Source organism: Novilysobacter erysipheiresistens, assembly GCF_036663935.1.
GTDB lineage: Bacteria > Pseudomonadota > Gammaproteobacteria > Xanthomonadales > Xanthomonadaceae > Novilysobacter > Novilysobacter erysipheiresistens.
This window is the reverse complement of the sequence record NZ_JAXGFP010000007.1, coordinates 1-230,686: the sequence shown is the minus strand read 5'-3', so window position 1 is coordinate 230,686 and position 230,686 is coordinate 1. Positions and strand designations below refer to the sequence as shown.

General features: G+C 68.9%; 199 protein-coding genes, 1 tRNA gene, 1 other RNA gene, 2 pseudogenes and 3 riboswitches (1 of these 206 cut by a window edge). Of the genes and pseudogenes, 126 read left to right on the top strand and 77 right to left on the bottom strand.

Features of this window, described 5'->3' with window-relative positions; genetic code table 11:
• From aroB to SNE34_RS13735, 5 genes are all read left to right on the top strand, one after another.
• A protein-coding gene (aroB, locus tag SNE34_RS13755) for a 3-dehydroquinate synthase (RefSeq protein WP_332618173.1) crosses the window boundary here: on the top strand, positions 1–761 show its 3' portion. It extends 355 nt beyond the left edge of the window; only the last 761 of its 1,116 coding nucleotides appear in the window; the start codon falls outside the window, past its left edge; it ends in the stop codon at positions 759–761.
• Between the two features lie 143 nt (positions 762–904).
• Entirely contained in the window at positions 905–1,159 is a 255-nt protein-coding gene (locus SNE34_RS13750) for a WGR domain-containing protein (RefSeq protein ID WP_332618172.1), read from the top strand.
• A gap of 58 nt (positions 1,160–1,217) precedes the next feature.
• On the top strand, positions 1,218–2,291 hold the full coding sequence (gene hemE / locus SNE34_RS13745) for a uroporphyrinogen decarboxylase (RefSeq protein ID WP_332618171.1): 1,074 nt from the start codon (positions 1,218–1,220) through the stop codon (positions 2,289–2,291).
• Positions 2,292–2,423: 132 nt separating this feature from the next.
• Entirely contained in the window at positions 2,424–3,503 is a 1,080-nt protein-coding gene (locus tag SNE34_RS13740; protein WP_332618170.1) for a glycosyltransferase family 4 protein, read from the top strand.
• Positions 3,500–5,629: an amylo-alpha-1,6-glucosidase gene (locus SNE34_RS13735; protein WP_332618169.1), complete on the top strand. Its 2,130-nt coding sequence runs from the start codon at positions 3,500–3,502 to the stop codon at positions 5,627–5,629. Before SNE34_RS13740 ends, SNE34_RS13735 begins: the two co-directional genes overlap by 4 nt.
• A 97-nt stretch (positions 5,630–5,726) precedes the next feature.
• Here SNE34_RS13735 and SNE34_RS13730 read toward each other — a convergent pair whose 3' ends face one another.
• Positions 5,727–9,299 (bottom strand): sensor histidine kinase, encoded by a 3,573-nt coding sequence (locus SNE34_RS13730; protein WP_332618168.1) that lies wholly within the window; start codon positions 9,297–9,299, stop codon positions 5,727–5,729.
• A gap of 222 nt (positions 9,300–9,521) precedes the next feature.
• Between SNE34_RS13730 and SNE34_RS13725 the strand changes: the two genes are divergently transcribed.
• From SNE34_RS13725 to SNE34_RS13715, 3 genes and pseudogenes are all read left to right on the top strand, one after another.
• Entirely contained in the window at positions 9,522–10,247 is a 726-nt protein-coding gene (locus tag SNE34_RS13725; protein ID WP_425604549.1) for a YceI family protein, read from the top strand.
• Positions 10,244–10,843 carry a cytochrome b gene (locus SNE34_RS13720; RefSeq protein WP_332618166.1) on the top strand — a complete coding sequence of 200 codons (600 nt, stop codon included), beginning with the start codon at positions 10,244–10,246 and terminating at the stop codon, positions 10,841–10,843. The genes SNE34_RS13725 and SNE34_RS13720 overlap by 4 nt, the downstream gene beginning before the upstream one ends.
• Positions 10,833–11,400 (top strand): annotated as a pseudogene (locus SNE34_RS13715) (YceI family protein). The gene SNE34_RS13720 and the pseudogene SNE34_RS13715 overlap by 11 nt, the downstream one beginning before the upstream one ends.
• An 82-nt stretch (positions 11,401–11,482) precedes the next feature.
• Here the strand turns inward: SNE34_RS13715 and SNE34_RS13710 are convergent.
• On the bottom strand, positions 11,483–11,767 hold the full coding sequence (locus SNE34_RS13710) for a glutaredoxin family protein (protein ID WP_332618165.1): 285 nt from the start codon (positions 11,765–11,767) through the stop codon (positions 11,483–11,485).
• 125 nt (positions 11,768–11,892) lie between these two features.
• Between SNE34_RS13710 and SNE34_RS13705 the strand changes: the two genes are divergently transcribed.
• Positions 11,893–13,272 (top strand): L-serine ammonia-lyase, encoded by a 1,380-nt coding sequence (locus tag SNE34_RS13705; RefSeq protein WP_332618164.1) that lies wholly within the window; start codon positions 11,893–11,895, stop codon positions 13,270–13,272.
• Here the strand turns inward: SNE34_RS13705 and SNE34_RS13700 are convergent.
• The 3 genes from SNE34_RS13700 to metX are packed head-to-tail and all read right to left on the bottom strand — an operon-like array spanning position 13,259 to position 16,721.
• Positions 13,259–14,422, bottom strand: coding sequence for a homoserine dehydrogenase family protein (locus tag SNE34_RS13700; RefSeq protein WP_332618163.1), 1,164 nt, complete (start codon positions 14,420–14,422; stop codon positions 13,259–13,261). The two genes, SNE34_RS13705 and SNE34_RS13700, sit on opposite strands and share 14 nt — an antisense overlap.
• Entirely contained in the window at positions 14,419–15,645 is a 1,227-nt protein-coding gene (locus SNE34_RS13695; RefSeq protein ID WP_332618162.1) for an O-succinylhomoserine (thiol)-lyase, read from the bottom strand. Before SNE34_RS13695 ends, SNE34_RS13700 begins: the two co-directional genes overlap by 4 nt.
• Complete coding sequence (metX, locus tag SNE34_RS13690; protein WP_332618161.1) at positions 15,642–16,721, bottom strand: homoserine O-succinyltransferase MetX; 1,080 nt, start codon at positions 16,719–16,721, stop codon at positions 15,642–15,644. Before metX ends, SNE34_RS13695 begins: the two co-directional genes overlap by 4 nt.
• 72 nt (positions 16,722–16,793) lie before the next feature.
• Positions 16,794–16,913, bottom strand: a riboswitch (SAM riboswitch).
• 131 nt (positions 16,914–17,044) lie between these two features.
• Here metX and SNE34_RS13685 point away from each other — a divergent pair.
• Positions 17,045–18,037: a peptidoglycan DD-metalloendopeptidase family protein gene (locus SNE34_RS13685; protein WP_425604545.1), complete on the top strand. Its 993-nt coding sequence runs from the start codon at positions 17,045–17,047 to the stop codon at positions 18,035–18,037.
• A 56-nt stretch (positions 18,038–18,093) separates the two neighbouring features.
• Here the strand turns inward: SNE34_RS13685 and SNE34_RS13680 are convergent, their stop codons facing one another.
• Entirely contained in the window at positions 18,094–19,203 is a 1,110-nt protein-coding gene (locus SNE34_RS13680) for an HDOD domain-containing protein (RefSeq protein WP_332618160.1), read from the bottom strand.
• A gap of 177 nt (positions 19,204–19,380) precedes the next feature.
• Here SNE34_RS13680 and SNE34_RS13675 point away from each other — a divergent pair, with 177 nt between their 5' ends.
• Together SNE34_RS13675 and SNE34_RS13670 are read left to right on the top strand one after the other, a co-directional pair.
• Entirely contained in the window at positions 19,381–21,000 is a 1,620-nt protein-coding gene (locus SNE34_RS13675; protein WP_332618159.1) for a peptide chain release factor 3, read from the top strand.
• A 78-nt stretch (positions 21,001–21,078) separates the two neighbouring features.
• A complete protein-coding gene (locus SNE34_RS13670) occupies positions 21,079–22,989 on the top strand; it encodes an AsmA family protein (RefSeq protein ID WP_332618157.1) in 1,911 nt (636 codons plus the stop codon).
• Positions 22,990–23,157: 168 nt separating this feature from the next.
• Here SNE34_RS13670 and SNE34_RS13665 read toward each other — a convergent pair whose 3' ends face one another.
• From SNE34_RS13665 to mtgA, 3 genes are read right to left on the bottom strand one after another with little or no spacing between them, the layout of a single operon-like run.
• Positions 23,158–23,586 (bottom strand): CBS domain-containing protein, encoded by a 429-nt coding sequence (locus tag SNE34_RS13665; protein ID WP_332618156.1) that lies wholly within the window; start codon positions 23,584–23,586, stop codon positions 23,158–23,160.
• Positions 23,546–24,589, bottom strand: coding sequence for a glycosyltransferase family 2 protein (locus SNE34_RS13660; RefSeq protein ID WP_332618155.1), 1,044 nt, complete (start codon positions 24,587–24,589; stop codon positions 23,546–23,548). The genes SNE34_RS13665 and SNE34_RS13660 overlap by 41 nt, the downstream gene beginning before the upstream one ends.
• Positions 24,590–24,644: 55 nt before the next feature.
• Complete coding sequence (gene mtgA / locus SNE34_RS13655) at positions 24,645–25,373, bottom strand: monofunctional biosynthetic peptidoglycan transglycosylase (RefSeq protein ID WP_332618154.1); 729 nt, start codon at positions 25,371–25,373, stop codon at positions 24,645–24,647.
• A gap of 137 nt (positions 25,374–25,510) precedes the next feature.
• Here mtgA and hslO point away from each other — a divergent pair, with 137 nt between their 5' ends.
• The 3 genes from hslO to SNE34_RS13640 all read left to right on the top strand — a co-directional run bounded on the left by hslO (position 25,511) and on the right by SNE34_RS13640 (position 30,700).
• Positions 25,511–26,440 carry an Hsp33 family molecular chaperone HslO gene (hslO, locus tag SNE34_RS13650; RefSeq protein WP_332618153.1) on the top strand — a complete coding sequence of 310 codons (930 nt, stop codon included), beginning with the start codon at positions 25,511–25,513 and terminating at the stop codon, positions 26,438–26,440.
• A 119-nt stretch (positions 26,441–26,559) separates the two neighbouring features.
• Entirely contained in the window at positions 26,560–27,423 is an 864-nt protein-coding gene (locus tag SNE34_RS13645; RefSeq protein ID WP_332618152.1) for an XOO1806 family protein, read from the top strand.
• Positions 27,424–27,784: 361 nt separating this feature from the next.
• Positions 27,785–30,700: a TonB-dependent receptor domain-containing protein gene (locus SNE34_RS13640; RefSeq protein ID WP_332618150.1), complete on the top strand. Its 2,916-nt coding sequence runs from the start codon at positions 27,785–27,787 to the stop codon at positions 30,698–30,700.
• Positions 30,701–30,812: 112 nt separating this feature from the next.
• Here the strand turns inward: SNE34_RS13640 and SNE34_RS13635 are convergent, their stop codons facing one another.
• The 4 genes from SNE34_RS13635 to SNE34_RS13620 all read right to left on the bottom strand — a co-directional run bounded on the left by SNE34_RS13635 (position 30,813) and on the right by SNE34_RS13620 (position 36,238).
• Positions 30,813–32,429, bottom strand: coding sequence for a tetratricopeptide repeat-containing sulfotransferase family protein (locus SNE34_RS13635; protein ID WP_332618148.1), 1,617 nt, complete (start codon positions 32,427–32,429; stop codon positions 30,813–30,815).
• 70 nt (positions 32,430–32,499) lie between these two features.
• The gene (locus tag SNE34_RS13630; RefSeq protein WP_332618146.1) at positions 32,500–33,792 is read right to left on the bottom strand and encodes an aspartyl/asparaginyl beta-hydroxylase domain-containing protein; all 1,293 of its coding nucleotides are present in this window, start codon (positions 33,790–33,792) and stop codon (positions 32,500–32,502) included.
• A gap of 87 nt (positions 33,793–33,879) precedes the next feature.
• On the bottom strand, positions 33,880–35,724 hold the full coding sequence (locus tag SNE34_RS13625) for a tetratricopeptide repeat protein (protein WP_332618144.1): 1,845 nt from the start codon (positions 35,722–35,724) through the stop codon (positions 33,880–33,882).
• Between the two features lie 31 nt (positions 35,725–35,755).
• On the bottom strand, positions 35,756–36,238 hold the full coding sequence (locus SNE34_RS13620; RefSeq protein ID WP_332618142.1) for a hypothetical protein: 483 nt from the start codon (positions 36,236–36,238) through the stop codon (positions 35,756–35,758).
• A 142-nt stretch (positions 36,239–36,380) separates the two neighbouring features.
• Here SNE34_RS13620 and SNE34_RS13615 point away from each other — a divergent pair, with 142 nt between their 5' ends.
• The gene (locus SNE34_RS13615; protein WP_332618140.1) at positions 36,381–37,331 is read left to right on the top strand and encodes a class I SAM-dependent methyltransferase; all 951 of its coding nucleotides are present in this window, start codon (positions 36,381–36,383) and stop codon (positions 37,329–37,331) included.
• 20 nt (positions 37,332–37,351) lie between these two features.
• Entirely contained in the window at positions 37,352–38,869 is a 1,518-nt protein-coding gene (locus SNE34_RS13610) for a tetratricopeptide repeat-containing sulfotransferase family protein (RefSeq protein WP_332618138.1), read from the top strand.
• 32 nt (positions 38,870–38,901) lie between these two features.
• On the opposite strand, the gene SNE34_RS13605 is transcribed toward SNE34_RS13610, so the two are convergent.
• From SNE34_RS13605 to SNE34_RS13595, 3 genes are all read right to left on the bottom strand, one after another.
• A complete protein-coding gene (locus SNE34_RS13605) occupies positions 38,902–40,008 on the bottom strand; it encodes a tetratricopeptide repeat protein (RefSeq protein WP_332618136.1) in 1,107 nt (368 codons plus the stop codon).
• Positions 40,009–40,068: 60 nt separating this feature from the next.
• The gene (locus tag SNE34_RS13600) at positions 40,069–41,859 is read right to left on the bottom strand and encodes a phosphoenolpyruvate carboxykinase (GTP) (protein WP_332618133.1); all 1,791 of its coding nucleotides are present in this window, start codon (positions 41,857–41,859) and stop codon (positions 40,069–40,071) included.
• Between the two features lie 74 nt (positions 41,860–41,933).
• On the bottom strand, positions 41,934–42,533 hold the full coding sequence (locus tag SNE34_RS13595) for a TetR/AcrR family transcriptional regulator (RefSeq protein WP_332618131.1): 600 nt from the start codon (positions 42,531–42,533) through the stop codon (positions 41,934–41,936).
• Positions 42,534–42,742: 209 nt separating this feature from the next.
• Here SNE34_RS13595 and SNE34_RS13590 point away from each other — a divergent pair, with 209 nt between their 5' ends.
• The gene (locus SNE34_RS13590; protein ID WP_332618129.1) at positions 42,743–45,211 is read left to right on the top strand and encodes an acyl-CoA dehydrogenase; all 2,469 of its coding nucleotides are present in this window, start codon (positions 42,743–42,745) and stop codon (positions 45,209–45,211) included.
• A 51-nt stretch (positions 45,212–45,262) separates the two neighbouring features.
• Here SNE34_RS13590 and SNE34_RS13585 read toward each other — a convergent pair whose 3' ends face one another.
• The 3 genes from SNE34_RS13585 to SNE34_RS13575 are packed head-to-tail and all read right to left on the bottom strand — an operon-like array spanning position 45,263 to position 49,139.
• Positions 45,263–46,612, bottom strand: a complete 1,350-nt coding sequence (locus SNE34_RS13585; protein ID WP_332618127.1) for an NTP/NDP exchange transporter — start codon at positions 46,610–46,612, stop codon at positions 45,263–45,265.
• Between the two features lie 15 nt (positions 46,613–46,627).
• Positions 46,628–48,520, bottom strand: a complete 1,893-nt coding sequence (locus SNE34_RS13580; protein WP_332618125.1) for a M48 family metallopeptidase — start codon at positions 48,518–48,520, stop codon at positions 46,628–46,630.
• Positions 48,521–48,545: 25 nt separating this feature from the next.
• On the bottom strand, positions 48,546–49,139 hold the full coding sequence (locus SNE34_RS13575) for a LemA family protein (protein WP_332618123.1): 594 nt from the start codon (positions 49,137–49,139) through the stop codon (positions 48,546–48,548).
• Positions 49,140–49,210: 71 nt separating this feature from the next.
• Between SNE34_RS13575 and SNE34_RS13570 the strand changes: the two genes are divergently transcribed.
• Both SNE34_RS13570 and SNE34_RS13565 read left to right on the top strand, forming a co-directional pair.
• Complete coding sequence (locus tag SNE34_RS13570) at positions 49,211–50,626, top strand: serine hydrolase domain-containing protein (protein ID WP_332618121.1); 1,416 nt, start codon at positions 49,211–49,213, stop codon at positions 50,624–50,626.
• Positions 50,627–50,808: 182 nt separating this feature from the next.
• Positions 50,809–51,270: a hypothetical protein gene (locus SNE34_RS13565; RefSeq protein WP_332618213.1), complete on the top strand. Its 462-nt coding sequence runs from the start codon at positions 50,809–50,811 to the stop codon at positions 51,268–51,270.
• 791 nt (positions 51,271–52,061) lie between these two features.
• Here the strand turns inward: SNE34_RS13565 and gcvH are convergent.
• The 8 genes from gcvH to SNE34_RS13525 all read right to left on the bottom strand — a co-directional run bounded on the left by gcvH (position 52,062) and on the right by SNE34_RS13525 (position 59,780).
• A complete protein-coding gene (gene gcvH, locus SNE34_RS13560) occupies positions 52,062–52,457 on the bottom strand; it encodes a glycine cleavage system protein GcvH (RefSeq protein ID WP_332618119.1) in 396 nt (131 codons plus the stop codon).
• 88 nt (positions 52,458–52,545) lie between these two features.
• The gene (gcvT, locus tag SNE34_RS13555) at positions 52,546–53,667 is read right to left on the bottom strand and encodes a glycine cleavage system aminomethyltransferase GcvT (protein ID WP_332618118.1); all 1,122 of its coding nucleotides are present in this window, start codon (positions 53,665–53,667) and stop codon (positions 52,546–52,548) included.
• Positions 53,668–53,752: 85 nt separating this feature from the next.
• Positions 53,753–54,196 (bottom strand): NfeD family protein, encoded by a 444-nt coding sequence (locus SNE34_RS13550; RefSeq protein WP_332618116.1) that lies wholly within the window; start codon positions 54,194–54,196, stop codon positions 53,753–53,755.
• Between the two features lie 2 nt (positions 54,197–54,198).
• On the bottom strand, positions 54,199–55,137 hold the full coding sequence (locus tag SNE34_RS13545; RefSeq protein ID WP_332618113.1) for an SPFH domain-containing protein: 939 nt from the start codon (positions 55,135–55,137) through the stop codon (positions 54,199–54,201).
• A gap of 60 nt (positions 55,138–55,197) precedes the next feature.
• Positions 55,198–56,154: a hypothetical protein gene (locus SNE34_RS13540; protein ID WP_332618110.1), complete on the bottom strand. Its 957-nt coding sequence runs from the start codon at positions 56,152–56,154 to the stop codon at positions 55,198–55,200.
• Positions 56,155–56,180: 26 nt separating this feature from the next.
• Entirely contained in the window at positions 56,181–58,424 is a 2,244-nt protein-coding gene (locus SNE34_RS13535; RefSeq protein WP_332618108.1) for a TonB-dependent hemoglobin/transferrin/lactoferrin family receptor, read from the bottom strand.
• 92 nt (positions 58,425–58,516) lie between these two features.
• Positions 58,517–58,735 carry a hemin uptake protein HemP gene (gene hemP / locus SNE34_RS13530; RefSeq protein WP_332618106.1) on the bottom strand — a complete coding sequence of 73 codons (219 nt, stop codon included), beginning with the start codon at positions 58,733–58,735 and terminating at the stop codon, positions 58,517–58,519.
• A gap of 73 nt (positions 58,736–58,808) precedes the next feature.
• On the bottom strand, positions 58,809–59,780 hold the full coding sequence (locus tag SNE34_RS13525) for a potassium channel beta subunit family protein (RefSeq protein ID WP_332618104.1): 972 nt from the start codon (positions 59,778–59,780) through the stop codon (positions 58,809–58,811).
• 294 nt (positions 59,781–60,074) lie between these two features.
• On the opposite strand from SNE34_RS13525, the gene SNE34_RS13520 reads away from it, so the two are divergent.
• From SNE34_RS13520 to SNE34_RS13450, 15 genes are all read left to right on the top strand, one after another.
• On the top strand, positions 60,075–60,668 hold the full coding sequence (locus SNE34_RS13520) for a TMEM165/GDT1 family protein (RefSeq protein ID WP_332618102.1): 594 nt from the start codon (positions 60,075–60,077) through the stop codon (positions 60,666–60,668).
• Positions 60,669–60,738: 70 nt separating this feature from the next.
• A complete protein-coding gene (locus SNE34_RS13515) occupies positions 60,739–61,875 on the top strand; it encodes a GGDEF domain-containing protein (RefSeq protein WP_332618098.1) in 1,137 nt (378 codons plus the stop codon).
• 22 nt (positions 61,876–61,897) lie between these two features.
• Positions 61,898–63,163, top strand: coding sequence for a nucleoside permease (locus SNE34_RS13510; protein ID WP_332618096.1), 1,266 nt, complete (start codon positions 61,898–61,900; stop codon positions 63,161–63,163).
• A gap of 10 nt (positions 63,164–63,173) precedes the next feature.
• Positions 63,174–64,139, top strand: a complete 966-nt coding sequence (locus SNE34_RS13505) for a ribokinase (RefSeq protein ID WP_332618094.1) — start codon at positions 63,174–63,176, stop codon at positions 64,137–64,139.
• A 94-nt stretch (positions 64,140–64,233) separates the two neighbouring features.
• Positions 64,234–66,381 carry a TonB-dependent receptor gene (locus SNE34_RS13500; RefSeq protein WP_332618092.1) on the top strand — a complete coding sequence of 716 codons (2,148 nt, stop codon included), beginning with the start codon at positions 64,234–64,236 and terminating at the stop codon, positions 66,379–66,381.
• A gap of 11 nt (positions 66,382–66,392) precedes the next feature.
• A complete protein-coding gene (locus SNE34_RS13495; protein ID WP_332618090.1) occupies positions 66,393–67,481 on the top strand; it encodes a PepSY-associated TM helix domain-containing protein in 1,089 nt (362 codons plus the stop codon).
• Between the two features lie 55 nt (positions 67,482–67,536).
• Positions 67,537–68,535, top strand: a complete 999-nt coding sequence (gene dusB / locus SNE34_RS13490; RefSeq protein WP_332618088.1) for a tRNA dihydrouridine synthase DusB — start codon at positions 67,537–67,539, stop codon at positions 68,533–68,535.
• A 129-nt stretch (positions 68,536–68,664) separates the two neighbouring features.
• The gene (locus SNE34_RS13485) at positions 68,665–69,363 is read left to right on the top strand and encodes an RNA polymerase sigma factor (RefSeq protein WP_332618086.1); all 699 of its coding nucleotides are present in this window, start codon (positions 68,665–68,667) and stop codon (positions 69,361–69,363) included.
• Positions 69,364–69,369: 6 nt separating this feature from the next.
• Positions 69,370–70,533, top strand: coding sequence for a serine/threonine-protein kinase (locus SNE34_RS13480; RefSeq protein ID WP_332618084.1), 1,164 nt, complete (start codon positions 69,370–69,372; stop codon positions 70,531–70,533).
• A 97-nt stretch (positions 70,534–70,630) separates the two neighbouring features.
• Positions 70,631–71,866, top strand: a complete 1,236-nt coding sequence (gene metK / locus SNE34_RS13475) for a methionine adenosyltransferase (protein ID WP_332618082.1) — start codon at positions 70,631–70,633, stop codon at positions 71,864–71,866.
• A 63-nt stretch (positions 71,867–71,929) separates the two neighbouring features.
• A riboswitch (S-adenosyl-L-homocysteine riboswitch) is annotated at positions 71,930–72,006 on the top strand.
• A 43-nt stretch (positions 72,007–72,049) separates the two neighbouring features.
• Positions 72,050–73,495, top strand: coding sequence for an adenosylhomocysteinase (gene ahcY, locus SNE34_RS13470; protein WP_332618080.1), 1,446 nt, complete (start codon positions 72,050–72,052; stop codon positions 73,493–73,495).
• 252 nt (positions 73,496–73,747) lie between these two features.
• A complete protein-coding gene (gene metF / locus SNE34_RS13465; protein ID WP_332618078.1) occupies positions 73,748–74,572 on the top strand; it encodes a methylenetetrahydrofolate reductase [NAD(P)H] in 825 nt (274 codons plus the stop codon).
• 127 nt (positions 74,573–74,699) lie between these two features.
• Positions 74,700–75,320 (top strand): hypothetical protein, encoded by a 621-nt coding sequence (locus SNE34_RS13460; protein ID WP_332618076.1) that lies wholly within the window; start codon positions 74,700–74,702, stop codon positions 75,318–75,320.
• Between the two features lie 73 nt (positions 75,321–75,393).
• Positions 75,394–76,071, top strand: coding sequence for a hypothetical protein (locus tag SNE34_RS13455; RefSeq protein ID WP_332618074.1), 678 nt, complete (start codon positions 75,394–75,396; stop codon positions 76,069–76,071).
• 96 nt (positions 76,072–76,167) lie between these two features.
• Entirely contained in the window at positions 76,168–77,100 is a 933-nt protein-coding gene (locus SNE34_RS13450; RefSeq protein WP_332618072.1) for a branched-chain amino acid transaminase, read from the top strand.
• Positions 77,101–77,106: 6 nt separating this feature from the next.
• Here the strand turns inward: SNE34_RS13450 and SNE34_RS13445 are convergent, their stop codons facing one another.
• The 6 genes from SNE34_RS13445 to SNE34_RS13420 form a co-directional block, all read right to left on the bottom strand.
• Positions 77,107–78,477 (bottom strand): sensor histidine kinase, encoded by a 1,371-nt coding sequence (locus SNE34_RS13445; RefSeq protein WP_332618070.1) that lies wholly within the window; start codon positions 78,475–78,477, stop codon positions 77,107–77,109.
• Entirely contained in the window at positions 78,464–79,147 is a 684-nt protein-coding gene (locus tag SNE34_RS13440) for a response regulator transcription factor (protein ID WP_332618068.1), read from the bottom strand. The genes SNE34_RS13445 and SNE34_RS13440 overlap by 14 nt, the downstream gene beginning before the upstream one ends.
• Positions 79,148–79,498: 351 nt before the next feature.
• Entirely contained in the window at positions 79,499–80,407 is a 909-nt protein-coding gene (gene rimK / locus SNE34_RS13435; protein ID WP_332618066.1) for a 30S ribosomal protein S6--L-glutamate ligase, read from the bottom strand.
• Between the two features lie 5 nt (positions 80,408–80,412).
• Positions 80,413–80,892: an ATP-dependent zinc protease family protein gene (locus SNE34_RS13430; protein ID WP_332618064.1), complete on the bottom strand. Its 480-nt coding sequence runs from the start codon at positions 80,890–80,892 to the stop codon at positions 80,413–80,415.
• A gap of 123 nt (positions 80,893–81,015) precedes the next feature.
• Positions 81,016–81,089 (bottom strand) — tRNA-Gly (locus tag SNE34_RS13425).
• A 45-nt stretch (positions 81,090–81,134) separates the two neighbouring features.
• Positions 81,135–82,943: an autotransporter domain-containing protein gene (locus SNE34_RS13420; protein ID WP_425604548.1), complete on the bottom strand. Its 1,809-nt coding sequence runs from the start codon at positions 82,941–82,943 to the stop codon at positions 81,135–81,137.
• Between the two features lie 220 nt (positions 82,944–83,163).
• Here SNE34_RS13420 and thiS point away from each other — a divergent pair, with 220 nt between their 5' ends.
• Genes thiS through SNE34_RS13400 form a run of 4 tightly spaced genes read left to right on the top strand, consistent with a single transcriptional unit; the run spans position 83,164 to position 86,830 of the window.
• Positions 83,164–83,364 carry a sulfur carrier protein ThiS gene (thiS, locus tag SNE34_RS13415; RefSeq protein ID WP_332618060.1) on the top strand — a complete coding sequence of 67 codons (201 nt, stop codon included), beginning with the start codon at positions 83,164–83,166 and terminating at the stop codon, positions 83,362–83,364.
• A 45-nt stretch (positions 83,365–83,409) separates the two neighbouring features.
• Entirely contained in the window at positions 83,410–84,225 is an 816-nt protein-coding gene (locus SNE34_RS13410; protein WP_332618058.1) for a thiazole synthase, read from the top strand.
• Positions 84,225–84,956: a tRNA (guanosine(46)-N7)-methyltransferase TrmB gene (trmB, locus tag SNE34_RS13405; RefSeq protein ID WP_332618056.1), complete on the top strand. Its 732-nt coding sequence runs from the start codon at positions 84,225–84,227 to the stop codon at positions 84,954–84,956. The genes SNE34_RS13410 and trmB overlap by 1 nt, the downstream gene beginning before the upstream one ends.
• Positions 84,957–84,991: 35 nt before the next feature.
• Complete coding sequence (locus SNE34_RS13400; RefSeq protein WP_332618054.1) at positions 84,992–86,830, top strand: SLC13 family permease; 1,839 nt, start codon at positions 84,992–84,994, stop codon at positions 86,828–86,830.
• Positions 86,831–86,914: 84 nt separating this feature from the next.
• Here the strand turns inward: SNE34_RS13400 and SNE34_RS13395 are convergent, their stop codons facing one another.
• On the bottom strand, positions 86,915–87,262 hold the full coding sequence (locus SNE34_RS13395; protein WP_332618052.1) for a Rieske (2Fe-2S) protein: 348 nt from the start codon (positions 87,260–87,262) through the stop codon (positions 86,915–86,917).
• A 138-nt stretch (positions 87,263–87,400) separates the two neighbouring features.
• Between SNE34_RS13395 and SNE34_RS13390 the strand changes: the two genes are divergently transcribed.
• The 5 genes from SNE34_RS13390 to SNE34_RS13370 all read left to right on the top strand — a co-directional run bounded on the left by SNE34_RS13390 (position 87,401) and on the right by SNE34_RS13370 (position 92,192).
• Complete coding sequence (locus SNE34_RS13390) at positions 87,401–87,679, top strand: hypothetical protein (protein WP_332618050.1); 279 nt, start codon at positions 87,401–87,403, stop codon at positions 87,677–87,679.
• Between the two features lie 17 nt (positions 87,680–87,696).
• Positions 87,697–88,431: a fumarylacetoacetate hydrolase family protein gene (locus tag SNE34_RS13385; RefSeq protein ID WP_332618048.1), complete on the top strand. Its 735-nt coding sequence runs from the start codon at positions 87,697–87,699 to the stop codon at positions 88,429–88,431.
• Positions 88,432–88,485: 54 nt separating this feature from the next.
• A complete protein-coding gene (gene mscL / locus SNE34_RS13380) occupies positions 88,486–88,905 on the top strand; it encodes a large conductance mechanosensitive channel protein MscL (RefSeq protein WP_332618046.1) in 420 nt (139 codons plus the stop codon).
• Positions 88,906–89,024: 119 nt separating this feature from the next.
• Positions 89,025–90,449, top strand: a complete 1,425-nt coding sequence (locus tag SNE34_RS13375) for a M28 family peptidase (protein WP_425604544.1) — start codon at positions 89,025–89,027, stop codon at positions 90,447–90,449.
• Positions 90,450–90,458: 9 nt separating this feature from the next.
• Entirely contained in the window at positions 90,459–92,192 is a 1,734-nt protein-coding gene (locus tag SNE34_RS13370; RefSeq protein WP_332618044.1) for an EAL domain-containing protein, read from the top strand.
• Here the strand turns inward: SNE34_RS13370 and SNE34_RS13365 are convergent.
• From SNE34_RS13365 to flgA, 4 genes are all read right to left on the bottom strand, one after another.
• A complete protein-coding gene (locus SNE34_RS13365; protein ID WP_332618042.1) occupies positions 92,186–93,451 on the bottom strand; it encodes a sensor histidine kinase in 1,266 nt (421 codons plus the stop codon). The genes SNE34_RS13370 and SNE34_RS13365 overlap by 7 nt on opposite strands.
• On the bottom strand, positions 93,448–93,813 hold the full coding sequence (locus SNE34_RS13360) for a flagellar protein FlgN (RefSeq protein ID WP_425604543.1): 366 nt from the start codon (positions 93,811–93,813) through the stop codon (positions 93,448–93,450). The genes SNE34_RS13365 and SNE34_RS13360 overlap by 4 nt, the downstream gene beginning before the upstream one ends.
• Positions 93,810–94,127 (bottom strand): flagellar biosynthesis anti-sigma factor FlgM, encoded by a 318-nt coding sequence (gene flgM / locus SNE34_RS13355; protein WP_332618040.1) that lies wholly within the window; start codon positions 94,125–94,127, stop codon positions 93,810–93,812. The genes SNE34_RS13360 and flgM overlap by 4 nt, the downstream gene beginning before the upstream one ends.
• A gap of 122 nt (positions 94,128–94,249) precedes the next feature.
• Entirely contained in the window at positions 94,250–94,915 is a 666-nt protein-coding gene (gene flgA, locus SNE34_RS13350) for a flagellar basal body P-ring formation chaperone FlgA (RefSeq protein ID WP_332618038.1), read from the bottom strand.
• 360 nt (positions 94,916–95,275) lie between these two features.
• Here flgA and SNE34_RS13345 point away from each other — a divergent pair, with 360 nt between their 5' ends.
• The 51 genes from SNE34_RS13345 to SNE34_RS13095 all read left to right on the top strand — a co-directional run bounded on the left by SNE34_RS13345 (position 95,276) and on the right by SNE34_RS13095 (position 142,344).
• Complete coding sequence (locus tag SNE34_RS13345; protein ID WP_332618036.1) at positions 95,276–96,205, top strand: chemotaxis protein; 930 nt, start codon at positions 95,276–95,278, stop codon at positions 96,203–96,205.
• Positions 96,206–96,281: 76 nt separating this feature from the next.
• Positions 96,282–96,671, top strand: a complete 390-nt coding sequence (gene flgB / locus SNE34_RS13340; protein WP_332618034.1) for a flagellar basal body rod protein FlgB — start codon at positions 96,282–96,284, stop codon at positions 96,669–96,671.
• Positions 96,672–96,682: 11 nt separating this feature from the next.
• Complete coding sequence (gene flgC, locus SNE34_RS13335; protein WP_332618032.1) at positions 96,683–97,090, top strand: flagellar basal body rod protein FlgC; 408 nt, start codon at positions 96,683–96,685, stop codon at positions 97,088–97,090.
• A 12-nt stretch (positions 97,091–97,102) separates the two neighbouring features.
• Complete coding sequence (locus SNE34_RS13330; protein WP_332618030.1) at positions 97,103–97,783, top strand: flagellar hook assembly protein FlgD; 681 nt, start codon at positions 97,103–97,105, stop codon at positions 97,781–97,783.
• A gap of 59 nt (positions 97,784–97,842) precedes the next feature.
• Positions 97,843–99,063: a flagellar hook protein FlgE gene (flgE, locus tag SNE34_RS13325; protein ID WP_332618028.1), complete on the top strand. Its 1,221-nt coding sequence runs from the start codon at positions 97,843–97,845 to the stop codon at positions 99,061–99,063.
• Positions 99,064–99,190: 127 nt separating this feature from the next.
• Positions 99,191–99,937 carry a flagellar basal body rod protein FlgF gene (locus SNE34_RS13320; RefSeq protein WP_332618210.1) on the top strand — a complete coding sequence of 249 codons (747 nt, stop codon included), beginning with the start codon at positions 99,191–99,193 and terminating at the stop codon, positions 99,935–99,937.
• 34 nt (positions 99,938–99,971) lie between these two features.
• Positions 99,972–100,757 carry a flagellar basal-body rod protein FlgG gene (flgG, locus tag SNE34_RS13315; protein WP_332618025.1) on the top strand — a complete coding sequence of 262 codons (786 nt, stop codon included), beginning with the start codon at positions 99,972–99,974 and terminating at the stop codon, positions 100,755–100,757.
• A gap of 7 nt (positions 100,758–100,764) precedes the next feature.
• A complete protein-coding gene (locus SNE34_RS13310) occupies positions 100,765–101,496 on the top strand; it encodes a flagellar basal body L-ring protein FlgH (protein WP_332618023.1) in 732 nt (243 codons plus the stop codon).
• Between the two features lie 11 nt (positions 101,497–101,507).
• The gene (locus SNE34_RS13305; protein ID WP_332618021.1) at positions 101,508–102,626 is read left to right on the top strand and encodes a flagellar basal body P-ring protein FlgI; all 1,119 of its coding nucleotides are present in this window, start codon (positions 101,508–101,510) and stop codon (positions 102,624–102,626) included.
• 9 nt (positions 102,627–102,635) lie between these two features.
• Positions 102,636–103,697 (top strand): flagellar assembly peptidoglycan hydrolase FlgJ, encoded by a 1,062-nt coding sequence (gene flgJ, locus SNE34_RS13300; RefSeq protein ID WP_425604541.1) that lies wholly within the window; start codon positions 102,636–102,638, stop codon positions 103,695–103,697.
• 2 nt (positions 103,698–103,699) lie between these two features.
• On the top strand, positions 103,700–105,583 hold the full coding sequence (gene flgK / locus SNE34_RS13295; RefSeq protein WP_332618019.1) for a flagellar hook-associated protein FlgK: 1,884 nt from the start codon (positions 103,700–103,702) through the stop codon (positions 105,581–105,583).
• Positions 105,583–106,785 (top strand): flagellar hook-associated protein FlgL, encoded by a 1,203-nt coding sequence (gene flgL, locus SNE34_RS13290; RefSeq protein ID WP_332618017.1) that lies wholly within the window; start codon positions 105,583–105,585, stop codon positions 106,783–106,785. Before flgK ends, flgL begins: the two co-directional genes overlap by 1 nt.
• Positions 106,786–106,935: 150 nt before the next feature.
• Positions 106,936–108,102 (top strand): flagellin, encoded by a 1,167-nt coding sequence (locus SNE34_RS13285; protein WP_332618015.1) that lies wholly within the window; start codon positions 106,936–106,938, stop codon positions 108,100–108,102.
• Positions 108,103–108,188: 86 nt separating this feature from the next.
• A complete protein-coding gene (gene fliD, locus SNE34_RS13280) occupies positions 108,189–109,526 on the top strand; it encodes a flagellar filament capping protein FliD (RefSeq protein WP_332618013.1) in 1,338 nt (445 codons plus the stop codon).
• Complete coding sequence (gene fliS, locus SNE34_RS13275; protein ID WP_460970965.1) at positions 109,523–109,945, top strand: flagellar export chaperone FliS; 423 nt, start codon at positions 109,523–109,525, stop codon at positions 109,943–109,945. The genes fliD and fliS overlap by 4 nt, the downstream gene beginning before the upstream one ends.
• Entirely contained in the window at positions 109,942–110,220 is a 279-nt protein-coding gene (locus tag SNE34_RS13270; protein WP_332618011.1) for a hypothetical protein, read from the top strand. The genes fliS and SNE34_RS13270 overlap by 4 nt, the downstream gene beginning before the upstream one ends.
• Positions 110,220–110,777, top strand: coding sequence for a PilZ domain-containing protein (locus SNE34_RS13265; protein WP_332618009.1), 558 nt, complete (start codon positions 110,220–110,222; stop codon positions 110,775–110,777). Before SNE34_RS13270 ends, SNE34_RS13265 begins: the two co-directional genes overlap by 1 nt.
• Before the next feature lie 106 nt (positions 110,778–110,883).
• Positions 110,884–111,513, top strand: a complete 630-nt coding sequence (locus tag SNE34_RS13260; protein ID WP_332618007.1) for a response regulator transcription factor — start codon at positions 110,884–110,886, stop codon at positions 111,511–111,513.
• A 168-nt stretch (positions 111,514–111,681) separates the two neighbouring features.
• On the top strand, positions 111,682–113,073 hold the full coding sequence (gene rpoN / locus SNE34_RS13255; protein ID WP_332618004.1) for an RNA polymerase factor sigma-54: 1,392 nt from the start codon (positions 111,682–111,684) through the stop codon (positions 113,071–113,073).
• Between the two features lie 26 nt (positions 113,074–113,099).
• Entirely contained in the window at positions 113,100–113,498 is a 399-nt protein-coding gene (locus tag SNE34_RS13250; RefSeq protein WP_332618002.1) for a response regulator, read from the top strand.
• The gene (locus SNE34_RS13245) at positions 113,495–114,925 is read left to right on the top strand and encodes a sigma-54 dependent transcriptional regulator (RefSeq protein ID WP_332618000.1); all 1,431 of its coding nucleotides are present in this window, start codon (positions 113,495–113,497) and stop codon (positions 114,923–114,925) included. The genes SNE34_RS13250 and SNE34_RS13245 overlap by 4 nt, the downstream gene beginning before the upstream one ends.
• A 111-nt stretch (positions 114,926–115,036) precedes the next feature.
• The gene (gene fliE / locus SNE34_RS13240) at positions 115,037–115,402 is read left to right on the top strand and encodes a flagellar hook-basal body complex protein FliE (protein ID WP_332617998.1); all 366 of its coding nucleotides are present in this window, start codon (positions 115,037–115,039) and stop codon (positions 115,400–115,402) included.
• A 28-nt stretch (positions 115,403–115,430) separates the two neighbouring features.
• Positions 115,431–117,062, top strand: a complete 1,632-nt coding sequence (gene fliF / locus SNE34_RS13235) for a flagellar basal-body MS-ring/collar protein FliF (RefSeq protein ID WP_332617996.1) — start codon at positions 115,431–115,433, stop codon at positions 117,060–117,062.
• Positions 117,055–118,068: a flagellar motor switch protein FliG gene (fliG, locus tag SNE34_RS13230; RefSeq protein WP_425604540.1), complete on the top strand. Its 1,014-nt coding sequence runs from the start codon at positions 117,055–117,057 to the stop codon at positions 118,066–118,068. Before fliF ends, fliG begins: the two co-directional genes overlap by 8 nt.
• The gene (locus tag SNE34_RS13225; RefSeq protein WP_332617994.1) at positions 118,065–118,700 is read left to right on the top strand and encodes a FliH/SctL family protein; all 636 of its coding nucleotides are present in this window, start codon (positions 118,065–118,067) and stop codon (positions 118,698–118,700) included. Before fliG ends, SNE34_RS13225 begins: the two co-directional genes overlap by 4 nt.
• A complete protein-coding gene (gene fliI / locus SNE34_RS13220; protein WP_332617993.1) occupies positions 118,697–120,106 on the top strand; it encodes a flagellar protein export ATPase FliI in 1,410 nt (469 codons plus the stop codon). Before SNE34_RS13225 ends, fliI begins: the two co-directional genes overlap by 4 nt.
• Positions 120,103–120,570, top strand: a complete 468-nt coding sequence (fliJ, locus tag SNE34_RS13215; RefSeq protein ID WP_332617991.1) for a flagellar export protein FliJ — start codon at positions 120,103–120,105, stop codon at positions 120,568–120,570. The genes fliI and fliJ overlap by 4 nt, the downstream gene beginning before the upstream one ends.
• Positions 120,567–121,721 (top strand): flagellar hook-length control protein FliK, encoded by a 1,155-nt coding sequence (locus SNE34_RS13210; protein ID WP_332617988.1) that lies wholly within the window; start codon positions 120,567–120,569, stop codon positions 121,719–121,721. Before fliJ ends, SNE34_RS13210 begins: the two co-directional genes overlap by 4 nt.
• Before the next feature lie 225 nt (positions 121,722–121,946).
• Positions 121,947–122,435: a flagellar basal body-associated FliL family protein gene (locus SNE34_RS13205; RefSeq protein WP_332617986.1), complete on the top strand. Its 489-nt coding sequence runs from the start codon at positions 121,947–121,949 to the stop codon at positions 122,433–122,435.
• Between the two features lie 32 nt (positions 122,436–122,467).
• A complete protein-coding gene (gene fliM, locus SNE34_RS13200) occupies positions 122,468–123,469 on the top strand; it encodes a flagellar motor switch protein FliM (RefSeq protein WP_332617984.1) in 1,002 nt (333 codons plus the stop codon).
• Positions 123,466–123,825, top strand: coding sequence for a flagellar motor switch protein FliN (fliN, locus tag SNE34_RS13195; protein ID WP_332617982.1), 360 nt, complete (start codon positions 123,466–123,468; stop codon positions 123,823–123,825). Before fliM ends, fliN begins: the two co-directional genes overlap by 4 nt.
• An 8-nt stretch (positions 123,826–123,833) precedes the next feature.
• Positions 123,834–124,442, top strand: a complete 609-nt coding sequence (gene fliO, locus SNE34_RS13190) for a flagellar biosynthetic protein FliO (protein WP_332617981.1) — start codon at positions 123,834–123,836, stop codon at positions 124,440–124,442.
• Positions 124,443–124,525: 83 nt separating this feature from the next.
• A complete protein-coding gene (fliP, locus tag SNE34_RS13185; protein ID WP_332618206.1) occupies positions 124,526–125,305 on the top strand; it encodes a flagellar type III secretion system pore protein FliP in 780 nt (259 codons plus the stop codon).
• A gap of 13 nt (positions 125,306–125,318) precedes the next feature.
• Positions 125,319–125,588, top strand: coding sequence for a flagellar biosynthetic protein FliQ (locus SNE34_RS13180; RefSeq protein WP_332617979.1), 270 nt, complete (start codon positions 125,319–125,321; stop codon positions 125,586–125,588).
• Between the two features lie 13 nt (positions 125,589–125,601).
• A complete protein-coding gene (gene fliR, locus SNE34_RS13175; RefSeq protein ID WP_332617977.1) occupies positions 125,602–126,390 on the top strand; it encodes a flagellar biosynthetic protein FliR in 789 nt (262 codons plus the stop codon).
• A 36-nt stretch (positions 126,391–126,426) separates the two neighbouring features.
• Positions 126,427–127,584, top strand: a complete 1,158-nt coding sequence (gene flhB / locus SNE34_RS13170) for a flagellar biosynthesis protein FlhB (protein WP_332617975.1) — start codon at positions 126,427–126,429, stop codon at positions 127,582–127,584.
• Between the two features lie 95 nt (positions 127,585–127,679).
• Positions 127,680–129,671, top strand: a complete 1,992-nt coding sequence (gene flhA / locus SNE34_RS13165) for a flagellar biosynthesis protein FlhA (protein ID WP_425604547.1) — start codon at positions 127,680–127,682, stop codon at positions 129,669–129,671.
• 28 nt (positions 129,672–129,699) lie between these two features.
• Entirely contained in the window at positions 129,700–131,328 is a 1,629-nt protein-coding gene (locus SNE34_RS13160; protein ID WP_332617971.1) for an AAA family ATPase, read from the top strand.
• Positions 131,312–132,205: a MinD/ParA family protein gene (locus SNE34_RS13155; protein ID WP_425604539.1), complete on the top strand. Its 894-nt coding sequence runs from the start codon at positions 131,312–131,314 to the stop codon at positions 132,203–132,205. The genes SNE34_RS13160 and SNE34_RS13155 overlap by 17 nt, the downstream gene beginning before the upstream one ends.
• A complete protein-coding gene (locus SNE34_RS13150) occupies positions 132,202–132,966 on the top strand; it encodes an RNA polymerase sigma factor FliA (RefSeq protein WP_332617967.1) in 765 nt (254 codons plus the stop codon). Before SNE34_RS13155 ends, SNE34_RS13150 begins: the two co-directional genes overlap by 4 nt.
• Before the next feature lie 40 nt (positions 132,967–133,006).
• A complete protein-coding gene (cheY, locus tag SNE34_RS13145) occupies positions 133,007–133,399 on the top strand; it encodes a chemotaxis response regulator CheY (protein WP_332617965.1) in 393 nt (130 codons plus the stop codon).
• Complete coding sequence (locus SNE34_RS13140; RefSeq protein ID WP_332617963.1) at positions 133,396–134,046, top strand: protein phosphatase CheZ; 651 nt, start codon at positions 133,396–133,398, stop codon at positions 134,044–134,046. Before cheY ends, SNE34_RS13140 begins: the two co-directional genes overlap by 4 nt.
• A gap of 4 nt (positions 134,047–134,050) precedes the next feature.
• Positions 134,051–135,829: a chemotaxis protein CheA gene (locus SNE34_RS13135; RefSeq protein ID WP_332617961.1), complete on the top strand. Its 1,779-nt coding sequence runs from the start codon at positions 134,051–134,053 to the stop codon at positions 135,827–135,829.
• 46 nt (positions 135,830–135,875) lie between these two features.
• Positions 135,876–136,616: a flagellar motor protein gene (locus SNE34_RS13130; RefSeq protein WP_332617960.1), complete on the top strand. Its 741-nt coding sequence runs from the start codon at positions 135,876–135,878 to the stop codon at positions 136,614–136,616.
• A gap of 1 nt (position 136,617) precedes the next feature.
• On the top strand, positions 136,618–137,628 hold the full coding sequence (gene motD / locus SNE34_RS13125) for a flagellar motor protein MotD (protein ID WP_332617958.1): 1,011 nt from the start codon (positions 136,618–136,620) through the stop codon (positions 137,626–137,628).
• A gap of 1 nt (position 137,629) precedes the next feature.
• Entirely contained in the window at positions 137,630–138,403 is a 774-nt protein-coding gene (locus SNE34_RS13120; protein WP_332617956.1) for a ParA family protein, read from the top strand.
• On the top strand, positions 138,400–139,059 hold the full coding sequence (locus tag SNE34_RS13115; protein ID WP_332617954.1) for a chemotaxis protein CheW: 660 nt from the start codon (positions 138,400–138,402) through the stop codon (positions 139,057–139,059). The genes SNE34_RS13120 and SNE34_RS13115 overlap by 4 nt, the downstream gene beginning before the upstream one ends.
• A 63-nt stretch (positions 139,060–139,122) precedes the next feature.
• On the top strand, positions 139,123–139,413 hold the full coding sequence (locus tag SNE34_RS13110; RefSeq protein WP_332617952.1) for an STAS domain-containing protein: 291 nt from the start codon (positions 139,123–139,125) through the stop codon (positions 139,411–139,413).
• Complete coding sequence (locus SNE34_RS13105; RefSeq protein ID WP_332617950.1) at positions 139,410–139,775, top strand: response regulator; 366 nt, start codon at positions 139,410–139,412, stop codon at positions 139,773–139,775. Before SNE34_RS13110 ends, SNE34_RS13105 begins: the two co-directional genes overlap by 4 nt.
• Before the next feature lie 3 nt (positions 139,776–139,778).
• Positions 139,779–141,773: a chemotaxis protein CheA gene (locus SNE34_RS13100; RefSeq protein WP_332617949.1), complete on the top strand. Its 1,995-nt coding sequence runs from the start codon at positions 139,779–139,781 to the stop codon at positions 141,771–141,773.
• 100 nt (positions 141,774–141,873) lie between these two features.
• Complete coding sequence (locus SNE34_RS13095) at positions 141,874–142,344, top strand: chemotaxis protein CheW (protein ID WP_332618205.1); 471 nt, start codon at positions 141,874–141,876, stop codon at positions 142,342–142,344.
• Positions 142,345–142,533: 189 nt separating this feature from the next.
• On the opposite strand, the gene SNE34_RS13090 is transcribed toward SNE34_RS13095, so the two are convergent.
• Positions 142,534–142,845 carry an energy transducer TonB gene (locus tag SNE34_RS13090; protein WP_332617947.1) on the bottom strand — a complete coding sequence of 104 codons (312 nt, stop codon included), beginning with the start codon at positions 142,843–142,845 and terminating at the stop codon, positions 142,534–142,536.
• Positions 142,846–143,074: 229 nt separating this feature from the next.
• On the opposite strand from SNE34_RS13090, the gene SNE34_RS13085 reads away from it, so the two are divergent.
• The 8 genes and pseudogenes from SNE34_RS13085 (at position 143,075) to SNE34_RS14840 (ending at position 152,767) form a co-directional block, all read left to right on the top strand.
• Complete coding sequence (locus tag SNE34_RS13085) at positions 143,075–145,771, top strand: methyl-accepting chemotaxis protein (protein WP_332617945.1); 2,697 nt, start codon at positions 143,075–143,077, stop codon at positions 145,769–145,771.
• Between the two features lie 69 nt (positions 145,772–145,840).
• Positions 145,841–148,042: a putative bifunctional diguanylate cyclase/phosphodiesterase gene (locus tag SNE34_RS13080; RefSeq protein WP_332617943.1), complete on the top strand. Its 2,202-nt coding sequence runs from the start codon at positions 145,841–145,843 to the stop codon at positions 148,040–148,042.
• The gene (locus SNE34_RS13075; RefSeq protein ID WP_332617941.1) at positions 148,035–148,943 is read left to right on the top strand and encodes a CheR family methyltransferase; all 909 of its coding nucleotides are present in this window, start codon (positions 148,035–148,037) and stop codon (positions 148,941–148,943) included. Before SNE34_RS13080 ends, SNE34_RS13075 begins: the two co-directional genes overlap by 8 nt.
• Positions 148,940–149,536, top strand: a complete 597-nt coding sequence (gene cheD / locus SNE34_RS13070; RefSeq protein ID WP_332617939.1) for a chemoreceptor glutamine deamidase CheD — start codon at positions 148,940–148,942, stop codon at positions 149,534–149,536. The genes SNE34_RS13075 and cheD overlap by 4 nt, the downstream gene beginning before the upstream one ends.
• 10 nt (positions 149,537–149,546) lie before the next feature.
• A complete protein-coding gene (locus SNE34_RS13065) occupies positions 149,547–150,620 on the top strand; it encodes a protein-glutamate methylesterase/protein-glutamine glutaminase (protein WP_332618204.1) in 1,074 nt (357 codons plus the stop codon).
• A 55-nt stretch (positions 150,621–150,675) separates the two neighbouring features.
• A complete protein-coding gene (locus SNE34_RS13060; protein WP_332617937.1) occupies positions 150,676–151,845 on the top strand; it encodes a methyl-accepting chemotaxis protein in 1,170 nt (389 codons plus the stop codon).
• A 238-nt stretch (positions 151,846–152,083) separates the two neighbouring features.
• Positions 152,084–152,452 (top strand): annotated as a pseudogene (locus SNE34_RS14845) (sensor histidine kinase); the annotation flags it as partial.
• A 9-nt stretch (positions 152,453–152,461) separates the two neighbouring features.
• Entirely contained in the window at positions 152,462–152,767 is a 306-nt protein-coding gene (locus tag SNE34_RS14840; protein WP_425604546.1) for an ATP-binding protein, read from the top strand.
• 88 nt (positions 152,768–152,855) lie between these two features.
• On the opposite strand, the gene SNE34_RS13050 is transcribed toward SNE34_RS14840, so the two are convergent.
• The 4 genes from SNE34_RS13050 to SNE34_RS13035 form a co-directional block, all read right to left on the bottom strand.
• Entirely contained in the window at positions 152,856–153,713 is an 858-nt protein-coding gene (locus tag SNE34_RS13050; protein ID WP_332617932.1) for a TrmH family RNA methyltransferase, read from the bottom strand.
• Positions 153,703–155,196, bottom strand: a complete 1,494-nt coding sequence (locus SNE34_RS13045; protein WP_332617930.1) for an alanine/glycine:cation symporter family protein — start codon at positions 155,194–155,196, stop codon at positions 153,703–153,705. The genes SNE34_RS13050 and SNE34_RS13045 overlap by 11 nt, the downstream gene beginning before the upstream one ends.
• Before the next feature lie 177 nt (positions 155,197–155,373).
• Positions 155,374–158,493, bottom strand: a complete 3,120-nt coding sequence (locus SNE34_RS13040; protein WP_332617928.1) for an efflux RND transporter permease subunit — start codon at positions 158,491–158,493, stop codon at positions 155,374–155,376.
• 3 nt (positions 158,494–158,496) lie between these two features.
• Positions 158,497–159,657, bottom strand: coding sequence for an efflux RND transporter periplasmic adaptor subunit (locus tag SNE34_RS13035; RefSeq protein ID WP_332617926.1), 1,161 nt, complete (start codon positions 159,655–159,657; stop codon positions 158,497–158,499).
• 202 nt (positions 159,658–159,859) lie between these two features.
• Between SNE34_RS13035 and cysK the strand changes: the two genes are divergently transcribed.
• Positions 159,860–160,816 (top strand): cysteine synthase A, encoded by a 957-nt coding sequence (gene cysK, locus SNE34_RS13030; RefSeq protein WP_332617924.1) that lies wholly within the window; start codon positions 159,860–159,862, stop codon positions 160,814–160,816.
• Between the two features lie 177 nt (positions 160,817–160,993).
• On the opposite strand, the gene SNE34_RS13025 is transcribed toward cysK, so the two are convergent.
• The gene (locus tag SNE34_RS13025) at positions 160,994–162,001 is read right to left on the bottom strand and encodes a class I fructose-bisphosphate aldolase (RefSeq protein WP_332617922.1); all 1,008 of its coding nucleotides are present in this window, start codon (positions 161,999–162,001) and stop codon (positions 160,994–160,996) included.
• Positions 162,002–162,078: 77 nt separating this feature from the next.
• Complete coding sequence (gene pyk / locus SNE34_RS13020; RefSeq protein ID WP_332617920.1) at positions 162,079–163,545, bottom strand: pyruvate kinase; 1,467 nt, start codon at positions 163,543–163,545, stop codon at positions 162,079–162,081.
• Between the two features lie 63 nt (positions 163,546–163,608).
• Here pyk and SNE34_RS13015 point away from each other — a divergent pair, with 63 nt between their 5' ends.
• Positions 163,609–164,187 carry a GNAT family N-acetyltransferase gene (locus tag SNE34_RS13015; protein ID WP_332617918.1) on the top strand — a complete coding sequence of 193 codons (579 nt, stop codon included), beginning with the start codon at positions 163,609–163,611 and terminating at the stop codon, positions 164,185–164,187.
• Positions 164,188–164,328: 141 nt separating this feature from the next.
• Here SNE34_RS13015 and SNE34_RS13010 read toward each other — a convergent pair whose 3' ends face one another.
• The 3 genes from SNE34_RS13010 to SNE34_RS13000 all read right to left on the bottom strand — a co-directional run bounded on the left by SNE34_RS13010 (position 164,329) and on the right by SNE34_RS13000 (position 169,676).
• Positions 164,329–165,504, bottom strand: a complete 1,176-nt coding sequence (locus SNE34_RS13010) for a phosphoglycerate kinase (protein ID WP_332617916.1) — start codon at positions 165,502–165,504, stop codon at positions 164,329–164,331.
• Positions 165,505–165,636: 132 nt separating this feature from the next.
• The gene (locus SNE34_RS13005) at positions 165,637–166,974 is read right to left on the bottom strand and encodes a DUF3999 domain-containing protein (protein WP_332617914.1); all 1,338 of its coding nucleotides are present in this window, start codon (positions 166,972–166,974) and stop codon (positions 165,637–165,639) included.
• Complete coding sequence (locus SNE34_RS13000) at positions 166,971–169,676, bottom strand: DUF2339 domain-containing protein (protein ID WP_332617912.1); 2,706 nt, start codon at positions 169,674–169,676, stop codon at positions 166,971–166,973. Before SNE34_RS13000 ends, SNE34_RS13005 begins: the two co-directional genes overlap by 4 nt.
• Before the next feature lie 118 nt (positions 169,677–169,794).
• Positions 169,795–170,010: riboswitch (cobalamin riboswitch) on the top strand.
• Positions 170,011–170,338: 328 nt separating this feature from the next.
• Here SNE34_RS13000 and SNE34_RS12995 point away from each other — a divergent pair.
• Together SNE34_RS12995 and SNE34_RS12990 are read left to right on the top strand one after the other, a co-directional pair.
• The gene (locus tag SNE34_RS12995) at positions 170,339–172,693 is read left to right on the top strand and encodes a ribonucleoside-diphosphate reductase subunit alpha (protein ID WP_332618203.1); all 2,355 of its coding nucleotides are present in this window, start codon (positions 170,339–170,341) and stop codon (positions 172,691–172,693) included.
• Between the two features lie 129 nt (positions 172,694–172,822).
• A complete protein-coding gene (locus SNE34_RS12990) occupies positions 172,823–173,830 on the top strand; it encodes a ribonucleotide-diphosphate reductase subunit beta (protein WP_332617910.1) in 1,008 nt (335 codons plus the stop codon).
• 241 nt (positions 173,831–174,071) lie between these two features.
• Here SNE34_RS12990 and SNE34_RS12985 read toward each other — a convergent pair whose 3' ends face one another.
• Complete coding sequence (locus SNE34_RS12985; RefSeq protein WP_332617908.1) at positions 174,072–174,476, bottom strand: group III truncated hemoglobin; 405 nt, start codon at positions 174,474–174,476, stop codon at positions 174,072–174,074.
• Positions 174,477–174,608: 132 nt separating this feature from the next.
• On the bottom strand, positions 174,609–175,613 hold the full coding sequence (gap, locus tag SNE34_RS12980; protein WP_332617906.1) for a type I glyceraldehyde-3-phosphate dehydrogenase: 1,005 nt from the start codon (positions 175,611–175,613) through the stop codon (positions 174,609–174,611).
• Between the two features lie 109 nt (positions 175,614–175,722).
• Between gap and SNE34_RS12975 the strand changes: the two genes are divergently transcribed.
• Both SNE34_RS12975 and SNE34_RS12970 read left to right on the top strand, forming a co-directional pair.
• The gene (locus SNE34_RS12975; RefSeq protein WP_332617904.1) at positions 175,723–176,520 is read left to right on the top strand and encodes a S1/P1 nuclease; all 798 of its coding nucleotides are present in this window, start codon (positions 175,723–175,725) and stop codon (positions 176,518–176,520) included.
• Positions 176,521–176,576: 56 nt separating this feature from the next.
• Positions 176,577–177,443: an MBL fold metallo-hydrolase gene (locus SNE34_RS12970; RefSeq protein WP_332617902.1), complete on the top strand. Its 867-nt coding sequence runs from the start codon at positions 176,577–176,579 to the stop codon at positions 177,441–177,443.
• 143 nt (positions 177,444–177,586) lie between these two features.
• Here the strand turns inward: SNE34_RS12970 and SNE34_RS12965 are convergent, their stop codons facing one another.
• Genes SNE34_RS12965 through SNE34_RS12955 form a run of 3 tightly spaced genes read right to left on the bottom strand, consistent with a single transcriptional unit; the run spans position 177,587 to position 180,419 of the window.
• Positions 177,587–178,615, bottom strand: a complete 1,029-nt coding sequence (locus SNE34_RS12965; protein WP_332617900.1) for an alpha/beta hydrolase family protein — start codon at positions 178,613–178,615, stop codon at positions 177,587–177,589.
• A gap of 48 nt (positions 178,616–178,663) precedes the next feature.
• On the bottom strand, positions 178,664–180,061 hold the full coding sequence (locus tag SNE34_RS12960; RefSeq protein WP_332617898.1) for a TonB family protein: 1,398 nt from the start codon (positions 180,059–180,061) through the stop codon (positions 178,664–178,666).
• Complete coding sequence (locus tag SNE34_RS12955; RefSeq protein ID WP_332617895.1) at positions 180,048–180,419, bottom strand: BlaI/MecI/CopY family transcriptional regulator; 372 nt, start codon at positions 180,417–180,419, stop codon at positions 180,048–180,050. Before SNE34_RS12955 ends, SNE34_RS12960 begins: the two co-directional genes overlap by 14 nt.
• 130 nt (positions 180,420–180,549) lie before the next feature.
• Here SNE34_RS12955 and SNE34_RS12950 point away from each other — a divergent pair, with 130 nt between their 5' ends.
• Together SNE34_RS12950 and SNE34_RS12945 are read left to right on the top strand one after the other, a co-directional pair.
• Positions 180,550–181,851 (top strand): diguanylate cyclase, encoded by a 1,302-nt coding sequence (locus tag SNE34_RS12950; protein ID WP_332617893.1) that lies wholly within the window; start codon positions 180,550–180,552, stop codon positions 181,849–181,851.
• A 42-nt stretch (positions 181,852–181,893) separates the two neighbouring features.
• Entirely contained in the window at positions 181,894–183,852 is a 1,959-nt protein-coding gene (locus SNE34_RS12945; RefSeq protein ID WP_332617891.1) for an acetyl-CoA hydrolase/transferase C-terminal domain-containing protein, read from the top strand.
• A 109-nt stretch (positions 183,853–183,961) separates the two neighbouring features.
• On the opposite strand, the gene tkt is transcribed toward SNE34_RS12945, so the two are convergent.
• The 13 genes from tkt to SNE34_RS12880 form a co-directional block, all read right to left on the bottom strand.
• The gene (gene tkt / locus SNE34_RS12940; protein WP_332617889.1) at positions 183,962–185,965 is read right to left on the bottom strand and encodes a transketolase; all 2,004 of its coding nucleotides are present in this window, start codon (positions 185,963–185,965) and stop codon (positions 183,962–183,964) included.
• A 428-nt stretch (positions 185,966–186,393) separates the two neighbouring features.
• Positions 186,394–187,713, bottom strand: coding sequence for a dicarboxylate/amino acid:cation symporter (locus SNE34_RS12935; protein ID WP_332617887.1), 1,320 nt, complete (start codon positions 187,711–187,713; stop codon positions 186,394–186,396).
• Positions 187,714–187,886: 173 nt separating this feature from the next.
• Positions 187,887–189,554: a BatD family protein gene (locus SNE34_RS12930; protein ID WP_332617885.1), complete on the bottom strand. Its 1,668-nt coding sequence runs from the start codon at positions 189,552–189,554 to the stop codon at positions 187,887–187,889.
• A gap of 5 nt (positions 189,555–189,559) precedes the next feature.
• On the bottom strand, positions 189,560–191,314 hold the full coding sequence (locus SNE34_RS12925) for a VWA domain-containing protein (protein WP_332617883.1): 1,755 nt from the start codon (positions 191,312–191,314) through the stop codon (positions 189,560–189,562).
• Entirely contained in the window at positions 191,311–192,351 is a 1,041-nt protein-coding gene (locus tag SNE34_RS12920) for a vWA domain-containing protein (RefSeq protein ID WP_332617882.1), read from the bottom strand. Before SNE34_RS12920 ends, SNE34_RS12925 begins: the two co-directional genes overlap by 4 nt.
• Entirely contained in the window at positions 192,348–192,797 is a 450-nt protein-coding gene (locus SNE34_RS12915) for a DUF4381 family protein (protein WP_332617880.1), read from the bottom strand. Before SNE34_RS12915 ends, SNE34_RS12920 begins: the two co-directional genes overlap by 4 nt.
• On the bottom strand, positions 192,797–193,702 hold the full coding sequence (locus SNE34_RS12910; protein WP_332617878.1) for a DUF58 domain-containing protein: 906 nt from the start codon (positions 193,700–193,702) through the stop codon (positions 192,797–192,799). The genes SNE34_RS12915 and SNE34_RS12910 overlap by 1 nt, the downstream gene beginning before the upstream one ends.
• Before the next feature lie 160 nt (positions 193,703–193,862).
• On the bottom strand, positions 193,863–194,894 hold the full coding sequence (locus tag SNE34_RS12905; protein ID WP_332617876.1) for an AAA family ATPase: 1,032 nt from the start codon (positions 194,892–194,894) through the stop codon (positions 193,863–193,865).
• 192 nt (positions 194,895–195,086) lie between these two features.
• Positions 195,087–197,057, bottom strand: coding sequence for a type IV pilus secretin PilQ (locus tag SNE34_RS12900; RefSeq protein ID WP_332617874.1), 1,971 nt, complete (start codon positions 197,055–197,057; stop codon positions 195,087–195,089).
• A gap of 16 nt (positions 197,058–197,073) precedes the next feature.
• Complete coding sequence (locus tag SNE34_RS12895) at positions 197,074–197,625, bottom strand: pilus assembly protein PilP (protein WP_332617872.1); 552 nt, start codon at positions 197,623–197,625, stop codon at positions 197,074–197,076.
• 1 nt (position 197,626) lies between these two features.
• Complete coding sequence (locus SNE34_RS12890) at positions 197,627–198,286, bottom strand: type IV pilus inner membrane component PilO (protein WP_332617870.1); 660 nt, start codon at positions 198,284–198,286, stop codon at positions 197,627–197,629.
• Positions 198,283–199,083, bottom strand: a complete 801-nt coding sequence (locus SNE34_RS12885; RefSeq protein ID WP_332617868.1) for a PilN domain-containing protein — start codon at positions 199,081–199,083, stop codon at positions 198,283–198,285. Before SNE34_RS12885 ends, SNE34_RS12890 begins: the two co-directional genes overlap by 4 nt.
• The gene (locus SNE34_RS12880; RefSeq protein WP_332617866.1) at positions 199,083–200,141 is read right to left on the bottom strand and encodes a pilus assembly protein PilM; all 1,059 of its coding nucleotides are present in this window, start codon (positions 200,139–200,141) and stop codon (positions 199,083–199,085) included. The genes SNE34_RS12885 and SNE34_RS12880 overlap by 1 nt, the downstream gene beginning before the upstream one ends.
• Positions 200,142–200,367: 226 nt before the next feature.
• On the opposite strand from SNE34_RS12880, the gene SNE34_RS12875 reads away from it, so the two are divergent.
• Together SNE34_RS12875 and SNE34_RS12870 are read left to right on the top strand one after the other, a co-directional pair.
• Entirely contained in the window at positions 200,368–202,851 is a 2,484-nt protein-coding gene (locus SNE34_RS12875; protein ID WP_332617863.1) for a penicillin-binding protein 1A, read from the top strand.
• Between the two features lie 89 nt (positions 202,852–202,940).
• Entirely contained in the window at positions 202,941–203,642 is a 702-nt protein-coding gene (locus tag SNE34_RS12870) for a hypothetical protein (RefSeq protein ID WP_332617861.1), read from the top strand.
• Positions 203,643–203,698: 56 nt separating this feature from the next.
• Here SNE34_RS12870 and SNE34_RS12865 read toward each other — a convergent pair whose 3' ends face one another.
• From SNE34_RS12865 to SNE34_RS12825, 9 genes are all read right to left on the bottom strand, one after another.
• Positions 203,699–205,015, bottom strand: coding sequence for a citrate synthase (locus tag SNE34_RS12865; protein ID WP_332617860.1), 1,317 nt, complete (start codon positions 205,013–205,015; stop codon positions 203,699–203,701).
• Positions 205,016–205,263: 248 nt separating this feature from the next.
• Positions 205,264–205,506, bottom strand: coding sequence for a type B 50S ribosomal protein L31 (locus SNE34_RS12860; RefSeq protein ID WP_332618202.1), 243 nt, complete (start codon positions 205,504–205,506; stop codon positions 205,264–205,266).
• Between the two features lie 105 nt (positions 205,507–205,611).
• Positions 205,612–206,547, bottom strand: coding sequence for a nucleoside hydrolase (locus SNE34_RS12855; protein WP_332617857.1), 936 nt, complete (start codon positions 206,545–206,547; stop codon positions 205,612–205,614).
• Positions 206,548–206,583: 36 nt separating this feature from the next.
• A complete protein-coding gene (recG, locus tag SNE34_RS12850; protein WP_332617855.1) occupies positions 206,584–208,734 on the bottom strand; it encodes an ATP-dependent DNA helicase RecG in 2,151 nt (716 codons plus the stop codon).
• Positions 208,727–209,110, bottom strand: coding sequence for a RidA family protein (locus tag SNE34_RS12845; protein WP_332617853.1), 384 nt, complete (start codon positions 209,108–209,110; stop codon positions 208,727–208,729). Before SNE34_RS12845 ends, recG begins: the two co-directional genes overlap by 8 nt.
• A 104-nt stretch (positions 209,111–209,214) precedes the next feature.
• Positions 209,215–211,398 carry a RelA/SpoT family protein gene (locus SNE34_RS12840; RefSeq protein ID WP_332617851.1) on the bottom strand — a complete coding sequence of 728 codons (2,184 nt, stop codon included), beginning with the start codon at positions 211,396–211,398 and terminating at the stop codon, positions 209,215–209,217.
• Positions 211,399–211,500: 102 nt separating this feature from the next.
• Complete coding sequence (gene rpoZ / locus SNE34_RS12835; RefSeq protein WP_332617849.1) at positions 211,501–211,800, bottom strand: DNA-directed RNA polymerase subunit omega; 300 nt, start codon at positions 211,798–211,800, stop codon at positions 211,501–211,503.
• A gap of 113 nt (positions 211,801–211,913) precedes the next feature.
• Positions 211,914–212,534 carry a guanylate kinase gene (gmk, locus tag SNE34_RS12830; protein WP_332618201.1) on the bottom strand — a complete coding sequence of 207 codons (621 nt, stop codon included), beginning with the start codon at positions 212,532–212,534 and terminating at the stop codon, positions 211,914–211,916.
• An 18-nt stretch (positions 212,535–212,552) separates the two neighbouring features.
• On the bottom strand, positions 212,553–213,413 hold the full coding sequence (locus tag SNE34_RS12825; protein ID WP_332617847.1) for a YicC/YloC family endoribonuclease: 861 nt from the start codon (positions 213,411–213,413) through the stop codon (positions 212,553–212,555).
• Positions 213,414–213,491: 78 nt separating this feature from the next.
• Between SNE34_RS12825 and rph the strand changes: the two genes are divergently transcribed.
• The 6 genes from rph (at position 213,492) to pepQ (ending at position 220,444) form a co-directional block, all read left to right on the top strand.
• Positions 213,492–214,253 carry a ribonuclease PH gene (gene rph / locus SNE34_RS12820; RefSeq protein ID WP_332617845.1) on the top strand — a complete coding sequence of 254 codons (762 nt, stop codon included), beginning with the start codon at positions 213,492–213,494 and terminating at the stop codon, positions 214,251–214,253.
• 111 nt (positions 214,254–214,364) lie between these two features.
• Positions 214,365–214,970, top strand: coding sequence for an RdgB/HAM1 family non-canonical purine NTP pyrophosphatase (gene rdgB / locus SNE34_RS12815; protein ID WP_332617843.1), 606 nt, complete (start codon positions 214,365–214,367; stop codon positions 214,968–214,970).
• Between the two features lie 113 nt (positions 214,971–215,083).
• Positions 215,084–216,256: a radical SAM family heme chaperone HemW gene (hemW, locus tag SNE34_RS12810; RefSeq protein WP_332617841.1), complete on the top strand. Its 1,173-nt coding sequence runs from the start codon at positions 215,084–215,086 to the stop codon at positions 216,254–216,256.
• A gap of 140 nt (positions 216,257–216,396) precedes the next feature.
• Positions 216,397–218,685, top strand: coding sequence for a DUF1631 domain-containing protein (locus SNE34_RS12805; protein ID WP_332617839.1), 2,289 nt, complete (start codon positions 216,397–216,399; stop codon positions 218,683–218,685).
• The gene (locus tag SNE34_RS12800) at positions 218,682–219,041 is read left to right on the top strand and encodes a PilZ domain-containing protein (RefSeq protein ID WP_332617837.1); all 360 of its coding nucleotides are present in this window, start codon (positions 218,682–218,684) and stop codon (positions 219,039–219,041) included. The genes SNE34_RS12805 and SNE34_RS12800 overlap by 4 nt, the downstream gene beginning before the upstream one ends.
• 74 nt (positions 219,042–219,115) lie before the next feature.
• Positions 219,116–220,444: a Xaa-Pro dipeptidase gene (gene pepQ, locus SNE34_RS12795; RefSeq protein ID WP_332617835.1), complete on the top strand. Its 1,329-nt coding sequence runs from the start codon at positions 219,116–219,118 to the stop codon at positions 220,442–220,444.
• Between the two features lie 812 nt (positions 220,445–221,256).
• Here pepQ and SNE34_RS12790 read toward each other — a convergent pair.
• Positions 221,257–222,594, bottom strand: a complete 1,338-nt coding sequence (locus tag SNE34_RS12790; RefSeq protein ID WP_332617832.1) for an aminopeptidase P N-terminal domain-containing protein — start codon at positions 222,592–222,594, stop codon at positions 221,257–221,259.
• A gap of 1 nt (position 222,595) precedes the next feature.
• Complete coding sequence (locus tag SNE34_RS12785; protein WP_332617831.1) at positions 222,596–223,153, bottom strand: UPF0149 family protein; 558 nt, start codon at positions 223,151–223,153, stop codon at positions 222,596–222,598.
• Positions 223,154–223,280: 127 nt separating this feature from the next.
• On the opposite strand from SNE34_RS12785, the gene SNE34_RS12780 reads away from it, so the two are divergent.
• The 7 genes from SNE34_RS12780 to rpiA all read left to right on the top strand — a co-directional run bounded on the left by SNE34_RS12780 (position 223,281) and on the right by rpiA (position 230,574).
• Complete coding sequence (locus SNE34_RS12780) at positions 223,281–227,855, top strand: EAL domain-containing protein (RefSeq protein WP_332617830.1); 4,575 nt, start codon at positions 223,281–223,283, stop codon at positions 227,853–227,855.
• Between the two features lie 63 nt (positions 227,856–227,918).
• Positions 227,919–228,140 (top strand): TIGR02449 family protein, encoded by a 222-nt coding sequence (locus SNE34_RS12775; RefSeq protein WP_332617828.1) that lies wholly within the window; start codon positions 227,919–227,921, stop codon positions 228,138–228,140.
• Positions 228,137–228,436, top strand: coding sequence for a cell division protein ZapA (locus SNE34_RS12770; RefSeq protein ID WP_332617826.1), 300 nt, complete (start codon positions 228,137–228,139; stop codon positions 228,434–228,436). Before SNE34_RS12775 ends, SNE34_RS12770 begins: the two co-directional genes overlap by 4 nt.
• A gap of 95 nt (positions 228,437–228,531) precedes the next feature.
• A non-coding RNA gene (ssrS, locus tag SNE34_RS12765) (6S RNA) lies at positions 228,532–228,719 on the top strand.
• 114 nt (positions 228,720–228,833) lie between these two features.
• A complete protein-coding gene (locus tag SNE34_RS12760) occupies positions 228,834–229,436 on the top strand; it encodes a 5-formyltetrahydrofolate cyclo-ligase (protein ID WP_332617824.1) in 603 nt (200 codons plus the stop codon).
• The gene (locus SNE34_RS12755; protein WP_332617822.1) at positions 229,433–229,903 is read left to right on the top strand and encodes an EVE domain-containing protein; all 471 of its coding nucleotides are present in this window, start codon (positions 229,433–229,435) and stop codon (positions 229,901–229,903) included. The genes SNE34_RS12760 and SNE34_RS12755 overlap by 4 nt, the downstream gene beginning before the upstream one ends.
• An 8-nt stretch (positions 229,904–229,911) precedes the next feature.
• Positions 229,912–230,574 (top strand): ribose-5-phosphate isomerase RpiA, encoded by a 663-nt coding sequence (rpiA, locus tag SNE34_RS12750; protein ID WP_332617820.1) that lies wholly within the window; start codon positions 229,912–229,914, stop codon positions 230,572–230,574.
• Positions 230,575–230,686 lie beyond the last annotated feature (112 nt).

The window sequence follows — 230,686 nt, the reverse complement described above, 5'->3', positions numbered from 1 at the left end:
CGGCGTGCTGGATGCGCGGCATCGACGTGGTGCAGCTGCCAACCACGCTGCTGGCGATGGTCGACTCCTCGGTCGGCGGCAAGACCGCGGTCGACCTGCCGGCCGGCAAGAACCTGGTCGGCGCGTTCCACCCGCCCCGCGCCGTCGTCGCCGACACCCGCGCGCTGCGCACCCTGCCCAAGCGCGAACTGCGGGCAGGGCTGGCGGAGGTGGTCAAGTACGGCGCGATCTTCGACGCCGGCTTCCTCGACTGGTTGGATGCGAACGCCGACGCGCTGCTCGCCCGCGACGACGCCGCGCTGGCCGAAGCGATCGCGCGTTCGTGCGAGTTCAAGGCCGACGTGGTTGCGCGCGACCCGCGCGAACACGGCGACCGCGCGCTGCTCAACTTCGGGCACACCTTTGGCCATGCGATCGAGACCGAGCAGGGCTATGCAGGCACGAGCGGCGACGGCCTCAACCACGGCGAGGCTGTGGCGGTCGGAATGGTGCTGGCGGCGCGGCTGTCGACGGCGCTCGGACTGGCGCCGATGGCCGACGCCGTGCACCTGCAGGCGCTGCTGCAACGTTTCGGCCTGCCGACCGGGATGCCGGCTGGGTTGGCGCCAGAGCGATTGCTGGCGCGGATGCGACTGGACAAGAAAGCCGACGCCGGCGGCATCCGCTTCGTGCTGTGGGACGGCGCGGGTCGCGCGCGACTGGTGACAGGGGTTGGTGACGCCGAGGTCCTGGCCACGCTCGCCGACACCCGCTCTTCGTAGGAGCGGCTTTGGCCGCGATCTGGAGTCGTCCGCCCGCGCCGGCTTCAGATCGCGGCTAAAGCCGCTCCTACAACAGCCCGCGGTTTCGCGGAATGGATTGGCCGTCCGCCAACCGCGCCCGGCCAAGCCTTACAATCCGCGCCATGCGATTGCTCCTGCAACAACGTCCCGACGGCACCGAGGCCCCGCGCTTCGTGCAACTGATGCTGCAGGGCGACCTGCTCGGCGGCTGGACCCTGGTGCGCGAGTCCGGCCAGATCGGCGGCCGCAGCCAGCTGCGGCGCGAGCAATTCCCCGACCACGACAGCGCGCTGGCGGCGCTGGAGGCCGCGCGCGATGCCCAGCTCAAGCGCGGCTTCCAGTTGATGTTCAGCCAAGGCATCGACGCGCCGCGCTGACCATTCGCCAGGCCGCCTGCCGCGCGCCGATTTACCGACCCATCGAAGGAATCCCGTCTTGTCCAGCCAGCCCCGTAACGACCGTTTCCTGCGCGCGCTGCGTCGCGAATCCGTCGACTGCACCCCGGTCTGGCTAATGCGGCAGGCCGGCCGCTACCTGCCGGAGTACCGCGCCAGCCGCAAGGCCGCCGGCAGCTTCCTGGCGATGGCGAAGAATCCGGAGCTGGCCTGCGAGGTCACCCTGCAGCCGCTGCGCCGCTTTCCGCTGGACGCGGCGATCCTGTTCTCCGACATCCTGACCATCCCCGACGCGATGGGCCTGGGGCTGTACTTCGTCGAAGGCGAAGGCCCGAAGTTCGAGCGACCGGTGCGCAACGCCGCCGACATCGCCAGGCTCGGCGTCCCCGACATGGGCAGCGAGCTGCGCTACGTGATGGATGCGGTGTCGACCATTCGCCGCGAGCTCGACGGCAGCGTGCCGCTGATCGGCTTTTCCGGCAGCCCGTGGACGCTGGCCTGCTACATGGTCGAGGGCGGCGGCAGCAAGGATTTCGCTCGGGTGAAGTCGCTGGCCTTGAACGACCCGGCGGCGATGCACAAGCTGCTGGAGGTCACCACCGACGCGGTGATCGCCTACCTCTCTGCCCAGCGCGCGGCCGGCGCGCAGGTGCTGCAGGTGTTCGATACCTGGGGCGGGGTGCTGTCGCCATCGATGTACCGCGAGTTCTCGCTGCGCTACCTGACCCGCATCGCCCGCGAGCTTGAGCGCGGCGAAGGTGAAGCGCGTACCCCGCTGATCCTGTTCGGCAAGGGCAACGGCGCCTACGTCGGCGAGCTGGCCGACAGCGGCACCGACGCGCTCGGCGTCGATTGGACGATCGATCTCGGCGACGCCGCGCGACGCACCGGCGGCAAGGTGGCGCTGCAGGGCAACCTCGATCCGGTGACGCTGTATGCGTCCCCGGAAGCGATCCGCGCCGAGGTCGGCCGCGCGCTCGACAGCTATCGCGACGGCAACGGCGGCTCGCGCGAGGGCCACGTGTTCAACCTCGGCCACGGCATGTCGCCGGACATGGATCCGGAACACGTGGCGGTGCTGGTGGATGCGGTGCACGCGCTCAGCGCGCGCTAAGACCGGACTCGTCGCAAACCTGACTCCGCGCCATCGCGGCCGCAGCCGCGCCGCTCACGCATCACCCACGCGGACTGAACAAGCACGCGCCTAGATTCTGGTGTCCGATGCATTGGGCCTGAAACCCCGCGCATGAAGATCGCGCAGATCTCGCCGTTGTACGAAGCGGTGCCGCCACGGCTCTATGGCGGTACCGAACGGGTGGTGGCGCACCTCGCCGACGCGCTGGTCGCAGCCGGCCATGAGGTGACCCTGTTCGCGACCGCCGAGGCACGGACGGCGGCGTTGCTGGTGCCGGTGCGCGACCGCGCGATCCGGCTGGATCCGGCGCCGCTGAAGTCCGACCTCGCGGCCCACCTGTCGATGCTGCACGAGGTGCGCCGCCGCGCCGACCAGTTCGACGTGCTGCACTTCCACGTCGACCTGCTGCACTACCCGTTCTTCGAGGACATCGCCGGACGCACCCTGACCACCCTGCACGGGCGGCTGGACGTCAGGGACCTGGACGGCGCCTATCGGCGCTGGCGGCAGTTCCCGCTGGCGTCGATCTCCGACCACCAGCGCATCCCGTTGCGCCACGCCCATTGGCTGGGCACGGTGCACCACGGCCTGTCGCCGTGGCTGTACCCGTTCTCGCCGCGGCCGCGCAGCCGCGATGACGGTGGCTACCTCGCGTTCCTCGGGCGGATTTCGCCGGAGAAACGCCTGGACCGGGCGATCGCCGTGGCGCGGCGCGTCGGCTGGCCGCTCAAGGTCGCCGCCAAGGTCGATGCGGTCGATCACGAGTACTTCCGCGCGGTCATCGAGCCGCTGCTGAACGACCCGCTGGTCGAATACATCGGCGAGATCGGCGACGCCGACAAGGGCCGCTTCCTCGGCGGCGCGACCGCGCTGCTGTTCCCGATAGACTGGCCCGAGCCGTTCGGGCTGGTGATGATCGAGGCGATGGCGTGTGGCACACCGGTGATCGGCTGGAACCGAGGTTCGGTACCGGAGGTACTGGACGACGGCGTCAGCGGACGCATCGTCGACGACATCGAAACCGCCGCTGCGGCGGTGACGCAGGTGGCGACGCTGGACCGCCGCGGCATCCGCGACATCTTCGAACGACGCTTCTCCGCCGCGGTGATGGCCGACGGCTATCTGCGCCTGTACCGGCGCCTGGCGGGCGAGTCCGCCGCCGAGGTCGAGACCCGGGCCTGCCTCCCATGAGCCATGATCCCGCCGCCAGTGCCGCGCTGTTCACCCACCACGTGCTCAAGGATGGCGACAGCTTCCTGGTGGCCAACAGTTTCGGCGACATCGAGGGCGGCAGCCAGGGCCTGTATCGCAACGACACGCGGCTGCTGTCGCGCTTCCGCCTGCGGATCGGCACCACCGCGCCGGCGCTGCTGAGCGCGATGGTCACGCGCGACAATGTGTTCTTCGTCGCCCACCTGACCAATCGCGCGCTGCCCCCGCTCGGCGATGTCGCTCCGGTCGAGGGCTTGGTGCATGTCGAGCGCCGACGCCTGCTTTGTGGCGAGCGGGTGTTCGAATGGATCGGCATCCGCAATTACGGCAGCGACGAGCTGGTGCTGCCGCTGCGGTTCGAACTGGACGCGGATTTCCGCGACATGTTCGAGGTCCGCGGCAACGTGCGGCCGGCGCGCGGCGAGCAACTGCCGACCCGGACCGGCACCCACGGCGTGGAATTCGGCTATCGCGGCCTCGACGACGTGGTGCGGCGATCGATGGTGTCGTTCTCGCGGGAGCTTGCCCCACTCGACCCGGAGGGCTGCATCTTCGAGCTGCCTAGCGTGCTGCCGCCGGGCGGGAGCGACGAGATCTACATCGAGATCGGTTCCGATCCGGCGCCGACGCCGACCCGCCGTCGCTTCCGTGATGCCGCGGCCCTCGCACGCCGCAGCATGCGTCGCCACCAGCGGCGCGGGGCCGGCCTGCGCAGCGGCGCGTCGCTGTTCCAGCAGTGGCTGCAGCGCTCGCGCGCGGACCTGGCGTTGCTGACCAGCGACCTGGCCACCGGGCCGTATCCGTACGCCGGCATCCCGTGGTTCTCCACCCCGTTCGGGCGCGATGCGGTGATCACCTCGCTGCAAACGCTGTGGCTCAATCCGGGCCTCGCGCGCGGCGTGCTGACGTTCCTCGCTGCGCACCAGGCGCACGAGCAATCGGCATTCCTCGATTCGGCGCCGGGCAAGATCATGCACGAGACCCGCAAGGGCGAGATGAGCGCGACGTGCGAGTTGCCGTTCGGGCTGTACTACGGCGGCGTCGATACCACGCCGCTGTTCGTGCTGCTGGCGGGCGCCTACGCGCAGCGCACCGGCGACCTGGCATTCATCGACCGTCTGTGGGGCGCGTTGCAGTCGGCCACCGGCTGGATCGAACGCGTTTGCGATGCCAACCCGTACGGCTTCGTCGACTACCAGCGCGGCGAGGACAGCGGCCTGGCCAACCAGGGCTGGAAGGACAGCGAGGACTCGGTGTTCCACGCCGACGGCCGCTTCCCGCCCGGACCGATCGCACTGGTGGAAGTGCAGGGATACGCGTTCGGTGCGCTGCAGGCGATGGCCGACCTGGCTACGCGACGCGGCGAACACGAGGCGGCCGCGAAATGGCGCGATCGCGCCGACAAGTTGCGGGCCGCGGTCGAGGACATGTTCTGGATGCCCGACATCGGGTTCTATGGCATCGCCGTCGACGGCGAAGGCCGCCTGTGCCGCGTGCGCTCGAGCAATCCCGGCCACCTGCTGTATGTCGGCCTGCCGCGGCCGGAGCGCGCGCGGCAGGTCGCCTCGCAACTGTTGACCCCGTCCTTCGACACCGGCTGGGGCTTGCGCACGCTGGCCGAGGGCGAGCCGCGCTACAACCCGATGTCGTACCACAACGGATCGGTGTGGCCGCACGACAGCGCCTTGTGCGCGGCTGGCATCGCGCGCGCCGGCGCCCGCGCCGACGCGGCGCGGCTGTTGCGCGACGCGTTCGAGGCCGCGGTGCATTTCGACATGCGGGTGCCGGAACTGTTCTGCGGGTTCTCGCACCTGCGCAGTGCCGCGCCGGTGGCCTACCCGGTCGCGTGCCTGCCGCAGGCCTGGGCCGCCGGATCGGCGTTCATGCTGCTGCAGGCCTGCCTCGGCGTGACCATCGACGGCTGGAACGGCGACATCCATGTCGACCAGCCGCGGCTGCCGGCCGGCGTCGAGGAGGTGCGGTTGCAGGGACTGGCGGTCGGCGATTCGATGGTCGATCTGGTGTTCAAACGCTTCGGCGAGCAGGTCGGCGTGTTCCGCGAAGGCAGCGGCGCGACCGCGGTGCCACTGCAGCTGCGCCGGTGATTCCTGTAGGAGCGACGTAAGTCGCGACCTGTACATGGCCTCCAACGTTCGGCGGGTCGCGACTTACGTCGCTCCTACAAACGAGGCGTTTGCGACCTCAGCTCACCGGTTGGGCGTCGTCATCGAGCAGTTCCCGCAGCATCGCGCCGGTCACCGGCTTGCGCAGGAATCGGTCGAAGCCGGCGGCCATCGCCTGCGGCTCGGCGTCGGCGTCGGCACGCGCGGTGATCGCAATCAGGAGCGTGTCGAAACCCTGTGCGCGCAGGTGTTGCGCGAGCGCGAGGCCATCCATGCCCGGCAGGTCGAGGTCGAGCAGTGCGCCGTCGAACCGTCCGGTCGCGACCTCGGCCAGCGCCGCCAGGCCGTGGCCGGCATGGCGGGCGCGATGGCCCTGCGCCTGCAGCAAGCCGATGATCACCTCGGCCACGATCGGGTCGTCCTCGACAAGCAGCAGCGACAATGCGCGCGACGGACCGGCCGCAACCGATGGAGCAGCCCCCGTCGGCGCGATCGCCTCGGGCAACGGCAGGTGGACATCGAAGGTGGTACCGACGCCCAATGAGCTTTCGACCGCAATGGTGCCGCCCATCGCCGCCGCCAGCTCCTGGCAGATCGCCAGGCCGAGCCCGCTGCCGCCATAGCGCGCCGCGGTGCGCGCGCCTTCGGCCTGTTCAAACCGGCGGAACAAACGGCCTTTCTGCTCGGCATTGAGGCCCGGGCCGGTGTCGGCGACGCGCAGGTGCACGCCGGCCGCGGTATCCCGGCTCACTGCAAGCATCACCGAACCGCGCTCGGTGAACTTGATCGCGTTGCCAACGAGGTTGAGCAGGATCTGCCGCAAACGCACCGGATCGCCGCGCCATCCGCGTGCAACATCGCGATCGAACTCCACCGCGAATGCCAGGCCTCGCGCTTCCGCCAGCGGCGCCATCAATGCGGCCACGTCGTCGACCAGCGCGCGCAGGTCGAACGGCTGCTCGGCGAGTTCCAGCTTGCCCGACTCGATCCGCGCGAGGTCGAGCGCGTCGTTGACCAGCCGCAGCAGGTGTTCGCCGGCACCACGGATCGAATCGGCATAGCCGCGTTGGCGCGGGTCCAGCGGCGTCCCGAGCAGCAGTTCGGTCATGCCGAGCACGCCGGTCATCGGGGTGCGTACCTCGTGCCCGAGGGTCGCCAGGAAGCGGGTCTTGGCCAGCGACGCCTCGCGCGCGACCTCGTTCTCATGCCGCGCGCGTTGCAGGGCCTCGCGGCGCGCGAGCCGTTCGCGGTATTCGTCGGCGGCCCACCACAGCAGCAGCACCAGCAGGCCGGCGAATCCTGCCAGCGCCGCCGGCGTGCGCCACCACGGCGGCTGCACGCTGAAGTTCAACTGCTGCTCGACGGCGGCATTGCCGGAGGCATCGACCGCGCGGGCCCGCAGGGTGTAGTCGCCCGCCGGCAGGCCGGCGAACACGCGCTCGCCACTCGTGCCGTTGGCGATCCAGTCGCGATCGTAGCCGTCGAGCCGCGTGAAGTAGCGGTTCGCCCGGGGATCATCGAACGACAGCAGCCGCAGTTGCACGCGCAACTCGCGGTCGTCGGGACGCAGTTGCAGTGGCTGGCTACGGTCGAGTGCGATCCACTGGCCCTCGCGGCGGACTTCGACCGCATCGAAATGCAACGCCGGCGTCAGCGCCGGCGGATCGGGCGCAAGGGTGTCGACCAGCACCACGCCGCCATCGGCAAGCGCCGCGGCGAGCACGCCATCGTCACCCATGACCAGGGTGCGATCGACGAACTCCTGGCTGCTGAGGCCATCGGGCAATCCGAACCGGCGCGCATGGCGGGTCTTCGGGTCCCAGCGGAACAGGCCGCGCAGGCTCGACAGCCAGACCCGCCCGGCGCGATCGATGCGCAGGCCGGCGCCCTCCACCGAGGGGATGCCCTGCGCCACGCCGACCTGCGCGGTGCGCTGCCAGCGGTCGCCCTGGCGGCGGTAGTGCTCGAGGCCGGACAGGCGTTGCAGCCACAAGCCGTCGTGGCCGTCGAAGGCGAACACGAACACCCGGCCGTCGATGTCGACGCCGGGCACCTCGGCGAAGCGGTGCGCCGCCGCGTCCCAACGCCGCAATCCATGCCCGCCGGCGATCCATGGCACGCCGTGGCGATCGAACCCGATCGCCTCGGTGTCGCCGACGCCGAGGCCCTGTTCGGGACCGGCCGACACGGTCTCCAGCACTTTGCCGGTGGCGGCATCGCGCCGTTGCAAACCGGCGCCGGCGAACGACACCCAGAGGTCGCCACCGGGCGCCTGCGCGAGCAGGTCGACCGGCCCGGCGAGCGGCGCATCCGTCGCGCTGTCGCGGTCCCAGCGCCGCACCGTGCCGGCGCCCGGGTCGATCCGCAGCAGCGCGCGACGCTGGCCGAGCCACAACCGCCCGGCGCGGTCCTCCAGCAACGACATCGCCCGCGCACCGTCGAGCTTGTCCTGCACGGCCTCGTCGAGCGGCACCACGCTGCCGTCGCGGTCGAGCCGCTCCAGCTCACCGCGCTCACCGGCCAGCCACACCCCGCCGCCGCGCGCGACCGCGACGCCGGGATACAGCTCCGCCGCCAGCCCGTCGCGGTCCTGGGTGAACTGCGCGATGCGGCGCCAGTCCGGTTGCAGGTAGCCCAGCCCGACCCCCGGCACCGGCAGCCACAGCGCGCCGTCGCGCTGCCTGAGCATCTGATACATCGGCAGCACCGGCCCTTTCGCGCCGATCTGCACCGGCGCCGGCACTTCGCCCGGCGACACCCGCCACAGCTGGCGATGGCTGGCCAGCCACAACTCGCCATCGGGCTCGGCCAGCACCCCGAAGATCGCGTTCGGGTACTCGAACATCGCCGCCCAGTCCGGGCGGTGCCAGTTCCCCGCCCCATCGCGGCGGAACGGGCCACTGCCGGCGCCGACCCAGAGGCTGTCGCCGACCGGGGTCGCCGAGAAGATCATCGGCGCCGGCTGCTCGCCCGGCAGCGCGACGCGTTCGAAGTCGTGGCCGGTCCAGCGCGCAAGGCCCGCGGTGGTGCCGATCCACAGCCGCCCGTCGCCGTCGACGCTGAGCGAGAGCACGATGTCCGATGGCAGGCTGCGCGGGTCGTCGTCACGCGGCATGTAGCGGGTGATCGTGCCGTCGCCATCGAGCCGGTGCAGGCCGCCGCCGAAGGTGCCGAACCAGGTCGCGCCGCGGTGGCTGGCGATCGCCCAGACCTCGTCGCTGCCGATCTGCGGGTGGCTGGCCTTGCGGTAGTGGCGGAAGCCGCCGCGAGCGGGGTCGAGCACGCTGAGGCCGCGGCTTTCGGGCGCGACCCATATCCGGCCCTGCGGATCGGCATGCAGGACGGTGATGTAGTTGCCCGGCAGCGACGCCGGGTCGCCGGGGACGTGGCGCCAGACCCGCATGCCGACGCCGTCGTAACGCGCCAGGCCGTCGGTGGTGGCGAGCCACAGGTAGCCGTCGGCGTCGAGCGCCAGGCCATTGATGTTGCTCGACGGCAAGCCGTCGGCGACATCGATGTGGCGCAGGGTCGGGATCTCGGGGATTGCGGCGGCGGTCGCGGCAACCGACGCGGCCGCGGCGGTCGCCTGCAATGCGGCCAGCAACGTCGCCAGCCCCGCCGCCCGCATGGCCATCCCGGTCAACTTGCGCATCGCGCCCTCCCTGGTCTTCGCATGGTCCGTGGCCGCGGCATGCGCCTGGGCCTCCCCGCGCCTAGGCTCGATCATCGCGACGGCTGGGGCAAGTGCGCGGCCGGCCCGCCGCGTCCACGCAATACTGCGTGCCGGCACCGGCTCGGGCAGCGATGGCCGACTGCGCCTAGAATCCTTCGCATGCCGGATGAACTTCTGCCCCCGTCCGCGACGCGCCACCTCATGCTGGCGCTCGTCCTGCCCATTGCGCTCGCCGTGCTGCCGGTGCCGGCAGCCGCCGCCGAACGCACCGAGCCACCGCCGGCCTGGAAACTCGACCCGGTGCACACGCGGGTGATGTTCGCGGTCTCGCACGCGGGCTTCTCCAAGGCGCTTGGCACGGTGTCGGGCAGCGACGGCGGCTTGCTGTTCGCCCCGGGAGGCTGGGCCGGCGCGCGGCTGGTGGTCGAGGTGCCGCTGACCCGGCTCGACCTCGGCACGCCCGACTGGAACGAGGCGGCGCTGGCCGGCAACCTGCTCGACGGCGCCAACTTCCCGACCGCGCGCTTCGTCTCGACCACGGTCACGCCGCGCGATCCAGCCCATGCGCAGGTCTGCGGCGAGCTCACCCTGCACGGCATCACCAAGCCGCTGTGCATGGAGGTCACCGTCAACGCGGTCGAGCGCCATCCGATGCCGCCGTTCCGCCAGACCGCCGGGTTCTCCGCCACCGCCACCCTGAGCCGCAGCGACTACGGCGTCGACGGCTGGTCGTCGATGATCGGTGACGAGGTCGAGTTGCGGATCGAGGCCGAGGCGACCCGCGCCAGCGACGAGTTCGCCCAGCGCCTGTTCCGGGTCGGGGCACCGATTCCGGCAACGACTCCCGAGCCGGTACCGGCCGACGCCGAATCCGACCCGCGCGCGCCCGAACCGAACCCGACTCCCGCCACGGACCCGACCGCATGACCTGGAAAAACCCCGCCGACCGCTGGGGCCCGGTCAGCCAGTTGCTGCACTGGGTCATCGTGCTGCTGCTGCTGATGCTGTCGACCATCGGCCTGCTGCTCGACAGCCTGCCGGTCTCGCCGAAGTACTTCTGGGTGTTCGACCTGCACAAATCGACCGGGCTGACCCTGCTGGCGCTGGTGGTGTTGCGGATCGGCTGGCGACTCTACGCCGGCGCACCGCGCCCGCTGCCCGGCACGCCGACCTGGCAGACGCGGGTCGCATCGATCACTCATTGGCTGCTGTACGCGCTGATCCTCGCGATGCCGCTGTCGGGCTGGCTGTACGACTCCGCCAGCGGCCTGCGCCCGCTGCGTTGGTACGGCCTGTTCGAGGTGCCCAAGCTCAGCGCGCCGGACGAAGGCCTGCGCGAGCTGGGCCATACCGCGCATGAATGGCTGTTCTGGGTACTGGTCGCGCTGGTCATCGTGCATGTGGCCGCCGCGTTCTACCATCACGTCTTCCAGCGCGACGCGACCCTGCAGCGGATGCTGCCGCGTGGTCGCCGCGCCCCGCTTCCCGAGGTCAACGATGCCACGTCCCGCGATGTCCGCTAAGTTGCGCCCCACCGCCACTGCCCTCGCCGCTGCCGTGCTGCTGGCCGCGGCGCCGGCATTCGCCACCGACTACGTGCAGGCGCCGGGCTCGACCCTGGCGTTCGCCACCGCGTACGAGGGCGAAGTGTTCAGCGGCCACTTCGGCCGGTTCACCACCACCGTGAGTTTCGACCCGCAGCATCCGGAGGCGGCGGAGCTCGACGTGGTGATCCCGCTGGCCAGCGCCAGCACCGCCAATCCCGACCGCGACCAGACCCTGCTGGGTCCGGATTTCTTCAGCGCCGACAAGTTCCCGCAGGCGCGCTACAGCGCGACCGGGTTTCCGAGCGCTTGGCGACGGCACGTATGCTGCCGACGGCACCTTGACCCTGCGCGGGGTCAGCCATCCGGTGACGCTGACGTTCAGATGGGCCGGTGGAGCCACTCCCGTGCTGACCGGAAAGGCGACCGTGCAGCGGCTCGACTTCAATGTCGGCGGCGGCGACTGGGCGGATGTGTCACTGATTCCGAATGCGGTGGCGGTGAGTACGAAGGTCAACCTGCGCCCGGCAGAGTGACCGTTTACCCGGTGTAGGAGCGACGTGAGTCGCGACCTGTACATCGTCTCCCCCGCTCGGCGGGTCGCGACTTACGTCGCTCCTACAACGGAAGAATGTCCAGCCGGAGAAAATCCCGCACCCGCTCGACATCGAACGGCCACTCAAGCTCGACGCCGCGGCTCTCGTCGCGCAACACCGGCACCCGCACGCCGTAGCGCTGCTCCAATACCTCGTCCTCGTCGATGAACACACTGTCGAATTCCGGCGCGCGGGCGACGGCGAGGACCTCCAGCGCGAGGTCGCACAGGTGGCAATCGTCGCGCTGGAACAGGGTCAGTCGGCGCGCCGAGGGCACGGCCGGGCTGGCAGGATCGGAAACATTCATCGGCAGGAATCCATCGGCAGGAACAGGCGCGCTGAAGCGGATGGCGGAGCGCCGTAGAATAGCCGCAGGGCGCGCATCCGCGCGGCACCCGCACTGAATGCCGACGCCGTCGGCTGGAGCAACACGTGGCCGTCAGCACCTTCGACCTGTTCAAGATCGGCATCGGGCCAAGTTCGTCGCACACCGTCGGACCGATGCGCGCGGCGGCGCGGTTCACCGAGCGCTGGCTGATCGACAACGGCGATCTGGAGCGCACCACGCGCCTGCGCGCGGAGGTGTTCGGCTCGCTCGCCCTCACCGGTCGCGGCCACGGCACCGACAAGGCGGTGCTGATGGGGTTGGAAGGCCACTGGCCGAATCTGATCGACCCCGACATCATTCCGGATGCATTGGAGCGCATCCGCTCGACCAAGCGCATCCGGTTGTTCGGCCGCCACGAGATCGACTTCAACGAGAAGCACGACCTCATCATGAACAAGCGCCAGAAGCTGCCGTTCCACACCAACGGCATGCGCTTCACCGCGTTCGATGCGGCTGGCGAAGTGATCGCCACCCGCGACTACTACTCGGTCGGCGGCGGCTTCGTGGTCAACGAGGACGAGGCGGCCGAGGACCGGATCGTCGCCGACACCACCTCGGTGCCTTACCCGTTCAACTCGGGCGACGAGCTGCTGGCCCAGGTCGCCAGGCACAACATCACCATCGCCCAGCTGATGTATGCCAACGAGGAAGTGTGGCGCCCGCGCGCGGAGATCGATGCCGGCCTCGACGAGATCTGGGCGGCGATGAAGTCCTGTGTCGAGCGCGGCATCCGCTCCTCCGGCACCCTGCCCGGCGGCCTGCACGTGACCCGTCGCGCGCCGCTGCTGTACGCCGAGCTGACCGCGCGCGACGCCCCACAGGACGATCCGCTGACCATGCTCGACTGGGTCAACCTGTTCGCGTTGGCGGTCAACGAGGAGAACGCCGCCGGTGGCCGGGTGGTCACCGCGCCAACCAATGGCGCAGCCGGCATCATCCCGGCAGTGCTGCATTACTACGATCGTTTCGTGCCGAATGCGACCCTGCAGGGCGTGCGCGACTTCCTGATGACCGCGGCCGCGGTCGGCATCCTCTACAAGGAAAACGCGAGCATCTCCGGCGCCGAAGTCGGCTGCCAGGGCGAGGTCGGCGTGGCCTGCTCGATGGCCGCTGCCGGCCTGACCGCGGCGATTGGCGGCAACCCCAGCCAGATCGAGAACGCCGCCGAGATCGGCATGGAACACAACCTCGGCCTGACCTGCGACCCGATCGGCGGGCTGGTGCAGATCCCCTGCATCGAGCGCAATGCGATGGGCTCGGTCAAGGCGATCAATGCCAGCCGCATGGCGATGCGCGGCGACGGCAAGCACAAGGTCAGCCTCGACAAGGTCATCAAGACCATGCGCGACACCGGCCGCGACATGCAGGACAAGTACAAGGAGACCTCGCGCGGCGGTCTCGCGGTGAACGTCATCGAGTGTTGAAGCCGCTCCTACAGGCCCGGCGGCGGCGGACGATGCGCAGCACGTCGTCCAGCAGCCCGGCGGCGGTGACTTCCGCGCCGGCGCCCGGGCCCTGGATCACCAGCGGCTGCACGCGGTAACGATCCGACCAGATCGCGACCTTGTTGTCGGTGCCGGCGCCGCCCGCAAGCGGATGATCCTCGGGCAGTGCCTCCAGCCCCACCCGGGCGTCACCCTTGCCGTCACGGATATTCTCCAGCCGCGCGATGAAGCGCAGTTTGCAGCCGTCCTTGCGCGCGGCGGCGAATCGTTCGCGCAACGGCGTGTCCAGCAGCGGCAATGCCGCATCGACGTCATCGCGGGCGAGGCTGGCGAGCGTCGCCGGCACCAGCGACTCGACGTCGACCTCGTTGCTTTCGAGTTCCACTCCGGCGCTGCGGGCAAGGATCAGGATCTTGCGCCGCACGTCCTCGCCCGACAGATCCTCGCGCGGGTCGGGTTCGGTGTAGCCGGCATCGCGTGCCTCGCGCACGAAGTCCGAGAACGGGCGCAGGCCGTCGTAATGGTTGAACAGCCACGCCAGCGAACCCGACAGTACGCCGGCGATTGCGTGGATGCGGTCGCCACCGGCCCGCAGGTCGCGGATGGAACGCAATAGCGGCAACCCTGCGCCGACCGTCGCGCTGTCGCCGTAGGTCGTGTTGCCACGGAGGCAGCCAGCGCGGATGCGGCGCCATTGCGCGAGGCCAGTGCCTTGGCCGAGCTTGCACGCGGTCACCACGTGGATGCCCTGCGCGAGCCACTCGGCGTGCCGCTCCGCGACCGTGGCGCTGGCGGTGGCATCGACCACGACCTGCGCACCATCGCCGTGCAGGACGATCGGAACCTGGTCCAGCCGACTGGCCCGTGGCTGGTTTTGCATCACCCGAAACGCCTCGCGTGGCGCCATTCCCAGCGTCGCACTGGCAGCGCGGCGCGAATTGGCGACGTGCACGAGAGACACTCCCCCGCCGAGTGGCGTGCCCGCCCATTGCGCCAGCCGTTCGATCACTGCAGTGCCGACCGTGCCTGTTCCGAGCAGGGCCACTCGCGCGGGAGGCGATGCGGCCGGGACGGCGGCTATCGCGTCGGGCCGGCGTGTGTGTACGCGGGTGACGGCCACCGCTTTCATTTCGCCACGCGTTTGCGGCTGGCCCGGGTCGCCTGCGCGCGTTCCAATGCCGTCGCGATGTCGGCGACCAGATCGTCGACATGCTCGATCCCGACCGACAGTCGCAGCAACCCGTCGCCGACCCCGGCCGCGGCCCGCGCCTCGGCCGACATCGCCGCATGGGTCATCGTCGCCGGATGCGCGACCAGGCTTTCGACGCCGCCCAGCGACTCGGCCAGGGTGAAGCACTCCAGGCCTTCAAGGAACGCGCGAACCGCCGATTCGCCGCCGTCGAGTTCGACACTCAGCATCGCGCCGAAACCTGTCTGCTGGCGTGCCGCAATCGCATGGCCGGGATGGCTGGAAAGCCCGGGGTAGTGCACCGCGCGCACCGCCGGATGGCCATCGAACAGATCGGCCAACGCGACAGTGTTCTCCTGGTGCACCCGCAGGCGCGCACCCAACGTGCGCAGGCCGCGCAGGGTCAGGAAGCTGTCGAACGGCGCGCCGGTGATGCCGAGGCAGTTGGCCCACCACGCCAGCTTCTCGTGCACGTCGGCATCCTTCGCCACCACCGCACCGCCGACGACGTCGCTGTGGCCGTTGATGTACTTGGTGGTCGAGTGCACGACGATGTCGGCGCCGAACGAAATCGGCTGCTGCAGCGCCGGCGACAGGAAGGTGTTGTCGACCACCGCGAGCGCCCCGGCCGCATGCGCGGCATCGATCACGAAGCGCAGGTCGGTGATCCGCAGCAGCGGATTGGAAGGCGTCTCAATCCAGACCAGCGCCGGTTCCCGCGTCAGTGCCTCGGCCAGCGCACGCGGATCGGTGAGATCGATCGTCAGCAACTCGAACGCCCCCTTGTCCGCCAGTGCGTTGAACAGCCGCCAGCTGCCGCCGTAGGCGTCATGTGGCACCACCAGCTTGTCGCCGGGCTTGAGCAGCGCGTGCAGCACGAGCGTGATCGCGGCCATGCCGGTCGCGGTGACCACGCTACCCGCCCCACCTTCCAGCTCGGCCAGGGCCTCGGCCAGCAGGTCGCGGGTCGGGTTGCCGCTCCGGGTGTAATCGTAGGTGCGTTTGTCGTTAAAGCCGGCGAAGCTGAAGTTCGACGACAGCACGATCGGCGGCGTGACGGCGCCATAGGCGGTGTCACGATCGATGCCGGCGCGTACTGCGCTGGTACAGCGGTTGCGCGTCGCCGGCGTCGCGCCGGGACGGTCCTGCAGATGGACGCTCATGCCGCCACCTCCGCATCGCCCAGCGCATCGGTGAGGATGCCGCCAATGAGCGCGGTCTCCTTGAGGAACGCGTCATGTCCGAAGATCGAGTCGAGCACGTACAGCCGGGTCGCGCCGCCCAGTCGCTCGACCAGTTCACGGGCATCGCCGATCGGCACCACCCGGTCGCCATTCACCGCCACCACTTTTACCGGCACGCGCACCGACTCGGGCTGCAGCGCCTGCAGGTCGATCGACTCCGACAGCCGAAGGAACGCGGTCGGCGAGGTGCGGCTGGCGTACCTGCTGCCGCAGTAATCGAGGTAGTCCTCGGCGCCGACGCGGACGTGGCCGTCGAGCACTTCGGCGGCGTCGAAGCGGCCATCGAACTCCTCGGGCGTGCGATAGCTCAGGATCGCCAGCTGCCGCGCCAGCTCCAAGCCGTGGCTGTCATCGCACTGCAACGCGCCCAATGCGACCGCGCGGCGCTGCAATGCGCGCCACGCACTGGCGTAGGGGTGGGCGCGATGGGCGCCGCTGATCGCCACCAGTTGCCGCAGCCGCGTGGGGTGCAACGCGGCGAACTGCAGGCCGACCATCGCGCCATAGGAGCAACCGACGAAGGCATGCAACCGGACGACGCCGAGCGCGTCGACCAGCGCGGCGATCGCGTCGGCCTGGTCGGCCGGGTCGAGCGCCACGTCGAGGTCGCCGTCGCTGCCGATCCAGTCGAAGGCAAGCAGGCAATGGCGTTGCGGGTCGAGCGCACGCCCCGTCCCGACCTGTGCATTCCACCAACCGCTTTCCGGAAACGCATCACTTGCGCCGACATGCCGGTCCGCGGAGATGCCCCCGGCGACGAAGACCACCGGCAACGACGGATCGCCGACACGCTCGTAACGCAGACCGACGGTGCGGCATCCGGCGTGGCGCAACTCGAGTTCGACTCGCACTTCGCCGCGCACCGCCGGGACGATATCGGCCGGCGCGGCAACGGGCGCGGGGAACGGGTGCGGTTCGAACGGCGCGACGGTTCGGGCGTGGCCGTTGCAGGGATCGAAGGCAGGACGGGGAGCGGGACTGGTTTGCAGGCTCATGGCGGCATCCGAAATGACGGTGGGCCATCGAGCCGACGGATGCGCACGCACCTCCATGGGAGGCAAATGGCGCAACCATCTTTCGGATCCGGTCTCGACCGGGCCGCAGGAATTGGCACCTTCGCACCGCTTGCGCAGTGGTGGGTTGCCCCGGCTTCAAAGGGCCTGTCCCTCAGCCGGTCTCGATGGATGGCCGGCAGTCTGCCGCGGCGCCTCGCTATTGTCAATCGCTTTATCCGTATGAAGCGATATATATAACCAACGGTTATCAGGGAAGCGGCGGCTGCCGCGACGGGTCGCGCCCGGGCGATAGACTTCCAGCCATGACATCCCGACCCTCGTGCCCGACGCCACGCGGCCTGGCGATATCCGCGGGCGCGCCGCCTGCCCTGCTCGTGGTCCTGTCGGTACTCTGGCTGGCGCTGGCCCCGGTGGCGCAGGCCGGCCAGGTCTACCGCTGGACCGACGCCGACGGCATCACCCATTACGGCGACCAGCCTCCGCGGAAGGCCGACGCCGAAGTCAGCACGATCCCGGTGTACGTCGAACCGACCGCGATCGCGCGCATGCGGATCGAACCCGTCGGCGACCGTTACCACGTGTGGGCCGACAACCGCCTGCCCGGACCGATCGAGGTGATGCTCGACTTCACCCGCCACAACAACACCGTCGGCAATCCGATGTTGCCGGCGCGCGCCACGGTCGCCGCCGACGGCAGCGCACTGGTCGCGGTGCTGCGTGCGCGCGAACCGGCGCAACCGGTGTCCTTCGAGTTGCGCATGGACAGCCTGCCGGGCAATCCCAGCGCGGCGCCGCAGGACGTGCAGTACCAATTGCCGCTGCAACTGGCCGCGTTGCCCGGCTCGGGCCCGCGGATCGACCAGGGCTACGGCGGCCGCTTCAGCCATCGCGATCCGGAAAACCGCTACGCGGTCGACTTCGCCACGCCGATCGGCACCCCGGTGCTGGCCGCGCGCGATGGCGTGGTGATGCAGGTGGAGTCCGGCTTCGACCGCACCGGGCTGGACCGCGACAAATACGGCGGTCGCGCCAACTTCGTGCGGATCCTGCACGATGACGGCGCGATGACGCTGTACGCCCATCTCAAGCCCGGCGGCGTGCTGGTCCGCGTCGGCCAGCGCGTGCGCGGCGGGCAGCAGATCGGCTTGTCCGGCAATACCGGATTCACTACCGGGCCGCATCTGCACTTCGTGGTGCAGGTCAACCGCGGCATGCGGCTGGTGTCGTTGCCGTTCCGGATGGGCGGCCCGGTCGGGCCGCTGCGCATCGTCGACGAAAGCCCCACGCCTTTGTAGGAGCGGCTTCAGCCGCGATCCGGAATCGGTCGAGCGCGCCCCGGATGATCGACGTGCTACGCCGCCTCGACCAGTTGCTCGCCCATCGAGCGCCACTTCGGCAGCTTGTCGATCTGGCCGACCGCACGCAGGTAGGCCTCGTCGACCGGGGTGTCGGCCACCAGCGCCGATGCCACGTGTACCGCACCGGCGACCCAGAACCCGGACATCCGCATCCGCGCCGGCTGCTGGTGGTTGGCGACCGCCTCGACGATCGGCATCGGCAACCCCCACAGGCCCAGCAAATAGGCGCCGGCCTCGGCGTAGTGCGGACCGTCGGGATTCAGCTCGGTGCCATCGTCGGTCGCGAAGCGAACCCCCGGCAACAACTTGCCGACCTCGGCCAGCAGGCCGGCGGTGGCCGCCAGTTCCGCGCTCGGCCCGCCAAGCAGTTGCCCGGCCAGGCGCGAAGTGCGCAGCGCGCGCGCCTGCATCGCTTCGCGATCGACGCCATCGATCTCGTCGGTACCGGCAAACGCCTCGGTCGCCAGCACCAGCCGCTGGATGTTCTGCAGGCCCAGTCGGGTCACCGCGGCGCGGATGTCGGTGACCACGCGTCCGGCGGAGAAGTAGGCCGAGTTGCACAGCCGCAGCACCTTGGCCGCCAGCACCGGATCCTGCGACAGCAGGTTGCCGACCTCGGCGGTATTGGTGTCGGGGTCGCGCATCAGCTGGGTCAGGTCGATGTAGAGCTTGGGCGGCGGCGGCAGCGAGCCGATCCGGCCGATCGCCTGGTTGAGCTCGGCGTTGTCGAGCAGTTCGCGCAGCTCGATCACGCTTTCCACCGCCTCGATCAGCTCACCGGCGTCGAGCGGTTTGCGCAGCAGCCGGTGTGCACAGTCGAGTACCTGCAACGCCTCGGCATCCTGATCGTTCTCGAGCAGCAGGATCCGCACCACTTCCGGACGCTGGCGGCGCAGCTGCGACAGCACCGCGGTGGCCCGTTGCGCGCCGGCGTCGAGTTCGCACACCAGCACGTCGACTGCGGCATCGTCGGCCAAGGCCGCATCGGCCGACGCGGTCCAGCGCACGTCCCAGGCCAGGCCGAAATCCGCCAGCGCCTGGTTCAGTTCCAGCTCCAGCCCGGCCGCGCGTCCACCCTCGTCCCCCACGATGACAATATGCACCTGATTCCTCGTATCACGTCGCGGATGCACCGCCTCCCAGGCGATATCGGCCGTCGCCGCGTCGACTGAACCGCCGCTTCTGTGACTGCCGCCGCAGATTGGCAAGGCCCCAGCCGCGGCCAGCTATAATTCGCGCCCTCCCCTTCGCTGCCTGGCGCGATCGCGCGCGCCTTTGCCATGTCCGACCCGGCTTCCAACCAAGTTTCCCTCGAAGCCCTGCGGCGCCGCACCTTCGCGATCATCTCCCACCCCGATGCAGGCAAGACCACGCTGACCGAGAAGCTGCTGCTGTTCGGCGGCGCGATCCAGATGGCCGGCTCGGTCAAGTCGCGCAAGACCACCCGCCATGCGACCTCCGACTGGATGGCGCTGGAGAAGGAGCGCGGCATCTCGGTGACGTCCTCGGTGATGCAGTTCCCGTATGACGGTCGCATCGTCAACCTGCTCGACACGCCGGGCCATGCGGATTTCGGCGAGGACACCTACCGGGTGCTGACCGCGGTCGATTCGGCGCTGATGGTGATCGACGTGGCGAAAGGTGTGGAAGAACGCACGATCAAGCTGATGGAAGTCTGCCGGCTGCGCGACACGCCGATCATGACCTTCATCAACAAGCTCGACCGCGAGGGCAAGGACCCGATCGAACTGCTCGACGAGGTCGAGAGCGTGCTCGGCATCCAGTGCGCGCCGATCACCTGGCCGATCGGCATGGGCAAGCGGCTCAAGGGCGTGGTCCATCTGCTCAGCGGCGAGGTCCACCTGTACGAACAGGGCCGCAACTTCACCCGGCAGGACTCGACCATCTTCGCCTCGATCGACGATCCCGGGCTGGAGCAGAAAATCGGCGCGCAGGCATTGGCCGAGTTGCGCGACGAGCTGGAACTGGTGCAAGGCGCCAGCCACCCGTTCGAGCTCGACAAGTACCTGTCGGGCGAGCAGACCCCGGTGTTCTTCGGCTCGGCGGTCAACAACTTCGGGGTGCAGTTGCTGCTGGACTTCTTCGTCAGGCACGCGCCGAGCCCGAAGCCGCGCGCGACCACCACCCGCGAGGTGGCGCCGACCGAGGAACCGCTGACCGGCTTCGTGTTCAAGATCCAGGCCAACATGGACCCGCAGCACCGCGACCGGGTCGCCTTCATGCGGATCTGCTCGGGCAAGTTCAGCGCCGGCATGAAGGCGTTCCACGTGCGCAGCGGCAAGGAGCTCAAGCTCGCCAACGCGCTGACGTTCATGGCCAGCGACCGCGAGATCGCCGAGACCGCGTATTCGGGCGACGTGCTCGGCATCCACAACCACGGCACGGTGTCGATCGGCGACACCTTCACCGAGGGCGAGAAGCTCAGCTTCACCGGCATCCCCAACTTCGCGCCCGAGTTGTTCCGCCGCGCCCGGCTGCGCGACCCGCTCAAGCTCAAGCAGTTGCAGAAGGGTTTGGCCCAGCTCAGCGAGGAAGGCGCGACCCAGTTCTTCCGGCCGCTGATGAGCAACGACTTGATCCTCGGCGCGGTCGGCGTGCTGCAGTTCGATGTGGTCGCCTACCGGCTCAAGGACGAGTACGGGGTCGACGCGATCTTCGAGCCGGTCGCGGTCGCGACCACCCGCTGGATCCGCTGCGACAACGCCAGGAAGCTCGAGGAGTTCCGCGACAAGAACGCGATGAACCTCGCGCTCGACGCGGCCGGCCAGCTGGTCTACCTCGCCCCGACCCGGATCAACCTGCAACTGGCGCAGGAGCGCGCGCCCGACGTCGATTTCCTCGCCACCCGCGAGCATGCGCACGCGGTGGCGGTCGACTGACGCCGCGACAACGCGTTCACTCCCGCTTTACCGCCCGCTGCCGAAGCTGTCGCCAACCACGACACTTCGGAGGTCGCGATGCGCCGCCGCCGACTGTGGCTGGGCATCGCGGCGCTGCTGTTGCTCGGCCTGGCCGTGCTGGTCCTGCTGTGGGACTGGAACTGGTTCAAAGGGCCGATCGAGCGCCAGGTCGAGGCCCGCACCGGTCGTGAGTTCGAGATCAATGGCGATCTCGATGTCGATCTCGGCTGGGCGCCCGTCATCCGCGTCGACGAGCTTCGCTTCGGCAATGCCGATTGGTCGAAGGTGCGGACCATGGCCGAAGCACGGCGCCTGGAGTTCAGCATCGCGCTGAAACCCCTGTTCACGGGTGACGTGCGTATTACGACCCTGCACCTCGTTGCACCGCGCCTGCACCTGGAAACCGGACCCGACGGCGGCGGCAACTGGCAGTTCGGCGAACCCGGCGACGGCGACATGCAGTTCCGTCGGGTCCGGATCGATGCGGGCCGGTTGCGCTTCCTCGACGCCGCCAACGACACCGATATCAAGGTCGACGTTGCCACCGTCAAACCCGCGGGCAAAGGCGCGGACGATGCCGCTCCGCCGATCACCGTCGAAGGCGGCGGCCGCTGGCAAGGCAACGGGTTCTCGCTGCAGGGCCGGGCCGAGTCACCGATGGCGCTGCGCGACCCCGACAGCCCCTACCGCATCGACGTCCGCGCGCGCGCCGGTGCCACCCGCGCGCATGCCCGCGGCAGCCTGCTGGATCCGCTGCGCCTGCGCGATTTCGACCTGCAGTTCAAGCTGGGCGGCGCCAACCTCGAGGACCTGTACCCGTTGATCGGCATCGCGATGCCGACGACGCCGCCGTACGAACTCGACGGCCGTCTCGGCCGCGACGGCAGCATCTGGTCCTACAACGACTTCACCGGCGCCGTCGGCGACAGCGACCTCGCCGGCGACGCCAACATCGACACCGCCGGCGAGCGCCCATACCTGCGCGCCGACTTGCGTTCGAAGCGGCTCGATTTCGATGACCTCGCCGGTTTCGTCGGCGGCGCGCCGGATGCCGACGGCGAGTCGAGCAATCCCGAAACCGATGCCGCCGACGCCCGCGCGGACGCGAACGCCCGGGTGCTGCCCGACACCCCGTACGAACTCGACAAGCTGCGCGCGATGGATGCGGACGTGCGCCTGCGCGCGCAGCGGATCAATTCGCCCTCGCTGCCGCTGGACGACATGGATGCACACCTGCTGCTGGAGAACGGCGTGCTGCGGCTGGACCCGCTGAACTTCGGCGTCGCCGGCGGCGACATCCGCTCGACCATCCGGATGGACGCGCGCCAGTCGCCGATCCGTACCAGGGCCGACATCACCGCCCGTGGCCTCGACCTGTCGCAGTTGTTGCCGGAGGTCGAACTGGCGCAGAACGCGATCGGCAAGGTCGGCGGCCACGTCCAGCTGGCCGGCAGCGGCAATTCGGTGGCGGAGATGCTCGGCAGCAGCGACGGCGAGGTGGCGCTCGGCATCGGTCGCGGCAAGATCAGCAACCTGCTGATGGAGATGGCCGGGATCGATGTCGCCGAGACCATCAAGTTCAAGTTGACCGAGGACCGGCTGATCCCGATCCGCTGCGCGTTCGGCGACTTCAGTGTCGACGACGGGGTGATGACCGCCCGCTCGCTCGCGTTCGACACCACCGACACGATCCTGATGGGTGAAGGTACGATCGACCTGCAGGACGAGCGTTTCGACCTGACCATCCGCCCACGGCCGAAGGACCGCAGCCTGTTCGCGTTCCGCTCGCCGCTGCTGGTCGGCGGCACGTTCAAAGCCCCCACGTTCAAGCCCGACGCCGGCCGCATCGGCCTTCGCGCCGCCATTGCCTTGACCCTCGGTAGCATCGCCCCACCGGCGGCACTGCTGGCGACGCTGGAACTGGGACCTGGGGAAGATGCCGCCTGCGGCGGTCAATACGCGAAGTAGGAGCGACGTAAGTCGCGACCCACTGACAACACGATGACACCGCGTTCAACGCGTTTCATCAATCGCGCGATGCTGATTCATGCGGGGCGAGGCATCGTCTCGATCGCAATTTCCAATGGGTCGCAACTTACGTCGCTCCTACATGAGCCTGCGCTGCGACCGGCCCCTTCAACTGGCGATATAGCGTTGCAACTGGTCCAGTTCGAGCTGCTGGTCCTCGATCACCGCCTTGACCAGGTCGCCGATCGACACCAGCCCCACCACCTCACCGTCGACCACCACCGGCAGGTGGCGGATACGCCGGTGGGTGACCATCTGCATGCAGTGGTCGGCGGTGTCGTCGGGCCCGACGCTGAGCACGTCGCTGGTCATGATTTCGCGCACCGGGGTGTCGGAGGACGAGCGCCCCTGCAGCACGATCTTGCGGGCGTAGTCGCGCTCCGAGACCATCCCGGCCAAGCGTCCGGCGTCGATCACCACCAGTGCGCCGATGCCTTTCTCGGCCATCAGCCGGATCGCGTCGATCACCGGCGCATCGGGGCCGATCGAATGAACCTCAGGCGCTTTTGCTTCGAGCAGATGGCGGACGCTGCGCATGGCTGTCTCCCTCGACCACGTGGACCTGGCCCGAGGATACCCCCGTCGCCGGCTGCCAGACGTCAACGAGGTACAGCGGCCGCTGCTTGGACTCCTCGTACAGCCGGCCCAGGTACTCGCCGATCAACCCCAGCGCGATCAGCTGGACCCCGCCGAGGAACAGGATCACCGCCATCATGGTCGGCCAGCCCTGCACCGGGTCGCCCCACAGCAGCGCCTTGCCGATGACCCAGGCTCCGTAAGCGAAAGCGACCAGCGCGGTCAGCAGCCCGAGATAGGTCGCCAGCCGCAGCGGCGCGGTAGAGAAGCTGGTGATGCCCTCCAGCGCGAGGTTCCATAACCGCCAGAAATTGAACTTGCTGGTCCCGGCCGCGCGCGGCTGCCGGTGGTAGGCAATGGCGACGCGGTTGAAGCCGACCCAACCGAACAGGCCCTTCATGAATCGATGGCGTTCGCGCAGTTGCTGCAAGGCATGCAACGCACGCGGCGACAGCAACCGGAAGTCGCCGGTATCGGCCGGGATCGGGGTCTTCGACAACTGGCCGATCACCCGATAGAACGCATGCGCGGTGCCGCGCTTGAGCCAGCCCTCGCCCTCGCGTTCGAGCCGGGTGCCGTAGACGTCGTCGAAGCCCTGGCGCCAGCGTTCGACAAACTGTGGGATCAGTTCCGGGGGATCCTGGCCATCGGCGTCGATGATCAGCGCTGCGCCACACTCGACATGGTCGAGCCCGGCGGTCAACGCGAGTTCCTTGCCGAAGTTGCGCGACAGCCGCAGCACGGCGATGCGTGTATCGGCCGCAGCCAGTTGCTGCAACACCTGCCAAGTGTTGTCCGAGCTGCCGTCGTCGACATACAGGACCCGGCATTCCAGTCCGTGCTCGGCAGCGACCGCGTCCAGTGCCGCGGCAATCCGCGGCTGCAGCGCCGGCAGGCTGTCGGCCTCGTTGAAGGCGGCAGCGACGACGGTCAGACGGTCATGCAGGGCGGCAGCGGGGCTCATCCGCGCATGGTAGCCGACCACGGAGCAGTCGCTCCCAAAGAGGCCGTGAGCCGCCTTACTCCAGTCGCTCCAGATATCCCGTCCCACCGATCTGCCGCATCTGCCGCTGGATCGCGCGGGTGCGTCGCTGCACGTAAGGTCCCGGTCGCGCCGCGCTGTAGCGCTTCGGGCTCGGCAACACCGCCGCCAGCCGCGCGGCTTCGGCCGGCCCCAGTTGCGACGCGTCCTTGCCAAAATAGGTCCGAGCGGCCGCCTGCGCGCCGTACACTCCGTCGCCGAACTCGGCGATGTTGACGTAGACCTCGACGATCCGCGTCTTCGGCCACAGCGTCTCAATCAGCAGCGTGTACCAAGCCTCCACGCCCTTGCGCAGCCAACTGCGGCCGCTCCACAGGAACAGGTTCTTGGCAGTCTGCTGGCTGATGGTGCTGGCCCCACGCACCTTGCCGCCGCGCGCGTTGCTGCGTCGCGCCTTCGCGATCGCCTCCAGGTCGAACCCGTGGTGATCGGCGAAGCGCTGGTCCTCCGAGGCGATCACCGCCACCGGCAGGTGCGAGGACACCTCGTCGCGGTCGCGCCAGTCATGGGCGACCCGGAACCCCCAGTTGCCGTCGAGCCAGGCATCGAACTGGCGCCCCACCATGAACGCACTGAACGGCGGATCGATGAAGCGCAGCGCCGCTACCTGCAAGGTGGTCAGCAGGACGAACAGCAGCGGCAGGGCGAACAGTCGGCGCAGCCAGCGACGGCGCCGGCGGCGGGCGGGTTTCGGGTTGTCGATCATGTCTTGCACCGGCCGGGCGGCGCCCCCATCTTCGCGCTTGTCAGACAAACACCATGGAAGCATGGCCGGCGTACGTTCCGCCATGCCCACGGCCCGGACCGGTTCCCCCGGACGCCATTCGACACGACCCGACCAAGATGACCCAGACCGCCCCGAGTCCCACCGACGCCGACCGCGACCAGCTGAGCCGCTTCCTGATCGAAGGCGCCGGCGTGCGCGGTGTACTGGTGCACCTGCACGACACCTGGCAACAGATCCGCGAGCGCGCATCCGATGCCATCGAGCAGGCGCCGGCGGCGATCGAGCTGCTGGGCGAGGCCGCCGCCGCGGCCGCCCTTTTTACTGGCCATGCCAAGGTCGATGGCCGGCTGTCGGTCCAGTTGCGCGGCAACGGCGGCCTGCGGACGCTGTTCGTCGAATGCACCGCGGCCGGCACCCTGCGCGGCATCGTCCAGTTCGAGGAGGGCGCCGGGCCGGTTTCGCGCGACCTGCGCGAACTCGGCGACGACGCGGTGCTGGCGATCACTATCGAGAACCCGGCCCGTGGCGATCGCGAGCCGATGCGCTACCAAGGGCTTGTATCGTTGCAGGCCGAATCGCTGGCGGGCGCGTTCGAGGACTACTTCCGCCAGTCCGAGCAATTGCCGACCCGGCTGCTGCTGGCCAGCAACGGCGAACGTGCCGCCGGCCTGATGCTGCAGAAGCTGCCCGGCGACGAGGGCGACGACGACGGTTGGCTGCGTGTCGGCGCCTTGTTCGACACCCTCGACTCCGACGAGCTGCTGGAGCTGCCGATCCCGACCCTGCTGACCCGCTTGTTCCACGAGGATGGTGTCCGCCTGGTCGGCGACAAGCCGTTGCGTTTCGCCTGTTCGTGCTCGCGCGAACGGGTCGAGTCGATGCTGGCTTCGCTCGGCGAGGCCGAAGCGCTCGCTGCCGTGACCGATGGCGAAGCCGACATCCGTTGCGAATTCTGTGGCCAGCACTACCGCTTCGACGAGGCCCAGGTACGCGAATTGTTGGCCGTTTCCGCCGCCGAACTGGACGCCCCGGAGCGCCTGCAATGAATTGGCCGCAATGCGACCGTCTTCACGCTGCGTTGATTGTTAAATAATCATAAACGTCCTAGTATCGAATCATTAGTTGGGGGAACTCCGCCGGTCCGTCCCGGTCGTATTCGACACCGATGCCTACACGCCTGCTACGCCTGCCGCTTGCCCTGCTCCTCGCCCTTGGCGTGGCCGCGGGCGCGCATGCGCAACAGGCCAAGCCGGCCAGTCGCAGCGATGCCACCGTGCTGCCGGTGTGGAACAACAACAGCGGCAAGCTCGAAGCGGTATTGCTGCTGGAGCCCACCGGCACGTCCAGCGCCGGTGCGCGCTGGCGGGTTGGCCGCACCACCCTCGACGCCGCCTTCGGCCTGTCAGCCGGCGAGAACCTCGGCCTGGTCTGCGATCGCAAGACCGGCCTGGCCGGCACCATCGGCAACCTCGCCAACCACTGCCTGCTCGCGGCGCTCGACCACGATGGCAGGAGCGGCAGTCGGCAGGTTTCGGCCGGCGCCAGCGTCAGCCGCGCCGACACCAGGCTGGGCCTGTCGATCGGCGAAGGTCGCGACACGCTACCGGCGTGGCTCAGCCCGAACGGGCGCAACAGCCGGATCGACCAGAACAGCCTGACCGTCTATGGCGAGCAGGCCATCGGCCGCGAGGCGACTGTCTCGATCGGCGGCACCTGGGCGCGTGCGCGCCTGATTCCCGCCGGCGACGTGCCGGCACTGGCCGATCGCTGGAACACCAAGAGCGTGACCGTCGGTGCGGGCATCGGTGACTTCTCGGCCAGCATCGTCGGCCGCGTGGTCGACTCCGCGAGCGCGGCCGAGAATTGGGAAGGCCTCGGCATCGGCCTGACCTGGCGCACCCCGTGGAGCGGCAAGCTCACCGTCGGTGCCGAGAACGTGGTGACCCGCGGCAAGAATCCGTTCGCGCCCGACAACACCGACAGCGACGAGGGCACCGTGCCCTACGTGCGTTACGAGCAGGACCTCTAGGCTTCCCGCTCTAGTTGGCGACAGCGGCGGCTCCGCGCTCCCCGCAACTCCCCCCGCTCCTCCCCATACCTTCAACGACGGCCCCATCGTCGGGGACGTTTGCGCGTGCCCGCGACGGCATCTGTGAGCGAAAGAGTGGATTCGGGCACGAAACCATACTCGACGGAATTGCATACATCATTGATTTTAAAAGTAAATTTCGACCTCTCCAACGCTATCAACCCAAAATATTAACGACACTTTAATTTTTGTTCGGGGGCGGGTACTATCGGCTCGACCTTGCCGGATTTGGTGTCTTTCTTGACTCCGACCGGCGGGTTCCCATGGGAATAACCCAAGACTCACTTGGAGAGAGAGAGAGATGACCCCTAAGACCACAAAGCTCCGCGACGCGATCGTATTCGCGCTCGTCGTCGGTGCGACGGGCATCGCCGGTACCGGCGTCGCCTTCGCCCAGGACACCCCGCCTGCACCGGCCCAGCCGACCGCGCAGGAACAGGCCACCGAGCTCGACACCATCGTCGTGACCGGTACCCGCATCGAGAGCCAGACGGTGACCTCGTCGTCCCCGGTGACCGAGATCCAGGAAGAAGCCTTCCAATACGCCGGCGCCTCCAAGGTCGAGGAACTGGTCAACCAGTACCCGCAGCTGGCCCCGACGTTCGACTCGTTCCAGAACAACGGCGCGACCGGCTACGCCACCGTCAACCTGCGCGGCCTCGGTGCGGCCCGCACCCTGACCCTGGTCAACGGCTTCCGCCTGCCGCCGGGCAACTTCGAAGTCCGCGACATCAGCATCGTCCCGGCCTCGGTGGTCAAGCGCGTCGACATCCTGACCGGCGGCGCCTCGGCGGTGTACGGTTCGGATGCGATTTCCGGCGTCGTCAACTTCATCCTCGACAACGAGTTCGAGGGTGTCAGCCTGAGCGCCGGCTACTCGGCCTACCAGCATGACAACGACAACGGTTACATCTCGGGCCTGATCGACGACCGCGGGTTCGAGCGTCCGTCCGGCGACTCCGGCTTCGGCGGCATCTCGCGCAACATCGACTTCGCGATCGGCAGCAGCTTCGCCGATGGCGCCGGTCACGCCATGGCGTACGCCACCTGGCGCAAGAACGATCCGCTGTTCCAGGGTGATCGTGACTACTCGGCCTGTGCGCTGAACGGTGCCGGTACGGCCTGCGGCGGCTCGGCCACCAATGCCACCGGTAACTTCTACGTCTACCAGTTGGACGCCGACGGCGAAGTGGTCAACGGCACCAGCGGCGGCCTGCTGCCGGATGGCTCGTTCGACACCGCGTATGGTGCGCCCTACAACTACGCGCCGATCAACTACTACCAGCGCCCCGATGAGCGGTACACCTTCGGCAGCTCGCTCGAGTACGAGATCAACGAGCACTTCACCCCGTACCTGCAGACGATGTTCGTCAACAAGAACAGCTCGATCCAGGTCGCGGAGTCGGGCGTGTTCTTCTCGCTGCTGGCCGACCAGGACTGCGCCAACCCGATCTTCGGCAGCCTGTGCTCCGATCTCGGTCAGGATCCGACCCTGCCGGTCAACATCTACGTCGCCCGCCGCAACATCGAAGGCGGTCCGCGCCGCACCGACACCGAGAACAATACGTTCCGCTTCGTCGGTGGCGTCAAGGGTGCGCTGGGTGATGCCTGGTCGTACAACGCCGCGTACATCTACGGCTCGGTCAGCGACGACACCCAGGGCTTCAACGACTTCATCAACCCGCGCATCGAAGCGGCGATCCTCGGTTGTCAGGACGACAACACCTTTGACGGTTGCATCCCGTACCAGGTGTTCGTCCCGGGCGGCGTGACCCCCGAGGCGGCAGGCGCGCTGGCCGGCGTCAGCATGGACAAGACCCGCACCACCCTGAAGAGCATCAACGCCTATGTCACCGGCGACACCGGCTTCAGCATGCCGTGGGTCGATGGCGACAACGTCGCGGTCGTGGTCGGTACCGAGTGGCGCGAAGAGACCTTCGACTTCACCGCCGACGCCATCAGCCAGGCCGGTGACTTCGCCGGTTCCGGTGGCGCCTCGATCCCGTTGAGCGGCAAGACCAACGTCTCGGAAATCTTCATGGAAGCGGCGGTGCCGCTGCTCAACGACGTCGGTTTCGTCAACAGCCTGGACATGGACCTGGGTTACCGCCTGTCGGATTACACCCGTTCCGGCCAGGCCAACACCTGGAAGGTCGGATTCAACGCCGACATGGGCATGGTCAACTTCCGCACCAGCTACAACCATGCGATCCGCGCACCCAGCATCGGCGACCTGTTCAGCTCCCAGCAGTTGGCGCTGTACACCGTGGCCGACCCGTGCGCGGGCCCGACCCCGGAGCTGACCCCGGAGCAGTGCCTCAACACCGGCGTGCCGCTTGACGCCTATGGCACCGTGCCGCAGAACCCGGCGAACCAGAACAACCAGTTCATCGGTGGCAACCTGGAACTCGACCCGGAAGTCGGCGACACCTTCACCGCGGGTATCGTGCTGACGCCGTTCGAGAACGCGCAGTTCAACATCGACTACTACGACATCAAGATCACCGACACCATCTCCACCATCGGTGCCGGCACGATCGTGCAGTACTGCGCACTGTCCGGCGACCCGTTCCTGTGCGACAAGGTCCAGCGCAACGCGTTGTCCTACGACCTGTTCCGTGGCCAGGAAGACACCTCGGGCCGTGTGGTCAACCTCACCGACAACTTTGGTGAGATCCACACCAACGGCATCGACTTCGGTGCCCGTTACCGCTGGGACATGCTGGGTGGGCGGTTCAACACCTCGTTCAACGGTACCTGGAAGCTGGACGAGACGATCACCCCGCTGCCGGGCCTGAACGAGGACGCGACGTTCGACTGCACGGGCTTCATCAACACCAACTGCCGCACGCACGAATGGCGCCATATCGCCAGCCTGAACTACTCGCGTGACTTCTACTCGGTCAACCTCCGGTGGCGCTACTTCGGCGCGCTGGACTACGCCGACGAGAACGGTGACCTGTTCGGCGACAAGCTGCTCTGCGGCGACGCCAGCCAGGGCTGCCTGGGCGATGGTGAGCTGGAGGCCACCAGCTACATCGACCTGTCGGGTTCGGCGTACATCGGCGACTTCACCGAAGTCACCGTCGGCGTCAACAACGTGTTCGACAAGGAGCCGCCGCTGGTGGGTGCCAACAACGCCACCAACGGCAACGCCCCGGGCGGTTACGACCAGGCTGGTCGTTACATCTTCGGCAGCGTCAGCTTCAAGTTCTAAGATCCAGTTCCAGACCTAGTCGTACTTTGGCGGCGGGCTTCGGCCCGCCGCTTTTTTTTGGATCTCCGCGGATGCCCGCGGAGATCCCCTGCGCTAAATGCCGCCGCGGATTTCAGCCCGAGGGCAAATCGATCAGCCTCGCCGCGGCCAGCGATGCCACCAGCGGCGCGAGTCCCGCCTCGTGGTTGCGCCACTTGCCGACGGAACGGCTGTGGACCGGCTCGCGCACCTGCGCGGCGCTGGCGGTCATCGACGGCGCGTCGTGGTCCGAAGTCGATGCGAGCACAGCGTCCTGCCAGTCCAGCCCGCAATGGGCGAGGATGCGCCGCGCCTGCCCTTCGACGTCGGCCACGAGATCTTCGTAATGGACGTCGACAATGTCGCCGGGCATGACCGCATGCCAGTGCTGCATCAGTCGGTGATAGGTGGCGTAATACGCCCCCAGCTCGTCCTGCGCGTAGGAGAACGGGTAAGCCTGGTTGAACAGGGTCTTGTAGACCGCGTAGCAGGTGTCCAGCGGATCTCGTACCAGGTGGACGATCCGCGCATTCGGCAGGGCCTTGCGGATCAGGCCGCAGTACATGAAGTTGATCGGCATCTTGTCGACGAACACCGGGCTACCAGCGGCGGCCTGGCGGGCACTGGCCATGTAGTCGCGGCCGAGGGCGGCGAAGTCGATCAGCCGCGAGGCCTGCGCCGGCGTCTTGGCCGGATCGGAAGCCCGCACTTTCTGCACTGCCGCCATGAGCAGCTGGCCGAAATCCAGCAGCTCGCCGGCCGAGCCCACTTCGCTGTGGCGCCCAAGCATGCGCTCGACCAATGTGGTGCCGGTTCGCGGCATGCCGACGACGAAGATGGCGCCCGCCTCGTCATGGCCCTCGACTGGCGCCTTCATGGACTCCGCCGACCACGTCCCGGCAATGGCAGCGATCGCTTCGCGTTCGGCCACTGCATCATGGCTCAGGGTCCGACGCTTGAGCGCAGCTCCCTCGCTGAGGGCGGAGAACGACTCTTCGGCCTTGCCGAGATCCTCCAACTCCTTCGCAAGCGCATACAGGCAGGCGGCGCGGCCGGTGTCGTCCAGCACCCCTGCATCCAGCCGCGCCTGGAGCTCGGCCACGTGGTTGTTGGCCTCGGTCTGCCGGCGCAGGGTCGAACGCAGGTACAGCGCATGCCCGGTGCCGGGGGCGTCGGCCAGCAACGCATCCAGGTTCTCTTCGGCCGCGGCGAAATCACCGGTGAAGAACTGGGCGGTGGCAAGGTCGTACAACAGGGCGGGATCTTGAACTCCCGCTGCGCGCGCGCGTTCGTAGAACCGGCGCTCGGTGGCCGGGTCGCCGCACCGGCCATGGACCGAACCGACCGCCCACAGCGCCCGCCCGTTGTTGGCAGCCACCGCGGCGGCTTCCCCGGCGACCTGCTTCGCTTCCGAGCGGCGCCGCAGCAGGTTCAGGATGCGCGCCTTCTTCAACAGCAGCGCAAACTGTCCGGGCGCCACTTCGACCGCGCGGGAGATCAGCGCCAGAGCGGCGTCGGCATCACCGGCTTCGAGCTGGACCTCGCCGGCCAGGTACAACGCTTCGGCGTTGTCGGCATGGGCCGCCAGCAGCCGCTCGCTCAAGTGGCGGGCATCATCCAACCGGCCTTGCTTCAGCAGGTCGTAGCCCTGCCCGATCTGTCGCTGGAATGCGGCGTATGCGCCTGCCGTGCCTGTTTGCGCGCCAATCATGTAATCCCCTCTGTCAATGCCGTAAGACGCTCATCTTACGGGTCATCGCCAGGGGCGCCGAATCGTGTGTTCAGCTCGGCTGGGTGGTACTCGCGGCGATACGGCCCGGTGCGTCCTGGGCCTGGAACTCGCGGGTCGCCGCCGACAGCGTCCTCACCATGTCGCGCTCGCCCTGGGACAGCAACGGGTTCCAGACATCGAAGATCAGGACCACCCGCAATTCGTCGCTGTCGTTGCGGGCTTCATGCTCGATGCTGTCGTCGAACGCGAGTATCTCCCCGACCTTCCAGCGCCGGCGCTCGAAACCGACCCGATAGGTGCAGTTGTCGGGAACGATCAGCGGCAGGTGCACCACGGCACGTGCATTGGTCTCGCCGTGGTGCGGCGGGATATGGGTATGCGGTGCGAGGGCGGAGAACATCGCATTCGGACACAACCCGCCGATGTCGGCCATGTCGACCGCGCCCAGCGCCTGCGCGGTTTCCGGGCACTGCTGCAGATGTGCATCCACGGGCTGGCCGTGGGCCCACAGGAAATAGCTGCTCCAGCGCCGCGAATGGTTGAGTTCCTGCCACTGGTTGACCGGGGTCCCTGGCTGGTAGGCGACATACGGCGTGAACTGGTCCTGTTGCTGCGCAAGCGCGGCGGTCAGTTCGGCGGTGATCGCCGCGGTCTTGGCTTCCAGTGCCTCGACCCAGTCGAAGGCATCACGCTCGAAGAATGGAATCGCCGGCAAGCGCGGGATCTGCAAGCGGCTGCACACCGACGGGTAGACGTTGGACTGCCCGCTGACGATGGCACCGGCTTCGCGCCAACGCTCCGCTTCCGCCGGGGTCAGCCGGTCCATTCGCGCGCCCATGCGATCGGCGAGGAAGCTTGCCAGCTCGTTGCCGTAGCGCTGCGCCTGTGTCCGCGCATGCAACAGCTGCGCGCGTAACGACGGCGGCCATTTGGCTTCCGGCGGCGCCGCCTGCAACGCGTTCTTGTACACGGTTGCCGCCGCGCGGATGCGGCCATGGCGCTCGAGGTACTCGGCCTTGGCCAGCAATCCGGGCAGGAAATAGGGATCGGCCGCCAGGCAGGCCTCGATTGCTTTCAGCTCGGCTGTACCGTCGCCCTGCTCGCGCAGAACCACGCTGATGCTCAGCAATACCACCGGGTCCTTGGGCGATGCCGCGTGCGCCGCCTGCAGGGCTTGCAGGGCCTCGCTCAGCTGACCGCGCTGGAAGGCGTGCACGCCGATGCTGTAGAGCGCCTGCGCGTGCCGGGGTTCGACGGCCAGCACCTGGCGCCACAGCTGCTCGGCTTCGTTCCAGCGACCTTGGCCGGCGGCCTTCCGTGCCGCGTCGACCAGGGAATTCAAGGCTACGTTCAACACAAGCTCCGAGTCACCAGTGGATATCCCGTGTCCACCCCGTGTCCACGCCGTACCGGGGAAGGATAGCGCCCATCACGGATGACGATCGAGCGGGGTCATGTCGAACGCGATGGACAGCCGTGGAATCGTGTCTTCGAACGGCACCGTGCCATGCCAGAGATACGACGGGAACAGGGCCAGCTTGCCCGGTTCGGGCCGGATCACCCGGCGCGGCGGAAGGTCCAGCCCCAGCTCGACCGGCGGCTGTCCCAGTTGCAGGTAACCGGCTGCGGGATTTCCGGGTGGCGGCGAACGTACCGACGGCGGCAATGACACGTAGAACGCCGAACTCATCCACCCCTCCTGGTGCACGTGGTTGGCGTGGCTTCCGGAGGACCACAGCCGGACCGACCACGAGCCGCCGAAACGTACCGTGCGCGCCTTGCGCCGCAGGAACGGATGACTGTCGTCGGAAGGCAGCTTCGCCAGCCAGCGATCGATCGCGTCGCGCAACGCAACCTGGGTGGCTTGGAGCACCGGATCGCCACGACCGAACAACCGGCCCGGAGTTTGCGAACCGCCGCGGAGGCTCTGTTGCACCGGTTCGCGACGCGCCAGGTGCATCGGTTCCAGGATGGCAGCCAATGCCTTGAGGAACCCGTCCTGATCGGCGAACCGAGCGGGCGGATCGATCGCTTCCAGCGAGGCCAGGGTGTCGTAATCGCAGAGCCAGAACTCGCGCGGATCGTCCAGCATTCGCCAGGCGGTGGCGAGGTACGCCCATCCCGTCTGGTTGTCGGGATCGATACGGGTCGCCTCGTCGGCGCGCTCCGCGGCAGCTTCGTACCTGCCCGCGATCAGCAGGTGACGCGCATGGGTGTTGAGGAAGCCTGGATCGCGGCCGAGCGCGGTGTCCTGCAACCGGGCGTACAGCGCCCCGGCCTGCTCGGTGCGCCCCTGAGACTGCAGCACTTCGGCTTCCAGCGTGGCGAATGCGACATGGTCGGACTGCGTCCGCAGGCGCCGGACCTGTTGAAGCGCTTCATCGGCCATGCGGGCAGACAGCAGCATGCGGGCAAACGCCAGACCCAGCGCCAGGTCGTTCGGACGGGCGCGAACGGTAGCTCGAAACTCCTCCATCGGGTCGCAGCCGGGCTCCAGCGCCGGCCCGTGCTCCCACAGGATGTTGGCGAGCGTGGCGTGGCCACCAACAAACTCGGGGTGATTCCGGGTGACCGTCCGTGCGCGCTCCAGCGCGGCCGACGGCTGGCCGTCATCCAGCAGCGCCCCCGCCAGCGCATCGGCCAGGTCGGGTCCGGAATAGCCGGCCTGCATCGCCTTTTCGAAACACGCGACCGCCGACCCGGGCTGGCCCGACAAGCGCCGGACCGCGCCAAGGTTGACCCACGCCGCCGCATACCCCGGGTTGAGTTCGACGGCACGCGAGAATGCCGCGTCCGCCCCTTCCAGGTCATCGGTGCGCCGTCGCGCATTGCCTAACGCATGCCAGGCCAACACCGATTCGGGTTGCAGGCGCACCGCCCGCTCCAGCGCGTCGAGGGCTTGCCCGCTTTGGCCGAGACCCAGCGCAGTCAGGCCGAGGTCGATCCAGGCCTTGGCAAACCCGGGCTGCACATCGACCGCTCGACGAAGCACTCCCAGCGCTTCTGCCGGACGATTGAACTTGCGCAGGAACGCCGCATAGTTGACCAGGATCAGCGGATGCGCCGGCGCGAGTTGCAAAGCCTGGCGGAATGCCGCCTCGGCTTGGGTGGCATCGCCGGCCTCGGACAGGATCATCGCCAGCGACTGGTGGCCATCGGGCGCACTCGCGGCTTCCGCCACCACCCGTCGGGCGATCTCCAGTGCACCGGCATGGTCGCCTTGGCGCACCACCCGAAGCGCGGTTTCCAGGCGCCTCGACTGGTCCGCGCTCAAGGCTTGCGGGGCACCTGTCGAGACCATCGCTTCAGTCCATGCGGCGCACGCGCAGCGGCACCCCGCCCGGGGTCACCAGCATGTACGTTCCCAGCGCGGCCGCACGGACCTTCACCTTGTCACCGATATTCAACGGGCCCTTGGACGTGACCTTGGTCAGCACCCAGACCTGGCCGTTGTCGAGGGTAATCACACGGGCGCCGTCGCCACGCTGGCTCAGGCCAGACACCGAGGCTTCGATCCGGGAAGGTTCATCGCGGACGCGGCTGGGGTCGCGTTCGCGCAACTGATCCGTGCTCAGGCCGAATTCGGCGACCGCCTTTTCCCTGGCGCGTGCCAGCGCCTCGGGGTCGCTCAGCGGCGGGAAGGCCGCGTCATAGCACGCCAGACGCTCGGCCGGTTCCGCCACGCCTGCACAGGCATGCGACGGCTCCTGCGCCACGGCGGCGCAAGTTGCCGCGGCCAGCCAGCACGGCACGGCCACTGCGGCGACGAACAACGACACTCTTGCCATCAGCTGATTCCTTGATCGTTAGACGCCCATCGTCAGGTGCCGATCGGCAGCCGCCCGGCGGAGTCCGCAACGCGCGACACAGGCCCGTATAGTGCCACCCCAAACCTTATAATCGAAGCCAGTCAGCAGGAGTACCCGACCTTTGAATCTGGAACAGTGGGAAGCCCATTACCGGCGCGGCACGCTCGCCACCTGTCCGACCGCCCGCGATGGCGGTGTCGATCTTGAAGTGCGGGCATCGTGGGTCGAATTTTTCTCGATGCTGCCCGACCATGCACGGATTCTCGACGTCGGCACCGGCAATGGCGTGGTTGCGTTGATCGCGGCTGAAACCGCGGCGGAGCGCAGCTTGAGCTGGGACATCCATGGCGCCGACCTGGCCCGGATCAATCCGCAACGGCATGTCGCCGACGGAGCCCGCCGGCTGGCAGGCATCCGCTTCCATGCCGGCGTGGCCACCGAGCGCTTGCCGTTCGAAGACGGAAGCTTCGACGCGGTCAGCGGCAGTTTCGCGCTGGAGTACACCGACGTCGCCCGCGCACTGATCGAGATCCACCGCGTGCTCAAGCCGGGCGGCAACGTCCAGTTCGTCCTCCATCATCCCGACTCGATGTTCGTGCGCGGTGCGCTGACCTCGAGCGCCGAAGCCGACCTGGTGTTCACCGAAACCAAGGCTTACCGTCGCCTGCACCGCCTGGTGACGATGGATCAGGCCATTCCGGGAACCATCCAGCGCGCCGATGAAGACCTGCGCGCCGCCATCCAGACCTTGAAGAAGGGGCTGGAGGACGCCCGCAAGCATGGCGCCGGCTGGATCCTGTCTGCGGCCCTGGACGGCATCAAGAAACTGCTCGAAGCCCGCCGGCAGATGAAGCCGCAGGACGTCGGCCTGGAGGTCGACCGTGCGGAGGCCGAGTTGCGCGCCTCGGTGCGCGGCCTGAACGACCTGATCGAACACGCCCGCACGCCGCAGCAGATGGACGAAATCGAGCAGGCGGCCGCGACTGCCGGCTTCAGCCTCATCGAACGCTCGCTGCTGCACTACGCCGGCAGCAACCTCGTCGGCTGGCAGTTGCAGCTCCACCGCGACTGATGGCCGGTACGGAAACGGCGATGAGCGCGCAGAACCGCGCCCTCATGCGCCAGGCTGCCTCGCTGCACCAGCAAGGTCGGCGCATGGAGGCGATCGGGATCTTCCGCCGGGTGCTCGCGGAGCAGCCCGAGTCGACCGAGGGCTGGTACGAACTGGGCTACCTGCTCAAGGCCGAAGCGCAGTACGAGGATGCGCTCGAAGCCTACGGCCAGGCCTTGGCACGCGGCATCCGGCGGCCCGAGGAAGTGCACCTGAACCGCGCGGTGATCTACTCCGACCACTTGCGCCGCGACGAAGACGCCGAGCGCGAACTCATGGCGGCACTGGCGATCGACCCTGGCTATCTGCCGGCACAACTCAACCTGGGCAACCTGCGCGAGGAACGCGGCGACCGCACCGCTGCGCTGGCCTGCTACGACAAGATACTGGCTGACGCTCCCAGGCCTGGCGATCCCCATCAGGAGCTGCGTTTCGAGGCCCTGGCGCGCAGTGCGAACCTGCGACCTCCCACCAGCGTCGACGATCCGATGCTGGCGCGGTTGCGCGAGGCGGCGGCGACACCGTGCAGCCATACGGTTCGGATCAATCTGTACTTCGCGCTTGGCCACGCCTACGACCGGCTCAAAGCCTACGACCTCGCCTTCGATGCCTTTGCCAAGGGCAATCGCTGGCTGTTGCGCCAATCGGGCCGGGCCTATGACCGCGCCCGTTCCGAGCAACTGACCGAAGCGCTCATCAAGACCTTTGCCATTGCCGAACCCGCTCCCCCGGCCAAGCCGGCCGTGGCCGCGGCCGTGGCCGAACCGCTGTTCGTCTGCGGCCTGTTCCGCTCCGGGTCGACCCTGATCGAACAGGTCCTAGCCGCGCACTCGCAAGTGACGGCAGGTGGCGAACTCAACTATCTGCGTCGACTGGCCCTCGGCCCGCTCGCGCCGTTCCCGCAGTCGATGGCCATCGTCGACCCGGCGCGCGATGCCGCGCTAGCCGACGGCTACCGGCAGCACCTGGCGCAGGTGTTCCCCGAGGGAAGCGCCAACAGCGCCTTCATCACCGACAAGCGGCCCGACAACTTCGTCCTGATCGGCCTGATCAAACGCCTGTTTCCCGCGGCGAAGATCATCCATACGGTCCGCAATCCGCTCGACAATGGCCTGTCGGTGTTCCTGCAGCACCTCAACCTGCGGGTCGTCGACTACTCGGCCGACCTCGCCGACATCGGCCATTACTACGGCCAGTACCGGCGCCTGATGGCGCATTGGCAGGCGCTGTACCCGGACAGCATCTTCGAGTTCGACTACGACGGGTTCGTAGCCGATCCGAAAGCCGCGCTGCCGCCGCTGTTCGATTTTCTCGGGCTGCCGTGGGAGGAACAGTGCCTGCAGTTCTACCGCCTCGACAACACGGTCAAGACCGCGAGCCTGTGGCAGGTTCGCCAGCCACTGCATGGCAACGCGTCGGGTCGCTGGCGCAACTACGACACCCACCTCTTGCCCTTGCGCCAAGCACTGCGCGCAGCCGGCGTCACCGACGTCGGCTGAATCCAGGCAGGTCGAGTCCGGCCGGGTTGGATTTATCTGCGAACCCGGAAACCGGTCCGGGAAATGTCGCGGTCGCTGTCACCACTCAGCGCTCGTGCGCGCTGCAGCGAACGCTCGGCTTCTTCCAAATGTCCCAGTTCGGTGTGGATGCGGGCCGCGGCGATGAAGAATCGCGGTTCCCGGCCATGCAGTCCGATTGCGCGCTCGTAGTACGCCAGCGCCTGCGCGTTGTCACCCTGGCTCTCGTGCTGGAAACCGAGCACGAAGTTGCGGTAGGGATCGCTGCGCTGCACGTCCCGGAGCTTGCGTTGGTACCGGGCGAGCTCGTCCTTTTCGCCGAGTTGCTGGTACAGGCCGGTGAGGTTGGACAGCGTTGGCACGTGTTCCGGCTTGTGCTCCAGGGCGACCAGGTAGGCGCGTTCGGCGGCTTCGGGTTCACCACTGCGCAGTCGCAACACACCCAGGTTGTTCCACGCCGGGACGAAATCCGGCTCCAACTCGACGCTGGCCTCCAGCAACGAACGCGCGCCCGGGATGTCACCGCCCATCAACCGCTCCGCTCCGCGGTTGTTGTACCAGTGCGAGAGCGCACGCTGGTCGCTGATCGCCTCGGGCGGTGTGGACGTCGCGACCACGTTGCGCTCGAAATCGACGACGTATCGCCGCCCGCCGATGCGCACGCCGGCGTTGACATGGCCGGCATAGAACATCATGCCCCCACCCTGCAGCCACACCAGCGCCTCGTCGGCTTCCTGGACGTAAGCATCGAGACCGGCTTCGCGGGCGAGGGCGACGAAGGTCAAGGTGAAGGAGACGCAGTTGCCCTGCCGGTCACGGAACGTCTCCGCGACCGTACGTGTGGTGTCCAGGTCGTATCTCAGCGCCAGCCCGTCGGGATCGAGCATGAACTCGACGATCCGCCGCATGCGCTGCTGCGACGTCCACGAGTGCTGCAGGACCTGGGTGTCAAGTTGCGCCCGCAGCGAAGGGGGCACTGCGACCACCTCGTCCCATTCCGGCAATTCCGCCACGGGCGCGGGGGCGGACAACAACTCTCCGCCCCAGACTGGCGGTGCCGGGTCGGGGATCGAGCCGGACATCGCGAGCGCCACCACCATCGCCCAGGTCAACATGCGCATACCCCCCGTATTCGGGTCGGGTTAACCACCTGCAACGAGTATACGCCCGGCAGCTGAAGCTCAGTCGGCCAGTTTCGCCGCGATCCGCTGCTGTTCGTCCTTCAGCGCCTGCGGCATGCGCGGGCCGTATTCGCCGAGGTACTCGCCGATGCTGGCGAACTCGGCCTGCCAGCCGGCCTGTTCGAAGCCGAACAGCTTGGCCCGGGCCTCGTCGTCGAGTTCGATGCCGTCGAGGTTGAGGTCGGCGTCGGTCGGCAGGAAGCCGATCGGGGTCTCGACCGCACCCGCCTCGCCCTTGACCCGGCCGATCATCCACTCCAGCACGCGGAGGTTGTCACCGAAACCCGGCCACATGAACTTGCCGGCGTCGCTCTTGCGGAACCAGTTGACGTGGAAGATCTTCGGCAGCTTGTTGGCACCGTTGTCGAACGACAGCCAATGGCTGAAATAGTCGGCGAAGTTGTAGCCGCAGAACGGCTTCATCGCCATCGGGTCGCGGCGCATCACCCCGACCGCGCCGGTGGCGGCGGCAGTGGTCTCCGAGCCCATTGCGGCGCCGACGAGTACGCCATGGGTCCAGTCGCGCGCCTCGAACACCAGCGGCACCAGCGAGGCACGGCGGCCGCCGAAGACGATCGCCGAGATCGGCACGCCGGCCGGGTTTTCGGCCTCGGGCGAGTAGCTCGGGCAGGACTTGGCGCTGACGGTGAAACGCGAGTTGGGATGTGCGGCCGGGCGCTTGGCGGCATCGTACGGCTCGCCGCGCCAATCGGTGGCCGGCTGCTGGCCGTTGTCCAGGCCCTCCCACCACGGCTGGTTGTCGGCGGTCACGCCGACGTTGGTGAAGATCGCGTCGCGCTGCAGGCAGGCCAGCGCATTGGGGTTGGACTTCTTCGAGGTGCCCGGGGCGACGCCGAAGAAACCGGCTTCCGGGTTGATCGCGTACAAGCGGCCATCCGCGCCCGGACGCATCCAGCAGATGTCGTCGCCGACGGTGGTGATCTTCCAGCCGTCGTTGAGGTAGCCCTCCGGCGGGATCAGCATTGCCAGGTTGGTCTTGCCACAGGCCGACGGGAACGCGGCGGCGATGTAGTGGGTGTCGCCCTGCGGATTCTGCAGGCCGAGGATCAGCATGTGCTCGGCCAGCCAGCCTTCGGAGCGGGCCTGGTGGCTGGCGATGCGCAGGGCGTGGCATTTCTTGCCGAGCAGCGCGTTGCCGCCGTAGCCGGAGCCGTACGACTTGATCGTCAGTTCCTCGGGGAAATGCATGATGAAGCGGCGGTTGGGGTCGAGCTCGCCGGTCGAGTGCAGGCCCTTGACGAACGCCCCTTCCTTCTCGATCCGCGCCAGCGCCGGCGCGCCCATGCGGGTCATGATCCGCATGTTGGCGACCACGTACGGGCTGTCGGTGATCTCCACGCCGCACCGCGACAGGGGCGAGCCGATCGGCCCCATGCAATACGGCACCACGTACATCGTGCGGCCGGCCATGCAGCCGTCGAACAGCGCGTCCATCTGCGCGTGACCGTCGGCCGGCGCCATCCAGTGGTTGTTCGGACCGGCGTCGTCGCGCTCGCTGGTGCAGACGAAGGTCAGGTGTTCGACCCGGGCGACATCGTCGGGGTCGGAGCGATGCAACCAGCTGCCCGGGTGGGTCTGTTCGTTGAGCTTGATCAGGGTGCCGTCGGCCTGCATCTTCGCGGTCAGGGCGGCGTTCTCGGCGTCGCTGCCATCGCACCAGTGGATCGTATCGGGGCGGGTCAGCGCGGCGACCTCCGCGACCCACGCGTTCAGCGCCTCGAGTTTGCTGCCACTCGCGGAAGCGACGGCATCCTGGGAAATTGCATTCACGGCATTGGCCTCCAGCCGGTTGAATCGAAAGGACAGCGGTCCCGGACAACGGAACCCGCAACGAAATCTGGAAATCAGGCTGACGGGATCAGCGTCGCCATCAGGTGTTCGACGTAAGCCTCGAACTCGTCGTGCTGCAACCGTGCCTGATGCAACTGCAGGTTGAGCTGGAGGAAACCGACGTAGGCGGCATACGCCAGCCGCGCGCGATGCTGGGCATCGGTGCGACCCAGCCCGGCCTGGCGGAACGACGCGGTCAGGTACTCCATCCGCCGGTCCGACACCCGGCCGATCACCGGTTGCACCGCGGGATGGTCGAGCGCCTTGAGCAGCTCGGAATAGACGATGTGCGACTTGTATTCGTGCGCGACCAGGTTGAACAGCGCGCGCAGGCGCTCGCGCGGATCGGCGATCGCTTCGAGCTGGCCGAACACCTGCTCCTGCTCGACTTTCTCCCAACGCTCCAGCGCCGCCACCAGCAGCGCGTCGCGCGACGGAAAGTGCCAGTAGAAGCTGCCCTTGGTGACGCCGAGCCGGCGCGCCAGCGGTTCGACCGCGACCGCGGCGACGCCCTGTTCGGCGATCAGGTCGAGCGCTGCCTGCGCCCAGTCGTCGGCGCTGAGTCGGCCATTGCGTTCGGAACGCGGCGGGGCTGGGTTGGCATTGGGCATCATGTCTTCCGATTGTAACCACCATACGGCGCCGCCGGGTAGCGTATGCAGCAGGTGGGCCAGGCCGCCGGTTGACAGCGGGCGAAGCAAATTACCATACTTGTCCGTATGTTGACGACGGCGATTGGCGCTACCGTGGGCCGTGCCGTCGCCAAGCGCCATCGCCATCCGGTCGCGACAGCGGCCCCGAAACCCACGTGTGGAGCGCCCTCATGAGTATCGTCGTCCCGTTTCTCGTGTTCCTGCTCATCGGCGCGTTCGCCGCCTACCATCGGCTGCGGTTGCCGGTCTGGGTGGCGCTGACTGCGGTCGCGCTGGTCGGCTGCTGGCTGCTCGGCGCCAACCCAGTCGCCACCGTCGTCGCCGGCGTTCTGCTGGCGCTGGTCGCGGTGCCGCTGCTGCTGCCGCAGATCCGCCTTCCCTTCATCACCGCGCCGCTGCTGGGTTTTTACAGCAAGATCCTGCCGCCGTTGTCGGAAACCGAGCGGGTCGCGCTGGAGGCCGGCACGGTCGGTTTCGAGGGTGAACTGTTCTCCGGCAAGCCGGAGTGGCAGGTGCTGCTCGACCAGCCGGCGCCGACGCTGACCGCCGAGGAGCAGGCGTTCCTCGACGGCCCGTGCGAGGAACTGTGCGCGATGACCAACGACTGGGACATCACCCACGTTCGCGCCGACCTGCCGCCGGAGGTTTGGCAGTTCATCAAGGACAACAGGTTCTTCGGCATGATCGTGCCGAAGGAGTATGGCGGCCTGGGCTTCACTGCGCTGGCCAACCACAAGGTGATCCAGAAGCTGGCGTCGATCTCGTCGGTGGTCAGCTCGACCGTCGGCGTGCCGAACTCGCTCGGGCCGGCCGAACTGCTGATGCATTACGGCACCGACGAGCAGAAGGACCATTACCTGCCGCGCCTGGCCGATGGCCGCGAGGTACCCTGCTTCGCTTTGACCGGACCGTGGGCCGGCTCGGACGCGACCTCGATTCCGGACTTCGGCATCGTCTGCATGGGCGACTGGAACGGCGCGAACGTCGTCGGCGTCAAGCTGACCTTCGACAAGCGCTACATCACCCTGGCCCCGGTTGCGACCCTGATCGGCATGGCGTTCCGGATGTACGACCCCGACGGCATCCTCGGCGAGCAGCGCGACATCGGCATCAGCCTGGCGTTGCTGCCGCGCGACACCGCGGGGGTCGATATCGGCCGCCGCCATTTCCCGCTCAACAGCCCGTTCCAGAACGGGCCGATCCACGGCCGCGAGGTGTTCATCCCGCTGAGCCAGCTGATCGGCGGCGAGGCATACGCGGGCAAGGGTTGGCAGATGCTGGTCGAGTGCCTGTCGATCGGCCGCTCGATCACCCTGCCCTCCACCGCCAGCGGCGGCTCCAAGCTGGCCGCGGTGGTGACCGGCGCCTACGCGCGCATCCGCAAGCAGTTCGGGCTGTCGATCGGCCGCTTCGAGGGCGTGCAGGAGGCGCTGGCGCGGATCGCCGGCAATGCCTACACGATCAGTGCGCTGGCCGAGGCGTCGGCCGCGGCGGTCACCCGCGGCGAACTGCCGGCGGTGCCGTCGACCATTTCCAAGTACCACTGCACCGAACTGGGCCGCCAGGTCTGCCAGGACGCCATGGACATCCACGGCGGCAAGGGCATCATCCTGGGGCCGAAGAACTACCTCGGCCGCGCGTGGCAGGCCTCGCCGATCGCGATCACGGTCGAGGGCGCCAACATCATGACCCGCTCGCTGATGATCTTCGGCCAAGGGGCGATCCTGTGCCATCCGTGGGTGCTCAAGGAGATGAAGGCGGCGACGCTGGAGGACGAGGAACAGCGGCTGGGCGAGTTCGACCGCAACCTGTTCGGCCACATCGGCTTCGCGATCTCGAATGCCGTCCGCGCCCTGTGGTTCGGACTGACCGCGGCGCGCTTCGGCACGGCGCCGGGCGATTCCTACACCCGCCGCTACTACCGCAAGCTCAACCGCTACTCGGCGGCGCTGGCGTTGTGCGCCGATACCTCGATGCTGCTGCTCGGCGGCAAGCTCAAGTTCAAGGAGTCGCTGTCGGGCCGGCTTGGCGACGTGCTCAGCCAGCTCTACATCGCCAGCGCGCTGCTCAAGCGGTATGAAGACCAGGGCCGGCCCGAAGCCGACCAGCCGCTGCTGGCGTGGTCGATCCTCAACGCCGTGCACAAGATCGAAGTCGCGCTGTCCGGCGCGCTGCGCAACTTCCCGGTGCGTCCGGTCGGCTGGCTGTTGTGGGCGCTGATCTTCCCGTTCGGCCGCCGCGCCACTCCGCCGGGTGACCGCCTCGGCCATCGCGCCGCGTCGCTGCTGATGTCGCCCAACGAAGCCCGCGACCGCCTTGCCGAAGGCGTGTTCACCACCCCGACCGCCAACAACCCGGCCGGCCGGATCAACAGCTACCTGCAGGCGGTGATCCTCGCCGAGCCGGTCGAACGCAAGTTCCTGAAGGCGCTCAAGGGCAGCCACATCGAAGCGCTGGCCTTCACCGAGCAACTCGACGAGGGCGTGCGCGAGGGCTGGATCAGCACCGACGAGCGCAAGCAACTGGAGACGTTGCGCGAGATGACCGTCGATGCAATCAGCGTCGACGACTTCGATACCGAGGAGCTGCGTTCGGCCGGTTACCGAAGCGAGCAGGAAGACAGCCGCGCGGTGGCGTGATCACGACGGATGCGGACAAGCAACGGCGGGCTTCGGCCCGTCGTTGTCGTTTCAGCGGCTTGGCCGCGGATCGGTCGGATCGTCCGGCAGCTCGCACTGCGACCTGACCACGCTCCAGGCCGCGGCCGTCATTGCCGCGGCGGCCGCGATGCCGGTGGCGAACACCATCGTCGATCCGAGCAGCGCCACTGCCTTGTGCAGCCAGACGAAGGTCAGGTCGGCGCCGCGATAGATCACGGTGTCGATCACCGCCTTGGCCTTGTAGCGCGACTCGCGGTCGACCCGGGTGTACAGGGTTTCGCGGCCGGGCTTGGCCAGCGAGAACTCGCCCGCGCGCGTCACCACCTGCACGATCGCGACCAGCATTGGCAATGGCGATGCGGTCAGCAGGCAGTAGCCGAGCAGGATCGCGATCGCCGGCCCCAGCAACACCGGCGCGACCCCGTAGCGACGCAGCAGCCAGCGGGTCAGCAGCAGCTGGATCAGCAGGGTCACTCCGTTCACCGCCCAGTCGATCATCGCGTAATAGCGGGTCGCGGCCTCCGTGCCCGGGTAGAACTCGCGCACGATCGCGGCCTGCTCGTTGTACAGCAGCGTACCGACGCCGACCCCGAAGAACAGCAGCGCCGCCAACGCGCGCAGCAGCGGACGCTGCCACACGAGGCGGACGCCGGCCCAGACCGAACCGCCCATCGCCTCTTCGCCGGAGGCATCGCCATGCCGCCGTTCGCGCCGCATCGCCCACGGCCGCAACTTGAGGATGCATAGCAGGCATACCGCCATCAGCCCGGCCGACACCAGCAGCAGGTTGGCCACGCCGAGCGGCTCCACCAGCAGTCGGGTAATGCCCGGCCCGACCAGCGCGCCCAGCGTCCCGCCCGCGCCGATGTAGCCGTATATCTTCTTGGCATGCTCGTTGTCGAACACGTCGGCCATGAAGCTCCAGAACACGGTCACCGCGAACATGTTGAACACCGCCACCCACACGAAGAACATCGCCCCGCGCCCCGACACCCCGGTTTCGAACAGCCAGTGGAAACCGACCAGGGAGCCGATGAGCAGCAGGTACACCAGCGGCAGGAACACCCGCCGCGGGAATCGCGACACAAGCGCCCCATACAAAGGCTGCAACAACACCATCACCACGAACGTCACGCTGAACAACAACTGCAGGCTGTACTCGTCCAGCGCGATGCCGAGCCTGCTGCTCCAGCCGACCAGCCAGCGCGGGAACACCGCGGCAACGTCGCCCGAAGCACCCATCGCATCGCGCACCGGTCGCAGCACGTAGTAGCCGCACAGCAGGCTGAAGAAATACAGCAACGACCACCACAGCGGTGGCGATTCCGCGAGTGCTTTGCGGAACGCGCGGACGCGGTTGACGGGACGGGTCGGGGTCATCGCCTGCGTGGACGCCTAGGCGTGGTCCAGGACCGGCGGCAACGGGCAGTGCAGCACGCCGCAAACCGTGCGCAGCAACTCGGCCTCGGCCACGCTGACGCGACCGTCATGGCTGGCGGCGACGGTCACCGCTTCCACCAGCAATTGCTTGGCCAGCGGATCGAGCGAGTCCAGCGGCGTCCACACGTCCTCCAGCGCCAGCGGCACGTTCGCCGGCGGCCGGTAGACAACGTGTTCGCGCGGCAGGATCCGCTGCATGCCGGCGAGGTAGGCGTGCTGCGCGGCGGCGGCATCGGCGTGGCCGGCCTGGGCGACCACCGCGAGCAGGGTCGCGATCTCGGCCGCCAGGTCGGTCGCCTTGCGCCGGCCGAACGCGACATGCCGCGACGGATCCAGCGACTCGCGCAACTGCACCGTCAGCAGCCGGCTCAGGCAATACTCGAACAGCGAGACGTCGTCGTCGGCGAGTACCAGCGCATTGACGGCATCGAGGAACACCTCCAGTTGCGGCCGCGGCCGCCGCCGCACCACCGGAAACGCAAGCGCGACCAGAGGCAGGCGCAACATCGGATGCAGGTCGGCGAGGTGCTGCTCGCGCAAATGCGCCGCCTCGATCGCGGTGGCCTTGCCCAGACGCGCGCCAATCTCGAACGCTTGGCGCGCGGCGATGTCCTCGCGTGCGTCGAGCAGCAGGCCGAGCAGCAACGGCACCACCCGTTCGCGATCGGCCACCAGCGCGCGCAAGTCGTAGCTCAGCCCGCCGACGATCGCATCGGCGCGCCGATAGTCGTCCCTGCCGGGGTTGCCGACCTGGGTGGAGACCATCGCCCCGGTAACCGCATGTTCGGCGCTTGCCGACGGCAGCGCGCCTGGCGCGTGCAAGCCCAGGTGCAGGTCCTCGTGCAGACCGCTCGGTGGCGCCTGCAACCAGCGCCGCGACAGGGCATCCAATTGCTCGGCGCGGAAGCCGGGCTCCAGCGCCTGGATCCGCTCGACCAGCGGCGGATGGGTCGCCAGCCACCCGCCGAACAGGCCATCGAACCCCAGCCCTTCGCCGAACAGCATGTGGCTGACTTCCTCGGCATCGCCGGCCGACGCCAGTCGCGAGCCGTCGGGCAAGCCGCCGATCTTCTTCAGCGCGCCGGCCAGTCCCGCGGTCTGGCGCGTGAACTGCACCGCGCTGGCGTCGGCCAGGCGCTCGCGGTTGCGGCTCACGCCGGCCTTGATCAGGCGCGCGCAGAACAGGCCGATCGAGCCGACCACCAACGCAACCACCGCCGCGAACACCACTACCCCGACACTGCGCCCGCGCCGGCCGACGACGGAGAACTCCATCACCTTGCGTCCGGCGATCGCGATCATGGCGATGCCGAACAGCACCCCGACCAGCCGCAGGTTGAGCCGCATGTCGCCGTTGAGGATGTGGCTGAACTCGTGGGCGATGACGCCCTGCAGCTCGTCACGGTTGAGCCGGTCCAGCGCCCCCCGCGTCACCGCCACCACCGCGTCGGACGTCGAGTAGCCGGCGGCGAAGGCGTTGATCGCCGATTCGTGTTCGAGCACGTAGATCTTCGGTACCGGCACCCCGGAGGCGATCGCGATCTCCTCGACCACGTTGCGCAGGCGACGCAGGTCGAGGTCGCCGCCGTCGTCGACCAGCAATTCGCCGCCGAGCTGGGTGGCGATCGCATCACCGCCATCGCCCAAGCTGGCGAGTCGATACAACGAACCCAGGCCGATCGTCGCCAGCGTTGCCAAGGTCACCGCCAGCAACACGCCGGGGCTGCCGCTCAGCAGCCAGGCGACCGCATCGACCGCGAGCACGATCGCGACCACCGCCACGCCGAACAGCAGCACCAGCCGCGAGGAACTGCGGCGCGCCGCAGCCTGGCGTTCAAAGAAGTTCATCGGCGGCTTCGGTGACGCTGCCGGGTCAGAACTTCACCTGCGGCGCCTGCCGCATCTGTGGCTGGTCGGCCGGAATCGTCACCATCGCCGCCGGCGCGAAACCGAAGTTGCCGGCGACCAGGCTGGAGGGAAACATTTCGCGCTTGTTGTTGTAGGCCATCACCGCGTCGTTATAGGCCTGCCGCGCGAACGCGACCTTGTTCTCGGTGCTGGTGAGCTCCTCGGTGAGCTGCATCATGGTCTGGTTGGCCTTGAGGTCCGGGTAGGCCTCGGCGACCACCAGCAATCGGCCCAGCGCCCCCTCGAGCTGGCGTTCGCCGGACTCGAGTTGTGCCATCGCACCGGGATCGCCCGGACTGCCCTTGGCCGCCGACAAGCCGGAAATCGCCGCGCCCCGGGCCGCGATTACCGCCTCCAGGGTCTCGCGCTCGTGGGCGAGGTAACCCTTGGCAGTCTCGACCAGGTTGGGGATCAATTCGAAACGCCGCTGCAATTGCACGTCGATCTGGGCGAAGGCGTTCCTGAATGCGTTTCTCGCCGTCACCAGCCCGTTGTAAAGACCGACCGCCCAGAACGTGAACAGGAGTACTAAAGCTAATGGAATCAGGAAGCTGAACATGATTGCTCGCAAAGCCCTGAAAAACGGCGTTATGATCCGGTGAACCCCAGCATACGCAGGCCCTGCGACCGATGAAAGACCACGCGAACCGGCTCCCACGCATCGGCGGGCGCCTCGTGGCCCTCGCGTTCTTGCTTACGTTGACACTGGGAACTGCCGCCGAGGCGCCGCCGCACCAAACCGCTGCGCCGTCATCCGGCGACGCGACCGCAGTGGCCACTGCCATACCGGCTACTGCCAATGCCGGCATCGTCGAAACGTCGATCACCCCGGCACCACCGCCGGCTCCGCCGCTGCCCGGCGAGTTCGATGTCGAGATGTTCGAGGCGATGGCACAGATGATCGTCGCCGACCAGCGCGTTCCCGGGCTGGCGATGGCGATCGTCCACGATGGCAAGGTACTCAGCGCGCGCGGCTACGGCATCACCGATGTCAGCGACGCCGAGCCAGTCGACGGCCACACCGTGTTCCGCCTCGCCTCGCTGTCGAAAGGTTTCGCCGGCACCCTGGCCGGGCTGCTGGTCAACGACGGCACCCTGCGCTGGGACAGCCGGCTGACCGACTACATGCCGGGCTTCCAGCTCAGCCAGCCCGGCGCGGCGCAGAAGATCACTGTCGCCGACCTGCTCAGCCACCGCGTCGGCCTGCCGCACAACGCCTACGACCGAAGCCTCGAGCGCTATGTCGATTACCGCACCCTGACCCACAAGCTTGCCGACGTGCCGTTGAAGTGCGCGCCCGGCACCTGCTACGCCTACCAGAACGTCGCCTTCAGCCTGATCGGCGACATCGTGTTCGCCGCCACCGGCGACTTCTACAGCCAGGAAGTGCGGAGCCGCCTGTTCAAGCCGCTGGGCATGAACGACGCCAGCCTCGGCCTGGAAGGCATCGAGTCGAGCGCGCGCTGGGCCAAGCCGCACGTGCGCGGCCGCGGCGGCTGGGTGTCGTTGATGCCGAAGCCGACCTACTACGAAGTCGCACCGGCCGCCGGAGTCAACGCCAGCGCCAGCGACATGGCGCAGTGGCTGATCGCGCAGACCGGCCACCGCCCCGAAGTGATCCCGGCGCCGCTGCTGGCGACCCTGCACCAGCCATTGGTCGACACGCCGTACCAGACCCGCAGTTCTTCCTGGCGTCGCGCGCGGCTGGACTCGGCCGGCTATGCGCTCGGCTGGCGCGTGTATGACTACTCCGGCCACCGGCTCGTCTACCATGCCGGCGCGGTGCAAGGCTATCGCGGCATGATCGCGATGCTGCCCGAGCGCGACCTCGGCATCGCGGTGATGTGGAACGGCGAAAGCTCGCTGCCTTCGGGCTTGCTGCCGACCATGATCGATCGCGCGATCGGCATTCCGTCGGAGCTGACCGCCTGGGTCGACATCGACTTCGACCGGCCGGACGCGTACTACGCCGATGTCAACCAGGACGCCGAGCAGGATCCTGCCGCCGGCAGCAACGCCGCCAGCGCGACCGCCGCGCCGCAGTAAGCGCGCACCAAAGCAAAACCCGCCTCCCATAAAAAAACTCCCTCCCGCCTGGGCTGCGGGAGAGAGTCGGTATTGCGGTGTAGCGGTACCGGGTGGCTCAGATCATCGGCGCCGGGGTCACCGGCATCGCGGTCGGAGCCTGCTTCTTGGCCGCGCGGCGGGCCGGCTTCTTTGCGGTCTTCTTGGCCGCCGGCTTCTTGGCTGCAACCTTCTTCGCGGCCGGCTTCTTGGCTACCGCCTTCTTGGCGGTCTTCTTGGCGGCCGGCTTCTTCTTGGCTACTTTCTTGGCGGCCTTTTTCGCGGCCGGCTTCTTGGCCGCTTTCTTCGCGGTCTTCTTGGCAGCCGACTTGCGGACGGTCTTCTTCGCCGTCTTCTTGGTGGCCTTCTTCGCCGCCGACTTGCGGACGGTCTTCTTGGCGGCCTTCTTGGCGCCGGCCTTCTTGGTGGTCTTCTTCGCGGTCTTCTTTGCCGCCTTCTTCACGGCCGGCTTCTTCACTGCCTTCTTGGCCGCGGACTTGCGCACGGTCTTCTTGGCGGTGGCCTTCTTGGCGACCTTCTTCGCCGCCGGTTTCTTGGCAGCGGACTTCTTCACCGCCTTCTTGGCGGCGGGCTTCTTCTTCGCAGCTTTCTTCGTGGCCATGTGATGGCTCCTCGTCAGTGGTCTATCGGGGTGTACAGCCCAGTACCAAGCAATGCCACGGGGAAAGGTCCCGCGACCAACCGACCGGCGAGTCTCTCGCCGGACCGGATTCGGAACGCCCGATGCACGCGGGCAAACAAAAACCCGGTCCGCCAACGGCGACCCGGGTTGCATGCATCAGGCCTGTGCGACTTCGCAAGGGTTTTCACCGGGGAAAAGAAATCCACGTCCACCATTTCGACCGTCAGGGCGGAGGTCCGGTTTGTACCGCACGTTGTCGCGTTGTATTTGCTCACTCGCTTCCGCAGTCAAGGTCTGCTGGGCGAAACCTAATCACGGTTTTTCATAGTGTCAACAAGTGTTCGCGATTTTTTTTCGGCGGTCGCAGGACGTGCGATCGCCGTGGTGTAGCACCGGGCCAGGCGGGATTGCCGCCAACGACAACGCCGGCACTTCAATGCGAATCTTTCGATGCGCTGAAAGCCAGCAATTACGGGGCTTTGCGGTCAGTGTTCGGTTTTGGCGTGGTGGTAGCCGATCGCGTACACGCGAAACCGTGGCGAAACAACATGGCTATTTTTTCACCACACCGACGTCGCAACGAAAGCCGCAGCCGGCCGCCGTCTATCGCGTTGCACAACAGCAAGTGCGCGGCTTTTGCGCGAACTTTTCGCCGCTCGATCCGATCGTCGCCCGGCGATGACGTCGCCGACGCAGGCGAAAAAAAACCCGCGTCGGCAATGACGCGGGTTGTTGTCCTGGCCGTTCTTCGACGGCTGCTATCGCTCGACGCGATCAGTGATCGTCTTCCTCAAGCAACTCGGCGTAGGCATCGGGGTCGAGCAGGTCGTTGAGCTGTTCCGGCTCCTCGATCTGCAGGGTGAAGATCCAGCCATCGCCGTAGGCGTCCTCGTTGATCGTCTCCGGCTTGTCGTTGAGCGCGGTGTTGACCTCGACCACGGTGCCGGTGACCGGCGCGTAGATGTCGGAGGCGGCCTTGACCGACTCGATCACGGCGCAGGCATTGCCCGCCTCGATGCGGTCGCCGACGTTCGGCAACTCGACGTACACCAGGTCGCCGAGCAGGCTCTGGGCGTGATCGGAGATGCCCACGGTGACCTTGCCGTCGCCGTCGACGCGGGTCCATTCATGGGACTTCAGGAACTTCAGGTCGCCGGGGATCTCACTCATGGGGGTGCTCCGCTGCTACGGGTGGTGGTGGAAGGCCGATAGTTTAACCACGGGAGCCGGACCGGTGGACAGCCCGCGGGGCGCGCACTCAGACCAGCACGCCGTCCTGCGCCTGGCCGTCGCGCACGAACGGGAACTTGACCACCCGCACCGGCACTGCACGGCCGCGGATGTCGACCCGGACGTTGCCCTCGCCGCCCAATGCGATCTCGCCGGCCGGCACCCGGGCGAACGCGATCGCCTTGCCCAGGGTCGGCGAGAACGTGCCCGACAGGATCTCGCCGTCGCCGTGCGCGGTCAGCACCTTCTGGCCGTGGCGCAGCACGCCCTTGTCGTCCATCACCAGCGCGATCATCTGCCGCGGCGCGCCGGCCGCCTTCTGTTGCTCAAGCACGTGGCGACCGATGAAGTCGCGGCCTTCGTCGAGGGCGACCGTCCAGCCGAGCGCGGCCTCGTACGGCGACACGCTGTCGTCCATGTCCTGGCCGTACAGGTTCATGCCGGCCTCCAGCCGCAGGGTGTCGCGCGCGCCGAGGCCGGCCGGCTTGACGCCAGCGCCCAGCAGCGCGTCCCACAGCGCGACGGTCTTGTCCTCCGGCACCACGATCTCGAAGCCGTCCTCGCCGGTGTAGCCGGTGCGGGCGATGAACAGCACGGTGCCGTCCTGCAGCCGCGCCTCGCGGGCGGCGAACTTGCCGAGCTTGCCGACGCGCTCGCGGTCGTCCGCGTGCAGCAGGCCGAGCACCTTGTCACGCGCGTTCGGTCCCTGCACCGCGATCATGCCGAAGTCGGGACGCTCGCTGACGCTGACGTCGAACGCGCCGGCCTGCTCGTTGATCCACGCCAGGTCCTTCTCGCGGGTGGCCGCGTTGACCACCAGCCGGAAGAAGTCCTCGGCCAGGAAGTAGATGATCAGGTCGTCGATGACGCCGCCCTGCGGGTTGAGCATGCAGGTGTACAGCGCCTTGCCCGGCTTCTGCAGCTTGTCGACCGAGTTGGCGACCAGCTTGCGCAGGAACTCGCGGACGCGCGCGCCCTTGAGGTCGACCACGGTCATGTGGCTGACGTCGAACATGCCGGCGTCCTGGCGGACCACGTGGTGCTCGTCGATCTGCGAGCCGTAGTGGATCGGCATGTCCCAGCCGCCGAAGTCGACCATCTTGGCGCCGAGCGCGCGATGGCTGTCGTTGAGGATGGTCTTCTGGGTCATGGCGGCGCCGTTCCGTGGGGGAAAGCGGCCATTATCCCAGAAGCACGCGGATGGCGGCCGCGCGCCGGAGGCTTGGACCCCCGACCTAGGCGGCCGGCTCCACCCGCAACGTGGTGCCTTCGACCGCGACCACCCGGACCCGGGTGCCGGTCGCCAGGTCGGGGCCGCTGGCGGTCCAGAAGGCATCACCGATCTTGAGCCGGCCGCGGCCGTCGACGATCGCGCTTTCCAGCGGATACACGTGTCCGACCAGTTGCGCGCCGCGGCGGTTGAGCAACGGCTGGTCGCTGGCCTGCGCCGGGTAGCGCTTCTTGTACTGCCAGCCGCCAGCCACCGCGATCAGCGCCAGCACCGCGAACAGCATCCACTGCGCGCTCGCCGACATCGGCAGCGCCAAGTCGATGAGCGCGGTGCCGAGCGCGGCAAAACCCAGCCACAACATGAAGCTGCCCGGCAGCACCGCCTCGGCGGCAAACAGCACCAGCGCCACGCCCCACCAGAACCACGGCGACTGCATGATCGCGGCCATCCTCAGGCCCTCGGCAGCGACGTCGGCGCGGCCTTGTCCTGCACCGCCTTGGCCAGCTCGGCGATGCCGGCCAGCGAACCGAGCACGCCGGTGGTCTCCATCGGCAGCATCAGCAGCTTCTGGTTCGGCGAGGCGGCGAAGTCCTTGAGCGCCTCGACGTACTTCTGGGCGACGAAGTAGTTGATCGCCTGCACGTCGCCGGCGGCGATCGCGGTCGAGACCATCTCGGTCGCCTTGGCTTCGGCCTCGGCCAGCCGCTCGCGGGCCTCGGCTTCGCGGAACGCCGCCTCGCGCTCGCCTTCGGCCTCGAGGATCGCTGACTGCTTCTCGCCCTCGGCGCGCAGGATCGCGGCCTGGCGGAAGCCCTCGGCTTCGAGGATGTTGGCGCGCTTCTCGCGCTCGGCCTTCATCTGCTTGGCCATCGCGTCGATCAGGTCGCGCGGCGGCTGGATGTCCTTGAGCTCGATCCGGTTGACCTTGACCCCCCATGGGTGGGTCGCCAGGTCGACCGCGACCAGCACCTTGGCGTTGATCTCGTCGCGCTTGGACAGCGACTCGTCGAGCGCCATCGAGCCGATCGAGGTGCGGATGTTGGTCATCACCAGGTTGATGATCGCGACCTCCAGCTGCGCCACTTCATACGCCGCCTTGGCCGCGTCGAGCACCTGGAAGAACACGATGCCGTCGACCTTGACCACCGCATTGTCCATGGTGATCACGTCCTGCCCGGGGACCTCCATGACCTGTTCCATCATGTTGATCTTGCGGCCGATGCCATCGACCCACGGGATGATGAACGCCAGCCCCGGCGTCAGCGTATGGGTGTAGCGACCGAAACGCTCGACCGTCCACTCGAAACCCTGCGGCACCACCCGCACGGCCTTGAGCACGGTGATGACCGCGAACACCAGCAACACGCCGACGAAGATTTCCGTACCCATTGCCCACCCCTTCCCTTGTGAAGGGCCAGTATAGGCGTGGCTGTTGCCGCCGCGGCCGCCTCAGTCGACGCTGGCGCGGGCGTCGGCCGCCGGCGCCTCGAAGCTGCCGTCGCGCAATCCCAATGCCTGCCGGCGCACCCACTCGGTGACGTGCGGATGGGGTACCAGGCCCCGGCCGTCGGAGAGGTAATCGAGGCCTTCGAGCACTTCCTCATATGGGCCGAAGCCCTGCACGCGGTACGGGATCACGATCGCGACGCCGTTCTCGTCGGCGGCGCGCTCGACGAAGGCGCGGATCGCCTGCACGGCGGCCTCGCGCTCTTCCGGCCAGTCTTCGCGCAGGGTCATCACCTTGACCCGGCGCAGCGGCACCGCCGCGCGGACGGCGTCGGCGCGTTGGTCGATGTCGGCCAGCCAGCGCCGGTTCTCGGCATCGTCGGCCGGACCGTGGGCGAGGACGAGCAGGTCCTCGCGGGCCGGCTCATGGCTCAAGGCCTGCACCCGCTTGACCAGCACCTCGCCCATCTCCGGCGCTTCCGACAAGCCCTGCCTGCTCATAGCGAACGCGGCGTCGGTGTCGAGTTGCCAGAACTCCATGCTCATGCCGTGGTGGCCGGCGTGCGCGTCGGCGGGCACCTCCGAGCGCTCGGGCGCGCCGGGCATGATCCCGAGGATCTGGCCGGTGCGCTCGTACCAGCTCTCGCCGCTGACGAACAGCCGCACCACGCCGATCCGGTCGACCCCGCGCGCCTCGAGCGCATCGACGCTGCGCTGCAGGCTGGCGGCGTCGGCCATGCCCCAGGCGATCTCCATCGGGAATTCCCGCTGCAGCGGCGCCAGGGTGTCGGCTACCTCGCGCTCCCAGCTGTCGATGCCGCCGTGGGCCATCAGCAGCACGCCGAAATCGTCGCCGGCGTCGGCGTCAGCGGCCTGCAGTGCCGCTTCACGCGGTGTGCTGGCACATGCGCTCAGCAGCGAGAGCCCCAGCACCATTGCCGTCATCGTGAATCGTTTCATGCCGCTATCCATCGTTTGTTTGCAGATCACCAGGACACCGCGAGGCTGACGCCCACGTTGCGGCCGGGGCGTGTGTAACGGTCGAGCACCGCGCTGTCGGCGGCCACGCCGGGCACGTCGGCCCAGTCCCAATACTTGCGGTCGGCGAGGTTGAACACGCCGGCATTGATCGAGGCGCCCGGAGCGAAGTCCCAGTGCGCGAGCAGGTCGGCGACGCCGTAGCCCGGCGACGCGAAATCCCCCGGGTTCGCGAGGCGCTCCTTGCCGGCGGCGAAACGGCCGTGCAGCGACACGCCCCAATCCTGCGCGTAGTAGGCAAGGCCGATACTGGCGCGGGCCGGATCGACCGAGTCCAGCGGCCGGTCGGCGGTCAGGTCCTGGCCGCGCTGCCAGGAGGCGGCGCCGCGCAGCGACCAGCCTTGCAGTGCCGAACTCCACCCTTCCAGTTCGACGCCGGCCTGCAGTTCGACCCCGTAGATCTCCGCCTCGGCGACATTGCGCGACTGGAATATCACCAACGGCGTTTCAGGCGGGCGGCTGACCATCGCGGCGGACTCGATGAAGTCGTCATAGCGATTGTAGAAACCAGCCAGCCCGAACCAGGCGTCGCGGCCGGAATGACGCAGGCCAAGTTCGCCGCCGTCGCTGGTCTCCGGCCGCAGGTCGGGATTGGGAATGGCGGCGTAGCCGAACTGCAGGTTGGTGAAGCCCAGGTTGACGTCGTTGTAGGGCGGCGAACGGAAACCGCGCGCGTAGCTGGCATAGGTCGACCAGTCGTCACTGAAATGCCAGACCGCGCCCAGCTTCGGCGAGACGTTGCGCTCGGTGACCTCGACCGGCTGCAGGCCCGGGTTGTCCTCGGCGAAGATCGGATCGTGCCGCGGCTGCAGCGAGTAGTAGTCGACGCGCAGGCCCGGCAGCAGGGTCAGCTTGCCGTCGGCCAGGCTGATCTCGTCCTGCACGAACAGCGCAGCGTTGTCGATCCGGCTGCGCGGGAAGTCGCGCACCGGGAACACGTCCGGCAACACCACGTTGGTCGATTCGCCGGTCAGCAGGTCGATGGCGCGGCCGTCGCGCTTCTGCGCGAGGTCGGTGCGGCTGATCTCGGCGCCCCAGGTCAACACGTGCCCGACATTGCCGGTGCTGAAGGCCTTGTGCGCTTCCAGCTCCAGGCCGTGCACGCGCTGGTCGAAATTGAACTTGCGTTCGCGCCGTTGCGGGGCGCCGCCGGCGGTGACGCGATGCTCGACGGTGTCCTGGGTGGTTTCACTGTCCTGCCGGTAGGCGCGCCAGGTGAGCGAGTCGGCGACGGCGCCGTCGAGGCCGGACAGTTCGTGCTCCAGCGACACCCGCGCGCGGGTCTGCAGATCGTCGCCGACCAACGATGAGGTGACGGCATGGGTGCGCGGCTGGAACCCCCGCAGGTGCAGCACGTCGGTTGCCGCGCGGTCTTCGTTGCCTTCCACGGTCAGGGTCACCTGCTGGTCGAGGCTGGGCGTATAGACCAACTTGGACAACAAGCTTCGGCCATCGCGCGATTGCGGGTTGGCGGCGGTGCGGGTGTCATCGTTGCTGTAGATGTCGCCCTGGTTGGCGGTCTGGCGACCCTGCCGGTGGCTGACCACCACCATGCCCGACCAGCGTTCGCCGCCGATCGCCGTGGTGGCGCCGGCGGACAAGCCCTGCCACTCGCTCTGGTAGCCGAGCTTGAAACCGAGGTAAGCGTCCTTGCCCGGCGCCAGGTAGTCGGCCGGGTCCTTGGTCACGAAGCTCACCACGCCGCCGAGCGCGTCCGAGCCGTACAACGCGCTGGCCGGTCCGCGCACCACCTCGGCACGCTTGAGGCTGTCCATGTCGACGAAGTTGCGGTTGGCGTCGGAGTAGCTGCCGATCGCGAAGGCATCGGAGATCGCGATGCCGTCGGTCTCGATCCGGACCCGGTTGCCGCCCAGCCCGCGGATGCGGATGTCGCCGATGCCGAAGCGGCCGAACCCGGAGGTCACCGACACCCCCGGCATGTAGCGGAACAGGTCCTTGAGGTCGCGGACCAGGGTCTGGTCCATCTGCTCGCGATCGATCACGTCGACCGTCGCCGGCACGTCTTCGATCGCCTGTTCGGTGCGGGTGGCGATGACGGTGATCTGCTCGAAGTCGTGGGCGGGCCCCGCCTCGGCGGCGGTGACGGCGGTGACGGCGGCGACCTGGGCCGACGCGAGTGCGGGCATGGCGAGGATCGCCGAAGTGGCGAGGGTCAGGCGTTTCAGTTGCATTGGAGGATTCCGGATGGCGGCGCGGGAAGGCCGCGCGCGACGCTTCGGCCGGCACACCGGCAGTGCGCGACAGCCTTGAGGCGCAGGCGCGCTTACTTGGTAAGGATCAGCTTGTCGTTGCGCGTGTGGCGCAGTCGATAGGTTTCGCCGCCATGCTGGATCAGGACCTCGCGGGTACCGCGCAACAGGGCGTTGCTGTCGAACGCGCCGGGGCCCACGGGTTGTGCCAGGCGCAGCACGGGCCGGGAGAGGTTTTGCTGGAGCCGGTTCGGTGGAAGCTGGGCAACAGCAACGGACATCTGGGCAGGCATGGTCGCGGCACTCGTTGGGAACGAGCGTTAGATGATAATGATTCTCATTATCGAGTCAACCTGATCCTCGCAGTCAACCTGCCGCGGACCGCAGGCGATGCCAGATCGGCTCGTCCAACTGCTCGACCAGCTCCAGCGCGGCGAGGTTCTGCAGCAGTTGATCGGGCTTGCTGGCACCGAGGATCACACTGGAGACGTGCGGGTTGCGCAGGCACCAGGCGATCGCCAGCGGCGCCGGGGCAACGCCGAGTTCGTTGGCCAGCGCGGTGAAACCCCGCGCGCGCTCGATCCGCCGCTCGCCCTCGTCGCCGACCACGATCCGCTGCAGCCAGCCGAAGCCTTCGCGACCGAGCCGGGCGTCGTCGGGCACGCCGGCGTTGTACTTGCCGGTCAGCAGGCCCGAGGCCAGCGGCGAAAAAGTGGTTGTCCCGAGGCCGAACTCGGCATACAGCGGCGCGTACTCCAACTCCACCCGTTCGCGGTGCAGCAGGTTGTACTGCGGCTGCTCCATCGTCGGCGGATGCAGGTTGTGGGCGCGGGCGATCTTGTGGGCTTCGCGAATCTGCGCGGCCGACCACTCGGAGGTGCCCCAGTAGAGCACCTTGCCCTGCCGCACCAGCGTATCCATCGCCCATACGGTTTCGGCGACCGGGGTTTCGGGGTCGGGGCGGTGGCAGTAGTAGAGGTCGAGGTAGTCGACCCGCAAGCGCTTGAGCGCGGCGTGGCAGGCGTCGGTGACGTGCTTGCGCGACAGCCCCTTCTGGGTCGGCCGCGGCTCGCTGGCGGCGCCGAAGAACACCTTGCTCGACACGCAGTAGCCGTCGCGCGGCAAGCGCAGGTCGGCGATCACGTCGCCCATCATCGCCTCGGCCGCACCGTTGGCGTAGCCCTCGGCGTTGTCGAAGAAGTTGATCCCGTGGTCCCAGGCGGTGGCGATCAGCTCGCGGGCGACGCCGCGGCCGATCTGGTCGCCGAAGGTCACCCAGGCGCCGAACGACAACGCGGACAACTGCAGGCCGGATGAACCGAGGCGGCGGTACTGCATGGGGCGTGCTCCTGGCTGGGGTGCCGGCAGTGTAAGGCCGGGGTAGAATGGCCAGGCTATTCCTCCGGGGAGTAGCCCGCCCGCGCCGACTGCAACGCTGCATCGCATCGACCGGGATCGTGCGTCAACACACTTGGCCGCTGGCCATGGCGCACGGGGAGCCGCGAGCATTCGCGATTCTGGGCGAGACCGAAGGCAGGCGTCGTGCGAATGACCTTGGGATCCGTCCCGGGGCCGGGCCGCGCGCGCCTGCTTTCGTCGCCACCGCCCTGCCCGGCCCCCGGAACCCGCTTGATGGACCCGAACGTTTTCTCCGCGATGCCGCTGTCGACCGCGTTGCTGTCGACGGCCACCGTCGCCCTGGCCGAAATCGGCGACAAGACCCAGTTGCTCGCCCTGCTGCTGGCCGCGCGCTATCGCAAGGCCGGGCCGATCATCGCCGGCATCCTCGTCGCCACCCTGCTCAACCACGCACTGGCCGCGTGGTTCGGCGCACTGATGGCGCAATGGCTCCAGCCGGAGGTGTTGCGCTGGGTCGTCGCAGGCAGCTTCCTGGCGGTTGCGCTGTGGACGCTCAAGCCCGACTCGCTCGATGACGATGGCAGCGGCCTGCCGGCGCGCGGCGCCTTCCTCGCCACCACGGTCGCGTTCTTCATCGCCGAGATCGGCGACAAGACCCAGGTCGCGACGGTGTTGCTCGCCGCCCGCTATTCGCCGCTGTGGGAAGTGATCGCCGGCACCACCGCCGGCATGCTGGCGGCGAACGTGCCGGTGGTGCTGCTGGGCAGCCGCTTCGCCGAGCGCCTGCCGTTGCGTGCCGCGCGTCTGGTCGCCGCGGCGGTGTTCCTGGGCCTGGCCGTCTGGGTCGGGTGGCGCGGACTGGGCTGAACCGACCACCGCGCGGCCGGCTGCGCGCATCGGGGGCGCCCGCGCTATCCTGCCGGGCGATGGGGGAACGATGGACAGCATTCGCAGTGCCCGCGAGATAGTCACCCGGTTGCTGGCACGGCCCGACGAGATCCTGCTCGAGGTCGGTGCCGGCGGCGAACTGCTGGTCGCCCGCATGCGGGTGATCATTGCGGCGTTGCTGTTGCTGTTGCCGCTGGTCAATGCGCTGGGCGGCGGCCGGGTCCAGGAAACCCTGATCGGCCTGGCCGGCGCGGTGTTCGTCAACGCCTTCGCCCAGGTCTGGCTGCAGTTGGCGCGACGGCGGCGGCGCTACCGCTGGCTGTCGTTCGCGACGGCCGCGTTCGATGTCAGCGCCACCACCCTGTTGCTCGGCATACTCGCCACCACCCACCTGGCGGCCGCGCTCAACAGCATGATCGTCTGGTGCTGCTACCTGCTTGCGATCCTGCTGACAGCATTGCGCAGCGATGGCCGCACCACCGTGTTCGCCGGGCTCCTCGCGCTGCTGCAGTACGCCACGCTCAACGCGGTGGTGTTCGCGTCGGTGACCTCGCCCGAGCAACTGATCTCCAGCGACTACGGCGCCGTCACCGCCAGTGGCCAGGCCCAGCGCATGGTGCTGTTGGCGATCGTCACCGTCATCACTGCCGCGGTCGTCTACCGCACCCAGCGGCTGGTTGAGTTGTCCGGCACCGACGGCCTGACCCGGTTGCCGAACCGCAGTTGGCTGATGCATCGGATGCCGCGCCTGCTTGAGGTCGCCGAAGAGGATGGCGGCAGCCTCAGCCTGGCGCTGATCGACCTCGACCATTTCCGCCGGATCAACGACGAGGCCGGCCACCACGCCGGCGACCGTGCGATCCGCCACGTGGTCGACGTGCTCCGCAGCATGGCCGAGCCCGGCGAATGGCTGCTGCGCCTGGGCAGCGAGGAATTCGCGCTGGTGATGCCGCAGCCGGTCGGCACCAGCTGGGAGCGGGTCGACTCGATCCGGCGGATGCTGGCGCAGCACCCGTTCGACCCCGAACGCGGCAACATGGAACCGCTGCGGATCACGTTCAGCGCCGGCATCGCGTCGTGTCCGAACGACGGCAACGACCTGTCGCGGCTGTTGAGTCGCGCCGACCAGCGCCTGAAGATGGCCAAGCGCGAAGGCCGCAACCGGGTCATCGCGCGCGATGGCTGACATCCACCCTGGAGCTAACCGCTTGAACCTCAAATTCCGCCTGATCGTGCTGAACTTCCTGCAGTTCTTCATCTGGGGCGCGTGGCTGTTGACCATCGGCGCCTACTGGTTCCAGAACAAGCAGTGGTCGGGCACCGGCTTCGGCGCGATCTTCTCGACCATGGGCATCGCCTCGCTGTTCATGCCGTCGCTGATGGGCATCGTCGCCGACAAGTGGATCAACGCCGAGCGGCTGTACGGGCTGCTGCACATCGGCGGCGCGGTGGTGTTGTTCATGCTGCCGCAGGTCGACGACCCGACCACCATGTTCTGGGTGATGCTGCTCAACATGGTGTTCTACATGCCGACGATCGCACTGGCGATCGCGGTGGCCTACAACGCGCTCAAGGAAGACGGCCGCGACGTGGTGCGCGATTATCCGCCGATCCGGGTCTGGGGCACGATCGGCTTCATCGCCGCGCTGTGGACGGTCAGCCTGCTCGGGCTGGAGACCTCGGCCGGCCAGTTCCATGTCGCCGCCGGCGCCTCGCTGCTGCTCGGCCTGTACGCGTTCACCCTGCCGCCGTGCCCGCCGAAGCTCGGCAGGAGTGAGAAGCGTTCGCTGGTCGACGCGCTCGGCCTGACCTCGTTCCGGCTGTTTCGCGATCGCAACATGGCAATCTTCTTCATCTTCGCGATGCTGCTGGGCGCGGCGTTGCAGCTGACCAATGCCTACGGCGACACCTTCCTGCACGACTTCGCCGGCGACCCGCGCTACGCCGACCTGCTGGCGGTGCGCTACCCGGCGATCATCATGTCGATCTCGCAGATTTCCGAGGCGTTGTTCATCCTGACCATCCCGTTCTTCCTGAAGCGCTTCGGGATCAAGGCGGTGATGACGATGAGCATGCTGGCCTGGTTCCTGCGGTTCGGTCTGTTCGCCTACGGCGATCCGGGTCCGGGGCTGTGGATGATCGTGCTGTCGTGCATCGTCTATGGTATGGCTTTCGACTTCTTCAACATCTCCGGCTCGCTGTTCGTCGAGGGCCAGAGCGACCCCAAGATCCGGGCCAGCGCGCAGGGTCTTTTCATGATGATGACCAACGGCGTCGGCGCGGTGTTCGGCAGCATCGCCAGCGGCTTCATCATCGAGCACTGGTTCACTTACGCCGACAACAGCAAGAACTGGCACGGCATCTGGGTGACCTTCGCGCTGTACTCGCTGGTGGTCGCGGTGCTGTTCGTGCTGCTGTTCAAGCACAAGCACGCGCCGGCCACGGCGTCCGACACGCACCGCGTTGGCGCCTGAGCGGGGATCGATGGCGCGGGCGCCGCAGGTGGTGGTGGTCGGCTCGTTCAACGTCGACCACGTGTGGACCTTGCCGAGCCTGCCACGCGCCGGCGAAACCCGCGTCGGCGCCTATCGCACCGGCCCCGGCGGCAAGGGCTTCAACCAGGCCACCGCAGCGGCACGCGCGGACGCGGCCACCACTTTCATCTGCGCGCTCGGCGATGACGCCGGTGGCCAGCTCGCGCGCAGGCTCGCGGACGGGGACGGCATCGACCTGCGTGCGGCCCACGGCGATGCGCCGACCGGCACCGCCGGCATCCATGTCGACCGTGAGGGCCGCAACAGCATCGTGATCGGTCCCGGCGCCAACGCATCGCTGGCCGCCGATTTCGTGCGCGCGCAGGGCGACGCATTGGCGCACGCGACAGTGGTGCTGGCGCAGCTGGAGTCGCCGGTCAATGCGGTCGCCGCAGCTTTCGAACTGGCCCGCGAGGCAGGCGTCCTTACCGTGTTCAACCCCGCCCCGGTCGATGCCGAACTGCCCGCATCGCTGCTCGCCCTGAGTGACGTGATCACCCCGAACGAATCGGAGTTCTGCGCGCAGCTGCAGCGCCAGCTTGGCGAGTCCTGCGATCCCGAACGGCTCGCCGGCCTCGACGATGGTGACCTGCACGCGCTGTGCCGCCGGCTGCTGCCGCACGGCACCGTGATCGTCACCCTCGGCGCACAGGGCTGTTTCGTATCGCATGCGCCCGGACGGATGCGCGGCGACGAGCGCGCCGTCTATCGCGTTGCTGGCACGCCGGCGCAGGTAGTCGATACCACCGGCGCCGGCGACGCATTCAACGGCGCGCTGGCGGCATCGATCGCGTGCGAGCCGCGGCAGCCTTTCGCCGGGCATGTCGCCTTCGCCAACCGCTACGCCGCCCGTTCCACCGAGCGCCCCGGCGCCGCCGCAGCGATGCCGGTGCGCGCAGATCTGCACTCGGACTGAGGACGAACCCGGCGAGATGAGTACGGGCTCGCCTATAAAATGAGACTGATTCGCATTACCATGCGCGGCTCCCTTGCTCAATCTGGAAGTCGCAATGCCCCGCCATGCCCTCGCCTGCGCCCTGTTCGTTGCGCTCGCAGCGCCTGCCGCCTTCGCGCAGGACGCCACCGGCACGGACGCTCCCTCTTCGCGCACGGACCGCGCCACCGACCTCGACCGCGTCGTCGTGTCCGCCAGCACCAGCCGCATCCCCAACTCCGAGGCGGCGCTGCCCAATACCATCACCGTGATCGACCAGCAGCAGCTGCAGCAGCAGCTCGCGGTCACCCAGGACATCTCGCAGGTGCTGGCCAACCTGATCCCGGCGTTCGCGCCGCCACGGCAGAAGATGACCAGCTCCGGCGAATCGGTGCGCGGCCGGCAGCCGCTGTACATGGTCGACGGCGTGCCGCAATCGACCCCGCTGCGCGACGGCGCGCGCGACGCCCACACGATCGACCCGGCGATGATCGAGCGGATCGAGGTCATCCATGGCGCCAACGCGCTGCAGGGCATCGGCGCCTCCGGCGGCATCATCAACATCATCACCAAGCGCGCGCCGCGCGAAGACGGCGCCACCTTCCACGACATCAGCATCGGCGCCAGCACGGCGCTGCCGAGCGAGGATGACGGCGCCGGCTATCGCGGCTCCTACCTGTTCGGCACGAAGCAGGGCGCGTTCGATTTCGTCGGCGGCCTGTCGTACGCGCAGGAAGGGCTGTACTACGACGCCGACGGCAACTCGATCGCCCCGGAACCGGTGCAGGGCGACCTGATGGACGCCAACAGCCGCAACCTGTTCGCCAAGGCCGGCTGGGCGCTAGACGACCAGCGGCGGCTGCAACTGAGCGCCAACCATTACCGCCTCGAGGGCGAGGGCCACTACGCGGTCGTCGACGGCGACTACCAGCTCGGCCTCCCGGCGACCGCGGTGCGCGGCGACCAGCCGCTGGAGCCGCCGCAGAACAAATCGAGCTCGCTCAGCCTCGACTACCGCGACCACGACCTCGCCGGCGGGCAGTTCCAGGGCCAGCTGTTCTGGAACCGCTTCGACGGCCGCTACGGCAGCAGCGCCTACGTCGATTTCTTCAACACCGGCAGCGACGCGATCTGGTACGACCAGTCGCAGATCGAGGCCGAGAAGCTCGGCGGCAAGTTCACCTGGTCGCGCGGCTACGTCGCCGACCTGCCACTGCGGCTGACCCTGGGTCTGGACCTGCTGCGCGACACCACCGAGCAGCGCCAGCTCGCCAGCGACCTCGGCTGGGTGCCGCCGACCACCTACCAGAGCATCTCGCCGCTGCTGCAGGCGCAGTACCGGCTCGGCGACGTGCTGCTGACCGGCGGCCTGCGTTACGAAAGCGCGAAACTCGAGGTCGACGACTTCGTGACCCTGCCGCAGTACGGCGCCCAGCAGGTGACCGGCGGCAGCCCGGAATTCACCGAAGTGCTGCCCAACCTGGGCGCGGTGTGGGAGCTGACCGGCGCGCTGAAGCTGTACGCCTCCTACGCCGAGGGCTACACCGTTGCCGACGTCGGCCGGGTGCTACGCGCGGTCGACGAGCCGGGCCAAAGTGTGGACACCTTGGTGTCGCTGTCGCCGGTGATCGCCGACAACCGCGAGATCGGCCTGGACTACGACGACGGCCGCTGGCTGGCCCACCTGGCCGCGTACTGGTCCGATTCCGACTACGGTTCCCGACTGTCGTTCAACACCGCCACCGGCAGCTACGAGGTCAAGCGCGAGGCGACCGAGATCAACGGCATCGAAGCCAACCTCGCGATGCAGCTGACCGAAGCGATGCGCCTCGGCGTCGGTTATGCACAAAGCGAGGGCCGCTACGACAGCAATGCCGACGGCCGCATCGACAGCGACCTGCCCGGCGCCAACATCGCCCCGGACCGGATCACCGCCTACTGGCAGCACCAGTGGCTGCCGGCCCTGTCGACCCGGCTGCAGGCCAGCCACGCACGCGACCGCGAATTCGAAACCCGCGGCGTGGTCGACAGCCAGTTCGACGGCTACACCACGGTCGACCTGCAGGCCAGCGTCGGCCTCCCGGTCGGGAGCCTGAACCTCGGCATCGAGAACCTGCTCGACCAGCAGTACATCCACTACAGCTCGCAGGTCCGACCGTCCGACGAGGACTACTTCGCTGGGCGCGGACGGGTGTTCAGCGCAAGCTGGTCGCACCGGTTCTGAGGCCCGCGCCGATGCAGCCGGCTGCACCGATCGCGTTCAAGCGCCGCCTGCGGGCGGCGCTGTCGTGGCTGCACCTGTGGGTCGGGCTGACGGTCGGCACGGTGTTCTCGCTGGTCGGCCTGTCCGGTTCGGTGCTGGTGTTCCACGAGGACCTGCTGCAGTGGCAGCAGCCGCAACTGGCCGGCCATGAGGTGGTGGTCGATGGCGAGGTGCTGGGTGGAATCCTGCGCCACTGGCAACCGCAGGGCCTGCGCAGCATCCACCTGCCGCAGGCGGATGGCCTGCCGGTCTGGCAGGGCTATTTCGAGGACGGCCACCGCGCCTATTTCGCACCCGACGACGGCGCTCTGCTGCTCACCCGAACCGTCGACGACGACTGGCTGCTGTGGCTGCACGAATTCCACGTCGACCTGCTCGCCGGCGAGACCGGCCATGAAATCCTCGGCATCGTCGGCTGGATCGCACTCGGCCTGCTGCTGACCGGCTTGTACCTCTGGTGGCCGAAGCTCGGCCGCATGCTCGTCCACCTGCGGATGTACAACGGCCCCCCGGTACGGCGTTGGCTCAGCTGGCATCGCAGCAGTGGCGTGCTGACCCTGCCGCTGGTGCTGCTGCTGACCTTGACCGGGGTCGGCATGATTTATCACGCCGGCGCGCGCAGCCTGCTGACCGGAATGTTCGGCGGCGAGGATCCACCGGCGGCGTTACCGCGGCCGATCGCGGTCGAGCAGGCGCCGGACTGGCCGGCAGTGCTGGCACGAGCGACCGCCGCGTTGCCACCCGGTGCCCGGCTGACCCGCGTCGCGCCGCCGGCAAATGGCAGCGACGTGATCGGCTTCCGCGCGCGCGCCGCCGGCGAATGGCACCCCAATGGCCGCAGCCTGGTGTCGGTCGACCGCGCCGGCAGCACCGTCCTGCTGCGTCACGACGCCACCAGCCAAGCGCTCGGCGCGCGGATGACCGAGGCGATCTATCCGTTGCACATCGGCTCGGTCGGCGGGTCGGCGTACAAGTGGGCGACCGCGGCCGGCGGCCTGTTGCCGGCGTTCGGCCTGGTCACGGGCTTCCTGTTCTGGCGCCGCCGCCGCGGCAAGCGCTGAACCCCGGCGCTCTCACACGGTCCCGCCGATCACGCGGCTCCGATAAAATGCGCCGATGCAGATCGGCCGCCACGCCATCAATCCGAAAGTGATCCTCGCGCCCATGGCCGGGGTCACCGACAAGCCGTTCCGGGTGCTGTGCAAGCGTCTGGGCGCGGGCTTGTGCGTGTCGGAGATGACCACGTCGGACCCGCGGTTCTGGTCCACCGCCAAGTCGCGCCACCGGATGGACCACGTCGGCGAGCCCGACCCGGTCAGCGTGCAGATCGCCGGCACGGTGCCGTCGATCATGGCCGATGCGGCGCGCCACAACGTCGACCACGGCGCGCAGATCATCGACATCAACATGGGCTGCCCGGCCAAGAAGGTCTGCAACGCCTGGGCCGGCTCGGCGCTGATGCGCGAGCCCGGGCTGGTCGCCGAGATCCTCGCGGCGGTCGTCAATGCGGTCGACGTGCCGGTGACGCTGAAGATCCGCACCGGCTGGGCGGCCGACCGGCGTAACGCCCTGGAAATCGCGCGGATCGCCGAGGCCAGCGGGATCGCCGCGCTGGCGATCCACGGTCGCACCCGCGACCAGCAATACAAGGGCGTGGCCGAGTACGACACCATCGCCGCGGTCAAGGCGGCGCTGTCGATCCCGGTGATGGCCAATGGCGACATCGATTCGCCGCGCAAGGCCGAGGCGGTGTTGCGACACACCGGTTGCGATGCGGTGCTGGTCGGTCGCGCGGCGCAGGGACGGCCGTGGATCTTCCGCGAGATCGCCCACTATCTAGCCACCGGCGAGACCCTGGCCGAGCCGTCCTTGGGCGAAGTCCGCGAGGTCTTGCTCGGCCACCTTGAACACCTGCACGGGTTCTACGGCGAGCTGTCGGGCGTGCGCATCGCGCGCAAGCACCTGGGCTGGTATGCGAAGGACCGCCCCGAGAACGCGCGGTTCCGCGACGTGGTCAATCGCGCCACCACCGCCGAGTCGCAATTTCGGCTGACCCGGGACTACTTCGATGCATTGGTCGCCGGCGTCGCCCCGGACCTGCCCGCCGCCGCCTGACTGCGGCTGGCACGCGATGTGCTGCACTGCACCGGCGCGTGACAATCGCTGGTGTCCGCCCGGGGGTCGTCGATCCGTGACTATCGATTGACGGTCGGTTCTGCAGCGGTTCGTTTCCCGGAGGCACCCGTGGCCCGGTTCGCGACCACCCACTGGAGCGTCATCCTCGGGAGCCAGCACAGTCCCGAACGGGCGCGCGAGGCGCTCGAGGAGATCTGCCGCAATTACCGCAGACCGGTGCTGAGCTACGTGCTCCAGCACGGCTATGGCGCCGCCGATGCCGAGGACCTGACCCAGGAGTTCTTCGCCCGGCTGGTCGAGCAGCGCTGGGATGCGCGTGCCGACCCGGCCCGCGGCCGGTTCCGCGCCTACCTGCTGACCGCGCTGCAGCGCTTCCTCGCCAACCAGGCCGAAAGCGGTCGCGCCGGCAAGCGCGGCGGCGGCGCGCCACGGGTGACGCTGGACGAAGCCACCGCGCGCGCGCCAGGCAGCCAGTCGCCGGAACAGGCGTTCAACCGGAGCTGGGTGCTGACCGTGATCGAACACGCGGTGCACCGGCTCGAACGTGAAATCCATGCCGCCGGCCATGAGTCGCTGTACCGGGAACTGGCCGAATACCTGGTCGAGTCACCCGATAGTGCCGACTACCGCCACGCCGCCGAGCGCCTGGACCTCAAGCCCAACACCGTGGCCGTGCACGTGCACCGGCTGCGAAAGCGCCTGCGCGAGTTGATCCGCGATGAGCTGGCCAACACCGTCAGCAACGCCGAGGACCTCGATGGCGAGTTGCAGGCATTGCGCGGAATCACCCACACCGACGCGCTCTGACCCGACATGGCCGATCGCCTCCCGCCAGCCGACAGCAGCCACGACCCCGGCTCCGACCGGGGCAACGGCGAACGGAAGTCGTGGTGGCGGACCACCCGACTGGCCGTGCGCCTGTTCCCCGGGAACACGCTCCCGACCAGCGACCGTGCGGCGACGCCGTCCGGGCAGCCCCCTGTCGATGAACCACCCGAGTTCGATTTCGACGATCCCGACCAGTGCGAGTTCGGCGGCTACCAGCTGCGTGCCCTGATCGGCGGCGGCGGCACGGGCTGGATCTACCGCGCGCACCAGCGCTCGCTCGATCGCGACGTCGCCCTGAAGCTGTTGTCCGGCGGAATCTGGGCCGCGCCCGAAGGCGTCGACCGCCTGCGCCACGAAGCGCAGGACGCCGCCAGCCTCAAGCACCCCAACATCGTCACCGTGTACGAAGTCGGCGAGCAGCACGGACGCATCTATTACGCGATGGAGCTGGTCGAAGGGCGCAACCTCGGCCAGCGCATCCGCCAGCAAGGGCCGCTGCCGCCGCGCGAGGCGGCCGCCCTGGTGCGCGTGCTGGCCGAAGCGGTCGACTACGCGCACCGGCTTGGGGTGCTGCACCTGGACCTCAATCCCGCCAACGTGCTGCTGGGAACCGACGGCATCGCCAAGATCGCCGACTTCGGTCTCGCTCGCCGGGTCGCCGATGGCGACAGCGTGCCGACCGAACGCATCTCCGGCACCCCGGGCTACATCGCTCCCGAGCAGGTCCAGTTGCACCTCGGGCGCCTGTGCGCGGCCACCGACGTCTGGGGACTGGGCGCGGTGCTGTACGAGGCCCTGACCGGACATGCACCGTTCGAGGCCGGCTCAGCGCGCTCGACCATCGAACTGGTGTTGCGCGGCCGCGTGCGCGACCCGCGCCGCTACCGTCGCGACCTGCCGCGCGACCTGCAGGCGATCTGCCTGCATTGCCTGCACAAACAGCCGATCGCGCGTTATGCCAGCGCGCGCGGCTTGGCCGACGACCTCGGTCGCTTCCTGGAGGATCGGGAAGTCTGGGTACGTCCGCTCAATCCCCTGCAGCGCGCCGGGCGCTGGATCCGACGACAACCCTGGCTCGCACTCGCCGTGCTGCTGACCACCGCGTCGCTGATCCTCGCCCTGGCCGCGCTGCTCGCCGCGCGCACTTAACCGCAGTCAAACCCGGAACGCGGCACAATGCGCCACGCGCGCGTTGTCTGTATCATTCGCGCCCATCCTTTTATCCGAATGCAAGGATATAACCTCGATGTCCAGCTACCTGTTCACCTCCGAATCCGTCTCCGAAGGCCACCCGGACAAGATCGCCGACCAGATCTCCGACGCCGTGCTCGACGCGATCCTGACCCAGGACAAGCGCGCCCGCGTGGCCTGCGAGACCATGGTCAAGACCGGTGCGGCGATCGTCGCCGGCGAGGTGACCACCACCGCGTGGGTCGACATCGAGGACCTCGCGCGCAAGGTCATCAACGACATCGGCTATGACCACTCGGGCGTCGGCTTCGACGGCCACACCTGCGCGATCATCAACATGCTCGGCAAGCAGTCGCCGGACATCGCCGCCGGCGTCGACGGCAGCAAGAAGAAGCAGAAGAAGCCGGAAGAGCAAGGCGCGGGCGACCAGGGCCTGATGTTCGGCTACGCCTGCAACGAGGCGCCCGAGTTCATGCCGGCGCCGATCTACTACAGCCACCGGCTGGTCGAGCAGCAGGCCAAGGTGCGCAAGCGCAAGAATTCGCCACTGCCGTGGCTGCGCCCGGACGCCAAGAGTCAGGTCACCCTGCGCTACGACGGCAGCAACCAGATCGCCGGCATCGACGCGGTGGTGCTGTCGACCCAGCACGACCCGAGCATCAAGCAGAAGGACCTGATCGAGGGCGTGCGCGAGCACATCCTCAAGCCGGTACTGCCGAAGGCGTGGCTGGACGCGCTGCCGAAGAACAAGATCCACATCAACCCGACCGGCATCTTCGTGATCGGCGGCCCAGTCGGCGACTGCGGCCTGACCGGCCGCAAGATCATCGTCGACACCTACGGCGGCATGGCCCGCCACGGTGGCGGCGCGTTCTCCGGCAAGGACCCGTCCAAGGTCGACCGCTCGGCCGCGTACGCCGCGCGCTACGTCGCCAAGAACGTGGTCGCCGCCGGCCTGGCCGACAAGTGCGAAGTGCAGCTGAGCTATGCGATCGGCGTCGCCGAGCCGACCTCGGTCTCGGTCACCACCTTCGGCACCGGCCACATCAGCGACGACAAGATCGAGAAGCTGATCCGCAAGCACTTCGACCTGCGCCCGTACGGCATCGTCAAGATGCTCGACCTGATCCACCCGGTCTACCAGGCGACCGCCGCCTACGGCCACTTCGGTCGCAAGCCCAAGGACGTCAGCTACGTCGACGCCACCGGCCACAAGCACAGCGCGACCGCCTTCTCCTGGGAGAAGACCGACCGCGCCGACGAGCTGCGCAAGGCGGCGAAACTGAAGTAAGCGTCAGCGCCCTCTCCTGCCTGGCGGGAGAGGGCGAACGGCCGCGATATAATCGCCGCCTGCCCCGCCGAGGGGCGCTGCGACCGTCGCAAGGACGGCCAGGCTCGGCGAGGTTCCACGAACAACGGCGCCCGGTTGCTTTCACTGCCTGCTGCAATGACAGGCGCATAACCGGAGCTTCAAATGAACGCTGTAGCCAAGACCTTCTCGATGGAAGGCGATTACAAGATCGCCGACATCACCCTGGCCGATTACGGCCGCAAGGAAATCGACATCGCCGAGCACGAGATGCCGGGCCTGATGTCGATCCGCCGCAAGTACGCCGCCGAGGCGCCGCTCAAGGGCGTGCGCGTGACCGGCTCGCTGCACATGACGATCCAGACCGCGGTGCTGATCGAGACCCTGAAGGACATCGGCGCCGACGTGCGCTGGGCGTCGTGCAACATCTTCTCGACCCAGGACCACGCCGCCGCCGCGATCGCCGCGACCGGCACCCCGGTGTTCGCCTGGAAGGGCGAGTCGCTGGAGGAGTACTGGGACTGCACGCTGGAGGCGCTGAGCTTCCCGGACGGCAAGGGCGGCTTCCTCGGCCCGCAGCTGGTGGTCGACGACGGCGGCGACGTCACCCTGCTGATCCACAAGGGCTATGAGCTCGAGAACGGCAGCAAGTGGGTCGACGAGAAGGCGTCCTCGCACGAGGAGCAGGTCATCAAGAACCTGCTCAAGCGCGTCGCCAGCGAGCGCCCGGGCTACTGGCACACCGTGGTCGAGGGCTGGAAGGGCGTCTCCGAGGAGACCACCACCGGCGTCCACCGCCTGTACCAGCTGGCCGAAGCCGGCTCGCTGCTGATCCCGGCAATCAACGTCAACGACTCGGTCACCAAGTCCAAGTTCGACAACCTGTACGGCTGCCGCGAATCGCTGGCCGATGGCCTCAAGCGCGCGATGGACGTGATGCTGGCCGGCAAGGTCGCGGTGGTCTGCGGCTATGGCGACGTCGGCAAGGGCTGCGCGGCGTCGCTGCGGGCCTACGGCGCGCGCGTGGTGGTCACCGAGATCGACCCGATCTGCGCGCTGCAGGCGGCGATGGAAGGTTTCGAGATCAACACCATCGAGAGCACCCTGGGCCGCGGCGACATCTATGTCACCACCACCGGCAACAAGGACATCATCACCGTGCAGCACATGCAGGCGATGAAGGACCAGGCGATCGTCTGCAACATCGGCCATTTCGACAACGAGATCCAGGTCGATGCGCTGTATGCGCTCAAGGACGTACAGAAGATCAACATCAAGCCGCAGGTCGACAAGTTCGTGTTCCCGAACGGCAATGCGATCTTCCTGCTGGCCGAAGGCCGGCTGGTCAACCTGGGCTGCGCCACCGGCCATCCCAGCTTCGTGATGTCGAACTCGTTCGCCAACCAGACGCTGGCGCAGATCGACCTGTGGGCCAACAAGGACACGTACGGGAAGCAGGTCTACCTGCTGCCGAAGAAGCTCGACGAGGAAGTCGCGCGGCTGCACCTGGAGAAGATCGGGGTGAAGCTGACCCAGCTGACCCCGGCGCAGGCCGACTACCTCGGCGTGCCGGTCGAAGGGCCGTACAAGCCGGATCACTATCGCTACTGATCGCAGGTTGATCGATAACAGGAACGGGCGCTTCGGCGCCCGTTTTTTTTGCGCCTTTGTCGACGTCTTCATGTGCTTCTGTAGGAGCGGCTTCAGCCGCAATCTGGAATCGTCTCGCGCGGCCAACCATCCGATCGCGGCTGAAGCCGCTCCTACAACGACGTGAAATCGCGCGCGGCGTGTCAGCGGCGATATGCAAATTCATCGCGATGAAGCGATATACTGCATCCATTCCATTGTATCCCTGTGCCCATGACCCCGATCAGCTTCGAGTTCTACCCGCCCAAGACCGACGAGCAGCGCGCGCAACTCGACCGCACCACGACCAAGCTCAAGACGCATTCGCCGGAATACGTGTCGTGCACCTTTGGCGCCGGCGGTTCGACCCTGAGCTACACCCCTGAAACGGTCGAGCGCCTGCACCACCACCACGCGCTGAGCGCCGCGCCGCACATCTCCTGCGTCGGCGGCACCCGCGCCGAACTGGGCGAACTGCTGCAGCGCTACAAGGCGATGGGCTGCCGCCGCATCGTCGCCCTGCGCGGCGACCTGCCGTCGGGCATGGGCCATCCCGGCGACTTCCGCTACGCCACCGACCTGGTCGAGTTCATCCGCCGCGAGCACGATGGCGACTTCCACATCGAGGTAGCGGCCTACCCGGAAACCCATCCACAGGCGCGCGATGCCCACGCCGATATCGGCCACTTCGTGCGCAAGGTCCGCGCCGGGGCCGACGGCGCGATCACCCAGTACTTCTACAACGCCGATGCGTATTTCCGCTTCGTCGACGACGTGCGCGCCGCGGGCATCGACATCCCGATCGTGCCGGGGATCATGCCGATCTCGAACTTCAGCCAGATCCGCCGCTTCTCCGAGATGTGCGGTGCGGAGATTCCGCGCTGGGTCGCCCAGCGCATGTCCGCGTATGGCGACGATGCCGAGAGCATCCGCGAGTTCGCCGCCGATGTCGTCGCCCGCCTGTGCCGGCAACTGCTCGACGGCGGGGCGCCGGGGTTGCATTTCTACACGCTCAACTTGGCCAAGCCCACCGTGGGCGTGCTGCGCCGGCTGGCCTGAAGCCCGTGCCGACCTCGCCCGCATTCAGCGCGGGTTGCGTCGGCGTTCAGCCCCGGCGCCTTTGGTGACAAAGCTTTGACGACCCCGGGCGGAGCATGGGGGACATCCCCCGCGGCTCCCCCACCTCATGAAATCGCTCCCTTCCGGCGTCCTCGCCGCGGCCCTGCTGGTCACGTCGACGCCGCCCGGCATCGCCCCGGCCCACGCCCAGTCCCGCGGCATCCAGCGTTGCGAGGCCGTCGACGGCACCGCGATCTACACCGACCGGGCCTGCGCCTCGCTCGGCGCGACATCCAGCCCGATGTCCGGTGAATTGCTGACCCGGCTGGCCTCCAGCGGCGATGACCTCGACCCCGGCATGTTCGGCGCCCGCCGTGCGCCGTCAGTGGCGCGACGGTCGCTCGCCAGCGGCTGCGCGCGCTCCTCGACCCAGCTGTCGATGGACCTGCAGGGCGCATGGGCGCTCGGCGACGTCAACCGCATCGCCGAAAGCTATCACTGGGTCGGACTCGATACCGGCCGGGCGCGCACGATCATGCAGCGGCTGGATCGGCTGGCCGCGCAGCCGCTGTGGCAGGCCCACTACTTCGATGCCCGGATCGGCGGCGCGATGCATTACGCCGACGCCACGGCGGCGGCGCCGTCCACCGCCGGGGTGATGCAGCTCGTGTTTGCCGACGGCGCCTCGCGCCAGGTGCAGGACTTCGACGTGCGGCGCTACCACGGTTGCTACTTCATCGAGTTCTAGCGCGTAACGGAAACGGGACATGGTGCGCGGCCGGTCACTTCACGCACCCGTCACATCGGGGTAGGCTGGGGCGATGTCCTATCGCCACGCCCGGATATTTCATTTCCACGCGGCTCCGGCCTGCCTGGCCCTGGCCGCAGGTACCGCGTTCGCGCTGATCCTGCTGGCCTGGTCATCGCCCGCCGCCGCCGAGGTCAGCCGCTGCGAACGTGACGACGGCAGCACCGCGTTCACCGACCTCCGCTGCTCCGAAATCGGCGCGGTCGAACGCGAAGCGCCGCGCGATCGTACCGGCAGCCGCCGCTTCTATCGCGGCGGCTGCGCGCGCAACGTCCAGGACCTGATCTTCGAGATGAGCACCGCAATCGATGCTCGCGATGCCAATCGCCTGGCCAGCGTGTACCACTGGGCCGGCATGTCGAGCCGCACCGCCACGCCGGTGATGACCCGGCTCGACGCGCTGGTGCAACGCCCGCTGGTCGACATCGTGCCGGTCCTGCCTGCGCCGCGGGCGGCAACGGTGGCGGCCTGGTCGGGGCCAGACGCCGAGGTGGACTCAGGCTTCGACGCCGTGGCCGACGCCACCGGCGGGCCGGCGGTGCCGGTGGCGAGTTACCGGTACCCGTCCACCGTCAACCACGACCCGGTCGCACTGCGGGTGGTGCAGACACTGGACAACGGCAGCACCCCGTCGGAAACCGTATTCGACCTGCACCGGCATTTCGGTTGCGTCTGGATCAAGGGTGGATGATGAGGGGCGGCTGACCACGGCGGTTGACGCCCCGGCGGCGCGACCGGCGCGATGCGAGCAGGCACAATAGCCGGCTCGCCCCTACGGAAGCCGACGATGCAATACCCCGAATGGATCTGGCACAACGGCGCGATCAAGCGCTGGGAAGACGCCACTACCCACGTGATGGCGCACGCCCTGCATTACGGGTCGTCGGTGTTCGAGGGCATCCGCAGCTACGACACCTTCATCGATGGCCGCCCCAACGGCGCAGCGATCTTCCGCCTGACCGACCACAACACGCGCCTCTACGCCTCGGCCAAGATCTACGACATGCCGATGCCCTACAGCGTGGCCGAGATCAACGCCGCCTGCCGCGAGGTGATCCGCCGCAACGGCTTCAGCAAGGCCTACCTGCGGCCATTCGCGTTCCGCGGCCTCGGCGGCTTCGGCCTGTCGGCCGATACCCCGGTCGACATGTCGGTGGCGGCCTGGCTGATGGGTCCGTACCTCGGCCCCGGCGTGCTCGAGACCGGCATCGACGCCTGCGTGTCGAGCTGGCAGCGGTTCGCCCCCAACACCATCCCGGCCGGGGCCAAGGCGGGCGGCAACTACCTGTCCGGGCAGCTGGTCGCTCGCGAGGCACGTCGTCTCGGCTTCGGCGAAGGCATCGCGCTGGCCTCGACCGGGCTGCTGTCGGAAGGCGCCGGCGAGAACCTGTTCCTGGTGTTCGACGGGGCGTTGCACACGACCCCGGTCAGCGCCGCGCTGCTCAACGGCATCACCCGCAACTCGATCATCCGGTTGGCCCGCGACGCCGGCATCGAGGTGGTCGAGCGCGACCTGCCGCGCGAGTACCTGTACCTGTGCGACGAGCTGTTCATGTGTGGCACCGCCGCCGAGATCACCCCGATCCGCTCGGTCGACGGCCGCCAGATCGGCGCCGGCAAGCCGGGGCCGCTGACCCAGCGGATCCAGTCGCTGTTCTTCGGGTTGTTCGATGGCAGCACCCCTGACAAGTACGGCTGGCTGGAGCCGTTGGACGCGTAGCCGCTCCTAGAGTGACGCGGGCGGCGCGTCGAACGTCAGCGTCGCGACCACGCCCTGCACTTCGCCGGGCGTGACCCGTACCTCCCAGCCATACAGCGCGCACAGCCGCCGCACGATCGACAGGCCGATGCCGCCGCCCTGCGAATGGCCGGCGTGGGTGCCGCGGTAGCCGCGCTCGAACAGCTTGGCGGCATCCTCGGCGCTGAGCCCGGGACCGGAGTCGATCACCTCGACCGCGTTCGGCAGCATCCGCACGATTACCTCGCCGCGGGTGGTGTACTTGACCGCGTTGCCGATCAGGTTGCCCAGCGCGACCGCGATCGCCGCTTCCGGCGCATCCACCACCAGGCCGTGCTCGCCTTCCAGCCGCAACTCCAGCGGCTTGCCGGCGACCTGGGTGCGGTGCACGTCGAGCAACTGCTCGGCGATCCGCGCGACATCGGTCGCGCCGTGCCCGCGCTCGTTGCGCGACAGCAGCAGCAGCGCGCTGATGAGGTCGGTGCACTGCTGCTCGGCGCGCTGGATCCGTTGCAGGCGGTTGCGGGTCTTGTCGTCGATGTCCGGTCGCGACAACAACAGCTCGACCGCGCCGCGGATCACCGACAACGGCGTGCGCAGTTCGTGGCTGACATCGGCGTTGAATTCGCGATCGCGCTGGACCACGTCGGTCAGGCGTTTGGCGTAATCGTCCAGCGCCTCGGCCAGCTGGCCGACCTCGTCGTCGGGGAAATGCGCGGCGAGTGCCTCGGGCTCGGCGCTGCGGCCGGACTGCTTGAGCCGCCGCGCCAGTTCCGATACCGGGCTCATCACCCGCGACGCCGCCCACCAGCCGACCAGCAGCGACAACAGGGTGAACAGCAGCACCGACCCGTACAGCGCGCGGTTGAACTGCGACTCGCCACGCGCCGTCTGGGTCATGTCGTAGGCGAGGAAGAACCAGGCATCAGGCGTCTTGCGCACGGCGAGCTTGTAGGTGAACTTCTCGCCGGCCTCATCGACCCCGGTCATGGTGACGATGCCGTCGGACAGTTCGTACCACTCTGGCCGATTGATCCGCACCGACTCGAACTTGTCGGGGGTGTAGACGAACGCGCGTATCTGGTCGACCGGGAACTCCGGGTTCGCCGGGTCCAGTTCGAACTGGCGCGCGGCCTCGGCAATGTTGCGGTTCATCATGTCCTCGACCAGCTGGTTCTCGACCCGGGTGCGGGTCCAGTTGGTCGCGTACGCGAACAGCGTGGTCAGGCCGAAGCCGAGCAGGACGAAGGCGAGGATGATGCGGCTGCGCAAGCGCCGCCGGTAGCGCAGGTGCCGCTTCGGGGCGGCGGCGGTCGACGCGGTGTCGACCGGTTCGGGCGCAGCGTCAGTTTGCGGCATCGAGCTCGGCGATCCGGTAACCGATGCCATGGCGGGTCTGGATCAGCTGGGTCGGGAACGGCTTGTCGACCACAGCGCGCAGGCCGTGGATGTGCACCCGCAGCGAATCCGAATCCGGCAGTTCCTCGCCCCACACCCGGGTCTCCAGTTCCTGCCGGGTGACCACCGCCGGGCTGGCTTCCATCAGCGCCTGCAGGATCTTCAGCGCGGTCGGGTTGAGCTGCAGCAGCTTGCCCTGGCGACGCACTTCCAGCGTATCGAGGTTGTATTCCAGGTCGGCGGCATTGAGTACCCGGGTCTGCACCCCGCGGCCGCGGCGCGACAGCGCGTTGAGCCGGACCTCGACCTCCTGCAGCGCGAACGGCTTGATCAGGTAGTCGTCGGCGCCCGAATCGAAACCGGCCAGCTTGTTGTCGAGGCTGTCGCGCGCGGTCAGCATCAGCACCGGGGTTTGCTTGCGCGCCTCGTTGCGCAGCTTGCGGCAAACCTCCAGGCCATCGAGGCCGGGCAGGTTGAGGTCGAGCACGATCGCGTCGAAGTCGTGGACCACCGCCAGGTGCAACCCGGTGATGCCATCGGCGGCGAAGTCGACGGTGTGGCCGCGGTCTTCCAGGAAGTCGCCGAGGTTGGCGGCGATGTCCTGGTTGTCTTCAATCACGAGAATGCGCATCGGGTCTTCCTGTATGTGGGCGCGCGGGACAACCACCCCATTCGGGCGATGATGCCAGAGCGCAATCCGTTGAAGCATGCCCTGTTCACCCGTGACGGCGCTGTCAGCCGGCGCGAAAGCGGTGCAAACAAAAAACCCAGGCGCGGTGCCACCGCGCCTGGGTCAAAGGGTGTTGCCCCGATACCGCCACTTGGGGTTCCGTGCCGATGACCTGGGTCGGCGGCCTCGAAACCGGGCAAAGCTGCGGTTTGGAGAAGGCTACCCAGCCGTCGATTAAACGACTGTTAAGTGCGTCGTAAAAAATATGTTAAACACCGGCGAATCCGACAAAACACCAATCTATTCAACGGGTTATTTCTTGTCCGCCGCACGTTTCGCCGTGCGGCGACGATGCCGTTCTGCGACGTACTCGACGATCGCGCCGGCCACGTCGACCCCGCTGGCGTCCTCGATGCCTTCCAATCCCGGCGAGGCGTTGACCTCCAGCACCAGCGGCCCGCGACGCGAGCGGATCAGGTCGACGCCAGCCACGCCGAGGCCGAGCACGCGGGCGGCGCGGATTGCCGCATCCTGCTCGGCGACGCTGGCCTTGGCGCCCTTGGCGCTGCCGCCGCGGTGCAGGTTGGAGCGGAAATCGCCCTTCGGCGCCTGTCGCTTCATCGCCGCCACCACCTTGCCGCCGACCACGAAGCAGCGCAGGTCGGCGCCCTTGGCTTCGGGGATGAACTCCTGCACCAGGAACTGCGCGTACAGGCCGCGCAGGGCTTCGATCACGCCTTTCGACGCCGACAGCTTCTCGGTCAGCATCACTCCGGCGCCCTGGGTGCCTTCGTTGAGTTTGATCACGTGCGGCGGCGGTCCAAGCATCGACAGCAGGTCGGCGGTGTCATCGGGGTTGTCGCCGAACACCGTCGCCGGAAGGCCAATGCCCTGCGCCGCCAGCAACTGGTGGCTGCGCAGCTTGTCGCGCGCGCGCAGGATCGCGTCGGACGAGTTGGGGGTGAAGCTGCCCATCAGTTCGAACTGGCGCAGCACCGCGGTGCCGTAGCGGGTCACCGAGGCGCCGATGCGCGGGATCACCGCGTGGTAGCCGGAGATCGACTGGCCCTTGTAGCGCATCGCGAAACCGTCGCAGTCGATCCGCATGTAGCAGCGCAACGGGTCGAGGATGCGGACGCTGTGGCGTTGCTCGCGCGCGGCCTCGACCAGGCGCCGGGTCGAGTACAGCTTGGTGTTGCGCGACAGGATGGCGAGTTTCATCGGCGTCAGGTCCGCGGGGTGACGGGGGGAGTTCCGGTCGCGGCAGCGACGCGGCCATGCAGGAACGAGCGTGCCGGATCGACCGTGAAGACACGCGCCATCGCGCTGCGGCCGAGCAGCATCGGGAACGCCATGCCGTGGCGATCGGTCAGGTTGATGTCGATTTCGCGTTCGACCCCGGCCACCCGCAACGGCGTGCGCACGAACGCGCGCAAGCTGGTGTGGCCGCCCGAATCGGTGACCTCGCGTTCGTCGACGATCGCGCTGGCGCATTCAATGGTGGCGGCGTTCTCGCCGGGGGTCAGGCGGAACCCGACCCAGGGCGCGCCGGCCTCGACGAACCGCCATTGCGCATCGACATGCAGCGCCGAAGTGCGCGCGCCGCTGTCGACCTTGGCCCGGATCGCGGCGATGCGCAGCCCGGGCAAGGCGACCCATTCGCGCCAGCCGAGCGCGACGAGTGGGGAGGACGGTGATGCCGACATCGAAGCCTCCGCGCCCGGTCCGGGCGGTCGCCAATCCGTTCCGAGTGAACCATCCCCGGAGCAACGACAACGCGAACAAGCAAAAACGGCGGCCTCGTCGCTTGATCGAGGCCGCCGCATATCTGGAGCGGGTGAAGGGAATCGAACCCTCGTCAGTAGCTTGGGAAGCTACAGCTCTACCATTGAGCTACACCCGCGTGGCGCAAAGTCTAAGGCAGCGGCGCGGGAACGGGAAGCAAGCCTCAGAACCGGCTGCCGAAGGTGGCGAACACGGTGGCGTCGTGGCCGCCGGTGCGACCGACGCTCAGGCTGCTGCCGATATTGGCGTCGAGCCCGAACAGTTGCGTGCGCGCACCGAACATCACGGTGCCGTAGCTGTCGTCGAACGCCACGCCCGGGACCGCGTAGCCCATGGTGCCCGGCATCGACTGCAGCCGCGCGAACGCCTGCTCCGGATGGTCCTCGAACTCGCGGTCGACCGTTGCCCGCGCGTACGGCTGCACGTGCGCGCCGTCGTAGCGCAGCTGCCAGCCGGCGCTGCCGATCATCGAGTCGAAGCTCTGCTCCGGGTACGCCAGCGAGGTCGACAATTGCGGATCGCTTTCGGCGAACTCGTCAATCTCGATCTTCTGCGTCAGCAGTCCCAGCACCGGGCCGTGGCGCAGCGCGCCATCACCAAACTCCCAGCCGCCGTTGACACCGAAGCTGACATTGCTGCCATCGACGTCGGCGCGGTGGACCCGCGTCGACTGGCCGAGGTTGGCGTTGCGCTCGATGTCGAAGCCGAGCTGGGCATAGCTGGCCTGGGCGTTGATCCAGCCACCGGCCTCGGAGGTCCAGCCGAGGTAGCCGCCGATGCTGGCTTCGCTCTGGTCGAAGCTGCCGCCACGGTTGCCCCAGTCGCGGCCCTGCTGGCCATAGCCGCCGAACCCGCCGTAGGTCAACGCGCCGCTGCGCCAGTCGACGCCGATCGTCAGCGCCGGACCGACGCCGTCGTACACCCGGCCGTGGTCGTAACGCTGGAAGTCGCCGCGCACGTCCGCCCACCAGCGCATGCCGTCGCCATCGGCGGGCACCGCCAACTGCGCGGCGACACGGTCGGCGCGCGCGCGACCGGTGACCGACGCGGAATTGGCCAGCACCGCGACCTGTCGCGGCGCCTCCAGCACCGAGGCGGCGTAATCGGCGATCACCTCGTGGGCGGCGCCGGTCGGATGCACGCCATCGGCGAACGCATAGCTGGTCGCGGCGTCGGGCGACACGTAGGTATTGGGGTTGCAGGTCAGCGACTGCGCGGTGATCTGCGGCTGGCAGGCGGTGCCGGTGATGTTGCTGAAGCCGAACGCCGCCGGGTCCGCCGCGACCTCCTGGAACAGGTGGAAGGTATCGAGCGGGATCACCCGCAGCCCGGCCTGGGCGAACGCGCCGAACAACGCGTCGTTGTAGGCCGCCGCCAGCTGGGTGCCGGCACCCTGCGCCGCCGGCCCCTGGGCGCGGAAGCCCGGGGTCAGGCCGATGTCGGGAATGGTCGGCACCAGCACGTACTGGGCGCCGGCCGCCTGCAGGCCACCGACCACGCCGACCTGCGCCGCCACCGCCGCGCCGATCATCGGCGCCGGGTCACCGCCGGCGCCGGCGGTGGCAACCGCGGCGAACACGTCGTTGTTGCCGCCCCACACCGTGTACAGCGCATTCGGGTCGGCGACGCCGCCGGTCGCACCCAGGTAGGTGCCGAGCTGGGTTGCCAGCGACGGGGTCGGGCCGAGCTGGCCGACCACGTCGGTGCCGGCGCGGGCGCCGCCGTAGGCATAGTTGCTGCCGCCCTGGTTGGCCGGGGTGGCGTCGGTGCCGTAGAAATCGGCCAGGTACTCCGACCAGACCAGCGCCGGGTTGGTGGTGAACTTGCCGACCAGCACCGCGCGCGGATCCTGCTGGACCAGGATCGGGCGGAACGAGCCGGCATCGGTCAGGCTGTCGCCGAAGAACACCGTCTGCGAGTACGGGCTGTCATTGGAGGCGGGCGTGGCCTGCGCGAACGCGGCCTGCGACACGGATGCACTCGCCAGCGCGAGGGCGACAGCCAGGGCGGTGCGGACGGGATTGATCATCGGGAGCTCCTGCAATGGGCGGAATATCGGAGTGACGCACCCGGCAGACATACGCCGGCGGACGGAGTGCATCGAAGCACGCGCGCCCGCGGCAGGCAAGCCACCACGGTCATGCACGCATCGGCCACTGGCCCGCCGGCTCCGGTCGCGGGACAATGCCGGGATGGACATCACCCTCAACGGCGAGCCACGCGCGCTCGCCACACCGGCCACCATCACCGAACTGTTGCAGGCCGAAGGACTGGCCGAACGCCGGGTCGCGGTCGAGGTCAACGGCGAGATCGTCCCGCGCGGCCGCCATGGCACGCATGCCCTGGCCGACGGCGACAAGATCGAGATCGTGCACGCGCTGGGCGGTGGTTGAGCGGCAGCACGTCGCGCGCCTGCGGTGCGATGCGATAATCACCGGATGACCGCATCCGCCTCCCCCCGCTCCGAACCCCTGCTTTCCGAACCGCTCGTCATCGCCGGCAAGTCCTACCGCTCGCGCCTGCTGACCGGCACCGGCAAGTTCAAGGATCTCGACGAGACCCGCCGCGCCACCGAGGCCGCCGGCAGCGAGATCGTCACCGTCGCGATCCGTCGCAGCAACATCGGCCAGAACCCCGGCGAGCCGAACCTGCTCGACGTGCTGCCGCCGGACCGCTACACGATCCTGCCCAACACCGCCGGCTGCTACACCGCCGAGGAAGCCGTGCGCACCTGCCGGCTCGCGCGCGAGCTGCTCGACGGCCACCAGTTGGTGAAGCTCGAAGTGCTGGGCGACCAGCGCACGCTGTTCCCCGACGTGGTGCAGACCCTCGCCGCCGCCGAGACGCTGGTGAAGGACGGTTTCGAAGTCATGGTCTACACCTCCGACGACCCGCTGCTGGCCAAGCGGCTGGAGGAGATCGGCTGCATCGCGGTGATGCCGCTGGCGGCGCCGATCGGATCCGGCCTGGGCATCCAGAACAAGTGGAACCTGGTCGAGATCGTCGAAAACGCCAAGGTGCCGATCATCGTCGACGCCGGCGTCGGCACCGCCTCGGACGCCGCGATCGCGATGGAACTGGGTTGCGACGGCGTGCTGATGAACACCGCCATCGCCGGAGCGCAGGACCCGGTGTTGATGGCGCACGCGATGAAACTGGCGATCGAGGCCGGCCGCGCCGCATTCAAGGCCGGTCGCATTCCGCGCAAGCGTTTCGCCAGCGCATCCTCGCCGGTGGACGGGCTGGTCGGCTGATGTCGGGCAGCGAGCCGCCGAAGAAGACCGCGCCGCCCAAGCCGTTCACCGTCACCGAGGGCCATCGGCAAATCCGCAGCTTCGTGCTGCGCCAGGGCCGTTTCAGCCCGGCCCAGCAGCGCGCGTTCGAGCAGCAGTGGGCGCGCTTCGGCATCGACTACACGGGCCAGCCGCGCGACTTCGACGCGGTGTTCGGCCGCAGCGCGCCGCGCATAGTCGAAATTGGATTTGGCAACGGCGAGGCGCTGCGCTTCGCCGGCCAACACGACAAGGACCGCGACCTGATCGGCATCGAGGTCCACGCCCCCGGCGTCGGCCGCCTGCTTAATGCGCTGGCCGCCGACGACGCGCATAACGTGCGGGTCTACCACCACGACGCGGTCGAGGTGTTGGCCAACGAAGTCGCCGACGGCAGCCTCGACGAAATCCGCATCTATTTCCCCGACCCGTGGCACAAGAAGCGCCACAACAAGCGCCGGCTGGTGCAGCCCGCGTTCGCCGCGTTGCTGGTGCGCAAGCTCGCTCCGGGCGGCCGCTTGCACCTCGCGACCGATTGGCACGACTATGCCGAGCAGATGTGGGACGTGCTCGACGCGACCGCCGGCATCGTCAACCGTGCCGGGGAGCGCGGCTCGGTGCCACGGCCGGACTGGCGCCCGCAGACGCATTTCGAGACCCGCGGCCAGAAGCTCGGCCACGGTGTGTGGGACCTCCTCTACGACCGCTGCTGATGCGCTGCTGACCCAAGAAGGTTGCCCGACCCGGCATGGACACCGCACTGACGCTCACCACCGATATGAAGCTCGTCCTCGGGCTGGTGGGCTTCACGATGGCGATGTTCCTGTTCGAGCGCATCCGCGCCGACGTCGTCGCGCTGGTGGTGCTTGTGCTGCTGGGCCTGTCGGGACTGGTGTCGCCGGACGAGATCTTCAACGGCTTCTCGTCCAACGCGGTGATGAGCATCATCGCCACGATGATCCTCGGCGCCGGGCTCGACCGCACCGGCGCGCTCAACCGCCTGGCCGCGTGGCTGTTGCGACGCGCACACGGGGTCGAGTCGCGGTTGATGCTGCTGACCGGCGCGGTCGCCGGCCTCAACTCCTCGATCATGCAGAACCCGTCGGTGATGGCGCTGTACCTGCCGGTCGCCTCGCGGTTGTCGTCGCGCACCGGCCTGCCGCTGCCGCGCCTGCTGTTGCCGATCGCGATCGCGATCGTGATGGGCGGCACCCTGACGATGGTCGGCAACTCGCCGCTGATCCTGCTCAACGACTTGCTGCTGTCGGCCAACAGCAACCTGCCGTCGGGCGTGGCGACGCTGGAACCGCTGAAGATGTTCGCGCCGCTGCCGATCGGCCTGGCGCTGCTGGCGGCGGCGCTGGCCTACTTCCACTTCTTCGGCGACCGGCTGCTGCACGAGGAGAACGGCAAGGGCGCGACTCCGGCGCGGACCCAGAGCTATTTCGCCAACGCCTACGGCATCGAGGGTGACGTCTACGAGTTGACCGTCACCGCCGACAGCCCGCTGGTCGGGATGTCGCTCGGCGAGGCCGAGACCCTGCACGGCGCGCCGCTGATCCTCGCGCTCAAGACCAAGGACGACTCGCGGCTGTCGCCGCCGGCCGATGCGCGTATCTGGGTCGGCAGCGTGCTCGGGGCGATGGGGTCCAAGCAGGAGGTCATCGACTTCGCCCAGAACCAGATGCTGCGGCCGAGTTCGCGACTGCGCAATTTCGGCGACCTGTTCAATCCCAGCCGCGCCGGCATCTCCGAGGCGGTGATCCCGGCGACCTCCAAGTTCATCGGCAAGACCGCGCGCGACCTGCAGATGCGGCGGTCGATGGGCCTGAGCCTGCTGGCGATCAATCGCGACAAGAAGGTGATGCGCGAAGACGCCCGCGACGTGTCGCTGCGCGCTGGCGACATGCTGGTGCTGCACAGCATCTGGACCGAGCTGGCCGACGCCGCCAAGGGCAAGGACCTGGTGGTGGTGACCGATTATCCGAAGGGCGAGCAGCGCCCGCACAAGCTGAAGATCGCCCTGGGCATCTTCGCGGTCGCACTGCTGCTGGCGCTGTCGTCGCGACTGCCGGTGTCGATCGCGCTGATGACCGGCGTCGCCGGCATGCTGATCGCCGGGGTGATCCACATCGACGAGGCGTATTCGGCGATCAACTGGAAGACCGTGTTCCTGATGGCCTGCCTGATCCCGCTGGGCTGGGCAATGGACTCGTCCGGCGCCGCGGCGTGGGTGGCCGGGCACAGCATCTCGCAGCTGCCCGGCGGCACACCCAACTGGTTGCTGCAGCTGGTACTGGGGCTGCTGACGACGTTGTTCTCGCTGGTCATCAGCCACGTCGGCGCGACCATCGTGATGGTGCCTCTGGCGGTGAACCTAGCCCTCGCCGCCGGCGGCGACCCGACCGCGTTCGCGCTGATCACCGCGTTGTCGGCGTCCAACAACTTCATGACCGCGTCGAACCCGGTGATCTCGATGATCACCGGCCCGGCCGGCTACACCGGCAAGGAGTTGTGGCGCGTCGGCGGGCCGTTGTCGTTGATCTATACCGGGATCGCGGTGCTGATGGTCAACCTGTTGTTCTGAGGCAAGCATTTTTGTAGGAGCGGCTTTAGCCGCGATGTGGAATCGTTCGCCCGCGCCGATTTCCGATCGCGGCTAAAGCCGCTCCTACAACGACGCCGCGCGTTTCAGCCAGACCGCGCCGTCGCGGACTTCGACCGCCACTGCCCGCAACGACTCGCCGCGACATGGCCCGGCCAAGCACTCGCCGCCCTGCAACTCGAAACTCGCGCCGTGCGCGGCGCACACCAACCAGCCGTCCGTGCTCTTGAGGAACTGCCCCGGCGCCCAGTCGAGGCGACGACCGGCATGCGGGCAGACGTTGAGCCAGGCACGCACGGCCTCGCCGTCGCGATACAGCACCAGCGATTCGGCGTCGCCGTCGAGATTCGCTTCCACTTCGGCAAAGCCACCCTCGGCGAGGTGCTCCAGCGCGATCAGCGGTGCCGTGTCCATCACCGCAACCCCATCGCGAACGGCGCTTTGCGGGCATCGGACGCGGCAATGCTTAACGGAGTTCTCACAACTTCACCCTCGGCTGCACCGATACTGACGCGTCCGGCGTTTTCGCCGCATTGTCTCACGACGTACCGAATGACCAGCCAGACCTTCCGCTTCGATACCCATCAGTTCCAGTCGCGCGTGCGCTCGGCGTTCGAGCCGCGCAAGCCGCGCCATCGCCTGCTGCGCGTCGCGTTCGGCGTGGTCGGGCTGGCCTTGCTGGCGGTGCTGGTGGCGTTCGGGGTCGTGGTCGGTGCGGCGATGCTGGCCGCCGGCCTGGTGTATCGGTTGTGGCATGGCCGTGCCAGCCAAGATCCGCGCGTGGTCGAGGCCGAGTACCGCGTCGTCGACAAACCCCTGCTCAATCGCTGACCGGGTCGCGCCAGCCCATGCCCGACGTCATCGCGGCGCCGCCGCAGGTCCGACTTCCGGTTCGCTCCGCCGATGGCGACACCTTCCCGGTGCGAAGGATCTATTGCGTCGGGCGCAACTTCGCCGACCATGCGCGCGAGATGGGGGCCGTGGCGCCCGCATCGAAAGCCGAACGCGGCTCACCGGTGTTCTTCTGCAAACCCGCCGACGCACTGGTGGTCGACGGCGTGGTGCCCTACCCGCGTGGCACCCGCGATCTGCACCACGAGGTCGAACTGGTGGTCGCGCTCGGCGCCGATGCGCCCGCCGGCGTGCTCGACCCGGCCGCTGCGGGCGCGCTGGTATTCGGGTATGGCGTCGGCCTGGACCTGACCCGCCGCGACCTGCAGGCCGCGGCCAAGGCCAAGGGCCTGCCGTGGGACACCGGCAAGGCGTTCGACCACTCCGCACCGGTCAGCGAGCTGGTCCCGGTCGCCGAAGTCGGCGAGCTGGCGACGCGGACGCTGACCTTGCAGGTCAATGGGCGGACCCGCCAGCACGGCGCGTTCGCCGACCTGATCTGGGACGTGCCGGAGATCCTGCACGAGTTGTCGAAACTGTATGCGCTGCGCGCCGGCGACCTGGTGTTCATGGGCACCCCGGCCGGGGTCGGGCCGCTGCAACCGGGCGACCGCTTCCATGCCAGCCTCGACGGCGTGGTCGAACTGCACGGCCACATCACCGCCGCCGATACCGCCGACATCGCGGGCTGATGCGGTAGGCTTCAAGCGCTACACACCCGCTTCTCATTACGACGGAGATCGAACATGAGCATGGTCAGCGAGTTCAAGGCATTCATCGCACGCGGCAACGTCCTCGACCTGGCGGTCGCGGTCATCATCGCCGCGGCGTTCGGCAAGATCGTCACCGCGCTGGTCGACGGCATCATCATGCCGATCGTCGGCATGGTCATGGGCGGGGTCGATTTCTCGCAGTTGTTCTTCGCCCTCGACGGCAACGACTACGCCAACCTCGCCGCCGCGCAGGAAGCGGCGGCGCCGGTGATCACCTATGGCGCGTTCATCCAGACCATCATCGACTTCCTGCTGATCGCCTTCGTGATCTTCATGATCATCAAGGCCTACAACCGCATGATCAAGAAGGAAGCGGCGGCCCCGGCCGCGCCGGCCGAGGAGATCCTCCTGCTGCGCGAGATCCGCGATTCGCTCAAGCGCCCGGGCCTCTGACCGCTGAAGTGCCACACGCGGCACAACGCCGCGTGACTTGAGGCACGCCAACCCGAAGCCGCGAGTTGTTACGCTCGCGGCTTCGTCTGTATTCGGGCCACGGGCCTGCAGGAGATCCGATGCGCTTGCCATTGCTGCTGGGCACCACCCTGGCCACCTCGCTGATGCTCGCCGGCACGTTGCACGCCGCGCCGAAGGACACCACCATCCCCGCGCCGGCGATCGACACCGCCGTGCAACTGCGCGAGACCGCGCTGGCCAGCGATCTTGGCTACAGGATCACCGAGTCGCTGACCACCGAGGTCGGCCAGCGACTGGCCGGCAGCGAGGCCGACGCGCGCGCGGTGGCGTGGGCCAAGGCCAAGTTCGAGGAACTGGGCTACGACAAGGTCTGGACCGAGCCGGTCACCTTCCCGAAGTGGGAGCGTCGCAGCGAGAGTGCGCAGGTGCTCGGCCCGCATTCGCAGTCGCTGGCGATCACCGCGCTGGGCGGCAGCCCCGGCGGCACCGTCACCGGCGAGGTCGTGCGCTTCGCCGACCTGGCCGCGCTGGAAGCCGCGCCGGCGGGCTCACTGGACGGCAAGATCGCCTTCATCGACTACAAGATGGAACGCGCCCGCGACGGCAGCGGCTACGGCCCGGGTTCGCGCACGCGCTCGGGCGGGCCGTCGGCGGCGATCCGTGCCGGCGCGATCGGCTACGTCATGCGTTCGGCCGGTACCGACTCGCACCGCAACCCGCACACCGGCATCACCCGCTTCGACGAGGGCCTGACCCCGATTCCGTCGGCCGCGCTGGCCGCGCCCGATGCCGACCAGCTGACCCGTCTGCTGGCGCTGGGCAAGCCGATCGAGCTCAAGCTCGCGCTGGACGTCGGCTGGAACGGCGAGGCCACCTCGTACAACGTGATCGGCGAGATCACCGGCAGCAGCAAGCCCGACGAGGTCGTGCTGATCGGCGGCCATCTCGACTCCTGGGATCTCGGCACCGGCGCGATCGACGACGGCGCCGGCGTCGGCCTGACGATGGCCGCCGGCAAGCTGATCGGCGATCTGGAGACCGCACCGGCGCGCAGCATCCGGGTGGTCGCGTTCGCCAACGAGGAGCAGGGCCTGCATGGCGGCAAGGCCTACGCCGAGGCCCACGCCGACGAACTGGAGCAGCACCAGATCGCCGCCGAGAGCGATTTCGGCGCCGGCCGCATCTACGCCTTCAGCACCGGCGCGCCCGAGTACGCGCAGGGCGCGGCCAAGACGATCGCGCAGGTGCTGGCACCGCTGGGCATCGAGTTCGCCGGCGACGCCGGTGGCCCCGGCCCCGACCTCAGCCCGTTCGCCGCCGACGGCATGGCGTGGGCACGGCTGGCCCAGGACGGCACCGACTACTTCGACTACCACCACACCCCGGACGACACCTTCGACAAGATCGACCCCGAGGCGCTCGCGCAGAACGTCGCCGCCTATGCGGTGTTCGCCTACCTGGCCGCCTCGGCCGACGGCGACTTCGGCAGCAAGCCGGCCGACGGAGACACCGCCGGGGATTAAGCTGTGCCGATGCCCCAGCGCTACGACGATTTTGGTGACATCGCGGTAGATCCGATCACCGGCCTGTACCGGCTCGGCGCCAATGGCCCGAGCCTGGCCACCGCGCTGGCTGCGGCGGGCGCGACCAAGCGCATGGTCGCGCTGCTGCACATCGACATCGACATGTTCCGTTCGATCAACGCGAACATGGGGGAGGACGTCGGCGACCAGGCACTGGCCGCCGCCGCCCAGAGGTTGCGCAAGGCGATTCCGTCCGACTGCTGGTTGTGGCGGCTGACCAGCGACGAGTTCATCGCCGGGATCGGCTACCGCGCCGGCGAGCTGGACGGCGCCGGCCTGGCCGAGCTGCTGCGCGATGCGTTCGAGACACCGCTGTCGATCCCGCCCTACACCCTGCCGATGACCCTCTCGATCGGGGTCGCGGTGTTTCCCGACCATGCGCGCGATGCCGCCGGCCTGCTCGCCAAGGCCGAACAGGCGCTGCGCCAGGTCAAGGCCGAGGGCCTGGACAACGTCGGCCACTATTCCGCCCAGCCCGCGCGCGGCCCTTCCGGCGACGGCTTCGCCGAGCGCTTCGTCGGCGCGCTCGACAACAACGAGTTCCGGCTGTTCTACCAGCCGCTGGTCAGCGCCCACGACGGCGGCCTGACCGGTTTCGGCGCGCTGCTGCGCTGGCAGACGGACAACGGCCTGCTGCGGCCTAACCGGTTCATGGACATCGTCGAACGCGTCGGCCTGTCGGCGCGGCTGGGCAGTTGGGTCATCGACACCGCGGTCCGGCAGCTCGCCGACTGGCGCGCGCAGGGCCTCGACTACCTCAGCATGTCATTGCACCTGGACGGATCGATGCTGACCCGGGACGACTGCCTGGACCACATCGGCGAATTGCTGCACCGCCACGACCTGCCCGGCCACGCGCTGGAGTTCGAGATCGCAGAGAACGTGCTGGCCACCGACGCGCGCCAGGTCTACGACACTCTTGCCGGCCTGCGCGCGCGCGGCGCGACCCTGACCGTGCAGGACTTCGGCCTCGGCGGCCTGAGCTTCGCCGCGCTCGCGCAGTATCCGCTCGACCGGCTCAAGATCGACCGCAGCTTCATCCGCAACGTCGCCAGCGACACCCGCAGCGCGGCGATCGTGCGCGGCATCATCGCGATGGGCCACCGGCTGGGCATGAAGGTCACCGCCAAGGGCGTGGAGAACGAGGCCGAACTCGGCTTCCTGCGCCGCAACCATTGCGACTTCTTCCAGGGCTACCTGTTCAGTGCGCCGTTGCCGGCCGACGAGCTCGACGACCTGATCCGGCGCCGCTTCCTGCTGCCGGGTGCGTTCGCCGCGACCCGTCCCGAGCGCACCCTGCTGCTGCTCGACGACGAGGAAAACGTGCTGCGCTCGCTGGTCCGCCTGTTCCGACGCGACGGCTACCGGATCCTCACCGCCAACAGCGTGAGCGAGGCGTTCGATCTGCTCGCCAGCAACGCGGTGCAGGTGATCGTCTCCGACCAGCGCATGCCCGACATGAGCGGCACCGAGTTCCTCGGCCGCGTGCGCGACCTGTACCCCGACACGATCCGCCTGGTGCTGTCGGGCTACACCGACGTGGCCACGATCACCGAGGCGATCAACCGCGGCGCGATCTACCGCTTCCTGACCAAGCCGTGGAACGACGAGGAACTGCGCGAGCACATCCACGCCGCGTTCCGCGCCTTCGAGCGGCGCGCGGCAGGCGAAGCCGGTTATTGAGTTGTCGCGCCGGTCGCCTCGTCCTGCGCGCCGGCCGGCTGCACCACCGGCAGCACCACCCGGAACGTGGTGCCGGCGCCGAGCCGGCTCGACACCTCGATGCGGCCGTGGTGCTTGGCGATGATCCGGTAGCAGATCGCCAGCCCCAGGCCGGTGCCGCGACCGATCGGCTTGGTCGTGTAGAACGGGTCGAAGATCCGCTGCAGCGATTCCTCGGGGATGCCGCAGCCGCTGTCGGAGATGTTGATCCAGGCCTCGCCTTCCTCGGCGCCGGTCGCCAGCACGATGGTGCCGCGCTCGGCGATCGCCTGGCCGGCGTTGATCAGCAGGTTCATCAGCACCTGGTTGATCTCGGAGGGGTGGCACTCGACCAGCGGCAACGGGCTGTAGTGCTTCTCGACCCGGACCTTGTACTTGAGGTCGTTCCAGACGATGTTGAGGGTCGACTCCAGGCCTTTCTCGAGGTCGGACGGGCGCATCGCCTCGTTGCGGCCGACGTGGGAGAAGTCCTTGAGGTCCTGCACGATCTTGGTGACCCGCTCGATGCCTTCGCGCGACTCCGACAGCAATTGCGGCAGGTCGCCGGCGATGAAGTCGATGTCGAGGCGTTCGCGCATGCGCTTGACCACGTCGCGGCACTGCGCCGGGTCATCGGCGGCGAGCGCGTTGGCATAGCCCTCGATCAGCGCCAGCAGCGCGCCGGTGTACTCCTGCAGCGTGCCCAGGTTGGAATGCACGTAGCCGATCGGGTTGTTGATCTCGTGGGCGACGCCGGCGGCGAGCTGGCCGATCGAGGCCATTTTCTCCGACTGCAGCAGTTGCTCCTGGGCGCCGGCCAGGCGCTGGTAGGTGCGCTGCAGTTCGTCGTGGCGTTGCTGCAGTTCGTACTCGCGCGCCGAACGCACGGAGACATCGGTGAAGGAGACGAACTGGCGGCCGACATGCGCCTCGGCGCCGCAGAACACCTTGACCTCCAGCACGAACTGCTGCTGCGGCGGCGGCTGCACGATCGAGACCTCGTCGATCCAGCGGCCATCCTCGCTGGCGCTGGCCCAGCCATGCGGCGGGACGCGTTCCAGCAGGTCTTGGGGGCCGGCGTCGGCGCGCAGGCGCCGGGCCAGGATGCGGGCGGCGTCGTTGGCGTGCGCCAGTTGCCCGTCGGAGTCGAGCAGCAACATCGCGGTGTCGGCCATCGCCAACACCCACAGCATGTCCTCGCTCCAGTCGTTCGTTGCGGTCGGTGCGTCGGGTTCGCTCATCCCACTCCGAGACAGCGCACCTGCGGACGTGCGCCGGATTGTCCACCGGCATCGTACACCCCGGTCGAGTCGACGCGACCCAGGTGGCGCAGCGCCCAGGTCACCTCGCGGCGGCGACGGGCCAGCAACACGCTGTTGGCGCGATTGAGCTCGCTCAGTGCGCTGACCCGGGCCGGCGCATCGCCGGCCAGCGGCAGCGACTCGACCCGGCGCAGCGCGCTGAGCTTGGCCGCGGTCGAGCTGACCAGCGCATCGACATCGTGCGCCAGCAGCGCCGCGCGCTCGGCCTGCAGTGCATGCTCCAGGCAATCCAGTGCCGCCAGCGAGGCGGCCGGGGCCGACGGCGTGGCGGCCGCGTTCACGTGCCGAGCTCGCTTTCCAGCGCCAGCATCCGGTTGGCGACCTGCTGCGGGTCGACCCGGTAGCTGCCATCGGCCAGCGCCGCGCGGATCTCGCCGACCCGGGCCGCATCGATGCCGGCCGGGCTGGCGGCCAGTTCCTGCTGCAGGACCTGCAGGCCAACGGCCTGGCCGGTCAGCTTCATGCTGTCGGCCGGCGGCACCGCGGCCACCGGCTGCGAGCGGTCTTCGCCCGAGCGCAACTGCGCCGGGCCGGTGGCGGCCAGCTCCGCGGCCCGCACGGCTGCGGGCGGGGCGCCGTCGATCTTGGTGGTCATCACACTGCTCCTGATGGCTCGGTCGAACCCGGTAACGGCTCTCCCCCAGGGAACTTTAGCGATGAGCTGAACGCGATGCCAAATCGCGGTTTCAAAACGGGTGTCTCTTCAAAGTGGGCGCCTCAATGCAGGACCTCGACGACTCCGTCACCGACCAGCCGGCCGCGGATGATGCGCCGCGACTCGACGTTCTCGACCGACACCGCCCCGCCCGGCGACGCCCGGCCCAGCGCACGTCCGGCGACCCGGACCTCGATGCCGCCGAACCGCGAGACCAGCACCACCGGATCGCCGCGCCGCAACAGCGCGCCCTCGGCCAGGTCAGTTTCGGTCAGCGCCGCTCCCGGCGCCATGCCGTGACGCGGCGCCCGTCCGACCACCGCCGCCGGCTCGGCGAACCCGTCGCCCGCCCCGGCCATGTCGCGCTTGCGCACCGCGAGCATGTCGGCGGTGATCGTCTCGCCGGCGCGAACCGGCTCGGTCAGCACCACCACCTCGGCGACCCGCCGCACCTGCACCGGCACATACAGACGCCAGCCCGGCTCGTCCGGGCAACGCACCTCGACCACCCGCGCACTGGTCGGCACCGCCTGCAGCGGCTGCCCGCAGGCCGCCATCCGCAGCGCCGGATCGACCGTGGCCTCGGCGTTGCCGGCGTCGGCCCCGAGCGCGGCGACCGCCACCGCGGCAATGGCCTCGGGCTCGGTAATCGCCCCGGCCGCGGCCTGCGCCGCGGCAGTGCCAGCGAGGCCAAGAACCAGCAGGACGCACAAAACGGCATGCCGCACGGAAGACTCCAGAAGACTATTCCCCCACCCCCAAGCAAGCCGCGTGCCGCGCAGACCACCGCGGTCTCAGCCCTTCGCTTCCGCTTTCCGCCTTTCGTCTTTATTGCAGCGGCACCGCCAACGTTGTCACCCAGACCCGAAGGGCGGCGCACATGGATGTGCGCCGTTTTCCGACTGAGCCAGGATGGCGAATCGGAAAATCCCCGCGCCCCTGCACGCCCGCGCGCTTGAACTGTCGAGCCGGGCCTTTCTTTGGTTACTTTCTTTGGCCCTTCAAAGAAAGTGACCCGCCCCAGGCGGAAGCTTTTGACCTGAACCCCCACCCCTCAAGAACCACCAACTCCCGCCGACAACAGAGCCATGAGCCGCGACCTGCTGGACCGCATCGACCAACGCACCCGCCTCGCCGGCCACAACCGCCTGGCCCTGCTCCTGTTCCGCCTCGGAACGCGTCAGCTTTTTGGCGTCAACGTATTCAAGGTGCAGGAAGTGATCCCGCGCCCGCCCCTGTTCGCCCTGCCGCAACTGCCACCGGCCTTCAGCGGCGCCGCCGACGTACGCGGCCGCACCGTCGCCGTGCTCGACCTCGCCCGCGCGATCAACTACGCCCATGACGGCGCCGAGCCGAACTACCTGGTGGTGACCGAGTTCAACCGCACCGTGCAGGGCTTCCTGGTCGCCGGCGTCGAGCGGATCGTCAATATCGCGGTCGAGGACATCCAGCCGCCGCCGGACCTCGGCGGCGACGGCCACTACCTGACCGGCGTCACCCGCCACCAGGGAGAACTCATTCAGCTGGTCGACGTCGAAAGCGTGCTGGCCGAGTCGGCGCCGCGCGCCAGCGACGCCGTCGGCATCAGCCCGCTGTCGATGGCCGCCGGGGTGCCGCGCGAGGTCTTGGTGGTCGACGACTCGCGGGTCGCGCGCAACCAGATCCGCTCGGTGCTCGAGCAACTCGGGTTGGCGGCGACCCTGCTCTCGGATGGCCGCCAGGCGCTGGAACACCTGCAACAGCTGGCCGAAAGCGGCCGCTCCGCGAGCGAACGCTACGCCATGGTGATCTCCGACATCGAGATGCCGGCGATGGACGGCTACACCCTGACGACGGAAATCCGGCGCAGCCCGTTGCTGCGCGGCCTGTACGTGCTGCTGCACACCTCGCTGTCGGGCGTGTTCAACCACGCAATGGTCGAGCGCGTCGGCGCCGACGATTTCGTGCCGAAGTACTCCGAACACGAGCTGGCACAGCGCATCAGCGCGCGGATGCTGGCGCTGCAACGCGCCGCCTAGACCGCCAGACGGTCCGTTTCGGGGCACGTGGCACGGCCCTTGCCTGATCCCGGGTGAACACACCCCGGAGGGCGCCATGCCTTCGCCAATCCAGTCACCCGGCCAGCCCGGCCAGTCGTTCCTCGGCATCCACGGCACCGCCCTGGCCTTGCGCGAGCAGCGCCTGCAATTGCTCGCCGGCAACATCGCCAACGCCGACACCCCCGGCTTCAAGGCCCAGGACCTGGACTTCCAGGGCGCCCTGCGCGCGGCGTTGCAGCCGGTCGGCCCCGGCGATGCGATCGACAACGCCGCTACCGCCGCGCAGTACGCGCCGACGCCGCGGCAGCCGAGCATGGACGGCAACACCGTCGACGGCGAACGCGCCCGCGCCCAGTTCGCCCAGGCGACGCTGGAATACCGCGCGTCGCTGTCGTTCGTCGAATCCAAGGTGCGCGGGATGCTGACCGCGATCACCGGGCAGTAGGAGGCCGACCCATGAGCAACCTTCCGATCTTCGACATCGCCGGCTCGGCGATGAACGCGCAGTCGGTGCGCCTGAGCAGCATCGCCAGCAACCTCGCCAATGCCGATTCGGTGTCCGGCGACGCCGACACCGTGTACCGCGCCAAGCAGCCGGTATTCACCGCCCAGACCGTCGCCGGCGAGCCGGCGCTGGCCGGGGTGCAGGTGACCGAGGTGATCGAAAGCACCGCCGCGCCGATCAAGCGCTACGACCCCGGCCACCCGCTGGCCGACCCCGACGGTTACGTCTACGCGCCGGCGATCGACCCGGTGACGCAGATGGTCGACCTGATCTCCGCCTCGCGCAGCTACCAGGCCAACGTGGAGGTGTTCAGCACCGCCAAGGAACTGGCGATGGCGACGCTGGGCATGGGCAAGTAAGGGACACACACGATGAGCACGATTACTTCTCCCAACGTCAGCGGCAACAGCGAGAACCCCTGGGGTTCGCTCGGACTGGCCAGCAAGACCCCCGAGCGGGACACCGCGCTGGGCCAGGCCGACTTCCTGCGGCTGATGACCGAGCAATTGAAGAACCAGGACCCGCTGAAGCCGATGGCGAATGCCGAGTTCCTCGGCCAGCTGGCGCAGTTCTCGACCGTGCAAGGCATCGACAAGATGCAGGCCGGTCTGTCGGCCGTGGCCAGTGTGATGGAGTCCGACCAGACCCTGCGCGCGGCCGCACTGGTCGGCCGCGAGGCGCTGATCGAGGCCGACACGGTCGAGCTCGCCGCCGGCGCCGGCCTCAGCGGCGAGATCGCCGCATCGGGCGCGGGCACGATCCAGATCGAAATCGTCGACGCCAGCGGCGCCACCGTGCGCCGCACCAGCGTCCAGGCCGACGCCGCCGGCGGCGTGCCGTGGGCGTGGGATGGCCGCGACGACGCCGGCAACCCAACGGCCGGCGGCCAGTACACGATCCGCGCCACCTCCGGCACCGGCGAGGACAGCGAAACCCTGGTCGTCGGCGTCGCCGCTCACATCGACAGCGTCTCGATCGAGCCGCAGGGCCTGGTCCTCAACCTCGCCGGCCTCGGCAGCCATCCGCTCTCGGCGATCCGCCGGATCGGCTGACGCCCGCCCCCTCACCTCCACACCCGCACCCGCACGCCGACCCACCCAGGAGCACCCGCATGAGTTTCCGCATCTCGCTCAGTGGCATGAACGCGGCCACGGCCGACCTCAACGTCACCTCCAACAACATCGCCAACGCCAACACCACCGGCTTCAAGCAGTCGCGCGCCGAATTCGGCGACGTGTTCCCGGTGTCGGCCTACGGGCTGTCGAAGAACGCCATCGGCGCCGGCGTCCGGCTCAACCAGGTCGCCCAGCAGTTCGACCAGGGCAACGTCGAGTTCAGCGGCAAGGCGCTCGACCTCGCGCTCAGCGGCAAGGGCTTCTTCACCCTGTCCAACCAGGGCTCGACCGTGTACTCGCGCGCCGGCAATTTCGGCGCCGACCGCGACGGCTTCGTGGTCAATCCGTCGGGCCACCGGCTGCAGGTCTACCTGCCCAACAGCTCCGGCACCGGTTTCGACACCGGCCGCATGAGCGACCTGCAGCTGGCCACCGGCGATGCGCCGCCGCAGGCGACCGGAAGGGTCGAGGTCGGCAGCAACCTGCCGGCCGACGCGACGCCGCCGACGATCACCCCGTTCGACCCGGCCGACCCGACCACCTACAACCACACCACCTCGCTGACGGTGTACGACTCGCTCGGCGCGCCGCACACCCAATCGCTGCACTTCGTCAAGACCGCCAACCCCAACGAGTGGCAGGTCCACACCTCGATCGACGGCACCGCGGTCGGCACTCCCACCACCCTGCAGTACTCCGACACCGGCGCGCTGCAGGTGCCGGCGACCGGCGTGGTGACGTTGCCGGCGCACGATCCCGGCAACGGCGCGGCGCCGCTCAACCTCGCCCTCGACCTCGGCGATTCGACCCAGTACGGCGAGTCGTTCAACGTCTCTGCGCTGGTCCAGGACGGCCATGCCACCGGCCGCCTGACCGGCATCGAGGTGTCGTCGACCGGCGTGGTCAACGCGCGTTACACCAATGGCGTGTCGACCCCGCTGGGGCAGGTCGCGCTGACCGCGTTCTCCAACCCGCAGGGGCTGCAGCCGCTAGGCGACAACGGCTGGGCCGAGACTTTCGAATCCGGCCAGCCGCGCCGCGGCGCCGCCGGGTCCTCGGAGTTCGGACTGGTCCAGGGCGGCGCGCTGGAGGCGTCCAACGTCGACCTGACCGAGCAGCTGGTCAACATGATCACCGCGCAGCGCAACTTCCAGGCCAACGCGCAGATGATCTCGACCCAGGACCAGATCACCCAGACCGTGATCAACATCCGCTGACGCCAGTGACGTTGTAGGAGCGGCTTCAGCCGCGATCTGAAACCGTTCGCCCGCGCCGGCTCCAGATCGCGGCTGAAGCCGCTCCTACAACAAGCACCACCTTCGTCCCGACCGGGAGAACCCAATGATCGACAAGGCCCTCTACGTCGCCATGACCGGCGCCAGCGCCACGCTGAAGGCGCAGGGCTCGGTCGCGCACAACCTCGCCAACGGCGACACCGTCGGCTTCCAGGCCACCCTCAGCGGGACAGTCGCCGCGCCGGTGGCCGGCCCCGGACTGGCCACGCGGGTGGCGGCGGCGCATCGCTCGCTCGGCGTCAGCGCCGCGCCGGGCGCGATCATGCAGACCGGCAACCCCACCGACGTCGCCCTGCACCAGGACCACTGGCTGGCGGTGCAGGCGCCCGATGGCGGCACCGGCTACACCCGCGCCGGCGACCTGCGGATCAGCGCCAACGGCCTGCTGACCACCGCGTCCGGCCTGCCGGTGCTGGATCAGGGCGGCGCCCCGGTCGCGATCCCGCCGCACGAGACCCTGACCATCGGCAACGACGGCACCCTGTCGATCGTGCCGCTCGGCCAGCCGGCCTCGACCATCACCGAAGCCGGCCGCCTGCAGGTGGTCGCCGCCGACACCGCGCAGCTGGTGCGCGGCGACGACGGCCTGATGCGCGCCGCCCCCGGCACCGAGCCGCCCCCGCCGGCCGCCGGCGCGGTGCTGACCGCCGGCGCGGTCGAGGGCAGCAATGTCGATTCGACCGCGATGCTGGTGTCGATGATCCAGCTCGCGCGCCAGTTCGAGATGCAGGTACGGGTCTTGCAGAGCGGTGACGAGAACGCCCGCGCGGCCAATTCACTGCTGTCGTCGCGTTGATTTTTTGACTGAAGCTTTAGCGGAGGAACACCCCATGTCCCAGGCTCTATGGATCGCCAAGACCGGCCTCGACGCGCAGCAGACGCGCATGGCGGTGATCTCCAACAACCTCGCCAACACCAACACGGTTGGCTTCAAGCGCGACCGCGCCAGCTTCGAGGACCTGCTGTACCAGACCGTGCGCCAGCCCGGCGGCGCCTCGTCCGAGCAGACCCAGTTGCCGTCGGGCCTGTCGACCGGCACCGGCGTGCGCGTCGCTGCGACGGCCAAACAGTTCCAGCAGGGCAACCTGTCGCAAACCGGCAACGCGCTGGACGTCGCGATCAACGGCCGCGGCTTCTTCGAGGTGCTGATGCCCGACGGCAGCCCCGCCTATACCCGCGATGGAAGCTTCCAGATCAACTCGCAGGGCGAACTCGTCACCAATTCCGGCTACCCGGTGCAGCCGGGCCTGCAGCTGCCCGAGGGCGCGCAGAGCGTGACCATCGCCGCCGACGGCACCGTCAGTGTGCAGGTCGCCGGCCAGGCCGAGGCGGTCCAGGTCGGCGCGCTGAGCCTGGCCGACTTCGTCAATCCGGCCGGCCTGCAGGCCAAGGGCGGCAACCTCTACGTCGAGACAGGCGCCAGCGGCCCGGCCCAGGTCGGGACGCCGGGCACCAGTGGCGCCGGCGTGCTGGTGCAGGGCGCGCTGGAGAGCTCCAACGTCAACGTGGTCGAGGAGCTGGTGTCGATGATCGAAACCCAGCGCGCGTACGAGACCAACGCCAAGGCGATCTCGACGGTCGACTCGATGCTCGGCTTCCTCAACAACAATCTTTGAGCGCGCCATGAGAATCGCCGTCGCCGCCGCATTGTTCTTCTCGCTGGGCCTCGCCGGCTGCGCCAGCATCGTCGGCGACGTGCGGCCGTTCGATCCGATCGCACCGGTCGCACCAGCGGCCGCGATGCCGACCGCTGTTGCACCGGCGATCTCCGCAACTCCGGCGAGCGCCTACTCCGGCTCGATCTACGCCGGCAGCACCGCCGCCGGACACGCCGGCGGCATGAGCCTGTTCGAGGACAACAAGGCGCGCCATGTCGGCGACCTGCTGACGATCGTGCTGGTCGAGGCGACCTCGTCGCGCTCGGTCGCGCAGACCTCGGTCAGCAAGGAGTCCGGCATCGGCCTGGGCGCGCCGACCATCGCCGGGGTGCCGATCACCTACAAGGGCCAGTCGGTCCTGCAGGCCGAGATCGAAGCCGGCCGCGACTTCAACGGCGCCGGCAACAGCACCCAGAGCAACCGGCTCGAGGGCGAGATCACCGTGGTCGTCGCCCTCGACCTGGGCAACGGCAACCTGCTGGTCAGTGGCCAGAAGCGCATGCGCCTGAACCAGGGCGACGAGCTGGTCCAGGTTCAAGGAATCGTGCGGGTCGCCGATATCGGTCCCGACAACCGCATCACTTCCGACCGCGTCGGCAACGCGCAGATCGTCTATGGCGGTCGCGGCACGCTGGCACGTTCCAACGCGATGGGCTGGCTTGGCCGGTTCTTCAACTCCGCCGCCTTCCCGTACTGAGGACCGAGCACATGCGTCCGCTCTTCGCTCCGCTCATCGCCATCGCCCTGGGGCTTGCGGCTCTTGCCGCCGCTCCGGCCCATGCCGAGCGCATCAAGGACCTGGCCCAGGTCGGCGGCGTGCGCGGCAACCCGCTGGTCGGCTACGGACTGGTGGTCGGCCTCGACGGCAGCGGCGACCGCACCAGCCAGACCCCGTTCACGGTGCAGAGCCTCAAGAGCATGCTCGACCAGCTCGGCGTCAGCATCCCGCCGGGGGTCAACCCGCAGCTCAAGAACGTCGCCGCGGTCGCGATCCACGCCGAGCTGCCGGCGCACGTGAAGCCCGGGCAGACCATCGACGTCACCGTGTCCTCGATCGGCAACTCCGGCTCGCTGCGCGGCGGCAGTCTGCTGATGGCGCCGCTGAAGGGCGCCGACGGCCAGGTCTACGCGATCGCCCAGGGCAGCCTGATGGTCAGCGGCTTCGGCGCCTCCGGCCGCGACGGCTCGCGGATCTCGGTCAACGCACCCAACACCGGCACGATTCCCAACGGCGCAATCGTCGAGCGAGCGGTCGCCGGCGCGACACCGGCCGGGTCCGGCCCGGCCGGCATCATCACCCTCAACCTGCACGAGTTCGACTTCACCACCGCCGCGCGGATCGTCGCCGCAATCGACGCCGCGTTCGGCCCCGGCCGCGCGCAGGCGATCGATGGCGTCACCATCGAGGTCGCCGCGCCGGCCAGCAACCGCATCGCGTTCCTGTCGCAACTCGAGTCGCTGGAGGTCAATCCCGGCGCCGCGCCATCGAAGGTCATCGTCAACTCGCGCACCGGCACCGTGGTGATGGGCGGCGAGGTCACCGTGCTGCCGGCAGCGGTCGCGCACGGCTCGCTGGTGGTGTCGATTATCGAAAGCGCGCAGATCAGCCAGCCCGGCGCGTTCGGCGACGGCGCGACCGTGGTGGTGCCGCAATCCACGATCGAAGTGCAGCAGGAAGGCAACCGCATGTTCGTGCTGGAAGGCGCCTCGCTGCAGGCGATCGTGCAGGCCGTGAACGCGGTCGGCGCCGCCCCCGGCGACCTCGTCGCGATCCTGCAGGCGCTGAAGCGCGCCGGCGCGCTGCGCGCCGAACTCGAGGTGATCTAGGCCACGCCGATGCTGCTGCGCTCCGCCACCGCGATGCCACTGAATGCAACCGAGCCCTCGCGGGACCGGTTGCAGACGGCTGCGCGCGAGCTGGAGGCGCAGTTCGCGCAACTGATGCTGAAGTCGATGCGCAGCACCAGCTTCGGCGACTCGCTGCTCGGCGACAACAACACCATGTACCGCGACATGTACGACCAGAAGCTGTCGCGCGAGCTCACCAAGGGCGACGGCCTCGGCCTGGCGCCGATGATCGTGCACCAGCTTGAACGCCAACTCGGGCACGACACATCGACGGCGCCGACCACCACGTTCGGCCACGACGGCGGCATGCCGCTGACCCGCAACCTGCCGTTGGCGAGGCCGCTGCCAACCGCCCGTCCGGCGCCGATGGCGTTGCCGGACACCGTGCTCGCGACCGGCAACACCCTCGCGCTGGCGCCGAGCCGCCACGGCGTGTCGCTGGGCGCGATCGCGCCGGTCGCGGCGCCGGTGGTCACGCCCTTGGCACCGGCGCCGAACGACGCCCCTGGCTCGCTCGACTGCAGCAGCCCGGAAGCCTTCGTCCGCTCAATCTGGCCGCAGGCGCAGCGCACCGCTGCCGAACTCGGGGTGTCGCCGAAGGCGCTGGTCGCCCAGGCCGCACTGGAAACCGGCTGGGGCCGGCGCCTGGTCGGTGGCAACGAGTCGCACAACCTGTTCGGGATCAAGGCCACCGGCGGCTGGGACGGCAAGCGGGTCGACTCGGCCACCCATGAATTCATCAACGGCGTGCGCCGGAACCAGCACGCCGAGTTCCGCGGCTACCGTTCGATCGACGAAAGCTTCGACGACTACGCCCGGCTGATGCGCAACGACCGCTACGCCGGCGCGCTGGCCGCCGGCGACGATCCCGACCGCTTCGCCCACGCGCTGCAGCAGGCCGGTTACGCAACCGACCCGTCGTACGCCGCCAAGATCTCGGCGATCGTCGACGGGCCGACGCTGCAACGCGCGCTTGGCGAGCTGGACGCGCCTGACGAAACCCACCAGCGCGCCTACGCCGCGCTGCCCGCCACCACCCCGCGAGGCTGACCATGAGCGGACTGCTCTCCACCGGAAGTTCGGCCCTGCTGGCGTTCCAGCACGCGCTGTCGACGGTCGGCAACAACGTCGCCAATGCCGCGACCCCGGGCTACAGCCGCCAGCGGGTCGAGCTGGAATCGCGCCTCGGCCAGACCCTCGGCGCCGGCCACGTCGGCGCCGGCGTCAACGTCGCGCGCCTGCAACGGCTCGCCGACGGCCTGGTGTTCGCACGCCAGGTCGACAGCAGCGGCGAGCTTGGCCGGCTGCAGCAACTGTCGTCGCTGTCGACCCGGGTCGACGGATTGATGTCCGATGCCGCCACTGGCCTGGGCGCGCCGTGGTCGGCGTTCTTCGCCGCCGCCGAAGGCGTTGTCTCCGAGCCGACTTCGACCACCGCGCGCAGCCAATTGCTGGCCGCCGGCGAACAACTGGCCGGCCGCTGGCGCTCGCTGGACGCGCAGATGGCGACGATGGAAGGCGAGGTCGACAACCGCATCCAGGGCCAGGTCAACGCCGCCAACCAACTCGCCAGCGAGATCGCCGCCCTCAACAAGAACATCGTTGCCGCCGGCGGCAACGCCACCCCGGAACTGCTCGACCAGCGCGCCCTGCGCATCGACAAGCTGGCCGCGCTGGTCGGCGCCGAAACGGTCGAGCAGGACGACGGTGCGATCAACGTGTTCACCACCGGCGGCCAGGCGATGGTGCTCGGCCAGCGCGCGATGGCGTTGACCACTTCGCCCGATCCGTTCCGCCCCGACCGCCTGCAACTCGCGCTCGACACCCCGGCCGGCCCCGCGCGACTGCCGGCATCGGCGGTGTCGGGCGAAGTCGGCGGCTTGCTCGAATTCCGCGACCGCGTGCTCGACCCGATGCGCGCCGAACTCGGTCGCATCGCCGTCGCGTTCGCCGAAACCTTCAACGCCACCCAGCGTGCCGGCGTCGACTACAACGGCGCGGTCGGCAGCGACATGTTCGCGCTGCCGCCGCCGCGGATCGATGCCCACGCCGGCAACGCCGGCAGCGCGACCCTGACCACCTCGATCGGCGATGTCGGCGCGTTGAAGGGCCATGACCTGGTGCTGAGCTTCAGCGCCGGCAGCTGGAGCGCGACCCGCGCGAGCAGCGGCGAACCGGTCGCGCTGAGCGGCACCGGCAGCGCCGCCGATCCGTTGCGGATCGATGGTGTCGAACTGGTCGTCGGCGGCGCGCCGGCCGACGGCGACCGCTTCTCGCTGCGCCCCACCGCCGGCGCCGCCAGCGGCCTGCAGGTGGTGCTCGACGACCCGCTCGGCATCGCCGCCGCCGGGCCGCTGCAGGCCGGTGCCGACACCGGCAACCTCGGCGACGCGGTGCCCGGCCCGGCCAGGATCACCGACGCCGCCGCGTTCGCCGGCTTCACCGGCGCCACCATCGAGTTCATCGACAGCAGCCAGTACACGGTCAACGGCGCCGGTCCGTATCCCTACACCGCCGGCGCGCCGATCGGCGACACCGCCGGCGGCTGGTCGCTGGTGCTCGACGGCACACCCGCAGCCGGCGACCAGTTCACCCTGGCCCCGACCCCGCCGCGCTCGGCCGACAACGGCAACGCGCGCGCACTGGCCGACCTCGACAGCCAGGGCGTGCTCAATGGCGGCGGCGTCGACCTGACCGCCGGGCTCGCCCAGCTCACCGGACGCGCCGGCAGCGAGGCGCGCCACGCCGAGTTGTCGCTCGAAGCACAGGACGCGATCCACCAGCAGGTCATCGCCGAGCGCGAGTCGGTATCCGGGGTCAACCTCGACGAGGAGGCCGCCGACCTGCTGCGCTACCAGCAGGCCTACCAGGCCGCCGCGCAGATCATCAAGACCGCCGACGACATGTTCCAGACCCTGATCGGAGTTGTGCGCTGATGACCATGCGAATCTCCACCGCGTTGATGCATTCGCAGAACCTGCAGGGCCTGTTGCAACGCCAGCAAGGCCTGGCCCGGACCCAGCAGGAGATGATCAGCGGCAGCAAGCTGCTCAGCGCCGCCGACGACCCGGCCGCGTTCGCCAACGCCCAGCGACTCGACCATGCGGTCGCCGCGCTGGAGCAATACGAGCGCAACAGCGGCGTCGTCGGCCACCGCCTGCGCCTGCAGGAACAATCGCTGGACGATGCCGGCGACGTGCTGATCCGCGCCCGCGAACTGGCGATCCAGGCCAACAGCGGCGCCCTCTCCGATCCCGACCGCGCCGCCATCGCCGCCGAACTGCGCTCGCTGCGCGAGGGCATGCTCGGCATCGCCAACCGCGACGACGGTGCCGGCCGGCGGTTGTTCGCCGGCACCCGCGACGGCGTCGTGCCGTTCGTCGACACCGGCGACGCGGTCAGCTACGCCGGCAACGACGGCCACAACGACATCGACATCGCCGCCGACCTCGCGGTCGCCGACGCCGACCCCGGCAGCGACATCTTCATGCGCGTGCGCACCGGCGACGGCGAGATCCGCGGCCGCGCCGGCGCCGGCAACACCGGCAACGGCGTGCTGCAGAGCAGCGGCGTCACCGATTACGCGGCCTGGGGCGGCGCCTCGCTGACCGTGCAGTTCACCGCGCCCGACGCCTACCAAGTGGTCGATGCCGGCGGCGCCGTGCTCGCCACCGGCACCTACGTCGCCGACAGCGCCATCGCCGCCGGCGGGGTCCAACTCGAATTGACCGGCAGCCCCGCGGCCGGCGACAGCTTCACGGTCGAGCGCGCGCCCACCCGCGATGTGTTCGCCACCCTCGACCGCCTCGCCGACGCACTCGAAGCGCCGGCGGCGACCGCCGCCGAGCGGGCCCGCCGCGACAACGTCGTCAGCGCGTCGATCGCCGACCTCGGCACAGCACAGAACCACATGCTCGGCGTGCGTGCCGGCACCGGCAACCGGCTGGCAACGCTGGAGGCGACCGCCGATGCGCGCAGCGCCGAGGACGTTTCGCTGGCCGCGACCCTGTCGTCGCTGCGCGATGTCGACTACGCCGAGGCCGCGACCCAGCTGAGCCTGCACCTGACCGCGCTGGAGGCCGCGCAACGCACGATGGTGCGGGTGCAGGGCCTGTCGCTGTTCGACGCGTTGCGATAACCCGAACAATTTCGCATTCGCGATTAAAGCTTGACAAACCGCCGCCGTTATCCATCACAGCAGCGGCGAGGGCCACCCGGCCAACACCCTGCGGACCCCGGCGCCAAGGCCTTCGCCGCCAGCCGGATCAACCTTCCAGGAGACGCAACCATGCAAGTCATCAACTCCAACATCATGTCGCTCAACGCGCAGCGCAACCTGTCGTCGTCGAGCGCCGACCTGGCCACCAGCCTGCAGCGCCTGTCGTCGGGCCTGCGCATCAACAGCGCCAAGGACGACGCCGCCGGCCTCGCCATCTCGGAGCGCTTCACCACCCAGATCCGCGGCATGGACCAGGCCGCCCGCAACGCCAACGACGGCATCTCGCTGTCGCAGACCGCCGAAGGCGCGATGGGCGAGATCGGCAACAACCTGCAGCGCATCCGCGAGCTGGCCGTGCAGTCGCGCAACGCCACCAACTCCGATTCCGACCGCGCCGCGCTCAACAAGGAAGCGCAGCAGCTGAAGTCCGAGATCGATCGCGTCGCCGCGCAGACCTCGTTCAACGGCGTCAAGCTGCTCGACGGCTCGTTCGCCGACCAGGTGTTCCAGGTCGGCGCCAACCAGGGCGAGACCATCACCGTCGACGGCATCGTCGATGCCTCGTCGACCGCCCTGGGCAGCTGGACCTCGGTGACCGGCACCTCGTCCACCACCGGCGTTGCCGCCGCGGTCGGCGCGCTGGCCGCCGGCGACCTGACTATCAATGGCGTCGACGTGGGTGCGGTCGTCGCGGGTGCCGACGCGACCGCGCAGGGCGACAACGTGGCCGCCGCGATCAATGCCGTGACCGCCGACACCGGCGTCACCGCGACCAATGCAGCGGGCGTGCTGACCCTCACCGCTGCCGATGGCACCGACGTGGTGATCGGTGGCGCCAGCGCCAACGAGGCGGCCACCGAAACCGCGACCGGCCTGACTTTCGGCACGGCCACGATGACCGCCGTCGCCGGTACCGCCACCACCGGTTTCGACACCCTCGACATCTCCACCGCGCTGGGCGCCGACAACGCGATGCTGGCGATGGACGCCGCGCTGACCGCGATCAACACCGCCCGCGCCGACATGGGTGCGGTGCAGAACCGCTTCAGCTCGGTGGTCGCCAACCTGTCGTCGAACGTCGAGAACCTGTCGGCCGCACGTAGCCGAATCCAGGACACCGACTTCGCCAAGGAAACCGCTGCGCTGACCCGCAACCAGATCCTGCAGCAGGCCGGTACCGCGATGCTGGCCCAGGCCAACCAGGCGCCGCAGGGCGTGCTCAGCCTGCTTCGTTAATGCGGTAAACGGTGCGGGGCGCGTTGGTCGCGCCCCGCATCATCGTTGTAACGCTCCACCCCGAATTCCCCTCATGGAGGCCACAAATGGGCATCAGCAGCGCCGGCATCGGCAGCGGCCTCGACGTCGCCTCCATCGTCAACCAGCTGGTCGCCGCCGAGCGCGCGCCGACCGAGGCCCGCATCGATCGCACCGAACGACGCGTCAATGGCCAGATCTCGGCGCTGGGTGTCCTGCGCAGCGCGTTCGACAGCCTGCGCAGCGCGGTGGAAAAACTGTCCGCCGACGACACCGCGTTGGCGCGCAAGGTCCGGTTGCCCGAGGAACCAAACTTCAGCGCCAGCGCCGGCGCCGGCGCGGCCGTCGGCGACTACCAGGTCGAGGTGCTCGCGCTCGCCACCGCGCACAAGACGTCGACCGGCGCGTATGCCGCCAGCGACACCGCGGTCGGCACCGGCACCCTGACCATCACCAGCGGCGAGACCCGCTTCGACATCGAGATCGACAGCGAGAACAACACCCTCGCCGGCATCCGCGACGCGATCAACAAGGCCACCGACGGCAAGGGCGTCACCGCGACCATTATCAACGCCGACGACGGCGCGCACCTGGTGTTCACCGCGACCGAGACCGGCATCGCCAACGAGCTGTCGATCAGCGCCAGCGGCGGCGACGGCGGCCTGGCGGCGATGACCAACGCCACCGCAATGACCGAACTGGCCGCGGCCACCGACGCCCAGGTCAAGGTCAACGGCTTCACCCGCAGCAGCGCCAGCAACCGCATCGACGACATGCTCGAGGGCGTGACCCTGACCCTGACCCGCGCCGCGCCCGGCACCACCCAGGACTTCAGCGTCTCCAGCGATGCTTCGCCTTTGCGGGGTGCCGCCAAGGGCCTGGTCAGCGCTTACAACGTCGCCCTCGACGCCATCGCCAAGACCACCAAGTACGACCCGGCCAGCAACATCGCCGCCGCGCTCAACGGCGACGCGATGGTGCGTGGGATCAGCCGCGACTTCCGCGACCAGATCAGCAGCGCCACCACCGACCTCAAGGCGCTGGGCATCACCAGCGACAAGGATGGCAAGCTGACCCTGGACGAAGCCGTGTTCGACGAAGCAATCGCCGAGAATCCGGCGCCGGCGACGCGTCTGTTCAGTGGCGAAGGCAGCCTCACCGCGAGCCTGGAAACCTCACTGGCCCAGCTTCTGGACGACGACGGCACGCTCGACGACCGCAGTGCCGGCCTCGAAGGCCGGACCGACACCATCCAGGACCAGCGCGTCGCCCTCGACCGCCGCATGGCCCAGGTCGAGGAGCGCTACCGCGCCCAGTTCACCGCCCTTGACGTGCTGGTGTCGAAGATGACCTCGACCAGCAATTTCCTCGCCCAGCAGCTCGGCAACCTTCCCGGATTCTCATGACCAGCGCTCACTTCGCCAACCAGTATCGCCAGACCGGCGTGAGCAGCGCCGTCCTCGACGCCGATCCGCACAAGCTGATCGCGTTGATGCTGGCCGGCGCCCGTGAGCGCGCGCGGCTGGCGGTGGCCTGCCTCGAACGCGGCGACCTGCCGCGCAAGGCGCAGGCGATCACCGACGCCAGCGCGATTATTGGCGGTCTCAATGGCGCGCTCAACCTCGAGGCCGGCGGCGAGATCGCCGACGGCCTGCACGCGCTGTACGACTATGCGCAACGCCGCCTGCTCGATGCCAACGCCGGCAACGACGCGGCGCCGCTGCTGGAGGTCGACGGCCTGCTCGGCGACATCGAAAGCGCCTGGACCGCGATCGCGCCGGTGGCGAATGCGACCGCGCGGAGTCCGGCGGGAGCCACCCCATGATCCCGGTGCTGCCGGCCGAAGCGATCCGTCGCGCACTCGATGCCGGCGAGTGGGACATGGCCGCTGAACTGCTTGCCGGCCACGAACACGAGGTCCGCGCGACCCTCGCCGACACCGCCCCGCACGCCGACAACAAGGCCTCGTGGCTGGCCCTGCTGGCCGCCCAGCGCGAGCTGCTCGCCCAGCTGACCAGCGTGCGCAGCGAGACCGCGCAATCGCTGCAGCGCCTTGGCCGCGACCGTCGCGGCGCCAAGGCGTACCTGGACGCCGGCTGATGAATGCCGACAGCGCGCGCGCGCAGGTCTTCGGCGACTCGCTGTCGTGCGAGGAGGTGCGCCCGGCGGCATTCCTGCCCGGCGCGCTGGCGCCGGCGGCTGTGCGGCAGGCCTGCCTGCGCGCGGAAAGCCTGTTGCGCGCGCTGGCCGTGGTCGAGGACAGCCGCAGCGACGACGGCGAGGAACACAACGCCAACGACCTCGCCCTCAACCGCATCGAGGCCAAGCTCGACCTGCTGACCGCGCTGGTCGCCAGCCGCGTGGCCGAGCATTTCGATCCGCTGCGGCCGTTGCGCTGGTCGGCGCTGGGGGTGTGCCTGGACGTGGACGATGCCGTCGCCCCGGACACCGCCGGCGCGTTCCGGGTGCAGCCGTCCGACTGGATGCCCGAGGCGTTGCTGCTGCCGGCGCGGGTCCTCGCCAGCGTCAGCCACGGCGGCGGCCAGCAGTTGTGGCTACGGTTCGGACCGTTGCCACCGGCGCTGGAATCGGCGCTGGAACGCCACCTGTTCAGGGTCCACCGGCGCGCCATCGCCGAGAGTCGCCGTCCGCGCTGAGCCCGCGGTGAGGCGACCGTCCCATTTTGCCGGCCCGCGGCTGGTGGCGGCCGAAACGCTCGGCTAAGGTGAGGCAATCGCACCTTGCGATGGAGCGCCTTCCCACGTGCGGGTTCTGATCTGCGACGACCACACCCTGATCCGCGCCGGCCTGCGGCGGCTGGTGGAGTCCTTTGACGGCATCGAAGTGGTGGCCGAGGCCGCCAGTGCCGACGAGGCCGTGCTCCAGGCCCGCGCGACCGTGCCCGACGCGGTGCTGCTGGATCTGTCGATGCCCGGCCGCAACGGTTTCGAGGCGCTGGACGAGCTGCGCCGGGTCTGCCCCGACACCGCGGTGGTGATCATGTCGATGCACGACGACGCCAGCCACGTGCGCGAGGCATTGGCGCGCGGCGCGCTGGGCTTCGTGGTCAAGGAGGCCGCGCCGGCCGAACTGGAAATCGCGCTGCGTGCCGCCGGCGCCGGCCGCACCTACCTGAGTCCGCAGGTATCGGCACCGCAGCTGCGCGCCACCACCCCGGCACGCGGCGATGGGGTCGACCGGCTGCCGCCGCGCCAGCGCGAGATCCTCGCCGCGCTCGGCGCCGGCCGCAGCACCAAGCAGATCGCCGGCGACCTCGGCATCAGTCCCAAAACCGTGGAAACCCACCGTGCCCGGATCATGGATGCGCTGAGTTGCCGCAGCTCGGTCGAGCTGCTGCGGGTCGCGTTGCGCCTGCACGGCAACAACCTGTAGCCGCGATAACGTGACCGCGGTGGCGGAATCCTGGCACGACGTCGGGAAATCCCCTACTTCGCAGCGGGCCTGACCTTACTCGGCTCAGGATCATCCCGATTCGTTTCCCGTCGCCGCTCCTGCAGGATTCATGCCGGGGCCGCCGACCAGGCGGAAAGGGGAAACAACGTGAAGCACACCGTCCGGGCGCAGCTTGCGCAGACCGTCAATCTCACGCCGCAACTTTTGCAATCGATCCGGCTGCTGCAGCTGACCGCGCCGCAACTGGAGATGGAGTTGCGCCAGGCGCTCGAGCGCAATCCGATGCTGGAGCCGGACGACGCCGACGAGATCGGCGAGACCGGGCTGGAGCACGAAGCCGAGCTTGAAGCCGCCGCGCTCGAGGCTGCCGCGTTCGACGAACTTCCCGACGCGGTCTACCTGTCCGGCGGCGCGACCGGTGGCGGCGACGATGACGCCTGCGCGCGGATCGCCGAGACCGGCTCCAGCGATTACCGGCTGCGACTGCTGCAGGAGCTCGCGTTCGCCTGGAACGAACGCGACCTGCGCCTGGCGCAATGGTGGCTGGACCACAGCGACGAACGCGGTTTCCTCGAACGCCCGACGGCCGCGCTAGCCGCCGACGGCGCGCTCGCCCTCGACGTCGACGCCACCGAACTCGAAGCCGTGCGCCAGCGCCTGTTGCACGGCGACTGGCCCGGCGTCGCCGCCGCCGGCGCCGCCGAATGCCTGCTGGCGCAACTGCTGAAAACGCCGGACGATGCCACCCGCACCCTCGCCGCGCGCATCCTCGACGAGCGCATCGACGCCCTCGCCGCGCACGACCATGCCGCGCTGGCCGCTGCGCTCAAGGTCGACACCGCGCAGGTCGAATGCGCGATCGCGCTGATCCTGTCGCTGCGCCCGTCCGCGGTCGAGGAGCCGGCCGAAGCCGACCTCGGCCACGTCATTCCCGACGTCAGCGTGCGCTTCCTTGGCGGCGCCTGGCGGGTCGCGCTCAACGGCCGCGCGGCGCCGCGCATCCGCCTCGCCGCGCACTGCGAACAGGCCCTGGCTGGCGCCCCGGGCGAGCACGGCGTGCTGCGCGGCCTGCTCGACGAGGCGCGCTGGCTGATCCGCGGCATCGCGATGCGCAACGACACCCTGTTGCGCACCACCCAGGTGCTGGTCGAGCGCCAGCGCGGCTTCCTCGAACGCGGCGAGGAGGCGATCGCGCCGCTGACCCTGCGCGAGGTCGCCGACGCGATCGGCATGCACGAGTCGACCGTCTCGCGCATCACCAGCGGCAAGTACATCCAGACCCCGCGCGGGACCTTCGAACTCAAGCGCCTGTTCGCGGTGCGGCTCGATGGCGCCGAGGTCTCCGGCGCCGCGGTCAAGGCGATGGTCAAGCGCCTGATCGACGCCGAACCGGGCCACGCACCGCTGGCCGACGACGTGATCGCCGGGCTGCTCGCCCGCCGTGGCGTCCGCATCGCCCGCCGCACGGTGGCAAAGTACCGGGACCAGTTGTCGATCCCGTCCGCGCGCCTGCGCTGCAAGCCGGCCCTCGCGGCCTGAACGACGATGACCCAGGGAACCACCGCATGAGCACGCTAAAACTGTTGCTGGTCGACGACCACGAAGGCTTCATCAACGCCGCCATGCGGCATTTGCGCCGGCTCGACTGGGTCGAGCTGATCGGCTCGGCCGGCAACGGCATCGAGGCGATCGCCCAGTGCGAGGCGCTGCGCCCCGACGTGGTGCTGATGGACCTGGCGATGCCGGAGATGGGCGGGCTGCAGGCGACCCGCCTGATCAAGGCGCAGGACAATCCGCCCTACATCGTCATCGCCAGCCACTTCGACGACGCCGAGCACCGCGAGCACGCGCTGCGCGCCGGCGCCGACGCGTTCGTCAGCAAGCTGTCCTACATCCACGACGTCGTGCCGCTGCTTGACGGGCTGCGCGCCAGTGGCAGGGAGCCGGCCGGGGCCGCGGAATGAGCGAGTCGCGCATCCTCCTGCTCGACCAGGACATGGACCGTGCCGAGCGTGTGGCGACGCTGCTGGAGTTCATGGATTTCACCCCGCGCATCGTCACCGACGCGGCCGATGTCGACCTCGCCAAGGCACGCGCCAGCGACTGGGTCGCGGTGGTGGTCGGCGACCCCGGCACCGGCGCGGCCTGGGACCGCTTCGTCGAGTGGCTCGGCGCGCAACCGCTGCACCCGCCGTTGCTGGTGCTGCCTGGCCGCAACGACCAGGCGCCGTGGCGCGCCCGGCTGCATCCGGAAACGCTGTGGCCGCTCGACTACCCGATCCGCCGCACCCAGCTGCAGGAAGCGCTGCGCCGCGCCAGCCTCAAGCGCATCGACGAGGACGAGCGCCGCGAGCAGACCGCCGGCGGCGGCCCGACCGGACGCAGCCCAGCGGTGCTGGAACTGTCGCGGATGATCGACCAGGTCGCGCCGTTCGACACCACCGTGCTGATCCTCGGCGAGTCCGGCACCGGCAAGGAGGTCGCCGCGCGCGCGGTGCACCAGCGCTCCAAGCGGACCAACAAGCCGTTCGTCGCGATCAACTGCGGCGCGATCCCGCCGGACCTGCTCGAGAGCGAACTGTTCGGCCACGAGAAGGGCGCGTTCACCGGCGCGCTGACCCAGCGCAAGGGCCGCTTCGAGATGGCCGAGGGCGGCACCCTGCTGCTCGACGAGATCGGCGACATGCCGCTGGCGATGCAGGTCAAGCTGCTGCGCGTGTTGCAGGAACGCACCTTCGAGCGGGTCGGCGGCACCAGCGTGATCCATTGCGACGTGCGCGTCATCGCCGCGACCCATCGCAACCTGGAAACCCACATCCACGAGGGCAAGTTCCGCGAGGACCTGTTCTACCGGCTCAACGTGTTCCCGATCGAGATGCCGCCGCTGCGCGAGCGCTGCGCCGACCTGCCCGACCTGATCGCCGCGATCACCCGCCAGCTCAGCGAAAGCGGCCGCGGCCAGGTCAAGCTCAGCGCCGGCGCGGTAAGCGCGCTCGGCCACTACGACTGGCCCGGCAACGTGCGCGAGCTGAGCAACCTGCTGGAGCGGCTGGCGGTGCTGCACCCGTCGACGATCGTGCGCGCCGCCGACCTGCCGGCGCGCTACCGGGCGGCGATGCCGGACCTGCCGGAGGATGAGTTTGTCCCGGCCGCGCCGACGATGCCGGGCCCCGCCGGCGACGCGATCGATCCGCGCATGCTTTCACCGAATACGACCCTGCCGCCGGAAGGCCTCGACCTGCGCAGCCACATCGCCGAGATCGAACTGGAACTGATCCGCGCCGCCCTGGCCCAGGCCGACGGCGTGGTCGCCCACGCCGCGCCGCTGCTCGGCCTGCGCCGCACCACCCTGGTCGAAAAGCTGCGCAAGTACGGCATCGAGCGCGAATAGCGCCAACCCACGCCGGCGGTGGTTTGCCGCCGCGCCGGGATTCCGGCAGCGCCGTGGCACGCACCTTGCCTAACCCGGTCAGACCCGCCTTGAAGCGTAAGCCCACGGCCCATGACCGACGCGATCTCATCGATTCTTTCCCAGATCCGCGCGCACGAGACCCTCATGCGCGGGCCGACGGCCGACGTGGCCGCCGGCAACGCGATCAAGCCCCAGGGCCTGCAGCCCGACGCGATCGGCCGCGGTGGCGACGCGCCCGGCTTCGGCGACACCCTCAACCGCGCGCTGGAAGGCGTCAGCCGTGCCCAGCGCGAATCCGGCGAACTGCAGAAGGCCTTCGAAATGGGCGACCCGCGCGCCGACCTGGCGCGGGTGATGGTGGCGATGCAGGAATCGTCGGTGGCGTTCCGGGCCACGGTGGAAGTGCGCAACCGACTGGTACAGGCGTACCAGGACGTCATGAACATGCCGATCTAACGACGAACGACGAGCAGAGACCGCCACGATGAGCGTCATCGCCCTACCCAAGAACACCCCCGGCAACCTGCGCGACCTCGGTCGCCTGCAGGACATCCCGGCGGTGCGCCAGATCGGCCTGTTCGCGCTGGTCGCGGCCGCGATCGCGCTCGGCCTGTGGCTGTTCTTCTGGACCCAGAAGCCGAGCTACGTGCCTGTGTTCGCCGGCCTCGACGCCCGCGCCACCAGCGAAGCCTCGGACCTGTTGCGCACCGCGCAGATTCCCTTCCAGATCGACCCCGCGACGGGCGCGCTGGCGGTGCCGGCCGACCAGATCGGCCAGGCCCGGCTGAGCCTCGCCGCGGCCGGGCTGCCGGCCAGCGATGGCGGCGGCTTCGAGGCCATGCAGGGCGACCAGGGCTTCGGCACCAGCCAGTTCGTCGAGAACGCGCGCTACCAGCACGCGCTCGAAACCGAGCTGGCGCGGACCATCGCCAACCTGCAGCCGGTGCGCGAGGCCCGCGTACATCTGGCCCTGCCCAAGCCCAGCGCGTTCACCCGGCAGAAGGAGCCCGCCAGCGCCTCGGTGGTGCTGCACCTGCGCAGCGGCGCGGCGCTGGAGCCGGGCCAGGTCAACGCGATCGAGCACCTGATCGCCTCCAGCATCCCCAAGCTGCCGGTCGAGAACGTCACCGTGGTCGACCAGTTCGGGCGGATGCTGTCCAACCCCGATCCCGACAGCGACGCCGCGCGCAGCGCCGAGCGCTTCGAGCAGCAGCGCCGCGCCGAGGCGGTCTACCTGCAACGCATCCTCGAGTTGCTGGAGCCGCTGGCCGGCCCCGGCCGGGTCAGCGCCCAGGTCAGCATCGACATGAACTTCGCCGAGACCGAGCGCGCCAGCGAAACCTACGGCCCGGACCCGGCGATGATCCGCAGCGAGCAAATCTCCGAATCCGGCAACCTCGGCGCGACCGCGGCGGCCAGCGGCGTGCCCGGCAGCGCCAGCAACAATCCCGACGCTGCGGCCCCGGCGACGGCGGCCGCCGCGACCGCCGCGACCGGCCCCGGCGCGCGCACCGCGGTGCGCAACTACGAACTCGACCGCACCCTCACCCACACCCGCCAGGCGCCCGGCCAGATCACCCGGGTCACCGCCGCGGTGCTGGTCGACAACCTGCCGCAGACCGACGCCGCGGGGAAAACCAGCTACCGCTCGCTCAGCGACACCGAGATCGAACGCATCCAGACCCTGGTGCAGCAAGCGGTCGGCTTCAATGCCGAACGCGGCGACGTGGTGTCGGTGGTCAACGCGCCGTTCGCGCGCGGCACCGATCTGGAACCGCCTGCACCGCCGCCGTTCTGGCAGCACCCGCGCGCCCGCGAGTTCCTGCGCATCGCCCTCGGCGGACTGGCGGTGCTGCTGCTGATCTTCACCGTGCTGCGCCCGGCCATGCGCCAGTTGCTGGCGCCGAAGCCGCGCACCGCCGTCGCCACCGTGGTCGACGAGGACGAGGACGTGCCGGTGGTGCTGTCCGCGCCGGCCAGGCCGCGCAACGACCACGTCACCGCGCAGGTGGCGATGAATTTCGACGAGAAGCTGCAGGTCGCCAAGACCGCGGTCAGCAACGACCCCAAGCGGGTCGCCAGCGTGGTGCGCAACTGGGTCGAAGCCGATGGCTGAGCCACGCAAGGAAATGATCCTCAGCGGCGTCCAACGCGCCGCGGTGGTGCTGCTGTCGCTGGGCGAGGAGCAGGCCGCCGAGGTGCTCAAGCACATGGGCGCGAAGGAAGTGCAGAAGCTCGGCCTGGCGATGACCTCGGTCGGCGGCATCTCGCGCGAGGCGGTGGCCGGGGTGTTCGACGAATTCGTCGACGTGCTGGCCCAACCCAGCGCGCTGGGTGCCGGCGCCGACGACTACATCCGCGCGGTGCTGACCCAGGCGCTCGGCGAGGACCGCGCGAGCTCGCTGATCGACCGCATCCTCGCCGGCCGCAACACTTCCGGGCTGGACTCGCTGAAGTGGATGGAGCCGCGCGCGATCGCCGACCTGGTGCGCAATGAGCATCCGCAGATCATCGCGATCGTGATGTCGCACCTCGACCCCGACCAGGCCGCCGAGGTCATCAAGGTGCTGCCCGAGCGCGGCCGTCCCGACGTGCTGCTGCGCATCGCCACCCTCGACGGGATCCCGCCGAACGCGCTCAACGAACTCAACGACGTCATGGCGCGGCAGTTCGCCGGCAGCCAGAACATCAAGTCGTCCTCGATCGGCGGCATCAAGGTCGCCGCCAACATCCTCAACTTCATGGACTCCGGACAGGATGAGGCCATCCTCGGCGGCATCGGCGAGATCGACGGCGATCTCGGCGGCAAGATCCGCGACCTGATGTTCGTGTTCGACAACCTCGCCGACCTCGACGACCGCGCCATCCAGACCGTGCTGCGCGACGTGCCCAGCGACAAGCTCGCCGTGGCCCTGCGCGGCGCCGAGCCGCGGGTGCGCGAGAAGATCACCGGCAACATGTCGCAACGCGCGGCCGAGATCCTGATCGAGGACATGGAAGCGCGCGGCCCGGTGCGGCTGGCCGAGGTCGAGGCGGCGCAGAAGGAGATCCTCGCCGCCGTGCGCAAGATGGCCGATGACGGCACCATCCAGCTCGCCGCCAAGGCCGAGGCGTTCGTATGAGCGAGGCCCTGCCCGGCTTGCGGCCGGTCTTCGCCGACGCCACATCCGCGGTGCGCTGGACCGCGCCGGGGCTGGCACCGCGCCCGGTCGAGTCGGTGGCGGCGCCGCCGAGCGTCGAGGAATTGCAGGCGCTGGAACAGGCCGCGCGTGCCGAGGGGTTCGCTGCCGGCCACGCCGAAGGGCTGGCGAGCGGCCAGGCCGAGGTGCGCCGGCAGATCGCCCAGATCGAAGGCATCCTCGACGGCTTCACCCGGCCTTTGGCGCGACTCGACGGCGAGGTCGGCGACGCCCTCGGCGACCTCGCCGTGCGCATCGCCGGGGTACTGCTCGGCCGCAGCTACGCGGCCGACCCCACCCTGCTCGCCGACCTCGTGCGCGAAGCGCTGGACGCCGTCGGCAGCGCCAGCCGCGAGATCGAACTGCGCCTGCATCCCGACGACCTCGGCGTGCTCGCCCCGCACCTGGCCGGACTCAGCGGCGTGCGCCTGACCGCCGACACCGCGCTCGGCCGCGGCGAGCTGCGCCTGCACAGCGAAAGCGTGCGCATCGACGGCACCCTCGCCGCGCGCCTGCAGGCCTGCCTCGAAGCCACTCTGCAATCGACCACCGCCGCAGACGGGGAAGCACGATGAGCAACGTCGCTGCCGAACACTGGAAAGAGGCGCGCAACCTGCGCCTGGCCGCGCGGCTGGATGCCGCCAACCCGCAACCGCCGTCGCTCGGCTTGGCCCGCGAGGGCGTGCTGCGCCGCGCCGTCGGCCTGACCCTGGAAGCGTCCGGCTGCTCGGCGCCGCTGGGCTCGCGCTGCCGGGTCGAAACCTCCGGCGGCCATTGGGTCGATACCGAAGTCGTCGGCTTTTCCGGCGACCGTACCTTCTTGATGCCGACCGCGGACCTCGCTGGCTTGCTGCCGAACGCGCGCGTGGTCAGCACCCGCCAGCGCGGCGAAGTCGGTGTCGGCGAAGGCCTGCTCGGCCGGGTGATCGACAGCGACGGCGTGCCGCTCGACGGGCGCGGGCCGATCCGCGCGGAAAGCTGGGTCGGCCTTGGCGGCGTCGCGATCAACCCGCTGATGCGCGAGCCGATCACCCGTTCGCTCGACGTCGGCGTGCGCGCGATCAATGCATTGCTGCCGATCGGCCGCGGCCAGCGCATCGGCCTGTTCGCCGGCTCCGGCGTCGGCAAGTCGACGCTGCTGGGGATGATGACCCGCTACACCGCCGCCGACGTGATTGTCGTTGGCCTGATCGGCGAGCGCGGCCGCGAAGTGCGCGATTTCGTCGAGAGCACCCTCGGCGAGGAAGGCCTGCGCCGCTCGGTGGTCGTTGCGACCCCGGCCGACCGGCCGCCACTCGCCCGTTTGCACGGCGCGCTGCGCGCCACCGCGATCGCCGAGTGGTACCGCGACCAGGGCCTGCACGTGCTGCTGCTGATGGATTCGCTGACCCGCTTCGCCCAGGCCCAGCGCGAGATCGGCTTGTCGGTCGGCGAGCCGCCAACCACCCGCGGCTATCCGCCGAGCGTGTTCGCCAAGCTGCCGCAACTGGTGGAGCGTGCCGGTAATGGCGCCGACGGCCGCGGCTCGATTACCGCGTTCTACACCGTGCTGACCGAGGGCGACGACCAGCAAGAGCCCATTGCCGACGCCGCCCGCGCGATCCTCGACGGCCACATCGTGCTGACCCGGCGCATCGCCGACGCCGGCCAGTACCCGGCGATCGATGTCGAGGTCTCGGTCAGCCGGGTCATGCAGGAAATCACTGACGCGCCGTGGCGCGAGCGCATCCGCAAGCTCAAGCGGCTGATGGCCGCCTACAACACCCAGCGCGACCTGATCGCGATCGGCGCCTACCAGCGCGGTAGCGACCCGACCGTCGACGAGGCGCTGGCGCGCTGGCCGGAGATCCAGGAGTTCCTCGGCCAGGACGTGACCGAGGCGGCCGATGTCGCGGCCAGCCGCGCCGCGCTGGCGCGCCTGCTCGACGACGGTGCGCAACGCCCCCTTCCCACTGAACCCGCACAAGAGGCAAACCCGTGACGCGATCGCAACGCCTGGACCCGTTGCTTCGGGTGAAACAGCAGCAGCAGGACGAGGTCGCACGCGAGGTTGCCCAGCGCGACCGCGCGCTGGCGGAACAGGAGCAGCGGCTGGACGCGCTGCGTCGCTACGCGGCCGAGTACGCGAGCCCGAGCGCGAACATCACCAACCCGGCGCTGCTGGCCAACCGGCTCGCGTTCCGCGAGCGCCTGGACGCCGCGGTCAACCAGCAGAGCCGGGCGGTCGAGGACAGCCGCCAGCACCGCGACGTCGAGCGCGCGCGCCTGCTGCTGGCCAGCCGCGAGACCCACGTGCTGGAGAAGCTGTCGGCCAGCTACCGCTCCGAGGAATCGCGCGCCAGCGAACAACGGGTGCAGCGCGAACTCGACGACATCGGCGCGCGCCGCGCCCGGGTCGCGCAGACCGCCCGGTCCGCCGATGGCGGCGACGGAACGGCGTCGTGATCGCGGCGCAGGTACCGGCCAGCGCCGGCGCTTCGGCACGCCTCCCCGGTGGTGCCGGCGAGGCCACGTCCAACAGCGGTGGCGACGGCGACTTCGCCAACCTGCTGGCGGGGCCAGCGGCCGCGCCCGCGGGCAAGCCTGCGGCCACGACCGCCACCGGCACCGAGTCCGACAACCAGCACAGCGACACCGCCGAGACCCCGCACGAGCCACTGCTGCCCGAGCAACTGCTGGCCCTGCTCGTGAACTCGCCGTTGGCGCCGACCACCGCGGGATCGACGCCCACCGCCGCCCTCGCACCAGGCATCGGCACCTCGCCGCTGTCCGGATTCCCCGGCGCCGCGGCGGTGCTGCCGGCGACCACCACCGCATTGGCCGCGGCGACGGCGACGGCCCTTGCCGCCACGACCGCAGGCGCGAGCGCGACCGCCGTCGACCCGGCATCCGCATCGCTGCCGCTGGCGGCCAAGCCCGACACCGGCCTCGCCACCGCGGCGTTCCCGCTGGATACCGCCGCCTTGCCGCTTGCGACGGCCGAACCCGGCGCCGTCCAGAACAATACCCAGGCGATCGCGGTCGACGATTTCGCCAAGGCGCTCGGCCTGGCCACTGGCGAGGTCGGTGCCGATCCCGGCACCGCGCCGGAGCTCGGCGATCGCAGTTCTCTGCTGGCGCCGACAGCCAGCGCTACCGCCACGCCGGCACGGGTCAACGCCGCCGCGCTCGCCGCCCCGCTCGCCCTGCCGGCCGATCCCGATGCCGGCTTCGACGACGGTTTCGGCGCGCGCATCGGCTGGCTTGCCGACCAGCGCATCGGTCGCGCCGAGATCCGGCTGAACCCCGAACATCTCGGCGCCATCGACGTGCGGTTGCAAATCGACGGCAGCAAGGTCAGCGCCGAATTCCAGTCGGCCCATGCCGATGTCCGCCACGCCCTGGAAAGCAGCGTCGGTCGCCTGCGCGAGATGCTCGGCCAGCAGGGCCTGCAGCTGACCCACGCTGACGTCGGCCAGGGCCGCGGCGGCGAGCAAGGCGAGCGCGCCGCGACGGCGCGGGGTGGCGACCTGCAATCCGAACCCGACGCTGGCCTGGGCGACCTCCAGGCTCCCCGGCCCACGCTCAGCCGCGGCCTGCTCGACGAGTACGCCTGACCCCGCGCTCTTGTAGGAGCGGCTTTAGCCGCGATCTGGAGTCGGCGCGAGCGAACGATTTCCGATCGCGGCTAAAGCCGCTCCTACAAAAGCCCGCAGGCCGCGCCGGCCCGCAAACCCGTCGCGCCCCGTTCAGGCCCGCGTCAACTCCCCGACGCCATCCCGGCTTCCACCGCGGCACGCGCCTTGCACGGTTCCCGGCAATCCATCCCACGGAGTGCCCGCGTGTCCGACAGCCCCGCCACCGCCCCCAAGCCCAAGCCCAAGCCCAAAAGCAAACTGCCGTGGATCCTGGCCAGTGTGCTGCTGATCGGCGCCGCCGCCGGCGGCGGCTGGTGGTGGTGGCAGGCGCACGCCGCGGAAACCAGCGCCGAGACCCCGGCGCCCAGCCGCCCGCCGGCGCAGTACTACGCGCTGGACCCGGCGTTCGTGGTCAACCTCGCCGATACCAACGCGGTGCGCTACCTGCAGGCCGACGTCCAGATCATGACCCGCGACGCCGCCACCGCGACGGCGCTGGAACTGCACACGCCGGCGATCCGCAACCGCCTGCTGTTGCTGTTCGGCCAGCAGTCCTCGGCCCAGCTGGCCCAGCGCAGCGCCAAGGAGCGCCTGCAGGAGAAGGCACTGGCCGAGGTGATCGCGGTGCTGCGGTCCGAGTCCGCGCCCGACAAGGTCGAAGCCGTGCTGTTCACCAGCCTGGTCACCCAGTAGCCCCGCACGACACGAGCACGAGAGCCGAGACGATGAGCAGCGACCTGCTATCCCAGGATGAGATCGACGCGCTGTTGCACGGCGTCGACAGCGGTGCGGTCGAGACCGAGCCGCCGCCGGAGCCGGGCGAGGCGCGCAACTACGACTTCGCCAGCCAGGACCGGATCGTCCGCGGCCGCCTGCCGACGCTGGAGATGATCAACGAGCGCTTCGCCCGCACCTGGCGGATCGGCCTGTTCAACCTGCTGCGGCGCTCGGCCGACCTGTCGGTGCGCGGCGTCGAGCTGGTCCGCTTCGGCGAATACATGCATTCGCTGCAGGTGCCGACCAACCTCAACCTGGTGAAGATGAAGCCGCTGCGCGGCACCGCGCTGGTGGTCTACGAGCCTCGGCTGATCTTCACCGTGGTCGACAACTTCTTCGGCGGCAACGGCAAGTACCACACCCGCATCGAGGGCCGCGAGTTCACCCCGACCGAGATGCGCGTCATCCAGCTGCTGCTGAAGCAGACCTTCGCCGACCTGGTCGAGGCCTGGGCGCCGGTGATGCCGGTGGAGTTCGAGTACCTCAACTCCGAGGTCAACCCGCACTTCGCCAACATCATCAGCCCGCGCGAGTACATCGTGGTCAGCAAGTTCCACGTCGAGCTCGAGGGCGGCGGCGGCGAGTTCCACGTGTCGCTGCCGTACTCGATGCTCGAACCGATCCGCGAGCAACTCGATGCCGGCGTGCAGAGCGACCGGGTCGAGCGCGACGAGAGCTGGACCCGGGCGATGCGCACCCAGTTGCAGGACGCCCAGGTCGAACTGGCCTGCGCGCTGGCCAACCGCCAGATCAGCCTGCGCGAGCTGTGCCGCCTCAAGGTCGGCGACGTGATCCCGATCGACCTGCCCAAGACCGTGCAGTTGCAGGTCGAGCAGATGCCGTTGTTCGCCGGCGAGTTCGGCACCCACAACGGCCGCAACGCGATCAAGGTCACCGCCGTCCACGCCGCCCGCACCGTCCCTTCCCTTGCCAACCTGGCATCGCCATGAACACATCCGACAGCGCCACCCTCACCGCCGCCAGTGACACCGACCCGGCCCGCGCCGCGTTCGATCCGCTGACCTCCGACGCCATCGCCGGCGCCGACCTCAACCTCGACGTGATCCTCGACGTCAGCGTTTCGCTGTCGCTGGAAGTCGGCCGCGCACGCATCCCGATCCGCAACCTGTTGCAGCTCAACCAGGGCTCGGTGGTGGAACTGGAGCGCGGCGCCGGCGAACCGCTCGACGTGTTCGTCAACGGCACGCTGATCGCGCAGGGCGAGGTGGTGGTGGTCAACGACCGCTTCGGCGTGCGCCTGACCGACGTGGTCAGCCCGGCCGAGCGGATCAAGCGGCTGCGATGAGCGGGTCGATGGACAACGCCGGCGCAACCGGCGCGGTGCAGACCTGGCCGCTGCAGGCGACGGCGACGGTCGCCGTCGCACCGTTGCCGCAGGACGTGGCCGCCAATGCCCCTGATGCCGCGGCAATCGCGACCAGCGACGCGCCACGCGAGTTTGCAGTGCCGGCCGTCGAATCGGCCGTCGCCGCGACGCCGCCGTCGCTCGATACCGCCGCAATCGCCACCGTGCCGCCCACGACCGCAACCACCAGCCAAACCTCAGCACCCGAAAGTTTCGGCGAGCCCACCGGCGCCGCCGGCGCGGTCGGCGGCACCGTGCTGGCGTTGCTGCTGGTGGTCGGGGTGATCCTCGCCCTGGCGTGGCTGGCCAAGCGCATGCCCGGCCTCGGCGCGGTCGGCGGTGGCAACCCGGCGCTGAAGATCGTCGGTTCGCTGGCACTGGGCCCGCGCGAGCGGGTGGTGGTGGTCGACGTCGGCGGCACCCAGTTGCTGCTGTCGACCGGGCCCCACGGCACCCGCGCCCTGCACACGCTGGAGCAGCCGTTGCCGGCACCCGCCAACGCGCCGTCGCCATTCGCGCAGGTGTTGGCCAGGCAGTTCGGAAAGAAGCCGTCATGACGAAGCCTGAAACCACCATCGCCGACGCCTGGGCCCCGTGGATCGAATGCGCCACCCGCTGCGCGCTGCGAGTATGCATCGGCATGCTGCTGGCCTTCGCACTGTTGGCGCCCGGGCGGGCCGACGCACAGACCGCGCCAACCGCCTCGGCACCATCAGTGCAGTCGGCCACGGCGCCCGCCGCATCGCAACCGCTGCCGTCGGTCACCGTCGGCCAGGTCGGCGGCGAGCCGGTCAGCATGCCGTTGCAGGTGTTGCTGCTGATGACCGCGATCACGCTGCTGCCGGCGGCGTTGCTCGGACTGACCGCGTTCACCCGCATCATCATCGTGCTCGGTCTGCTGCGGCAGGCACTCGGCACCGGGCAGACGCCGTCGAGCCAGGTGCTGCTGGCGCTGGCGCTGTTCCTCACCGTAATGGTGATGATGCCGGTGTTCGATTCGGCGTGGACCGCCGGCATTTCGCCGTACCTCAACGACCAGATGGACTTCAAGACCGCATGGGTCGCATCGCTGGAGCCGTTTCGCGGCTTCATGCTGGCGCAGGTGCGCGAGACCGACCTGATGACGTTCGCCGGGCTGTCGGGCACCGGCCCGTACGCGACCCCGGACGACGTCCCGTTCGGCGTGCTGGCGGCGTCGTTTTTGACCAGCGAGCTGAAGACCGCGTTCGAGATCGCGTTCCTGATCTACATCCCGTTCGTGATCATCGACCTGGTGGTCGCCAGCGTGCTGATGTCGATGGGCATGATGATGCTGTCGCCGATGATGATCTCGGCGCCGTTCAAGATCCTGCTGTTCGTGCTGGTCGACGGCTGGGTGCTGGTGGTCGGCTCGCTCGCCGCCAGCTTCAACCCGATCTGACGGGGACGCGCGCATGACTCCCGAAGTCGCCCTCACCGAGATCGGCCGCGGCCTGCAAATGGCGCTATTACTAGGCGCGCCGCTGCTGCTGGCGGTGCTGGTGGTCGGCGTGGTGGTCGGCATCCTGCAGGCCGCGACCCAGATCAACGAGCAGACCATCGCGTTCGTGGCCAAGGCGGTGGCGCTGGCGGCGACGCTGGCGCTGACCGGGCATTTCCTGGTCGGGCAGATGGTGTCGTTCACCACCGACCTGTTCCATCGCATCCCGCACCTGATCGGCTAGGCGGTTCGCACCGATGGACCCGGTCACCGCCACCACCGTCGATGGCCTCAACCTGTTCGGCATGCTTGCCGCGGTGCTGTGGCACCTGCTGCGGATCGGCGCGGCATTGCAGGTGTTGCCGATGGTCGGCGGCCGCGGGATGCCGGTGCGGGCGCGGATGATCCTGGCGCTGGCGCTGTCGGCGGCGATGTCGACGCTGTTGCCGGAGCCGCCACCGGCCGCGGTCGACGCCGCCACCGTGCTCAACGTGCTGCGCGAGTTCGCAGTCGGCATCGCGATCGGGTTGATCCTGCGGCTGGCGTTCGAGGCCGGGCAGTTCGCCGGCGAACTGATCAGCCAGGGCATGGGCCTGTCGTTCGCGACCATGGCCGATCCGCTCAGCGGGGCGTCGTCGAACGTGCTGTCGCAGTGGTTCTTCCTCGTGTTCGGGTTGCTGTTCTTCACCCTCGACGGCCACCTGGCACTGGTCGACCTGCTTGCCGACAGTTACCGGGCGCTGCCGATCGGCACGCCACTGGACGACGTCAACGCATTCCTCGCCCAATTGCCGGCGTTCTTCGGCACCTGCCTGCGGGTCGGCCTGCTGCTGGCACTGCCGGTGATGATGGCGCTACTGGCGTCCAACCTGGCGTTCGGCGTGCTGTCGCGCGCGGCCGCCGCGCTCAACCCGATTGCGATCGGCCTGCCGGTGTCGCTGCTGGTCGGCCTGCTGCTGCTGAGCCTGCTGGCACGGGAACTGCAGGGGCCGGTGCAGCGGCTGTTCGAGGACGCCTTCCTCGCGGCGCGCGCACTGACTCCGTAGCCACCCGCTCGGCGTCGAACCGAGGCAGAACGGCAGATGGCAGAAAGCGACAAGGAGGACCGCACCGAGCAACCTACCGAGAAACGGTTGCGCGAGGCGCGCGAGAAAGGCCAGGTGCCGCGCTCGCGCGAACTGGCCAACGTCGCCGTGCTCGGCTGCGCGGCGCTGGCGACGATGCTGATCGCGCCGGAGATGGGCGCGGCAGCGCAGGTCTGGCTGCGCGATGCGTTGACTATCGACCCGGCCTTGCTCGGCCACGACGACCGTTTGCTGGCGCACAGCGCGCGGCTGTCGCTTGGTCTGTTGCTGCCGGTGCTGCCGCTGGTGCTGGTCGCGCTCGCGGCCTGCCTGATCGGCCCGGCGGTGCTTGGCGGCGTGCGCTTCTCCAGCCAGTCGCTGCAACCGGATTTCAAGCGGCTCAACCCGGCCGCCGGACTGGCCCGGATGTACGGGCAGGAAAGCCTGGCCGAACTGCTGCGCTCGCTGCTGCGGGTGGTGCTGGTGCTCGGCGCCGGCGGCTGGGTGGTCTACCGCGCGTTCCGCGGACTGGTCGCAATGCCGGGAATGACCCTGGAAGGGGCCGTCGCCAGCGGCCTCGACACCGCGCTGTGGGCGCTGCTGGCGATGGCCGGCTCGCTGGCCCTGATCGCCGCGATCGACGTGCCGTGGCAGCACTACCAGCACCGCAGCAAGCTGAAGATGACCAAGCAGGAGATCCGCGACGAGTACAAGGAAACCGAAGGCAACCCGGAGATCAAGGCGCGGGTGCGCCAGGTCGCCCAGCAGATGTCGCAGCGACGGATGATGGAAGCGGTGCCCACTGCCGACGTGGTGGTGATGAACCCGACCCACTACGCGGTCGCGCTGAAGTACGACGCGGCCAACATGCGCGCGCCGAAGGTGGTCGCCAAGGGCGTCGACGAGATGGCGCTGGCGATCCGCGATGTCGCCGAGAAACACCGGATCGCGGTGCTGGAGACGCCGCCGCTGGCACGCGCCTTGTATAGGCAGGCGCAGGTCGATCAGGAAATCCCGGTGAAACTCTACGCCGCCGTCGCGCAAGTGCTGTCGTACGTCTTCCAGCTGAAGGGCTGGCACCCGTCGTACGGGCCGCCGCCGGTGCTGGCCGAGGTCGACGTCGGTCCCGACGGTGCGGTCGACGACATGGCCGGCGACGGCGGAGCGTCGCGATGACGGCGCAGGCGGGCGGCAATCCGTCGGCGAGCCGGTTTTCCGGCATCGCCCGCGACGCCGGCAAGGGCGCCGCCGCGCCGCTGATCGTGCTGGCGATGCTGGCGATGGTGATCGTGCCGCTGGCGCCGCTGGTGCTGGACGCGCTGTTCACCATCAACATCGCGATGTCGCTGGTGGTGTTGCTGGCGGTGGTCTACGTCAAGCGGCCGCTGGAGTTCTCGGTGTTTCCTAGCGTGCTGCTGATGGTCACCCTGCTGCGGCTGGCGCTGAACGTCGCCTCGACCCGGGTGGTGCTGCTACACGGCCACGAAGGTCCGGGCGCGGCCGGCCACGTGATCGAGTCGTTCGGCCAGTTCGTGATCGGCGGCAGCTACGTGGTCGGTATCATCGTTTTCGCGATCCTGACCATCGTCAACTTCATCGTCATCACCAAGGGCTCGGGACGCATCTCCGAGGTATCGGCACGCTTCATCCTCGACGCGTTGCCGGGCAAGCAGATGGCGATCGACGCCGACCTCAACGCCGGCCTGCTGACGCGCGAGGACGCCCGCGCGCGCCGCGAGGAAGTGCGCGAGGAAGCCGACTTCTACGGCTCCATGGACGGCGCCAGCAAGTTCGTCCGCGGCGATGCGATCGCCGGGTTGCTGATCCTGGTGATCAACCTGGTAGGCGGCATCGGGATCGGCCTGCTGCAGCACGACATGGCGTTCGGCGACGCGGCGACCACCTACGTGCTGCTGGCGATCGGCGACGGCCTGGTGGCGCAGTTGCCGGCGCTGTTGGTTTCCACCGCGGTGGCGATGCTGGTGACCCGCGCGACCCGCGAGCAGGACATGGGCCCGGCGGTGCGCAAGCAGGTGTTCGGGCAGAAGCGCGCGTTGATCGTGGCGGCACTGCTGATGGGCCTGGTCGGGATCGTGCCGGGCATGCCGAACCTGCCGTTCCTGATCCTCGCCGCGGTGATCGGCTACGCCGCGTGGCAGTTGCACCAGCGCGAAACGCTCGCCGCGCAGCAGGCCGAATCGCCCGAAGACACCACCGCTGCGCCGTCCGCCACGGCCGAACTGAGCTGGGACGAACTGCGCCCGGTCGAGCCGCTGGGGCTGGAGGTCGGCTACAAGCTGATCGCGATGGTCGACAAGAGCCGCGGCGGCGAACTGCTGGCGCGCCTCAAGGGCGTGCGCCGCAAGCTGACCCAGGACCTCGGCTTCCTGATCCCGGCCGTGCACGTGCGCGACAACCTCGAGCTGGCGCCGGGCCAGTACCGCATCCTGGTCCACGGCGTGCCGCTGGCCAGTGGCGAGTTGCACCCGGAGCGCGAGCTCGCGCTCGACCCCGGCCGGGTGTTCGGCCCGCTCGACGGCATTGCCGGCAAGGACCCGGCGTTCGGCCTCGACGCGGTGTGGATCCTGCCGAACCAGCGCGCCCACGCCGAGTCGCTGGGCTACACCGTGGTCGACGCCGCCACTGTGGTCGCCACCCATCTGTCGCACCTGGTCCGCGAGCGCGCGTCCGAACTGCTCGGCCATGACGAGGTGCAACACCTGCTGGCCAGCGTCGGCAAGGCGACGCCGAAGCTTGTCGAGGATTTGACGCCCAAGCTGCTGCCGCTGTCGGTGATCGTGCGGGTGCTGCAGTCGCTGCTGGCCGAGAAGGTGCCGCTGCGGCAGATGCGCCAGATCGTCGAGGCTTTGCTTGAACACGGCGCCCACACCCAGGACCCGGCCGCGCTGATCGCCGCGGTGCGAACCGCGCTGGGCCGCTTCATCGTGCAGGAACTCAACGGCCTCGACCCCGAGCTGCCGGTCTACACCCTGGCGCCGGCGCTGGAACGCGTCTTGCAGGACTCGGTCAGCGGCCAGGGGGCCGCGCTGGAGCCCGGACTTGCCGAACGCCTGCACCAGAACCTCAGCGATTGCGTGGCCCAGCAGGAGAGCCGCGGCGAGCCCGCCGTGCTGCTGGTCCCTAGCGGGATCCGCGCGACCCTCGCGCGGCTGGTGCGGCACAGCGTCCCGGCGCTGTCGGTACTGGCCTACACCGAGGTCCCGGAAGACAAGCGGTTGCGCCTGGTCGGCGCGATCGGTTGAACACAGAACATTGCGGAAGGGTTGATCGATGAGAATCAAGCGTTTCATTGCCAGCGACATGCGCACCGCGTTGCGGATGGTCCGCGACGAACAGGGCCCGGATGCGGTGATCCTGTCGAACCGGCCGTGCGCGGAAGGCGTCGAGGTGGTTTCGGCCACCGATTACGACGAGGCGCTGGTGCACCAGGCGCTGCGCGCCGCCGCGCCGGCGCTGGCCGCGGTCCCGACGGCCGCCGTGCCGGAGATGCCCGAGCCGGTGGCGGCGCCCAGGCTGGCCCCGGCACCGGCGGTCGCGACCGTTGCCGCGCCAGCCCCACCGCCGGTCCGCGAGACCCTGGCCAGCCGCGCACGCGCGGTGTTCAAGCTCGGCGACGACACGCAGCCGGCCGCGGTCGAGCCGCCGGCGGAACCAACCCTGGCCGAACTGATGAACACCGGTGCGGCGACGCCGCCGCCCTCGCCCACCCGCTTCGAGTCGATGATGGCCGCGCTCGGCGCGCCAGCGGCGCCCGTGGCGCAAGCAACCGCCGCGCAGCCGACCGCGCCGACGCCCGCGCACGATGACGGCTCCACCAGCCACGACACTACCGGCGCCGACAATGCCGGTCCCGACGCCACCGTCCCCACCATCGCAACCACCGTTTCCCCGCCTGCGTTGTCGCGGCCGACCGAGGATGACGACACGTCTTCCGACGCGGCCGCGGCAGCGCAGGTCCCTCATCTGCAAGCCGTGCCGCGCTGGGACGCCGATCCGGCGGTCGCGGCGATGCGCGAGGAGCTGGCCGCGATGCGCCAGGTCATCGAGCGCGAGATGGGCCAGTTCGCGGTCGAACGCCTGCGCGGCTCGCCGGCACGCGCGGCCGCCTTCGACACCCTGCTCGGCTACGGTAGCGACGAGGCACTGGCGCAGACCATCGCCGCCAGGATCGACCCGACCCTGGACCCGGCCCGGGTCCGCGCGCCGCTGCTGGCCGAACTGGCGCGGATGCTCACCGTCAATCGCGCCGAGCCGATCGACGACGGCGGTGTGATTGCCCTGATCGGTCCCACCGGCGCCGGCAAGACCACCACCGCGGCCAAGCTCGCCGCCCGATTCGTCGCCCGCCACCGCGCCCGCGACGTCGCCCTGGTGACCACCGACGCCGAGCGCGTCGGCGCCCGCGAGCAGCTGCACGCCCACGGCCGCAAGCTCGGCGTGACCGTGTGCGAGGCGCACGGCCCCGAAGCGCTGGCCAAGACCCTCGAACAACTGGTTGATTACCCACTGGTGATCGTCGATACCGCCGGTTTCGGCGCCCGCGACCGCGCCCTGCTCGGCCAGCTGACCTGGCTGCGCGCGACCCGCAACGTGCGGAGCCTGCTGGTGCTGCCGGCCAATGCCCATCCGCACGACATGAACGAGGTCGTGCGCCGCTACCGCATGGCCACCCCGGAAGGCGTGGTGCTGACCAAGCTCGACGAGACCGGTCGCCTCGGCGCCGCCCTGTCGGTGGTGATCCGCAACGGCCTGAGCCTGGCCTACACCGCCGACGGCCAGCAGGTTGAGACCGACCTCGCCCAGGCCGATCCGTCGCACCTGGTGTTGCTACTGGAGAAATTGCGCCGTGCTGCCGATAACCCCCTTGCCACCGAGGACCGCCATGCCGTCGTCTGCTGATATGACCGTGCCCGCACAGGTCGCTTTCCAAGCGTCCGCGCCTTCGCCTGCGCCGGTCCGGGTCATCGCCGTCGCCAGCGGCAAGGGCGGCGTCGGCAAGACCAGCGTCTCGGTCAACCTCGCCATGGCCCTGTGCAACGCCGGCCAGCGCACCCTGCTGCTGGACACCGATCTGGGCCTTGCCAACATCGACGTGATGCTCGGGCTGTCGCCGCGCTTCACCCTCGCCGACGTGTTCGCCGGCCGCTGCGAGCTGCGCGACACCCTGCTGGAAGGTCCTCGCGGGCTGTGGGTGGTGCCGGCCGCGTCGGGCAAGCGCCACATGACCGAACTGCTGCCGCAGCAGCACGTCGGTCTAGTGCATGCCTTCAGCCAGCTTGACGTGCCGCTGGACGTGATGGTGGTCGACAACGCCGCGGGCATCGCCGACGGCGTGCTGACCTTCTGCCAGGCCGCGCAGGACGTGATCGTGGTGGTCTGCGACGAGCCGGCCTCGGTGACCGACGCCTACGCCCTGATCAAGGTGCTCAGCCGCGAGCGCGGCATCACCCGGGTGCAGGTGCTGGCCAACCAGGTCCAGCATACCGGCGAGGGCCGGCAACTGTTCGACAAGCTCGAGCGGGTTACCAGCAAGTTCCTCGACGTTACCCTCAGCTACCTCGGCGCGATCCCGCGCGACGAATGGCTGCGGCGCGCGGTGCAGCGGCAGGAGGCGGTGGTCGACGCGTTCCCGTCGGCGCCGGCCTCGGTCGCGTTCCGCGACATCGCCCGCCGCGCCAGCCAGTGGCAGAGCCCGCCGGGACCGCGCGGCCACGTCGAGTTCTTCATGGAACGCCTGATCGCACCGACCGGCGCATCGGCAAGGAGCGCCGCATGAGCGCCGCCGCTGCCGCCTACCGCTCCAACCAGGGCGCCCACCCGGCCAACGACGCCGCGCTGATCGTCGAGCGCCATGGCGAACTGGTGCGCCGCATCGCCCACCACCTGGCCGCGCGCCTGCCGGCCAGCGTCGAGGTCGACGACCTGATCCAGGCCGGCATGCTCGGCCTGATCGACGCGGCCCGAAATTTCCAGGCCGACCAGGGCGCGGCGTTCGAAACCTACGCGTCGATCCGCATCCGCGGCGCGATGATCGACGAGATCCGCCGCGGCGACTGGGTGCCGCGCTCGGTCCACCGCCGGTATCGGGATGTAGTCGCCGCGACCCGCCAGGTCGAGCAGGACACCGGCCGCGCCGCCACCGCGCAGGAGATCGCGGCGGTGCTGGAGGTCTCGCTCGACGACTACCACCACATGATCCAGGACGCCGCGCGCGGCCAGCTGATCAGCCTCGACGCGCAGCTGGAGGAGCACGACGGCGAGCCGCGCACGACCGCCGCGGGCGCGGTCACGCCGGCGCGCGAGTTCGAGCACACCGCGTTCCGCGAGGCACTCGGCGGCGCGATCGGCGACCTGCCCGAGCGCGAGCAGCTGGTGCTGTCGCTGTACTACGAACAGGAGCTCAACCTGCGCGAGATCGGCGCGGTGCTGTCGATCAGCGAGTCGCGCGTCTGCCAGATCCACGGCCAGGCCATGTTGCGCCTGCGCGCCCGCCTCGGCGACTGGCGCGACGAGGTCGACCCCGACAGCCAGCCCTGAGCCCGCCACCCACCACCCATCTGCCGCACGAGCCTTATCCATGGACAAGAACATCCGCATCCTGATCGTCGACGACTTCTCGACCATGCGCCGCATCGTCAAGAACCTGCTTAACGACCTCAGTTTCTTCAACACCACCGAGGCCGACGACGGCAACACCGCGCTGGTCGAGCTGCGCAAGGCGCCGTTCGATCTGGTGATCACCGACTGGAACATGCCGGGCATGCCGGGCATCGACCTGCTCAAGGCGATCCGCGGCGACGCCGCGCTGGCAAAGATCCCGGTGCTGATGGTCACCGCCGAGGCCAAGCGCGAGCAGATCATCGAGGCCGCGCAGGCCGGCGTGAACGGCTACGTGATCAAGCCGTTCACCGCGGCCACGCTCGGCGACAAGCTGGCCAAGGTGTTCGAGCGGCTGGAGAGCGCGGCGTGAGCAGCGACGACGGTGAGGCCGTGATCGCCGCACCGGCCGGCGACGGCAAGGGCCTGCTTCCGCAGGACCGGCAGGTCATCACCAAGCGCCTGCACGCGGCGCTGTGGGCGCTGGAGCACGACGACCATGCCGGTTGGCGGGCCAACGTCGACGAGCTGATCCAGTGGCGCACCCAGCCGTTCGTGCAGGGCCTGGCCCGGCTCGCCCACGAGCTGGAACTGGCGCTCGGCGAGATCGGCGATCCCGCCCACCATGCCTCGCTGCCCGACGCCTGCGCGCGGCTGGAGCACGTCGTCACCCTGACCGAGACCGCGAGCATGCGCACGCTCGACCTGATCCAGGAATGCAGCGGCCTGCTCGGGCAGCTGTCGATGCAGGACGCAACGCAGGCCGAGACCATTGCCGGCGTCCGCGCGCGCTTGTCGGAAATGACCGCCGCGCAGGGCTACCAGGACCTCACCGGGCAGATCATCCTGCGCGTGGTCGAACTGGTGCGTGCGGTGCAGGCCGGCCTCGGCGACGCGGTCGGCCAGGCACCACCGCTGCAGTTGTCCAACCGCGGCCACGGCCCCGCGGTCGCCGGGCTCGACCCCAAGCCGGCGACCCAGGACGACGCCAACGAACTGCTGTCGTCGCTGGGGCTGTGAGTCGATGAGCGCGGCGTTCGACACAGGCGACGACATCTGCGCCGACTTCCTGATCGAGGCGCGCGAGATCCTCGACCAGCTCGGCGAGCAGATGGTCGCGCTGGAGGGCAACCCGGCCGACCGCGAGTGCCTCAACGCGGTGTTCCGCGGCTTCCACACGATCAAGGGCGGCGCCGGTTTCCTCGACTTCCCGCCGATGGTGGCGATCTGTCACGCGGTCGAGGACCGCCTCAACGTCGCCCGCAGCGGCGAGGTGCCGCTGGATGGCGCCGCGTTCGACGGCGCCCAGCAGTCGCTCGACCTGCTGGTCGACATGCTCGACTGCGTCGCCGCCGGCGAGCCGCTGACGCCGGCCCCGCAAGCCCTGCTCGACGGCCTGCGTGCCGGCACCCGCTCGCCGGCCGAGGTCAGCGCCGCCGTCGCGGCGCCGGTCGACGACAATCTCGACGACCTCGATTTCGAAGCGCTGCTCGACAGCCTGCACGGCTCGGGCGGCACTCCCGGCGCGACGCCGGCGCCCGATGTTGCCGTCGCGCCGACGCCCGCCGCCGCTCCGCCAGCGGCACCGGCACCCACGCCGGCAGCCGCGCCACGCAAGCTCGCCACCGCCGCACATGTGGACGACCCGACCGTGCGCGTCGACGTCCGCCGGCTCGACGCGATGGTCAACCTCGTCGGCGAACTGGTGCTCGCGCGCAACCGCCTCAAGACCATCCGCCCGCGCCTGCGCGACGACGAGCTCGACCGCGCGGTGACCACCCTCGACGCCGCGACCTCGCGCCTGCAGTCGGCGGTGATGACCGCGCGCATGCAGCCGGTCGGGCGGGTGTTCTCGCGCTTCCCCAAGCTCGCCCGCGACGTCGCCCGGCAGCTTTCGAAGAACGTCGACTTGGAAGTGCTCGGCGCCGAGACCGAACTCGACCGCAACCTGGTCGAGGCGCTGTCCGACCCGCTGGTCCATCTGGTCCGCAACGCGATAGACCATGGCATCGAGAGCCCCGAGGTGCGCGCCGCCGCCGGCAAACCCGAGCAGGGCCAGGTGCGCCTGAGCGCGCAGCAGGAAGGCGACCACGTCGCGATCGAAGTGCGCGACGACGGCGCCGGCATCGACCCCGACAAGATTCGCGACAGCGCCCTGCGCAAGGGCCTGATCGACCCCGAGGCCGCCGCGCGGCTGTCGGGCGATGAATGCCTGCAACTGATCTTCCTGGCCGGGTTCTCGACCCGGGCGGAAGTCAGCGACCTGTCCGGCCGCGGCGTCGGCATGGACGTGGTGCAGTCGAAGATCCGCGAGCTGTCCGGCGAGGTGCAGATCTTCTCCGAGCCCGGCCGCGGCAGTCGCTTCCTGATCCGGGTGCCGTTGACCCTGGCGATCCTGCCGACGTTGCTGGTCGAGATCGACGGCGACGTCTATGCGTTGCCGCTGGTGCGCGTGGTCGAGGTGCTCGCCCACGGCCCCGGCGTGGCGATGCAGGTCGACGGCCAGACCGTGCTCGACCTGCGCGAACAACCGGTGCCGCTGCTGTCGCTGCGTGGCTGGCTGGGACTGGCCGAGACGCCGTTGTCGCAGTCGACCGCGGTGGTGCTGCAGTCGGGCGAGCAGCGTTTCTGCCTGGCCGTGGACAGCGTGCGCGGGCGCGAGGAAGTCGTGATCAAGGCGCTGCCGCGCACTCTGCGCGGCCTGGCCGGCTATGCCGGTGCCAGCCTGATCGGCGACGGCCGCATGGCCCTGATCCTCGACGTCGACGCGCTGTACCGCACCGGCGTGCGCGGCGGCCGTTGAGCCGCCACGCCTCAAGAATCCCCACCCGCAACCGTTAATTCGAGCAATGGACAGACTCAGCGTAATCGGTGCACTGCTGGCGGTTGGTGCCCTGCTTGGCGGCAGCGTGCTCAAGGGCGCGGGCCTGTCGGGACTGTGGTCGCCGGCGGCGTTCGTGATCGTGGTCGTCGGCACCGTTGCCGCGATCCTGTTGCAGACCCCGATGAAGACGTTCAAGCGCGCGCTGAAGATCGTGCGCTGGGTGTTTCAGCCGCCCGCGCACGATCGTGTCGCGGTGATCGCCAAGATCGTCGAATGGAGCGGCACTGCACGCCGCCAGGGCCTGCTCGGGCTGGAGGCGGAAGTGCAGAACCAGCCCGATCCGTTCCTGCGCAAGGGCCTGCAGATGGTGGTCGACGGGGTAGAGCCCGAGTCGGTGCGGCAGATGCTGGAGATAGAACTGCACGGCCAGGCCCGCAGCGACCTCGATGCGGCCAAGGTGTTCGAGGGCATGGGCATCTACGCGCCGACCCTGGGCATCATCGGCGCGGTGCTCGGCCTGATGGCGGTGATGAAGAACCTGGCCGACCCCAGCATGCTCGGCCACGGCATCGCCGCGGCGTTCACCGCGACCATCTACGGCATCGGCATCGCCAACCTGGCGATGTTGCCGATCGCCAGCAAGCTCAAGGGCCTGATCCACCACCAGACCAGCGAGCGCGAGATGATGGTCGAGGGCCTGATCGCGATCGCGCAGGGCGAGAACCCGCGCAACATCGAGGCCCGCCTCAACGGTTTCGTGCATTGACATGGCGCGCCGGCAACACCACGAGGAGCACACCAACCACGAGGCCTGGGCGATTCCCTATGCCGACCTGATGACGTTGCTGCTGGCCTTCTTCGTGGTGATGTACGCGATCTCCTCGCTCAACGAGGGCAAGTACCGGGTGCTGGCCGACGCGCTGTCGTCCGCGTTCGGCGGCCAGCCGCGGGCGATCCGGCCGATCCAGCTCGGCGCGACCCAGTTGCGCGGTTCGTCGTTCGACCGGCCCTCGCTGCAGACGCCCGACTCCAAGAACGGCCCCGCCGCGGCCAGCCCGATCAACGCGCCGCGGATGCTGCAGGTGCTCGACATCCCGACCTTCGGCCACCAGGCACGCGCCACCCCGGCGGACTCCACTTCGGCCGCCAGCGACGCCGCGCGCGCGCAGGCGCGCCAGCACGAACAACTGCATTCGATCGGCAAACGCATCCAGGACGCGCTGTCGGACCTGGTCCGGCAGAAGCTGGTGACGGTGCGCCGGGCCAACGCGTTCCTCGAGGTGGAGATCCAGAGCGACATCCTGTTCGCCAGCGGCGCGGCCGCGCCGAGCCCGCTGGCGATCGACACCGTGCGTCGGCTCGCCCAGATCCTGCGCGACGAGCCCAACGCGGTGCGGGTGGAGGGCTACACCGACAACCAGCCGATCCACACCGTGCGCTTCCCGTCCAACTGGGAACTGGCGGCGGCGCGCGCCGGCAACGTGGTGCACGAACTGGTCGCCGCCGGGGTCGCGCCCGACCGCCTGGCCGTGGTCGGCTACGGCGAACACCAGCCGGTCGCCGACAACGCCACGATCGAGGGTCGCAACGCCAACCGGCGGGTGCTGCTGGTGATCCTGGCCGACCCGCTGGGGCCGGACGCGGTCACCGATCCATTGCCGCCGCTGATCGCCGGCGAAGCCCCCGCGACCGCGCCCGCTGGCGACGCCCGCGCGGTCACCGAACTCGCGCTGCCGACCGTCGTTTCCGGCAGCACCTCAAGTCTTGGAGCTCCCTGACATGCAGACCTGGGCGATCGCCAACCAGAAGGGCGGGGTCGGCAAGACCACCACCTCGCTGTGCCTGGCGCGCGAGCTGGCCGCCAGCGGCGCGCAGGTGGTGCTGGTCGACCTCGACCCGCATGCCTCGCTGACGCGGGCGTTCGGGATCCCGACCGACCCGCCGCCGGCCGGCAGCCACGACCTGTTCGCCCACAACGGCAGCACCGAGCTGCGCGCGCTCGCCCGCGGCACCGAAATCGATGGTCTGCTGCTGGTCGCCGCACAACCGGCGCTGGCGACGCTGGAGCGCCGCGGCGCGACCCAGCCCGGCCTCGGTCTCGCGCTGCAGCGCGCACTGCACGCGGCGCGCGGCGGCTTCGACTACGCCGTGCTCGATTGCCCGCCGACCCTCGGCCTGCTGATGGTCAATGCGCTGGCCGCGGCCGACCGCCTGGTCGTTCCGACCCAGACCGATCCGCTGGCCTTGCACGGCCTGACCGACATGCTGCGCACCGCCGACATGGTCGAACGCTCGCGCCGGCGGCCACTGCCGCGGCACATCCTGCCGACCCTGTACGACCGCCGCACCCGCTCCGGCGTCAACAGCCTGGAGCACCTGCACGACCGCTACGAAGGCCTGGTCTGGCCGCGCGCGGTGCCGATGGACACGCGCCTGCGCGACGCCGCCGCGCTGACCGCGGCGGAAACCCCGAGCGGCCGTGGCGCCGACGCCTACCGTTCCGCGCTGGGCTGGCTGCTCGACGCCCAGCCGTTGCGACAGGAGGCCGCATGACTGTCGGCTCGCCCGTGGTCGACGCCTACCTCGACGAGTTGCTGGCCGACGTGGGCGTGGCCGATGTCGAGCCTTTGGTTGCCGCAGTGGCGGCAGCGCCGCCGGCCGTCACTGCGCCGGCGGCGATCGCCGCGAACGTCGCCGCCAGCATCGCGGTCGCGGCTCCCGTCCCGGTGCCCGTCGCCAGGGAGGCCCGCCCGGCAGTCGCCGACACCACCGCCATCGGCACTCCGGCCCGCGCGGTCACCAGCAGCAGCCGCTGGCTGCGCGTCGGCATCGGTCGCGACCACTACGCGTTCGAGTTGCTGCGGGTGCAGGAAGTGGTGCGGGTCGCGCCGATTGTCGCCATGCGCGGCGCCAGCAACGCGGTGCTCGGGGTGATGAACCTGCGCGGCCGGATCGTGCCGGTGTTCGACCTGGGCCGCTGGCTCGATGGCGCCGACGTGGTGACCAGCGAACACTCGCGGATCGTCGTGGTCGAGCGCGACGACGAGCTGATCGGGGTGCTGGTCACCGTGGTGGAGGACGTCGCCACCCTCGGCCGCGAGCACATCGAACCGCCGCTGGCCGGCAGCGCGCCCGGCGCGATCGTCGGCATCGCCCGCGTCAACAAGGTGCCAACCGTGCTGCTCGACGCGAACGCGCTGTTCGATTGAGCGCCGCTAAAGTCGCGGCCCCACCCGCCGTTAACTTTCTCGATACCCCTCGGCCGCGCCGTCATGAACCGACTTTCCCTGCAATCCGATCTCGGCATCGAGCACGTCGCCGAGCTGCAGGCCGCCCTGCTGCCGCACCTCGACGACGACGCGCCGCTGCAGCTGGCGGGCGACCAGGTCCAGCGCGTCCATGCCGCCGGGCTGCAGTTGTTGCACGCCTTCGTCCGCGACCGCGCCAGCGCCGGCCGCAGCACCGTCGTCACCCTCGCCTCGCCGACCCTGGCCGATGCCGCCCGCGCGCTGGCGCTGGCCGCCAGTCTCGGCGTCGAAGCCCCAACCGGAGACCCTGCGTGAGCGCCAACCTGCTGATCGTTGATGATTCCACCTCCATGCGGCAGATGGTCGCGTTCGCGCTGTCGTCGGGCGGCTACACAGTGCGCGAGGCCGAGGACGGCCAGGCCGCGCTCGACATCGCCAAGACCGCGAAGTTCGACGCCGTGGTCACCGACGTCAACATGCCGCGGATGGACGGGATCGAGCTGATCCGCCAACTGCGCACGCTGCCCGCCTACAAGTTCACCCCGCTGCTGATGCTGACCACCGAGTCCGGTGGCGACAAGAAGATGGAAGGCAAGGCCGCCGGCGCCACCGGTTGGCTGGTCAAGCCGTTCGACCCCGAGCAGCTGCTCGCCACCGTGCGCAAGGTGCTCGGCTAAGCGATGGACATCACCCAGTTCCACGCAGCGTTCTTCGAGGAGAGCCGTGAGGGCCTGGACGCGATGGAGTCCGGCCTGCTGGGCCTGGAGCACGGCAGCAACGCCGACACCATCAATGTGATTTTCCGCGCCGCGCATTCGATCAAGGGCGGCGCGGCGACCTTCGGTTTCGGCCGGGTCACCGACCTGACCCACCTGCTGGAAACCCTGCTCGACGAGGCCCGCGCCGGCACCCGCACGCTCGACGGCAACGCCATCGGCGTGCTGCTGCAGGCGGTCGACGTGCTGCGTGGCCTGCTCGCCGCGTACGAGGACGGTGGCGACATCGAACAGTCGATCGACACCGCCGCTCTGGCGCAGGCGCGCGCCGGCCTGGAGCAGATGTTGAGCGGCACCGCGGCCGCCGCGAGTACCGATGTGGCTACCGTTGCACCAACGGGTGGCGACGGCTGGCGCATCGACTTCCGCCCGCACCCATCGATGTTCATGAGCGGCAACGACCCGCTCAGGATCCTGCGCGAACTGCAAAGCCACGGCGCGTTCGATGCCACCTGCCGCGACGACCGCCTGCCGCCGTTCGCCGAACTCGACCCGTTCGAGGCGCACCTGGCGTGGGACTTGATGTTGCCCGGCAGCGTGCCGCGCGGTGCGATCGACGAGGCCTTCGCCTGGGTCGAGGACCAATGCGAGCTGTCCGTCGAAGCGCTGGCACCGCCAGTCCGCGCCGTCGACACTCCGGCCGCACCGGCCGCTGCGGTGGCCGACGAAACCGCGGGCGCGCCCGCGCGCCGCGCCAGCGATGCCGAGACCTCGATCCGCGTCGCCGTCGCCAAGGTCGACGCGCTGATCAACCTGGTCGGAGAACTGGTCATCACCCAGGCGATGCTGCGCCAGCAGTCGGAAACCCTGGACCCGGCCGCCAACGAACATTTGCTCGCCGGCCTCGGCCAGCTCGAGCGCAACACCCGCGACCTGCAGGAAGCGGTGATGAGCGTGCGCATGCTGCCGGTCGAGTTCGCCTTCAGCCGCTTCCCGCGGATGGTCCGCGACCTCGCCACGCGGCTCGACAAGAAAGTCCGGCTCAAGACCCAGGGCGAGGCGACCGAGCTCGACAAGGGCGTGATCGAGAAGATCGTCGACCCGCTGGTGCACCTGATGCGTAACGCGATCGACCACGGCCTGGAGTCGCCGGCCGAGCGCATCGCCGCCGGCAAGGACGAGACCGGCACTATCAGCATGAGCGCGGCGCACCAGGGCGGCCACATCATCATCGAGGTCGGCGACGACGGTAAGGGCCTGGACCGCGAGCGGATCCTGCGCAAGGCCGCCGAGCGCGGCCTGCCGCTGCCGGCCGAACCGACCGACGCCCAGGTCTGGGACCTGGTGTTCCACCCCGGCTTCTCCACCGCCGACGCGCTGACCGACCTGTCGGGCCGCGGCGTCGGCATGGACGTGGTCAAGAGTAATATCATTGCCCTCGGCGGCCAGGTCGAGATCCGCAGCGCCAAGGGCGTCGGCACCACCGTGTCGATCAGGCTGCCGCTGACCCTGGCGATCCTCGACGGCATGTCGGTTGCGGTTGGCGACGAGGTCTTCATCCTGCCGCTGAGCATGGTGGTCGAGTCGCTGCAGCCCGGCCCCGGCGAGATCAAGACGATTGCCAACGACACCCGGGTGCTGCGCGTGCGCGACGACTACCTGCCGTTGCTGAACCTGCGCGAGCAGTACCGCCTGCCCCATCCCGACGACGGCGAGGCCGCCGCCAATGCCGCCACCGGCGCCGCGGCCCGCCCGCCGATCGCGGTGGTGGTCGAAAGCGACGGCCGCAAGCTGGCGCTGGAGGTCGACGAACTGCTCGGCCAGCAGCAGGTCGTGGTCAAGAACCTGGAAACCAACTACCGCCGCATCCCCGGCGTATCCGGCGCGACCATCCTCGGCGACGGCCGGGTCGCGCTGATCGTCGACGCCGGCGGCCTGGCGCTGCCGGCCGCGGCCTGACCACCTGGACGCACACTCCGCGGCGACGCCCCGTACCAAGGACCCACGCATGAACGACACCGCCAGACCCGCACCGCGCGCTTCTTCCAGCCAGTCCTACATGGACAGCGACGCCGCCACCGACGAGTTCCTGACCTTCGCCCTCGGCGAGGAGGAATACGGCGTCGACATCCTCAAGGTGCAGGAGATCCGCGGCTACGACGCGGTCACCCGGCTACCCGACGCGCCCGACTACATCAAGGGCGTGGTCAACCTGCGCGGCACCATCGTGCCGGTGATCGACATGCGCATGAAGTTCCGCCTGGCCAAGGTCGAATACACCGCGATGACGGTGATGATCGTGCTCAACGTCGGCGGTCGGGTGGTCGGCATCGTCGTCGACAGCGTGTCCGACGTGGTGCGGCTGGGCGGCGAGCAGATCCGCGACGTGCCCGAGCTGGGCGCGGCGATCGACCGCCAGTTCCTCACCGGCATCGGCACCCTGGACGAGCGCATGCTGATCCTGCTCGACATCGAGCGGCTGATGACCAGTGCCGAGATGGGCCTGGTCGCCGAGGCGCTGGCGGCGTAAGAAGGCAGCCGCGCGTGCCTGCATCCGCCGAGGCACTCCGTTTTTTGTAGGAGCGGCTTCAGCCGCGATCTGGAGTCGGCGCGAGCGAACGATTTCCGATCGCGGCTGAAGCCGCTCCTACAAGAGCCCGGAACACACCAAAAAAAACGCGCCCAGGGGCGCGTTTTCTTTTGCCGGATGGCGGGCTACTCAGAGCGAGAAATCCAACCGCACCTTGCCGCGGCCGCCGCCCGGGGCGAACGCCCACTGTTTGACCGCGGTCACCGCAGCCTTCTCGAACGTGCGAGTCGGGCGCGCGGTCACCACCGACACGCTTTCGACCTTGCCGGCGGCGTTGACGGTGAACTCCATCTCGACGAAGCCCTCGGTGCCGGAGCGGGCGGCATCGGCGGGGTATTCGGGCTCGACCCGCTTGATCGGCTTGAGGTCGGGCTGGGCCTGGGCCGGCATCGCGAATGCCAGCGACAACGCGACGGCGATGAGGATCCGGGAACGGTACATGGGTAACTCCTGCAGGGAAGGAAACGGGTATACGGGTGTGCCCCTTGCATCGGCCGCGTCGACGGATTCTTGCGTGCAAGATCGCAAAACTGCGATGGACGCCACATTTGCGCCGACAGCGTCCGCATTGGGCAAAGATCCGCATGGCGGTCGCCCTAAAGTTTCCGGCGGCCACGCCGATCCTCAGGAGAGTCGACCCACGCCGGGTCCACCACTGCCCGAGGTCCCCATGTCCAACCGCCTTCCCTCCTCCCTGCTCGATCAGGCGCTTGCGCCGGCGACGCGATTGATGGCGCGGTTGCGCTTCAGCCAGAAGGCATTGGTGATCGGCGCGTCCTTCATGCTCACCTGCGGCGTGCTGGCCGGCATCCTGATGACCCGCTCGGTCGCCGAGATCAACGCGGTGCAGCAACAGCAGGCCGCGGTCGAAGGCCTGTCGAAGCTGCACCATTCGATGCTGGCGATGCAGAAATACCGCCAGCTGGCGACCCGGGTCGCGGCCAAGGACGACGTATCCGCACAGACCCTCGCCAGCACCGCTAGCCTCGCCGGCGAAGAGCTGGCCGCGGCCTCCAAGTGGGCCGCCGATGCCCTGCCCGAGGCGCCGTTGCAGGCGCCGATGCAGCAGGCGCAAGCGGCCTGGGCCACCGCCAGCGCCGAGTTCTCCGACCCCGCCGCGGCGATGGACGCGCGCAACGCCGCGATCCGCCAGGTACGCGAATTGATGGGGCTGGTCGCCGAACACAGTGGCCTGTCGACCTCGCAGGACGCGGCAACGCTGTACATGGGCCGCGCCGCCAGCGAATGGCTGCCGACCCTGGCCGAGTACACCTCGCAGCAGGGCGCGGTCGGCCTGCGCGTGCTCGGCGAGGGCACGATCTGGGTCGAGGACCGCACCGGCCTGGCGGTCTCGCGCAACATGCAGAACTTCCTGCGCGAGAATATCGAACTGGAAGTCGCCAACGCCCGCGAAGCGATGCCCGAGCTGGCCGCCAGCATCGGCAAGCCGCTGGACACCGCGCTCACCGCGATGGGCAAGCAGAACGACGCGATCCAGACCCACGTGCTCGACGCCGCATTGCCGGAGTTGCCGGTCAAGGTGATGGCCGCGCGCGAGGACGCCACCCGCCTGGCGATGGCCGCGGCGCTGGTCGCCGCCAACCGTTCCACCGCCAACGCCGCCGCCGCCGAGATCGGCCGGCTGCAGGCGCAGACCGCCGGCACCGCGATCGTGGTGCTGCTGGTATTGCTGCTGTCGGTGTACCTGTTCCTCGGCTTCACTCGTAGCACCCGCACCTCGCTGCGCAAGATCCAGGACGCCGCCGAGGCGATCGCGATCGGCCAGTTCCCGGAAGGGGTGCATGTCACCAGTCGCGACGAGCTGCGCGACATCGCGGTCAGCCTGGAAGGCGGCGTCGCCAGCCTGCGCGGCTTCGCAGAGGCGCAGCGCACGCTGTTCGACGCGCACCAGGCCGGCGAGATCGACGAACGACTCGACACCGAAGCGTTCCCCGGTTCGTTCGGGGTGATGGCCGACGAGATCAACACCCTGGTCGCGTCGCACATCGCGGTGAAGATGCGGGTGGTCGAGATCGTCAGCGCGTACTCGCGCGGCGACCTGTCCGAGGACATCGAACGCCTGCCGGGCAAGAAGGCCCAGATCACCGCGGCGGTCGATGGCGTCAAGGCCGGCATGCAGGCCATGACCAGCGAGATCCAGGGCCTCGTGGAGGCTGCCGTTTCCGGTGACTTCAGCCGCCGCGGCGATGCCGAACGCTTCCAGTTCGTCTATCGCGAAATGATCGAAAGCCTCAACGCGCTGATGGAAAGCGCCGACCGCGGCCTCGACGAGGTCGGCAGCCTGCTCGCCGCGGTGGCCGAGGGCGACCTCAGCCGCGAAGCCGATGCCGACTTGCCGGGCCAGTTCGGCGAACTGGCGCGCAACGCCAACGGCGCGGTGCGCCAACTCGCCACCGTGGTCGGCCAGATCCGCCAGGGCAGCGATGCGATCAGCGCCGCCGCCGGCGAGATCGCCGCCGGCAACAACGACCTGTCGCAGCGCACCGAACAGCAGGCCGCCTCGCTGGAAGAGACCGCCTCGTCGATGGAGGAACTGACCTCGACCGTGCGCCAGAACGCCGACAACGCGCGCCAGGCCAACCAGTTGGCGATCGGCGCGGCCGACGTCGCCGAGCAGGGCGGCCGGGTGGTCGGCCAGGTGGTGCACACGATGAGCGCGATCAACGAGTCCTCGCGCAAGATCGGCGACATCATCGGGGTGATCGACGGCATCGCGTTCCAGACCAACATCCTCGCCCTCAACGCCGCGGTCGAGGCCGCGCGCGCCGGCGAGCAGGGTCGCGGTTTCGCGGTGGTCGCCGCCGAGGTGCGCTCGCTGGCGCAGCGTTCGGCCGGCGCCGCCAAGGAGATCAAGCAGCTCATCACCGACTCGGTCGGCAAGGTCGAGGAAGGCAGCAGCCTGGTCGACCAGGCCGGCAAGACGATGGGCGAGATCGTGACCAGCGTGAAGCGGGTGACCGACATCATCGCCGACATCTCAGCCGCCTCGCAGGAACAAACCAGCGGCATCGAGCAGGTCAACCAGGCGATCCTGCAGATGGACGAAGGCACCCAGCAGAACGCCGCGCTGGTCGAGGAGGCCTCGGCCGCCGCCCGCAGCCTGGAGCAGCAGTCCGGGCACCTGGTGCAGACGGTCTCGGCATTCCGGCTGGACGCGCAGCACGACGCCCAGGGCCCGGCGATCGCGGTCAGCCGCGTGGCCGTCAGCCGCGTGGCCGAGCCGGCGCCCGCAAGCGCGCCGCGCAAGCCCGCGCGGCCGGCGCCCGCCAAGGCGGTTGCCAAGTCCACGGCCAAACCTGCACGGGCGCGGGCCAACGGCAGCGACCAGCACTGGCAGGAGTTCTGATCCGCGTCCCTCCCGCCCCGCTCCAATCCGGTCACCACCCAGGACGCCCGCACCGTGCAGCATGTCCCGTTGCCCCGCTTCGCCGACCACGCCGGTGCTCCCTGGAGCGGGATCGGCAACGACTTGCCGAGTGATATCGCGGTCAGCGGCGAGGAATTCGACGACGTGGTGTCGCTCGCCGCACGACTGCTCGACGCGCCGATCGTGGTGCTCGGCATCGGCCACGGCGACGACAGCCGGGTGATCGCGCAGCATGGCCTCGGGCCGGCGACCGCCGCGGACAATGCGCTGTTGCGGGCGACCGGCACGGAGCTTCCGCGACTGCTGGTGGCCGACGCCGGTGCCGACGCGCGCTTCCGCGACGATCCGATCATCGCCGGCGAGCCCGGGATACGGTTCTTCGCTGCGTTGGCGATCACCGGTGCCGATGGTCACTGCATCGGCACGCTCGCCATCGCCGATACCGTCGCCCGCACCGGCCTGCCCGGCGACGGCGAGCAGGTCCTTGAGCGACTGTCGCGGCTGGCCGCGCGCTTGCTGGAACGCCGGCAATTGCAACGCCGCAACCGCATCGCCGCGCAGATAATGCAGGCCGACTTCAGTGCGGTGGTGGTGATCGACGGCAGCAACAGCGTGGTGTTCGTCAACCGCGCGGCCGAGGCCCTGTTCGGCGGACGCGCGCGCGGCATGCGCGGGATGCCGATCGAGGCGCTGTTCGCCGCGCACCTGCAACCCGACCCCGCCGCGGCCGAGGCCTGGTTGCGTGGCGAGTCGGGGCCCAACGCCGAGCTCGGACCGTTCAACCTGCAGGTGCAGGGCCGCGGCCAGGAGTTGCGCACGCTGGAGGCCGCACGCTGCGCCTGGCCGCTCACCCAGGGCCAGGGCGTGGCCCTGGTGTTGCGCGACATCACCCAGCGCCTCGCCCAGCAGGAACACCTGCGGCGCATCGCCATGGTCGACGCGTTGACCGGCCTGCCCAATCGCAATGCCCTGGTCGAAGTGCTCGACACCTACCTGCAGTCGGGCATGCACAGCCTCGGCCTGGTGCTGTTGGGGCTGGACAACTTCAAGGCGGTCAACGACACCCTCGGCCATGCCAATGGCGATGCCGCGCTGCAGGCAGTGGCCGAGCGCCTGCGCACGGTGCTGCCGGAAGACACGGCCGTCGCCCGTTTCGGTGGCGACGAGTTCGCCATCGTCTATCCGGAGGTTGACGCCGACGCACTGGAACAACGCGTCGCCAACCTGGTCGCCAGCGACCGCCCGCCGTTCGAGGTCAACGGCCACAGCATCCACCTGGATGCCAGCATCGGCCTGGCGGTATTCACCCACGGTGACGACGGCGCCGCGATCGCCGCCAACGACCTGGTCGCACGCGCCGACCTGGCGCTGTACAAGGCCAAGGCCAACGGTGGCCGCCAATACTGCCGGTTCGAACTTGGCATGCGCCGCGAGATCAACGCCCGGCGCATGCTCGACCTGGAACTGCGCCGCGCCCACGTGCAGGGCGAGTTCGAGTTGCATTACCAGCCGCAGATCGACCTTGCCAGCGGCACCACCGTCGGTGCCGAGGCGCTGCTACGCTGGCGCCATCCGCAGCGCGGGCTGTTGCTGCCGGTCGATTTCATCGAGGCGCTGGGCGCCAGCCCGGTCGCCGCCGATGTCGGTCGCTGGATCCTGCGGCAGGCCTGCCACGATGCGGCGCGCTGGCCGAAGGTCGACGGCCGCGAGGTCGCGATCAGCATCAACCTGTTCCCGGTGCAGGTCACCAACGGCCGGCTGCAGGACGAGGTCGAGCAGGCGCTGGCCGACAGTGGCTTGCATCCCTCGCGACTGGAGCTGGAGATCACCGAGAACATCGCACTGCGTCCCGGCGACTTGGCTTCGCGCTCGCTCGGAACGCTGCGCGAGCGCGGGGTGCGGCTGGCGTTCGACGATTTCGGTACCGGCTATGCGTCGCTGTCGATGCTGCAACGCTTCCGGATCGACCGGGTCAAGATCGACCGCTCGTTCGTGCGCGACATGCTGGCCAACCATGGCGATGCCGCGATCGTGCGATCGATCATGCTGATCTCGCACAACCTCGAACTGGAGGTGATTGCCGAGGGTGTCGAGAACGTCGACCAGGCCGAATTGCTGCACACTCTCGGATGCCAGGGGGCGCAGGGGTTCCTGTACGCGCCGGCGTTGGCGGCGTCGGCCTTCGACGCCTGGCTGGCGAGCGAACCGCGGGCGATCCCGGTGTCGAGCCAGGAATGCCAGCATGGCTGAGTCTGCCCTCGTCCACCGTCTTCCCACGCCGCGCTGCTCCGCCGGCGACCATCCGCGCAGCGATGCAGCCGCGCGCGATTTCGCGTTTGACGACCGCGACTTCCGCCGGGTCTCGCAGCTGATCCACGCGCGCGCCGGCATCAGCCTCAGCGACCACAAGCGCGACATGGTCTACAGCCGGCTCGCGCGCCGCGTGCGCGCGCTTGGCCTCGACCGCTTCTGCGACTACCTCGACGCGCTGGAAGCCGACGACGGACCCGAATGGGAGGCGTTCGTCAACGCACTGACCACCAACCTGACCTCGTTCTTCCGCGAGGCCCACCATTTCGATGCGCTGGTCGAACACCTGCACGCCGCCGGCGACGAGCGCTTGACGATCTGGTGCTGCGCCGCCTCGACCGGCGAGGAACCCTATTCGATCGCGATCGCCGCCTGCGAGGCGTTCGGCAGCCTGGCCCCGCCGGTGCGCATCCTCGCCACCGACATCGATACCAACGTGCTGCAGACCGCTTCCGCCGGGGTGTATCCGCTCGAGCGCATCGCCGCACTGTCGGAGCAGCGCCGGCAAGCCTACTTCCAGCGCGGCAGCGGCCCCAACGCCGAGATGTGCCGGGTGCGTCCTGCGCTGCAGTCGCTGGTGGCGTTCCGCCCGCTCAACCTGCTCGATTCCGACTACGGCCTGCGTGGTGGCTTCCACGCGGTGTTCTGCCGCAACGTGATGATCTATTTCGACAAGCCGACCCAGTACGCGGTGCTGAGCCGGATCGCGCCGCTGCTGGCGCCCGGCGGGCTGCTGTTCGCCGGCCATTCGGAAAGCTTCGGCCACGCCCAGGACCTGGTCGTGCCGTGCGGCCGGACCACCTACCGGGCGGCGCCAGCCGCCACCGGGGCGCGTCGATGAATGCCGCGCTGCCGCTGGCCGAGGCCGTCCCCGGCCGCTACTACGACAGCACCCTGCAGACCGAGGCGATCAAGCTGCTGCCGGCCGATTACGTCGCCACCGACGAGCCGGTGGCGCTGGTCACCCTGCTCGGCTCGTGCGTGGCCGCGTGCCTGTACGACTCCGCGATCCGGGTCGGCGGCATGAACCACTTCATGCTGCCCGGCGACGATGGCGACAATGTCTGCGCGCGTTACGGCGTGCATGCGATGGAACTGCTGATCAACGACCTGCTCAAGCGCGGCGCGCGGCGCTCGCGCTTGCTGGCCAAGGTGTTCGGCGGCGGCAACGTGCTCAGCGGCTTCCACACCGACCCGATCGGCACCCGAAACGCGCGCTTCGTGTTGAAGTACCTCGCCGACGAGCGCATTCCGGTGATGGCGCAGGACCTCGGCGACATCCACCCGCGCAAGGTCTGCTTCTTCGCCCAGACCGGTCGAACCCTGGTCAAGCGCCTGCCGGCGACCCGCGACAACGAGATCGCCAAGGTCGAGCGCGACTACTACGGCAGCCTCAACCGGGCACCGGTCAGCGGCGGGGTCGAGCTGTTCTGACATGGCGGCGATGGTGAACGTGTCCGGTTCCAACGCGCCGCGGCCGGTGCGGGTGCCGGTCAGGGTGCTTGTTGTCGACGACTCGGCGCTGGTGCGCAAGCTCATGACCGAGCTGCTCGCCGGCGACCCCGACATCGAGGTGGTCGGCGCCGCCGCCGACCCGTTCATCGCCCGCGACAAGATCAAGCAGCTCGCCCCCGACGTGCTGACCCTCGACGTCGAGATGCCGCGCATGGACGGGCTGACGTTCCTGCAGAACCTGATGCGGCTGCGGCCGATGCCGGTGGTGATGGTGTCATCGTTGACCGAACTTGGCGCCGCGGTGACCCTGGATGCGCTGAGCCTGGGCGCGGTCGACTTTGTCGCCAAGCCAAAGCTCGATGTGGCGCGCGGGCTGGCCGAATACGCCGACCTGTTGCGCGAGAAGGTCAAGCAGGCCGCGCGCGCGAACGTGATGCCGTTGTCGCCACGGCAAACGCCGCCGCGCAGCGCCGGCTTCCGCCACTACAGAACCACCGACCGCCTGCTCGCGATCGGCGCCTCCACCGGCGGCACCGAGGCGATCCGCCACGTGCTCGCGGCGATGCCGGCCGATGCGCCGGCGATCGTGATCGCGCAGCACATCCCGGCGGCGTTCAGCGGCAAGCTCGCCGAACGCCTCGACAGGCACAGCCGCATGACCGTGGTCGAGGCGGCCGATGGCCAGCAACTGCTGGCCGGCCACGCCTACCTCGCCCCCGGCGGTCGCCACCTGCGGGTACAACGCAACGGCGCACGTTGGCAGTGCCGGCTCGACGACGACGAGCTGGTGCGCGGCCACCGGCCCAGCGTCGACGTGCTGTTCGAATCGCTGGCGAAGCAGGCCGGTGACAATGCCAGCGCGGCGCTGTTGACCGGCATGGGCGACGACGGCGCGCGCGGACTGCTGGCGTTGCAGGCGGCCGGTGCGAGCACGATCGCCCAGGATCGCGCCAGCAGCGTGATCTGGGGCATGCCCGGCGCCGCGGTGGCGCTCGGTGCCGCGCAGCAGGTGCTGTCGCTGGAGTGCGTCGCCGACGCGCTGTTGGCGCCGCCGTCGCGCTAAAGCAAGCGGCCGACGTGCCGTTATCTAGCTTGAACGTCACCGACCGAGAGCTGCGATGGATTCCCGCGTACTGATTCGCCTGGCAGCGCCCCTTGCGCTCACCGTTTTCCTGCTGGCCGCCGAACTGGCCGGCTGGCCCGGCGCCGTCCGCTGGGGCGCGCTGGTGGCCATGACGCTGGCGTGGCTCGGCTTCGCGTGGTTCGCCTACCGCCCCGGCCAGGGCTCGGCAATGCTGCGCGAGCAGAGCCGCCTGCTGGACGAGCTGCGCAACTTCGTCGGCTCCGAGGTGCAGGGCTCGCGGACCGAGATCGAACGCACCCGCGAGCTGATCCGCGAGTCGGTGGCCAAGCTTGGCGGCAGTTTCGAGGAGGTCAATCGCAAGTCGCGGGCGCAGAGCGAGGTGGTCGCGCGGATCATCGACCGCACCGGCGACGACACCGGCGGCGGCGTCGATGTCCACCAGTTCGCGCTGCAGGCCAGCCAGAAGATGGAGCAGCTGGTCGAGGCCTTGGAAGCCGTCGCCGGCCAGAGCGGCAACACCGTGACCCACATCGACGCGATGGCCGACCACCTGGATGGCATCTTCGCGCTGCTGGAGGACGTCAAGTCGATCGCCGACCAGACCAACCTGCTGGCGCTGAACGCGGCGATCGAAGCGGCCCGTGCAGGCGAAGCGGGTCGTGGCTTCGCGGTGGTCGCCGACGAGGTGCGCAACCTGTCGGAGCGCTCGACCGCGTTCAACGAGCAGATCCGCAAGCTTGCCCACAGTTCCAAGGATGCGATCGCCAAGGTCCGCGACACCGTCACCACGATGGCCTCGCGCGACCTGGACCGTTCAAGGGGAGCCCGCGCCGAAGCCGCGGCGATGCTGGAGCGGGTGGACGGCATCAACCGCGGCCTGGGCAACGGCATGCGCGAGATCGCCGAATGCGGTCGCGCGATCGACGGCTCGGTCGCCGAGGCGGTGCGTTCGCTGCAGTTCGAGGACATCGCCACCCAGGCGCTTGGCGCGGCGACCGTGCACCTGGAACGGCTCAACGCGATCAATGCCGAAGCCACCGCGCTGCAGCGACTGCTGCACGGCGACCATCGCGACAGCGACGTGCAGCAAGCACTGAAGAGCCTGGTACAGCGCATCGGCCAGATGCGCGGCGAGTGGGAACGTCCGCCGCACAAGCCGGTGATGCAGCAATCGATGGATGCCGGAAGCGTCGAGTTGTTCTGAGTTTCCCGGGCGCTTCGCGCTCTTGTAGGAGCGGCTTTAGCCGCGATCGGATTACCGGTCGCCCGCGCCGATTCAAGATCCCGGCTAAAGCCGCTCCTACAGAATCAGCCTCTGGCACACTGCGCGCATGCCACCGCCGAGCCCCGTCGCCCTCTTCGTCATCGCCCTGCTGTCGGCGCTGGTCGGCGCGGCGATCTGCTACCAGCTGGTGTGCCGGCGCAAGCTGCGGATCGACAGCGACACCGTCGCCCGCCAGCGCGCCGAGCTGCGGGCCATGACTCGCCGCATCATCACATTGCAGGAAGACGAGCGCACCGCGTTGTCGCGCGAACTGCACGACGACATCGGCCAGGCGATCACCGCAATCAAGCTGTGTGCGCAGGCGCTCGACGACGAGGACGACAGCCGCCGCGCCGCCACCGTCGCCGAGATCTCCGCGATCGCCGACCAGACCGTGATCAAGCTGCGCAACCTGTCGCTGCTGCTGCGCCCGCCGCAACTCGATGCACTGGGACTGGAAGCGGCACTGCGCTGGCAGGCTGGCGCCCTGTTCCGTTCCGATCGGCCGGAGCTGCGGCTGTCATTGCAGCCATTGCCGCAACGACCGAGCCCGGCGGTGGAGCTGGCCTGCTTCCGGATCGCCCAGGAAGCGCTGACCAATGCGTTGCGCCACGCCGATGCGCAACGGGTCAGCGTGACCCTGTCGGCAACCGGCGACCGGATCGAGCTGCGGATCGAGGACGACGGCAGCGGCTTCGATGCCGGCCGCACCCACGGCCTGGGGCTGGTGACGATGCGCGAGCGTGCGCAACAGCTGGGTGGACGCTTCGAGGTCGAAGCGGGCGCCGATGGCGGCACCCGGGTGTCCGCAAGCCTTCCGATGCGGGAAGCAGCTGACTCCGTGGCGACACCGCTCTTGTAGGAGCGGCTTCAGCCGCGATCGACAGTCGGCGCGAGCGAACGATTCAGATCGCGGCTGAAGCCGCTCCTACAGGTACACCGGTCGCGCGCTAGGCGTTGCCAACGCCGCCACGTCGCCACGCCGCCAGCAGTACCGCGGTGGCGGCGGCGACGTTGAGGCTTTCGACCGCTCCGCTGCCGGGGATCGACAATTGCAGGTCGCAACCGGCTGCCAGGCCACGGTCCATGCCCTCGCCCTCGGCGCCGAGCACGTACACCAGTCGCCCGGGCAAGTCGGTGGCGAACAGGTCGGCGCCTCCTTCGACCACGGTCGCGGCGAGGCTGAAGCCGGCGTCGCGCAACTGCACCAGCGCCGCGTCGCGCGGCATCCGCACCATCGGCACGGCCTCGGCGCCGCCCTCGGCGACGCGCGCGGCGGCGCCCGACAGCGCCAGGCTGGAATCGTCCGGCAACAGGATCGCGGCCACCCCGAAGTGCGCGGCCGAGCGCAGGATCGCGCCGAGGTTGTGCGGGTTGCCGACGCCGTCGAGCCAGATCGCGCATTGCGGGCCGGCCGGCAGCGCGCCCAGCCAGTCGGCCAGCGCCTGCGGGGGTTCACGCAGCACGTCGGCGACCACGCCCTCGTGGTGCGAGCTGGCGGCGAGCTTGCGCAGGTCGTCCTCCTCGACCACGCGGTAGCCGACGCGGTTGGCCGCGCACCACTTCAGCAGCGGTTGCAGTACCGCGATGCGAGCCTGGCCCAGGTACAGCTTGCGGATCGCTTCGGGCCGGCGCGCGAACACCGCGCGCACCGCGTTGAGTCCATACATCCGCAGCTCGCGCGCGGGCTGGGTTGGCGCCTCCGGTTGATCGAGCGGCCGCGGCGGCCGCGGTGGCCGGCCACGTTCACCGACCGGCGCCGGCGGTCGCGAACCGCCGCGAAAACGTCCGTACGGATCAGCGGCCATTGTCGGTCAGCGGCAGGTCGGGCTCCGGCAGGTCCGGCTCCAGGCCGACGTCGCGCCGCTCCCAGTAATGCGCATTGCGGATCCCCAGCGCTTCCGGATCGAATTCGTAGTCCACCACCCCGAGCTTCTTCTGACGTTCGTAGTCACGCAGCGCCAGCAGCGCCGGCTTCTGCAGGATCACGATCGCGACCAGGTTGAGCCACGCCATCAGGCCGACGCCGATGTCGCCCAGCGCCCAGGCGCCGCCGGTGGTGCGCAACACACCGACGAACACCGCGCCGATGATCGTCAACCGCAGCAGCAGGATCAGCCACGGCCGATGCACCTTGCGGTTGATGTAGGTGACGTTGGTCTCGGCCATGTAGTAGTAGGCCACCACCGTGGTGAAAACGAAAAACAGCAGCGCCACCGCCACGAAGCCCGCGCCCCAGCCGGGGAACACGCTGTCGACTGCCGCCTGCGGGAAGTCGGGGCCGGCGACCGCACCCTCAAGCCCCTGGAACAGGAAGCCGCCGGCCGGGTTGGCGACGTTGTACATGCCGGTGCCGAGGATCATGAACGCGGTCGCGCTGCACACCAGCAGGGTGTCGACGTAGACCGAGAACGCCTGCACGTAGCCCTGCTGCGCCGGGTGCTGGACCTCGGCCGCGGCCGCCGCGTGCGGGCCGGTGCCCTGCCCGGCCTCGTTGGAGTAGATGCCGCGCTTGACGCCCCATTCGATCGCCAGTCCCAGCATCGCACCGAAGCCCGCGTGCACGCCGAACGCGCTCTCGAAGATCAGCGCGAACATGTCGACCACGTTCTCGGGATTCAGCGCCATGATCACGAATGCGACCAGGATGTAGGCCACCGCCATGAACGGCACCACGACCTCGGCGAAAGTGGCGATGCGCTTGACCCCGCCGAAGATGATCAGTGCCAGCGCGATCGCGATGCCCGACGCGATCAGCAGCGGCGGCAGCCCGAAAGCGTTCGCCATGCCGGTGGCCAGGGTGTTGACCTGCACCACCGGCAGCAGGAAGCCGCAGGCGATGATGGTGACCATGGCGAATATCCAGGCGTACCACTTCTGCCCCATCGCCTTCTCGATGTAGTAGGCCGGGCCGCCGCGGAAACGCCCCTGCGGGTCCTTCTCCTTGTAGATCTGGGCCAGGGTGCATTCGATGTACGAGGTCGAGGCGCCGAGGAACGCCATCACCCACATCCAGAACACCGCGCCGGGCCCGCCGAACGCGATCGCGGTGGCGACGCCGGCGATGTTGCCGGTGCCCACGCGCCCGGCCAGCGACATCGTCAGCGCCTGGAACGAGGACACGCCGGAGGCCGACGATTTGTTGTTGAGCATCAGCCGGAGCATTTCCGGCACGCCGCGCACCTGCATGAAGCGGGTGCGGATGGAGAAGTACAGGCCAAGCCCCAGGCACAGCGCGACCAGCGCCATGCTCCAGATGACCGCGTTGAGCGAGTTGATCAGGTCTTCCACGGGCGGGGCTTCCTCGGAGCGGGCAACAAGACCCGCACCTTAACCGGATTTGACCCGTCGCGAAAAACCGCGACGGCACGCCGGCCCCTGTAGGAGCGGCTTCAGCCGCGATTTGAAGTCAGACGAGCGACCAACCATCCGATCGCGGCTGAAGCCGCTCCTACAGGAACACCGTCGTCAGGCGTTCCTACCCGCCTGCGGCGTCTCCGCCTCCAGCTTCTCCAGCTCGTGGGCGACCGCGTCGGGCGAACGGGTGTACTTCGCCAGCAGCACGTAGAACGCCGGCACGATGAACAGCGACAGCAGCGTCGAGAACGCGACGCCGAAGATCACCACCACGCCGATCGTCGCGCGGCTGGCCGAGCCCGGGCCGCCGGCGATCACCAGCGGCAGCGCGCCGGCGATCGTCGCGATCGAGGTCATCAGGATCGGCCGCAGACGCACGCCGGCCGACTCGACGATGGCCTCGTGGATGTTGCGGCCCTGGTCGCGCAGCTGGTTGGCGAACTCGACGATCAGGATGCCGTTCTTCGCCGCCAGCCCGACCAGCATGACGATGCCGATCTGGCTGAACAGGTTCATCGTGCCGCCGGTCAGGGCCAGTCCGATCAACGCGCCGAGCACGCCCAGCGGCACCGTCAGCATGATCGTGAAAGGATGGATGAAGCTCTCGAACTGCGCCGCCAGCACCAGGTACACCACCAGCAGCGCCAGCGCGAAGGTCAGCATCACCGCGCCGCCGGCCTTCAGGTACTCGCGCGACTGGCCCTTCCAGTCGACCTGGGCATGCTCGGGCAACTCCTGCTGCACTACCTGGTTGACCCACTCGATCGCCTCGCCGAGCTCGTAGCCCGGCTCCAATCCGGCGCTGATCGTGATCGCCCGCTGGCGGTTGAAGCGGTTGAGGCTGCCGGCTTCGGCCAGCTCGGTCATCGTCACCAGGTTGGACAGCGGCACCAGGCCGTCGCGGCCCTGCACCTGGATCGCGGTGAGGTCGGCCGGACTCGCGCGATCGGCGGCGGCGGCCTGCACGATCACGTCGTACTCCTCGCCGTCCTGCACGAAGGTGGTGACCCGGCGGCCACCCATCATCGTCTCCAGCGCATGGCCGATGTCGGACACGCTGACCCCGAGGTCGGCGGCGCGCGCGCGGTTGATCTGCACCCGCATCTGCGGCTGGGTTTCCTTGTAGTCCGAGTCGATCGAGAACAGCCCGGGGTTGCCCTCCATCCGCGCGACCAGGGTGTCGCGCCACTGCGCCAGCTCCTCGTATTCGAGTCCGCCGAGCACGATCTGCAATGGATCGCCGCGGCCGCCGACCAGGCCCGAGCTGACCCGCGGATTGGCGCGCACGCCGGTCAGTTCGCCGAACTCGGCGCGCAGCGACTCGACCACCTCGTCGGTGCTGGCCTCGCGAGCCGCCCAGTCGTCCAGGAACACGATCACCCGACCGGTATTCATCTCGCTGACCCCCCAGCCGCCCGGCACTCGGGTGTTGTAGCGCAGGATCGGCGCATCGCCGCCGGTGCGCTCGGCGAAGATCTCCTCGACCTGCTTGACCTGCGCCACGGTGTAGTCGAAACCGGCGCCCTCGGGGCCGACGATCGAGACCGAGAACACGCCCCGGTCCTCCGGCGGCGCCAGCTCCGACGGCACCAGCTTGAACAGCACCACGCTCAACGCCACCGCGAGCAGCAGCAGTCCGCCGAACAGCCACGGCCGCTCGACGCTGCGGTCGAGCCAGCCCTTGTACCCCGTGCCCAGCCGGTCCAGCCGCGCCGACACCCAGCGATGGGCGAAGTTGGATTTCTCCTCGCGGTGCGGACGCACCAGCTTTGACGACATCATCGGGGTCAGGGTCAGCGCGACGAACGCCGAGATCGCGACCGCGCCGGCCAGCGCCACCGACAGTTCGCGGAACAGGCGCCCGGTGCTGCCTTCCATGAAACCGATCGGGAGGAACACCGAGATCAGCACGGTGGTGGTCGCGATCACCGCGAACGCGACCTGCCGTGTTCCACGTCGCGCCGCGACCAGTTTCGGCTCGCCGAGGTCGGCGCGACGCTGGATGTTCTCCAGCACCACGATCGCGTCATCGACCACCAAGCCGATCGATAGCACCAATGCGAGCAGCGTCAGCAGGTTGATCGAGTAGCCGAACGCGTAGAGGGGAATCAGCGCCGCGACCAGGCACACCGGCACCGTCAACGACGGGATCAGCGCGGCGCGGAAGCTGCCCAGGAACAGCCAGATCACCAGCACCACCAGCGCGATCGCCTCGATCAGGGTCATGTAGACGCGGTCGATCGACGCTTCGATGAACAGGGTGTCGTCGTAGGCGACGAAGATGTCCATACCCTCAGGCAGGGTCTGCTGGATCAGCTCGGCCTCGGCGCGCGCGGCGCGGGCGACGTCCAGCGAGTTGGCGGTCGAGGTCTTGACGATGCCGAGGCCGACGTTGGGCTGGCCGTTGCTGCGGTAGTACTCACGGCGGTCGGCCGAGGCCAGCTCGACCTTGGCGACATCGCTCAGGCGCACCACGTAGCCGTCGGCGCCGGTGGCCAGCGGAATGTCGGCGAAGTCGGCCGGTTCGCGATATTCGCGGGCCACGCGCAGGGTGAAGTCGCGTGACTCCGACTCCAGCCGGCCGGCCGGCAGCTCGACGTTTTCGCTGCGCAGCGCGTCCTCGACGTCGCTGACGGTGATGTCGCGCGCGGCCATCGCGCCGCTGTCGAGCCAGATCCGCATCGCATAGCGCTGCTGGCCGCCGATCCGCACCTGGGCGACGCCGTCCATGCTCGACAGCCGGTCGACGATGTAGCGTTCGGCGTAGTCCGACAGCTGCATCGCGTCCATCGTGGTGCTGCTCATGTTGAGCCAGATCACCGTCTCCGAATCGGAGTTGGCCTTCTCGACTTCCGGCGGGTCGGCCTCGTCGGGCATGCGGTCGGCGACGTCGCTGATCGCGTCGCGGACATCGTTCGCCGCTGCTTCGATGTCGCGTTCCAGGCTGAATTCGATGTTGACCGAGGCGCGGCCGTTGACGCTGGTCGACTCCAGCGTCTCGATGCCTTCGATGCCCGACAGCGCGTCCTCCAGCAACTGGGTGACGCGGGTCTCGACCACCGCCGCCGAGGCGCCCGGGTAGGTGACGCTGACCGACACGATCGGCGGATCGATCGCAGGCAGCTCGCGCAGGGTCAGGCGCGAGAACGCCATGATGCCCAGCACGATCAGCAGCAGGCTGATCACGGTGGCGAACACCGGGCGGCGGATCGAGAGGTCGGAGATGTTCATCGGTCAGTCCGGACGTCGTGCCTGTTCGGTGGCCGGCTCGGGCTCGGCCGGAGCTGCCTCGGCCGGCGCGGCCGGCGCCGGCGTGGCCGCGACTGGGCCGGGGCCCGGATCGCCCGGCCGGGTCGCCGGTTCCGCGGTCGCCCGGACCTTCTCGCCGGGGCGCAGCTTGCCGGTGCCGTCGACCACGATGCGGTCGCCGACCGCCAGCCCCGACAGCACCTCGGCCATGCCGTTGCGGCGGCTGCCGATCTGGATGTCGGCGCGCTCGACGGTGTCGTCGGCACGCACGCGGTACACGAACGAGCTGTTGCCGACCTGCACCACCGCGATCTCCGGCACCAGCAACGCCTCGCGTTCGGGCCGGATCAATGTCACCTGCATCAGCATGCCGGGGCGCAACGCGCGGTCGGGATTGGCGAACTCGCCACGCACGGTGACCGCGCGGGTGCTCGGGTCGACCCGCGAGGCGACGGTGGCGACGGTGCCTTCGAACTCACGCCCCGGGTAGGCGGCGCTGGTCGCGGTCAGGCGCTGGCCGGCGGCCAGGTGCGCCAACGCCGCTTCCGGCACCGGGAAGTCGACATAGACCCGCGAGGTGTCGTCGAGCGTCGCGATCGCGGTGCCCGGGGTGACCAGGGTCCCCGGGCTGACCTGACGCAGGCCGAGCACGCCGGAGAACGGCGCCCGGATCACCCGGTCGCTGAGCTGGGCGCGGATCTGCGCGACCCGGGCATTGGCGGCGTCGCGGGTGGCGCGCTGGCTGTCGAGCGCGGCGCGCGCGATCAGCTGCTGTTCGGCGAGGTTGGCCTGGCGCTGGTAGAGCCGCTCGGCCTCGTTCGCCGCGGCCTGCGCCTCGGCCAGTCCGGCGCGCTGCTGGCGTCCGCTCAGGGTGATCAACGGGGCGCCGGCCTCGACCAGGTCACCGCTGTCGAAATGCACGTCCTCGACCGTCTCGCTGACCTTGGCGGTCAAGGTCACCGATTCGCGCGCCTTGACCGTGCCCAGCGCCTGCACGGTGTCGCTCCACGGCTGCATCCGGACCGGCTGGGTGGTCACCGCGAGCGCCCGCGCGCCATCGCGGGCCGGCGCATCGTCACCGCAGGCGGCCAGGGTCAAGGCAATCGCAAGGGCGCAGGCCGCGCCGAGTCCGGTGGGGATTCGCATGCTTTCTCGGGTTCGGGGAATCGATCGGGGAGTGTAGTCGCGGGCAGGTAACGCCCGCGTGGGCCAAAGGTTGACAGCACATCGGGCAAAGCCCCGCCACGACGGCGGGAGAGGTCGCTGGCCTCGTCCGGATAACGATCCCGTTCGCCTCGCTATGGCAGGCTTGGCGGCCTGTCGCCCTCCCCCACTCCCAGGACTTCCCATGCTCCACGACAGCATCGTCGACACCATCGGCCGCACCCCGATCGTCCGGTTGCAGCGGCTGGCGCCCGCCCACGTCACCCTGCATGCCAAGGTCGAGGCGTTCAATCCCGGCGGCTCGGTCAAGGACCGGCTGGCGATCGCGATCATCCTCGACGCCGAGGGCCGCGGCGCGCTCAAGCCCGGCGACACCGTGGTCGAGGCGACCAGCGGCAACACCGGCGTGGCGCTGGCGATGGTCTGCGCGGCGCGCGGTTACAGGTTCGTCGCGGTGATGACGGAAACCTTCTCGATCGAGCGGCGCAAGTTGATGCGGGCCTACGGCGCCAAGGTAATCCTGACCGCCGCGGCCGAACGTGGCACCGGCATGGTCCGCCGCGCGCGCGAGCTGGCCGACCGGCACGGCTGGTTCCTCGCCAGCCAGTTCGACAACCCGGCCAACCCGGCGTACCACCGCCAGACCACGGCGGCGGAGATCCTGCAGGATTTCGCCGGCCGCCGGCTCGACCACTTCGTCACCGGCTGGGGCACCGGCGGCACCCTGACCGGGGTCGGCGAGATGCTCAAGCTGGCCCGCCCCGAGGTCCGCATCAGCGCCTGCGAACCGGCCGGCGCCTCGCTGCTGGCCGGCAAGGAATGGCAGCCGCACAAGATCCAGGGCTGGACCCCGGACTTCGTGCCCGCGGTGCTCAATCGCGAGGTCGCCGACGCGATACTGCCGATCGACGACATACTCGCCCGCGACACCGCGCGCCGGCTGGCAGCCGAGGAAGGCATCTTCGTCGGCATCTCCGCCGGCGCGACAGTCGCGGCCGCGCTGCAGGTGGCCAAGGATGCGGAGGAAGGCGCGGTGATCCTGGCGATGCTGCCGGACACCGGCGAGCGCTACCTGAGCACTTTCCTGATGGAAGGGGTCAACGAAGGTTCGGACGACGAGTGGCTGGCGGGGCTGGGTTGACTGTTCGGCGCCGTCTCCATTTGTAGGAGCGACGTAAGTCGCGACCCGCCGAACCCGGGAGGCGATGTACAAGTCGCGACTTACGTCGCTCCTACATCGAAGCCGCCTTCGCCACGTCGGCGGCAAAAAAAACGCCGGCTCGAGGCCGGCGTTTTTCGTTCCGAAATGGCTGGCGCGTTACGCCGCCTTCCATTGCCCCAGCGCCGCCAGGCCATTGTCGCGCGCACGCGCGAACACCGTCTCCTGCGCCTTGCCGACGTTGGCGACGATGTCCTGCGCCCACAGCTTCAGCGCCGCCGACTGCATCGCCCGGCCGTAGGAGAACGACAGCGGCCACGGGTGCGGGCCGGCCTTGTTCATCGCGTCGAGGTGCGCGGTCGCGTCCTGGTCGGACTGGCCGCCCGACAGGAACACGATGCCCGGCAGGGTCGCCGGCACGGTCGACTTCAGCACCTGCAACGTCGCCGCGGCGACTTCCTCGATGCTGGCCTTGTCGCCGCTGGTGGTACCCGGCAGGACCATCGACGCCTTGAGGATGGTGCCTTCGAGCATGACGTTGTGCTCGTACAGCGAACCGAACAGCGAACGCAGGGTGACTTCGGTGACCTCGAAGCAGGTGTCGATGTCGTGGTTGCCGTCCATGATCACCTCCGGCTCGACCATCGGCACCAGGCCCTGCTCCTGGCACAGCGCGGCATAGCGCGCGAGCGCGTGGGCATTGGCCTCGATGCAGGTACCCGACGGCGCGTCGTCGCTGATGTTGATGACCGCGCGCCACTTGGCGAAGCGGGCGCCGAGCTTGTAGTACTCCTCCAGCCGCGCGCGCAGGCCGTCGAGGCCCTCGGTCACCACCTCGCCCGGGAACCCGGCAAGCGCGTGGGTGCCCTTGTCGACCTTGATGCCCGGGATGATCCCGTTGTCGGTCATGAGCTTGGTGAACGGCACGCCGGCCTTGGTCGACTGGCGCAGGGTCTCGTCGAACAGGATCGCGCCGGAGATGTGCTCGCCCAGATTCGGGGTCGACAGCAGCATCTCGCGGTAGGCGCGGCGGTTCTCTTCCGTGCACTCGACGCCGACGCCATCGAAACGCTTCTTGATGGTCGCGTTGGACTCGTCGATGGCGATGATGCCCTTGCCCGCGGCGACCATGGCCTGGGCGGTTTCGGCAAGCTGTTCGATGCTCATGGGGTTCCTGCGGGTGGCTTGGGGTAGCCCTCAAGTATACCCAGCCCCCACCGGAAAGACCATTTTGAAACAGTGGCTTAGAGCTCGCCGAGACCCTCGGCCTTGCCGCCCTCGCCGACCTGCAGCAGGCGCAGGGTGTTGGTCGCACCGCGGTGTTCCATGTGGTCGCCGCTGGTGAAGATCAGGCGCTCGCCCTCGTCCAGCCGGCCGGCGTCGAACAACTGCTGGATCGCGCTGCGCACGGCGTCGCGGGTGGCAAGGCCGCGGCTGTCGAAGTCCATCGGCACCACCGCGCGCATCAGCGCCATCTGCCGGCGCGCGCCGGGGTGGCGCGACAGCCCGAACACCGGCGCCGGCGAGCGGAACCGCGACAGGAAGCGCGCGGTGCCGCCGGACTCGGTCATCGCCACGATTGCGCGCACGCCGACGTGCTCGGACAGGAACATCGCCGCCATCGCGATCGCCTGGTCGGCGCGCTGCAGGTTGCGCGGGGCGTCCTCGAAGTCGGTGTCGTGGTCGAACTGGCGCTCGGCGCCGAGGCAGATCCGCACCAGCGCCTCGACCGACTTGACCGGGTAGCGGCCGGCGGCGGACTCGGCCGACAGCATCACCGCGTCGGTGCCGTCGATCACCGCGTTGGCGACGTCGAGCACCTCGGCGCGGGTCGGGATCGGGCTTTCGACCATCGACTGCAGCATCTGGGTGGCGGTGATCACCACTCGGTTGCGGGCCAGCGATTCGCGGATGATCTTCTTCTGCAGGCCGGGCAGTTCGGCATCGCCGATCTCGACCCCGAGGTCGCCGCGCGCGACCATCACCACGTCGCTGGCCTCGATGATTTCGGCGAGGTTCTCGATCGCCTCGGTGCGCTCGATCTTCGACACCAGCGCGGCGTCGCTGCCGGCCGCGCGCGCGATCGCCCGGGCCTCGTCCATGTCGGCGGCGGTGCGGCAGAACGACACCGCGATGAAGTCGGCATCGAGCTCGGCGGCGACCTTGATCAACTCGCGGTCGCGCTCGGTCAGCGCGCCCAGCGACAGGCCGCCGCCCTGCTTGTTGAGTCCCTTGCGATCGGACAGCTCGCCGTCGTTGAGCACGCGGGTGACGATGCGCTCGCCTTCGACCGACTCGACCTGCAGTTGCATCATGCCGTCGTCGAGCAGCAGCACGTCGCCGGGCGCGACATCGCCGGGCAGGCCGAGGTAACTGACGCCGATTTCCGACGCGGTCCCGGGCGCGGCATCGGCGCGCGCGATCAGGTCGAAGCGCTCGCCGGTCTTCAGCTGGACCTTGCCGTCGGCGAAGCGCTCGATCCGGATCTTCGGCCCCGGCAGGTCGCACAGGATGCCGACCTCGCGGCCGACCCGCTGGCCGGCCTCGCGCACGGCCTGGGCGCGCGCCAGCTGCGAGGCCGGGTCGCCGTGCGAGAAGTTGAGCCGGACCACGTCGACGCCTGCGGTCAGCAGCGCATCGAGGACGCCGGGGGGATCGGTCGCCGGACCGAGGGTGGCAAGGATCTTGGTACGTCGCAGCGTGATCGACATGGCATGCTTCCTGGATTGCGGATCACGCTAGCACAGCTTCCGCGCCATGCTGGTTGCATACGAATGCAGGCCCCGACCGAACACCCGCGCGACGACCTGCCCCTGCTCGAAGGCGCACGCGTTCGCCTGCGCGGCTTTCGCGAGGACGACCTGGGTGACTTCTACGCGGTGCATTCCGATCCGGTGGTGAACCGCTACTGGAGCTTCCCGGCGTGGACCGATCCGTCGCAGGCGCGCGACTACTTCGCCAGCGCGATCGGCGGCCGCGACGCCGACCGGATGCTGTGCTGGGCGATTGCCGATCTCGACAACGACCGCCTGATCGGCGCCACCACCCTGTTCGCGATCAATCGACCGCAGGGTCGCGCCGAGGTCGGCTATGCGCTAAGCGCCAGCCACTGGGGCCGCGGCCTTGCGCAGGAGGCGCTGCGGCTGGTGCTTGGCCATGCGTTCGATGCGTTGGAACTGCGCCGGATCGAGGCCGACATCGATCCGCGCAATGCGGGGTCGTGCAGGTTGATCGAACGCATGGGGTTTGTTCGCGAAGGATTGTTGCGCGAACGCTGGTGCGTTGCCGGCGAGGTCAGCGACTCGGCGATCTACGGATTGTTGGCCACGGACTGGCGCGCGAAAAACCTGTAGGAGCGGCTTCAGCCGCGAACAAGAATCGGTTTGCCCGATCGACCCCAGTTCGCCAGCGACCGTCTTACAGAACTTGAGAGAACCGATTGCCGGATCGCGGCTGAAGCCGCTCCTACAAAAGCTCGAGGGCCCCGACCAGTCTCAACCCCGCGCGTCGAGCGCCGTCACCGCCGGCAACTGCTTGCCTTCGAGGAACTCCAGGAACGCGCCGCCGCCGGTGGAGATGTAGGACACGTCGGCTTCGATACCGTACTTGTCGACCGCCGCCAGGGTGTCGCCGCCGCCGGCGATCGAGAACGCATCGCTGGCCGCGATCGCCCGCGCCAGCGCTTCGGTGCCGTGGCCGAAGGCGTCGAACTCGAACACCCCGACCGGGCCGTTCCAGACCACGGTGCCGGCGCGCTTGATCAGCTCGGCATAACGCGCGGCGGTGTCCGGGCCGATATCGAGGATCATGTCGTCGGCGCCGACCGCGTCGATTGCCTTGACCGTCGCCGGCGCATCGGCCGCGAACGCCGGCGCGACCACCACGTCGGTAGGCACCGGGATGTCGGCGCCGCGCGCCTTGGCGTCGGCCATGATCTTTTTGGCGGTGTCGATCAGGTCCATCTCGACCAGCGACTTGCCGACGCCGTGGCCCATCGCGGCGATGAACGTGTTGGCGATGCCGCCGCCGACGATCAACTGGTCGACCTTCGACACCAGCGATGCCAGCAACTCCAGCTTGGTGCTGACCTTGGAGCCGGCGACGATCGCCAGCAGCGGCCGCGCCGGCTGGTCGAGCGCCTCGCCGAGGGCGTCGAGTTCGGCCATCAACAGCGGTCCACCGGCGGCGACCTTCGCGTGCTTGATGACGCCGTGGGTCGAGGCCTGCGCGCGGTGAGCGGTGCCGAACGCATCCATCACGAACACGTCGCACAACGCCGCGTAGGCCCTGGCCAGCGCCTCGTCGTCCTTCTTCTCGCCGACGTTCATGCGGCAGTTCTCCAGCAGCATCAGCTGGCCGGGTTTGACGTCGACGCCGCCGACCCAGTCCTTGACCAGCGGCACGTCGATGCCGAGCAGTTGCGACAGGCGATCGGCAACCGGCTGCAGCGATTCGTGCTCGCTCCAGACGCCCTCGCTGGGGCGACCGCGGTGCGACATCACCATCACCGCCGCACCCTTTTCCAACGCGAGCTTCAGCGTCGGCAGGGCGGCGCTGATGCGCTGCTCCGAGGTGATCCGGCCGTCCGCGTCGATCGGCACGTTGAGGTCCTCGCGGATCAGCACGCGCTTGCCGGAAAGGTCGAGGTCGGTCATGCGGACGATGGTCATGGGCGCTTCCGTGGTTGTACGGGGGAGCCAGCTGGCTCGACAAGCCCGCTATTGTCCCGCCACGCGGTGAAGCCGGCAAACGCGCGCGGTGCTGCCGCATGACGCGGAGCCGCAAGGACCGCCCCGCCGGACTCAGGTTGACGAATTGCGCGGGTTGCGCAGGACCGCGACCGCCAACGAAGCCACCAGCAGCACGCCGAGGCCCAGCACACCCCAAAGCATCCATGTCTTCCAGTCGCGCGTCGGCGTCAGTGCTGCTGCGCCGGCCAATGTTTTCGATTCGCCCAGTTCGGCCCGCGCCGGTTGCCAGTCCGGCCCATGCTGGTCGCGCAGGGCGGCCAGCAGTTGCGGCAGCGGCGAGGCTTGCTGCTGCACGCGGGCGCTGCCGGCGACCAGTCGATACGGCGCCGGCCCGCGCGCAAGGAACACCACGGTTTCCGGGCGATAGCCCAGGCGCAGTGTCGGCGTCCCGGCGACGCCGGCGTCGCTGCGCAGCCGCCAGTGCCGGTCGCGTATGGCGGTATCGAGCACGCGCGCGGCCGAGCGGCTTGCGCCACCGGCAGTCCCAACCCGGTAGGCGATCCAAGGCCCCGCGCGCAGACGCCATGGCGCGTCGGCGTCATCGCGGCTCTCCAGCCGCCATTCGGCCGCGTGGTTGCCGGGCATCGCCACGTCGACCTGGCCGACCGGAAAACGACCGTCGAGTCGATACTCGAATACGCGCTGCGCCGGTTCGGTATCGACCGGCGACAACTCCAGCCATTGCGGTGCCGGCACCGGGCCGAGCGCGAGCACGGCGTCGACGCCGGTCAGCGTGACTGGCCCGCCGCGGCCTTCCGGCAGCAGGCGCAGGTAATGCGCATCCGTGCCACCCGGCAGATCGATGCGCCGTTGCAGCAGGCGATGGCCGTCGCGCTGCAGGTCGATCAAGCGGCCATGGGCCGGCAAAGGTCGCCAATGCTCGAGATTGTCGCTGGCCTCGAGCCGATATCCCAGGTCCATCCCCGTGACCGGCGCCCACCCCAGCTCGAGTGCGACGACGCTTGCGTCGATACCGCCCAGGTCCAGCAGCCATGCACCGTCGGCCGCTGGCATCGGCGTGCCGTCCTCGCTGCGAACCTCGACCTGGCGCAACCGCCCGTCGGCATCGGCTCGCGTAATCAGCTGCCACTCCGCTGCGCCGCGACCCGGCACCGGCAACGCGAACAGCGGCACCGATGCGCGCTGGACGGGCTGCGCCGGCACCGGCAGCCGCGCCACCGGCAGCACCGCACCCTCGCCATTGAGCACCGCCAAGTCGCCCAGATCGGCAGCCTGCAGTTGCCGGTACACCGAGGCATCCAGTTGCACCTGGTACGCGCCCGCATCCTCACTCTCGAGCCGCAACGGCCACTGCGTCGCGTAGTCGGCCTGCGGCGCCGCCATGGCGAGCAGGGGCAACGCCAGCAATCCGATCAGTACCTGTCTCATTGCGCCGCCTCCTCGCCAAGCTCGAATTCCTGTGCGCCGGCGCGTGGCGGCGCCGGTGCGAAATAGCCGACCACCGTGCACAGCAACCCGTAGGCGATGAACGAAACGATGCCAAGCAGGTTGCCCAGGTGCTGGCGGTCGACCAGCAGCAGCTTTGCCAACACGACCGCCATCAGCACCGCGCCGGCCAGCCACAGCGCGCGCTGGCCGCGGCGCGAACCGACGATCCAGCCGAACACGCCCAGCAGGCTCCAGACCACGGTCAAGCTGGTCTGCACAAGGCTGGTCGAGAACATCGCATCGCTCCAGGGCACGTCGCCCCAATGCCGGCAGGCGCGCAGCACTTCCACGCTGACCAAGGCAAAGCCGGCCGCCGCCAATACAGGCACGCGCCAACGCGCCAACTCACCGGCCGCCGGCGTGCGCCACCAAGCGGCCAGCAACGCCAGCGCGGCAAGTTGCATCAGGCCAAGCGGATTCAATACCGGCAACCACGGCAGCGGCGCGCTATGGCCCGGTTGCCACAGCGCGAGCAGCCATCCCAGCGCCAGCAGCGCGACAACCAGCCCATGTATCGAGTCGCGCCATTGTCCGAAACGTTCGCCCATCGGCGGCGCCAACAGTTGCGACCGCCATTGCAGCAGCGCCGCCAGCGCGAGCCACGGCAGCGCGAACGCCGTCCATTCCCAACTGCCGGCGATCGCCAACCGTTCGACCAGGTGCTGCAGCGACAACGCCAGCATCAACGTCCAGGCGATCAACCAGGCGCTGTGCGCCAGCCCCGGCATCGAACCGCCCTCCGCGCGCAGGCTGCCGAGCATGCGCCAGCCGGTGATCGCGAACAGCGCCCACGCCGCCAGCCCGTATCCGCCCACGGGCCAGGCGTGTGCCTCGTGCTGGGCGAGCGCCAACGGCACCGCCGCCATAACCGCGAGCGTGGCGGTCCATGCCAGCGCCGCCGACGGCAGCCGGCGATGGGTCTCCGACGCCAGCCATCCGGTGATCGCCGCCAGCGCCAACACGTAATCGGGCGCGAGCTCGTCGAGGACGTACTGGTCGATTTCGTGCAGGGCAGTGCCCAGCCACCACGCGAGCGCCCACAGGTAATAGACCACCGAGGCCTGCGACCCGGGCTGCGCGCGCCGGTAGCTCCAGGCGCTGGCGAAACCGCCCAGCGCGATCAGCAGGCCGGCCATGAATGCCGCGTTGACGATGCCGACCGACGCGATCGGCAAACCGTCAACCGCGATCGCGAATGCAATCGCCGCCGCCACCTGCAGCGCGCCGCCGGTCCATTGCTGGCGTCGGCTGTGCTGGCGCAGTCCGAGCCAGGCCAATCCCGCACCCTCCAGCGCGAACACCGCCGCGGTCGCCTGCGCCGACAACGCCAGCGGCACTGCCAGCGTCGCGAACCCCAGCGCTAGCACCGCGTACGGCGCGACCAGGCGGTGAAAGTGTTCGCGACCGCGCAACCACCACGCCAGCGCGGCGTGGATCGCACCCAGCGCCAGCGCACAGAACGCCAGCGGCAGGCGCTCGCCGTCCAGCAATCCGGCCTGCAGCGAGAACGCTACCAGCGGCGTGCCGAACACCAGGCAGCCATCGAGCAGGTCGCGCCGCCCGGCCGCCCGCCGTCGCGCGTAGAGGATCGGGATCAGCAGGTAGAACGCGAAGAACAGCAGCAGGAACGGCTCGGTGGTCGCGAAGTCCTCCGGCCGATAGCGCAGCACGCCCCACGCCGTGCCGATGCCGAAGGTGAACGCGAACCCGAGGACGTTGAGCAGCCGCCAGGCGCGCATCCAGGCGATCGCGAAGATGGCCGCGTTGAGCACCGCGTAATAGCCGAACAGCGCGACATGGTTGCCGGTCCCGGTCGACAACCACAGCGGTGCGAGGAAACCCGCCAGCAGGCCGAGCACCGCCAGCGCCAACGCCTTCTGCTTGACCGCGAGCACGCCGGCACCGGCCACCAGCACCACGCTGAGGCCAAACGCGACGCCGGCCGGCAACAGCGGATACAGCTTGAACGCGGCGAACACCACCAGCAGCAGCACGCCGATCGCGCCACCCTGCAGGCTCAGGGCGAAGCTGCGCCGCGAGTCGCGCTGGCGCCAGCCGAACAACAGCGCCGCGGCCGCCGCGGCGGCGACGCCGGCCAGCCGCAGTTCGATCGGCAGCGTCATCCAGCCCTGGTCGCTGGCGTACTTGAGCAACGCGGCCACGCCGGCGAACAGCACCAGCATTCCGACCTTGACCGGCACGTTGCCCTCGGTGAACCAGCGGCGGATCGCGCGTGCGGCCAATTGCAGCGGGTCCGGACGCGAAGGCACCGCTGGTCTGGGCGGCCGGGTGGTCGTGGCCGACCGCGGCGGGGAGGCGGATACGGAGGGCGCGGCCGGAGCCGAAGCCGGCGTCGGGCGCGGTTTCGACTGCGGTGGTATCGGTGGTGATGGCGGTGCGGCCGTACGCGGCGGCGGGGTGGCCGGCCGTGGTGTCGGCTCACGCATCAGCTCGCCGAGGGTCGGTTCGGGTGCGCCTTCGCGCGACGTCCCATGCGTGGCGATCTCGACCTGCAGCTCACCCAACTCGCGCTCGAGCGCATCGACCCGATGTCGCAATCCGCTGATCATCGCCAGCGCCACGATCAGCAACACCGGAACCGCGAGCAGCGTCAGTCCCAGCAGTACGAGCAATCCTTCCATGACCCCGTCCCCAGCCCCTTGTATGAGCGGCAGGCTACACCATGGGTTCGGCGCTGGTTGCCTGTGTACCGAATTCGCACCCACCACCAGATATCGTGTTGACGATATCTACCATCCCCACTATGTTGTGCCCGTCGGTGCCGACCTCGCGGTCGGCTTAAAACGGGAAGCCGGTGCGGACACCTCGTCCAATTCCGGCGCTGCCCCGCAGCGGTAGTGGAAACGAAAGCCGTCATGGCACTGGGGCGCAAGCCCCGGGAAGCGACGGCCGGTAGGTGGAGCGACCACGCTCCGCGTCCAGAGCCCGAAGACCTGCCGACAGCCGCGCGATGCACACCGCGCGGTGACCGGCCAGGGAGTCTTCGGACTCCGCGCCCGCGGGGGCGTGGCCGTGCCGTCGATGCCGGGCCTGCGCATGCAGGTCGCGACTGTCGAGGGCATCCGCGCCTCCGTGCGCCGTCCTTCGAGGGAAGGCCGGCGAACCGTGCTTCACGCACCGGAGTCACGCCATGACCACTGACATGCCCATCGCGGTTGCCGACGACGCACCCGACCGCGCCGCCACGTCCGATACCCACGCCAGCGCCGCGACGCCACCGACATCAGTCCGCGCCACCGACGCCCCCGGCTTCACCCTGACCCCGCCGGCCGCCGCCTTCAGCATGGCGGTGACCAAGCGCAACGGCAGCCGCGAGCCGGTCGACCTCAACAAGATCGTCCGCGCGATCACCCGCTGCAGCGACGACCTGTACGCGATCGACCCGATGCGCGTCGCCACCCGCACCATCTCCGGCCTGTACGACGGCGCCACCACCCGTGAACTCGACGAGCTGTCGATCCGCACGAGCGCCCTGCTGACCGCCGAGGAACCCGAGTACGGCCGCCTCGCCGCGCGCCTTCTGGCCGGGGTGATCGAGAAGGAAGTCGCGGCGATCGACATCAACGCGTTCTCGCAGTCGGTGCAGCGTGGTCATGAGCTGGGCCTGATCAACGAACGCCTGCTCGGCTTCGTCCAGGCCAATGCGCGCAAGCTCAACGACGCGATCGACAACTCGCTCAACAACCGCTTCGACTACTTCGGCCTGCGCACGCTGTACGACCGCTACCTGCTGCGCCACCCGACCGCGCGCACGGTGATCGAGACCCCGCAGCAGTTCTTCCTGCGAGTGGCCTGCGCGCTGAGCGAGGACGTGTCCGACGCGCTGGCGCTGTACGGGCGGATGGCGCAGCTGGACTACATCCCGTCGTCGCCGACGCTGTTCAACGCCGGCACCACCCATGAGCAGTTGTCGTCGTGCTTCCTCTTGGATTCGCCGGAGGATTCGCTGGAGAGCATCTACCAGCGCTACATGGACGTCGCCAAGCTGAGCAAGTTCAGCGGCGGCATCGGCCTGAGCTACACCCGCATCCGTTCGCGCGGCTCGCTGATCCGTTCGACCAACGGCCTGAGCAACGGCATCGTGCCGTGGCTGAAGACGCTCGACGCCTCGGTCGCCGCGGTCAACCAGGGCGGCAAGCGCAAGGGCGCGGCCTGCGTGTACCTGGAGCCGTGGCATGCCGATGTCGAGGAGTTTTTGGAACTGCGCGACAACACTGGCGACGAGGCCCGGCGCACCCACAACCTCAACCTCGCCAACTGGATACCGGACGAGTTCATGCGCCGGGTCGAGATCGATGCGATGTGGTCGCTGTTCGACCCGCACAAGGTGCCGCAGCTGACCGACCTGTTCGACGAGGCGTTCGACCGCGCCTACGCCGCCGCCGAGGCCGCCGGGCTCGCCCACAAGCAGGTCAAGGCGCGCGAGCTGTACGGTCGGATGATCCGCACCCTGGCGCAGACCGGCAACGGCTGGATGAACTTCAAGGACAAGTCCAACCGCGCCTGCAACCAGACCGCGAAAGCCGGCAGCGTGGTGCATCTGTCGAACCTGTGTACCGAGATCCTCGAGGTCACCTCGCAGGACGAGACCGCGGTGTGCAACCTTGGCTCGATCAATCTGTCGCACCATGTCGAGCTGTACGAGGAAGGCCCGGTGCATGGCGAGGCCGGTCTCTTCGAGTTCGACAAGCTCGCCGAAACCGTGCGATTGGCGGTTCGCCAACTCGACCGGGTGATCGACCTCAACTTCTACCCGATCGAGACCGCGCGCCGAGCCAACCTCAAGTGGCGGCCGGTCGGACTCGGCGCGATGGGCCTGCAGGACGTGTTCTTCAAGCTGCGGCTGCCGTTCGACTCCGAGCCGGCGCGGGCGCTGTCGAAAAAGATCGCCGAGGAAATCTATTTCCACGCGCTGTCGGCGTCGAACGAACTGGCGCTGGAGCACGGTAAACATCCCGCCTTCGACGACACCCGCGCCGCCAATGGCGAACTGCAGTTCGAGGCCTGGGACGCGCAGCCGACCGACGCCGAACGCTGGGATGGCCTGCGTGCGCGCATCCGCGAACACGGCCTGCGCAATTCGCTGCTGATCGCGATCGCGCCGACCGCGACCATCGCCTCGATCGCCGGCTGTTACGAGTGCATCGAACCGCAAGTGTCGAACCTGTTCAAGCGCGAGACCCTGTCGGGCGACTTCATCGTGGTCAACCGCTACCTCGCTGACGAGCTGAAGGCACTGGGCCTGTGGACGCCGGAGTTGCGCGACGCGATCAAGCGTGCCGATGGCTCGATCCAGGGCATCGACGCGATTCCCGATTCGCTGCGGCAGGTCTACCGCACCGCGTGGGAATTGCCGATGCGCTCGCTGATCGACATGGCCGCCGACCGCGGCGCGTTCATCGATCAGAGCCAGTCGCTCAACCTGTTTATCGAGAGCCCGAATATCGGGCAGCTGTCGTCGATGTACATGTATGCGTGGAAGCAAGGGTTGAAGACGACGTATTACCTGCGCTCGCGGCCGGCGACGAGGATTGCCAAGGCGACCGTAGGGAACGCCGCGGCAGGCGCGCCGGTGCCGGTGGATGAGGCGATTGCCTGCTCGCTGGAGAACCCGGAGAGCTGCGAGGCCTGCCAGTAACGCCCCCCTTTTGTAGGAGCGACGTGAGTCGCGACCCGCCGACGTCGCGATTCCCTGCGCGTTCGCGAATTACGTCGCTCCTACACCCGCGCGCGCCCGCGTCGTCCAACCGAATTCCAAGGATCCACCATGTCCACCCACCTGCTCGACCCCGGCTTCGACCTCACCCTGAGGCCGATGCGCTACCCGCGCTTCTACGACATGTACCGCGACGCGATCCGCAATACCTGGACCGTCGAGGAGGTCGACTTCTCGCTCGACGTCAACGACCTGCGCCACAAGTTCGGACCGGCCGAGCGCCACCTGGTCGAGCGGCTGGTCGCGTTCTTCGCCACCGGCGACTCGATCGTCTCCAACAACCTCGTGCTCAACCTGTACCAGCACATCAACGCTCCCGAGGCGCGGATGTACCTGTCGCGGCAACTGTACGAGGAAGCGCTGCACGTGCAGTTCTACCTGACGTTGCTCGACACCTACCTGCCCGATCCGGCCGAACGCGCCAAGGCGTTCGACGCGGTCGAGAACATCCCCTCGATCCGTGCCAAGGCCGAGTTCTGCTTCAAGTGGATCGACTCGATCCAGGGCATGCAGCGCATCGAGACCCGCGCGCAGCGCCGCCAGTTCCTGCTCAACCTCATCTGCTTCGCCTGCTGCATCGAAGGCCTGTTCTTCTTCGCCGCGTTCGCCTACGTCTACTACCTGCGCTCGCGCGGACTGCTGCACGGGCTGGCCAGCGGCACCAATTGGGTGTTCCGCGACGAGAGCTGCCACATGGCGTTCGCGTTCGAGGTGATCGACACCGTGCGCAAGGAGGAGCCGTCGCTGTTCGATGCCGAACTAGAACGCGAGATCGTGCAGATGCTGACCGAAGCGGTCGACTGCGAGATGCAGTTCGCCGCCGACACCCTGTCCGGCGGCGTGGTCGGGCTGTCGCTCAAGGACATGCGCCAGTACCTGGAGTACTGTGCGGACCAGCGGCTCGGACAACTGGGGATGCCGAAGCATTTCGGCGCAAGCAACCCGTTCGGCTTCATGGACTTGCAGGACGTACAGGAGGTCACCAACTTCTTCGAACGCCGGGTCTCGGCGTACCAGGTCGGCGTGCAGGGCGAAGTCGCCTTCGACGCCGCGTTCTGAAGCGACGTCCGGTCGCGCATCACGCACCATCCCCCGAGTCGAACCGCTCGGATCACTCTGATCGACGGCGCCGCGAGATCGCGGTTGCAACAGGCGGCACGGAGCCGCCGCCCCGGCACGGATCGCGGGGCGACAGCAGGGATGCCGAGGGACGACATGGCAGTCGTCGATGCAGCACCGGACGCCGCGGGGGCCAGGGATGGCCGACAACAGGCGGCATGGATGCCGCCGGCTTGTTCTTTCAGCGCCCGCCGACCACCGGCAAGCCGAGGCCACGCGTCGCCGCGTCGATACCGAGCCCGTAGCGCAGGCTGCGGCCGATCCGGTCGGCGTACTCACCCATCTGCCGCGCGTGCTCCTCGTCGAGCATTTCGGTGGCGGTCTGGCGCCACAAGGCCAGCCACTCCTCGAAATGCGCGGCGTCGATCGGGTGGCCGCGATGCTTGGCCATCGGGTTGCCGCGGTAGGTCTTGGCTCCCAGCGCGACCGAACACCAGAACGAGGTCAGCAGACGCTTGTGTTCGGGCCAGTCGTCGACCGCCGCATTGAATACCGGCCCGAGGGTCGGATGGCGCTGGACGCGGTCATAGAACACGTCGACCAGTTCGGCCAGTTGCTGCTCGGTGAGTTCGGCGGATCGCGTCATGGGCTGGGGCTGGGCAGGGACACGTGATGGTGCACCCGTTAGATGGGGCCCGCCTTGCCCCACGTCAAGCGGCGCAAGAAAAAAGGCCGGGCGAGCGGCCCGGCCTTTTTGTGTTGCGCAGCGCGCGGCGCTTTACTTCGCCGCGACCACCTTGACCATCTCCAGGCACTTGTTGGAGTAGCCCCACTCGTTGTCGTACCAGCTGACCAGCTTGACGAAGCTGTCATCGAGCGCGATGCCGGCCTCGGCGTCGAAGATCGAGGTGCGCGCGTCGCCGCGGAAGTCGGTGGCGACCACCTTGTCCTCGGTGTAGCCGAGGATGCCCTTCAGCGGGCCCTGCGACTGCGCCTTCATCTCCGCGCAGATCTCGGCGTAGGTCGCCGGCTTCTCCAGCTCGACGGTCAGGTCGATCACCGACACGTCCGAGGTCGGCACGCGGAAGCTCATGCCGGTCAGCTTCTTGTTGAGCTCCGGGATCACCACGCCGACCGCCTTGGCCGCGCCGGTGCTGGACGGGATGATGTTCTCGAGGATGCCGCGGCCGCCGCGCCAGTCCTTGTTGGACGGGCCGTCGACAGTCTTCTGGGTGGCGGTGGCGGCGTGCACGGTGGTCATCAGGCCGCGCTTGATACCCCACTTGTCGTTCAGCACCTTGGCAACCGGCGCCAGGCAGTTGGTGGTGCAGCTGGCGTTCGAGATGATCGCCTCGCCCTTGTAGGTCTTGTCGTTGACGCCGTAGACGAACATCGGGGTGGCGTCCTTCGACGGCGCCGACAGGATCACCTTCTTCGCGCCGGCATCGAGGTGCTTCTGCGCGGTCTCGGCGGTCAGGAACAGCCCGGTCGATTCGATCACCACCTCGGCGCCGACCTCGTCCCACTTCAGGTTGGCCGGGTCGCGTTCCTGGGTCAGGCGGATCTTCTTGCCGTTGACGATCAGGTTGTTGCCGTCGACCGACACCTCGCCCTTGAAGCCGCCGTGGACCGAGTCGTACTGCAGCATGTAGGCCAGGTAGTCCGGCTCCAGCAGGTCGTTGATGGCGACGATCTCGATGTCGTTGCCGAAATTCTGCACGGCCGAGCGCAACACGTTGCGTCCGATGCGGCCGAAACCGTTGATACCAACCTTGATCGCCATTACGGGCTCCTGATGGGCGGAACTGGTGGGAGGAAGCGGATAGATCAGGGTATTTTAGCCTGTTGCCCGCGCGAGTGCCCCGCGCCCACCCCGCCCCGAGACCAACGCCATGCGCCGTTCACGCCCCGTCGCCCTTGTGCCCTTGCTGCTTGCCGCGGTGCTGTTGCTGCTCGCCGGGCCGGTTGGCGCCTGGGGGCCGCAGGGCCACCGCCTGGTTGCCGCGCTGGCCTGGGCCGGCCTCACCCCGCAGGTCCGCGCCGAAATCCTCGTTTTGCTGGCCGGCGAGCCCGACCCGACCCTGCCCGGCATCGCCAATTGGGCGGATCAGCTGCGCGCCGAGGATCCGGACCTGGGCAAGCGCAGCGCGTCCTGGCATTACGTCAACATCGCCGAGGAAGACTGCCACTACGACGCCGCGCGCGATTGCCCCGGCGGCAACTGCGTGGTCGGCGCGATCGACCGGCAGCTGACGATCCTGGCCGACCACGGACAGCCCTTGGCCGTGCGTCGGCAGGCGCTGAAGTTCGTGGTCCATTTCGTTGGTGACGTGCACCAGCCGCTGCATGCCGGCTTTGGCCACGACAAGGGCGGCAACACCGTGCAGGTCCACCTTGATGGCGACGGCAGTAACCTGCATCGCTTGTGGGACAGCGGCCTGCTGAATACCGCGGATCGCGACGATGCCGACTACCTGCAGCACCTGCAGCCGCCGGCGAGCGGGCTCGATGGCGCCCCCGCCGATTGGGCCGAAGCCTCGTGCAGGATCGCAATACAGCCCGGCCTGTACCCGGCGCGCGCGAAGATCGACGACGCCTATGTGCAACGCTGGCGCCCCATCGCCGAGGCGCAGTTGCGTCGCGGCGGCGCGCGGCTCGCGGCCGTATTGAACGGCGCGCTGGCCCGCTGACGGCAGGCAACGCCGCAGCCGACGTAGTATTGGGCGACCGCAGCGGAGACCCGCCCATGGTTCCCAGCGTCCAACCGTTCTTCCATCGCGACAGCAACACGTGGACCTACGTGGTCACCGAAGCCGGTGGGTCGTCGGCGGCGATCATCGACCCGGTGCTCGATTTCGATGTCCGGGCCGGCCGGACTTCAACCGTCTCGGCCGAAGCGGTGCTGGCGTTCGTGCACGAGCATGGCCTCGACGTGCAGTGGATCCTCGAAACCCACGCCCACGCCGACCACCTCAGCGCCGGCGACTGGCTCCGGCGGCAGTTGCCCGGCGCCCGGCTCGCGATCGGCGATGGCATCCGCACGGTACAGCGCGAGTTCGCATCGATCTTCAACTTCGGCGCCGACTTCGCGGTCGACGGCTCGCAGTTCGACCGCCTGTGGCACGCCGACGAAACATTCAGCGTCGGCACGCTGCCGGCGCGGGTGATCGGCGTGCCCGGCCACACCGACGACAGCTGCGCCTACCTGATCGGCGACGCGCTGTTCACCGGCGACTCGCTGTTCATGCCCGACAGCGGCACCGCGCGTTGCGACTTCCCCGGCGGCAGCGCCGCGACCCTGTATCGATCGATCCGGCAGATGTACCAGTTGCCCGACACCACGCGGCTGTTCGTCTGCCACGACTACGGCGCCGGCGGCAGCCGCGAGGTCGCCTGCGAAACCACCATCGGCGCGCAGAAAAGCGACAACATCCATGTCCGCGCCGAGACCGGCGAGGCGGAGTTCGTGCAACTGCGCGAAGCCCGAGACGCCACCCTGTCGATGCCGGCGCTGATGCTGCCCGCGGTGCAGGTCAACATCCGCGCCGGCGAGTTGCCGCCGGCCGAAGCCAACGGCGTGCGTTACCTGAAGGTCCCGCTCGACCGGTTCTGAGACATCGCCTTTCGCAGGACGCTCATCGGCATGCCCACGCCATTGAGCGCCGCATTGCGGCGTCAACAGCGTGTTAAACGCCGCGATCGCCTGAGTGAAGCAAGTTTGGCTTGAACGAATTGCTAGACCTGCGTTGCAGCAAGTCAGTCAGCCCTGAACGTCCGCCCAGAAGGACCGGAGGTGGCCCACATAAGATACTGCACGACGATCTCACCCAGACGGCGCTCGCTCGGGGTTTTGAGCATGTGGTCGCCTCCGGCGACGGACCAATAGAAAATTGCACGATCCGGCTGCTTTCGCATGAGCTCGATAGCCACGAGGTCTGCAGATGAAACGGGTACGCTCTCGTCCTTGTCCCCGTGCGCGATGAACAAAGGAACATTACTTTCTGATAGAAGGTCGAGAGGAGTGTTGTCTACGGCAAACGACTGCCACCGTTCGGAGCTATAGCCCTTGTACTGCTCTGGGGCATTCGATGAAAGAAACTGGTCGAGTTCAGAGAAAACCGCGGAGACACCCCCTATATCGCCTTGAGCACGTGCGAACGCGGCGAAGTCAGCGAACTGCGACGGGCCGGCTCCCCCGATTAGCATTAGCGATTCGGCGGCCGAGGCATCGGACGCTGCAACTCCAGCGGCGACGTCTGATCCTTCAGAAATGCCAACCAAATGGACAGACGCGACCCATTCCTGCTGTCTGAGCCATCTGATCTGGGTAAGGACATCTTCCACACGCTGCTCAAGTGTCACTGCCCCATTTTTCTCTGTGCAAGGACTTAACTTGAAAATCTGCTCGATGGAGAACTCGGGCGCGGACGACAGTGTCTCCAGTGAAACGATGTTTCTACGCTCCAGGTAGACCACATGGGCGTTCATTGATTTCCGTCGGGCAGGCGAGAGCAAAGGAACCGTCGCAAACGCTTCCTCGGGCATGTTGTCGAGCGAGGCAAAAGCCGGCGCGCAAAGCGAGCCCGGTATGAGTACAACTGCCGGAAGCTTCGCATTGCCCTTGTAGCGAATGATGTCTAGTCGGTGGCCACCGGCACTGGTCACAGTCGTGCGTTCCAAGCTCTCCAGACTTGGGAAGTCCGCGAAGGACTTTTTAGCTGCGGCCGGTGTGGCTACGAGAAGCAGACCAGCTAGAGCTGGGGCGATTCCAAACGATCGACTCATGCCACGCTTCTTGCACGCGGTACTACGTTCAGCAGGTCTAACGTCCACTTAGCGCTGCACCAGCGCGACCATCGCGAGCCCGGCGGCTGGTGCTGCCGCGCCGCCCTTGAGGGGCGGGATCGCGAAGTCGACCGGCACGCGCACGCGGCTGGTCACCAGCCGGCCGTTTTCGACTTCGGGAGTGAACGTCCACTTCCAGGCCGCATCGACCGCGGCCTGGTCGAACACCCCGGCCGGCTCGGAGCGCTCGACCACGATGTCGACCGGCTTGCCGCGCGGATCGATATCGATGATCAAGACGACGGTGCCGCTGATACGTTGGGCCACTGCCGCGGCCGGATACGGCGGCGGCGGAAGCGGCGGCGCCGGGGGCGCCGGGGGCGCGGCCGGAGGCGGCGGTGCATCGAGCACGGGTGGGGACGGAGGCGGCGGAGGCGGCGAAGGCGCGTCGGGCGCCAGCGCCACGGAGGGCGGCGGCGGGGGCGAGGGTGCCGTCGGCGGCGCCGGAGGCGCGGGGATCGGCGCCGCGACGGCCGGCGTTACTGCCGGCGCCAGTCGTGCAGGTTGCGCCGCCCACGCGGTAAAGCCAACCGCCAGCGTCAGCACGGCCACGGCCGCGCTGCCGGCGACCCAACGCGACGTGCCCGGAACAGGTTGCTTGAGCATTTCGATTCTCTCCTTGAGTGGATGGGCGTAGCCCCAATGGCACCCCAGCGGCAGCGCTTGCGTCGCCAGTTGGGTCTTGAACATCGCCTCGCCGTAGGCGCGACGCGAATGCGGGTGGCGCGCGATCACGCGCTGGTCGCAGGCCAGTTCCTGGTCGTGGCGGAGGTGGCGCGCGGCGAGGTGCAACAGCGGGTTGAACCACAACAGGCAGCGCAGCACCGCGGCCACGGCGTTGACGTGCAGATCGCCGGCACGGATATGGCTGCGTTCGTGGGCTCGCATCAATGCCTGCTGCTCGGCGCTGTAGCGATGGTCGAAATCCGCCGGCACCACGATCCGCGGCCGCAGCAGGCCTAGCGCGGCCGGCAGACCTTGATTGGAGTCCGCCTGTTGCAAGCCGTCGGCACGCGTACGCAACACACCCAGCGCACGCCGAAATCGCCGTTGCTGGGCGCCGACACCGATCGCCGCGACCACTCCGCCGATCAACCAGGCCCACGCCGCCAGCGCCATCCAGTCGCGGCCGGCCGCGGCATCAATGGGCGTGACTTGCAATTTGCTGCCAGCGTCGGCCGCGATGACCGCCACCGTCGTCGGTTCGATCGCCGCCGGCAGTGACACCGCCAGCAACGCCGCCGGCACCAGCAACCAGCCGGCGTACGCCACGGTGGCGCCGAACCGCTTGCGCAACGGTCGGCGCAGCAGCAACACCAGCACGATCGCGGCGCTGGAGGCGAGCGCGCCCTCGGTCAGGGTCGCGACGATCTCAGGGGCGTTCATCATCGATCTCCTCGAGCAGCTTGCGCAGTTCGGCGACATCCGTGCGGCTGAGCTTGCGGTGTTCGCTGAAGTGCGCGACCAGCGGCGCGACCCGGCCGCCGAACAGGCGGTCGAGCAGGCTTTCGCTCTCGTCGATCAGCCAGTCCTCGCGCTTGAGCACCGGCGTGTACAAGTAGCGCCGACCATCTTTCTCGGCGGCGATCGCGCCCTTGTTGAGCAGGCGGTTGAGCAGGGTCTTGATGGTCGCTTCCTGCCAATGTTGCGCGTCGGCCAATGCCGCGACCACGGCCTCGGCGCTGCGCGGGTGCTCTTGCCAGAGCACGTCCATCACCACCGATTCGGCTTCGCTGATCTGCATGTTGTTTACACCTGTAATCAGGATTTGAATTTACACCTGTAAACCTCGCTGTCAAGTCCGTCTGTTCAAGCCGGATCGCCGCCCGCCGATAACGGTAGCGCCCCTCCCATTGGCCGCCGGCGTGACCCTGATGACCCGCAACTCCCGCGAGCTGACGCCCGCCCCCTGCGAGGAGGCCGCGGAACGACGGGTGCTGCTGATCGAGAATTCGCGGTTCTACGCCGAGATGCTGGTGGTCGAACTGCGCGAGCGCCTGCAGCTGGAGGTGGTGGTGGCGCCGACGCTGGCGGCGGCGCGCGCGGCGCTGTCCTCCGGACAGGGCTTCTTCCTCGCGCTTACCGGCCTGGTGCTGGCCGACGGCGACCACCAGCAGATCGCCAAGCTGCTGGTCGGGCACGGCGTGCCGATGGTGGTGGTGACCGGCGTCTACGAGGAGACCGCGCGCGAACGCATGGCACGGCTGCCGGTGATCGACTACGTGCTGAAGGAGACCCCGGGCAGCATCGACTACCTGGTCTGGCTGGTGCGCCGGCTGCAGCACAACCGGCGCATCACGGCGCTGGTGGTGGACCGTTCCGATTCCGGGCGCACCCACGTGGCCGCGCTGCTGAAGCTGTATGGCTTCAGCGTGACGCTGGCCGCCGACGCCGCCAGCGGACTGCGCGCGCTCGACGCCGATCCGGCGATACGGCTGCTGGTGGTCGACCACAACCTGCCGGACATGGACGGCATCGAGTTCACCCGGCGCGCGCGCCAGGACCGTCCGCGCGACATGCTGTCGATCATCGGGTCGTCGGCGTCGGCCGGGCCGTCCCAGATCGCCCGATTCCTCAAGCACGGGGCCAGCGATTTCGTGGCCAAACCGTTCTCGCGCGAGGAATTCTTCTGCCGCATCTCGCAGAACATCGACAACCTCGAGCTGATCGGCACGCTGCAGGACCTCGCCACGCGCGACTACCTGACCGGGCTGCCCAACCGGCGCCGGTTTTTCCAGGCCGGCGCCCAGGCGATGTCGCGCGAGCAGCCGATGGCAATGGCGATGCTCGACATCGACCATTTCAAGCGGGTCAATGACACCCACGGCCACGATGCCGGCGATGCCGCGCTGAAGGCAGTGGCGGCGGCGATCGCGGCGCATGCGCGCGGCGGCGATGTGGTCGCACGCTACGGCGGCGAGGAGTTCTGCGTGCTTGCGCCGGGAATGTCGGCGCCGCAGGCCGAAGCCTTCTTTGAGCAGTTGCGCGAGACTGTTGCCGACCTGTGCATCGTCTTCAAGGAGCAGCTGCTGAAGGTCACGGTCAGCATCGGCGTCTGCCACCGGGTCGATCGCGACCTGCATGCGTTGCTGACCGACGCCGACCACCTGCTGTACCTGGCCAAGGCCGGCGGCCGCAATCGGGTGGTGTGCCGGTCTTGGGTCGCGGAGAGTTGACGGCACCGGCGCGCGCGGGCGTTGCACATGCATACTCGGCGCATGAACCCATCGGCGCCGCCTGCAACCACCACGTCGTTCGACTCGGTCGAGGCCGCGGTCGACTTCATGCTGGACCGCATCGATGGGCCGCTGCAGGTCGGCGCCCCGCTGGGCCTCGGCAAGCCGCATCGATTGCTCAATGCGCTGTACGCGCGGGCCAAGGCCGATGCCTCGCGGCCGCTGCATCTGTACACCGCATTGTCGCTGGACCCGCCCGGCGCCACGAAGGGCCTGGAGGGGCGCTTCATCGGTCCGTTCGTGGCGCGCCATTTCGGCGAGGACTTCCCGCGACTGGACTACGTGGCGGCGATGCGTGGCGATACGCTGCCGGCGCATATCGAGGTCGAGGAGTTCTACTTCCAGTCCGGTGCGCTGCTTGGTTCGAGCCAGGCGCAACGGCGTTACGCCAGCCTCAACTACACCCACGTCGCCCGCGCGCTCGCCGACCGCGGCGTCGACTGCATCGTGCAACGGGTCGCGCGCGAGCCCAGGGGTTCGCGGTTGTCGCTGTCGTGCAATACCGACCTGACCTTCGATGCCATCGACGCGATCGTCGCCGCGGGATTGCCGCGGCCACTGCTGGTCGCCGAGGTCGATCCGGAGCTGCCGTGGCTGGATGGCAGCGCGGCGGTCGACGAGGATTTCTTCGATGCTGTGGTGACGCCGCCAGGGCCGCACCCGAAATTGTTCGGCCTCCCGCGACAGCCGGTGAGCGAGGTCGACTACGCGATCGGCTTCCACGCCAGCACGCTGGTGGTCGATGGCGGCACTCTGCAGATCGGCATCGGCGCGCTGGCCGATGCGTTGTGCCATGCGCTGGCGTTGCGGCATCTCGACAATGCCGCTTATCGCAAGGTGCTCGTGACGCTACGTTCGCCGGCCGCGGACGACCCGGCGCTCGGGCCGTTCGCGCAGGGCCTGTACGGCTGCAGCGAGATGCTCAACGAAGGGTTCAAGCGGCTGGTCGAGGCCGGCGTGATCCGGCGCAAGGTGGTCGAGGACGAGGCGGTGATGCGGCGGCTGGTCGAAGGCACTGCGACCGAGGCCGAACAGGCGCTGCTGGAACGCGACGGCCAGTTCCTGCACGGCGCGTTCTACCTCGGCTCGCATGATCTGTACGACTGGCTGCGCAACCTCGACGACGACACTCGCCACGCGATCGACATGCGCCGGGTCAGCGCGGTCAACGAGCTGTACGGCGGCAACGAAACCCTGGAGCGCCTGCAGCGCCGCGATGCGCGCTTCTTCAACAGCTGCATGATGGCGACCGCGCTCGGCGCGGCGGTGTCGGACGCGCTGGAAGACGGTCGCGTGGTGTCCGGCGTCGGTGGCCAGTACAACTTCGTGTCGATGGCGCACGCGTTGCCGGGCGCGCGCTCGGTGCTGATGTTCCGCGCGGTGCGCGACAGCGGCGGGCGCAGCAGTTCCAACGTGGTCTGGAACTACGGCCACACCACGATCCCGCGGCACCTGCGCGACATCTACATCAGCGAGTACGGCGTCGCCGACATGCGCGGCAAGGCCGACGAGGACTGCGTGATGGCGATGGCCGGCATCTGCGATGCGAGGTTCCAGCAGGGGTTGCTGGAGACGGCCAAGGCCGAAGGAAAGCTGCGCGAGGATTTCGTGCTGGCCCCGCGCGCCGCGGACAACACTCCGGTCTGGCTGCGCGAAGCGATGGCACCGCTGCGTCGCGACGGCACCCTGCCCGACTACCCGCTGGGCAGTGATTTCACCGAGGTCGAGCAGCGGCTGGTGAAGGCGCTGGGCTGGCTGAAGGCGCACACCGGCGGCCGTGGTGACAAGCTGCGCACGGTGGCGCGGGCGCTGCTGGGCCGCGGCCGTGCCGACCGTGAAGCACTGGCACGGATGGAACTGGAGCGGCCCGCCGGCCTCGGTGAGCGTCTGGAGGCCCGCCTGCTGGCACTCGGGCTGCGCGAAACCGCCGGGCCGTTGTAGGAGCGGCTTCAGCCGCGATCGGATGGTTGGTCGTTCGGCCGACTTCAGATCGCGGCTAAAGCCGCTCCTACAGGAATTTCCATGACCGCCGTTTCCGGCGGCAGGAACCTCAGAGCGAGTTGGCCGCTTCGACCACGCGCTCGACGGTGAAGCCGAAGTGCGGGAACAGCTTGTCGGCCGGTGCGCTGGCGCCGAAGGTGTCGATGCCGATCACCGCGCCGTCGAGGCCGACGTACTTGCGCCAGAAATCGGACACGCCGGCTTCGATCGCGACGCGCTTGCGACAGCCGCTAGGCAATACCGATTCGCGGTAGGCGGCATCCTGGCGGTCGAACACGTCGGTCGACGGCATCGACACCACGCGCACGTCCTCGCCCAGTTGCGCGGCCGCCTTCACTGCCAGGCCGACCTCGGAGCCGGTCGCGATCAGGATCAGCCGCGGGTTGGCGCCGCCGTCCTTGAGCACGTAGCCACCGCGTGCAATGTCGGCCACCTGCGCCGCGCTGCGCGGCTGGTGATCGAGGTTCTGGCGCGAGAAGATCAGGCAGCTCGGGCCGTTGCTGCGCTCGATCGCCGCGCGCCACGACACTGCCGACTCGACCGCATCGCAGGGGCGCCAGACGTCGTTGTTGGGGATGTAGCGCAGGCTGGCCAGGTGCTCGATCGGCTGGTGGGTAGGGCCGTCCTCGCCGAGACCGATCGAGTCGTGGGTGTAGACGTGGATCGCCTGCGCGGCCATCAGCGCGCTCATGCGCACGGCGTTGCGGGCGTAGTCGCTGAACACCAGGAAGGTCGCGTCGTACGGGATGAAGCCGCCGTGCACCGACAGGCCGTTGCTGATCGCGGTCATCGCGAACTCGCGCACGCCGAAGTAGATGTAGTTGGCGTCCGCGTCGTCGGTCGCGACCGACTTGCTGCCCTTCCACAGGGTCAGGTTGGAATGGGCGAGATCCGCCGAGCCGCCGACCAGTTCCGGCAGCAGCGGCGCGAACGCCTCGATCGCCATCTGCGAGGCCTTGCGCGAGGCCACGACCGGACCGTCGGCCTGCAGCTTGGCGATATAGGCATCGGCGGCGGCGGCAAACTCCGTCGGCAGCTCGGCGTGCGAGCGGCGGGTCAGTTCGTCGGCCAGCTGCGGGAACTGCGCGGCGTACTTGTCGAACGCGTCGTTCCACTGGGCCTCGCGGACCAGGCCGGTGTTGCCGGCGCGCCAGCCGTCGCTGATCCCGGCCGGGATCTCGAACGGCGCGTGCGGCCAGCCGAGCGCTTCGCGGGTCGCGACCAGTTCGTCCTTGCCGAGCGGTGCGCCGTGGCTGGATTCCTTGCCGGCCTTGGCCGGGGAGCCGAAACCGATCGTGGTGCGGCAGCAGACCAGGGTCGGCTTGCCGGTTTCGCTCATCGCCGCGTCGATCGCGGCCTTGATCGCATCCGCATCGTGGCCATCGACGCCGCGGATCACGTTCCAGCCGTAGGCCTCGAAGCGCGCCGGGGTGTCATCGGTGAACCAGCCGTCGGTATTGCCGTCGATCGAGATCTTGTTGTCGTCCCAGAACGCGACCAGCTTGTGCAGGCCCCAGGTGCCCGCCAGCGATGCGGCTTCGTGGGAGATGCCTTCCATCAGGCAGCCGTCGCCCATGAACACCCAGGTGCGATGGTCGACGATCGCGTGCTCGGGGCGGTTGAAGCGCTGCGCCAGCAGCTTCTCGCCGAGCGCCATGCCGACCGCGTTGGCGAAGCCCTGACCGAGCGGACCGGTGGTGGTCTCCACGCCCGGGGTCATGAAGTTCTCCGGGTGGCCCGGGGTCTTCGACTCCAGCTGGCGGAAATTCTTCAGGTCGTCGATCGACAGGTCGTAGCCCGACAGATGCAGCAGCGCGTACTGCAGCATCGAACCGTGTCCGTTGGACAGCACGAAGCGGTCGCGGTTGAACCAGCCCGGGTTGTTCGGGTTGTGGTTCAGGTAGTCGTTCCACAGCACTTCGGCGATGTCGGCCATGCCCATCGGCATGCCCGGATGCCCGGAATTGGCGGCCTGCACCGCGTCGGCGGCAAGGAAGCGGATGGCGTTGGCGAGGTCGCGACGGGCGGGCTTGGCGGCAGCAGGCGTGGGCATGGCGGGGTCGGTGGCGAAAAACAGCCGCCATTGTCCCATCCGGGGGCGGCCGTGTCGCGGCTGGGGTGCGGGGCTGGATGGTCGGGGTTTGTGTTAGCCGTGGCGTGGATCAGAGCGGAAGGTCAAACGCAGAACACGGTTTCGTGGGAGAGCGCCGCCCTGCCGAACCCTTGAGGCGATGTACAGGTCGCGACTGACGTCGCTCCTACCCGAAGCCCACCCCGCAGCCGCAGACATCCGGGCAGGAGGTGGACGGCGGGGGGATTGCGCAAAAGCGGGCCATGGATGGCCCGCGGCCCGCCTCAGGGCAGGACTGCCCTGACGAAGGGCTGGAGCAATCCCCCCGCCGGCCGCCTCCTGCGCGGCGACCTCACCCGAAGCCCGTTCTGCCTTACTCGACCGGCATGAGAACGCGCACTACATCCGAATCAATCCGCCAGCAACTCCGGCGGCGGATCCACCTCGCCGCGCGACACCACCGCCGCCGCAGCCAGGTCGCCAGTGACATTCAACGTGGTCCGGCACATGTCGAGGAAGCGATCGACGCCGAGGATGATGCCGATCCCTTCCGGCGGCACCCCGACCATGCCGCAGATCAATGCAATCACCGGCAGCGAGCCGGCCGGCACGCCCGCGGTGCCGATGCCGCCGAGGATGCACACGAACATCACCGTCACCTGCTGCACCAGCGACAGCTCGACCCCGAAGAACTGCGCCAGGAACAGCACCGTCACGCCTTCGAACAGCGCGGTGCCGTTCTGGTTGGCGGTCGCGCCCACCGTCAGCACGAAGCGCGAGATCTTGCGCGGCAGCCCCAGTTGTTCGTCGGCGACCCGCAGCGCGGTTGGCAAGGTGGCGTTGGACGAGGCGGTCGAGAACGCCATCACCATCGCTTCCTGCGAACCCTTGAAGAACTTCAGCGGCGAATAGCCACCGGCAAATTTCAGCGCCAGCGAATAGACCACGAACATGTGGATCGACAAGGCCAACACCACCACGCCCACGTACGCACCCAGCCGCACCAGCAGGTCCCAGCCGAACAACGCGGCGAGATTGAACATGAAGCAGAACACCGCGTACGGCGCCAGCTTGATGACCAGCCCGATCAGCGTCATCGAGACCTCGAACAGGCCCTCGATGCCGCGCTGCAGGGTGTCGGTGGCCGCGCTCCGGGTCAGCACCAGGCCGATGCCGATCATGATCGCGAAGAACATCACCGCCAGGATCGCGTTGTCGGCGGCGGCGGTGATGACGTTGCTCGGCACGATCGACAGCAGCATGTCCATGCCCTGCGGCTGGCCGGCGCTGCTGCTGACAATGGCCGCGGCACGCTCGGAACCCTCGGCGAGCATCTGCTCGGCGGCGGCGCGGTCGACGCCGACGCCCGGTTGCAGCCAGTTGACCAGCACCAGGCCGATCACCACCGCGATGCCGGACACGACCACGGTGTAGGCCAGGGTCTTCCAGCCGACCCGGCCGAGCGAGCGCACGTCGCCCATCTCGGCGATGCCGACCACCAGCGCCGAGAACAGCAGCGGGATGATCAGCATGAAGATCAGCCGCAGGAACAGTTGTCCGGCCGGCTGGGTGACGTAGGTGGTGAGCCACTGCACCCACTCGGCGTCGGCGCCGGAGACGTAGTAGGCGACCATGCCCAGCAGCAGGCCGGCAGCGAAGCCGATCGCCATCTTCCAGTGCAGCGGCATCTTGCGCTTGCCGGTGTCGGCGCCGGTATTCGTTTCCGTCATCGTCGTGCAGCTCCCCACGTAGGTGCGGGCGAGCTTAGCAAACTGGGCGCGTCGGACTGTCCGGGCCTTGTAGGAGCGACGTAAGTCGCGACCCGGCGGCCCTCGGGGCGATGTACAGGTCGCGACTTACGTCGCTCCTACCGCCGCAGGAACGCCCACCTGACCGGATTAGGTCAGGCGTCGGGGTACAGCGGCGGCAACGGCGATGCGGCCTTCTTCGGCCCGGCCTGCCAGCGCGGGCCGTCGGCGAAGGCGCCGCGCAGCAATCCGCGGGCAGCCACGCCGTCGCCACCGCCCCAGCGGGCGCGCTGCAGGGCGTCGATCGCATCGCGCTGGACCGGATCGGCGAGCCGGGCGCGGACGTCGTCGAGGTCGGTCGCCGGCGGGCGCGCCAGCGCGCACAGCGCATCGGCGACCTCGCCGAAGTCGCCGGTGTCGAGGGCGCGCTTGAAAGCGGCGAGATCGGTCATGCCGGCAGCACGTCGGGGCAGGCCGGGCGGCGCCGCAGCGCCCACCGCCTTTGCCGTCGGTGCGCTGCGATGCAAACCCCACAGCAAGGTCAACAACCACAAGCCCGCGAACAACAGCGTCGCCAGCACCCAGCCGCGGCTGGGGCCTTGCACGGCGCGCTGCAGCGGCGAGCCGGTCGTCCCGTCGACCGCGGTCGCCCCAGCCGGCGCGGTGATCGCCGGCGGCGAACCATCCGCCGCGACCCCGGCGACCTGCCACTCCAGCGTTGGCAAGCGTGAAGTGCGGGCCTTGCCGGCGCGCACGTCCCACCAGTCCAGTTGCAGCCCGGGCAACGCGACCTCGCCACCGCGGGTCGGCACCAGCGAGAACTGGCGGGTCAGGGTCACGCGCGGGCGGCCGTCGACGAAACGCTCGTCGGCCTGCACCGGTTCGGCGAACACCTGCACGCCGTCGATCGGCGGCAGGGTCAGCTCCGGCATCTGCGCGGCGCCGGTACCATCGGCCACCGCTTCGATGGTCAACGTCGCCGCCTGACCGACGCGCAGATCCTGCGGGGTCGACTGGTAGCGCAGTTGCAGGTCGTGCAATGGCAACCACGGTTGCGTTGCGTTGGACGGCACCGGTCGCACTTCCAGCACCCGCGGCGCGGCGCGAGCCTGCAGCGCGCCGCCGCCGCGACCGAGGAAGTCGTCGAAGAAGCCCGCGGCGCCACGGCCCTCGAAGGTGGCGCCGGGGATGGTCAGTTCGCCACTGCGTTCGGGGATCAGCAGGTACCGGCGCTCGATCACGGTGTAGCGGCGGCCGTCGATCTCGCGGCTGTACTGGGCATCGTCGCCGACCTGGCGCAGGGTGGCGCCCTCGGGCGCGGGCTGGTCGAGTTCGCCCGACACCAGCGGCACCGCCGAATACAGGCGCACCACCCAGCCGACCGCCTGTTGCACGTACGGATCCTGGTCGTCGGCTTCGCTCTCGATGAACACGTCGTCGCCGGCGCGTGCCGGGGCGACGGCGCTGGCCGGGGTCACCACCAGCGACAGCGGCTGGGTGCGCGCATTGCCGACGTGCAGCGCGGGAATCGTCAGTACGCCATCACGCTGCGGCCGCAGCGCGACCGCGTACAAGGTGCGGCTGCTGACCTCACCGTTGCTGAGTTCGACCCGGCGACTGCTGCTGTGGCCGCTGATCTCGAACTGCGCCCGTAATGGATCGTAGTCGGGGCTGGCGCCGGCATCGGTCTCGATGTTGAGGGTGACCGTCTCGCCCAGGGCGATGCGGTCGCGGTCGAGCCACGCGCGGGTCTGCGCGTTGGCGACGAGGCTCGTCAGCGCCAGCAGCAACAACAAGGTGGTCCGGATCAGCGCGCGCGACATCGGTGTCATTCCTCCCAGCCGCCCTGCATGCGGCGACGTTGGTGTTCGAGCCGGAACTTCTCGCGCAGCAGACCGCCCGGGTCGTCGGGAATCCGCCGCAGCCAGACCTCGTTGGCGAGCCGGCGTTCGCGTTGTTCGGCGGTCTCGACCGGGGCGGCCTCGGCGGGATCATCGGCCTGGCCGTCTTCCTGCGCATCCTGCAAGGCCTGCTGCATGCGTTGGCGCTGGGCCTGGTTGGCGGATTGCTGGGCCTCGGCATCGGTCGGTTTGGGCGACTGCGGTTCGCGCGGCGCAGCGTTGTCGCCGCTATCGGCCGGGTCCGACTCGTTCGGCTCCGACGGTGGCTCGGACTTGCCTGGCTGCTGTGACGGTGACTGGCCCTGACCCTCACCCTGCTGCGAGTCCTGCGGCTGCTGCGAGCCTTCCTGCTTGCCGTCTTGCGGCTGCTGTTGACCCTGCTGCTTGCCCGGTGGCGGCTTGCGTTTCATCGCCGCCTCGACCGCCTGCTTGTTGGCAATCGCGTCCTGCATGCCGGGACGCTGGTCCAGGGCCTGCTCATACGCGTCGATGGCCTCGGCATAGCGACCGGCCTTGGCCAGCGCGTTGCCACGGTTGTACAGCGAATCGGCGCTTTCGAGGGCCCCATACAGCTGCGCGGCGCGGGCGAAATCCCCTTCACGGTAGGCCTGGGCGGCCTGTTGCATCTGCTCGTGGGCGAGCTGGTCGGGGCGCTGCCACAGCTCGGCGGCGTGCGCGCCCTGGCCGGGCAGCCACAACACCAGCAGGACCACGGCAATCGGCGCACCACGGCGGAACGCCAGCAACGCAAGCAGCATCAATGGAATTAACAGCCAGTAGCCATCGTCATGCCAGCTGCGGCCACTCTCGCCGCGGGTTGCCCCCTCGGCCGCGGCCGGATCGAGCACGCCAAGCGATTGCAGGTCATCGTCGTCGCGGGTGAGCGCGGCGAAGCCACCGCCGCCGGCACGGGCCAGTTGCCTCAGCGAGTCCGCACCGAGCCGGGTGTTGGCGATCGAGCCATCGGGCCGCTTGTAGAGCGCACCGGCGGCGGTGCCCAACCCGAGTGCGGACACTCGGTAGCCCTGCATGTGCGCGGCGGTGGCGGCCTCGCGTGCCTTGTCATCGGCGTGGTCGGTCAGCAGCAGGATGTGGCCGCGATCGAACCCGGCCTGTTGCAGCAACTTGACCGACCACTCGATCGCGCGGTCGCCACGCTGGCCATCGACCGGCATCACCTGCGGGTGCAACGCATCGAGGAACAGGGCGACGTTGGCGACGTCGTCGGTCAACGGCGCCACGGTAAAGGCGTCGCCGGCGTAGGCCACCAGACCGACTTGCCCGCCTTGACGTTGCGCCAGCAGGTCGCCGAGCTTGGCCCGGGCCTGGGCCAGCCGCGACGGCGGCAGGTCGTCGGCGAGGCTGCTGCTGGACAGGTCAAGCGCGACCACCAGCGGAGTGCGGCTTTGCCACAGTGGCTGCTCGGTCTGGCGCCAGCTCGGCCCGGCCAGCGCCAGCACCGCGAGCAGGTAGCCGAGCGCGCCGAGCGCCAGCGCAGCATGGCCGCGGCGTTCGCCGCGATGGTCGAGCAGGCGCGGCAACAGGTGTGGATCGACCGCCTCGCGCCAGACGCTGGCGCGGTGTCGGCGACGCCACCACCACGCCGCCAGCAACGGCAGCGCGAGCAACGCCCACAGCCACGACGGGCGCAGGAAATGCAGGTTGGCGAGGTCGGGGATCATGCGCGCCTCCGACGCGGCAGGGCAAACGCCAGCAAGCCGAAGGCGAACGCCACGCCCAGCGGCCAGGCGTAACGTTCGATCTTCGGGCGCAGCGCCTGGCCCGGGCGTTCGACCGGTTCCAGCCGGTCGATCTCGGCATAGATGCCGGCCAGTTGCGCGGTGTCGCGGGCGCGGAAGAATTCGCCGCCGGTGGCGTCGGCGATCTTGCGCAGGGTCGCTTCGTCGATCTCGTCGCCGGCGCCCGGCATGGGCATCTGGAAACCGAACAACGACAACGAGCCATCGCCGCCGAACGCCACCGTGTAGACCCGGATGCCGGCATCGGCGGCGAGCTCGGCGGCCTTCAGCGGGTCGAGCAGGCCGGCGGTGTTGACGCCGTCGGTCAGCAGGATCACCACCCGCTCCTGCGATGCTTCCGGATCGCTGCCGGGGTCGCGCAGGCGCTTGACCGCGAGGCCCAGGGCGTCACCGATCGCGGTCTCCTGCCCGGCCAGCCCGACCACGCTGTCGGCCAGTTGTTGACGCACGCTTTCGCGGTCGGCAGTCAGCGGGGTCAATGCATAGGCGCGACGACCGAACACCAGCAGCCCGACCCGGTCGCCATCACGGCGGTCGAGGAAGTCGGTGAGCACCGCCTTGGCCGCGGTCAGGCGGTCGACCGGGCGGCCCCCCAGTTGCATGTCGGGTTCGCTCATGCTGCCCGACAGGTCGAGCACCAGCATCAATTCGCGGCCGGCCTGCGGCGGCTGCACCGCTTCACCAAGCGTTTGCGGTCGCGCCGCGGCGAGGCACAGCAAGGTCCACGCCAGCCAGTGCAACCATTGGCCACCGCTACCACGGATGCCGCCGGCGCCGCGCGCCAGCGGCTCGAGTCGGTGACCGAACGGCACCTTCAGCGCCGCGGCGGCGTTGCGCCGTGCCGGCAGCCAGCGGCGAGCCAGCAGCGGCAACGGCAACGCCAGCAGCAGCCACGGCCAGGCGAAGCCCTCGAAGCCAGGAACCAGTGCCGCCAACAATTCCGTGGAGCCGATGCTCATCGCGCCGCCTTCCGCCGCGGGCCCATCCACTGCAGGAACCGTGCACGCGCCAGCGGTCGCAATACCTCGACCTGCTGCGGATCGATGTCGGGCCGGTAGCCGCCGTCCAGCAGCAGCCGGCCGGCCTCGTCGTCGAGGTCGATGAATTCCAACCAGTCCCGGCCATGCAGGTGATCGGCGTCGGGTTGCCGCCGACGGGCGGCGCGACGCAGCAGTTCCGAAATCGCCGCGACCTGCGCCGCCGGCGTGGCTGCGGCGGACACCGCGTCGTCGAACACCGCGGCGATCGCGCGTTGCTGTCGGCGTCGACGCGCCATCCACCACAGCCATGCGCCGAGCGCCAGCAACAGCAACGCAGCCAGCACCCACCAGCCCGGCGCCGGCGGCCACCAGGGCGGTGGCGGCGGCTGGTGAATGTCGCGCAGGACCAGCGTCGGATCGGCCATCACGCCACCATCGGCCGCGCGCGGCCCAGCAGCGGCAGCCATGATTCGCTGGCGGCGTCGGTCGACAGCGCCTGCACGCGGATCCCGCGCGCCGGCAGCGATTCCAGCGCCGCCTCCAGCGGCCGGGTGAACTCGCCGCGCCAGCGCTGGCGCTGGCGGGGATCGGCGAGGTCGAGTTCGATTCGCGCGCCGCCACTGCGGAACGGCAGGCTCGCGGTCGGCGGCTTCAGTTCGAGTGGATCGGTCAGCAGCAGCAGGATGACCTCGTGGTGCTGGGTCAGCACCGGCCAGCGCCGCGCGGGCAGTTCGGCGATGCTGTGCGGGTCAGCCAGCACCAGTAACCGCGACCCCGGCCGCAGCAGGCGCTGGGCGTGATCCAGGGCGACCGCAAGACCGTCGTCGTCATCCGGCGGGCGCGCATACCAGCGCGCCAATGCGTCGAGTACCCGCAAGGCCCCGCGCGCGCCACCCGCCGGCGCCACCGGCGGCTCGCGCTCGCTGCCACGCAGGGCGGCGATGCGGTCGCCGTCGCGGACGGCCGCCCAGGCTGCGATCGCGCCGGCGCGCGCGGCCTGTACCGACTTGAAGCGGACTCGGGTGCCGAAGTACAGCGACGCCGCGGTGTCGGCGACGATCAGGCTCAACCGCTCGCGTTCGGCCTGGTAGAGCTTGGTGTGGGCGCGACCGGTGCGCGCGGTGACGCGCCAGTCGATGTGGCGGGCGTCGTCGCCGGCGCTGTATTCGCGCGATTCGGCGTACTCCATGCCACGCCCGCGCAACGGCGATAGCGATTGGCCGGTGATGCCGTGGCGGCCGAGCCTGGCGCTGCGGCGTCCGCCGGCGAGCGGACGCAGCGCGACCAGTTCGGCGAGCGTCGGGGTGATGCCGTCGGTCACGCGGGGCATGCCGCCATGGTTCGGGCCACTCGCTCCCTCCGCGGCAGGACCTGTTCAGTTGTAGGAGCGATGCAAGTCGCGACCCGCCGAGCGCCGGAGGTCATGTACAGGTCGCGACTGACGTCGCTCCTACCTGGAACGGTGGGACGGGTGGTCACCACAGCGATGCTCACGGCAGCGGCACCTTCGCCAGCAGTTCTGCGACCAGGCGCTCCCCATCCCAACCCTCGGCGGTCGCCTCGTAGCTCGGCAGGATCCGGTGGCGCAGCACGTCGGGTGCGATCGCGCGGACGTCGTCGGGGGTGACGTAATCGCGGCCGGCCAACCATGCGTGCGCACGGGCGCAGCGCTCCAGCGCGATCGAGCCGCGCGGACTCGCGCCCCAGGCGATGCGCTGGCCGAGTCCGGCGTCGTAGCGTCCGGCGTTGCGCGAGGCCAGCACCACTTCGATCAGATAGCGCTCGACCGCCGGGGCGACGTGCAGTTGCAGCACCGCGGCGCGCGCGGCGAACACGTCGGCTTGCGGCATGCGTTGCACCGCCGCATGGGTCGGCCGCAGTACATCGCGAGCGCGTTCGCGCGCCAGCCGCAGTATCTCGGCTTCGGCGGCGGCCTCCGGATACCCGATCCGCACGTGCATCAGGAAGCGGTCGAGTTGCGCCTCCGGCAGCGGGAAGGTGCCTTCCTGCTCGATCGGGTTCTGGGTGGCCATGACCAGGAACAGCGGCGGCAACGGATAGGTCGCGCGGCCGACCGTGACCTGGCGCTCGCCCATCGCTTCCAGCAACGCCGACTGGACCTTGGCCGGAGCGCGGTTGATCTCGTCGGCGAGCAGGATCGGGTGGAAGATCGGACCCGGCTGGAACTCGAACCGACCATCCTGCGGACGCCAGACCTCGGTGCCGGTGAGGTCGGACGGCAACAGGTCGGGGGTGAACTGGACGCGGGCGAAGTCGGCCTCGAGTCGCGCTGCCAGCGCGCGGATCGCGCTGGTCTTGGCCAGTCCCGGCGCACCCTCGACCAGCAGGTGGCCATCGGCCAGCAATGCGATCAGCAGGCGTTCGACCAGCGCCGACTGGCCGACGATCTCCGCCGAGAGCGCGTCGCGCAATTGCAGAAAAGCCTGGTGCAGGCGTGTCGACTCCGCGTCCCGGGCATCGGGCGCGCGTTCGGGCTGGCGGTCGATCGCGGTCTGTTCCATCGGTATCTCATTGCGAGCTGGCGTGGATCGAGTTTGACCGATGTTGCGCGGCGAGGTTCAGCCCTGCGCTACACCGGTTCAGGATTGGTGATGACCGGCGCGATGTCGCGCTGATGGCGGCACCGCGCAGCGGCGGCGTGAAACGCAAACGGGGCCCGAAGGCCCCGTTGCGGAATCGCAGGCTGGATGGACTCAGCGGTGATTGCGCTGCGAAACTTCCAGCACCTTCGGGGTCACGAAGATCAGCAGTTCGGCCTTTTCCTTCGACTTGCCCTTCTTCTTGAACAGGTTGCCGAGGAACGGAATGTCGCCCAGGAACGGCACCTTGGTTACATCGTCGCGCTCGGCGAACTCGTACACGCCGCCAATGACCACGGTCTGGCCATCCTCGACCAGCACCGCGGTGTTGACCGAGCGAGTGCTGATCTGCGGGACGTCGCCGATCGAGGTATCGACGAAGCCCTCGATCTCGTCCTTCTTGACGTTGAGATTGAGGAATACGCGGCCGTCGTTGGTGATGGTCGGTGTGACCTTCATCTCCAGCACGACTTCCTTGAACTGCACGCTCGGGGTGGCGACGCCGCCGGCGGTGGCCGGCTGGATGGTTACATAACCGACTTCGCGGCCCTGTTTGATCACCGCCTCGCGCTGGTTGCTGGTGACGATGCGCGGGTTGGAGATTACTTCGCCGCGCCCTTCCTCCTGCATCGCCGACAGGCGCACGTCGAGGGCATAACCGGCATTGAGCAGCGACAGCGCTACCGCGCCAGCCGGGTTGGCGACACCCAGATTAGTCATCAGGCCACGGGTAAGCTCGAAGGTGGAGTCACCGTCTTCAATGGCCTCAGCGAGAGAGTTCTGACTGTCGACGTTGTTCTCGACAGTACTGTTGAACCATACATCGCCGCCATCGGTGTAGCCCGACACGCCGAACTCGGCGCCGAGTTCGCGCATGAAGCTTTCAGTGGCGACCACGACCCGGGCCTCGATCACAACCTGGTCGACCGGGCGGTCGATCTCGGCGATCAGCTCCTTCATTGCTGCGACCTTCTCCGCAGTGTCGCTAATCATCAGGGTATTGGTGCGACCATCGGCGACCAAGCGTCCGCGCGCGGACAGGAATCCTGTATCCATCCGGCCCTGATCACCTTGGCCACCACCGCCCCCAGAGCTGCCGATGCCCTTGGCTTCGGTCAGCATTTTGAAGATCTGCTCGGCATTGTGATAGTTGATCTGGATGTACTCGGTTATCAATTCGGCCCGTTCAGACATCGCGATGCGCGCGTCGGCCTTGTCCTGCTCGTACTTGGCCAGCTCGGCCTGCGGGGCGACCCAGATCACGTTGCCACTGCGGCGCTTGTCCAGGCCCTTGGCCCGCAGCACGATGTCCAGCGCCTGATCCCACGGCACGTTGACGAGTCGCAGGGTGACATTGCCCTGGACGCTGTCGGCGGCGACGAGGTTGAGGCCGGACTCCTCGGCCACCAGTTGCAGCACCGTGCGTACCGGGATGTCCTGGAAGTTGAAAGTGACCGGGCGACCGCTGTACTTCTTGCTGTCGCTGCTATCGACGCTGGTGGCGCCCATCGCGACGTCGTCGTTGCTGTCGGCCTGGACGACGGCGACGGCCGCGCGCGGCACGATCTCGACGATGTACTCGTTGCCGGTCTGGTACGCCATCGACTCGTAGGCACCCTCGGTGTCCAGCACCAGGGTCGTGCCACCGCCGGTGCTGCGGGCGCTGATCTGCTCGACCGGCGTGGCGAAGTCGGAGACGTTAAGCGGCTTTTGCAGCGACGACGGCAACGATGCATTGCCGACGCTGATGACCACCTGGCCGCTTTCGTTGCGCAGGTCGGGCGCGGCGCCTTCGCCGCTGAAGCGCAGGATCAGCCGGCCGGCGCCGCCGTCACCGCGCTTGAAGTCGATGTTCGAGACGCTGATCGCACCCGGCAACTGCTTGGCCGGGTCGAGGCTGGTCGCCGGGGCGACCTGCGCGAGCAGGCCCGGCGAGATACCGGCGCTGGCGACGGGCGTCGCCGCATGGACGGCGCTGAACGCCGCCAGCGTGCCCAGCACCAGGCCGAAACCGGCGCTGCGCGCAACTGCCCGCGAAAGGGGGCGCCGGGCAGGCCGCGATCGTGTGGCTTTGAAAACGGTCATCGTGCAATCCCCCAATCTATTGATCTTCTAAGGCAACGGTAGCCGGACGTTCCAGCCAGCCCCCGGCGCCGTCTGGAACCAGTTCCACCAACTCGATGCGGTCCTGGAACACGGCGGTTACCCGGCCATCGCTCTGCCCCATGTATGCACCGGGTTGAACCCGATAGGTCACCTTGTCGGGCGCCATCACCAGCGCCACCACCCCGGCGCCCCCGCCCAGCGTCCCGACCATGTCGAGGCTGTCGAGCGGGAATTGTTCGAGGGTGTGCTTGCGACGGTCCGAATCCGGACGCGGGCCGCTCCCGTTGCTGCGGTCGGTGAACGCGTTGCTGAAAGGATCTCGCAGGCCTTGCGCCGCATATTCGAAGGTCTCGAACTGCTGCATCACCGGCAACGGATCCAGCGGCGGCGCCGGCCGTGCCTTGACCTCGGCGACCCAAGCCTCGAGGTTGGGCGCTTCGCCAGGGGTGCTGGTGATGCCGCGCGAGCAGCCGGCCAGAACCAGCGCGGCGATCGCGATCGTGAGAAGCCGGCGCGCGTGCACGGGCGTGTCGGTCAGGTCACGCATCTCAGGCTCCCCCCTTGCCGGCTTCGGCCTCGGTGTTCTCGGCCATTTCTTCTTCGTCGAGGTAACGATAGGTCTTGACCGTGCCGGCCAGCTCGAGCGGCGAGTTGGCGGTGATTCCGCCTTCCTTGTCGCCGCGCGGCTTCAGCGAAATGTCGTGCATGGTCATGATGACGACGCGCGGCAGCGAGGCGACGCCGCTGACGAAACCGCCGAACTGGTGGTAGGTGCCGACCATCCGCAGCGCAATAGGCTTTTCGGCGTAGAACTCCTTGGGCTGCTCCGGACCGGGCTGGAACAGCTCGTTGCTGATGCCGGTGGCGAGCGCGGTCTGCGAGATGTCGACGATCAGGTCGGGCATCTCGGTCTTGCTCGGCAGCTGCCGCAGCATTTGCTGCAGTTGCTGCTCCATCTGCGCCAACTGCTGCTTGAGCGGCTCCAGGTTGGACGCACGGCCCTGCTTGGTCTCGAACTCGCTGCGCAAATCGGCTTCGGTACGCTCCAGGCCGGCGAGTTCCTCGCGCTGGTCGCGCACGAACACCCACCACGACAGGCCCACGATCACCAGTCCGATGATCACGCACAAGCCGATCTTGGCCTGTTGCGGCCAGCCGCCGATGTTGTGGAAATCGAGTTCCCTGATGTTGACTTTCTTCTGGCTCACGACGCGGCTCCTGCAGCGGGGGCGGCGGTGGTTTCGGCAGCGGCACCTTCAGGAGCGTCGCCATCGACCGGGGCCGGGACGGACTCCTCACCTGCTTCCGCGGCCTCCGCGGGGACGTCGGCCGGCGTGGCCGCGTCGGGGGCGGCGACAGCTGGAGCGGCTGCGGCGGGATCAGCAACGTCGGCCGGAGTGGCCTCGGCTGCGACCACCGGTGCCGGATCGGGGATGCCGTCGCCGTCCAGGTCCTCGGGCGCGTTCGGGTTGGCCAGTGTGACTTGCAGCTTGAATTCGTACGGCAGGCCCTTGTCGGTACCGCGCGCCTCGATGATCGACAGCTCCGGACGGGTCATCCAGCCGGAACCTTCGAGGTTGCGCATGTACGTACTGACGCGGGCATTCGACTGCGAGCGGCCTTCCAGGGTCAGCGTCTCGCTGTCCTGCTTGATCGAGGTCAGGACCACGCCGTCGGGGATCGTGCGCACCAGCGAGTCGAACAGGTGGACCATCTGCGAACGGTTGGCCTGCAGCTTCTCGATGACTTCCTTGCGCGCGAGCAGCTTCGACTTCTTCTTGTCGAGCTCCTCGATCTCTGCGATCTGCTTGTCGACCTCGGTGATCCGCGCCTTGAGGAAGTCGTTGCGCTCGTTCTGGCCATCGATCTGGGCGTTGTAGAAACCGATGATCAGGAAAGACAGCACCACGGCGGCCAGCGCCGACAGCGCCAGCATGACCATCGCGTCCTTCTGGCGCTGCTTGCGACGCTCGGCGCGCCACGGAAGAAGGTTGATCCGTGCCATCAGTCGAAGCTCCTCAGGGCCAAGCCGCAGGCGATCATCAGCGCTGGGGCGTCCTGGGCCAGCGCATGCGCCTGCACACGCGAGCCGAGGGTCATGTGGGCCAGCGGGTTGGCGACCATGGTCGGTACCCCGAGCTGCTCCTCGACCATCTCGGCGATGCCCGAGATTGCCGCACAACCTCCAGCGATCACGATCTGGTCGACCCGGTTGAATTCGCTACCGGCGTAGAAGAACTGCAGCAGGCGGCTGACCTGCTGGACCATCGCCTCCTTGAACGGCTCCAGCACTTCGGTCTCGTAGGTATCGGGCAGGCCGCCCTGGCGCTTGGCCAGGCCCGCTTCCTCGTAGCTGAGGCTGTAGCGGCGCATGACCTCGTCGGTCAGCTGCTTGCCGCCGAACACCTGCTCGCGGCTGTACAGGCTGCGACCGTTGCGCAGCACATTGAGGGTGGTCATGGTTGCGCCGGAGTCGATCAGCGCGACCAGGCCGTCCTTCGGCGCGCTGAGCTGGTCGGCCAGCAGCGCGAAGGCGTTCTCGATCGCGAACGCCTCGACGTCCATCACCCGCGGGGTCAAGCCGCCCATTTCCAGCGCCGAGGCACGGACCTCGACGTTCTCGGCGCGCGAGGCGGCCAGCAGGATCTGCACCGACTCGTTGCTACCGGGCACCGGGCCAAGCACCTCGAAGTCGAGGTTCACTTCCTCGATCGGGTACGGCACGTAGTTGACCGCTTCCAGTTCGACCTGGGCCTCCAATTCGTCGCCCTCGAGGTCGGCAGCCATCGGGATCACCTTGGTGATCACCGCTGAACCTGCGACCGCGGCGGCGGCATGCTTGGCCCGCGTGCCCGAACGGGCCACCGCGCGCTTGATCGCCTCGCCTACGGCCTCGGGCTCGACGATGTTCTTCTCGACCACCGCGTTCGGCGGCAGCGGCTCGACCGCGTAATGCTCCACGCGATAGCGGTTGCCCGATCGTGAAAGCTGCAGGAGCTTGACCGCAGTCGAACTGATGTCCACGCCGACGAGCGCCGGCTGGCTTTTAGTAATGACACCCACTGTTATCTCCCCTTGCCCCTACGCACGACCACCGCGTTCGTACGCATTTCCCGTGGCTTTGTCTTAGATAACGGACTTTTCACAAACCCGCAACCATGGCAACCGCTATTTGCCCACCAGTGCCCGTTTCTGACGCTGGTGGTCGGATGCCCAGTCACCGGCGAGGTGCCGTTCCCCGGCTCCTCTATACTCTACCTATACGACACTCGCAATTCGGATTTAACAGATGCCCCGTTTTCGTCGCCTGCTGCGTTGGGCGTTGTTGGCCGCAGCCGGCCTCGCCGTACTCGGCGTGATCGCGCTGGGCACCGTCTATTACCTGGTCGCTCCAAAACTGCCGGATGTCGAGTCCCTGCACGATGTCGATCTGCAGGAGCCGATGTACGTCTATGCCCGCGACGGCCGGCTGATGGCGGTATTCGGCGAGACCCGGCGCTACCCGGTGCAGATCGAGGCGGTGCCGGAGCGCTTGAAGCAGGCCTTCATCGCGATCGAGGACAGCCGCTTCTACGAACACCACGGCGTCGACTACATCGGCGTCGCCCGAGCGGTGTGGCTGCTGGCCACCACCGACGACAGCCGCGTGCCGGGTGGCTCGACCATCACCCAGCAGGTCGCGCGCCAGTTCTTCCTCAGTTCCGAATACAGCTACACCCGCAAGATCGCCGAGATGATGCTGGCGTGGCGGATGGAGCGCGAACTCAGCAAGGACGAGATCTTCGAGCTGTACCTCAACAAGGGCTTCTTCGGCAATCGCTCCTACGGCGTCGCCGCCGCGGCCGAGTTCTATTACGGCAAGGACCTGGACGAACTCGCGCTCGACGAGATGGCGACGCTCGCGGGCATCCCCAAGCATCCGTCCAGCGGCAACCCGCTGAGCAATCCGGAACGCGCGCGCGTGCGCCGCGACTACATCCTGCAGCGCATGGCCGCGCTGGACTACATCAGCGACGCCGAGATGGCGCGTGCGCAGGCGGTGCCGATGCATGCCACCGCGCACGAGCCACCGATCCAGTTGTACGCCCCCTACGTGTCGGAGATGGTGCGGCGCGAGATGATCGCGCGGTTCGGCGCCGAGGCGCTGACCAAGGGTTACCACGTCACCACCACGATCGATCCGCAGATGCAGCGCGCGGCCAACCAGGCGGTGCGCGACGGCTTGGTGCTCTACGACCGCCGCCACGGCTGGCACGGGGTCGAGCAGGAATTCGATCTCGGCGCGGACGAGGATGCCGAAGCCGCCCGCAGTCGATTGCGCTCGATCCCGACCCAGACCGACATGTTGCCGGCGATCGTGCTCGGCACCGAAGACGGCGGCGCGACCCTGGTGTTGCGCAGCGGCCGCAAGATCACCTTGGGTGCCGATGACGGCTGGAACGACCGCAGCCCGGCCAGCCTGGTCAAGCGTGGCGACCTGGTGCGCGTGCGCCGCGCCACCACCGGTCCGACCGGCAAGGACGAGCCCGGCGCCACCCCGGAGTACAAACTCACCCAGATCCCGCGGGCGCAGTCGGCGCTGGTGTCGCTGGAGGCCGAGACCGGCGCCTTGCGCGCATTGTCGGGCGGCTTCAGTTTCGCCGGCAGCAAGTTCAACCGCGCCACCCAGGCGCGTCGCCAGCCGGGCTCGAGCTTCAAGCCGTTCCTGTATGCCGCCGCACTCGAGCGTGGCTTCAATCCGGCCTCGATCGTGCTCGACGCGCCGGTGGTGTTCAAGGATCGGCGCGGCCACATCTGGCGTCCGCAGAACGACGGCGGCAAGTTCTCCGGTCCGATGCGCCTGCGCGAGGCGCTGGTGCGCTCGAAGAACCTGGTGTCGGTGCGCCTGCTCGACGCGATCGGCGTCGACTACGCCCGCAAGTACATCAGCCACTTCGGCTTCGACGAGGCCAGCCTGCCGCCGAACCTGTCGATGTCGCTGGGCACCGCGTCGCTGACCCCGATCTCGGTCGCGCGTGGCTACGCCGCGTTCGCCAACGGCGGGTTCCGGGTCACGCCGTGGTTCATCAAGCAGGTCAAGGACCGCGACGGCGCGGTGGTGTTCGAAGAGAATCCGGCGACCGCGTGTCCGTATTGCGCCGGCGGCCAGCACAGCGCCGCCAGCACCACCGCCAAGACCGTGGTCGAAGGCTTCAACCTGGGACCGGTCGCCGCCGCCCCGGCGCCCGAGCCCAAGGCCAGCCAGCCCGCCGAAACGGTCGAGCCGCCGGCCGACATGAAGATCGCACCGCGCGCGATCGATGCCCGTGTCGCCTACCAGATCGTTTCGATGACCCGCGACGTGGTCCAGCGCGGCACCGGCACCAAGGCCAAGGTGCTCGGCCGCGAGGACATCGCCGGCAAGACCGGTTCGACCAACGACTATCGCGACGCCTGGTTCTCGGGTTTCGGTGGCAACCTGGTGACCACCGTCTGGGTCGGCCGCGACAACTTCGAGAGCCTCGGCCGCGGCGAGTACGGCGGCCGCGCCGCATTGCCGATCTGGATCGACTACATGCGGATCGCCCTGGAAGACCGTCCGGTCGCGGCCAACGAGCCGCCCGAAGGCATGGTCGAGGTATCGGTGGCGGCGAACGGCAGCCTGTTGCCGGCCGGCAGCGGCGGCATCAGCGAGTGGGTCAAGACCGAGGACCTGGAACGGATGCAGAGCTACGCCGCGTTCGACGACGCCGTCGACGCCGCCCGCGCCGAGGAGACATTCGACATCTTCTAGTCGTGCTAGCGTGCTCGCGAGGGTCCGGGAACCGATCCCGGACCGCCGCGGCACGCCCGGCGTTGCCGCCCTTCGCTGCGGAGGTCGCCATGCCACGCCACAAGTCATCGACACGTTCGCAGTCGAGATCGCATCCGCAGGATGGTTCAAGCCCCAGCCGCCATTCGCAGCATGCGCAGACCCGCCTCCGTGAACGTCGCCACCGCCTCGCCCACGAGGCCGCGCGGCTGATCGCCGAGGGCGGCCTGCGCGACTACCACCAGGCCAAGCTCAAGGCCGCGCAGCGGCTGGGCATCCTCGATGACGCCTCGCTGCCGCGCAACCGCGAGATCGAGGACGCGCTGCGCGAGTACCAGCGCCTGTTCCAGCCCGACAGCATCGATGCACTGCGCAGCCGCCGCGAGGCGGCCCTGCGCGCGCTGGAATTCTTCCAGCCATTCGACCCGCGGCTGGTCGGACCGGTGCTCGAAGGCACCGCCGATGCCCACAGTCCGGTCGCGCTGCAGGTCTACAGCGACGATGCCGACGCGGTCGCGCGCTTCCTGGAACAACATGGGATCCCGGCCGAGGCCGGCGGCCGCCGCTTGCGCCTGGACCGCGAGCGCAGTGGCGATTTCCCGGTGTGGCTGTTCGGAGCGGAGGGACTGGCGTTCGATATCACCGTGTTGCCGCGCATGCAGTTGCGCCAGGCCCCACTGTCGATGATCGACGAGAAGCCGATGGCGCGCGCCAGCGCGGCGCAGTTGCGACAGTTGCTGGCCGACGAGGAGATCGACGGCTACGAGGGCTGAGACAGGACAAAAAAAACGCCCCGATCGGGGCGTTTTTCTTCATCGTCCGAGGTGCCTCAGCGCTGGTCCATCCCCACATAATCGCGGTTGGCCGCACCGGTGTAGATCTGCCGCGGACGGCCGATCTTGTTCTCCGGGTCGTCCTGCTGTTCCAGCCAGTGCGCGACCCAGCCGGCGGTACGGGCGATCGCGAACATCACGGTGAACATCTCCACCGGGATGCCGAGCGCCTTGTAGATGATGCCGCTGTAGAAATCGACGTTCGGGTACAACTTGCGCTGCACGAAGTAGTCGTCCTTCAGCGCGGCCTCTTCCAGCTTCATCGCCACGTCCAGTAGCGGGTCGTTGACGCCGAGTTCGCCGAGTACCTCGTGGGCCATCTTGCGCACCAGCGCCGCGCGCGGGTCGTAGTTCTTGTAGACGCGGTGGCCGAAGCCCATCAGGCGGAAGCCCGACTCCTTGTCCTTGGCACGGTCGATCGCCGACTGCACGTTCTCCGGACGGCCGATCTCGTTGAGCATCTTCAGCACGGCTTCGTTGGCACCGCCGTGTGCCGGCCCCCACAACGCGGCGACGCCCGAAGCGACGCAGACATACGGGTTGGCACCGGTAGAGCCGACCAGGCGCACGGTCGAGGTCGAAGCGTTCTGCTCGTGGTCGGCGTGCAGGATGAACAACAGGTCCATCGCCTTGGCCGCGATCGGGTTGAGCTCCAGCGGTTCGCTCGGAACCTCGTACAGCATGTGCAGGAAGCGCGTGGTGTAGTCGAGGTTGTTGCGCGGGTAACGCAGCGGCCAGCCGATCGAATGGCGGTAGCAGGCCGCGGCGATCGTCGGCACCTTGGCGATCAGGCGGACCGCGGCCAAGCGGCGCTGTTCCGGATCGTCGAGGTCGAGGTCGTTGTGGTAGAAGCTCGCCATCGAACCGAGCATGCCGACCAGCATCGCCATCGGATGGGCGTCGTGGCGGAAGCCGCCGAGGAAGCTCTTGAACGCCTCGTGCATCATCGTGTGATGCGTCACTTCGTGCTCGAACGAGGCGAACTCGGCCTTGTTCGGCAGTTCGCCGTTGATCAGCAGCGAGGCGACCTCGAGGAAGCTGGACTTCTCGGCCAGTTGCTCGATCGGGTAGCCGCGGTACAGCAGCACGCCCTCTTCGCCGTCGATGTAGGTGATCGCCGACTTGCAGCTGGCGGTGGCGGTGAAGCCCGGGTCGTAGGTGAAGCAGCCGGTGGCCTTGGGCAGCTTGCCGATGTCGATGCACGGCGCGCCCAGGGTCGGGTGCTGCACCGGCAGTTCGACGCGGGTGTCGCCGGCGGCAAGGGTGACCTGGTCGAGGCCGGAGGTGGTGGCGGGCTTTGCAGAAGCTGACACGGAGCACTCCTCATGTCGACGTGCCGCATGTCGCATGCGGCACGGATGGGGGACAGGGATCGCGGCGAGCGCGATCCCCAATTATCGCACAACGGTTCAGGTCACCAGCGATCGGGACAGGGTGTTCCAACCGATGACGAGCCGTTCGAAAATGCCGCTTTCGGTACGGTGACGGGGCTGAAACAACGACGGCCGCCTTTCGGCAGCCGTCGTTCGAAACCCGGATACGGCGACGTCGTCGTCGCGAATTACTTGGCGTAGCGCTTGCGGAACTTGTCCACGCGACCGCCGGTATCCATGATCTTGTGCTTGCCCGTATAGAACGGGTGCGAGGCCGACGAAATGTCGATCTTGATCAACGGGTACTCGTTGCCGTCTTCCCACTTCACCGACTCCTTGCTGCCAAGGGTCGAGCGGGTCAGGAACTGGAAGTCGCTGGTCACGTCCTGGAACACGACTTCGCGGTATTCGGGATGGATGCCGGCTTTCATTGGCACTCACCAATTATGCGGAAGGAAGCTGGGCAGTATAACGGGCCGGACAAGCCCGGCGCAAGTCCGTGAACCGGCCGAATTGGTGACGGCGGGAGCCGCGCCCTACCCGGCCGCCAGCGCGGCCTCGATCAGGCCTTCAAACCGGGCCTGGTCGTAGCGCAGCAGGATCGCCGCGTTGTCGGGGTTGCCGCCTCGGCGCTGCCAGTCGACCACCGTCGCGCCGCGGCTGTGCAGGCCGGACAGCTCGATCGCCAGCGGGCGTTCGGCCACCTCCAGCGCACCGTCGGGATGCAGCGCATGGGCCATGGCCAGCGCATCGGCCGAATGCCAGCGCTCGCCGCGGCGCTCGGCGGCCCACTGCCGGGTCCTGCGCGAGATGCTCTCGTAGAACCCGGCCCGCGAACTGCCGCATTGCAGCCAGCGTTCGACATCGGCGTGACGGAAGCCGTGCTCCATCACCGCCTCCCAGTCGACCAGTTCGACCCGCGCGAACGCGTCGAACACGATGTGCGCGGCCTCGGGATCGAAACCGATGTTGAACTCGGCGACCGCACTGGTATTGCCGCGGCCGGTGACCGCGCCACCCATCACCACCAGTCGCGCGACACGCTGCGGCAGTGTCGGGTCGAGCTTGAGCGCGACCGCCAGGTTGGTCAGTGGACCGAGCGCGACCAGCAGCAGCCGGCCGGCATGCTCATGCGACAGCCGCAAGATCGCCTGCGCCGCATGCTCGGTCTCGGCGTGGCGGTCCGCCGGCGGATGGCCGACATCGCCGAAGCCGTCGCGGCCGTGGACGTAGCCGGCATCCTCGGCTGCATGCAGCAACGGCGCGGCGCAGCCGGCGAACACCGGCGGCGCGACCGCGGCGACCTCGCACAGCTTCAGGGCGTTGGCGACGGTGTGCGCCAGGCCGACATTGCCGGCGGCGATGGTCAACCCGACGATCTCGTGGCGTGGGTCGTTGAACGCCATCAGCAATGCGAGCGCATCGTCGACGCCGGGGTCGGTATCGATCAGCAACGGGATTTTGTCGGTCATCGTCCGATTATGCCGGCTGTGCCGACGGCGATCGACTCAGGCGCTGGCGTAGCGCGCGGCGGCGCCGACCCAGCGCGCGACGATCGCCTCGGCGACGTCCGGCGATTCCGTCAGCAGCCGCTCGCCCATCGCATGCACCTGCGGCAGCAGGTCGGCGTCGCGCGCGAGGTCGGCCAGGCGGAATCCGGCCAGGCCGGTCTGACGGGTGCCGAGCAGTTCGCCGGGGCCGCGCAGCTCCAGGTCCTTCTCGGCGATGAGGAAACCGTCGTTGGTGTCGCGCATGGTCTCGAGCCGCTGCCGCGCCAGCATCGACAGCGGCGAGCGATACAGCAACACGCAACTCGACGCCGCGCTGCCGCGCCCGACCCGCCCGCGCAACTGATGCAGTTGGGCGAGGCCGAGGCGCTCGGCGTTCTCGATGATCATCAGCGAGGCGTTGGGCACATCGACCCCGACCTCGATCACCGTGGTCGCGACCAGCAGGTCGATCTCGCCGGCCTTGAACGCGAACATCGCCGCCTGCTTGTCGGCCGCCTTCATCCGCCCGTGGACCAGCCCGACCCGCAGCTCCGGCAACTGCGCCGACAGCGCCTCGAACGTGCTCTGCGCAGCCTGCGCCTCGATCTTCATCGCCGCGCTGGGCTTGTCGGTCTCTTCCGGATCGTCGATCAGGGTGCAGACCCAGTACGCCTGCCGGCCCTCGGCGCAGGCCTTGCGGATGCGCTCGACCAGCTCCGGCCGGCGTTCGGCGCTGAGCGCGACGGTCTGCACCGGGGTCCGACCGGGTGGCAGTTCGTCGATCGCCGAGACATCGAGGTCGGCATAGGCCGACATCGCCAGCGTGCGCGGGATCGGGGTGGCGGTCATCACCAACTGGTGCGGCACCACCGCCGACGCACCGACACTGCCGCCGGCGCCCTTGTCGCGCAGGGCGAGGCGCTGGTGGACACCGAAACGATGCTGCTCGTCGACGATCGCCAGCGCGAGGTCGTGGAAGGCGACGCCGGCCTGCATCAGCGCGTGGGTGCCGACCACGACCTGGGCCTCGCCCGACGCGACCTGCTCGAGCACCTTCGCGCGGGCGCGGCCGGTGACCTTGCCGGCCAGCCAGGCGACGCGCACGCCGAGCGGTTCGAGCCAGCCGCGCAGGTTGGCGAGGTGCTGCTCGGCCAGCAGTTCGGTCGGCGCCATCAACGCGGCCTGACGGCCGGCGGCGGCCGCGAGCATCGTCGCCAGCGCGGCGACCACGGTCTTGCCGCTGCCGACGTCGCCCTGGACCAGCCGCAGCATCGGCGAAGGCCGCGCGAGGTCGACCAGGATCTGTTCGAACACGCGCTGTTGGGCACCGGTCAGGCGGAATGGCAGTGCCTTGCGCAGTTGGTTCGCCAGCCGGGTGTCGCGCAATGCGGGAGCTGCATGCGCCTGCTGGGCGATGCGCTGGCGGCGCAAGCTCAGATGGTGTGCCAGCAGTTCTTCCAGCGCCAACCGGCGCTGGGCCGGATGGGTGCCGGCGAGCAAGGCGCCGACGTCGGCGTCGCGCGGCGGGCGGTGCACGACCAGCAACGCCTCGCGCAACGAGGGCAGGCGCAGCGGATCGCGCAGTTCCCGTGGCAGCAGCTCCAGCGCATCCTCGGCCGGCAGCCTGTCCAGTGCAAGGCCGATCAGCCGTCGCAACGACGCCGGGCCTACGCCCTCGACCGTCGGATAGACCGGATCGAGTTGGTTACCAAGTTCGTCATCGGTGGCGTCGAGCACGCGGTAACTCGGATGCACGATCTCCAGCCCGTGCTGGCCCGGCCGTGGAGTGCCGTAGCAACGCACCCGCTCGCCGGGCTGGAACTGCGCGACCTGCGCCGCGCGGAAATGAAAGAAACGCAGCACCACGGTCGCGTGCGAGTCGTCGCTGACCGCGACGCGCAGCATCGGCCGGTAACGGAAACCGCGTTCGACCGCCTCGACCCGGCCCTCGACCTGCGCCGCCACGCCAGGTTGCAGCGCGCGGATCGAGGTCAGCCGGGTGCGGTCCTCGTATTGCCGCGGCAGTTGCAGCCACAGGTCCTGCAGGCAGACCAGGGCGCGCGCGGCGAGCTTCTCGGCGACCTTCGGACCGCAGCCCGGCAACGCGGTCAGCGGGGTGTCGCCGACCGCGGCCAGCGCGGGTGCGGGACGGGCGGCGCGTCTAGCCAATGACCATGATCGCGTCGACCTCGAACGCCGCGCCCTTGGGCAGGCCCGAGACCTCGATGGTCGAGCGCGCGGGGTATGGCGCGTCGAAATAATCGGCCATCACCGCGTTGACCGCGGCGAAGTCGCCGAGGTCGGTGACATACAGGCCAAGCCGCGCGACCTGGGCGAGCGAGCCGCCGGCGGCCTCGCACACGGCCGCGAGGTTGTCGAACGCGCGACGGGCCTGCGCGCTGATGTCGCCAATGACGAGATCGCCTGTGGCGGGGTCGAGCGGGATCTGCCCGGACAGGAACACCGTCGCGCCCATGCGTACGGCCTGCGAGTACGGGCCGATCGCGGCCGGAGCCTGTTCGGTATGGATCGGGGTACGGGACATGCGGACTCCGGCGTCGTGGGTTGAGCCCGCATTGTAGGAGCGGCTTCAGCCGCGAACCAGAACCGTCCCTGCTGCGGCGTGTCCGGTCGCGACTTACGTCGCTTCTACAAACGCTGCACGCCGACCACCACACCGAGTTTGCGCACCTTGCGCAGGACGTTGGCCAGGTGGCGGCGGCCGCCGACCTCGATCGAGAAGCGCAGCACCGCGATATGGGTGTCGCGCTCCAGGTATTCGACCCGGTCGATGTTGGACTCGGCGTCGGCGATCGCCGCGGCGACCTGCGCCAATGCACCCGGGCGGTTGTCGACCTCGATCCGCAGCGCCGCGCTGAAGTCGCCACTGACCTTGCGGTCCCAGCCGATCGCCACCCACCGATCCGGCGATTTTCGGTAGTCGGCGACGTTGGGGCAATCCATCCGGTGCACGACGATGCCCTTACCGGTGGTGTGGTAACCCATGATCTCGTCGCCGGGAATCGGCAGGCAGCAATTGGCGAAACTGATGACGCCGCGCTCGGCGCCGGTGATCAGGATCTTGTCCGGCGCCGACTGCAGACGTTCGCGCGGGCCGCGGGCGGTCGACGCGGCACTCCCGCGCACCAGCTGCGAGGCCACCTGGTTCGGCATGCGGTTGCCCAGCGCGATGTCGGCGAGCAGGGCCTCCAGCCGCGGGTAGTGGTGCTCGTGCAGATAGCTGTCCATGCGCGGCGACGGCACCCGTTCCAGCGAGCTGTCGAGCACCTCCAGCGCGCGGTCGAGCATGCGATGGCCCAGCTGCACCGCGTCCTCGTGCTCGATGTGCTTGAGCTGCTGGCGGATCGAGGTGCGGGCCTTGCCGGACACCACGAACTCCAGCCACTGCGGTTTGGGCATCGACGACTTGGCGGTGATGACTTCGACCCGCTGGCCGCTGGCCAGTCGGGTGCGCAGCGGCACCAGCTTGCCGTCGACCCGTGCCGCCACCGCCTGGTTGCCGACGTCGGTATGCACCGAATAGGCGAAATCGAGCGCGGTGGCATTGCGCGGCAGCGACAGGATGTCGCCCTTCGGGGTGAACAGGTAGACCTCGTCCGGAAACAGGTCGACCTTGACGTTCTCTAGGAACTCCAGCGACGAGCCGGTCGCGTGCTGCGACTCGACCAGCCCGGTGATCCAGCTGTGGGCACGGCTCTGGGCGCTGTTGGGGCCTTCGCCGCCATCCTTGTAGGACCAGTGCGCGGCGATGCCCTTCTCGGCGATCAGATCCATCTCCTCGGTCCGCAACTGGACCTCCACCGGCGAGCCGTACGGACCGAACAGCACCGTGTGCAACGACTGGTACCCGTTCGCCTTCGGAATCGCGATGAAGTCGCGGAAGCGCGCGTCGAGCGGCTTGTAGGTCGCGTGCACCACGCCGAGCGCGTGGTAGCAGTCGGCAACCTTGCGCAGCACCACCCGGAAACCGAACACGTCCATCACCTGGGTGAAGCTTTTGTGCTCCGCGCGCATCTTGCTGTAGATGCTCCAAGGCGACTTGACGCGGCTGATCAGGCGGTGCGGCAGCTTCTCCTTGGCCAGCTTCTGCGCCAGGTTGGCCTCGATTTGCACCAGCGCCTCGCGGCGCACCAGCGGTTGGGTGCGGATGCGCTTTTCCAGCACCGCGTGGCGCCACGGATGCAGCGCGCGGAAACCGAGGTCCTGCAGCTCGGCCTTGATCAGGTTCATGCCCAACCTTTGGGCAATGGGCGCGTAGATCTCCAGCGTCTCGCGGGCGATGCGCTGGCGCGAGGCCGCGTCCTTGGCGCCGAGCGTGCGCATGTTGTGCAGGCGGTCGGCAAGCTTGATCAGGATCACCCTCAGGTCGCGCGACATCGCCAGCAGCATCTTGCGGAAGCTCTCGGCGGCGGCTTCCTGGCGGTCGCGGAACTGCAGCTTGTCGAGCTTGGTGACGCCATCGACCAGTTCGGCCACGGTCTCGCCGAACTCGGCGGCGATGCAGGCCCGGGTCAGCGGGGTGTCCTCGATGGTGTCGTGCAGGATCGCCGCCAGCAGGGTCTCGACGTCGAGCCCCTGTTCGGCCAGGACCTGCGCGACCGCGACCGGGTGGGTGATATAGGGCTCGCCGGAGCGGCGGGTCTGGCCGGCATGGGCGGCGGCCCCGACCGCCCAGGCACGACGAAGCAACTCGCGCTGTGATTCATCCAGATAGGCGGTGGCCTGTTCCAGCTCGTGCAGGTAGCCGGGCAGCGCCGCGACGTCGACGACGGGCAGCTCGGTGCGGCTACAGACGGGCTCGGTGGGGCTCATGCAGGCAATCTACGCGCCCGGCGCGGCGTGGTGCAATGCGGCAGAAAGCACGAGCCCCGCGCTTGGCGGGGCTCGCTACGGGGACTGCGACAGCCTGGCGGCTCAGTCGTCGCCCTTTGACAGGTCGTCGTCGGCAACCACTTCGGCGGCGGCCCATTCCAGCGCCTCGCGCTCCTTGCGCTCGCGCTCGGACTTGTCGACCGCGTCGATGTACTCGGAATCGATCTGGCGGGCGGCGATCTCACGCAGGGCCAGCACGGTCGGCTTGTCGTTGGATTCGCTGTTGTCCAGCTGCGACTCGACGCCGTTGGCCAGCTGGCGGGCGCGCTTGGCGGCCATCATGACGAGTTCGAAACGGTTGTCGACCACTTGCAGGCAGTCTTCTACGGTGATGCGGGCCATGGGGCTCCTGGCGGCCGGGGCCGTCAATACGTGTGCAAAGGGGACGGGATTGTAGCGGTTGCGCCTGCTCGGAAGCAAGTAGGCGTCTTGTGAATCAATCAGTTACGGGACCGTCAATCGCCCTTGGCCAGCAGGGTCGTGATCAGCTTGCCGTGCCGCGCGACCTGGGCGTCGCGGCGCAGCCGGCTGGCGGTGAAGATCGCGCACATCTCCTCGACCGCGACCGCGAAGTGCTCGTTGACGATGACGTAGTCGAACTCCCCGTAATGCGACATCTCCTCGCGCGCGGCCGCGAGGCGCTGGGCGATCACCGCCTCGCTGTCCTGCCCGCGGGTGCGCATGCGTTGCTCCAGCGCGTCGCGCGACGGCGGCAGGATGAACACGCTGACCGCGCCCGGCACCTTGGCCCGGACTTGGCGCGCGCCCTGCCAGTCGATCTCCAGCAGCACGTCCTTGCCCGATGCCAGTTGCGGCTCGACCGACTGCCGGGCGGTGCCCTTCCAGTCGCCGTGGACGCGGGCGTGCTCGAAGAAGTCGCCGGCCTCGACCATACGCTCGAACTCGGCCGCGTCGACGAAGTGGTAATGCTCGGCATGGCGCTCGCCCGGCCGCGGCGGGCGCGAGGTGAACGAGATCGACAGCGCGATGTTGGGGTCGTGCGCGAGCACCGCGTTGACCAGGCTCGATTTGCCGGCGCCCGAGGGCGCGGCGACGATGTAGAGGGTTCCGCGCATGCTCATTCGATGTTCCGGCTACTCGATGTTCTGGATTTGTTCGCGGACCTGGTCGATCAGGACCTTCAGCTCGACCGCGGCAGCCGAGCTGCGGGCGTCGACCGACTTGGAACCCAGGGTGTTGGCCTCGCGGTTGAACTCCTGCAGCAGGAAGTCGAGCCGGCGGCCGACCGCCTCACGCAGCTTGAGCACCCGGCGCGCCTCGGTGACGTGCGAATCGAGCCGGTCGAGTTCTTCCTCGACGTCGAGCTTCTGCAACCAGATCACCAGCTCCTGCTCCAGCCGGCCCGGTTCGACCGGCTGGGCCAGGTCGGCCAGCCGCGTCTCCAGCTTGCTGCGCTGGCCGGCGCGGATCGCCGGCATGATCGCGCGCACGTCGGCGGCGATCCCGGCAATGCCGTCGATGCGCTCGTTGATAACCGCGGCCAGCTTCGAACCTTCCCGCTCGCGCGCGGCAACGAACTCGTCGAGCACCTCGTCCAGCAACGCCAGCGCTTCGGCCTGCAACGCGGCGGCGTCGGTCGCCGGCGCCTGCAGCACGCCGGGGAACTGCAGCAACTGGGTGAACTCGGTATGCAGGCCGGGGAAACGCGCCGACAGGTCGATCGCCAGGTCGCTGAGTTCGCGCAGGCGGGTCGGGTCGGCGTGCAGGCCACCACCACCCTCGGGCGAGCGCAGGCGCAGGGTCAGATCGAGCTTGCCGCGACTGATGCGGGCGGCGATGCGCTCGCGCAGCATCGGCTCCAGCGCGCGCAGGTCGTCGTGCAGGCGCACGCCGATCTCGAGGAAGCGATGGTTGACCGAGCGCAGCTCGCAGCCGAGCGTGCCCCATTCGGTGACGCGGTCGCCGCTGGCGAAGGCGGTCATGCTGCGGATCATGGCGTTTCCCGGTAGGACAAGGGGCGAATGGTAAACTCGCGCGCCGCAAACCCCCTAACTTCGATGATGAATCGCCCCATGCCACTTGCCGGCACGACCGAATTCTCCCGCCCCAGCGGCCGCGCCCCAGACCAGTTGCGCGAGGTGCGGATCGAGCGCGGCTTCACCCGCCACGCCGAGGGTTCGGTGCTGATCAGCTTCGGCGATACCCGGGTGCTGTGCACCGCCAGCGTCGAGAACCGCGTGCCCGGTTTCCTGCGCGGCAAGGGCGAAGGCTGGGTCACCGCCGAATACGGCATGCTGCCGCGCGCCACCAACACCCGCAACGACCGCGAGGCCGCGCGTGGCAAGCAGGGCGGCCGCACGCTGGAGATCCAGCGCCTGATCGGCCGCTCGCTGCGTGCCTGCATCGACCGCAAGCTGCTCGGCGAGCGCACCATTACCCTCGACTGCGACGTGTTGCAGGCCGACGGCGGCACCCGCACCGCGGCGATCACCGGCGCCTACGTGGCGCTGGTCGATGCGGTGCAGGGCTTGATTGACAGCCGCGCGATCAAGCCGCCGAGCTGCGGGCGCTCGCCGATCTTCGGTGCGATCGCCGCGGTCTCGGTCGGCATCTACCGCGGCGTGCCGGTGCTCGACCTCGATTACGCCGAGGACAGCGACTGCGACACCGACATGAACGTGGTCATGAACGACGGCGGCGGTTTCATCGAACTGCAGGGCACCGCCGAAGGCCACGCGTTCCGCCGCGCGGAGCTGGCCGCGATGACCGCGCTGGCCGAGACCGGCATCGCCGAACTGGTGGCGAAGCAGCGCGAAGCGCTCGCGGCCAGCTGATCTTTTTGTAGGAGCGGCTTCAGCCGCGATCGTGAACCCGGCACCGGCGACCGATTCCAGATCGCGGCTGAAGCCGCTCCTACAGGTACGTTTCTTCATCAGGGTGCAGCCATGAACCGCATCGTCGTCGCCAGCGGCAACGCCGGCAAGCTGGCCGAGTTCAACCGCCTGCTCGGCGAGGCCGGGATCGAGTTCGTCGCGCAAGGTGAGCTCGGGGTCGAGGACATCGAGGAAACCGGCCTGACCTTCGTCGAGAACGCCCTGCTGAAGGCGCGCCACGCCGCGCGCGTGACCGGGCTGCCGGCGCTGGCCGACGATTCCGGGCTGTGCGTCGACGCGCTCGACGGTGCGCCGGGACTCTACTCGGCGCGCTATGCCGGCGAACCGAGTGATCCCGCGCGCAATATCGACAAGCTGCTGCAGGCGCTCGAGGGCGTGCCCGAGGCGCAACGCGGGGCGCACTTCCATTGCACCTTGGTGTTGCTTCGGCATGCCGAAGATCCGCGTCCGCTGATCGCGCAGGGCGAGTGGCATGGCCGGGTGCTGGGCGCGCGGCGTGGCTCAGGCGGATTCGGCTACGACCCGCTGTTCCTCGACCCGGACACCGGCAAGACCGCTGCCGAGCTGGAACCGGCGACCAAGAACCGAATCAGCCACCGCGGCCAGGCGCTGGCGATGTTGCGGCAGAAGCTGCCCTCCTTTGTAGGAGCGACGTAAGTCGCGACCCGCCGAACCCTTAGGGCGATGTACAGGTCCGACTGACGTCGCTCCTACCCGAAGCAACCCCCGCGCACCGGGACTGCAGTCACTCCCGGTGGGACAATACCCGCATGCCCCTCACCCCACCGCCACTCTCGCTGTACGTCCACATCCCGTGGTGCGTGCGCAAATGCCCGTACTGCGACTTCAACTCGCACGAAGGCCGGGGTGCACTGCCGTTCGCGGCCTACGTCGATGCGTTGCTGGCCGACCTCGACTTTGATCTGCCGCTGGTCTGGGGCCGCACCGTGCAGTCCGTGTTCTTCGGCGGCGGCACGCCGAGCCTGATGCCGCCGGAGTTCATCGACCGCTTCCTGCAGGGCGCCAGTTCGCGACTGCGCTTCGCCCCGGGCTGCGAGATCACCTTGGAAACCAACCCCGGCACCGCCGAGCACGGCCGTTTCGAGGGTTACCGCAACGCCGGCGTCAACCGCCTGAGCTTCGGCATCCAGAGTTTCGACGACGGCTGCCTGCAACGGCTCGGCCGCATTCACGACAGCCGCGAGGCCGAGGCCGCGGTCAAGCTGGCGCAGGACGCCGGCTTCGACAACTTCAACCTCGACCTGATGTACGCCCTGCCCGGCCAGGACCTGGCGATGGCCGAACACGACCTGCAGCGCGCGTTCGCCCTGCAACCGACCCACGTCAGCCACTACCAGCTGACCCTGGAGCCGAACACCGTGTTCGCCGCGCGCCCGCCGGCCGGGATCCCCGACGACGACGCCGGCTGGGACATGCAGGAGCATTGCCAGGCGCTGCTGGCCGATGCCGGTTACGTCCAGTATGAGGTCAGCGCCTACACCCGCCCGGGGCGCCAGTGCGCGCACAACCTCAACTACTGGAAGTACGGGGACTACCTCGGGATCGGCGCTGGTGCGCACGGCAAGCTCACCCTCGGCCACGACGAAAGCATCCTGCGACGCTGGAAACACAAGCATCCGACCCGCTACCTCGCCGAGGCCGGCAACGAGGCGGTGGTCGGTGGCGACGAGCGGATCACGCCGGAGCGGCGACCGTTCGAATTCATGCTCAACGCATTGCGGCTGGTCGACGGCTTCGAGCTGGCGACTTTCGAAGCGCGTACCGGGTTGTCCGCGACGATGATCGAGCCGCAACTGCGAATCGCCATCGACCGGGGCTGGCTGGTTATCGACGCCGGTCGGGTGCGACCGACCGACCTCGGACGCCGCTTCACCAACGACGTCGTGGCGCTGTTCCTGGTGGAGCCCGCGTCAAAGACTTGACCGTCGCGCCGCCGTCGCCACCGATCGTCGGGACAGGGTAGTCTTGGCACAAGGCGGGTTGGCATCGCCAATCGCGTCGTTCAATTCGGAGATGGCCGGGTCCATCGAAACACACCGGGTTCCGGGGGGAGCCCCAACGCATGTCCAATCGCCATGCTTCCGGTACCGACCCTCACGGCGCGTCCATGCGCGACAAGGCGGCTCGCGACGCGTTGCCGCCTCGGGTACGACAGTTACTTGATCAGGTGTTGGCACTACTGACCCCCGAGCTCAACCGCGAACTGGAGCGGGTGCTGGTCGCGCTGGAGCAGGACGTCTACGGCCAGGCCGAACTGGCCCGCAATCCGGCGCTGCAGTCGGGATACATGGATACCCTGCGCAAGTTGCGGCTGCATCGCGACCGTTTCGCGCCGACGTTCCTCGGCGGGTTGGAGACGCTGCTGATGGGCATCCGCTCCCCCGCTCGGCCGGACGACGACGCCCTCGACACACCGGTCTACGACTCGCTGCGGCTGGTCGACCACAACGAAATCAGCGAAGAGGCCGTGCTGAGCACGATTGCCCTGCGCCACGAGTCGCGCGCCGGCCTGCCGCTGTTGCTGCTGGGCCAGCGGTTCGGCGTGCTGGCCGGTGCGCCGGCCTTCGATGCCGCCTCGTTGCCGGTGGGTCCGCAGGCTTTCGGCCGCCTGCTGGCCGAGGCCGGCGCCGTGCTGGAACTCAACCTCGAAACCCGGCTGCAGCTGTACCAGCTCTACGACCGCCAGCTGATGCCCGGCTACGCGCCATGGGTGGAAGCGATCAACGCACTGCTCGACAGCGCCAACGTGCTGCCGGAACTGACTTTCGTGCCGTTGCGACGCCGCCGCGCGACCCCTGACAGCGACGCCGCGCAGGACCGTCGGTCGACCTCGCCGGACGCCCCGGCCGAGGGCGCCGCGGGACAGCCGCGCAACTACACCGCCTGGCCCGGCGAAGCCGACCGCAGCGCTCATGGCAGCGCCGAAGAAGCCGAAATGCTGGCGCTGTTGCGGGAACTGCTGGCCCAACGCCGCGCCGCGACCGACTCCACCGGCGAAGCCGCTCCGCCGTCGACCGGCACCGCCGGCCGCCCGCGCACGGCACTGGCCAGCGCCGAGATCGACGCCGCGCTGGGTGCGTTGCAGACCCGGGCACCGACCCCGCAATCGCCGCGCAGCGTGCCCGACATCCGCCAGGCGCTGCTCGCGCAGAGCCGCCTGCAGCGCGGCCACGCGACCACCCTGTCGGGCGAGGACAACGACACCTTCGAACTGCTCAACCTGCTGTACACCGCGATCGGCAGCGAGTTGCGCAAGGGTGCGCCCAGCAACGACCTGCTCGACCGCCTGCAGGTGCCGCTGCTGCGGGTCGCGTTGCAGGACCGCGGCTTCTTCGTGCGCGAGGAGCACCCGGCTCGGCAGCTGCTCAACGCGGTCGCGGAGGCGGGCGCTGTCTGGATCGCCGACGACGAAACCGACCCGCAACTCAACAGCAAGCTGCAACACGCCGTCGACCACGTCGTCACCCATTACGACGGCGATGCCACGGTATTCGACTCGGCCAACCAGAAGCTGCAGCAGCACCTGCAGGCGATGGCGCGCAAGGCCGAGGTCAGCGAACGCCGGCACGTCGACGCCGCGCGCGGACGCGACAAGCTGGACCTGGCCAAGGCCCGTGCGAACGAAGCCATCGACCAGGCGGTCGGTGGCGGAACCCTGCCGAAGTTCCTGCGCACCCTGCTCGACCAGGCCTGGACCGACGTGCTGACCCTGGTCCTGCTGCGCCATGGCGAGGACTCCGGCGAATGGCGCCTGCACGCCACCGCGACCGCGCAGATCGTCGCCACCCACCTGCTCGGCGAACCCGCACCGGACGGTCTGGCCGCGCGGATCGAATCCGCGCTGGGCCTGGTCGGCTACCACGGCGAGGAAGCCGTGGCGATCGCCCGCCAGTTGACCGGCGTGCCCGACGACAACGACGACCCCGCCTCGCGCACCGAACTGGCGATCAAGCTCAAGGCGCGTACCCGCCTCGGCGCCGATGCCGAGCCGAAGCCGGCGGAACCGGAGCCGCGCACCCCGCGCGAGCAGGAGTGCTACGAACTGCTGCGGGCACTGCCGTTCGGAACCTGGATCGAATTTTCGACCAACCAGCAGGGCGACATGGTGCGCCGACGGCTGGCCTGGTTCAGTCCCACCACCGGTCGCGCGCTGTTCGTCAACCAGCGCGGCCAGCGGGTCGACGACAACGTCGCCCACGACCTCGACCAGGTCGCGCGGCTGCTCGCGATCGGCCAGGCCCGGGTGGTCAGCGCCGACCGCGGCCGCCTGGTCGATCGCGCGTGGCAGGCTTCGCTCAGCGCGCTGCGCGGGCTGACCGGGCGCGACCGCAAGCAGGAGGAATCCGCATGAGCGCATCGGCCGCCGATACCCGCCGCAAGCCGCGCCGCCGCGTCCCCGACACGGTCTCCGTGATCGACAGCATGACCGGCCAAGTGGTCGGCCGGCTGGGCAACATTTCGGAAACCGGCATGTTGTTGATCGCCAGCACGCCGCTGGTCGACGACGCGCTCTACCAGTTGCGCTTCGAGCTGGCCGACCACGGCGGCCGGCCGCTGGCGGTCGAGATTGGCGGCCACGTGCTGTGGCGCGACGACGCCAGCGCGCCCGGCCAGAGCTGGTGCGGTTTGCGTTTCATCAACCTGCCCGAATCCCAGCGACGGGCGCTGCGCGACTGGCTCGAACTGCCCGGCGGCAGTTACGTCTGAGCGCGTGACCAAAGACCCCTGCGACGTCCCGGGGATTGGGTCAGAATCGGCGGACGCCCCCACAAGGACCCCCAATGACCACCCAGGACCTGGCGCAGGCCTACGCCCACCATGTCGGCGAAATGCAGCGCCGCAGCACCCAGGCGCTCGAACGCGGCGGCTTCGATCGCCTGGTGGTCCCCAGCGGCACGCTGCACTACCAGTTGTTCGACGACCGCGACTATCCGTATGCGGTCAACCCGCAATTCAAGGCCTGGGCGCCGCTGACCCGCAACCCCGGCAGCTGGGTGGTGCACACCCCGGGTGAGAAACCCACGCTGATCTACCTGCAGCCGTTCGACTACTGGCACGTCGTGCCCGAGGCACCGGCGGGCTACTGGGTCGAGCATTTCGACGTGGTGGTGATCCGCAAGCCCGAGGAGGCGCTGCAGCACCTGCCGAAGGATGCGAGCCATTGCGCGATCCTTGGCGAGGCGCAGAGCGCGATCGGCGACTTCGTGCCGAACAACCCGCCGGCCGTGGTCAACCATCTCGAGTACCACCGCGCGATCAAGACGCCCTACGAGATCGCGATGATGCGCGCCGCCAGCGTCCGCGGCGTGCGCGGCCACCGCGCCGCCGAGCGCGCGTTCCGTGCCGGCTCCAGCGAGTTCGGCATCCACCTGGCCTACTGCCAGGCGGCGCGGCAGGACGCCAACGACCTGCCCTACAGCAACATCATCGGCCTCAACGAGCACGGCGCGGTATTGCACTACACCGAACGCGACCGGCTGCCACCCGCCGACATCCGCAGCTTCCTGATCGACGCCGGCGGCAGCCACGACGGCTACGCCAGCGACATCACACGCAGCTACGCGTTCGACCCGGCCTGCGAATTCCAGTCGATGATAGACGCGGTCGACGCTGCCGAGCAGCGCCTGTGCGACCGCGTGCGCGCCGGGGTCGACTACAAGCAGATCCATCTCGATGCGCATCTGGAAATGGCGACGATCCTGCGCGACTCCGGCGTGGTCGACATGAGCCCGGAGTCGATGGTCGAGACCGGCGTCAGCGCGAAGTTCTTCCCGCACGGCATCGGCCACTACATCGGCCTGCAGGTCCACGACGTCGGCGGCTTCCTCGCGTCCGACGAGGGCGGCCGGATCGACCCGCCCGACGGCCACCCGTTCCTGCGCCTGACCCGGGTACTGGAACCGGGCGCGGTGGTCACGATCGAACCGGGAATCTATTTCGCCGACCTGCTGCTGCAGGAACTGCGCGACGGCGAGCACGCCGCGGCGGTGGATTGGGACAAGGTCGACACGCTGCGTCCGTATGGCGGCATCCGCATCGAGGACGACGTGGTCTGCACCGACGGCGACCCGATCAATTTGACCCGCGAGGCGTTTGCGGCGTTGGGGTGAGTCGCTGTTGGCAAGCGTTTCCTTTCGCGAACGGACGTGGCTCCGTCGGCGGGTAGCATCGCGCAGGAGGCGGCCGGCGGGGGAATTGCTCCAGCCCTTCGTCAGGGCCCGCTCCGCGGTCCGGCCCGGCGGAGCGCGCCGGGCGTTCGCGCAGGCCCGCGGCAGTGCCGCGCAAGCCGCCTGCGCTCACCCTGCCCTGAGGCGGGCCGCGGGCCATCCATGGCCCGCTTTGCGCAATTCCCCCACCGTCCACCTCCTGCCCGGTTGTCTGCGGCTTCGTGGATGGGGCTTCGGGTAGGAGCGACGTCAGTCGCGGCCTGTACATAGCCTCAAAGGTTCGGCGGGTCGCGACTCACGTCGCTCCTACATCGGAGTTAAGCGGATGTTGGCGCTTTTTGTAGGAGCGGCTTTAGCCGCGATCTGGAGTCGGCATGAGCAAGCAGTTATCCGATCGCGGCTAAAGCCGCTCCTACAAAAGCCCACACATTCGCCACCAAGCAAAAATCTGTGGATGCACCACGACGATATCCAACCAGAACCCGCGCCCCACACACACGACGCGGCGTCCTGTTTGGGTATTGCGGAGAGTGCGCCATGGATGGCGCACGGCGGTGAGTGCGGCCATGGATGGCTGCCCGAACCGAGTAGCAATGCCCGGACAGGGCGGCGCTCCTACCGAAGCCGGGAACCCGCCCTGCTGTTGCTGTTGCTGTTGCTGTTGCTGTTGCTGTTGCTGTTGCTGTTGCTGCTGCTGTTGTTGCCGATCAAAGCACCGTGCACTGGTCCGCATGTAACCGCAGACCCAGCAACCGTTACCCACTCGTCCGCACCCGAGCCATGAACGCCTCGATCTTGTCCGCGCTGCGCGCCAGCTTGTCGGTCAGCACCTTGTGCCCGTCCCTGGTGACCAGCACGTCGTCCTCGATCCGGATGCCGATCCCGCGCCACTTCGCCGCCACACTGGTGTCGTCGGGCGCGATGTACAGCCCCGGCTCGATCGTGAACACCATCCCCGGCTCCAGCAACCGCGACTCGCCATCGATGCGGTACTCGCCGACATCGTGCACGTCGATCCCGATCCAGTGCCCGGTCTTGTGCCGGTAGAACCGCTTGTAGTTGCCCTCGGCAATGTTCTTCGCCAGCTTGCCCTTTAGCAGCCCGTGTTCAAGCAGGCCCTCGGTCAGCGTCTCGACCGCCGCATCATGGCCGGCCTGGTATGGCGTGCCCGGTTGCGCCTGCGCCAGCGCCGCGGCCTGCGCCGCGCAGACCAGGTCGTGGAGGATCCGCTGCTCCTTGGTGAAGCGGCCACTGGCCGGGAACGTGCGGGTAATGTCGGCGGCGTAGCCACGGTACTCGGCACCGGCGTCGATCAGCACCAGGTCGCCGTCGCGCACGGGGCCGTTGTTGGCGACGTAATGCAGCACGCAGCCGTTGCTGCCGGCACCGACGATGCTGCCATAGGCCGGCACCGAATCATTGGTCCGGAACACCCGTTCCAGCTCGGCCTGCAGCTCGTACTCGTGCATCCCCGGGCGGACGGCGCGCATCGCCGCCTCGTGCGCGGCGACGCTGATGTCGGCGGCGCGCTGCATGAAACGCAACTCGTCGCGGTCCTTGAACAGGCGCATCTCGTCGAGCACGTGGCCGAGCTCGAGGAACTCGTGCGGCGGGGTGTTGCCCATCTTCATCATCGCCCGCACGCGGTTGACCCAGCCGATCAGCTTGAGGTCGAACTCGGCGTCGCGGCCGAAGTGGTAGTACACCCGCGAGCGGCCCTCGAGCAGGCCCGGCAGGATGTCGTCGAGGTCGGTGATCGGGTAGGCATCGTCCAGCCCGAACGCCTCGACCGCACCTTCGGTGCCGAAGCGCGGGCCGTCCCAACCTTCGCGGTCGGGGTCGCGCTCGCGGCAGAACAGCACGGTCTCGCCGTGCGCGCGGCCGGGCACAAGCACCAGCACCGCCTCGGGTTCGGGGAAGCCGGTCAGGTACAACAGGTCGGAGTCCTGCCGGTACGGGTAATGAGTGTCGCGGCTGCGCACGCGCTCGGGCGCGGCCGGCAGGATCAGGATCGCGTCGTCGCCGGCGATCCGCATCAGCTGCTTGCGCCGGCGTGCGTAGGCCGTGGCCGGCATGCTCAGGGGCTTGGACATGTCAGTTCAGCCGCTGGCGGTGCTCGGCGGCGAGCACGCAATCGCCGTGCAGCAGCAGGGTGGCGACGCGGACGAACTCCTCGATCTCGGCGAGGGCAGCCTCGTCCTCTTCGTCGCCCTCGTCCTGCGGTTGCGCCGCGGCCAGCTTGGCCAGGTCGCCGAGCGCTTCGGCGGCCTCCTCCGACAACTTTGGAGACGCTCCCGACGCCAGTCCGAAGCCGCCCAGGAACCCGCGGCACCAATCGAACAACGCGCCGCTGCGTTCGGCCAGCGGCGCCTCCTCGGCCGGCAGCAGCAGGCTGAACTCGAAACTGCGGTCGGCCAGTTGGGCCGCGCTGGTGATTCGCAGCCGATCCAGCGCGCCGCCCTCGACCGGCGCGGCCAGTTCGGGGTCCACCATCACCCTGGCCGGCCAATCCCGCAGCGACGCACCACCGCCGGCAAGCCAGCCGCACAGGGCGCCGTGCAACTCGGAGGCCGAGGTCGCCAGCGCCAGTTGGCGGATTTCGGCGTCGACGGCGGAGAGGTCGGGCAGGTCGGGGGTGGCGCCTTGCGGCATGGGCTGTCACCGGCAAAAAAGGGGCCTTGCAGTCTAGCAATCCGCCACGCCAAAACCTTGACAAAACTTGTTGTGGACGCCGGCGCCTGCCTAAACTGGCCGTTGCCACGCCAACCGCCGCGGTGCCGTGCGTCCGTATCCACCCTCAACCATTACATTCCTGGGCCGTGCCTGCGCGATCCTGCTGACCTGCGCCGTACTCGGCGCGGCGGTGCTGGCGCCTGTGCGGGCGGCGACGCGCGACTACTATTTCACCCGGATCGGCAGCGAACGCGGACTGACCCAGAACACCGTCACCGCGATGGTGCAGGACGCCCAAGGTTTCATCTGGGTCGGCACCCAGGGCGGCCTGCACCGCTACGACGGCCAGCACTACGTCCCTTACCGCCACGAGCCGCGCGACCCCGCCAGCCTGCCCGACAGCTACATCACCGCGCTGGCGCTGGAAGGCGACGACACCCTATGGGTGGGTTTCTATTCGCAGTTTGTCTCACGCATCGACCTCGCCAGCGGCCGGATCGAGCGCTTCGCTGCCGGCACCGACGGCGAGGGCGACGGCAAGCAGGCCCGGCGCCAGGTAATGGCGCTATTGCCGCGCGATGGCAAGTTGTGGGTGGGAACCGTAGAGGGACTGGAGCGCTTCGATCCGGCCACCGGCGAACGCCGGCAAGTACTGCAGGTCGACCCACGTCGCCTGCGCGACTCGCCGTTCCAGCAGCTGCTGGCCGACCGCGCCGGCAACGTGTGGTGGGCGAGCGCGGCGGGGCTGTTCAAGATCAACGCCGCCGGCAAGGCCCGGTTGGTCGGCCAGCCGGCACTGACCCGCAGCCTGTTGCTCGACCGCGATGGCGGGCTCTGGGTCGGCCGTCGCGATGGCCTGTTCCAGTTGGAAGGCCACGGCGTCCTGCGCAAACGCTGGCCGCTGGACGCAGCCGAACACCACGACGTCCGCGCGATCACCCAGGCGCCGGACGGCGCCTTGTGGCTGTCGGTCAGCGGCGGCGGACTGCGCCGTTTCGATCCCGCTGACGGCAGCGTTCGACGCGTCCGCGAGGTCGCCGGGATCAACGCGACCCTGCCGGAAGACTCGATCAACGTGCTGATGGTCGATCGTGGCGGCATGCTCTGGGTCGGCGGCCAGTTCCGCGGGGTTTCGGTGACCGACCCGCGCGGCAGTCGCTTCAGCTACATCCTCAACCTCGATGGCGAACGCATCCGCAACGCCGCCGCCGACGACAGCGTCCGTTCGGTGCACGAGGACAATGCCGGGGCATTGTGGATCGGCACCGACAACGCCCGGTTGTTGCGCTACGACATCGCCGGCGACCGCTTCGAAGACTGGACGGCGCGCCTGCCGGCAACGAGCGACGGCGTCCCGCGCCGGATCATGGCGATCGCCGGCGCCGGCCACGACCGCCTGTGGCTGGCCACCACCGACGGCCTGTTGCGGCTGCAATCAAAATCCGGGCACGTCGAGGTCATCGAGCTGGGCGATTTTACCCACGCCAACCTGCGCAGCCTCGTGGTCGACCGCGAGGGCGACCTGTGGCTGGGCACCAATGGCGAGGGCGCCCTGCACTACCAGCGTCGCAGCCAGCGGATCGTCCACTACAGCCACCGCGCCGGCGACCGGCGGCAGCTCGCGCACCCCAGCGTGCATGCGCTGCTGGAGGACCGCGAAGGCCGGATCTGGTTCGGCACCGGCGACGGCCTCGACCTGCTCGATCCGGCCACCGGCCGATTGCGCCACTTCAACCATGAAGCCAACGACTTCGAAAGCCTGCCGGGCAGCCTGGTCCGGGCGCTGCATGAGGATCGCAACGGCACGGTCTGGGTCGGCACCCACGCCGGCCTGAGCCGGGTAGTCGAAAGCGCCAGCGGCCAGGTCCGGTTCCAGCACCCGCTCGCCGAGGCGCTGGACGGCCGACCGGTGCCGGCCGTGTTCGCCATCACCAGCAACGCGTCGTCGTACGGGCAACTGTGGCTGGGGACCGGCAGCGGGATCATCCGCTTCGATCCCGAAGCCGCCCGCGCACGCACCTATGGCCTCTCCGACGGCCTGCAGGACCTGGAGTTCAACGGTGGCGCCGTCGCCAACCTGGACGACGGCCGGATCGCACTGGGCGGGGTGCGCGGACTCAACCTGTTCGACCCGGCGCGGATGAAGGAATCGAACTACGTTCCGCCGCTGCGCCTGCTGTCGGCGCGGATCGGTGCCGACGCCCCCAGCGACGCCGGGGTGATGTGGCAACCGCTCAAGCTGGACGTGCCCGACGGCGCGGACATCCTGCGCCTGCGGATCGGAGCGCTCGACTTCGCCCCGGCGGCGAACATCAACTACCGCTACCGGATGGAGGGGTTCGACAAGGGCTGGATCGACAACGGCCCGCGCACCGACATCACCTACACCCGCCTGCCGCCGGGCGAATACGTGTTCCGCGCGCAGGCGACCAATCGCGATGGCGACTGGAGCTCGCGCGAGCTGCGGATTCCGGTCGAAGTCGCCCCGCCCTTCTGGCGCCATCCGCTGGCGATCGCGGCCGCGGTGATCGCCGCACTGGTGCTGCTGTCGATGTTCGGCTGGCGCTGGCATGTGAACCGGCGCCGCGAACAGGGCTGGTTCCGCCAGATCCGCGAGCGCGAGGAACGGCTCAAGCTTGCGCTGTGGGCGTCGGGCGAACAGTTCTGGGACTACGACCTGGCCACCCGCGAGATGCACCGGATGCGCGTCCCCGAACCCAGCGGCGCACGCCCGGAGATCTCGGTGGAGAGCCACGTCACCCACGACCACATCATCCACGACGACGACCTGCCGCACGTGCTGGAGACCATGCGCCAGCACCTGCGTGGCGAAATCGGACTGTTCATGTCCGAACACCGCACCCGCAACAACAGCGGCGAGGACTGGCACTGGGTGCGCGCCCGCGGCCGGGTGGTCGGACGCGGCACCGACGGCCGGGCGCTGCGGGTGGCCGGCACCGCCCGCGATATCACCGCCAGCCGCAGCGCCGAACGCGAACGGCGCATCTCCAGCGAGGTGCTGCGTTCGATGGCCGAGGCGGTGGCGGTGTTCGATCGCGACTTCGTTTTCGTCTCGGTCAATCCCGCGTTCACCCGCATGACCGGCTACGGCGACCTCGAGGTCATCGGCCGTTCGACCGGATTGCTCGACAGCCTCCAGCACAACCCCGACTTCTATCGGCGCATGCGCGACGACCTGCAACGCGACGGTCGCTGGTCGGGCGAAATCTGGCAGCAGCGCAAGGACGGCAACGAGTTCCTGTGCTGGCTGCAGGCCAGCGCGGTGGCCGACAGCAACGGCCAGCGCGACCATTACGTCGCGGTGCTCAGCGACATCACTGACCAGAAACGCGCCGAGCAGGAACTGCGCTACCTGGCCAATTACGACACCCTCACCAACCTGCCCAACCGGACGCTGCTGTCGGAGCGGCTGTCGCGCGCCATCCTGCGCGCCCGCGGCAACGAGCGCCGGGTCGCCGTGCTGTTCCTCGACCTGGACCGCTTCAAGGACATCAACGACTCGCTGGGACACGCCGCCGGCGACCGCATCCTGCGCGCCGCCGCCCATCGGCTGCAGCAGACCGTCGGCGTCGAGCACACGGTGGCGCGACTGGGCGGCGACGAATTCACCGTGATCCTCGAGGACATCGACGATATCGACCAGGCCGAGGCGGTTGCGCGCGAACTGATCACCGCGTTCGAGGCGCCGCTCGATTTCGACGAGCGCCACAACGTGGTGATCTCGCCGTCGATCGGCATCAGCCTGTACCCCGACCATGCGCAGGGTCCGACCGACCTGCTCAAGCACGCCGACACTGCGATGTACCAGGCCAAGGCAATCGGCCGCCGCGCGTTCATGCGCTACACCGAAAGCATGGATGTCGATGTCCGCCGGCGCGCCACGATCTCCGCGGCGCTGCGCAAGGTGCTCGACAGCGGCGAATTGTCGCTGGCGTTCCAGCCACGGCTGTCGCTGGCCGACGACCGCATCACCGGGGTCGAGGCCTTGTTGCGCTGGAACAGCGTCGAGCACGGCCAGATCAGCCCGATGCAGTTCATCCCGCTGGCCGAGGAGACCGGCCTGATCCTGGAGATCGGCGAGTGGGCGCTGCGCGAGGCTTGCCGCGCCCTCCGCGGCTGGCGCGAGCATGGCCTGCGCGGCGTGTCGGTATCGGTCAACGTTTCCGCATTGCAACTACTGCGCGGCAACCTGCCGGAGGTCGTCGCCCGGGTGCTGGCGGAGACCGGAGTTCCGGCCGAATGCCTCGAACTGGAATTGACCGAGAGCGTCGTCATGGCCAACGCGGCTGAAACCTCGGCCACCCTGCAGGCGTTCCGCCAGCTGGGGGTCGACTTGGCCATCGACGATTTCGGCACCGGTTATTCCTCACTGGCGTATCTCAAGCGCCTGCCGATCACCACCTTGAAGATCGACAAGGAATTCATCGCCGATCTCACCCACGACGCCGACGATGCCGCGATCACGGCCACCATCATCACCATGGGCCATTCGCTGGGCTTGAACGTGGTCGCCGAGGGCGTGGAAACCCGCGCGCAGGTCGACTTCCTGCGCAGCCAGGGGTGTGACGAGATCCAGGGATTCTGGCTGGCGCGACCGATGCCGTCGGTGCAATGCCTGGCCTTCCTGCGCGAACGCGCCTCGACCGAACCCGCGGCCTGACCCCCAGCTGGCGCCGTCACCGGAATTCCTTGACCGCCGGGGGGCGCCTGCTATCGTGCGCGGATGGACCGCGCCGAACTGCTCGCCCAACTGCAGGCCCTCATCGACCGCGTCGACGAGCTGGCCGACAACACCCGTCGCCTGCAGGAAGAAAACCGCAGCCTGCGCCAGCAGCAGGAATCGCTGTCCGGCGAACGTTCGGCACTGCTGGCCAAGAACGAGCAGGCCCGGACCCGGGTCGAGGCGATGATCGCGCGACTGAAGTCGCTGGAGCAACACACGTGAGCAGCAGCCAACCGGTCAGCATCCGCCTGCTCGATCGCGAGTACACGGTCGGTTGCGAACCCGACGAGCGCGACAGCCTGCTCGCCGCGGCCAAGCTGCTCGACAGCAAGATGCGCGAGATCCGTGGCAGCAACCGCATGGCCGCGCTCGACCGCGTCGCCGTGCTGGCCGCGCTCAATTTCGCCCACGAGCTCCAGCAACTGCGCGACGAGGACGAAGGCAGCAACCGCCAGCTCGCGCGCAGCCTCGGCGATCTGCAGCGCAAGCTCGACGGCCTGTTCGACACCTCACGCTGAGCGGGGCGCCGTTCACGCGAGCCTGCGTGAACCCGGCCGCACCGTCGCCGACGGATGGCTCTTGCACTCCTCCACCGCGCGCTATAATCGCCGCACGTCCTCTGCTGTGGACGACGGCGTGCGCAAACATACGCCTTGTCCCTTAATTGCGACCACGGGGGCGCAACGGAAGCCCGGAGTGCAAGTCCGCCCTGGTAGCGGGAAGCCCGACGGCCTCCAGGCGTCCCCACTTGAACCCCGGGTTCAAGGTCGTTTCGCGCGCATCGCCATCGGCGGAGGACTTTTTCTTTTCCGTGCTCGACGTCCGTGGTGGCGTGCAGATGGCGCCGGACGCAACGACGTGCGGTGGCGCTCGCGCCGTGGATTCGTCCTGCCAATGCGACCAGGACCCGACTGGATGACTGTCGACCACGCCGTGCTCCGTCGGCAACTGCGCAGCGAGCTTCGCCAACGTCGTCGCGCCCTGCCCGCGGCGCAACGCATCGCCGCCGCCGAGCGCCTGGCCGACAATCTGTTGGCGCTGCCGTTCGCACCCACCCAAGGCTACGTCGCCGGCTACTGGGCGATGGATGGCGAAATCGCCCTGCACGTCTGGCAGCTGAAGTTGCCACCCGGTTGCGTCTACTGCCTGCCGGTGCTTGCCGCCGATCGCCTCCGGTTCGCGCCTTGGCGCCCCTGCGATCCCCTCATCAGCAACGCCTACGGCATTCCAGAACCCGAGGTCGAATCCGGTTCGTTGCTCGACGCCGAGCAGATGACGCTGGTGGTCGCGCCGCTGGTTGGTTTCGACGCCCGTGGCGCGCGCCTGGGCATGGGCGGGGGTTGGTACGATCGCAGCTTCGCCTTCCGCCAAGACCGGCCAGGGCCGCCGTGGCTGGTTGGCGCGGCGTTTTCCATCCAGCAGGCCGATTCCCTCGACTCCGCCGACTGGGACGTCGGCCTCGACGCGGTTTGCACGGAGTCGACCACCCACGATTTTCGCAACTTGAGCGCCCGATGACCGCACGCCGACGTTACTGGTTGATGAAGTCCGAACCCGAAGCGTTCTCGATCGACGACCTGCAGCGCGTCGATATCGAGCCGTGGAACGGGGTGCGCAACTACCAGGCGCGCAATTTCATGCGCGACGGCATGAGGGTCGGGGACGGGGTGTTGTTCTACCACTCCAACACCGCCGTGCCCGGCATCGTCGGTACCGCCACGGTTGCCAGCGAAGCTTATCCGGACGAGACCCAGTTCGACCCGAAGTCCGATTACCACGACCCCAAGTCGACCCGCGAGGAACCGCGCTGGCATCTGGTCGACATCAAATTCGAACGCAAGCTCTCGCGCACGATTTCGTTGGACGAGATCAAGCGCCACGCCGACCGGCTGGGCGAAGAGTTCGCCCTGATCCGTCGCGGCAATCGTCTATCGGTCTTCCCGGTGTCGGCCGCACAGTACAAATACCTTCTTTCCCTCGAGTAGACACGAAGATGTCCGAAGCCAAGCGCCTGGCCGGCGAAAAAGCCATCGATTACGTGGAAGACGGCATGATCGTCGGCGTCGGCACCGGCTCGACCGTGGCCTACTTCATCGAAGCACTGGGCCGGATCAAGCATCGGATCCAGGGTGCGGTTTCCAGTTCCGAGCAGAGCAGCGAACGGCTGCGCGCACTGGGCATCGAGGTGCTGGACCTCAACAGCACCGGCACGCTGTCGTTGTATGTCGACGGTGCCGACGAATGCGATCCGCACAAGCGCCTGATCAAGGGCGGTGGCGCCGCGTTGACCCGCGAGAAGATCATCGCCGAGGCGAGCCGCCGGTTTGTCTGCATCGTCGACTCGGCCAAGCGCGTCGACGTGCTGGGCCGGTTCCCCCTGCCGGTAGAGGTGATCCCGATGGCCCGCAGCCTGGTTGCCCGCGAAATCCTCGGCATGACCGGCGGCCAACCGGTCTGGCGCCAATCGGAAGACGGCAAGGGCGTGGTGACCGACAACGGCAACGCGATCCTGGATATCCATGGCCTGTCGATCGTCGATCCGGTCGCGCTGGAGAGCGCGATCAACCAGATCCCGGGCGTAGTCAGCGTCGGCCTGTTCGCCCGACGCGCGGCCGACGTGGTCATCGTCGGCGGCGAGCCGCCGACGGTCCTCTAGCTCATCAGCGAGCTGGGCGCGCGCCATTCGGCGCGCGTCCTCATCACACCTTGTTCGGTTTTGTTTCAGTCGCGCACAAAGAAGAAGGCCGGCCCCTTGTGGGGACCGGCCT

What these genes read in the sequence shown, in the direction of transcription:
- SNE34_RS13750 (WP_332618172.1), top strand. Translation starts at nt 905, where the DNA reads ATGCGATTGCTCCTGCAACAACGTCCCGACGGCACCGAGGCCCCGCGC.
- SNE34_RS13740 (WP_332618170.1), top strand. Translation starts at nt 2,424, where the DNA reads ATGAAGATCGCGCAGATCTCGCCGTTGTACGAAGCGGTGCCGCCACGG.
- SNE34_RS13735 (WP_332618169.1), top strand. Translation starts at nt 3,500, where the DNA reads ATGAGCCATGATCCCGCCGCCAGTGCCGCGCTGTTCACCCACCACGTG.
- SNE34_RS13730 (WP_332618168.1), bottom strand. Translation starts at nt 9,299, where the DNA reads ATGCGCAAGTTGACCGGGATGGCCATGCGGGCGGCGGGGCTGGCGACG.
- SNE34_RS13725 (WP_425604549.1), top strand. Translation starts at nt 9,522, where the DNA reads ATGCTGGCGCTCGTCCTGCCCATTGCGCTCGCCGTGCTGCCGGTGCCG.
- SNE34_RS13720 (WP_332618166.1), top strand. Translation starts at nt 10,244, where the DNA reads ATGACCTGGAAAAACCCCGCCGACCGCTGGGGCCCGGTCAGCCAGTTG.
- SNE34_RS13710 (WP_332618165.1), bottom strand. Translation starts at nt 11,767, where the DNA reads ATGAATGTTTCCGATCCTGCCAGCCCGGCCGTGCCCTCGGCGCGCCGA.
- SNE34_RS13700 (WP_332618163.1), bottom strand. Translation starts at nt 14,422, where the DNA reads ATGAAAGCGGTGGCCGTCACCCGCGTACACACACGCCGGCCCGACGCG.
- SNE34_RS13695 (WP_332618162.1), bottom strand. Translation starts at nt 15,645, where the DNA reads ATGAGCGTCCATCTGCAGGACCGTCCCGGCGCGACGCCGGCGACGCGC.
- metX (WP_332618161.1), bottom strand. Translation starts at nt 16,721, where the DNA reads ATGAGCCTGCAAACCAGTCCCGCTCCCCGTCCTGCCTTCGATCCCTGC.
- SNE34_RS13685 (WP_425604545.1), top strand. Translation starts at nt 17,045, where the DNA reads ATGACATCCCGACCCTCGTGCCCGACGCCACGCGGCCTGGCGATATCC.
- SNE34_RS13675 (WP_332618159.1), top strand. Translation starts at nt 19,381, where the DNA reads ATGTCCGACCCGGCTTCCAACCAAGTTTCCCTCGAAGCCCTGCGGCGC.
- SNE34_RS13670 (WP_332618157.1), top strand. Translation starts at nt 21,079, where the DNA reads ATGCGCCGCCGCCGACTGTGGCTGGGCATCGCGGCGCTGCTGTTGCTC.
- SNE34_RS13665 (WP_332618156.1), bottom strand. Translation starts at nt 23,586, where the DNA reads ATGCGCAGCGTCCGCCATCTGCTCGAAGCAAAAGCGCCTGAGGTTCAT.
- SNE34_RS13660 (WP_332618155.1), bottom strand. Translation starts at nt 24,589, where the DNA reads ATGAGCCCCGCTGCCGCCCTGCATGACCGTCTGACCGTCGTCGCTGCC.
- mtgA (WP_332618154.1), bottom strand. Translation starts at nt 25,373, where the DNA reads ATGATCGACAACCCGAAACCCGCCCGCCGCCGGCGCCGTCGCTGGCTG.
- hslO (WP_332618153.1), top strand. Translation starts at nt 25,511, where the DNA reads ATGACCCAGACCGCCCCGAGTCCCACCGACGCCGACCGCGACCAGCTG.
- SNE34_RS13645 (WP_332618152.1), top strand. Translation starts at nt 26,560, where the DNA reads ATGCCTACACGCCTGCTACGCCTGCCGCTTGCCCTGCTCCTCGCCCTT.
- SNE34_RS13640 (WP_332618150.1), top strand. Translation starts at nt 27,785, where the DNA reads ATGACCCCTAAGACCACAAAGCTCCGCGACGCGATCGTATTCGCGCTC.
- SNE34_RS13635 (WP_332618148.1), bottom strand. Translation starts at nt 32,429, where the DNA reads ATGATTGGCGCGCAAACAGGCACGGCAGGCGCATACGCCGCATTCCAG.
- SNE34_RS13620 (WP_332618142.1), bottom strand. Translation starts at nt 36,238, where the DNA reads ATGGCAAGAGTGTCGTTGTTCGTCGCCGCAGTGGCCGTGCCGTGCTGG.
- SNE34_RS13610 (WP_332618138.1), top strand. Translation starts at nt 37,352, where the DNA reads ATGAGCGCGCAGAACCGCGCCCTCATGCGCCAGGCTGCCTCGCTGCAC.
- SNE34_RS13605 (WP_332618136.1), bottom strand. Translation starts at nt 40,008, where the DNA reads ATGCGCATGTTGACCTGGGCGATGGTGGTGGCGCTCGCGATGTCCGGC.
- SNE34_RS13595 (WP_332618131.1), bottom strand. Translation starts at nt 42,533, where the DNA reads ATGATGCCCAATGCCAACCCAGCCCCGCCGCGTTCCGAACGCAATGGC.
- SNE34_RS13590 (WP_332618129.1), top strand. Translation starts at nt 42,743, where the DNA reads ATGAGTATCGTCGTCCCGTTTCTCGTGTTCCTGCTCATCGGCGCGTTC.
- SNE34_RS13585 (WP_332618127.1), bottom strand. Translation starts at nt 46,612, where the DNA reads ATGACCCCGACCCGTCCCGTCAACCGCGTCCGCGCGTTCCGCAAAGCA.
- SNE34_RS13580 (WP_332618125.1), bottom strand. Translation starts at nt 48,520, where the DNA reads ATGAACTTCTTTGAACGCCAGGCTGCGGCGCGCCGCAGTTCCTCGCGG.
- SNE34_RS13575 (WP_332618123.1), bottom strand. Translation starts at nt 49,139, where the DNA reads ATGTTCAGCTTCCTGATTCCATTAGCTTTAGTACTCCTGTTCACGTTC.
- SNE34_RS13570 (WP_332618121.1), top strand. Translation starts at nt 49,211, where the DNA reads ATGAAAGACCACGCGAACCGGCTCCCACGCATCGGCGGGCGCCTCGTG.
- gcvH (WP_332618119.1), bottom strand. Translation starts at nt 52,457, where the DNA reads ATGAGTGAGATCCCCGGCGACCTGAAGTTCCTGAAGTCCCATGAATGG.
- gcvT (WP_332618118.1), bottom strand. Translation starts at nt 53,667, where the DNA reads ATGACCCAGAAGACCATCCTCAACGACAGCCATCGCGCGCTCGGCGCC.
- SNE34_RS13550 (WP_332618116.1), bottom strand. Translation starts at nt 54,196, where the DNA reads ATGGCCGCGATCATGCAGTCGCCGTGGTTCTGGTGGGGCGTGGCGCTG.
- SNE34_RS13545 (WP_332618113.1), bottom strand. Translation starts at nt 55,137, where the DNA reads ATGGGTACGGAAATCTTCGTCGGCGTGTTGCTGGTGTTCGCGGTCATC.
- SNE34_RS13540 (WP_332618110.1), bottom strand. Translation starts at nt 56,154, where the DNA reads ATGAAACGATTCACGATGACGGCAATGGTGCTGGGGCTCTCGCTGCTG.
- SNE34_RS13535 (WP_332618108.1), bottom strand. Translation starts at nt 58,424, where the DNA reads ATGCAACTGAAACGCCTGACCCTCGCCACTTCGGCGATCCTCGCCATG.
- hemP (WP_332618106.1), bottom strand. Translation starts at nt 58,735, where the DNA reads ATGCCTGCCCAGATGTCCGTTGCTGTTGCCCAGCTTCCACCGAACCGG.
- SNE34_RS13525 (WP_332618104.1), bottom strand. Translation starts at nt 59,780, where the DNA reads ATGCAGTACCGCCGCCTCGGTTCATCCGGCCTGCAGTTGTCCGCGTTG.
- SNE34_RS13520 (WP_332618102.1), top strand. Translation starts at nt 60,075, where the DNA reads ATGGACCCGAACGTTTTCTCCGCGATGCCGCTGTCGACCGCGTTGCTG.
- SNE34_RS13515 (WP_332618098.1), top strand. Translation starts at nt 60,739, where the DNA reads ATGGACAGCATTCGCAGTGCCCGCGAGATAGTCACCCGGTTGCTGGCA.
- SNE34_RS13505 (WP_332618094.1), top strand. Translation starts at nt 63,174, where the DNA reads ATGGCGCGGGCGCCGCAGGTGGTGGTGGTCGGCTCGTTCAACGTCGAC.
- SNE34_RS13500 (WP_332618092.1), top strand. Translation starts at nt 64,234, where the DNA reads ATGCCCCGCCATGCCCTCGCCTGCGCCCTGTTCGTTGCGCTCGCAGCG.
- SNE34_RS13495 (WP_332618090.1), top strand. Translation starts at nt 66,393, where the DNA reads ATGCAGCCGGCTGCACCGATCGCGTTCAAGCGCCGCCTGCGGGCGGCG.
- dusB (WP_332618088.1), top strand. Translation starts at nt 67,537, where the DNA reads ATGCAGATCGGCCGCCACGCCATCAATCCGAAAGTGATCCTCGCGCCC.
- SNE34_RS13480 (WP_332618084.1), top strand. Translation starts at nt 69,370, where the DNA reads ATGGCCGATCGCCTCCCGCCAGCCGACAGCAGCCACGACCCCGGCTCC.
- metK (WP_332618082.1), top strand. Translation starts at nt 70,631, where the DNA reads ATGTCCAGCTACCTGTTCACCTCCGAATCCGTCTCCGAAGGCCACCCG.
- ahcY (WP_332618080.1), top strand. Translation starts at nt 72,050, where the DNA reads ATGAACGCTGTAGCCAAGACCTTCTCGATGGAAGGCGATTACAAGATC.
- metF (WP_332618078.1), top strand. Translation starts at nt 73,748, where the DNA reads ATGACCCCGATCAGCTTCGAGTTCTACCCGCCCAAGACCGACGAGCAG.
- SNE34_RS13460 (WP_332618076.1), top strand. Translation starts at nt 74,700, where the DNA reads ATGAAATCGCTCCCTTCCGGCGTCCTCGCCGCGGCCCTGCTGGTCACG.
- SNE34_RS13455 (WP_332618074.1), top strand. Translation starts at nt 75,394, where the DNA reads ATGTCCTATCGCCACGCCCGGATATTTCATTTCCACGCGGCTCCGGCC.
- SNE34_RS13450 (WP_332618072.1), top strand. Translation starts at nt 76,168, where the DNA reads ATGCAATACCCCGAATGGATCTGGCACAACGGCGCGATCAAGCGCTGG.
- SNE34_RS13445 (WP_332618070.1), bottom strand. Translation starts at nt 78,477, where the DNA reads ATGCCGCAAACTGACGCTGCGCCCGAACCGGTCGACACCGCGTCGACC.
- SNE34_RS13440 (WP_332618068.1), bottom strand. Translation starts at nt 79,147, where the DNA reads ATGCGCATTCTCGTGATTGAAGACAACCAGGACATCGCCGCCAACCTC.
- rimK (WP_332618066.1), bottom strand. Translation starts at nt 80,407, where the DNA reads ATGAAACTCGCCATCCTGTCGCGCAACACCAAGCTGTACTCGACCCGG.
- SNE34_RS13430 (WP_332618064.1), bottom strand. Translation starts at nt 80,892, where the DNA reads ATGTCGGCATCACCGTCCTCCCCACTCGTCGCGCTCGGCTGGCGCGAA.
- thiS (WP_332618060.1), top strand. Translation starts at nt 83,164, where the DNA reads ATGGACATCACCCTCAACGGCGAGCCACGCGCGCTCGCCACACCGGCC.
- SNE34_RS13410 (WP_332618058.1), top strand. Translation starts at nt 83,410, where the DNA reads ATGACCGCATCCGCCTCCCCCCGCTCCGAACCCCTGCTTTCCGAACCG.
- trmB (WP_332618056.1), top strand. Translation starts at nt 84,225, where the DNA reads ATGTCGGGCAGCGAGCCGCCGAAGAAGACCGCGCCGCCCAAGCCGTTC.
- SNE34_RS13400 (WP_332618054.1), top strand. Translation starts at nt 84,992, where the DNA reads ATGGACACCGCACTGACGCTCACCACCGATATGAAGCTCGTCCTCGGG.
- SNE34_RS13395 (WP_332618052.1), bottom strand. Translation starts at nt 87,262, where the DNA reads ATGGACACGGCACCGCTGATCGCGCTGGAGCACCTCGCCGAGGGTGGC.
- SNE34_RS13390 (WP_332618050.1), top strand. Translation starts at nt 87,401, where the DNA reads ATGACCAGCCAGACCTTCCGCTTCGATACCCATCAGTTCCAGTCGCGC.
- SNE34_RS13385 (WP_332618048.1), top strand. Translation starts at nt 87,697, where the DNA reads ATGCCCGACGTCATCGCGGCGCCGCCGCAGGTCCGACTTCCGGTTCGC.
- mscL (WP_332618046.1), top strand. Translation starts at nt 88,486, where the DNA reads ATGAGCATGGTCAGCGAGTTCAAGGCATTCATCGCACGCGGCAACGTC.
- SNE34_RS13375 (WP_425604544.1), top strand. Translation starts at nt 89,025, where the DNA reads ATGCGCTTGCCATTGCTGCTGGGCACCACCCTGGCCACCTCGCTGATG.
- SNE34_RS13370 (WP_332618044.1), top strand. Translation starts at nt 90,459, where the DNA reads ATGCCCCAGCGCTACGACGATTTTGGTGACATCGCGGTAGATCCGATC.
- SNE34_RS13365 (WP_332618042.1), bottom strand. Translation starts at nt 93,451, where the DNA reads ATGAGCGAACCCGACGCACCGACCGCAACGAACGACTGGAGCGAGGAC.
- flgM (WP_332618040.1), bottom strand. Translation starts at nt 94,127, where the DNA reads ATGACCACCAAGATCGACGGCGCCCCGCCCGCAGCCGTGCGGGCCGCG.
- SNE34_RS13345 (WP_332618036.1), top strand. Translation starts at nt 95,276, where the DNA reads ATGAGCCGCGACCTGCTGGACCGCATCGACCAACGCACCCGCCTCGCC.
- flgB (WP_332618034.1), top strand. Translation starts at nt 96,282, where the DNA reads ATGCCTTCGCCAATCCAGTCACCCGGCCAGCCCGGCCAGTCGTTCCTC.
- flgC (WP_332618032.1), top strand. Translation starts at nt 96,683, where the DNA reads ATGAGCAACCTTCCGATCTTCGACATCGCCGGCTCGGCGATGAACGCG.
- SNE34_RS13330 (WP_332618030.1), top strand. Translation starts at nt 97,103, where the DNA reads ATGAGCACGATTACTTCTCCCAACGTCAGCGGCAACAGCGAGAACCCC.
- flgE (WP_332618028.1), top strand. Translation starts at nt 97,843, where the DNA reads ATGAGTTTCCGCATCTCGCTCAGTGGCATGAACGCGGCCACGGCCGAC.
- flgG (WP_332618025.1), top strand. Translation starts at nt 99,972, where the DNA reads ATGTCCCAGGCTCTATGGATCGCCAAGACCGGCCTCGACGCGCAGCAG.
- SNE34_RS13310 (WP_332618023.1), top strand. Translation starts at nt 100,765, where the DNA reads ATGAGAATCGCCGTCGCCGCCGCATTGTTCTTCTCGCTGGGCCTCGCC.
- SNE34_RS13305 (WP_332618021.1), top strand. Translation starts at nt 101,508, where the DNA reads ATGCGTCCGCTCTTCGCTCCGCTCATCGCCATCGCCCTGGGGCTTGCG.
- flgJ (WP_425604541.1), top strand. Translation starts at nt 102,636, where the DNA reads ATGCTGCTGCGCTCCGCCACCGCGATGCCACTGAATGCAACCGAGCCC.
- flgK (WP_332618019.1), top strand. Translation starts at nt 103,700, where the DNA reads ATGAGCGGACTGCTCTCCACCGGAAGTTCGGCCCTGCTGGCGTTCCAG.
- flgL (WP_332618017.1), top strand. Translation starts at nt 105,583, where the DNA reads ATGACCATGCGAATCTCCACCGCGTTGATGCATTCGCAGAACCTGCAG.
- SNE34_RS13285 (WP_332618015.1), top strand. Translation starts at nt 106,936, where the DNA reads ATGCAAGTCATCAACTCCAACATCATGTCGCTCAACGCGCAGCGCAAC.
- fliD (WP_332618013.1), top strand. Translation starts at nt 108,189, where the DNA reads ATGGGCATCAGCAGCGCCGGCATCGGCAGCGGCCTCGACGTCGCCTCC.
- fliS (WP_460970965.1), top strand. Translation starts at nt 109,523, where the DNA reads ATGACCAGCGCTCACTTCGCCAACCAGTATCGCCAGACCGGCGTGAGC.
- SNE34_RS13270 (WP_332618011.1), top strand. Translation starts at nt 109,942, where the DNA reads ATGATCCCGGTGCTGCCGGCCGAAGCGATCCGTCGCGCACTCGATGCC.
- SNE34_RS13265 (WP_332618009.1), top strand. Translation starts at nt 110,220, where the DNA reads ATGAATGCCGACAGCGCGCGCGCGCAGGTCTTCGGCGACTCGCTGTCG.
- SNE34_RS13250 (WP_332618002.1), top strand. Translation starts at nt 113,100, where the DNA reads ATGAGCACGCTAAAACTGTTGCTGGTCGACGACCACGAAGGCTTCATC.
- SNE34_RS13245 (WP_332618000.1), top strand. Translation starts at nt 113,495, where the DNA reads ATGAGCGAGTCGCGCATCCTCCTGCTCGACCAGGACATGGACCGTGCC.
- fliE (WP_332617998.1), top strand. Translation starts at nt 115,037, where the DNA reads ATGACCGACGCGATCTCATCGATTCTTTCCCAGATCCGCGCGCACGAG.
- fliF (WP_332617996.1), top strand. Translation starts at nt 115,431, where the DNA reads ATGAGCGTCATCGCCCTACCCAAGAACACCCCCGGCAACCTGCGCGAC.
- fliG (WP_425604540.1), top strand. Translation starts at nt 117,055, where the DNA reads ATGGCTGAGCCACGCAAGGAAATGATCCTCAGCGGCGTCCAACGCGCC.
- SNE34_RS13225 (WP_332617994.1), top strand. Translation starts at nt 118,065, where the DNA reads ATGAGCGAGGCCCTGCCCGGCTTGCGGCCGGTCTTCGCCGACGCCACA.
- fliI (WP_332617993.1), top strand. Translation starts at nt 118,697, where the DNA reads ATGAGCAACGTCGCTGCCGAACACTGGAAAGAGGCGCGCAACCTGCGC.
- fliM (WP_332617984.1), top strand. Translation starts at nt 122,468, where the DNA reads ATGAGCAGCGACCTGCTATCCCAGGATGAGATCGACGCGCTGTTGCAC.
- fliN (WP_332617982.1), top strand. Translation starts at nt 123,466, where the DNA reads ATGAACACATCCGACAGCGCCACCCTCACCGCCGCCAGTGACACCGAC.
- fliO (WP_332617981.1), top strand. Translation starts at nt 123,834, where the DNA reads ATGGACAACGCCGGCGCAACCGGCGCGGTGCAGACCTGGCCGCTGCAG.
- fliP (WP_332618206.1), top strand. Translation starts at nt 124,526, where the DNA reads ATGCTGCTGGCCTTCGCACTGTTGGCGCCCGGGCGGGCCGACGCACAG.
- SNE34_RS13180 (WP_332617979.1), top strand. Translation starts at nt 125,319, where the DNA reads ATGACTCCCGAAGTCGCCCTCACCGAGATCGGCCGCGGCCTGCAAATG.
- fliR (WP_332617977.1), top strand. Translation starts at nt 125,602, where the DNA reads ATGGACCCGGTCACCGCCACCACCGTCGATGGCCTCAACCTGTTCGGC.
- flhB (WP_332617975.1), top strand. Translation starts at nt 126,427, where the DNA reads ATGGCAGAAAGCGACAAGGAGGACCGCACCGAGCAACCTACCGAGAAA.
- flhA (WP_425604547.1), top strand. Translation starts at nt 127,680, where the DNA reads ATGCTGGCGATGGTGATCGTGCCGCTGGCGCCGCTGGTGCTGGACGCG.
- SNE34_RS13160 (WP_332617971.1), top strand. Translation starts at nt 129,700, where the DNA reads ATGAGAATCAAGCGTTTCATTGCCAGCGACATGCGCACCGCGTTGCGG.
- SNE34_RS13155 (WP_425604539.1), top strand. Translation starts at nt 131,312, where the DNA reads ATGCCGTCGTCTGCTGATATGACCGTGCCCGCACAGGTCGCTTTCCAA.
- SNE34_RS13150 (WP_332617967.1), top strand. Translation starts at nt 132,202, where the DNA reads ATGAGCGCCGCCGCTGCCGCCTACCGCTCCAACCAGGGCGCCCACCCG.
- cheY (WP_332617965.1), top strand. Translation starts at nt 133,007, where the DNA reads ATGGACAAGAACATCCGCATCCTGATCGTCGACGACTTCTCGACCATG.
- SNE34_RS13135 (WP_332617961.1), top strand. Translation starts at nt 134,051, where the DNA reads ATGAGCGCGGCGTTCGACACAGGCGACGACATCTGCGCCGACTTCCTG.
- SNE34_RS13130 (WP_332617960.1), top strand. Translation starts at nt 135,876, where the DNA reads ATGGACAGACTCAGCGTAATCGGTGCACTGCTGGCGGTTGGTGCCCTG.
- motD (WP_332617958.1), top strand. Translation starts at nt 136,618, where the DNA reads ATGGCGCGCCGGCAACACCACGAGGAGCACACCAACCACGAGGCCTGG.
- SNE34_RS13120 (WP_332617956.1), top strand. Translation starts at nt 137,630, where the DNA reads ATGCAGACCTGGGCGATCGCCAACCAGAAGGGCGGGGTCGGCAAGACC.
- SNE34_RS13115 (WP_332617954.1), top strand. Translation starts at nt 138,400, where the DNA reads ATGACTGTCGGCTCGCCCGTGGTCGACGCCTACCTCGACGAGTTGCTG.
- SNE34_RS13110 (WP_332617952.1), top strand. Translation starts at nt 139,123, where the DNA reads ATGAACCGACTTTCCCTGCAATCCGATCTCGGCATCGAGCACGTCGCC.
- SNE34_RS13100 (WP_332617949.1), top strand. Translation starts at nt 139,779, where the DNA reads ATGGACATCACCCAGTTCCACGCAGCGTTCTTCGAGGAGAGCCGTGAG.
- SNE34_RS13095 (WP_332618205.1), top strand. Translation starts at nt 141,874, where the DNA reads ATGGACAGCGACGCCGCCACCGACGAGTTCCTGACCTTCGCCCTCGGC.
- SNE34_RS13090 (WP_332617947.1), bottom strand. Translation starts at nt 142,845, where the DNA reads ATGTACCGTTCCCGGATCCTCATCGCCGTCGCGTTGTCGCTGGCATTC.
- SNE34_RS13085 (WP_332617945.1), top strand. Translation starts at nt 143,075, where the DNA reads ATGTCCAACCGCCTTCCCTCCTCCCTGCTCGATCAGGCGCTTGCGCCG.
- SNE34_RS13075 (WP_332617941.1), top strand. Translation starts at nt 148,035, where the DNA reads ATGGCTGAGTCTGCCCTCGTCCACCGTCTTCCCACGCCGCGCTGCTCC.
- cheD (WP_332617939.1), top strand. Translation starts at nt 148,940, where the DNA reads ATGAATGCCGCGCTGCCGCTGGCCGAGGCCGTCCCCGGCCGCTACTAC.
- SNE34_RS13065 (WP_332618204.1), top strand. Translation starts at nt 149,547, where the DNA reads ATGGTGAACGTGTCCGGTTCCAACGCGCCGCGGCCGGTGCGGGTGCCG.
- SNE34_RS13060 (WP_332617937.1), top strand. Translation starts at nt 150,676, where the DNA reads ATGGATTCCCGCGTACTGATTCGCCTGGCAGCGCCCCTTGCGCTCACC.
- SNE34_RS13050 (WP_332617932.1), bottom strand. Translation starts at nt 153,713, where the DNA reads ATGGCCGCTGATCCGTACGGACGTTTTCGCGGCGGTTCGCGACCGCCG.
- SNE34_RS13040 (WP_332617928.1), bottom strand. Translation starts at nt 158,493, where the DNA reads ATGAACATCTCCGACCTCTCGATCCGCCGCCCGGTGTTCGCCACCGTG.
- SNE34_RS13035 (WP_332617926.1), bottom strand. Translation starts at nt 159,657, where the DNA reads ATGCGAATCCCCACCGGACTCGGCGCGGCCTGCGCCCTTGCGATTGCC.
- cysK (WP_332617924.1), top strand. Translation starts at nt 159,860, where the DNA reads ATGCTCCACGACAGCATCGTCGACACCATCGGCCGCACCCCGATCGTC.
- SNE34_RS13025 (WP_332617922.1), bottom strand. Translation starts at nt 162,001, where the DNA reads ATGAGCATCGAACAGCTTGCCGAAACCGCCCAGGCCATGGTCGCCGCG.
- pyk (WP_332617920.1), bottom strand. Translation starts at nt 163,545, where the DNA reads ATGTCGATCACGCTGCGACGTACCAAGATCCTTGCCACCCTCGGTCCG.
- SNE34_RS13015 (WP_332617918.1), top strand. Translation starts at nt 163,609, where the DNA reads ATGCAGGCCCCGACCGAACACCCGCGCGACGACCTGCCCCTGCTCGAA.
- SNE34_RS13010 (WP_332617916.1), bottom strand. Translation starts at nt 165,504, where the DNA reads ATGACCATCGTCCGCATGACCGACCTCGACCTTTCCGGCAAGCGCGTG.
- SNE34_RS13005 (WP_332617914.1), bottom strand. Translation starts at nt 166,974, where the DNA reads ATGAGACAGGTACTGATCGGATTGCTGGCGTTGCCCCTGCTCGCCATG.
- SNE34_RS13000 (WP_332617912.1), bottom strand. Translation starts at nt 169,676, where the DNA reads ATGGAAGGATTGCTCGTACTGCTGGGACTGACGCTGCTCGCGGTTCCG.
- SNE34_RS12995 (WP_332618203.1), top strand. Translation starts at nt 170,339, where the DNA reads ATGGCGGTGACCAAGCGCAACGGCAGCCGCGAGCCGGTCGACCTCAAC.
- SNE34_RS12990 (WP_332617910.1), top strand. Translation starts at nt 172,823, where the DNA reads ATGTCCACCCACCTGCTCGACCCCGGCTTCGACCTCACCCTGAGGCCG.
- SNE34_RS12985 (WP_332617908.1), bottom strand. Translation starts at nt 174,476, where the DNA reads ATGACGCGATCCGCCGAACTCACCGAGCAGCAACTGGCCGAACTGGTC.
- gap (WP_332617906.1), bottom strand. Translation starts at nt 175,613, where the DNA reads ATGGCGATCAAGGTTGGTATCAACGGTTTCGGCCGCATCGGACGCAAC.
- SNE34_RS12975 (WP_332617904.1), top strand. Translation starts at nt 175,723, where the DNA reads ATGCGCCGTTCACGCCCCGTCGCCCTTGTGCCCTTGCTGCTTGCCGCG.
- SNE34_RS12970 (WP_332617902.1), top strand. Translation starts at nt 176,577, where the DNA reads ATGGTTCCCAGCGTCCAACCGTTCTTCCATCGCGACAGCAACACGTGG.
- SNE34_RS12965 (WP_332617900.1), bottom strand. Translation starts at nt 178,615, where the DNA reads ATGAGTCGATCGTTTGGAATCGCCCCAGCTCTAGCTGGTCTGCTTCTC.
- SNE34_RS12960 (WP_332617898.1), bottom strand. Translation starts at nt 180,061, where the DNA reads ATGAACGCCCCTGAGATCGTCGCGACCCTGACCGAGGGCGCGCTCGCC.
- SNE34_RS12955 (WP_332617895.1), bottom strand. Translation starts at nt 180,419, where the DNA reads ATGCAGATCAGCGAAGCCGAATCGGTGGTGATGGACGTGCTCTGGCAA.
- SNE34_RS12950 (WP_332617893.1), top strand. Translation starts at nt 180,550, where the DNA reads ATGACCCGCAACTCCCGCGAGCTGACGCCCGCCCCCTGCGAGGAGGCC.
- SNE34_RS12945 (WP_332617891.1), top strand. Translation starts at nt 181,894, where the DNA reads ATGAACCCATCGGCGCCGCCTGCAACCACCACGTCGTTCGACTCGGTC.
- tkt (WP_332617889.1), bottom strand. Translation starts at nt 185,965, where the DNA reads ATGCCCACGCCTGCTGCCGCCAAGCCCGCCCGTCGCGACCTCGCCAAC.
- SNE34_RS12935 (WP_332617887.1), bottom strand. Translation starts at nt 187,713, where the DNA reads ATGACGGAAACGAATACCGGCGCCGACACCGGCAAGCGCAAGATGCCG.
- SNE34_RS12930 (WP_332617885.1), bottom strand. Translation starts at nt 189,554, where the DNA reads ATGTCGCGCGCGCTGATCCGGACCACCTTGTTGTTGCTGCTGGCGCTG.
- SNE34_RS12925 (WP_332617883.1), bottom strand. Translation starts at nt 191,314, where the DNA reads ATGATCCCCGACCTCGCCAACCTGCATTTCCTGCGCCCGTCGTGGCTG.
- SNE34_RS12920 (WP_332617882.1), bottom strand. Translation starts at nt 192,351, where the DNA reads ATGAGCATCGGCTCCACGGAATTGTTGGCGGCACTGGTTCCTGGCTTC.
- SNE34_RS12915 (WP_332617880.1), bottom strand. Translation starts at nt 192,797, where the DNA reads ATGGCCGATCCGACGCTGGTCCTGCGCGACATTCACCAGCCGCCGCCA.
- SNE34_RS12910 (WP_332617878.1), bottom strand. Translation starts at nt 193,702, where the DNA reads ATGCCCCGCGTGACCGACGGCATCACCCCGACGCTCGCCGAACTGGTC.
- SNE34_RS12905 (WP_332617876.1), bottom strand. Translation starts at nt 194,894, where the DNA reads ATGGAACAGACCGCGATCGACCGCCAGCCCGAACGCGCGCCCGATGCC.
- SNE34_RS12900 (WP_332617874.1), bottom strand. Translation starts at nt 197,057, where the DNA reads ATGACCGTTTTCAAAGCCACACGATCGCGGCCTGCCCGGCGCCCCCTT.
- SNE34_RS12895 (WP_332617872.1), bottom strand. Translation starts at nt 197,625, where the DNA reads ATGCGTGACCTGACCGACACGCCCGTGCACGCGCGCCGGCTTCTCACG.
- SNE34_RS12885 (WP_332617868.1), bottom strand. Translation starts at nt 199,083, where the DNA reads ATGGCACGGATCAACCTTCTTCCGTGGCGCGCCGAGCGTCGCAAGCAG.
- SNE34_RS12875 (WP_332617863.1), top strand. Translation starts at nt 200,368, where the DNA reads ATGCCCCGTTTTCGTCGCCTGCTGCGTTGGGCGTTGTTGGCCGCAGCC.
- SNE34_RS12870 (WP_332617861.1), top strand. Translation starts at nt 202,941, where the DNA reads ATGCCACGCCACAAGTCATCGACACGTTCGCAGTCGAGATCGCATCCG.
- SNE34_RS12860 (WP_332618202.1), bottom strand. Translation starts at nt 205,506, where the DNA reads ATGAAAGCCGGCATCCATCCCGAATACCGCGAAGTCGTGTTCCAGGAC.
- SNE34_RS12855 (WP_332617857.1), bottom strand. Translation starts at nt 206,547, where the DNA reads ATGACCGACAAAATCCCGTTGCTGATCGATACCGACCCCGGCGTCGAC.
- SNE34_RS12845 (WP_332617853.1), bottom strand. Translation starts at nt 209,110, where the DNA reads ATGTCCCGTACCCCGATCCATACCGAACAGGCTCCGGCCGCGATCGGC.
- SNE34_RS12840 (WP_332617851.1), bottom strand. Translation starts at nt 211,398, where the DNA reads ATGAGCCCCACCGAGCCCGTCTGTAGCCGCACCGAGCTGCCCGTCGTC.
- rpoZ (WP_332617849.1), bottom strand. Translation starts at nt 211,800, where the DNA reads ATGGCCCGCATCACCGTAGAAGACTGCCTGCAAGTGGTCGACAACCGT.
- gmk (WP_332618201.1), bottom strand. Translation starts at nt 212,534, where the DNA reads ATGCGCGGAACCCTCTACATCGTCGCCGCGCCCTCGGGCGCCGGCAAA.
- SNE34_RS12825 (WP_332617847.1), bottom strand. Translation starts at nt 213,413, where the DNA reads ATGATCCGCAGCATGACCGCCTTCGCCAGCGGCGACCGCGTCACCGAA.
- rph (WP_332617845.1), top strand. Translation starts at nt 213,492, where the DNA reads ATGCCACTTGCCGGCACGACCGAATTCTCCCGCCCCAGCGGCCGCGCC.
- rdgB (WP_332617843.1), top strand. Translation starts at nt 214,365, where the DNA reads ATGAACCGCATCGTCGTCGCCAGCGGCAACGCCGGCAAGCTGGCCGAG.
- hemW (WP_332617841.1), top strand. Translation starts at nt 215,084, where the DNA reads ATGCCCCTCACCCCACCGCCACTCTCGCTGTACGTCCACATCCCGTGG.
- SNE34_RS12805 (WP_332617839.1), top strand. Translation starts at nt 216,397, where the DNA reads ATGTCCAATCGCCATGCTTCCGGTACCGACCCTCACGGCGCGTCCATG.
- SNE34_RS12800 (WP_332617837.1), top strand. Translation starts at nt 218,682, where the DNA reads ATGAGCGCATCGGCCGCCGATACCCGCCGCAAGCCGCGCCGCCGCGTC.
- pepQ (WP_332617835.1), top strand. Translation starts at nt 219,116, where the DNA reads ATGACCACCCAGGACCTGGCGCAGGCCTACGCCCACCATGTCGGCGAA.
- SNE34_RS12790 (WP_332617832.1), bottom strand. Translation starts at nt 222,594, where the DNA reads ATGTCCAAGCCCCTGAGCATGCCGGCCACGGCCTACGCACGCCGGCGC.
- SNE34_RS12785 (WP_332617831.1), bottom strand. Translation starts at nt 223,153, where the DNA reads ATGCCGCAAGGCGCCACCCCCGACCTGCCCGACCTCTCCGCCGTCGAC.
- SNE34_RS12775 (WP_332617828.1), top strand. Translation starts at nt 227,919, where the DNA reads ATGGACCGCGCCGAACTGCTCGCCCAACTGCAGGCCCTCATCGACCGC.
- SNE34_RS12760 (WP_332617824.1), top strand. Translation starts at nt 228,834, where the DNA reads ATGACTGTCGACCACGCCGTGCTCCGTCGGCAACTGCGCAGCGAGCTT.
- SNE34_RS12755 (WP_332617822.1), top strand. Translation starts at nt 229,433, where the DNA reads ATGACCGCACGCCGACGTTACTGGTTGATGAAGTCCGAACCCGAAGCG.
- rpiA (WP_332617820.1), top strand. Translation starts at nt 229,912, where the DNA reads ATGTCCGAAGCCAAGCGCCTGGCCGGCGAAAAAGCCATCGATTACGTG.